The sequence below is a fragment of the Methylocystis heyeri genome, assembly GCF_004802635.2.
Classification (GTDB): domain Bacteria; phylum Pseudomonadota; class Alphaproteobacteria; order Rhizobiales; family Beijerinckiaceae; genus Methylocystis; species Methylocystis heyeri.
The window spans coordinates 286,457-517,142 of record NZ_CP046052.1 but is presented as its reverse complement, the minus strand read 5'-3'; the positions used below and the strand labels follow the sequence as shown (position 1 = coordinate 517,142).

Sequence of the window (230,686 nt, the reverse complement as noted above, 5' to 3'; positions counted from 1 at the left end):
TCCCCGGGCGGGCCCTCGACCCCAGAAGGATCGGCGATGCTTCGCCCCAGCATCTGGAAGCCGCCGCAAACGCCGAGCACGCGCCCGCCGCGCCGCAGATGGGCGGCGAGGTCTATATGCCAGCCTTCCGCGCGGAAGGCCGCCAAATCCGCGATCGTCGCTTTCGATCCCGGCAGGATGACAAGACGGGCGTCCGCAGGCAAGGGCGCGCCTGGGGGCGTAAAGGCCAGCGCGACGCCGGGCTCCGCCTTCAGCGGGTCGAAATCGTCGAAATTGGAAATATTGGGCAGAAGGGGCACGGCGATTTTGACCCCGCCGCGCTCGTTCGCGCTACCGCCTTGGAGGCCGAACGCGTCCTCCGCCGGCAACCGGCTGGCCTCGCTGAAAAAGGGAACCAGCCCGAGCGGGCGCCATCCGGTGCGCTCGGCGACAAAGCCCATGCCGGAATCGAAAAGGGAGGGATCGCCCCGGAATTTATTGACGATAAAACCCCGGACCAGAGCCAGATCCTCGGGGTCCAGCACCGCGTGGCAGCCGACGAGCTGGGCTATGACTCCGCCCCGGTCGATATCGGCGACCAGGACCACAGGCGCGCCCACGGCGCGGGCGAAGCCCATATTGGCGATGTCATGGGCGCGCAGATTTATTTCGGCCGCGCTGCCGGCGCCCTCGATCAGCACGATGTCCGCAGTCTCGCGCAGGCTCGAGAAGCTTTCCAACACCTGCGGCATCAGGCGCGGTTTCCAGCTCTGATATTCGCGCGCGAGCGCCTGGCCCGCGACCCGGCCCTGGACCACGATCTGGGAACCGCTGGCTCCCTGCGGCTTCAGCAGCACCGGATTCATGTCGTTGGACGGGGCGCGCCGCGCCGCGCGGGCCTGCAGGGCCTGGGCGCGGCCGATCTCGCCGCCCTCCTGGGTGACGGCGGCGTTGTTCGACATGTTCTGCGGCTTGAACGGCGCCACCCGCAGGCCTTTGTTCGTCAGCGCCCTGGCGAGCCCCGCAACCATCAGGGACTTGCCGACGTCCGAGCCGGTTCCCTGGATCATCAATATTCTGCTCATCGCCAGCCGCCCGCCGCGCTTTCCGCTCGCACCAGATTCCGCAATCTACGACAGGAAAGCCATTGCGGCGTCGAGATCGCCGAGCCTCGAAACCTCTGGATAGGCCGGCGGCGAGATCACCACCGCCTCGAGCCCCAACTCGCGGGCCGCCTCCATCTTGGCGTAGGTCGAGGGGCCTCCGCTGTTCTTCGTGACCACCAGTTCCACGCGCTGTTCCCGCATCAGGGCGATTTCGTCGTCTTTTGCGAAAGGCCCGCGGGAAAACAGCAGCGCGCTGCGGGGCGGCAGCTCGGCCAGTTCCGGCGGCTCGATGGTTCGAATGAGATATTCGTGCTGGGGCTGGGCGCGAAAAGCGCCGACCCCGAGCCGGCCGATGGTGAGAAACACGCGCTTCGGCGCGCCCGCCAGCGCAGCGGCGGCCTCGCCGAGATCGCCCGCCTCGATCCAGCGGTCGCCCTCCTGCGCGCGCCAGGGCTCTCTTCCGAAGGAAGCGAGCGGGATCGAGAGCGCGGCGCAGGCGGAACGGGCATTGGCCGATATCCGGGACGCAAAAGGATGGGTCGCGTCGATCACGCGATCGATTTTCGTTTGGGCGAGATAGCGCGCAAGGCCGTCCGCGCCGCCAAAGCCGCCGATACGCGTCGGCAGGCCGACGTCGAGGGGCGCGCTGGTGCGGCCGGCGAGCGACATGACCGCCTGGATCGTGGGCCGCTGCGCAATGCGGGCGGCGAGCGCCCGCGCTTCGCTCGTGCCGCCCAGCACCAGAACCCGCAAAGGCCTCGCCTCGCCTGCGCAGCCCAGATCGAGAGGCGAAGTCGTCGCGGACTTCATTCCGCGGCCGCTTTGGCCTGTTCGGGCGGAGCCCGGAACTGCGCCAGAAGGCGCTCCTCTTCGATCTGCGCAGCGGCGATATGCCGGGCCTTGATATGCCCGAAGCCCCTGATTTTCTCCGGGATGCGGGCCAGCGCGACGGCGACGGCGTGATTCTGCGGCGTGAGCCTGTCCAATATCTCGTCGAGCAGGACTTCATAGTCCGCCAGGATCTTCCGCTCGGCGATGCGGTCGTGATCGAAACGGAAAATGTCGAGCCAGGTGCCGCGCAGCGGCTTCATCCTGGCGAGCAGCCGCAGCACACTGAAAGCCCAGGGGCCGAAAGTCATTTTCCGTGATCCGCCGAAGTCGTTCTTGGGCTGGAGGCTCGGAAGCGGCGGCGCGACATGGAATTCCAGCGTCAGGTCGCCCTCGAAGGTTTCGGAGAGCTGCCGCTCGAAGGACCCATTGGTGAAAAGGCGCGCGACCTCGTAATAGTCCTTCGCCGCCATGACCTTGAAGAGGTAGCGCGCCGCCGCCTCGGTCAGCTCGGTCGACCCCGGCGTGCGGGCGGCTTCGGCCGCGGCGACCTGCGCGACCCTGGCGCGGTAGCGCTGCGAATAGGCGAGGTTCTGGTATTCGATCAGGAACGCCGCGCGACGCTCGACGATTTCCTCGAGCGTCTGGGATTTCCGCCTCGCTTCCGAAGGAGAGCGCAAGGAAGACGCCACCGCTTCGACGCTCGCGAAATCATGCGCCGCGCGCCGCCCCCACAAAAAGGCCTGCTGGTTCATCTCGACCGATTCGCCGTTCAGCTCTATGGCGCGCAGGATCGAGGCGTCGGAGAGAGGCAGGTAGCCCTTCTGCCACGCATAGCCCAGCATGAAGATGTTTGCTGCGATGGAATCGCCCAGCAGCGTGAGGGCGAGCGCGGTCAGGTTCAGGAAATCGGTGCGCTCGCCGCTGACGTCGCTGATCGCTTTCTTGATCTCCCGCGACGGCAGGACGAAATCGGGGTTGCGCTCGATGTCGCCGGGAAAGACTTCGGCGCTGTTCACGACCACCGCGGTCCGCTGAGGATCTATCGCCGAGAGAACCAGCCGCGCGCCCGCCACCACGAGATCGCATCCGAGCATCAGATCCGCCTCGCCGGCGGCGATTCGGATCGCGTGCACGGAATCGGGGGTGCGGCCGATCTTGACGTGGCAATAGACCGCCCCGCCCTTCTGCGCGAGGCCGGCCATATCGATGACGCCCACGCCCTTGCCCTCGAGATGCGCGGCGAGTCCGAGCAATGCCGAAATCGTGACGACGCCGGTGCCGCCGAGGCCCGCGATGAGAATGCCGTAAGGCGTGACGCCGATCTGGGGCGGAACCGGCTCCGGCAGCCGAGGCTGATTCTCGGCGTCGGAACGGGAGGGCAGCGCCGCCTTTTTCATGTGGGCGCCGTGCACCGTCACGAAACTCGGGCAAAAGCCTTCGAGGCAGGAGAAGTCCTTGTTGCAGGCGGACTGATCTATGCGCCTCTTGCGCCCGAATTCGGTCTCGACCGGCTGCACCGCAACGCAGTTGGACGCGGTGCCGCAATCGCCGCAGCCCTCGCAGACCAGTTCGTTGATGATGATGCGGGAGTCGGGATCGGGATATTTTCCGCGCTTGCGCAGGCGGCGTTTCTCGGCTGCGCAGGTCTGGTCGTAGATGAGAACCGTGACCCCTTCGGTCTCGCCGAGGTCGCGCTGGACTTCGTTGAGGACGTTGCGGTGGTGGATTTTCAATCCCGGCGGCCAGGGCGTCAGCACCGGATATTTGCCGGGCTCGTCGGTGACGAGCGCGATCTTCCTGACCCCTTCCGCCGCGACCTGATGGGCTATCGCCTCGACGGTGAGTTCTCCCTCGTGCTTCTGGCCGCCGGTCATGGCGACGACGCCGTTGAAGAGAATCTTGAAGGTGATGTTGGTGTTGGTCGCCACGGCGAAGCGGATGGCCAGCGACCCTGAATGGTTGTAGGTGCCGTCCCCGAGATTCTGAAACACATGCTTGCGTTTCGAGAAGGGCGCTTCCCCGACCCAATTGGCGCCTTCGCCGCCCATATGGGTGTATCCCTCCGTCGAGCGATCCATCCATTGCGCCATGTAGTGGCAGCCGATGCCGGTATAGGCGCGGGCGCCGGCGGGCACATGGGTCGAGGTGCTGTGGGGGCAGCCGGCGCAGAAATGCGGGACGCGCACGGCCACCTCGGCGAGCGCGACGCGCTTCTGCTGCAGGCGTTCGAGCCTCGCGACGCGCGATTCGAGATCGGCCGAGCGATGAAATTTCAGCAGGCGCCGGCCGATCGCGATAGCGACGTCGTTGGCGTCCAGCGATCCCTTGGCGGGGAAAAGCCAGTTCCCGTTCTCGTCCTTCTTTCCGATGCAGAGCGGCTGGTTCGGCGTTCCGTAAAGCTCGCCCCGCAATTGCATTTCGATGAGCGAGCGCTTTTCCTCGACGACGATGATGAGATCGAGGCCCCTGGCGAATTCCTTGAGGCCCTCCGGCTCCAGCGGCCAGGGACAAGCGACCTTGTAGAGCCTGAGGCCGAGGTCGTTGGCTTTCGCTTCGTCTATGCCGAGATCGTCGAGCGCCTGCCTCACGTCGAGATAGGACTTGCCGACCGTGATGACGCCGATCCGGGCGTCGGGTCCGCCCGAGGTGATGATCTTGTTGAGCTTGTTGGCGCGGATGAAGGCCAGCGTGGCGTCGCGCTTGCTCTCCTGGAGCCGCTCTTCCTGAACCAGGACGGGATCGCTGCGACGGATGTTCAGGCCGCCGGCCGGCATGGGAAAATCAGTCGGGGCGACGATCTTCACGCGGCCGTGCGATCCGTCCACCGAGGCGGTCGATTCAACCGTGTCCTTCAGGCATTTGAGGCCCACCCAGACCCCCGCGTAACGCGAAAGGGCGAAGGCGTAGAGGCCGTAATCCAGAATCTCCTGCACCCCGGCGGGCGAAAGAATCGGCATCATCACGTCGACGAAATGGAACTCCGACTGATGCGCGGTGGAGGAGGATTCGGCGGTGTGGTCGTCCCCCATCAGGGCGACGGCGCCGCCGAAACGCGACGAGCCCGCCAGATTGACGTGGCGGAGGACGTCGCCGCTGCGGTCGACCCCCGGTCCCTTGCCGTACCAGAGCGAGAAAACCCCGTCGTATTTGCCCTCGCCCCGCATCTCCGCCTGCTGCGCGCCCCAGATGGCGGTCGCGGCGAGATCCTCGTTGAGGCCCGGCATGAATAAAATGTCGTTCGCGTCGAAATAGGTCTTGGCGCGATGCATCTGGGCGTCGACCCCGCCGAGCGGCGAGCCGCGATAGCCCGTGACGAAGCCGGCCGTGTTCAACCCGGCCCGGCGATCCGCTTCCTTTTGCATCAAGAGCAGGCGCACGATCGCCTGGGTTCCCGTCATCAGGACCCGGGGCTTGTCGAGATCGTATTTGTCCGCGAGCGTCGCATCGGCAAGAGCTAGGCCGTCGCGCGAGTCGCTGGCGAAACTGTCCGCCATATTAGATCTTTCCTGTGGTTGAACTCGCTACTGCGAACCCGCCGGCGCTCATCGTTCACGCGACCCGCGTGAAGAGAACGAGACCATCGTTCGCGCATTTCCGAGGCGCCGCCTGCGCCCCGCTTCGCCCGGCGGGAATCCATCCCCCGAACATCAAAGTGTTTTTCCACGGGCATATCACAGCAATCGCCCGCCAAAGTCCATTCATGCCGGCCAGGCTCGAACCGGCGATCCGACGACTGGAGCCGAACCGGCCCGGATTGAGCCGGTCTGACTCCGGGATTCCTCTGTTTGATCGTGTTTCCCTCACGCGAACCGGCATCCACTTCGCTCGAAAACACTCTCAAACGTGTCACGGGGCGGGCTCGCCCGAAAAGACCTTTTCGGAGAGGTTTATGCTAGGAATAGGCCCGAGAGTAAAGGGCGCCCGCCGCGCCCTCTTTTCGCCGCCTTCGCTGCATACCCGAAAAACACGATGAACAGTCGATTCCCGATTCTGTCCTGGACTTCCTCAGTTCTCGCGACTGTCCTCGCCATGTGGCTGGGCCTCGTCCGCGGCGCCGACGCGCATCCCCATGTCTGGGTGGCGGTCAGGAGCGAGGTGGCCTTCGGGCCCGACGGCAAGATCCTCGGCGTGCGCCACGCCTGGGAATTCGACGAAATGTACTCGGCTTTCGCGGTCCAGGGCCTCGGCAAGAACGGCAAGCCGCCGACCCGCGAGGAGCTCGCGCCTCTCGCCAAAACCAATGTGGAATCGCTGGCCGAATTCGAGTTTTTCACTTTCGCCAAACAGGGCGGCTCCAAACTCAAGTTCAAGGAGCCGGTGGACGTCACGCTGGAGTCCGACGACAAGAAGATCGTCACGCTTCGCTTCCTGCTGCCGCTCGAAACGCCGGTCCCGGCGCAAAAGCCGTTTTCGTTCCAGGTCTACGACCCGACCTATTTCGTTTCCTTCGGCTTCGAGAAGCAGAATCCGGTGACGCTCTCAAAAGCGCCGGCGGGCTGTTCCGTCAGCACGATGGAGCCGAAGCCCCTCGCGGCCGACGAAAACAAGAAACTCTCCGAAGCCTTCTTTCAGAATTTCTCTCCCGGGGCCGATTTCGGCGTGAAGCTGGCGACACGCGTGATCGTGGCCTGCCCATGAGTCGTAGATCGCGCCGCTTTGTGATCGCTCTGGCGCTCGCAGCCGCCGCGGCGGCGATCGCGCTGGCGTCTCCCGAAGCCTTCGCCCAATCTGGGCGCAATCCTTTCGCCATCGCCGGCGGAGAATCGGCCGGCGCGGCGAGCGGCTTCGCCGGCCTCGTCCTGTCGTGGCAGAACAAATTCCACCAGGAGCTGCAGGCTGCGGCCAAGGCGCTGAAAACCAGCCCGGAAGCTTTTTGGACCCTGGCGGGGGCGAGCCTTTTTTACGGCGTATTCCACGCCGCGGGCCCCGGCCACGGCAAGGCCGTGCTCGCGTCCTACATGATCGCCAGCCGCGCCGCGCTCGGGCGCGGGATGGCGCTGGCCGCGCTGGCCGCGCTCTTGCAGGGCGCCGTCGCAATAGCGCTCGTCGGAGCGGCGGCGATCGTATTCGGGGCCACCGCCACCCAGATGAAATGGGCCGCGGCGAACATCGAACTCGCGAGCTACGCCGCAATCGCCGTCCTCGGCGCGAGCCTCGTCTGGAAAAAAGGCGCGGCCTTTCTTGCTGCGGCGCACACGCCTCCCCTCCCCCGGGCGTCGACCGTCTTCTGCTGCGAGGCCGTGGGCGATCCCGCCCATATTCATTCGGACGCCTGCGGACATTTCCACATCCCCGACGCCGCCGCGCTCGAAAGCGGCTTCTCCTGGGGCGACGCGCTCGGAACCATCGTCGCCGCCGGCTTGCGGCCCTGCTCGGGCGCCATTCTCATCCTCGTCTTCACGCTGGCCCAGGGCCGCTTTCTAACTGGCGTGGCCGCCGTCCTGCTGATGTCGGCGGGAACCGCCGCGACGACGGGCGCCCTGGCGGCGGCGGCGGTCTATGCTCGCGAGACGGCGAGACGCTTCAGTTCGCCGGAGAGCCGCCGCGCAAAACTCGCCGGCGCGGGCGCGCAGCTGCTGGCGGCCGTGGCTGTGTTGATATTGGGTCTCGCCCTGCTCGTCGGTTCGGCGCCCGGAGGGGGCGCCTGATAGAGATTTTGCGGCGCAATACGGAAGTTCCGTCAGCGCCTGATGCCCTGCGGGTTGCAAATGCTATTTTGATAGGCATGAGTGTTTCGGAGCCTGTGTCCATCCCAGCCAGAAGTTGAGCACATGACCGGCGTTACGATCGAGAACGACCCCTATGCCACCCGACCATGGCTTGCCTCTTATCCGGCCTACGCTCTCCCAGACATCGACGAGAAAAGCTATTCCACGCTCGTCGCGATGTTCAGGACCGCAGTCGACGATTTCGCTGATCGGCCGGCGATCGACTGCTTTGGAAAGAGCCAGACCTATCGCGAGCTTTCCGCAGCCGCGGAGGCGGTCGGCTCCTGGCTTCAGTCGCGGGGACTGAAAAAAGGCGACCGCGTCGCAATCATGTCGCCCAATCTCGCGAGCTACCCGGCGGTCATCTACGGCGTGTTCCTGGCCGGCGGCGTCGTCGTAAACGTCAATCCGCTCTACAAGCCGCATGAGCTCGAGCACCAGATCAACGACTCGGGCGCGCGCTTTATCTTCGTGCTCGAAAATTTCGCCCATACCGTCGCGGAGGCCTGGCCCTCGATGAAAATCGAGCAGGCCATATTGCTGGCTCCAGGAGATCTGCTCGGGCTCAAGGGAATGATCGTCAACGCCGTGTCGCGTTGGGTGAAGCGGGCGGTCCCCTCGTTCCGCCTGCCCGGTTCGATTCCCTTCTCCGAAGTAATCGAAGCCGGTCGCCGCCGGCCGCTGGAACATGTGGAAACATCCCGGGACGATATCGCCTTCCTGCAATATACCGGGGGCACCACCGGAGTGGCCAAGGGTGCGGTCCTGCTGCACCGGAACGTGGCCTCCAATGTGGAGCAGGCGGTGGCCTGGCTGCGGCCGGTCACCAATGACCAGCAGATCATGGTCACGGCTCTGCCGCTTTATCATATCTTCGGCCTGACGGCCTGCTGCCTCACTATGGCGCGGATCGGCGCTTGCTGCCTCATGATCCCCAATCCGCGCGATATCGGAGGATTCGTGAAGACTTTGCGCGGCGCGCGCTTCACCATGATCTCGGGGGTCAACACCCTTTATGCCGGGCTCGCCGACCACAAGGATTTCGGGAAAGTCGATTTTTCCGCGCTGGTGTTCTGCCTCTCGGGCGGCATGGCGACGCTCGACGCCACCGCCCGCAAATGGAAGCAGATAACCGGCAAGCCGATCGTCGAAGGCTATGGCCTTTCCGAAACCTCGCCGCTGGTCTGCCTCAATCAGCTGGGGCTCGACGAATTCTCCGGGGCCATCGGCTATCCGTCGGCTTCGACCTACGTGACCCTGAGATCCGAGAAAGACGGCGCTCCGGTCCCCTTCGGCGAATCGGGGGAGCTCTGCGTGAAGGGTCCGCAGGTGATGGCCGGCTATTGGAAGCGGCCGAAGGACACCGCCGAAGCGATGACCGTGGACGGATTCTTCCGCACGGGAGACATCGCCGTGATGAAACCGGACGGGTCATTCAAGATCGTCGACCGTCTCAAGGACATGATTCTGGTTTCCGGCTTCAACGTCTACCCCAACGAAATCGAAAACGAGCTCGCGCTTCATCCGCAAGTGAAGGAAGTCGCCGTCATCGGCGTGCCAGATCCTCATTCCGGCGAAGCGCCGATGGCCTTTGTCGTTCCGCGCGAGGGGGATCTCGACGAGAAGGAACTGCGGGAATTTCTGCACGAGCGTCTCACCGGCTACAAACGTCCCAAATATTATGCATTCAGGGATAGCCTGCCCAAGAGCACGGTCGGCAAGATCCTGCGCCGCGAATTGAGGGACGAATATATGAACCGCGGGGCGAAGGCGGCAAAGGCAGGTCGCGCCGCAGGCGCAGCCTAGCCCCAAATTATGGCGCGCCTCTCGCCGACCGGATTTCCAGTTCATCGGGAAGCGCGACGATGCAAGAGATTGTGTGGGATCCGGGCCACGGCGCTGAATCAATCTATGGAGCGCTCGCCACCCAGATCGCACGCATAATGCGGGGCCTGTGCGATTATGAAATTGCGGGAAGACCGTCGTTTCATCACTGCAGCGAAAACAATATGGACGCGCCCTGCGATATGCTCGCCAGGCTCGGCGTCATGAAAGACGAAACCGTCGCACATAGTTTCGCTCCGGATTGGTCTCCGTTTTCCGAGGCCATGCTGGCTCGCCATCCCGGAGAACCTTCCTCCAGCGACCTTGTATTGGGCCTCGCCTTTCTTACCGAATCCTTCCCGGACGACGCTCGACGCCGCAATGCAGCTTGTTGCATCGCCACCGATCTCGAGGGCGGGTCAAAAGCAGCGGCAAGCCGCTATCGCATCTGGGCGCTTCAGGGGGCCTGCAATTTATTGATGCGGCTCGAAGCCGGCTCATGGAATCAGGACGGCCGCTTTTTGCCGAAGGGCGATTTCGACATCGAATCCTATTGGCGATCGCGTTTGATTTGCGCGCGCCGGCTGGGCGACGAAAAGCTGTTGTATCCGGACACGCCCGGAAGCGAGGGAAATTCCGCTTCGGGCGCAATGCCGACCTTTTAATTGCGCTCGCGGCGCATCAGCGCGTCAGCAGAACTGCGTCGCCGCTTCCACAACCACACAGAGCCGCGTCAACCGGCGCGGTTCAGCCACAGGCTCATCAGGCCGGCTCGGCTGTTGACGCCAAATTTGCGATAAATCTGGATGACGTATTGATGGACGGTGGAAGACGCCATGGACAGTTGACGGCCGATATCCTTCTCCGACGTGTCGGTCAGCAGAAAATTCAAAACCCTTCGCTCCGCAGCGGTCAGCGTCGTGGACGCAACCAGCAACCCCCGACCGAGCATCAGATGGCGATGAAACCATTTGATCCCCCGAAGCGCGTAGCTGAACAGCTCGATTTCTTTGTCGGTGAAGGCTCTGCCGGAATAGAAGCCGAAGTGCGACTCACTGTCGTCGTTCAATGGAAATGCGACGAAGGCGGCGTCGAAGACGCCCACGGAGGCGTAGTGATGTCGATAGAACGACGATTCAAACCATTCTTCGGGCAGATCCCTTCTAAAAGAATAGGCTCGGAATTTGCCGACGTCCCGCATCGGAAGAAGAAAAGACGGGTCGATCTCGCGGCGGTCCCAAATTCGAAGGATTTCCCGGAAGTGACCTTCATCGGGATGCGGGGCGATAGGCTGAAGCGCCTGTACGGCGCCGACACGCCAACCGCCTAGAGGATCGTCGCGATCGCCATCGAGGCGAATCGCGCCCGCCCATGTGGCGTTCCACGCATCGCCGTAGCCGCAAAGGCGCTGCATAAGACGCGTGACGGCTTCACCGGACTGATTCGCCCCGTAATCGGCCAACTCGTCCCACAAGCGATGAATCTCGTCCTGGATCGTTAAGTCCATCAGGGTCATCGAGATTTCCAAAGTTGTTGCAGGACGACCATAGTCTGATTCGGGGCGGTCGATCCTCGGCCCCCACAACTCTTTTGCTGTTTGTCGACGCGAAAGGCGCCGACGGACAACCGGACGCTTCGGCGGGCGAACACGGTCAGCAAAACCCAATCGTCGCAGCGCCCTGCTCAGCCGAACCTGGAGGCCGCCTCCGCTATCGCCGCATAGACGAGGTCTAGCTCCTCGCCCGTCGTGCAATAAGGCGGAAGCACATAAATCGTCCGCCCCAGCGGGCGCAGCAGCAGGCCGCGGTCGTTGAAGAAGCGCATGAGATCCAGCCCGATCGTCGCAAGATAGCCTTCTTCGCGGCAGCGAAGATCGAGCGCCGTTATCGTGCCGAGCCGGCGCACATTCGAGAAGCGATCATCGCCTCGGAAACGCGCGACGCCCTGTTCCTGCAATGCGCAGAGCCGCGCCACGCGCCGGGGCGTCTCGTCCTTTTCCCATATCTCCAGATTGGCCAGCGCGGCGGCGCAGGCGATCGGATTGGCGTTGAAGGAACTGGAGTGGAAAAATGCGCGCGAGCGATCGGTGGAATAATGCGCGTCGAAAATGTCGCTCTTGCACATGGTCACGGCCAGAGGAAGCGCGCCGCCGGTAATGCCCTTGGAGTAGCAGGCGATATCGGGAACGACCCCGGCCTGTTCGCAGGCGAAAAGCGTTCCGGTCCGCCCGAAGCCGGTCATCACCTCGTCGGCGATGAAAAGCACGTCATGGCGCCGGCAGATCTCCCGCATCTCGCGCAGCGTCTCGGGCGAATAGATCAGCATGCCGCCTGCGCCGAGGATCAGGGGCTCGACCACCAGGGCGGCGGGTTTCGCCTTGCACGCGGCCTCCAGCGCATCGAGACTGTCCTGTTCCCTGCCCTGCGTGGGAAAGGGTATGCGCGTCACGTCGAAAAGCAGAGGCTCGTAGCTGGCGTTGAAGGCGGAGCGCGCGCCCGCCGACATCGTGCCCACGGTGTCGCCGTGATAGCCGTGCTCCAGCGCGAGGATGCGCGTGCGCGGCTCCCCGCGGTTGCGCCAGAACCCCAACGCCATTTTGAGCGCGACCTCGACGCTGGTGGAGCCGCTGTCGGAATAGAACACATAATCGAGGCCCGCCGGCGTGATCTCCACGAGACGCCGCGCCAGCCGCTCGGCCGGCTCGTGGGTGAAGCCGGCGAAAATGACCTGATCGAGCCGCTCGCTCTGATCCCTGATCGCCTGCATGATCTCCGGCCGGCAATGACCGTGCGTGATCACCCACCACGAGGAGATGGCGTCGAGAAATCGCGAGCCGTCTTCGGCCTCCAGCCAGCTCCCTTGCGCCCGCGCGATTTTCACGGCGCCGGGCTGCAGGCCATGCTGGGTGAAGGGCCGCCACACCGGCGACTGCGTTACGAGAGTCATGTGTTTTCGCTTCTATAAAAAGTCTTCGACGACGAAGCCGCGCGCGAAAGCGGCGCGGAGATTCTCGCTGTCGAGGCGAGCGAGCAAAGCCAGTCGCCCGAGGTCCTTTGCGCCCGACATCGCCGCGATCGCCGCCTCGGATTCGAGGTTCGGCTCGCCGACGAAGGCGACGCCGAGCACGGGAATCCCCCGGCGCCGCAGGGCCTCGATCGTCAGCAGGCTGTGATTGATGGTTCCGAGCGACGTGCGCGCCACGACGACGACCGGAAAACCCCAGCGCTCGAGGACGTCGATGGTCGGAGCCTTCAGCGTCAGCGGCGTCATGACGCCCCCCGCGGTCTCGATGACGAGCGGCGCAGGACATCGGGGAGGATCGAGTCGCGCCGGATCGATGACGGCGCCGTCGAGACGCGCGGCGTAATGGGGCGAGGCGGGAGTCCTGAAGCGCCAGGCCTCGGGCAGGATGCGCTCCGGCGGCAGGCCCGACAGACGCGCGACGCATTGCGAATCGCTTTCGCTTTCGAGGCCCGCCTGCACCGGCTTCCAGTAATAGCCGTCGAGAGCCGCCGCGAGCGCGGCCGAGAACACCGTCTTGCCGACGCCCGTGTCGGTTCCGGCGACGACGATGCGGCGGCTCATGGCGCAAGCCTCTCCATCTCTCGCCCGAGCAGGGCGATCATGGCGTCGATTTCGTCGTCGCGCGGGTTGAGGGTCAGGGAGATACGCAGGCGCGACGTGCCGCGCGGAACCGTCGGCGGACGAATCGCGCGGATGTCATAGCCTTGCGCCTGCATTCTCCCCGCGAGCGCCAGCGCTCTTGCGTCGGAGCCGACGATCACGGGCTGTATTTGCGTCGAGGAAGGCTCGGCGCCGGTCGCAAGCCGCAACAGATCGCGCGCGCGCGTCACGCGCTGCGCCAGAGCCGCGCGCCTGTCGTCGGCGGCTTCGATTATCCCAAGAGCGGCGCGGACCGAAGCGGCGAGCAAAGGCGACGGCGCCGTCGCGAAGATGAATTGGCGGCAACGGTTGACGAGGAAATCTCTCATTACGAGCGGCAGGCAGACCAGCGCGCCGGAAAGGCCCAGCGCCTTGCCGCAGGTGTGCACCGTAACGACATTGTCCCGCCCCTCCAGGCCATGGGCGAGGCCGCGTCCGCCCGGCCCGAACACACCCGTCGCATGGGCTTCGTCGACCACGAGGAAGGCGCCGCGCCGAAGGGCGATGTCGGCGAGCTCGGCCAGCGGCGCCGTGTCGCCGTCCATGCTGTAGAGGCTTTCGACCGCGATCCAGATGCGGTCGGCCGCGGCGCATTTTATGGCCTCTTCGAAAGCTGCGGGGTCGTTGTGCCTGACCGGCCGGCTTTCAGCCCGCGACAGGCGCATGCCCTCATGGGCGCTGGCGTGAATGAGTTCGTCGTAGAGGATCAGATCGCCCCGCTGCGGCAGGGTGGAGAACAACGCCTCGTTGGCGGCGAATCCCGCCCCGAAAAACAGCGCCGCCTCGGCGCCGAAAAACCGGGCCGCCTCCTGTTCCAGCGCTTCGTGCTCGGGATGATTCCCCCTCAGCAATCGCGAGCCGCCGGCGCCGAGCGGGACGCCCCGAGCCAGCGCGGCGCTCGCCGCATCACGATAAATCTGAGACTCCGCCAGGCCCAGATAGTCGTTGGAGGCGAAATCGCAGCCTGCCCGAGGCGCCAGCGCGCGGAGCCGGTCGCGAGCCGCCAGCGCATCGAGGTCGGCGGCGAAAGGCGCGAGGAAATCGGAGTTGTCGGCTTTTGTGGTCATGGCGGCCAAGCAATTAGCGCTATCCGCTCCGGCTTGGAAGCACGGCGGCGATCCTCGGGCTTTCTCCTTTTTGGCGCCGGGGCGCTTGACGCGGTCGCGTCGCCCGGCTTTTAACAAAGGGCGCATGTCGTAGCTTTTCGCTCCGCCTCCGGGGAATTCAGGCGGTTGCTTGCATTTTTCACTGGACGGGGCCATCTAAAGCTAATCCAAGGAGCGCTTTTTTGATCCCTCCCAGCAAAGAAAGCGACGTCCCGCCCTCCAGCATCCCCTGGCCGCCCCTGCTTTTCATCGCGGTCATCATCGCCGGACGGCTGCTGCAGCAATTCTTTCCGGCCCCCTTGATTCCGCCTGAACTGGGCCATGTCGCGGGAGCTCTGCTGGTCTCGCTTGGGGTCGCCAACGACATCTGGTGCGCCATGACCTTGAGACGCCGCCGGACGACCATACTCCCCCATCGATCCGCGTCGGCGCTCGTGACCAGCGGGCCGTTTCGCTATTCCCGCAACCCGATATACGTCTCGGAGCTGGCCCTGACGCTCGGCCTCGGGCTGCTGCTGCGTTCGCTGTGGATGGTCCTGCTCACGCCGCTGCTGTCTCTTGCTCTGACGAAACTGGCGATCGAGCCGGAGGAACGACATCTGGAACGGAAATTCGGAGCCGAATTCCAGCAATACGCCGCGCGCACGCCCCGCTGGCTCTAACGCGATTTCTCATCGTCTTCGGTAGAAATCGCGCCGGGCGAAAAACATGTAACGCGTTGTCGCAAATGCCTCTCGCCTCTTGCGACAACGCGCTCCCACAAAGGCGCGGCAAAAGAGAGATCGAGTGTCGCCATGTCCGCCACAGAAGACGCCGCCGCTACGCAGTCCGCGCCCGCCGACAGGCTAGGGTTTGAAGTGCGCGGGATGACCTGCGCCTCATGCGTGGCCCATGTGGAAAAAGCCCTGAAGAACACCGAAGGCGTGACGGGCGCCAGCGTGAATCTGGCGACCGAACGCGTCGAGGTCGCGCTCAGGCCGGGAACCAAAGCCGCCGGCATCGCGCAAGCCGTCGCCGAAGCGGGCTATGAGCCCGTAATCGAAACGATCGAGATCGGCGTGGGCGGCATGACCTGCGCCTCATGCGTCTCCCATGTAGAGAAGGCGCTGCGCGCTACGCCGGGCGTCATCGAGGCGAACGTCAATCTCGCGACCGAGCGGGCGACGGTGCGTGCGCTCAAGGGCCCTGGACTGATCGAAAAGCTGAGCCGCGCCATATCCGAGGCCGGCTATGAGCCGATCCCGGAGAAGGCCGCCCCCCAGGGCGACGCCAAGGAAGAGGAAAGCCGCGCCCTGTCGCGACGGCTTCTCGCCGCCGCCGTTCTGACGACCCCTGTTTTCGCCCTGGAGATGGGCGCGCATGTCATACCCGGCGCGCATGAATGGATCGCCGCCAATATCGGCCACATGACGGCGCTTTATGTTTCCTTCGTCCTCACGACTCTGATCCTGGCCGGCCCCGGCAGGCCGTTCTACGCCAGGGGCTTGCCCGCCCTGCTGCGGGGAACGCCGGATATGAACAGCCTCGTCGCGACCGGCACGGGCGCAGCCTATCTCTATTCGGTCGTCGCCACTTTCTGGCCCTCGCTGCTGCCGGCCGGCGCCGCCAATGTCTATTATGAATCCGCCTGCGTCATCGTCACGCTGATCCTCTTCGGGCGGTTTCTGGAAGCTCGCGCCAAAGGCCGCACTTCGGACGCGATTCGGGCGCTGGCCCGGCTGCAGCCGCGCATCGCCCATGTGGAGCGCGACGGACAGCCGCTGGACATCGCCACCGAGGACGTCCGCGTCGGCGACATCGTTCTGGTGCGGCCCGGGGAGAGAATCCCGACCGACGGCGTGGTCGTGAGCGGCGAGTCCCATGTCGACGAATCGATGATGACGGGCGAACCCGCGCCCGTCGCCAAAAGGCAGGGCGCGACGGTCACCGGCGCCACGGTCAACACCACCGGCGCCTTCGCCTTTCGCGCAACCAGGGTCGGCGCGGACACATTCCTCGCCGGCGTCATCCGCATGGTGGAGCAGGCCCAGGGCGCAAAGCTGCCCATCCAGGCTCTCGCGGATAAGGTCACGGGCGTCTTCGTGCCGGTCGTCCTCGCCATAGCGGCGGCGACCTTCGCCATATGGATGCTGATCGGCCCCGAGCCCAGGCTGAGCTACGCCCTGGTCAACGCGGTGAGTGTGCTCATCATCGCCTGCCCCTGCGCGATGGGCCTCGCCACCCCGGCCGCCATCATGACCGGCACGGGCCGCGCCGCAGAGCTGGGCGTTCTGTTCCGCAAGGGCGAGGCTTTACAGACGCTCCGCGACGTTGCGCTGATCGCCTTCGACAAGACCGGCACCGTGACCCTCGGCAAGCCGCAGCTGACCGATTTCGTGACCGCTCCCAAGGCTAAGAAGGACAAGGTTCTCGCGCTCGTCGCCAGCGTCGAGGCGCTTTCCGAACATCCCCTCGCCCGCGCCCTGGTGGAAGCGGCCAAAGCCCAGGGGCTCGCGGTCTCGCCCTGCTCCAAATTCGTCTCGGTCCCGGGCATGGGCGTCTCCGGCGTCGTCGGCAAGAAGAAGATCGCCGTCGGCGCCGCGCGCTACATGGATTCGCTCCGCTTCGACGCCGGAATTTTCGCGGCCGAGGCGTCCCGCCTGTCGGCGGAAGGCAAGACTCCACTCTACGCCGCGGTCGACGGCGCGGTGGCAGCCCTGCTTTGCGTGGCGGACGCGGTCAAACCCACCAGCGCCGACGCGATCGCGGCCCTCCACGACATGGGCGTCGCTTCGGCGATGATCACCGGCGACGCGGAAAAGCCCGCGCAAGCCATCGCCGCCCGGGTCGGGATCGACCGGGTGATCGCCGGCGTCCTGCCCGACGGCAAGGTGGAATCCCTGAAAAGACTGCGCCAGGATAAAAAAATCGCCTTCGTCGGCGACGGCGTGAACGACGCGCCCGCGCTTGCGGCGGCCGACGCGGGCATAGCGATCGGCGCCGGCGCGGATGTCGCGATCGAGGCCGCGGACGTCGTGCTGATGTCCGGGGATCTCGCAAAGGTTCCCGCCGCCCTGGCGATCTCCCGGGCCACGATGCGCAATATCGCGCAAAACCTGTTCTGGGCCTTCGCCTATAATGTGATTCTGATACCCGTCGCGGCGGGAGCGCTCTATCCGGTGAACGGAACGCTGCTGTCGCCGATGCTGGGCGCGGGAGCGATGGCTCTCTCCAGCGTCTTCGTCATCAGCAATGCGCTGCGCCTGCGCCGTTTCCAGCCGCCCCATGTCGGCCCGGACCTCACCCATATTTCGCGAATCGAATCGCCCGAACCAAAGAAAGAAGAGGAGAATCAAATGAGCGCGACCTTCGACGTGAAGGAGATGAGCTGCGGCAATTGCGTGAAGCACGTCACCAAGGCGGTGCAGGCGGCGCAGCCGGGCGCCGAGGTGAAAGTGGATCTCGCCACCGGAAAAGTCGAGGTTTCGCCCGCTCCCAAGGACCCCGAGGCGCTGGCGCAGATCATCACCGACGCGGGTTACCCCGCCAAACTGTCACAATAATAAAACAGCGGCTTGTCTTTGCCCGGCCGATTTGTTAGACGCTGACCCGCCGGCGCTTCAGAGCGAAGCGCCCCGGGCGGTCGTGGCGGAATTGGTAGACGCGCTAGCTTGAGGTGCTAGTTGGGCAACCAGTGGAGGTTCGAGTCCTCTCGACCGCACCAAAACTCTTCGAGATTTTGGCGCAGACAAAATCGGTGAGAAAGCCGAAAATGGCTTTCGCGCCGGAAGTCGGCCACGCTTTTACAGCTTTAGGCGAAGGACCGCTTACCCTCCCCTGGAGGGGGAGGGTCGCAGCAAAGCGGCGGGGTGGGGTGACATAGCCTCCATTTTGCGCCTTTTACCCCCACCCGACCGCGTTCCGCGGTCGACCTCCCCGCGCAGGGGGAGGTAGGGGCGCCACACATAGAACGGTTCCGCCCGTCGCCCGATTCCCGTCGCGGCTTTCTTCTCAAGCTCTGCGTTGCGACAGCGCCGCCTGTTCCGTAGGACAGGCGCGCCACCCCGCCAAACCTCACCGCGCCGCCGGTTCGGCTTCCTTGGTCTCGCCGCCATGCACATGGCCATGGCCGCTCAGAGTGCGCGCGATGATCGGCTCGGTGGTGGACTTCCAGTCGGGGCCGGCCTTCTCCACCGGCGTCGGGCCTGCGCCCGCGACCATATGAACGATCTTGAATCCCTTTTCCTTCAGCGCCCGCAGAAAATCGGGCATCATTTTCGCCGTGCTGATCCGCGAGTCGTGAAAAAGCACGATCCCCTTGCCGAGCTTCTCCAGCCGCCCCATGACGAGCGCGAGCTCGCTTTGCGGCGTCATCGCCTGCCAGTCCGAAGCCCATAGATCGGCCCCGAACACCGCCATGCCGCGTCCATGGACATAGTCGAGCAGCGCGGGCGTATCGGCGAATCCCGGAAAGCGGAAAAAGGGATTATGCGGCTTGTCCGAAGCCGCGCCATAGGCGGCCTTGTCCACCGCCGCCACCCCCGCATCTATGTCGGCCTTCGCCCCCTCCGGATACATCAGCCTCAGCGTTTTTGCGGGATGGGTGTTGGAGTGATAGCCGACGCTGTGTCCATCGGAGACCTCGCGCTTTACCGTGGCGGGCATGCCCGTGGCGTTTTCGCCGATCACGAAGAAGGTGGCGCGGACGCATTCCTCCTGCAGCGCGGCGAGAACCTGCGCGGTCGTGGCGGCGGGACCGTCGTCGAAGGTCAAGACCACCTCATGGTCGGCCAGCGCAAGGGTCGCGGGATAGCTTTGCAATCCGAGCGACAGCCCCTGCGAGCCGTCGATGGCGATCTCCCGGGAGACGCCGAGTTTTTCGGGCCCGCAGGAAGCGGCGGCTGCGGGAGCAGTCACGAGAAGGAAGGCGAGGCCGGCGATGACATGGAGACGGCGGCAGGTTGACATGGCGCTTTACCGTTTTGATTTCACCCGCGGCCGGGTTATGCAGCCGGGATATGACGCAGCGGGCTCCATATGACCTTCGATAGTGAAGAAACCGAGACCGACCCGAACATTTTTCGCGACGAGAGCGGAGAGCCCCGCGGCGATTTCGTCGAAAGGGTGGAACGCGCCGTCGCCGAAGGAGATTCGGCCCAGGTCCATGAGCTCGTAGGCGCTCTGCACGAGTCTGACCTCGGCGCGCTGCTGGAGCTGCTGGATCACGAAACCCGCAACCGCCTGATCGCGCTGATGGGCGCGGATTTCGACTTCGTGGCGCTCACGGAAGTCGGCGAAACCACGCGCGAGGACATTCTCGAGGAGCTGCCGGTCGAAACGCTGGCGGAAGCGGTGCGCGACCTCGAGAGCGACGACGCGGTGGCGATCCTCGAGGCGCTGGAGCCCGAGGAACAAGCCGAGGTTCTGGAGGCGCTGCCCGCGCATGAGCGCGTCATCCTGCGCCGCTCGCTGGATTGTCCCGAGGACAGCGCCGGCCGCCTGATGCAGACCACGCTGATCGCGGTTCCGCCCTTCTGGACCGCGGGCCAGGTGCTCGACTTCTTCCGCAACACCGACCCGGACGAGCTGCCGGACAATTTCTTCGAAGTGTTCGTCGTCGACCCCGGCTATCGCCTGCTAGGAACCGTGTTTCTCGACGCGCTGGTGCGCGAGGCGCCGACCAAGAGAGTCGACGAGATCATGCAGGCCGACCGTCGCCGCGTGCATCCGACCGACGAGAGCGCCGAGGTGGCGCGGCTGTTCGAGCGCTACAATCTCGTCTCGGTCCCCGTGGTGGACGAGGCCGAACGGCTCGTCGGCGTCATAACCATCGACGATATCGTCGACGTTCTGGAAGCTGCGGCGACCGAGGAGATCAAGGCGCTCGGCGGCGTCAGCCCGGCGGAAGAACTGTCCGACAATTTTTGGCAAACGGCGAAAAGCCGGTTCCTGTGGCTGCTCATCAACCTCGGCACCGCCTTCATAGCTTCCTCTGTGCTGCGGCTGTTCGAAAGCCAGTTGCAGCAGATGGTCGCGCTGGCGGTGCTCGCGCCCATCGTCGCGAGCCAGGGCGGCAATTCCGCCACCCAGACCATGACGGTGGCGGTCCGCGCCCTGGCGACGCGGGAATTGTCCCGCGCCAACGCCACTCGGATCATTTTGCGCGAGCTCGCCGCCGGCGCCCTGAATGGGGCCGCTTTCGGCCTTATAACAGGCGTAGTTGCGGCCAATTGGTTTCAAAATATCGGCATAGCGCCTGTGATGGGGCTCGCCATGTGCACCAATCTCGTCGCCGGCGCCCTTGGGGGAATACTGGTGCCGCTCACGCTCGATCGTTTTGAAATCGACCCGGCGGTGTCCTCCTCCGCTTTCGTGACCACTGTGACCGACGTCGTGGGCTACGGGGCGTTTCTCTCCATCGCCAGCCTGTGGTTCGGACTTTATTAAGCACGACCGGAGAAAGGGCTGGATTTAAACGAATCGTTACCGCCCGAGGTCTAATTTGACGGAATGCGCGCCTTGAACACTTTCCGATCGCTATCGCTGCTGGCGGCGCCGATGGCCGCCGCCTTTCTTCTCGCCTCCTGCGGGAGCGGCGTAGACCCCACCTACGGCCACCGCTCGCCGCGCTTTGCGACCAGCGCGCCGCTCTCCCATCCCAAGCGGGACCCGGACTTCCTCGCCTATGCGGTGCCGGAGTCGGAACTGCCCAATTTTCCCGCCACCCTGAGCTCCAATTACGCCGTTCACGGCGTCGACGTCTCCAAATACCAGGGCAATATCGACTGGGAGGCGGTCAGGGATTCCGGCGTGTCCTTCGCCTTCATCAAGGCGACCGAGGGCGGCGACGCGATAGACTCGAAATTCGAGCGCAACTGGGAGGCCGCAAGGGCCGCGGGCATTCCGCGCGGCGCTTATCATTTCGTCTACTGGTGCCGTCCTCCGCATGAGGAAATCGGCAATTTCAAGAACATCGTGCCGGTCGAGCCGGACGCCCTGCCGCCGGTGCTCGACGTCGAGGCGACGCCCACTTCCAGAACCTGCAAACGCACGCTCTACCGGGAAGAAGTTCTCGCCGACATGCGCAAGATGCTCGAAGAACTGGAGCGTCACTACGGCAAGAAGCCAATCATCTATTCCTCGGTGGATTTCTATCAGGCCATCCTGCACTCGGACGCCCTGTCGGAATATCCGATATGGGTGCGCTCGACCAAATACCACCCGACTGTGCGCTACGGGTCGCGCAAATGGACCTTCTGGCAATATCGCTCCGACGGCTCGGTTCCGGGCATTCCCGGCGCCGTGGACCAGAACGCGTTCCACGGCAACCACGAGCAATGGCGCAGATGGCTCAAAGGGCAGACCGAGGGAGAAATCGCCGAGCACGCGCAATAACAGGAGCGGCCCGATCCTTTACGGATCACGCCCGGCGTCGGACGCCGCCTCCCGGCGCCATTGGGCCGGCGAAAGACCGACCCGCGCCTTGAACGCCCGGCTGAAGGCAGGAACGCTGTCGTAGCCGACGCGCTCGGCAATATGTTCGAGGGGCGCCCCGGTTTCGCGCAGACAGCGGCAGGCCACATTGACGCGCCATCGGCTCACATAGGCCATCACGCTCTCCCCCATGGTCTCCCGGAATCGCGCCGCGAATCGGGAGGGCGACAGCGCCACCCGCGCCGCCAGAACCTCCACGCTCCAGTCCGCGCCCGGCTCGGAATGCACATGGCGCACCGCCTCGGAAATTTTTGGGTCCGCGAGACCGCGGAACCAGCCGGCGTCCCGATCGCCCGCGCTCTGCTGATATGAACGGATCGCCTCGGCGCACAGCACCTCCAGAAGCCGCTGGGCGGTGAAGCCGTTGCGGGAGCGTCGGCCGCATTCGGCCGCGAGCATGGCCGCCGCCGCCGCCAAAGCCGAACTGGCCCCGTTTCCGCCGGCCGCGACCTTGAGAGCCGGGGGCAAAGCGCCCAAGAGCGGGTTGAGCGGAGCCGCGCGCATGACGAAGGCGCCGCAGATCAATTCCGTCGCTCCCGGCTCGTCGTGCGGCGTCATATGAGGCGCGTCTGCGCGAAGAATGGCCTCCAGCGGTTCGGGCCGCGCGCCGAATCCGTCCGAGAGGCAATGCGCCTTTCCGCCCGGCAGCAGCAGAAGCTCGGGGGCATTCACCCTGCCGACCGTTTCGCCCTCGCGGCTGAGATCGAAGCCGCCGCGGTGGGCGAGATGAAACGGCAGCACCCGCATGTCCGCGCCGACCCCGAGAAGCTCGCGAAGCCGGGCCTCCCTGGGAACGTCGACCGCCCATGGCGGCTTGCGGGCCTGGTGGACCAGCACCGAGCCGGAGATGCGCAGATCGTCCAGCGCGTCGTCCAAGGGATCTGCGAGCGTCATGACAGTCGTTCCGGTCAAGAAAACGATCGGCGCCATCATAGATAGCTTCGTCGCAGCGGCGTAGCTGTTTTCTTGTCACGGCCGGCGCCGTCGGTCGAACCCGGAGACATCCCATGACCAGCCCCCTGCCCCCCGAACTGACCTATCTCGCCCTGTCCGCCGCCTTGACGGGACTGATCTGGGTTCCGATCGTGGTCGACCGCTTCTTCGAGATCGGCGTCTGGCCGACGCTCAAGAACCCGGCCCGGGACGCTCACCCCCGCGCCGAATGGGCCTATCGGCTCGCCAGCGCCCACCGCAACGCGATTGAAAATCTGGTCGTGTTCGCCCCGCTGGCGCTCATCGTCCATGTCCTCGGCCTCGGAACGCCCGCGACGGCGCTCGCCTGCGCTCTCTTCTTCTGGAGCCGCCTTGCGCATGCGGTGGTTTACGCCGCTGGCGTCCCGGTGCTTCGCACCGTCGCCTTCCTGATCGGCTTCGGCGCGCAGGCGACGCTGTTTCTGCGCATTCTCGGGGCCATGTGAGCGGCTGTTGCTCGAATCGGGCTTTACGCGCTATGGGTCGCGCGCCGGATGGCGTCTCGCGCGCTTTCCGTGGGCGCGGCCCGTGGCGTTGCGGCGGGCCTTCAGGACGCCCCATTCCGATCGCAAAAGCCTGTCAACTTTTGCGGAGCGCGCTCTAGCCATGGGCGGCGTTTTGGTGTATCCGCGCCTTTCGAGTTTTCGTCCCGCGCATGGCGCCTGCGCCCCGGGGCTGTTGGAGAAGTGATAAAATGGCAGTTCCGAAGAGAAAAACCTCGCCGATGAAGCGCGGGTTCCGTCGTTCCGCTGACGCCCTGGCTGCGCCGACCTATGTCGAGGACAAGGATTCGGGCGAGCTGCGCCGTCCCCACCATATCGATCTGAAGACCGGCATGTATCGCGGCCGTCAGGTCCTCAAGGTCAAGTCGCAGGAAGCGTAAGCTTCATCGACAGCAAGCCTTGCGAATTAACGAGAGCGGAACCCGCACGGGTTCCGCTCTGTTTTCGTTTGGGCCAGGGCCTTTCATCAAATGATTTGAGTCGACGGTTTTTTATACGTTCTGGCGAGGCGCGCCGCAGCAATGATCGACGTGAAGAACATCGTGAACAGCATCGCCGCAACCGTCGCTTCGCGAATGTCGTGGACGCGCCAAACATAGCCGGTTGCGTCTGCCACGTCTCCCGATTGGTCGATGAGCCAGGGCGTCAGATGGGTTAACCCAGAAAAGGCATAAAAGAGGATCGCGACCAGCCGATATGCGCTCTCGCGAGTTGGAACGGGGATGGATCGCCGGCTGGCGAGATAGAAGGCGAATCCCTGATAGAACAGCCAACTGGTGAGCAACCAGCCGAAGTAGTTTGTCAGAGGCGCCCCGAAAACCGCCCCGCCTTCGTGCCAGATCCATGCTTTGGAAATCGTCGCCATCGGCGCGTCCATCACAAAATCCCACTGCGTCATCACGAGCGCAGCGACAATGGGCAAAAGTACGATGTTGCCGTTTTCGTTCAGCCTACGGTCGGCGTTGTCCAGGATCGTGCTTGCGACAATCCACGCGAAATAGCCCATGCCGAACCAGACGCCGCCGACGATAATTGAAATTGCGCCCACATGAGGAAGCGCCGCGCCGACCTCGAAATGATAGCGTCCGAAAATTAGACCGGTCGCGCTGCCGATATTTTCCGTCGTAAAGCTCACGACGAGGCAGATAGCCAACAGGGCAAGAGCATTTCCGAAACGATAGTTCCTCACACAATGGATAAAGGCGCAGGCGCACCCGATCGCGGCCCACCACAGCGTGAAGGGCGATGGATCCCAAGCATAGAGCGCGCCCAAGGCGAGATAAACGGCGATAAGCGACCAAATGATCGCTTCGCGCCAATGAGAGGATAAATAGCAGCGGCCCTGCAACATCATTCCCCTCGTGAATGGCGGGCTAGAGTGCTTTCGAGCGAAGCGGATACCGGTTCGCGTGAAGAAAACACGATTAAACAAGGAGCCTAGAGTCTTTCCAGCCGAAGTGGACGCCGGTTCGGCGTTGGAAACGCGTTAAAACAAAAGCCTAGGGTGTTTCCATGAAACATGAAAACACCCTAGGTTCGCCCGTTCTGGGCGAAAGCGAGGATCGGCATCAGCACCGCCCGGGGAGTAAGGCGCGCGAAGGCCACTGTGAATTTGTTCATCACGCCGGGAACCACCACCCGCCTGCCCGCAAACAGTCCCTCATAGCCCTGGCGCGCGACCTCCTCCGCGGAAACCAGCGAGGGCTTCAACGCGGCCATCGCGCCCGTGAGGTCGAAGCCCGCCCGGGCCTGAAAGCCGGTCAGCACCGGCCCCGGGCAAAGGCAGGAGACCTTGACGCCGAGCGGAGCCAACTCCTGTGCGATGGCCTCGCTGAAGGAGCGCACATAGGCTTTGGTGGCGTAGTAAACCGCGAAATTGGGGCCCGGCATGAAGGAGGCGATCGAGGCGACGTTCAGAATGCCGCCCTTCGCCTCCATGATCGGTTTCATGAAGCGCAGGGTCAGCGCCGACAGCGCCTTGACGTTCAGCTCGACCATATGAAGCTGCTCGGCCTCGTCCAGCTTCGACGCGGGGCCGATCAGGCCGAAGCCTGCGTTGTTGACGAGAATTTCGGGCGTTAGTCCGGCCTGGCGCAAGGCGACTTCCAGCGCGTCGATGGCGCCCTCGCCGCAAAGGTCGAGTTCGATGACATGAGCCTTGCCGCCCGTTGAGGCGATTTCGGCGGCCAGCGCCTCCAGGCGGTCGCGGCGACGCGCCACCAGCACGACCTCATGGCCCTTCGCCGCAAAGATGCGGGCGAGTTCGGCCCCTATGCCCTCCGACGCGCCCGTGACGATCGTCGCTTTTGTCCGCCCGACGGCTAGGTCGTTCATCTGGATGGTTCCTCTTTGGCGCAGGCGATCCCCTCAGGACTTCGACCAGGGACCGGGAAAGCTTTCTTTTTCGGCCGGGACCTCGCGGACGGCGGCTTCCTCCTCGGCGTCCTTTCGCAGCATCACGCGATCGCGCGAAGAAACGCCGAGCAATTCCGCGACCCGCCAGACGACATTTTCCTCAAACTCGTGAACCGAGCCGTCGACATAGGCCATTTCCCACAGCATGGCGACGACCTGACGACGCCCTTCTTCGTCGAGCGTTCGCTTGAGCACGCTGGTGAAACGGAACAGGTCCACGGCTTCCCGCTCGCTCTCGGAGGCGTGCTGGATCAGCTCCCGGGCGGTCGCGCGGTTCAGCCCAAAGCGGCTCTCCACGATCGCCTGGAGCCGCTCGCGTTCATTGGCGTCGAATTCACCGTCGATCGTCGCGATATGCACCAGCAGGGCGGCCGCGGCGAGGCGATAGTCGTTGGCCTCGAACCGCCTTTCAGAGGGCTCGCCGCCGGCGATCTCGGAAAGAAAACCTTTGAGCGCGTCGAACATCCTGCGTCCCCCGGAGCGTTTCCCGCAACAACTCGCCGGCCTGTGCGAAAGTCGTCGCTCTCATGGCCGATTTCCGCGCGCTTTCCGCCGCGCGCAAATCCAAAGGCCTTCCGGCGCCCATCGCCGCAATCGCGGCCGAAAGGAGCGCCGGCAAAGCTCGTTTCGCTATAAAGCAGGCCGGACCGAAAGTGTAGCGCCGAGGATTTCGCCGATCTCAAGCGCCGGGGAGAATTTCGAGCGCCTTTTCCGCGGGCCGGCACAGACGCGCGCCCTTGGGCGCCTCCACGATCGGCCGCTCGATCAGCTTCGGGTGAGAGATCATGAAATCGATCAACTGGTCCTCGGTCCATTTGGGATCGGAAAGCCCGAGCTCGTCGTAGGGCGTCCCCTTCTGGCGCAGCAACTGACGCGCAGTCATGCCCATGGCCTTCAACAACGAGACCAGCTTTTCCCGGCTCGGCGGATTTTTCAGATATTCGATCACGACCGGCTCCACGCCGCTCTGCCGGATCATGGCCAGGACGTTGCGGGAGGTGCCGCAGGCGGGATTGTGATAAATCGTGATGGTCACGGTAAGCTGCTCCGAATTGTCGTCGTCATTTTTGCGCAACGAAGAAGAGACGCGGATAGCGTAACAGGAATTTGCCGTTCGGCTGAGGCGCATAGGCCTGGGACAGCGCATCCCTGTAGCGCGCCAGAAAGGCTTCCTTCTCCGCCGGACACAAAGGCTTCAGGAACGGTTGCAGCTCGGCGCCTTCAAACCATTCCACGATGCGATCGGGTCCGTCGACGGGATGGATATAGGTCGTTTGCCAAATGTCCAGACTCGAGCAGATCGGCGCCAGCAGGCGATAATATTCGTCGAGAGGACCGATGATCGCCTGGCTCTTGGCGACCGGCACCAGCCGGTCGGCCCATGGTCCGTCCGCGGCGACCATGCGCATCAGCGCATGCGAGTCTTCCTGCATGTTGTTGGGCATCTGCACGGCGAGGCAACCGCCGTCCCTCAAACAGGAAACAAGCCGGACCATCAGATCGTAATGCTCGGGCACGAAATGCAGCGAGGCGTTTGCGAAAACGAGGTCGGTTTCCTCCCGCGGCCGCCAGGACTCGATGTCCTCCTTGATGAAATCTGCGTCCACCACCCTTTGGCGGGCGACCTGCAACATGTTGTCCGAATTGTCCACGCCGATCACTGAGGCGCGAGGAAAGCGCCGCTTGAGCAGTGTGGCGCTGTTGCCGGGACCGCAGCCGAGATCGTAGACGATCTTGGGGTCCATATCCGGAACCTGAGCGAGAAGATCTATCGCCGCGCGCGTCCGCTCATGCTCGAACTTCATGTAAAGCGCTGAATCCCAGTCCCCCACCGAAACGACCTCCAATTTCATCGCGACAATTGTTCCTCGCGTGACGCCGGGATTTGCGGCGCAACGCCGGCGCAGGGATCGAAGCTAAGGGAATTCGCCGGTCGAACTCTGCGCCTTTGGGGAGATCAGGCCCGAAGCAAGGATTTTAAGCCGCGCCGAATGAAACGGATGTCGACGTCCCGCATATCCAGCCTCCCCGTGATTCTTTACTTGTCGCAGCCCCACCACAATATGAATGCATGTCCATTGTGGCGTCTGAGGGGCGTATGGCGCCGCCGCGCTCACGTCTCCCACGCGCAAAAAAGGCGAACGGAATGAAACTGCGCTGGCTCTTTGCGATCGTCTCGCCGGCCTATGTCTTCCTTGCGGTCGGCCCCGGAGAGACCGCGAACGAACCGCGGCGCGAGGCGCCTGTGGTTTTCGGAGACTGGCGCGACGACGCCCCCGGCGTTGCGCACAAGATCACGGTCGACGATCTGCCTGCGCCCAACGAGGCCGGCTCCGCATCCCGCAGCGGCAGAATGGCTCGGCCTCCCGCAGGCTGGCGCCCCCGAGCTCCCGAAGGTTTCAAGGTGCGAATGCTGGCCGAGAATTTCAGGGGGCCTCGGACGATGCGGACGGGGCCGAACGGCGACATATTCCTGGCCGAAAGCACGGCAGGCAATATTCGCCTGCTGAGGCTGGACGAGAGCGGCGACAGGTTCGCCCTGAACGAGGTGTTTATCCGCGGACTGCAGGGACCATACGGAATCGCCTTTTATCCCCCGGGCCCGGAGCCGCGTTACATTTACATCGGCGCGGAGACCGAGGTGCTGCGCTACCCTTACGCCGAGGGCGCGACCAAGCCTACCGGCCCAGCCGAGAAGATCGCCGACATCCCCGGCGGCAGCGGACATTCGACGCGGGACCTCGCTTTCTCCAGCGACGGCGCGACGCTTTATGTGGCGATCGGCTCGGAAACCAACGCCGCAGAAGGCCTGCGGACCCCGGCGACCGACAATACGGGCGCCGTCGGAGAGTTCGGAGGCGTGGAGAAAGGCCGAGCCCAGGTGCTCGCCCTCGATCCCGAGGGCGGACATCGCCGCCCCTATGCAACCGGTCTTCGCAATTGTTCCGGCCTTGCGCCGAGGCCGGGAAGCAACGACATCTGGTGCGCGGTCAACGAGAGGGACCTGCTCGGGGACAACCTGCCTCCAGATTACGCAACCAATGTCGAAGCCGGCGCCTTCTACGGCTGGCCTTGGTATTACATCGGCTCCCATCCCGATCCGCGTCACGCCGGAGAGCGCCCGGATCTGGCCGACAAGTCTGCGACGCCCGACGTGCTCATCCAGCCGCATTCGGCCCCGCTCGGCATGACGTTCTACGACGGCGCGCAATTCCCGCCGCAATACCGGGGCGACGCTTTCATCGCCTTGCACGGCTCATGGAACCGCTCCAGGCTCACCGGCTACAAGATCATCCGCTTGCGCTTCGACGACGGCCGGCCGACCGGCGGATACGAGGATTTCATCACCGGCTTCCTCCAGGACGACGGAGACGTTCGCGGCCGGCCTACCGGCGTCGCAATTGCAAGAGACGGATCGCTCCTGTTCAGCGAGGACGGCAATGGCTCGATCTGGCGCGCTTCCTATGCTGGAAAGTGACCGCCGCGGCTCGCGCCTCCCCCCGCTCGAGCCTATATTCTTGGCAGATTCCTGATTCCAGCTTCGAGGACATGATGCGCAACCCTCCGCCCCAGGCCGTGCGCCTGTGCGACTACCTGCCCCCGGATTTCCTGATCGACACGGTCGAATTGGACATCTCGCTGCACAGAACGGAAACAAGGGTGCTGGCCAGGTTGCGCCTGCGCCGCAATCCCGAGGGACGCGCGGACGCTCCCCTGAAGCTCGACGGCGACGGGCTGGCTTTGCAGAGCTTGAAGCTCGACGGATGCAGCCTCGCAGCCGCAGATTACGAAGCCGCGCCCGACAGCCTGGTTGTGCACGCGCCGCCGGCGCAGCCTTTCACCCTGGAAATAGAGACGCTGGTCGATCCCAACGGAAACACACAGCTCTCGGGGCTTTATCGCTCGGGTTCCGCCTATTGCACCCAATGCGAGGCGGAAGGCTTTCGCCGCATCACCTATTTTCTCGACAGGCCCGACGTGCTCAGCGTCTATACGACGCGCATCGAAGCCGACAAAGGCGAAGCCCCGGTGCTGCTCGGCAACGGCAACCCCGTGGAGGCGGGCGATCTGCCGGGCGGACGGCATTATGCAGTGTGGCGCGATCCCTTCCCCAAGCCGTCATATCTTTTTGCGCTGGTCGGCGGCGATCTCGGCCGCATCGAAGGCGATTTCACCACCGCCTCCGGAAAAAAGGTCAAGCTCGCCATCCATGTCGAACACGGCAAGGAATCGCGCGCCGATTACGCCATGGACGCGCTGGTTCGCTCGATGCAGTGGGACGAACAGGCCTTCGGCCGCGAATATGACCTCGATGTTTTCAATGTCGTCGCCGTGTCGGACTTCAACATGGGCGCGATGGAAAACAAGGGCCTGAACATCTTCAACGACAAATATGTTCTGGCCTCGCCGCAGACTGCGACCGACTCCGATTACGCCGGCATCGAAGCGGTGATCGCGCATGAATATTTCCACAACTGGACCGGCAACCGTATAACCTGCCGCGACTGGTTCCAGCTCTGTCTGAAGGAAGGCTTGACCGTCTTCCGCGATCAGGAATTCTCGAGCGACCAGCGCTCGCGCGCGGTGAAGCGCATCGGCGACGTGCGCACGCTGAGGCTGACCCAGTTCGTCGAGGATTCGGGCCCCCTCGCCCATCCGGTGCGTCCAGACCTCTATCGCGAGATCAACAACTTCTACACCGCGACCGTTTATGAAAAGGGCGCCGAAATCATCCGCATGCTCAAGACGCTGATCGGAGACGAAGCGTTCCGCCGCGGAATGGATCTATACTTCGAGCGCTTCGACGGAACCGCGGCGACGGTCGAGAATTTCCTGTCCTGCTTCGCTGAGAGTTCGGGCCGCGATCTCTCCCATTTCGCAGTGTGGTACAGCCAGGCCGGCACGCCCCTGGTCCGCGCCGAGACCAGCTGGGATCCCGCGGCCCGATCCTTGTCGCTTACGCTCACCCAGTCGACGCCGCCCACGCCCGGGCAAAGCGAGAAGAAACCCTTGCAGATGCCGATCACCCTGGCGCTGTTCGACGACAAGGGCGAAAAGCTGGCTCTCGTTTCCGACGACGCGACTCCGGAAGAAAAATCCCGCGGGACGATCGAACTCTCCACGCAAAGCAGGACCGTCCGCTTCAAACAATTGCCTGCGCGGCCGACGCTCTCGCTCCTGCGCGGTTTCTCCGCGCCGATCAGGCTGGAGCCGGCTCCCGACAACGCGGATCTTGTACGGCTGCTCGCCTTCGACGACGATCCCTTCAACCGGTGGCAGGCGGCGCAGAGCCTCGCCCTGCGCTCCATCTTTGCGAGGGTCGCCGCCCTGCGAGGCGAAGGCCAAACGCCGGACGACAGCGCCTTTTACGCCGCCTTGCAGCGCTTGCTCGACGCCAACGACATGGACCCGGCCTTCGCGGCGCAGGTTCTGTCGCTCCCCAGCGAAATCGACCTCGCCCGTGAAATGGGAGAGAACGTCGATCCCGACATTCTGTTTTCAGCCCGCAGCGCCCTGCGCCAGGAACTCGGCGGGACTCTGAAGCCGCTGCTCGAAGAGATTCACGCCCGCTTCGAAAGCTCCGGCTCCTATTCTCCGGACGCGTCGAGCGCGGGCCGCCGCTCGCTCAGGAACGTCGCGCTCGATCTCATCGCCGCGGGCGACAAGGCGAGAGGCGGCGTGTTGGCCGAACGTCAGTTTGAAGCCGCCTCCAACATGACCGACAGGCTCGCCGCTCTCTCGACCCTCGCGCTGGCAGGAGGAGAACCGCGGCAAAGGGCCTTTGCGCAATTCTACCAGACCTACCAAGGCGACGCCCTGGTCATAGACAAATGGTTCGCCTTGCAGGCGACCATTCCCGAGGAAGCGACGACGACTCTGGTCCGCGAGCTGATGCGGCATCCGGATTTCTCTCTGGCCAACCCCAATCGCATTCGAGCTTTGATCGGCGCCTTCTGCTCCGGCAATCCGACCCGCTTCCATGCCCTCGACGGATCGGGCTACGAGTTGCTGGCGAATGTCGTGCTGGAGCTCGACCCCAAGAACCCGCAGGTCGCGGCCCGGCTTTTGTCGGCGCTGCGGACATGGCGCACATTGGAGCCGAAGCGCCGGGCGCTGGCGGAGAGCGCGCTGAAACGCGTGGCGGCGGGGCCGGGACTTTCACGCGATGTGAGCGACATCGCGACGCGGGCGCTGGGGATCTGACCCTTCCCGTCGAGGCCGGAGACGGGGCGAAATCCCGTCCCGGCCGGTTAATACATTTCCTAACCGACTCATTTGCTTAAGGATCTTCATTTACGACAATTTAACCTCTGGACAACTGGAGCGGAAGGGATTCAGATGGCCCTGATTCGAAGATTACAGGGACTGTCTTCTTCTTCCAGCCCAAGCCAGAGGAGCTCATCATGGCGCGTCCATCCGCAGCCAAAGCGTTGAGTCATGCCGAAACGGTATGGGGCTCTTACAGCTTTCCCGACCGGAACGAGGCGCAGCTCAGCGGACTCTGGCTGACGCGCCTCGCCCTTGCCGCCTGCGCAGTCTGCATCGTCGCGCTCGGCGAATTCGCCGTAGCGCTGAGCGTGAGCGTCCACGATCGGCTCGTGATCGACGCTTCGGCCGATCTCGAGATTTTCTCAAAGGCGATATGGCGCGATCTACGCGACGCGATCGAAACCGCGGGCGCGACGCCATCCGTAAAAGAGCCCTTGGCGCATATCGCCCCCCGCCACGCCGCGCGTGGCCGCCGCATCATCGTCACGAACGAGCAGGGGCGCGTGACGGCGGTCTGGCCGCAAGCGGCACACGCCAATGTCACCCTCGCCGAGATTCTGGGCCAGGACCCGGCCGTGGCCGATTTTGCCGAAGGTGCGGGAGCCGCTCGCGTGACGCTCGCGGACGGAACCGGGGCCATCGTCGTGGTGCGCAAGCTTCCCACGCCCTATGGACAGGTCGCGCTCATCCATCCGCTCGACTCCGTTCTCGAAGAGTGGCGCGCCGTCGCCTGGCGCTACGCCCTGACCTTCGCGGGCGCGACGATCGTCCTACTGATCATTCTCGCAGCCTATTTTCGCCAGTCCCGACGCCGCGAGGAGGCGGAGAAGGTCAACAGCCACATAAGGCGCCGGCTCGAGACCGCGCTCTCGCGCGGACGCTGCGGCCTGTGGGACTGGGATATTGCGCATGGCCGCATCTACTGGTCCGACTCGATGCACGAAATTCTCGGGCGCAAGGCGGAACGGCGCTGCCTTGCCATCTGCGAGCTCAACGAGATGCTGCATCCCGAAGACGCCAATCTCGCCCATATCGCCGAAATGGTGGCGAGTTCGAAGACCAATCACGTCGACGTGGAATTCCGCATCAGGAACGCGGCCGGAAACTGGATATGGCTTCGCGCGCGGGCCGAACTCGTCGAAGACGACCGCGAGCCGGGCAAGCATCTCGTCGGCATTGCGGTGGACATCTCCGAAGAGAAAGCTCTCGCCGCGACGACCGCCACCGCAAACATGCGGCTGCGCGACGCGATCGACGCGATATCGGAGGCTTTCGTCCTGTGGGACGCACAAAACAGGCTCGTCACCTGCAACTCGAAGTTCCTGGAGCTGCACGGCCTGTCGAGCGCCCTCGTGAACCCGGGCGACAGCTACAAGCGCGTCATGGCCTTCGCCACTGCGCCTCTCGCGCATACGGAGATTTCGTCCGAGATCGGTTCGAGAGACGCCCGCACCTATGAGGTGCGCCTGGTCGACGGACGCTGGCTGCAAATAAACGAACGCCGCACCAAGGATGGCGGATATGTCTCGGTCGGCGCCGATATCTCCGCCCTGAAGCGCCACGAGGAAAGCCTGCTGCTGTCCGAGCGCCGCCTCACCGCCAGCGTGGCGGACCTGATGAAATCGAGGCAGAAACTCGAAATCCAGGCCCAGCAGCTCGCGACGCTCGCCGAGCAATATCATTTCCAGAAATCCGAGGCCGAAGCCGCCTATCTCGCCAAGTCGGAATTCCTGGCGAACATGAGCCATGAGCTGCGTACGCCTCTGAACGCCATCATAGGCTTTTCCGAGATGATGCAGGAGCAGGTGTTCGGCGAGCTCGGATCGCCGAAATATCTCGAATACTGCAGGGACATAAACAAGAGCGGGGCTTATCTCAGCGAGATACTTTCAGACATCCTCGATATGTCGCGCCTCGAAACCGGACGCATGTCGCTCGACGAGCGGGAAGTCAACGTCGCGAAAGCGGTCGACGAAGCGCTGCAGGGGCGCCGCACCGGGGCGCTGGAGAAGAACATCGAGATCAGCTGCAACCTTTCCACCGCTCTCGCCTGCTCGGGCGATCACGACGCCATCGTCAAGATATTGGGCGTTCTTCTCTCCAACAGCGTGAAATTCACTCCCGACGGCGGCAAGGTGCGCGTGCTCGCCCGCAGGATCGGCCAATGGGTGAACATCTACGTGGAAGACAACGGCCAGGGAGTCGAGCCGGAAGCGCTCGGGCGGCTCGGCAAGCCCTTCGAACAATCCCGCGCCGTCATCGAGAACGGCATGAAGGGCTCCGGCCTCGGGCTCGCCATTGCGAAAGCGCTGATGGACTTGCATCGGGGCTCGCTGCGCCTGCGCTCGCGCGTCGGCGTCGGAACCATCGTTCTGGTGCGCTTCGCCGTAAAGGACGCAAAGGCCGCCAGTCTCCGCGAGGCGTCGCGGCCGCGCGAGAGCGTCGCCGGCAAGGTGCGCACGGCGACGGCGACAAATCTGCCGATGCGGCCCTATCACATGCGCTCGGACCGGGACTCGCCTTTCGGCGGCAGGAATCTCGGCAGCGAAATCGTCACGCGCAACCCCGGCGCATTGTCCTCGATGCTCAGCGCTCCCTGATGCAGCCGGGCGACGGCTGCGGCCAGCGACAGGCCGAGCCCCGAACCGGGGCGCGAGCGGGAATTCTCGAGCCGAACGAACCGGCCCGTAACTCTCTCGCGATCCTGTGACGGAATTCCCGGGCCGTGATCCGCAATCGTGATTTCGATTGAATCGTCCTTGCGGACGCCGCGGATTTCGATGAGCGGCTGCGCGCCTTCGGCGCCGTATTTGATCGCGTTGTCGACGAGATTGACGATAGCCTGCCCGAGCAGCTCGCGATTGCCGAAAACAACGAGGCCGGGTTCGAGAACATGCTCGAGCCTTGCGCCTTTCTCTTCGGCGACGGGCTCGTAAAGCTCGGCGATGTCGCTCGCGACACTGCCGACGTCGACGGCGCTCATATTGTCGCTCGAATAGCCGGCCTCGGCCCGCGCGATCATCAGCAGCGCGTCGAAGATGCGGATGAGGCCGTCGGACTCTTCCATGACGCCTGTAAGCGCTGCGCGATATTCCTCCGGCGTCGCGTCGGAGCGCACCACCTCGTCGGCCCGGTTGCGCAGGCGCGTGAGCGGCGTCTTCAAATCATGCGCGATATTGTCCGAAACCTCCTTGAGCCCGACCATCAATTCGGAAATTCGCGACAGCATCGCGTTGAAGTTTTCCGCCAGCCGGTCGAGTTCGTCGCCGGCCCCCGTGACCTCCAGCCGCTGTTCGAGGTCGCCGGCCATGATGCGTCTCGCGGAGGCCGACATTATATCGACGCGCTCGATCAGCCGGTTCGCGACGAACAATCCGCCCATCGTGCCGACCAGCACGAGCCAGAACAGGGAAGTTCCGAGACCGTGCCCCAATATCTGGCGCAGCACGCGATGGTCTTCGATATCGTGGCCGACCAGCACCCTGAAGCCGCCGGGCAGGACGAATAGACGAGCGAGGGCGAAATGGGTCCTGCCGTCGGCGAGCTCCCCGCTCCTTTGATAGGTGGTCTCGACCAGGTCCGCGGCTTCGGTCGCCATGACGGAGGACGCCGCAATATTGCCTGCGATCACGTCTCCCGTGTAGGTGGTCACGAGATAGATCGAGCTGCCGGGGGCGCGGGCGCGATTTTGCACCGCCAATGCGAGCTGCCGTACGCCGCCCTCGAAATATTGCTCCGACAGCCCCTGTATCTCGGCGTCGACGGTCTGGGAGATCTGCTCGTCGAGAACCTCCCTGACGCGCCATCCCACGCTGCCGAGCACCATCCAGGCGCCGAAGGAGAACAGCACCAGATAGGCGAAAGACAGTTTGAAGGCTGTCGTGCGGAAAAGCTTACCGAGCGCTTTCACGGATCATATATCCAGCGCCGCGAATGGTGTGCAGAAGCGGCGTCTCCCTGCCCTTGTCGATTTTGGAGCGCAAACGGGAAATATGCACGTCGATGACGTTGGTCTGCGGATCGAAATGATAGTCCCACACATTCTCCAGCAGCATCGTCCGCGTCACCACCTGCCCGGCGTGTTTCATCAGATATTCCAGCAGGCGATACTCGCGCGGCTGCAGAACGACCTCCTTCCCTGCGACTGAGACCTCGTGAGAAAGCCGATCGAGCTCCAGATCGCCTACGCGGTAAACGGTCGCCTCGCCGCGGGCGCCAGACCTGCGGCGCGCCAGCGCCTCGACGCGGGCCAGCAGCTCCGAAAAGGCGTAAGGCTTGGCGAGATAGTCGTCGCCGCCGGCGCGCAACCCCTTGACCCTGTCGTCGACCTGGCCGAGCGCCGACAATATCAGCGTCGGCGTCTCGATATTCTGTTCCCGGAGCCCGGAGATGAGGGACAAGCCGTCGAGCTTGGGCAGCATGCGGTCAACGACGAGCACGTCATACTCGCCTTCGCGCGCCGCGGCGTATCCCTCCAGGCCGTCCCCGGCCTGGTCGGCGACGTGGCCCTGCTCCCGGAACGCCTTCACGAGATAGGCGCTTGCTTCCTTGTCGTCTTCGATAATCAAGATGCGCATAATCGTCATATAGTTCGTTTGTCTTAATATTCGAAAGACGCGGATCGCCGCGCCCTGGCTCTGTGGGCGGTCTTGCAGCGTAAAAGCGGCAGGCCGGCTCGCGGGAAGCCGGCCTGCGCCGCGCCGAGCCATGGGGGGCCGGAGGCTCCGGCGCTTCCCTGCTCAGAGGTCGCAAATAATATCAGGGGAGCATGCGACCCCGCTGAGCGAGCAGGGAATTACTTTAGTTTCTTCAGGATGAAGCGACCGGAAGAGCCAGGAAGCGGGTTCCTTCCGCCGATTTGACGCGCAGGAGAACCGACCTGCGCCCTTCCTTGCGGGCCGCGTCGATGGCGGCGGACAGATCGCCGCGATCGCCGACCGCCTGCCCATTGGCCTCCAGGATAACGTCTCCGCGGCGCAGCCCCTTTTGCGCGGCGGCTCCGTCGGGATCGACATTGGTGACGAAAAGCCCTTCACCGGCGCCGGGCCGCACCTGGGACAGCGGGGCGACTTCCAGTCCGAGCCCGCCGAACAGGCCGCCTCTTTCTCCTTCGACGTCGGCGCGCGCTTCCTTCTCATTGGGAAGGGTTCCGAGCTTTAGCTTGACGTCTTTTTCGGAGCCGCCCCGGATATAGGTGATGGCCACGGTCTTGCCGGGTCCGTCGGCGGCGATTTTCCGGGACAGTTCACGCGGGGTTTCGATCCTCTCCCCATCGACCGCGACGACGACGTCGCCGGCTTTCAGCCCGGCGCTTTCGGCGGGTCCGCCCTTGGCGGGCTGCGCGACCAGAGCGCCCTTGGTCGATTTCAGGCCGAGACTCTCCGCAATCTCCGGGGTGACGGGCTGAATCTGCACGCCCATCCAGCCGCGCGAGACCGCGCCCTTCTCCTTCAGGGCGACGATGACGTCCTTGGCGACCTCGGTGGGGATCGCAAAGCCGATGCCGACCGAACCTCCCGACGGAGAATAGATCGCCGTATTGACGCCGATCACGCCGCCATGGCTGTCGAACAGCGGCCCGCCGGAATTGCCGCGATTTACGGGAGCGTCGATCTGCAGAAAATCGTCATAGGGGCCGGCGCCGATGTCGCGTCCGCGCGCCGAGACGATGCCGGCCGTGACGGTGCCGCCGAGGCCGAAGGGATTGCCGACGGCGATCACCCAATCGCCGACGCGTGGCGCGGAGGAAGACCATTCCGTATAGGGAAGATTGGCGCCGTCGCTGATCTTGAGCAGCGCGAGATCCGTCCGCTTGTCCGTGCCGATGACCTTGGCCGGAAGCGACTTGCCGTTGTCGAGCGAAACCTCGACCTCGCTGCCGTGCTCCACGACGTGATTGTTGGTCACCACATAGCCGTCGGCGCTGATGATGAAACCGGAGCCCTGCGACATCATGATGCGCTTTTGCTGATGGCCGCCGGGAACTTCTCCGAAGCGCTTGAAGAAATAATACAGCGGATCGTCGGGCGAGATCTCCGGCATTTCGCCGCCCTCGCCGCCACCGGCCTCCAGCGACTTGACCTTGATGGCCACGACCGCGCCTTTCACTTTGGCCACGAGATCCGCAAAGGACGCCGGACCGATAGCCGGCGCATTGGGCTGCGACACCGGCGCCTCCGCGCGCGCCGCTCCGATGGGCGCGACCGATATGACGGAGCCGAACGCAAGCAGAGCAGCTGCGCCCAGCAGACCCGCCTTGAGGGACCGGCGGCCGACGGCTCCCCGAGCCTCGAGGCTGTCCGAGCGGAGATGAACAAAGGAGGAATTCGACATGAAGCTTCGTCTCCAGGAAAAGACCACGGCGCCGTTCCGGCGACCGGCTTGGCGGCTTGCACCCGCCTTATGAGAACGAAGATGGGCTCTGCGCCCTTGCACGCCAGTGGAGACGGAATGAAACTTTGGTAAGGTGAGGCTTGAGCGGATTTTCGTAAAAGTCGCCCGAGCTCTTGCAAAATGAATGCGCGCCGAACCCGAAGGCCGCATAGGGCCGAAGGTGCGCCTGAAAGTGAAAAGTTAACAATAGCTGCAAAACTATCTATTTTGGCTATAATACCCAAATTGGAGATTTGAGCATGCAGCCTACCCGCGTCACCGCCAGCGAGTTTCAATCCGCCTTCGGGGCGCTGAGCGACAAGGCGCGCCACGAGCCGGTCGTCATCACCAAGCATGGCCGCGACTCGCTCGTCATCATGTCGGCGGAAGAATGGGAACGCCTTAAGCGCCGCGACCGCCACGTCGGCCTGACACGCGAACTCCCCGAGGAATGGGTCGAAGCCGTGCGGAACGCCAAGGTTCCGGACGAATTCGCGGGTCTCGACGCCGAATTGAAGTGAGATAGCGTGGCGCTCCCGCAACCGGTTTCAGGCCTCGTCATTCGTTACAGCTATCTTTGCGCCGCGAATATCTTGAAGGGCGCGAGGAAGGCCAAAAGGATCGCCCCTGCGCCATCGTCGCCGCCATCCGCGCTGACGAAAGCGGCAATACCCGCGTGCTCGTCCTGCCGATCACGCATAGCGCGCCCGATCACGCCAGCCTGGCCGTCGAGATTCCCGCCAAGGTCAAACAGCGTCTGCAACTCGATGAGGCGCAGTCATGGGTCGTGCTGTCGGAATGGAATGAGTTCGTCTGGCCCGGCCCCGATCTGCGGCGCTTGCCCAACGCCGACGACGCCACCGTAGCTTACGGCATGCTGCCCCCGGGCCTGTTCGCCACGATCCGTGACCGCTTCCTCGCGCTGGTGAATTCAGGCGCGACATCGCCGGTCCGTCGCACCTGAATGCGCTGTAATATCAAGAATCGCCGCAGCGCATTGCGGCTCGGGGGCGATCAAGCAAGTAAACCGAGCGGCCTTCTGCGCCTATCTTTTGCACACGATAGATAAATGATTTTCCGTAGTTTTAATGGTTAAGCGGCGCGGCTTTTCGAGCGCTATTTGGCGCAGATTTAGCTGTTACAGCTCCCTTGGAGCTTGCCAATCTCAAGATTTATTTGGGTCCGCAGATGGGTTTACGTCCGAAGTTGTCAGCCACGAGACAGTAAATCTGGCTTCTCGTTCGGCAGATTCCGCCGTGTCGCAAATCGTCCCGTATGGCCCAAGGGAGGCCCAACGCTCTCTATCCCCGTAAAACGGAATCTCGAGTGGGATATCGTGCCGCGCCTGCTCGATGAATCGGAAAAGGTCGTCTTCGCGCCGTTCTATCAGCACTCGCCTCCGGCCATCCGACCGGTCGATGATCTTGACGATGGAGCGTGTCATAGAAGGCATTATATCGAACCACCCAATTAGGCAAAATAATCGAATGGCCACGCAAGAATCAGGACATTAGCAAAAAAGGCAGCGACCTGATTGATAAATCTCAAATATCTGTTGGATAATTATCGTTTCATGCTGATCGGTTCGCGTCATCGCGAGCCGGAGGCGAAGCGATCCAGAGCTAAGCCAATCCCCTGGATCGCCACGTCGCTATGCTCCTCGCGATGATGGCGAGACCGTTTTACTGCTTCGGCCCGCCGCGCGTGACCCCCACCTTGGCCGGGCGAAGCACCCGCTCGCCGATCAGATAGCCGGGCTCGACGACCTGCGCCACCGTGCCTGCCGGCTTGGTTTCGTCGGGAATTTCATACAGCGCTTCATGCTGATTGGGGTCGAAACGCACGCCCTGGGCCTCGATCTTCTTGACCCCGAACCGCGCCAGCCGCGACAGGAAGTCCCGCTCGGTCAGCTCGACGCCTTCGAGCAGCGCGCCGACATGGGCCTCCATCGAAGTCCGCGCTTCGGCCGGGAAGCTGTCGAGTGCGCGGCGCAGATTGTCGGCCAGCGCCACCGCCTCGCGCGCAAAGCTGGTTATCCCATAGGCCTTGGCGTCAGCGACCTCTTTCTCGGTGCGGCGACGCAGGTTCTCCATTTCGGCCAGGGCGCGCAACAGCCTGTCCTTCAGCGCGCCATGCTCGGCGCGCAACGCCTCGAGCTCGCTCTGCGGCTCGGCCGCGGGCGCCGCCTGCGCCTGCTCTGGAGCCGCCCCCTGCCCCTCGGGCGCGGCGGACGATTGGTTGTCGTTCGGCGTCTCGTTTTCGTTCTGCTCGATCATGACCTGGTCCAGTTGCTCTTTTGCTCCGATATCAGGGCTCGCGCGCGAGAAATCAAGTCGGCGGGAGTTCCTTGCCCCCGTCCCCCGCCCGCGAGCCGCCGGCCTCGGGCGATTTTTGCGGACGGCCCGACGCCTTTTTCTCTTTCTCGCCGCCGTTGGAGAAAATCTCGAGCAATTGCTTCCTTATCGCCGCCTGGCGCGACGGCAGGAGGATTTTTTCTCCCGTCAGATCCTTCACATACATGACGTCGACGGCGCGCTCGCCGAAGGTGGTGATGTGAGCAGAGACGATATTGAGATTGAGGCGGGAGATGACGCTGGTCAGTTCGAACAGCAGGCCTTCGCGATCGAGGCCGGAAACCTCGACCACGGTGCAATCGTGCGAGAGACTGTTGTCGATGACGACTTCGGGAGCCACCGAAAAAGCCGTGGGCTGCGAAAGCTTTCCGCTGCGCGCCTTGATGGCTTCGGAGATGACGACATCGCCCCGCAGCGCTTTCTTCAGAAACTCCGCGATCCGATTGCCGCGCCGCAGTTCGTCGTCGTCCAGGGTGAAGGCCCGCGAACACAGTATGGTGTCGAGCGCCAGGCCGTCCGCAGTGGTGAAGATATGGGCGTCGACGATATTCGCGCCGCAGGCGGCGCAGGCGCCGGCGATCGTGGAAAGCAGCCGGCGGTGGTCCTGAGCGATCACCGTCAGCTCCACGGCTCCCCTGTGCTGGTCGAGATCGACCGCGACCACCAGCGGCGCATGCGATTGGGCGATGGAGCGAAGCAGTTCGGCGTGACGAATCTTATGTTGCACGTCCATCTTGAGCCAATAGGCGGGATAGTGCCTCCTGGCGTAGGATTCGAACTCCTCTTCGGTCCAGTTTTGCTCGTTCCATAGGCAGTCGCCGCCGTCGCGGGGCGCTTTCAGCGCCGCCAGCATCTGATCCCTCGCCGCCACGACGCGGCTCTTTCGATCGACCGCGGAGTGGCCGCCGCCGAGCACGACTTCCGTTTCCCAATACAGCGCGCGCAGCAACTGGGATTTCCATGCGTCCAGCACGCCCGGGCCGACCGCGCTGATGTCGCAGACCGTCAGGACGAACAGCATTTTGAGCCGCTCGATGGTCTGCACGACGGCGGCGAAATTCTCGATCGTCCTCGGATCGGTCAGATCGCGGCTCTGCGCCACGCTCGACATCAGCAGATGCTGTTCGACCAGCCAGCCGACGGTTTCGGTCTCGCCGGGCGTGAATCCGAGCCTTGGACAAAGGCTCAGAGCCACTTTCTTCCCGGCCGCCGAATGATCTTCCTTGCGGCCCTTGGCGATGTCGTGCAGCAGCAGCCCGAGATAAAGAACCTTGCGGTTGACGATGGTCGGCAGAATATCCATCACGAGATGCTGATGCTCGGGACGGGTTCCGGCCTCGAGATCGACCAGCGCGCCGACGGCCCTCAGCAGATGCTCGTCGACCGTATAGTGATGATACATGTTGAACTGCATCATCGCGACGATCCTGCCGAAATCGGGAATGAACCGCCCGAGCGCGCCGGTCTCGTTCATTCGCCGCAGGACGGTCTCGGTCATATTGCGCGAAAGCAGCAGCTCCAGAAACAGCCGGTTGGCCTCCGGATTGGCTCTCAGCTCGGAATCGATCCGGCGCAGGTTCCGCGTCACCGCCCGCAAGGCGTCGGGGTGGAGCGGCAGGCTGAAGCGGTCGGCGGTCCAGAAAAGACGAATGATATTGACCGGATCGCGCGCCAATGCGTCTTCGTGGCGGACGCTCACGCGATCGTGGTCGATGACGAAATCGCCGGAAAGCTGCTTCTTCGGACGGGTCTTCAGGCGACCGATCAGGCGGTCGAATATCGCGCGCGGTTTCGCCTGCCGCTCCTCCAGCGCCGCGCATACGATAGCGGTCAGGTCTCCCACGTCCTTGGCGACCAGAAAGTAATGTTTCATGAACCGCTCGACCCGGGACAGCCCGCCGCGGTCGTGATAGCCGAGCCGCACCGCCATCGTCGGCTGAATGTCGAAGGAAAGCCGTTCTTCCGCGCGTCCCGTCGCAAAATGAAGATGGCAGCGCACGCGCCAGAGATATTCGTCGCAGCGCTCGAACAGGCTGTATTCGGCCGAGGTGAACAGGCCGGCGGCGACGAGTTCTCTGGCCTCGCGCACGCGGTAGACATATTTTGCGATCCAGAACAGCGTGTGCAGATCGCGCAGACCGCCCTTGCCTTCTTTTACGTTGGGCTCGACCAGATATCGGGATGCGCCGGCGCGCTGCACCCGCACATTGCGTTCGTCGAGCTTTGCGGTGACGAACTCCCGCACGTCGACGCGCACGATCTCGCGGTCGAAGCTCTCGACCAGATCCACGAACAGTTCTTCGCTGCCGAGGATGAACCGCGCCTCCAGCAAGGTGGTGCGGATGGTCATATCCGCCTTCGCCTGCCGCAGGCACTCGGAGACGGAACGGGTGGAATGGCCGACCTTCTGGCGAAGGTCCCAAAGCATATAGAGGATCGCCTCGACGACGCTCTCTCCCCAGGGGGTCTGCTTGTAAGGCAGGAGGAACAACAGGTCGATGTCCGACCCCGGAGCGAGGGCGCCGCGCCCGTAGCCCCCGACCGCGACGATGGTGAGCCTTTCGCTCAGCGTCGGCTTTTCGGCGACATAGACATAGCGCACGACATAACCGTGAATGGCCCGGATCAGCTCGTCCTCGAGCCCGCTCAGGAAGCGCGCGCAGGCCAACCCCCTGCCGCCCGCTTCGAGCTGCGCTCGGGCCAGAGCACTGCCCTGATCCAGCGCCAGGCGGATCAGCTCCAGCACCGCGGCGCGGGCCGCTTCCGGCGTGGCGGAGCCTTCGCAGGCCGCCGCGATGCGCTCCGCCAGCTCTTCGCGCAGGATGGAGAGGATTTCGGGCTCGGAGCCTCTGCTTGCGAAGGCGCGGAGTTGTGGCCTCGTCTGTTCGTCCATCGGCTTTTTCAAATCCCTGCCCGTTTCTCCTTTGGAGCGCCTTCCGATCGGAGGGAAAGGAAATCACTCCAGATCATGGGGTTGGAGAGCGTTCTCGTCGCAAGTGCATGCCTATTTTCGCCGAATGCGCTCCAGACGCTTCTCGATGGCGTCGAGGATGGCCGGCGCAAGATCCGGGCCGCCGATGCGTTTCAGGGCGCGCAGGCCCGTCGGCGAGGTGACGTTGATTTCAGTCAAACAGCCGTCGATCACGTCGATGCCGACGAACAGCAGCCCGCGCTGCTCGAGATGCGGGCCGAGCCGCTCGCAGATTTCACGCTCTCGGTCGGTCAGCTCGGTTGCGGCGGCGGCCCCGCCGCGCACCATGTTGGAGCGGATGTCGTCTTGCGCGGGAACGCGGTTCACGGCGCCGAGAGGCTTTCCTTCCACGAGCAGAATCCGCTTGTCGCCGTCCACCACCCGGGGAAGAAACTTCTGCACCACCCAGGGTTCCCGGAAGGTGACGCTGAAGAGATCGAACAGCGATCCGAAATTGGGATCGCGTTCCGCCACCTTGAAGACGCCGGCGCCGCCGTGACCGTAAAGCGGTTTCATCACGACCTCGCCGTGGTCGCAGCGGAAACGCTCTATCGCCTCGCGGCTGCGGGTGACGAGAGTCGGCGGCATCAGATCCGCGAATTCCATGACGAACAGCTTTTCCGGCGCATTGCGCACATGGGCCGGATCGTTGACGACCAGCGTCCTCGGGCCGACGCGCTCGAGGAAATGGGTGGAGGTGATATAGGCGAGATCGAACGGCGGGTCCTGCCGCAACAGCACGACGTCGACATCGGCCAGATCGAGAATTCGAGGTTCGCCGAGTTCGTAGTAGCGGCCCGGCTCGTCCCGGACGGCGATCTCCCGCGCCCAGGCGGAAAGCGCGCCCCCTTCCAGCGAAAGGTGATCCGGCGTGTAGAACCAAAGGCGGTGGCCTCGCCGCGCGGCCTCCAGCATCAGGGCGAAGGTCGAGTCGCTCGCGAAGTTGATTCTCTCCAGGGGGTCCATCTGGACGGCGATTTCAAGCATGGGGCCTCCTCATAGGGCGCGGCGCGGGCCGGCTCCGGCCGGGGGATTTCAGTGCGAGCGGCGCCTCGGCTTCGGCGGAAGGCGCTGTAACGCCTTTTCGCCGCGGTGAGAAGCGTCCGCGCCGGCTCGAACCCGCCGCCTTTAACCGAGTATGAACAAAAAGCGACCTAGAAGAAAAGGGAACGGTAAATTCCGATCGGATCCCTTGCATGAAAACCCTTTCCATCGGCGCCGGACTGGTGCTGCGCCAGTTGTTGTTCCTGACGCTTATGGTCTTCATGGGCGCGGCCGCCTATATCGGCGTCCTCAACGTGCGCGACCTTACGGCGGCGGCCAGCGTCGCGCCCCCCGCCGAAGCCGGGGGCCTGATCGGCTACGCCCATCAGGCGGCGAGCCTCCTCGCGATCGAGCTCGCCATCGGAACGATTTTCCTGGCGGTGCTGATTTTGGGCGTATCGGTTCCGACCATGAACGCCACCATAGCCGCCCCGATAAAGACGATCGCGCGCCAGATGGGCGATCTCGCGGCCGGGGACACCGGCATAGAGGTCCCCTATGCCGACCGGCGCGACGAAATCGGGGATATCTCCCGGGCGCTGGTGGTGTTGCGCGACGCGGTGCGCGCGAACAACGAACTGACCGCAGAGATCAAGGCCCGGGACGACCGTGAAGAGCGGCTGCGCCGCGAAGCCGCCATCCGCGACAAGGTCGAGCAGTTTTCGGTCGATCTTTCGGCTACGACGGCCAAGCTCGGCGACATGACGAAGCGTATGGCGCTGTCCTCGGAGGACATGATCGGGCAGGAGCGTCGCGCCCGGGAAGAGTCGGATGTCGCGCGCATGGCGTCGCTTCAGGCGGCCAGCGACGTCGCCACGGTCGCTACGGCTTCGGAGCAGCTTCTCGCGGCCATCGGCGAGATCAGCCGGCAGGCGGTCGAGTCCACCGCCGTCGTCCGTCAGGCCGTCGCCGAGACCAACGGGTCCAGCGCAGAGATGCTTCGCCTCTCCGCGGCTGCCAACCGCGTCGGCGACGTGGTCAATCTGATTTCGCGCATCGCCGCCCAGACCAATCTGCTGGCGCTCAACGCGACCATCGAAGCCGCGCGCGCCGGCGAAGCCGGGCGCGGCTTCGCGGTTGTGGCCCAGGAGGTGAAGAGCCTCGCCACCCAGACCGGCAAGGCCACGCAGGACATCGCCGACCAGATCGCGGAGATTCAGGCGGCGACCGACCAGTCGGTGGCCTCCATCGAGCGGATCAAGCGAAAGATAGCCGAAGTCGAGCAGATCTCCGCGATCATCACCAACGCGGTGCACGAACAGGACGCGGCGACCAAGGATATCGCCCGCAGCGTGCGCTCGGCCGCCGACAGCGCCGGTTCGATGTCGGCCCACGCCGATCAGGTCGCAAACGCGATGGCGCAGACCGGGGCGGGCGTAGAGGCCATGGTCGCCATGGCGCGCGAGATCGACGAGATGGCGCGAAGGATGCACACTCACACCGGCGAACTGGCGAAAAGCCTGGCGAGCTGACTCCCGCGGCTATTCCGCGTCCGCCTGCGCCTCCAGCGTATTGAGGACATCCCCGGGTTTCCTGGCCAGAGCCTCCAGAAGCCCGACGCCCTTCGGAGACTGCAGAATGATGCGCAGCCGCTTCGGGGTCTCGATGAACTTGCCCGCCGCCTCTGCGATGCGCCGCGCCTTATCGCCGTCCTCCAGCCACGCCGAGACGATCTTTTTTACATCCCCGGCATAGGAAGCGCGCAAGCTCGCGGTATCTGCGCCGCTCGCCCTGGCCTCCTGCGCCAGGAGCCGGTCGATCAATCCGCCCCCCTCAAGGGTGATTTCAAGGCGCCGCGCCGTCATCGCCAGCATCGCCGTCCGGGAGACGGCCGGGTTCGCCGAAAACACCAGACCCGAGACATCGCCCAGCCTTCCGGTCAATTCGAGCGTTCCGATGTCTTTGGCCGCAATCCGCGCCTGCTCGACGATCGCCTCTTTGCTCCGATCCAGCCATTCGGCCTTCAGATTCGCGGAAAGCTCGACATTCCTGTAGCCGAGAGCGGCGAATTGCGCCGTGGCGGTCGAATCCCCGAGTGCGGCAAGGTCGAGATCGAACCGATCCAGCCGCAGGGAGCCGCGCGTCGGCAACCCCTCGCGAAAATCGGCGAGATCGGCCTCGGCGGCGGCGACCTTGAATGCAAGGCGGCCGTTCGAATCGGAGTCCGGCAGGTCTGCGGAAAGATCGGCGAGCTGCGCTCCGGACAACATCCAGGGCCTCTGTTCTCCGGGCGCGGCCAGCCGGGCGAAATCCAGCCGCCGGAACGCGAGACGGCCGAAAGCGACCCGCCCGCCGTCCGCGGCCTCCAGCGCGAAACCCTCGATTCGGCCCTCCTCGCTGACGCCGCCGGCGAGTTTTTTCAGGGTCGCCGAGCCGATTTTCACGCCATAGGGTTTTTTCTCGGCGCCCGACGCACCGGACAAGGAGAGGTCCCGCGCCTCTATCGTCGCGGCCTCGAAGGAGCCGAGAATATCGAGAATCCCCCGAGCGGCCGATTCCGCTTGCGGTGCAGACGCCTGCGCAGGAGCCCCGGCAAAACGCAGGAGCGGCTCCGCCAAAGCCCGCGCCCGCAAGCCGGAAGCGCTCACTTTTCCGGCGCGCAGCTCCACGCCGGCGTCGGGCAGAGCGACCGAAACGCTGTCGATGGAGGCCTCTTCCTCGAGGTCTCTGGCGGCCTCGGCGCGATCCGCTCGCGGGCTCGCCGCGACATGGGCGATCTGGCGCAAATCAACGCCCTTTGCGCGAATCCCGGAAAAACGAGCAACGATCCGGCCGCCGCCTTCGCCGCCGACGGTCTCCTCGAGCGAGGCGGCGCGCATCGACGCGGCGCGGCCGGCTGCGATATTTTCCAGCGCCACATCCCGGTAGACGAGTTCGACGCGGCGTTCCTTCGACGCCGCCAGAATGTAAATCTCCGGTATCAAAAGGCGCGAGGCGGAGAGCCCCGCCAGCCGCTCCTCCAGGGCGGCGGCGCTTCCCACCCGCAAGCTTTCCTTGATTTGCGCCGCGGTCAGCGTCGTTCCGTCCGCCGCCAATCGGGGAATGCGGAAGGAAACCGAGCCGAAATCGAGCGCTAGGCCTTCAACCGCGACCTCGCCTGCGGAGCCCGCGGCGACGCGAAAGAACGCGGCGAGCGAGACCGCCGCCATCACGGCGCTTTTTGAAAGAATGTGCATGCGGTTTTCGACGATAGGCTCTTTGGCTCGCCTTTTGAACGGCTTTGACGCTGTTGTCGACCGAACCGAAATGTCAGATCGAAAGAAGTCGCGCCAACTCATGGCGTTGGAGCGAATTGTGACCACTTTGGGAATTCGCCTGGCTCCCGCCGCGCATATTTTTGCCCAATTTGTCGCGGCAAGGCAGGTGCGAGCCTCTTTCCCGCCATGCTAAAAACGATTCATGCGCAGACTTCTTCTCCTTCGACACGGCAAAGCCGATAGACACTCCGCCGGCGGCGACCGGGAGCGACCGCTCACGCGGCGCGGACTCGAAGACTCGCGCCTGATCGGCGCTTTCCTCGCAGGCGAAGGCGTCACGCCCGATCTCGCGGTCGCCTCCAACGCCCGCCGCGCCAAGCAGACCCTGGAAAAGGTTCTCGAAGCCTTTCCCGGCCATGTCACCCATTTGATCGAAAACTCGATCTATCTCGCCTCGGTCGACCACTTGCTGGATACATTGAGACAGGCTCCCGAAAAAATCTCGACTCTCCTGGTGGTCGGGCATAATCCGGGATTCGCCGAGCTGGCCTGCGCGCTGGCGGGGACCGGCGCGAGGGAAAATCTGGCGCGCATGCAGGCCAAATTTCCCACCGGCGCCCTCGCCATTCTCGATTTTTCCGCCGGCGGCTGGGCCGACATAGATATGGGCGCAGCCAATCTCCATCGCTTCGTGACGCCGGCCGAGCTGCGCGGAGGCGAAGAAGACCCCGATTAGCGTATTTGCCGAGAGCGTCGGAAATGGTGCTCGAATCGCTGCTTGTTCTCTTGACCCTCGCTGCTCCCGGGGAAGCGCCGGTTCTCAGCGTCTGGCCGGGACCGCCGGGCGCGATCATCTCCAGGCCGGCCTATTCGCGCGAAGAGCGGGCGGTCGACAACTGGCGGATCGAAAGCGCGCTTTCCCTAGATGTTCCGCCCATCGGCGCGCTGCGTCAGGCTCTGGCCGCCGACTCGAACCCGCTTCCGCGCTGCGTGAAGCTCAATAATTACTGGTGCGTCAAGCATGCCGGCTGGAACGGCGAGATAACCGCCGATTCGGACGGGCATGTCGCTTTTTCCAGCGCGCAGCATGGAGCCGCCGCCGCGGCTCTGCTGCTCAAGCGCTATTATCTCGAATTCAAACGCCGCACTGCCCGCGAAATCGCCGCGCGCTGGGCTCCGGCGGAGTGCTGGGCCGCGCCGGTCAGAGCGGCGGTCAAAACCCCGGCATCCTCCCGGGAGGGGCTTTACCGCATGCTGCCGCAAAGGCCGCTGCCGATGGGCCTGGCCCCCCATGGATTGGCCAACACCCTCCGCGCACGCTGGCTCGCCGCTCATTCGCGAGGCGGCCCCCTCCCCATGAGCCGCGTTTCCGGTTCCGCGCGCGCGGCCGCGCTGGAGCTGGCTCCGGCGCCGGAGATCGCCCAGGGCATGGGAGAGCCGGCCCACAAGAAGCCGGCGATCCAGAACGACGCCGTTTCCGCCGGCCCGCCCGGCCTTGCCGCCGCGCCGGCGCCCGCCCTGGACTGCTCGGCCGAACTCGTCCGCATCGGCAATTACGCTTCGCATATCGCCGAAGGGGTCGTGAGCGGGCCGGATCAGGATCTGGCGCTTTTCGATCCAGCCGGCCAGCCGACAGAAAATCTTTCCAAGGTGATGGCCAATATGGCGGCCGTCGAGATCGGGCCCCTGCGGGCTCAGCCGGCCCTGATCGCCCGCGCCGTGGATCAATTGCGCCGCTCGGCGGCCGGCCAGAGCGAGACAAAATAGCATAGCCGCCGACCCGGCCCCGAAATGGTCCCGACTATCGCCGGAATCCGCCGCCCTTTCATGCTTTGTTCAGGCGCAGACCGGCATAGGATCGCCATGGCGCCTGTGCTAGAGCGACAGGCGGAAGTCGGGGCCTTTCCCCCGTCCTGCCTCTTTCATCGGATTAATCCAACATATGAACGATCTGCAGCAAAGCATCCGGCGGGAAACGCCCTCGGCTCGCGAGCGCGAAGGAGGCGAGTTTTTTGCAGCCCCCGGACCGAAACCCGCTCCCGCTATATTGCGCGGGCGGGAGATGCCTCATCTGCTGCAGGACGAACTGCTGTGCGAGATTTTCGCCGCGACCGTAGCGGCTTCGCCCGGCTCCATCGCGATGACGACGCTCGAGCGCCGCTTCACCTACCGCGAGGTCGATTTGCAGGCGGAGGCGATCGCCCATGGCCTGATCGAACGCGGAGTCGGCCCGGGCGAGGTCGTCGGCCTGTGGATGGCGCGGGGGCCCGAACTGCTGATCGCGCAGATCGCCATCGCCAAGACCGGAGCAGCATGGCTGCCATTCGACGCCGACGCGCCCGTCGAGCGCATCTCGGTCTGCCTCGCCGACGCCGAGGCGAAAGGCCTTCTGACCTCCAAGACCTTCGCCCGCAAGGCCGCGGGCGCGGTTCCGGCGCCGGTGCTGATCGATGAGGAAATCGCGGTTCTCGCCGGCGTTCCCCTGCCCGATCCGCGCGCCCGAGGCGCCACCCCGGACCATCCGGCCTATATGATCTACACTTCGGGATCGACCGGAACGCCCAAAGGCATCGTCATCACGGGCCGCAATATTTGCCACTATCTGCGGTCGGCGAACGAGATTTACGCCGTCGGCTCCGCGGACGTCGTGTTCCAGGGCGCCTCCGTCGCCTTCGATCTCTCGATGGAGGAAATCTGGATTCCCTATCTCGTCGGGGCGACCCTGTTCGTGGCGACCCCGGAAATCCTCGGCGAGACGGAACAGCTTCCCGATATTCTCGAAGAAGCCAATGTCACGGTTCTCGACACCGTGCCGACGCTTCTTGCGGTGCTGCCGCGCGAAGTGAAAACCTTGCGCACCATCATCCTCGGGGGCGAAGCCTGTCCGCCGGCGATCGTCGAGCGCTGGACCCGCATCGGCCGCACCATCTACAACAGCTACGGCCCGACCGAAGCGACCGTCGTCGCCACGGTCTCCGAGGTATGGCCGAAGGAGCCGGTGACGATCGGGACGCCGATTCCGAACTATACCTGCTACATCGTCAACGAGGAGCTGGAACTGGTCGGGCCCGGCGTCGAGGGCGAATTGCTGATCGGCGGCCCTGGCGTGGCGCGCGGCTATCTCAAGCGGGACGAACTCACCGTAGAAAAATTCATCGCCAATCCGTTCTCGCAGGAAAACGGCGATCCCGTTCTCTATCGTTCCGGCGACGCCGTCGCACTCGACCACAACGGCAATCTCGCCTTCCACGGACGCATCGACGACCAGATCAAGATCCGCGGCTTTCGCGTCGAACTCGGCGAGATCGAGGCGTCGCTGTCGAACCATCCCGCCGTGCGCCACGCCGCCGTCGTTCTGCGCCACGAGCGCGGCCTCGACGAGCTGGTCGCCTTCCTGACGCTCGACGGCGAGGGCAGGCCGGACCCGCAGGAGCTTCGCGCAAGGCTGCGCGAAACGCTTCCCCCCTATATGGTTCCTTCCCGCTTCGAGTTCATGGAAGCGCTGCCCAAGCTCTCTTCCGGCAAGGTGGACCGCAAGGCCTTGAAGCGCGTCGAGCTGACGGCGCCGGCCGGCGCCGATGAAGAGCAGGAGATCCCCCGCGACGACACCGAGGCGAAACTGCTGGAGGCGGCCAAACGCGTGCTCCCGCCCGGCGCAATTCCGTTCGACGCCGATTTCTTCACCGAACTCGGCGGCCACTCCCTGCTCGCGGCCCGCTTTGTCGGCGCCTTGCGCGAGACCCCCAGCCTCGCCTCGGTCACGCTGCAGGACCTCTACACCCACCGCACCCTGCGGGCGCTGGCCGCTCATCTCTCGGCCAGGGTAGAGCTGAACGCCGCCCCGGCCGATCTTTCCTTCAAGGCGCCGCCGCTGCTGCGCCGCTTCCTTTGCGGCCTCGCGCAGGCGGCGGCCCTGCCCTTCATCCTGGCCATCGTGACCGCGCAATGGCTCGGCGTGTTCGTCTCCTATCAGCTCATCACCAGCGTCGAAGCTTCACTGCTGGAAGAGTCCGTGGCGCTGCTCGGGGTCTATCTGTGCGTCAATCTCGCCACGGTGGCGGTGTCGATCATCGGCAAATGGCTGGTGATCGGCCGCACCAGGCCCGGGCGCTATCCGCTGTGGGGCGTCTACTACTACCGCTGGTGGCTCTCGCAGCGGCTGATCGGTCTCACCCACGCCAAATGGTTCCAGGTTTCGCCCCTGATGAACCTCTATCTGATCGCGCTGGGAGCCAAGGTGGGAGCCGACGCGCTCATCAGCGAATTCGACGCCGGCGCCATCGACCTCGTGACCATTGGCGCGGGCGCTTCGCTCGGCTCCAAGCTCAAGCTGTCCAACGCCCGGGTCGAAGGCGACGAGCTGATCATCGGAACCATCGAGATCGGCGCCGACGCCTATATCGGCTCGTCCTGCGCCATTGAGGACAATGTCGTGATCGGAGAGGGCGCTGCGCTCGAAGATCTGACCTCGCTGCCGTCCGGCGGTCGCGTCGGCGCGCATGAAGTCTGGAACGGCTCGCCCGCACGCAAGACCGGCATGGTGAACGAAGCGGAACTCGATGCGCCGGCGACCGCGGGGCCGATCCGCCGGCCGGTGATGACCTTCCTCTTCACCTTGCTGGTGCTGGCCATTCCGCCGCTCGGGCTGCTGCCTATCTTCCCGGCCTTCTATCTGTTCGACAAACTCGACGCATGGATGGGCATACCGGAGTCGAATCACCAGCTCTATCTTGCGGCGATTCCGCTTTTCGCCTGGCCGACGGCTTTCGTCCTGGTGCTGGTGACGGTGGCCTTCATCGTCGTCTTCCGCTGGGTGGTGATGCCGACGCGCGTGCGCGCGGGGGCCTATTCCGTGTGGTCCTGGTTCTACCTGCGCAAATGGGCGGTCGCTCTCGCGACCGAGGTGACGCTGGAGACGCTGTCGTCGCTGTTCGCCACGCTCTACATGCGCAGCTGGTACCGGATGATGGGCGCCCGCATCGGCAAGGACTCCGAAATCTCCACCAACCTTTCCGGCCGCTACGACATCGTCGAGATCGGCGAGAAATGCTTCATCGCCGACGAGGTCGTGCTCGGAGACGAGGACGTCAGGCGCGGATGGATGTATCTCAAACCGGTGAAGACCGGGGATCGCGTCTTTATCGGCAATGACGGCGTCGTGCCGCCGGGGGCCGAAATCCCCTCGGGAGCCCTCATCGGCATCAAATCGAAGCCGCCGGCCAACAGCGAATTGTCCGAGGGCGACACATGGTTCGGCTCGCCGCCCATAAAGCTCCCCGTCAGGCAGAAATTCGACGGCGGCGGCGCGAACTGGACCTATGAACCGCCGGCCTGGAGGAAGGTCATGCGCGCCGTCTATGAAGCGGTGAACGTGTCGATGCCGACCATGCTGTTCATGACATTCGGCACCTGGGCGGTGGAAAGCTTCGGCCCCTCCCTGCTCGAAGGCGAATATGCGACGCTCGCCGGACTGTTCATTCTCGACTCGGTGCTGATCTCGCTCGGCATGACCCTGTCCGTGGTCATCGTCAAATGGATCACCATGGGCCGTTACGAGCCGCAGGTGAAGCCGATGTGGTCCTTCTGGGCGATGCGGACCGAAGCCTGCGCCGTGCTCTATTGGGGCCTCGCCGGCAAGGTCATGCTCGAGCATCTGCGCGGCACGCCTTTCCTGCCCTGGATGCTGCGGCTCTTCGGCGCCAAATTCGGCAAGGGCGTGTTCATGGACATGACCGACCTCACCGAATTCGATTGCGTCGAGGTCGGCGATTATTGCGCCCTCAACGCGGTTTCGGCGCTGCAGACCCATCTCTATGAAGACCGGGTCATGAAGATCGGGCGGGTGCGCCTCGGCAAGGGCGTCACGGTCGGCGCCGGCTCGACGGTTCTCTACGACACCCATGTCGGGGACTATGCACGGCTCGGCCCCCTCACCGTGGTCATGAAAGGCGAAAGCCTGCCGCCGGATTCGAGATGGATCGGCGCTCCCGCAGAGCCGGCTTGAGTGAAGCCAACCCTTCCCCTCGTCCTGAGGGCCCGCATAGCGGGCGTCTCGAAGGACGGGGGAAAAAAGATCCTCGCCCTTCGAGACGGCCCCTTCGAGGCCTCCTCAGGACGAGGACTCTCTTCAGACTGGCAGGAAAGCGCGCCCTTTGCCCAATCCCCCGGTGTTAACCGCGGGTTACGCTCGCGTTCAAATATGTATCGCCCTGCCGAAAGCGTCGAGCACGCTTTCGTGCATCGCCTCGGAGAGCGTCGGATGCGGGAAGACGCTGTGCATCAGCTCTTCTTCCGTCGTCTCCAGATTCATCGCGATGACAAAACCCTGAATAAGCTCGGTCGCCTCGGCGCCGATGAGATGCGCGCCGAGCAGCCGCCCGGTCTTGGCGTCGAAGATGGTTTTGACCAGCCCGTCCGGCTCCCCGAGCGCAATGGCCTTGCCATTGGCGAGCAAGGGAAAGCGTCCGACCTTCACCTCGAAGCCCGCCTCTTTGGCCTTCTGCTCGGTGAGCCCCACCGATGCGATCTGGGGATGGCAATAGGTGCAGCCGGGAATGCGGCCCTTGTCGAGAGGATGGGGATTTTTGCCGGCGATCGCTTCGACGCAGACCACACCCTCATGCTCGGCCTTATGCGCCAGCATCGGGCCGCCGGCGACGTCGCCGATGGCGTAGACCCCGGCGACATTGGTTCGCCCGAAGCCATCGATGGCGATGACGCCACGCTCGATCTTGATGCCGAGTTCTTCGAGCCCAAGCCCTTCCGTGTTCGCGACGACTCCGGCTGCGGCCAGAACCCGCTCGGCCTCGATCTGGCGGCTCGCCCTATCGGCCCCGGTCAGCGTGGCGACGACGCTGTCGGCGCGCTTTTCCAGCCCTGAGACTTTGGTCCCGCTATGAATCGCGATGCCCTGCTTTTCAAAGCTTTTGCGCGCGAGCGCGGCGATCTCCTGATCTTCCGCCGGCAGGATCTGCGGCAGGGCCTCGACCAGAGTCACTTCCACGCCAAAGGTGCGATAAAACGAGGCGAACTCGACCCCGATCGCCCCCGCCCCCACCACCAGCAGGGATTTAGGCAAAGCCTCGGGCTTCAGCGCCTCGAAATAGGTCCAGATCCGCCGCCCGTCCGGTTCGAGCCCGGGCAGGACTCTGGGACGCGCGCCGGTCGCGACGATGATGTTCTTGGCCTGATAATCCCCCGGCCCCAGCGCCCCCTTGGGCAGAGGCGCCTGCGGCGTCATGGGGGCCTTTTTTGTCGGCTCCACCATCACCCGGCCGCCGCCGGAAAGGCGCGCCTCGCCGATGATGACGTCGACCTTGTTCTTTTTCAGAAGAAACCCGACGCCGGCGTTGAGACGCCCCGAAACCTGCCGCGAACGGGCGACGATTTTGGCGAGATCGAAAGACGGCGCCGGCTGGACCACAAGGCCGTAATCCGCGGCGTGGAGGGCGACGCGGAAAACATCGGCCGAGCGCAGCAGCGCCTTGGTCGGGATGCAGCCCCAATTGAGGCAGATGCCGCCGAGATGCTCGCGCTCGACGACGGCGGTCTTCAGCCCCAATTGGGCCGCCCTTATCGCGGCGACATAACCGCCGGGACCCGCGCCAATGACAATGAGATCATAGGGATCGGGCATGGCTGAGCCCCGTTTTGAATTTGGGATTCGCCCGCTTTTTGCGGCGCAAAATCAAGGATACTGCGCCAGCGAAATCAGGGCAACGGGCGAAGAGGAGGAGTGCAAAAATCAAAATATTTGGCAGACGAGGTCGTGAATTAGGTCGAAGTCATGCTCGCGTATGGCGAACAGTCCAAAGCATCGTTGGTAGCCCGAATTTTGGGCGCAAGAAGCGGAGTGCGGGTGCTAGGTCGATCCGACATAAGTGAATACTGCCACGACGACAAGGTTTAGGGCTTATGAACGACAGGCACATACGAATTGAACCCTCGATTTTATATTTCGGAACGCCGGTCGTTCTCATCAGCACAAGTAACGAGGATGGAAGCTCGAACATCGCGCCGATGTCTTCAGCCTTCTGGCTGGGATGGCGATGCGTGCTTGGCATTGGTTCTTCGTCGAAGACAGCGGAGAACATGATCCGCACCGGCGAATGCGTCCTGAATCTGCCCTCCGTCGATGAAGTCGGAGCGGTCAATCGTCTGGCCCTTCTGACCGGCGCCAACCCGGTTCCCAGTTCAAAGGCGGCAAGGGGCTACAGCTACGAACCGAAAAAGTTTGAGATCGCGGGGTTGACGCAAATCAACTCGGAAACTGTCTCGGCGCCCAGAGCAATGGAATGTCCGGTGCAGATGGAAGCGGTCGTCTCCGCGTGGCATGGTTTGGGGGAAGACAGCCCTTTGAAAGGGACGCTCTCCGTATTCGAAGTTCGAATTCGGCGCGTGTACGCGGCGCCAGAGATCATGATGGAGGGAACCCGGAACCGGATCGACCCGGACAAGTGGCGACCGCTGATCATGAGTTTTCAAAAATTCTATGGACTTGCCCCGAAGCAGGTCCATGAATCGCTTCTTGGAGAAATTCCGGAGGCGCTCTACCGCAGCCCTGACGTGGATCGGGCGAAGTTGGAATCATTCAGAATATGACCTCGAGAAACAAATCGCGGGACAATTCGAGATGATTCTTCTCGCAGAACCGAGTGGTCCGCCGACCGAGCGGGACCCACGCTGGAAAAGTATCGTCAATCGTGATGCGGCTATGGATGGCGCGTTTGTCTACGCTGTCAAAACAACCGGTGTCTATTGCCGCCCGTCTTGCCCGTCCCGCACCGCCAAGCCGAGGAACGTCCGTTTCTACGCCTCATCGGTCGAGGCGGAAGCGGCCGGCTTCCGCGCGTGCCAGCGATGCAATCCAAAAGGAAAATCGCCGGCGCAAGCCATTGCCGCCATTGTGGCGGAGGCATGCCGGCAGATCGAACTGGCGGACGAATTGCCGAGTCTCGATGAACTGGCGGCTACGGTTGGCATGAGCACTTTCCATTTTCATCGTCAGTTCAAGGCAATCACCGGCCTAACGCCCAAAGCCTACGGCGCGGCGCTCCGCGCAAAGAAAGTTCGGGCCGAACTCAGCGACGCGGAAATGAGTGTGACTAAGGCGATCTACAGCGCCGGTTTCAATTCGGGCAGCCGCTTCTATGAACAATCGAATGCGATGCTCGGCATGACGCCCACAGCGTTTAAGCGAGGGGGCGAAGATATCGATATTCGTTTTGCGGTTGGACAGTGTTCGCTCGGCGCCATTCTGGTCGCTTGCACCGACAAAGGAATCTGCGCCATCACGTTAGGCGACGATCCCGACAAGCTCATCCACGATTTACAGGATCGCTTCCCAAAGGCCGGACTGATCGGCGGCGACGGCGACTTCGAGCAACTCGTGGCTCGGGTGGTCGGCTTCGTCGAGGAGCCTCGAACAGGCCTCGATCTGCCGCTCGATATACGCGGCACGGCCTTCCAGCAGCGCGTCTGGCAAGCGCTACGAGAAATTCCGATTGGGCAAACCGCGAGCTATGCGGAAATCGCCTCCCGCATCGGAGAACCCAAAGCCGCCCGCGCCGTGGCGCTGGCCTGCGGTGCGAATCCGGTGGCAGTTGCCATCCCTTGTCATCGCGTCATCAAGAACGACGGCTCGCTCTCAGGCTATCGCTGGGGCGTGGAGCGGAAGCGCGCGCTGCTCGAAAAGGAAGTGACGACATGAGCAATCTGTTCGCCGCAATCGTGCAGACGTGCAAAACCTAAGATTCGCAACAACCGCCCAGTTCCTTAAAATCGGGCACTTCCGGCGGGCAAACGACTGTTGCGAAAGTTCGGGCGCCCCCGCCCCTGCCCCGTCAGCACGACTTTGCTCGCCTATCCTTTCAACGCCCGCCAATATCGGAGCGAGTTCGCCGCCGGGCGCCTCTCCAACCGAAAGGCGCACGCCCACCGGGGCTTGGCGCTCATGGAGCGGCTTGTGAAAGATGATGCGTGCTTGGAAACGGCGTTGCGGATATTCTCGGCTGGTGGGTAAGCCTGAAGGCCGGCCATCGCCGATCACGAAACTGGCACGCAAAACTCGGCCGCGGGGTCCCGTTTGGAATCCCCCTTTTTGATCGACGCGCCCGAAAACGCGAAAGCCCCGATGGCGGGGCCAGCTTCGCGCAAATTATATGCGCCGATGTACGTTCAGGGCGCGGAGCCGGTTTGACAAATGCAACAGGATCTGAACACGCGTCGTATAGAGGCGTTCAGCGACGGCATTTTTTCTATCGCCATAACGCTTCTGGTTCTGGAAATAAAAGTGCCAAGCGCTGATATGGTTCAAAGACACGGCCTGGCGCTGTCTCTAATTTATATCTGGCCAAGCTATTTAGCCTATATAATATCGTTTGCAACAATACTCGTGATTTGGGCGCATCATCACTGGGTATATTCCGCCATCAAAAAATCAGATCTCAAACTAATCTATTGGAACGGCCTATTATTGCTGTTTGTGACCTTCGTTCCATTCCCAACGGGCCTGCTTGCTGAGTATCTCCTGCATTCTGAAGCCAAGGTAGCGACGAGTTTATACACGGGAACGTTCCTGGCAATATCGTTGTCTTTTCATGGGCTGTGGCGCCATGCGTCCGCCAACGAAAAACTTCTCGGTTCCGAGACCAAAAATGCGACGCGCATTACATATCATTACAGGCTCGCCCCGATTTTCTATTTCGCATCGTTCATATCTTCATTTTATTCGGAAGCGACGGGTATTGCGTTGTGTCTCCTGTCGGCGCTTTATTTTGCGGTTGGCGGTTGGCCCAGGAGTTGATTTATTCCCCGTGTCCATGCCGATGATGGATATCCGGGAAATGGGGGTGGCTGTGCACCATTGCGGCATGGCGGTGCCTGTGGGTGTGTGGCTCCTCGACCGGAACACCCTCTTCATGCAAATGCTGGTGATGTTCGTCGTGGCGGTGGCTGTGCTCGTGCTCGAAATCCTCGTGCATATGCTCATGCTCGTGCCGCTCGGTCAGATGCAGCCAGAGGCCGAGCGCCATCAGGCCGCCCGCCACGACAAGCCGCACGCTTAGCGGCTCATGGAGAAGCGCCAGCGCCAAAATCGCCCCGATGAAGGGCGCGAGCGAGAAATAGGCTCCGGTGCGCGCGGTTCCGAGATGCCGCAAGGCCAGAACGAATAAAACGAGGCTGACCCCGTAACCCAAAAAGCCGACGCTCAAAACCGCGACAACGACGCCGATGGAAGGGAGCGACGCGCCGAGCGCAGAGGCGAGCGCCAGATTGACCGTCCCCGCCACCAGCCCCTTGAGCATGGCGATCTGCACCGGATCGGCCGAGGAGAGTTTGCGGGTCAGATTATTGTCGATGCCCCAGCAGACGCAGGCGCCGGCGATCAGCAAGGCGCCCCAATCCATTGACGCGCTGCCCTGCCAAGACAAAAGCGCCGCGCCCGCCAGAATAGAAAAGGCGCCCACCAGCAGGCGTCTGTCGACATTTTCATGAAAGGCCAGCCAGGCGATCGCCATCGTGGCCAAGCCTTCGAGATTGAGCAGCAGCGAAGCATTGGCGGCGCTGGTTCGCGCCAGTCCGAACATCAAAAACAAGGGGCCGAGAAGCCCGCCGGCCGTAATGACCGCGCCAAGCCAGGGCAGATCGGATTTGCGCAGCGGCGCTTCGGCGATGCCGTTGCCAGACGCCCGCCGCCAGATCTCGACCGCTGCAAGGCCAACCCCAGCCCCGAGATAAAGCAGCCCCGCCATCAGCCAGGGGCTCACGCTCCCCAGGAGAATTTTGGCCAAGGGCGTGCTCGCGCCAAACAGCGCGGCGGAGAGAAGGGCGAGCAGGATTCCGATGTGCATGTTCACGTAATATCAGAAAGGCGCGCGGGATGGAGGGGGGGGTGAACCCGCGCGTGACGAGTTCAATAAACCCAAATATCGTTGGCGACATACCTGGGTTATACTTATTCTATATTAAAATCAGCGCCATAGTATTAACAGTAATGCAGTCAGATAAATTTTGGTTGTTATTCGATACTAGCGCAGAATTCGTTGGGGTTGCACTGCGAGCAAAGGAGAATATTTTTAATACATTCAATCTGGAAACTCGTGGAGCGGTTATTTTGTTCACGCGAAGCAACGCAGTTGGCTTCTCTTTGACGAAAGCGGTGAATGGAGTGGTTTTACGACTTGAGCAACAGTAGGCTGACATGAGCTGGACAGGAGACCGCCCTCCTGCCACCGCCCCCTCACCTTCTCCTAAAAATCAGCACCCTGTTCGAATTGGTGCCCTTGGCGTTATTGGCGACGCCCCAGCAATGGCTGGTCTTGGTGAACTTTTGCGCGTTTATCAGGACCAACGGCTTTTCGAACGGCAGTCCTTCGACCGCCTGCCACACGAGCCGCTCCAGCGCGATCCTGCCGCCGCGCACCTCGCCGACCTCGAAAGCCACATGCCCGCCCGGCGCGACCACGCGCGCAAAGTCGATGAAGCAATCGCGCACCATGTCGGCCCAGGCGGCCTCGCTGCGATGGGTCGAAATCCTCACCGCGCTCGTGTCGATCCCGGCGAACCAATTGCGCAGCCAATTGTCGGCGGCATATTGAACAATGTCCAAAAAGGGCGGCGAGGTCACGATCAGCCTCACCGAACCATCTGCGATCGAAGCGGCCTTTGCGGCGTCGCCTGTGATGAGGAGCGGCGCCGGATGGGCCGGCGGCGCGCCTTCGGACAGCAGCGCCTGCGATTTTTTCACAATCAAGGCGGCGACATCCCGGACCGGCGGCGTCTGCTTGCGTCTGGCGTTGATCTTCAATTGCGCTTCCACCGAAACCGCCTGATTGGGCGGCATGGTGTAGACCGAAAAAAACCCCGGCGAATGGCCGGTGAGGCGATTGATCGCAACCATTCGGATCCAGTCGTCGGCGGGGTCCGGCTCTCCCCCGAGCGGGGCGTGAGCCAGCAGCCAGCGTCTCAGCGCGCAAATCTGGCGCAACGTCTCGGGATGATAAAAAGCCAGGAGATCCTTGCGCTCGACGCCCACGCAGTTCCAGTCGATCGCCGAGAGGCGCTCCTGCACCGCTTCGATCGAGGGCGGCCGCAGGCGCGGCCGCACCAGCAGAACCGACAAGGGATTGACGTCATTGCCGACCGGCGCCCTGCCCTGCAACGCGGCCTGCAACACCGTGGTGCCGCGCCCCATGAAGGGGTCATAGACCTTTTCGCCCGGCGCGGTGAGGCGCGAGACGAAGAACTCCGGAAGCTGCGGCTTGAAACAGGCCCGATAGCTGACCTCGTGCAGCGCATGGGCCTGACGCTGTCCGGCGGTCCAGAACTCGTTTACAAAGTGAGAAACGCCGTCCTCGACATATTCAACCGTTTGGGCGCCGAAGCCGTCGAATCCGCGCAAAAATTCGGCGAGAGAAGAAAGCGCCTGTGTCGCCTTCCGCCCGCGCGACGACATGGCGTCAATCGCCGCTCTGGGAGCCGCGCGCCCAGGCTTCCGAAGTTTGTATGATGAAATCGGCGAGGCGTTTTGCTTCGATTGCGGCGCGAAGGCCAGCCATCAGCTCCTGATAATAAGCGACATTGATCTGCGTGAGCAGCATCATGCCCAGAATTTCTCCGGCCTTGAACAAATGATGCAAATAGGCGCGGGAATAATTGCGCGCCGCGGGGCAGGAAGATTCAGGATCGAGCGGCGATGAATCTTCCGCGTGTCGCGCATTCATCAGATTGATCTTGCCGAAGCGGGTATAGGCGAGGCCGTGGCGGCCCGCGCGCGTGGGCATCACGCAATCGAACATATCGACGCCGCGCGCCACCGCTTTCACAATATCGTCCGGCGTGCCGACGCCCATCAGATAATGCGGCTTATTTGCCGGAAGATACGGCATCACCGTCTCCAGCATCTCCAGCATGACCTCTTGCGGCTCGCCCACCGCGAGGCCCCCAATGGCGAGGCCGTGGAAATCCATCTCGCTCAGCGCGCGAGCGCTTTCGATGCGCAAAGATTTCACCGCGCCGCCCTGCACGATGCCGAACACCGCCTGACCGCGCGCGCTGTCGAAGGCTTTCCGCGAGCGCTCCGCCCAGCGCAAGGAAAGCCGCATGGCGCGCTCGGCCTCGGCGTCGCTGCAAGGCAGGCGCACGCATTCGTCGAATTGCATCTGGATGTCGGAGCCGAGCAGCGCCTGAATCTCCATCGAGCGCTCGGGAGTCAAAACATGTTTCGAGCCGTCGATATGGGATTGAAAGGTGACGCCGTCCTCGTTGAGCTTACGCAGCTTTGCCAGCGACATCACCTGAAAGCCGCCGGAATCGGTCAATATCGGATAAGGCCAGCGCATGAAATGATGCAGGCCGCCGAGACGGGCGATGCGCTCTGCCCCGGGACGCAGCATCAGATGATAGACATTGCCGAGCAATATGTCGGCGCCAGCGGCGCGAACGTCCTCGACGAACATGGCTTTGACGGTGGCGGCGGTGCCGACCGGCATGAAGGCGGGCGTGCGAATGACGCCGCGCGGCGTTGTTATCTCGCCCTTGCGCGCGGCGCCGTCGGTAGCCTGAACCTCGAAAGAAAAGCCCTGTGTCATTTACGGCCGTCCTTGGCGCCGAGCTCGGCGATCTTCACGATTTTATATTCCCCGCTGTCGGTTTCGTTCCAGCGCACGGTAAAACAGGCGCCGACCGCGATTTTTGTGTCGCGCAAGTTCGCGCTCCATTTTAGCTCGCAAGCGGCGCCGAAATCTATCTCGCCGCTGCGGCGCAGGACAAATGGCCGGCGGGCCTCGCCGTCGAGATCGAAGGCGCCGAAGACGTCCCAGGTGGAAGTCATCAATCCGGTCGCCACATCGATGCGCAGATCGACGGTGAGCGGCGCCTCTCTCGGGTCGTCGCGCCACAGCGCCAGCACGCGCACGTCGCGATGATCGCTCATGCCCGATACAACAATGAGGCGTCGCCGTAGGAATAGAAACGATAGCCCTGCGCGATGGCGTGGGCATAGGCCGCTTTCATCCGATCCACGCCGCAGAAGGCGCAGACCAGCATGAACAGCGTGGAGCGCGGCAGATGGAAATTGGTGAGCAGCACATCCACCGCGCGGAACTTATATCCCGGCGTGATGAAAATATTGGTGCGCGCGCTATAGGCCTTCAGCTCTCCGTTCTCGTCCGCCGCGCTTTCGAGACAGCGCAGAGCGGTGGTGCCGACGGCGAAGATACGCCCGCCGCGAGTGCGGATCTCGTTCAGCGCAGCGGCGGTTTCCGCGCTCAGAACGGCGTGCTCATAATGCATTTGATGATCGGCTGTGTCTTCCGCTTTGACGGGTAGAAAAGTGCCGGCGCCGACATGCAGAGTCACGTTGTGGATGCGCGCGCCCGCGGCTTCAATCGCCGAAAGCAGTTCCGGCGTGAAGTGCAGCCCCGCGGTCGGCGCCGCCACCGCGCCAGCCTCGCGCGCAAACAGGGTCTGGTAATCGGAATCGTCCGAGGCGTCGACCGCCCTCTTGCCGGCAATGTAGGGAGGCAGCGGCATGGCGCCCAAATCCTCGATCGCCTGATCGAGAAGCTCGCCGGAAAGGTCGAACCTCAGCGTCACTTCGCCGTTGTCGCCCCTCTCTTCGACAATGGCCTTGAGGGCTCCAGCCCACCCCGCCGCTTCGCGGCGACCCTCCCCCTCAAGGGGAGGGTTAACGCCCTTCGCCTGATCCTTGACGAAACAGACCTGCTCGCCGAGGCCGAGCTTTTTGGCGGGCTTCGCCATGGCGCGCCAGCAATTGCCGCCGAGGCGCTCGATCAGCGTGACCTCTACCCGCGCCTTGTTCTCGCCGCGAAGGCGGAAGCCCGACAGGCGCGCCCGCACGACGCGCGTATCGTTGATGACGAGCGCGTCGCCCGGTCGCAAGAAGGAGGGAAGATCGCGGACGATCCTGTCTTCGAACGGCGCCGCCCCAGGGGGAACCACAAGCATGCGCGAACTGTCCCGCGGCGCGGAAGGCCGCAAGGCGATGCGTTCTTGAGGAAGTTCGAAGTCGAAAAGGTCGACGCGCATGAGGGCTTTTATAGCGTGTGCGAGGCGCCGTGACCTAGGCCGTCATTGCGAGCGAAGCGAAGCAATCCAGGACCAAAACGAACAACAGACCGCGTTGACGACAGCAAATCGCAATCCCGGAAAAAACCTGCTCGAGCAATTCTGGATTGCTTCGCTTCGCTCGCAATGACGGCGGCGGCGCCATCGCTATCATGGGATTTGAATGCGCGAGGTGAGCCACGATCATCCGATCGCGGCTCCTCCGGCGAGGCTCAGCTCAGGGTCGCCTTGACGATCTTGTCGGGATCGCGCACCGGCTCGCCGCGCTTGATCTTGTCGACATTCTCCATGCCGGAGATCACTTCGCCCCACACCGTATATTGCTTGTCGAGGAAGCGGGCGTCGGTGAAGCAGATGAAGAACTGCGAATTGGCGGTGTCGGGATGGGAAGCGCGCGCCATCGAGCAGGTTCCGCGCACATGCGGCGCGTCGTTGAATTCCTGCGCGAGATTGGGATATTTCGAGCCGCCCATGCCGGTGCCATGGGGGCAGCCGGTCTGGGCCATGAAGCCGTCGATCACGCGATGGAACACGATGCCATCGTAAAAGCCCTCGGAGACCAGTTGCTTGATCCGAGCGACATGGTTCGGCGCGAGATCGGGCCGGAGCTTGATCACGACATCGCCTTTGGTGGTCTCGAGCGTCAGCGTATTGCCTGCGTCGGTCATTTATTCCCCTTCCTTGAAACGAAGCTCCCGCCGGAGGCGCCGGCGGGAGGAATGAGTGGTCTCAGCTCTCGTCGCCGGCGACGCGCAGCTTGACGATCTTGTCCGGGTCCTTCGGCGGCTCGCCGCGCTTGATCTTGTCGATGAACTCCATGCCCGAGACGACCTCGCCCCAGACCGTGTATTGCTCTTCGAGATAGCGGGCGGGCGCAAAGCAGATGAAGAACTGGCAATTGGCGGAGTCGTTGTCCGGTCCGCGGGCCATGCCCACCGTGCCGCGCAGGAACTTCTCTTTCGAGAATTCCCCGGGGATGTTGGGCAGCTTGGACTTGCCCGTTCCAGTTCCGGTGGGGTCGCCGGTCTGGGCCATAAAGCCGTCGATCACGCGGTGAAACGGCACGCCGTCATAGAAATGCTGCTTGGCCAGGGTCTCGATCTGCGCGACATGCTTGGGGGCGATGTCGGGGCGCATCTTGATGACGGTCCGGCCATAGACGGTGTCGAGATAGAGCAGCTTGTCTTCTGCCTTCGCGGCGGTCGCGCCCATCAGGGCCGCGGCCGAGGCGCCGGCGACGAAATTGCGGCGATCTAATTTCATGCAGCCTCCCTCACTTTTTATTGCCGTCGACCTTTAGCGCTCGCATGAGCGCGGCGACGGATTGCGCCGGCGCAAAGCCGGTAATATCGCCCCCGAGGGCGGCGATCTGGCGCACCAGCGTTCCGCTGATATGCCGCACGCTGCTGGAAGCAGGAATAAAAACCGTGGTCACTTCCGGCGCCATGGCGGAATTCATCCCCGCCATCTGCATTTCATAATCGAAATCGGCGCCGTCGCGCAAACCGCGGATGATCGCCCCTGCCCGCTGCTCGCGGGCGGCGTCCACGGCGAGGCCTTTGAAACTGACGACATCGAACTGGCAGGGCGAGTTCAGCCCGGCGCAGGCGCCGAGGATGATTTCGGCGCGCTCCTCGAAGCTCAAAACCGGCTTTTTGCCCGGATGCACGCCGATGGCGATGACCAGACGATCGAACAGCCCCGCCCCCTGGCGGATGACATCGAGATGGCCGTTGGTCAGCGGATCGAAGGAGCCGGTGTAGATGGCGGCGCGGGATGCGGCGGAGGTCATGGGACGCTTATAGGGGATTTTGGCGGGGGGTGGGAGGGGCGGGACAATGCTCTTCGCCCGATCGCCCGGGGCCAGACCGTAAATTCTGTGGCTTTTTGCCGGGGGTTCGACCAGAATACAGGCGAACCACATAGAACCGCCAAACCGAACGAGCAATTCGATGTCCGCAGCCTTTACCGTCCGCCTCGATGAGGCGACGCTCTGCGCGCTCGACCAACTTGCCGAAAAAATCGAGCGCTCGCGCAACTGGCTTGCTGCCAAAGCGATCGAGGATTACATCGCGCTCAACGCTTGGCAGGTCGCCAAGATAGAGGCCGGCATCGCGGCCGCGGATCGCGGAGAATTTGCGAGCGACGATGAGCTTGCGCGCGTGCGGAAGAAATTTACGAGCAAGGAATGAGGCTGCGCTGGACGGTTTAGCCAGTCAAATCATTCTCGACAAGATCATGCAATCTATGTAGATTATGCAAAGCACTTAACCGGAGGATGCATGGACATGCTCAAGGTCTCCGCCGCCGAGTTCCAGCGCAACATCGGCCGCTATCAAGACCTCGCGCTGCGCCAGCCGGTCGCCGTCACCCGCAATGGTCGCGAAAGCTGCGTGCTGATCTCGACCGAAGAATATCGCCGCCTGAAACGTCGTGAGCGCGAAGTGCTCGGCATTGAGGATTTCACGGAAGCCGACGCCGAAGCCGTCCGGCGCGCCGAAGCTCCCGCAGAGTCGGCGGCGTTCGACCATGAGCTGACGCCGTAATCGCGTGACCTTTCCCACGCCTGCGCCCGGACTGGTTATCCGCTATTCCTATCTCTGGCGCAGCGAGTATCTGCGCGGTCCGGAAGAAGGCGTAAAAGATCGTCCCTGCGCGGTGCTGCTCGCCCTCACCGATGACCAAGGCGAGCAAAAAGTCATCCGTGCTGCCGGTCACGCATGTGCCGCCGAGCAACCCCGCTCACGCCGTCGAAATCCCAGCCGCGACCAAGCGTCGCCTCGGCCTCGATGACGAGCGCTCATGGATCGTCGTCAGCGAGAGCAACCGCTTCATCTGGCCGGGGCCGGATTTGCGGCCGGCGGTCTCAGGCGACCCTGCGAGCGTCGCTTATGGGCTATTGCCGAAGGCGTTGTTCAACGATGTGCGCACGAAGTGGCTTGCGTTGTTCAACGCGCGCAAAACCCATGTCGTCGCAAGGACAGAATAAGGGCGGCGCTTTGCACGTCCCCCTCCCCCCGCGTCACGCGCCGGGTTCTTCCCCTGCCCCGCCGCTCTCCTCCGCTTCTCCGACATGCTCGACCGAGACCACGCGCTCGTCGTCGGCCGTGTTGAACACGATGACGCCCTGGGCGCCGCGCCCAGCGATGCGGATGCCGCTGACCGGGCAGCGGATCAGCTGCCCGCCATTGGTCACCAGCATGATCTCGTCGCCGTCCGCGACGGGGAAGGAGGCGACCAGCGCGCCATTGCGTGTCGACACAGACAAAAGCTGCAAATTCAATGCTCAAGACCCGCCCGCAGCGACCAACTGCGGTTTCCAGGGTAAATTTTAATAGAGCCGCACCCGCTCAAGGTGACTTGCGATACGGCTCTATCGTTTTGTTTTTGACCGCATTTTTATCGATCAAACGTTTCGTTTGATCGGAATGCGCTCTAAATGCAACATGGTCCATTCTGATCTTGAATGCAGCACTGCGTGGCACCGCAACACGTAAGCACAGTTGCGCCGTCGTTACAGGTCCGCCTGCGACACCCAGCCCATGCCGCCCCTGCCCCCAGTAGCTGAGCCGCGATGCCGACTGGCGCCGAAGCCGCTGGGCATGTCGAGGCATTAGGGAGTTGTCCGCCAAGCAAAGACGAAAGCGCCTGCTCAGTAACCGGTTTAACGCTAATGTTTAACGAAACCTGCGCTCCGGATGACCTCGTAAGATTTAAGCTTGCTGTTTCGCCACCGAGGATCAGCGTTTCATTGAATTCGGAGACGATCGTCCATGTATCTTTGGCGCCGACATATAAGGCGCCTACCACGACAGCCGCCGGCTGCCCATCTTCGGTGACACCCAAACTCGCTATGCTATAGTCCATACGTACGGGGTTTTCGCTGCTATTTTTGGCGCTTCTGATCGTACGCGAGGGAGTTCCGACAGCGACCGTCGACTTGAATGAAAAAGGGGCCATTTGCGTAGCTTCCGCATTGACCTCTATTTGGACATATTTTAGAAGACCGGCCGCCTGTGCCGTAGAATTCAGGAGTAACAGCACCAAGAAAGAGCTAAGGAGCCTGAGCATATGCACCCCCAAGTTGATTGAAAGCGCCACCTCTGCCGTTTTGCGCGCATTGCGTCAAGCAGAAAACGCCGACTAGAGCGCTTTCCGACCAGACGCAATCGTCTGGTCGATAAGAAATCGCTCTAGATTCAAAAAGCTGGAGCAAAATCTTATCGAAAAAGTCTATCAACTTTTTCGGATTTTGCTCTAGGGCTTGTTGAGATTCATCGCGAATTGATGAGCGCGGCGGCGAGGCGGATCATGGCTGTGAAGCTTTGATCGGTTTTGTCGGCGCGCAGGGCGATCCGCTTGAACTCCTTGAGTTTGCCGAAGAAGTTTTCGATGAGGTGACGGGCTTTGTAAAGCTCGATGTCGATGGCGAGAGGCGCGTTTCGTCTTGGATGTTGGGAGATGACGATTTGCGCGCCGCGCTCGTTCAGTTCGGCGACGATCCAGTCGCTGTCGAAGGCCTTGTCGGCGAGCAGCGCGCCAAATTCGACGCCCTCGATCAAAGGCGCGACGCCGACCGTGTCGAAGCGTTGCCCCGGCAGCAGAACGAAGCGGACCAAATTGCCGAGCGCGTCGGTGAGCGCGAGGATTTTGGTGGTCCAGCCGCCTTTGGATTTGCCTATGGCCTGGCCCTGAGTCCCCCTTTTGCGCCCTGTCCATGGCGGTGGACCTTGACGATGGTGGCGTCGATCATGGCGTATTCCATGTCTGGATCGTCCGACACGGCGTCAAACATCCGCTTGAACACATCGGCCTTCACCCAATCGCGAAAGCGTTTGAACACGGTGTTCCACTTGCCGAAGGCGGGAGGCAGATCGCGCCAGGGGCTGCCCGTGCGCGCAATCCACAAGATCGCCTCTAAAAACAATCGCCCATCGCTCCCGGTCCGGCCGGGATCGGAGGGCTTGCCAAGACAAAAGGGCTCCAGCTTCGACCATTGGCCGTCCGTCAGACAGAATCGGGGCATTGCAAACTCCTTTCGGAGCTTGAATCATCCTTCCACCAAAATGGGAATCCTGATTCTCAACAGGCCCTAGGTCACCGACTCATAAATCTTATCCAGATTTTGACTGCGGCGAGTTTGGCGAGAGCGAGGTAGTTAGCGTCGTGCTTTTCGAAGCGCGTCGCTACAGCCCTGAAGTGTTTGAGCTTGTTGAAGAAGCGCTCGACGAGATTGCGGTATCGATAAAGGAAGGGGCTGAAGGCTGGGACATTAACCCGTCCCGGCATGGGCTTGATGTTAGCCCAAGCGCCTCTTTCCTCGAGAGAGCTTCGTAGGGCATCGCTGTCATAAGCGCGGTCAGCGAGCAGAATTTGGCCATCGCCAAGGCCTCCCAGCATGTCTGCGGCGCTCTTGCCATCGTGAGCCTGGCCTTCCGTGAGCTTCAGGGCGATCGGTAGGCCATTGGCGTCGACAAGCGCATGAATCTTCATTGTCAGTCCGCCGCGCGAGCGCCCCATGCATCGGCTTGCAGAGAGGTTCCCAACGGCGGCCGGCGTTTCGCCTTCGCCCCCTTTTTACCGTTGGCGCCGTGCTGATGCACCCGGATGGAGGAAGAATCGATCATTTGCAAATCGCCGTCATAGGCCTTGGAAACCGCCTCGAAGATGCGGTCCCAGACGCCAAGCCTGCGCCAGCGCACGAAGCGGTTGTAGCAGGTCGTCGCTGGTCCGTAGCGTTCGGGAATATCGGCCCAGGGCGACCCCGTTCGCAGCCGCCAATAGATGCCGTTCAGCACTTTGCGGTCGTCCGCGCGAGCAACCCCGCGCGGCTTGTTCGGCAATAGCGGCGCAATGATCGACCACTCGAAATCCGAAAGTTCATACCGGCGCTGGCTCATTCTCGCTCCTCCAAGGAGCTTGAATCACTATTCGCTTGAAAACGGAATCCCCTTTATGAGTTTGTGGCCTAGAGCGAGCAACATGACGGCAGCCGCAAAGCTCACACGCCCTCCTCCTCCCCCGCCGGGCCGTTCTCCTCATCCCCTCCCACATCGCCGATGTGCTCGACCGAGACCACGCGCTCGCCGTCGGCGGTGTTGAACACGATGACGCCCTGAGCGCCGCGTCCGGCGATGCGGATACCGCTGACCGGGCAGCGGATCAGTTGCCCGCCATTGGTCACCAGCATGATCTCGTCGCCGTCGGCGACCGGGAAGGAAGCCACCAGCGCGCCGTTGCGCTGATTGACCGCCATGGCGACGATGCCTTTGCCGCCGCGACCGGTGATGCGATATTCGAAGGACGAGCTGCGCTTGCCGTAGCCGTTTTCGGAGATCGTCAGAATGACCTGCTCGGCGACCTGCATCGCCGCGAAACGCTCATCGGAAAGATCGACCGACGGCGCTTCTTCCGCCTCGGCGGCGGGCTCTTCGACGGCTTCGGCCCCCAGGGCGCGGCGTAGCGCAATGGAGCGTTTCAGATAGGCGGCGCGCTCCTCGCCCGTCGCCTCGAAGTGGTTGAGGATCGACAGCGAGATCACGCGGTCGCCTTCGCCCAACGACACGCCGCGCACGCCCATTGAGGTGCGGCCCTGGAACACGCGCACTTCCGTCACCGGGAAGCGGATGCACTGGCCGTCGCGCGTCGTCAGCAGAACGTCGTCGGCTTCGCTCGCGGTGGCGACATCGACGATGGCCTCGCCCTCGTCGAGCTTCATGGCGATGATGCCGTTGCGGCGGACGTCGGAAAAATCGGAGAGCTTGTTGCGTCGGACCGAGCCTTTGGTGGTCGCGAAGATAACGTCGAGCTTGCTCCAGCTCGATTCGTCCTCGGGCAGCGGCATGATGGTGGCGATGCGCTCGCCGGGCTCCAGCGGAAGCATGTTCACCAGCGCCTTGCCGCGCGACTGGGGAGCCGACAGCGGAAGCCGCCAGACCTTTTCCTTATAGGCCCGGCCGAGCGACGAGAAAAACAGAACCGGCGTATGGGTGTTGGCGACGAAGAGGCGGTGGACGAAATCCTCCTCCTTCATCTGCATGCCGGAGCGGCCCTTGCCGCCGCGGCGCTGGGCGCGATAGGTCGAAAGCGGCACCCGCTTGATGTAGCCGGCGTGCGAGACCGTCACCACCATGTCCTCGCGGGCGATGAGGTCTTCGTCGTCGACCTCGCCGTCGGCCTCGACGATCTGGGTGCGGCGGGGGATGGCGTAAGCCTCCTTCACCGCCAGCATCTCGTCCTTGACGATGCCGAACAGTCTTTCGCGCGAGCCGAGGATATCGAGATAATCGGCGATTTCGGCGGCGAGCTTCTCCAGGGCTGCGGATATTTCCTCGCGGCCGAGCGCGGTGAGACGCTGCAGGCGCAGATCGAGAATGCCGCGCGCCTGGGCCTCGGAAAGCCGGCAGGTTCCGTCCTCGGCGAGACGATGACGGGGGTCGGCGATCAGGGCCACCAGCGGCGCCATGTCCTTGGCCGGCCAGTCGCGCGCCATCAACGCCTCGCGGGCAGCGGCCGCGTCGGGCGAGGTGCGGATAAGCCGGATCACTTCGTCGATATTGGCGACCGCAATGGCGAGGCCGACCTGCAGATGGGCGTTGTCGCGCGCCTTGTTGAGGCGGAACTTGGTGCGCCGCGTGACGACGGTCTCGCGGAAATCGACGAAGGCCTTGAGCACGTCGAGCAGATTGAGCCGTTCCGGACGTTTGCCGTTGAGCGCAATCATGTTGACGGGGAAGCTCGATTGCAGCGCGGTGTGGCGCCAGAGCTGGTTCAGCACGACATCGGCCACCGCCTCGCGCTTCAGCTCGATGACGATGCGCATGCCGTCGCGGCTGGACTCGTCGCGCAGATCGGAGATGCCCTCGATCTTCTTCTCGCGGACGAGTTCCGCGATGCGTTCGACCAGCGCCGCCTTGTTCACCTGATAGGGAATCTCGGTGACGATGATGGCTTCGCGATCCTTGCGCAGGGTTTCGACCTGAGCCGTCGCTCTCTGGATGATGGAGCCCTGCCCGGTTTCATAGGCCTTGCGGATGCCGCCGCGCCCCAGAATGCTGGCGCCGGTGGGAAAATCCGGTCCGGGGACGATTTCCATCAGTTCGGCGGTGGTCAGGTGACCCCGCTCGATGACCGCAATGGCGGCGTCGATCACCTCGCCGAGATTGTGCGGCGGGATATTGGTCGCCATGCCGACGGCGATGCCGCCGGCGCCGTTGACCAGAAGATTGGGGAAGCGCGCCGGAAGGACGGTCGGCTCATGCTCCTTGCCGTCGTAATTGGGCTGGAAATCGACGGTGCCTTCGTCGATGTCCTCGAGCAGCGCCAGGGCGGGTTTGGCGAGGCGGGACTCGGTGTAGCGCATGGCCGCCGGCGGATCGTTGTCCACCGAACCGAAATTGCCCTGCCCGTCGATGAGCTGCAGCCCCATGGAAAAAGGCTGAGCCATGCGCACCAGCGCATCGTAAATGGCTGCGTCGCCATGCGGGTGATATTTGCCCATGACGTCGCCGACGATGCGCGCGGATTTGACATAGGGCTTATCGGGGGTGTGGCCGTTCTCGTGCATCGAGAACATAATGCGCCGATGGACAGGCTTCAGGCCGTCGCGAACGTCGGGAAGCGCCCTGCTCACGATCACGCTCATCGCGTAGTCGAGATACGACCGCTTCATTTCATCGGCGATGGAAACCGGCCGAATGTCCGAGCCCGGAGCGGCGGGCTCGCCGCTTGTGATGTCGCTGTCGACCAAAGTAGGCGCCAATCCGAATTTTCAGGTTTTATTCTCTCTTCTGCTATAGGCGATTCTTCCCCTGCGCGCCAGCGCCATCGCCCATAGAAGATCAAACCAAACCAGATAGTTATAATTCAGACGAGGATTATTCGATCAGGCCGGCGTCATTATCGGCGGATCGAGGCCCTCAAAGCGTCAAGCCGGGATCGCGAGAAATTACGCCGGATGCGCGTTTCGATCGCGAGAGCGCATGAAAGAACCGCGGCTGGACAAGGAAAATCAACGCGCCCGGCTGGCGCCGGAGCTTCAAAAAGCGAGAAAAGCGGCGCAACCGATTGCGCCGCCCCCAAAGGATTTGGTCGGACGTTCCGTCAGGCCCGCGCCTTGCGCAAAGCTTCGCGAGCCGAAATAGCCGCGGAGGCGGCCGCCTCGTCGCCCGGCTCCACCAGATCGACGAAATCATCAGCCGACGCCTCGGCTGCGGCCTGGCCGGCGCCGTCGGCCTGAGCCGCGGATACGGCCGGCGATTTGGCGGCCGAGCCCCCCGGCGTCGCCACTTCCATGGCCCGAGCATGGTCTCCGGCCGCGCGCAGCACATCCGCGGCGACGCGGCCTCCCTGAGCCTGCTTGCGCATGAGCGAAGCGAATTTCTTGAGGCCGGAAGCGGCGGCGGATTGACCGCCGGCCTCTTGGCTTCCAGCGGCCTCGCCGGCAGCCGCGTCGGCCTCGCCGGCGGGCTGGCGACCCTGCCTGCGCATCATGGAGGCCAGTTTCGAAAGGATCGATCCGTGCGATTTTTCTTCTGCCGGCAGCGTCTCGGAGACGACCGCTCCAGCCGCCGCGGGTTCAGGTTCCTCCGACTCCGCCTTCGCGCGATTGAAGAAAGGGAGCGCCGCGAGCTTCGCCCGAAGAGAGCCCAGCAGCGAACCGCCGCCTTCGCCCTCGCTCGGCTCCGCGGCCGGCTGGGAAGCCTGCGGCTCGGCGACGGCGCCGCCGTCCGCAGCTTCCGGCGCGGAGCGAGAGAAGCGGGCCCGCAGTCCTTCGGCGATCCGGGACCAGATCGGCGCGGAAGCGGTCTTCTCCGACTCCGTCTCCACGACCTCCGTCTCCGGGGCGCCTTGGCGCTTGCGGGCGATGAGACGCGCCCCGGCCGCCAGCAGAGCCGCGCCGGCGAGGAGAAGCTTCCAGGCTTTGAAAATCTTGGCCGCGATCAGGGAGAACAGGCCGACCTTCTTGACCGTGGTGGCCGCGGCGGCGGCCCCGGTCAGCTTTTTGAGCGCCACGGCGCCGGTGACCAGAGCGGATAATCCGTAGCCCGCCACGCGATCCATCGAGAGATCGGCGTCCTCGTATCCCTTGCCCTTGTCGAAAACGATGGTGTCGACCAGGGCCGGCGCTTCTCCCTTGAACTGGGCGAAGCCGGCTTCGTCTCCAGAAACCACGACTTTGACCGCCCCGTCGCGACCGAGCGCGAAGGAGGTGCAATTTACGATGCTGTCGTCGGGATTCTTGGAGCCCTGGGCGGTGGCGCCGATGCATGAAGACAAATGGTGCTTGGCGTCGTAGCTCGGCTCGGTGAGCCAGCCCGTAACCTCCAGCGGAGTCAGTCCGAGACGCGCGCGGCCGGGATTCTGAGAGTCGACCTCCGATTTATAGGCCGCGAGCAAATTGCCTGCGTCGAGGGACTTGCCTTCGTCGTCCTTGATATAACCGTCGCTCATGAGATCGACATAGGCGATCCACTTCGGTCCCGAGGCGACCGGGAGCACGACGCCCAGCGTCGCATCGTCCCAAGAGGCGGGGTCGATTCCAAGAAGCTTGCGCGCCTGCTCGCCCTCGAGGAAAACCCGGCCCGCCGGCAGCCACATCGTCGCACGATCGGCGATGCGCACCTCGGTCGGGCCTTTGAGCCCTTGCGCGAGCATGGCGGCGTAGGCCTTGGCCTCTTCGTCCGGGTTCGGCTCGGAAGAGACGGCCTGCGGCGCCGCCGGAGCCTGCTCCTTGGCTCCCGCGGGGGCAACCTCTTCCTTGGCGGCCACGGCGGGCGCGGCGCCTTGTGCCGGAGCGGGCGCCTGCGCGGGTTGCGCGACTCCCGGAGCCTGGGCCTTGGCGGGTTCGCCCTGTTTTTCAGGAGCCTTGGCCTGAGCCGAGGCCTCCGGCGCCTTCGGCTGCGCCGGAGCGGCTGCTTCCGGGCTGGCGGCCGTCTGGGAAGCCGACGCGGGAACGGGCTGCGCGGATTGGACCGGAGCCTGGGCGCCGACCGCTTCCGGCGATGTGGCGACGGCCGGCGCAGCCTGGCCCTGCTCGCCGGCGGCCGGGACGCCGCCCTGGGTTTGAACGGCCTGAGAAGGCTGCGCGGCGGTCGAAGCGGGCGCGGCGCCATTGGCCTCTTCGCTCGCAGGTTCGGGGGCGGTCGGCTTGGGCGTGGATTGAGCGCTTTCTTTGGCGGTTTCGCCGCCCTTGGCGTCGATCCCGGAAGGAGCCTTCGCGGCTTCCGCGCCGCGCGGGCCTTCCTTTGCGGCCGTTTCGGGCCGACCCGCCTGAGCAGGAGCCGGTTTGGCGGCCTTCGCCGCGGGAGCCTGCGAGCCTATCGTCGCGCCCTGCCAAGGATGCAGCGGCTCCATTTCGAAAATCACGTCGTCATGGACGCGTCGCTGGGGTCTTTGTATCTCGACGTTCGAAAGCTCGCGCTTGTTGCCGAGTTCTCGCGCCTCGACAGCGGGACTGCCGACGGCAGCGCCCAGGGCGGCTAATAAGGAGGCGCTGACGAACTTGCGGGCGACGCGCGGGCGATCAAACGACATAAACCGACTCCAGAACTGCGAGCTTGCCGCAGTCTGGGCGTCCCACATTAAACAAAGTTTTTAAATATGAGCTGCGGTGCGGATTTAAGATATTTTAAGGTTAATACACTGGAAAAAATGAAGTTTCCCGTAAACCTACCGTAAAGGTTCTGCCGGCGTCAACGCAACGCTCTCGCCGCAGCCGCAAGCCGAGGTCTGGTTCGGGTTTTCGAACACGAAAGTCGACGAGAATTTGTCGGTCTTGATATCCATGCGCGATCCCAGCAGAAACAGGACCGCCTTGGCGTCCACGATGACGCGCGCGCCATCCTGTTCGATTACTTCGTCGCCATGCTCCGGCTCGGCCAGCGCCATTTTATAGGCCATGCCGGCGCAGCCGCTTTTCTCGACGCTCACCCTCAAACCGGTGGCCGGGGTCGGCGCACTGGCCAGCAAAGCCCGCACCCGAGCCGCGGCCGCGTCGGTGAGACTGAGGACATTGGATAAAGCGAGGTTCATTCAGCACTCCCACAGGCGCCCGTGGCGCCGGATGACGTTCCTTGGCCGCGCCTTCAATAATTGGCCCACAAGCCCGGCGTCGCCAATTCTAGCAGATTGTTGTCGGGATCGCGGAAGTAAAGACTTACGCCGCCGCGCGGCCAGCTCATTCTGGCCTCGACGGAAACGCCGCAAGCCGCGAGATGGCTTTCCCAGGCTCCGAGATCCTGCCGCGCTATCTTGAACGCAAAATGAAGATCGCCGTTTCCCCCATGCGGCGGAATCTCTCCGCCCGCCAAATGCACGGTCTCGCGGGTCGCGCCGCGCAGGAACAGCAAGAGCACGCTGCCCGGTCCGCAATCGAGGGCGCAGAGGCGAGCGTCGCGGGAGAGCGCATCGAGTCCCATCACCCGCGCGTAAAACTCCTCCGCGCGGTCCAGATCCTCGACATAAAGCGCCGTCTCGAGCACGTCGCCCAGTCTCGGCGCCATAGCGGCCGGCTCCTCACCACATATCGAGCGTGATACGCGCTTCGTCGGACATGCGGCTCTGATCCCAGGGGGGATTGAACACCATGTGAACCTTGGTGTCGGCTACACCCGGCACCGCATTGACCGCGTTCTGCACCCAGACCGGCATCTCGCCGGCGACGGGACAGCCGGGCGCGGTCAGCGTCATGTCGATGTCGACATAGCCGTCGTCGGTGATGTCGATGCGGTAGATCAGGCCCAGCTCGTAGACGTCGGCGGGTATCTCGGGATCATATATCGTCTTCAGGGCTTTGATGATCTCGCCGGAAAGCCGCTCCATGCCCTCGGGGTCGAGACTGGGGGCAATATTTATCTGCGGCGCATTGCCCGTCAGTGCGGCCGTCTTCTCCATGGTGTCCGTATTGCTCATGAAGGCCTCCATCATGAAAACAGCGTTTGCGCCTTGATCAGCGCCTCGGCGAGCCGGTCGACTTCGCTCCGGGTGTTGTAGAGCGCGAAGGAAGCGCGGCAGCTCGACGACGCGCCGAAGCGCGTGAGCAGCGGCATGGCGCAATGGGTTCCCGCCCGAACGGCGACTCCGGCGCGGTCGATCACCGTCGCAATGTCATGCGCGTGAGCGACGTCCATATTGAACGCTACGATAGGCCCCTTCTCACGCGCCCGACCATAGATGCGCAGCCCCCTGATCTCGGAAAGGCGCTCGTGGGCATAGGCGGTGAGGTCGGCTTCGTGGGCCCGAATGGCCGCCCGCCCGACGCTCTCCATATAATCCAGCCCGGCGCCGAGCCCGACCGCCTGCGCGATCGGAGGCGTGCCGGCCTCGAAGCGCTGCGGCGGAACATTATAGGTCACGCTGTCGAGCGTCACGGTTTCGATCATCTCGCCGCCGCCGAGGAACGGAGGCAGGGTTTCGAGCCATTTGCGCTTGCCGTAAAGCGCGCCGATCCCGGTCGGCCCATAAAGCTTGTGTCCGGTGATGATGTAGAAGTCGACGTCGAGCGCCTGCACGTCCACGTCGAGATGGACTGCGCCCTGAGACCCGTCGATCAGCACCGGAACACCATGGGCATGAGCGATCCGCGTGACTTCCGCGACCGGCGTGGGCGCCGCCACGACGTTCGACATATGGGTGAGCGCGACGATCTTGGTCTTGTTGGTGAAGAGCTTTTCAAATTCTTCGAGCGAGAAATTGCCGTCGTCGTCGACCTCGATCCACTTCAGCACGGCGCCCTTGCGCTCGCGCAGGAAGTGCCATGGCACGATGTTGGAGTGATGCTCCATCATCGACAGGATGATCTCGTCGCCTTCGCCGATATGCGCGAGGCCGAACGCAGCCGCCGCCAGATTGATCGCCTCGGTGGCGGACCGCGTGAAGACTATTTCCTCGGCATGCTCCGCGTTGAGGAAGCGGCGCACCGACTCCCTCGCGCCCTCGAAAGCCTCGGTGGAGGCGTTGGCGAGATAATGCAGGCCCCGGTGCACATTGGCGTATTCATGCTCGTAGAAATGCGTGAGACGCTCGATCACCTGCCGGGGCTTTTGCGCGGAAGCCGCGTTGTCGAGATAGACCAGCTCCTTGCCGTAGGGACGCTCCGACAGGATGGGGAAATCCTCCCGGATCGCGTCTACGTCGAAGATCGGGGCAGCCTGAGACAAGCCGAATTGCTGGTTCATTTTGTGTCCCTTCGCGCTAGCCAGGCCGAAATCCGCTCCTCCAGCGTTTCCCGGATCTGCTCTCCCGCCACCAGCTTCAACGCCTCGTTCGCGAAGCCCTGGATCAGCAGGGCTTCCGCCTCGCTTTGCGGCAGGCCTCTCGCCTGCAGATAGAAGAGTTGGTCCGCGTCGAGCCGTCCGCAAGTCGCGCCATGGCCGCAGACGACATCGTCGGCGAATATCTCCAGCTCGGGCTTGCTGTTCATCGTCGCGCCGTCCGAAAGCAGGATCGCCTTGGACTGCATGGCGCCGTCGGTCTTCTGGGCGGGCTGCGCGACGGAAACCTTGCCCTGGAAGACACCCGTCGCCGACTCGTCGATGATATAGCGGAAATATTCGCGGCTCTTGCCACCGGGACTCTGGTGCCGCACCAAAAGCGTGGTGTCGGCGTGATCCCGCCCCCGAAGCAGATTCGCCCCGCAGAAGGCGGCGTCGGCGCCCTCCCCGGCCAGCGTCGCGAAGACCTGGCGGCGGATCAGGCCGCCGCCCTCGATCAGGCAGAAAGAATTCAGTGCGGCCTTTTCTCCGAGGGTCGCAAGCAGCGAGAGCACCCTGACCGCCCCTTCCGCCTGCCGCGCTATCGAACAGACATGTTCGAGCCGGGCTCCGCGCTCGAGGCACAGCAGCAGCGCATGGTTCTCCTGCGCGTCGGACGTCTCCAGTGATTCAAGCGTCTCGATCAGCGTGGCGGAGGCTCCCGCGCCGGCCATGACCAGTGAGCGCGCATAGACTGAATGGGCGGCGCCCGCCGAGGAAACCGCGTTCAGGATTTCAAGCGGCTGCTCGACCACGGTCCCCGGCGCGATGCGCAGGACCACCCCGTCCTGCATCAGCGCCGCATTGAGCGCGATCATGGCGTCGTCGGCGTCGCCAGCAAGCGCGGCGAGTATGTCCGCCTCGCCCGAAGCCAGCGCCTCGCGCAACGACTGCGCGCCGACGCCCGCAGGCAGCGCCGCGAGGTCGGAAAGATCGGGCCGGAAGGCGCCGTCGAGCACGACCAGCCGGCAGGAAGCCTGTCGCCGCTCCGGGGCCGGAACCGCCCCGGCCGCTCCGGCGAGAGGCGCAACGGCCCGCAACGCCGCGCGAAGGTCGGTGTAATGCCAGCTCTCGACGCGTTTGTTGGGGAGGCCCGCGTTTGCAAAGGCCTCCCAGGCGCCGCGCCGCAGCGACTGGGCTCCCGCGTCCTTCATGAGGTCAAAGGAAGTCTTGAGGGCGATTTCCGCCTGGGTCGCTGTCTCGCTCATGATCAGGCCGCCTCGACGATGTAATCCTTGTAGCCGCTTTCTTCGAGCTCGAGCGCGAGCTCGGGTCCGCCGCTGCGCAGAATGCGCCCGCGCGCCATCACATGCACCGTGTCCGGCTTGATGTAATCGAGCAGGCGCTGGTAATGCGTGATGACGAGGAAGCCTCGATCCTTGGCGCGCAACGCGTTCACGCCTTCGGACACGATGCGCAGCGCATCGATGTCGAGCCCCGAGTCGGTCTCGTCCAATATGCCGAGCTTGGGCTCCAGCAGAGTCATCTGCAAGATATCCATCCGCTTCTTTTCGCCGCCCGAGAAGCCGCTGTTCAGCGGGCGCCGGAGCATTTCCTTGGAAACCCCGAGCCTGGCCGCGGCCTCGTTCACGCGCTTCATGAAGTCCGGCGTCTGCAGCTCCTCCTGGCCGCGCAGGCGGCGCTGGGCGTTCATGGTCGCCTTGAGGAAGGTCATCGTCGCGACGCCGGGAATTTCGACCGGATATTGGAAGGCGAGAAACACGCCCTTCGCCGCGCGTTCATGCGGCTCCAGCTCAAGGATGTTTTCGCCGTTGAGCAGCACTTCGCCGTCGGTGACGTCATAGCCCTCGCGGCCGGAAATGACGTAGGAGAGCGTCGATTTGCCGGTGCCGTTCGGACCCATGATCGCGGCGACCTCGCCGTCGTGGACGGTGAGGGTGAGGCCGTCCAGAATTTTGCGGTCTCCGATGGAGACGTGAAGATTTTTAATTTCGAGCATGGATGCGTCCCTTTCGAGAATTTGAACCGCTGGCCTGAGAGGTAGTACCGCTCAGCCCACGCTCCCCTCGAGACTAACGGAAATCAGCTTCTGCGCCTCGACCGCGAATTCCATCGGAAGCTGCTGCAACACGTCGCGCACGAAGCCGTTGACGATCAGAGCCGTGGCTTCCTCGGCGCTCAGGCCGCGTTGCATGGCGTAGAAGAGCTGGTCCTGCGAAATCTTCGACGTGGTGGCTTCGTGCTCGAACTGCGCAGTCGGGTTCTTGCTTTCGAGATAAGGCACGGTGTGCGCGCCGCATTTGTCGCCGATCAGCAGACTGTCGCAATTGGTGAAATTGCGCGCGCCTTCCGCCTTGCGGTGCGCGGAGACCTGGCCGCGATAGGTGTTCTGCGAGCGTCCCGCCGAAATGCCCTTCGAGATGATGCGGCTTTTGGTGTTGCGGCCGAGATGGATCATCTTGGTGCCGCTGTCCACCTGCTGGAAGCCGTTGGAAACCGCGATGGAATAGAACTCGCCCTGGGAGTTGTCGCCACGCAATATGCAGGACGGGTATTTCCAGGTGATCGCCGAACCGGTTTCCACCTGGGTCCAGCTGATATGCGAGTTGCGGCCGCGACAATCGCCGCGCTTGGTCACGAAGTTGTAGATGCCGCCCCTGCCCTCGCTGTCGCCGGGATACCAGTTCTGCACCGTGGAGTATTTGATCTCGGCGTCGTCGAGCGCGACGAGCTCCACCACCGCGGCGTGAAGCTGGTTTTCGTCGCGCTTGGGCGCGGTGCAGCCTTCGAGATAGCTGACATAGGAGCCGGCGTCGGCGATGATCAGCGTCCGCTCGAACTGGCCGGTGTTCTTTTCATTGATGCGGAAATAGGTCGAAAGCTCCATCGGGCAGCGCACGCCGGGCGGCACGTAGACGAAAGAGCCGTCGGAAAACACCGCCGAGTTGAGGGTCGCGAAGAAATTATCCGTCACCGGCACGACCGAGCCGAGGTATTTCTGCACCAACTCGGGATGGGTCTTCACCGCCTCCGAGATCGGGCAGAAGATGACGCCCGCCTTGGCCAGCTCTTCCTTGAAGGTGGTCGCGACCGATACGCTGTCGAACACCGCGTCGACCGCCACCTTGCGGGTTTCCACGCCCGCGAGAACCTCCTGCTCCCGCAGCGGGATGCCGAGTTTCTCATAGGTGCGCAGAAGCTCGGGATCGACCTCTTCGAGCGTCTTGGGGCCGGGCGTCGTCTTGGGCGCCGAATAATAATAGAGATCCTGATAGTCGATCGGGGAATGCTCGACCCTGGCCCATTTGGGCTCTTCCATGGTGAGCCACCGACGATAGGCCGCAAGCCGCCATTCCGTCAGCCACTCCGGCTCGCTCTTCTTGGCGGAGATGAAGCGGACGATTTCTTCCGAAAGGCCCTTTGGGGCCTTCTCCGACTCGATTTCAGTCGTGAAGCCGTATTTATACGCGTCGACGTCGATCGACTCGACTGTCTGAACGGTCTCTTTCAGAGCCGCCATGGTCTCTTCTCCTCGTCACGGCGGGTTCAAGGCCCGTCGGCCGAAATCCTTGGGGGCCAGCCCCAGCTCAGGCGGCGGATCGCCGTGGCCTCATCCGTGCCGCCACCCGTGCAAGAGCGATGCCGAACAGTTCTACATCCTCCGGCTTCGAAGACCAACCCAGGCTGACGCGCAGCAGCCGGTCTTCCTTCAGCCCCATCGCGGCCAGCACGTGCGAAGGGCGAACCTTGCCTGAAGAACAGGCCGATCCCGAAGAAACGGCGACCCCTTCCAGGTCCAGCGCCATCGCCATGGTTTGCGGGACGAAGCCCGGCGCCAGGAACGCGCAGACATTGGGAGCGCGCGTCCCCTCTCTGCACAGAAATTGAGCAGAAGGGAGGATTTCGGCGACCTTCGCCTCCGCGGCGTCGCGCAAGGCGCCCAGCCGGGCGATTTCCGCGTCGAGATTTTCGATCGAGGCCGAGAAAGCGGCCGCGAAGCCCGCGGCTGCGGCGACGTTCTCGGTGCCGGAACGCCGGCCGCCCTCCTGTCCGCCGCCTTTCAAGACCGCATCCCTGATATGGATATCGTCGCGCGCGAACGCCAGGGCCCCCGCGCCGAACGGCCCGCCGAGCTTATGAGAGGAAAAGAACAAAACATCGGCGTTTAATGTCGAGAATGTTGCAGCGCAACGACCGACGGCCTGGGTGGCGTCGCAGACCAGAACTCCGCCCGCGGCGTGGACCCGGTCCGCCGCCTCTCTCACCGGCTGGATCGCTCCGGTCTCATTGTTCACGGCCTGCAGGGCGAGGACGATGCGCTGGCCGGCCGCCCGCTTCAAGGCGTCTTCCAGAGCTTCGAGATCGAGGGCGCCCTGCGCCGTGAGAGGCAGCGTCTCGACCTGCCCGGCGGGAAAGCGGTGGCCAAGAAGCGTCGCCGCGTGTTCCCCGCCCGAGACCAGCAGCCGGTCGAACGGGTTTTCGTTCCGGCCGAGCTGAAGATTGGGCGTGAGGGCGAGATTGGCCGCCTCGGTGGCGCCGCTGGTGAAGACCAGATTGCGCGGGGCGGCTCCTAAGCCTCCGGCCAAGACGCGCCGCGCCCGCTCCAGCACTTCGCGCGCCGCCCTCCCCTCGGCATGGGTCGATGAAGGATTTCCGAGCGCGTCGAAAGCCGACAGCATCGCTTCGCGCGCCTGTGGCCGCAACGGAGCCGTGGCGTTATAGTCGAGATAGGCGCGGCTGGCTCGAGGCATAGTATCTCATGGCTCGCGTGGACGAACATTCATATAAGCGTGGCTCGCCAAAGCTATCAACCGGCGAGTGAAGCCGTCTCCCGGCTGGCCCCGGCTCCAGCCGGGCGGCCGCTCCGGGCGTCGCGGAAGGCGTTGTCGATGGATTTCGATCATTACGGCAAGCAGGCGAGCCCCGTCCCCGGTTGCGCATGGATGTTGCGCTTCGACGAGGAAGGACGCGCCGAACCGGGCGAAGAGCAGGACCTCGCGAAGCTCGGGGCCCCCGGCGAAGGCTTCGTCTGGCTGCATGTCGATTTGAACGACAGCCGCTCTTCGGGACTTCTCGCGAGGCTCGCAGCCCTGCCGGAAGAAGTGCGCAAAATATTGTCCGAGCCGGTCGACCGGCAGTTCATCGACCATTCCGGCGACATCGTGCGGGGCGCATTCTTCGACCGCGAACGCGGGGCGCCGGGCGGGCCTCCGCAGATCGGCTTTCTGCGTTTCGCTTTCGGCGAACGCTTCCTGGCCAGCGCCAGCCATCGCCCCATCGACGCGGCGGAGGCGACCAAGGCGGCTCTCACTCATGGACGGCTGGCGAGCACGCCGCTCGAATTGTTCGAGGCGATGGTCGGCCATATCTGCGACGAGCTGGGCAAGATCATCTACGAGCTGTCCTCGACGCTCGACGGCATCGAGGAGCGCATCGTCGCCGACGGCAAGGGCGAGAGCGAGCGCGCGACGCTTGGCTCGGTGCGCCGCGCCGCGCTGCGGCTGGCGCGCGAGGCCGCCGGCTTGCGCTCTCCTCTGCTACGGCTGGAGGCGACGCTCTACGATCCCGAGCTGGAGGAGCTGAAGGAAGCTGGCGCGCGGCTGGCGCGCCGCGCCGACATACTCGTCCATGATCTCGCCGAAGTTCAGGACCGGGCCCGGCTTTTACAGGACGAACTCAACGCCATCGCCAGTCTGGTGACCAACGACCGGCTCTACATCCTGACGATGGTCACCACGCTGCTGCTGCCGGCGACCTTCGTCACCGGCTTCTTCGGCATGAACACCAAAGCCCTGCCCTTCGCCGAAGCGGCGCATGGAACCGCCTATGCCGCGGCCCTCTGCGTCACGGCCTCGCTGGTGACGCTTTTCTTCATGCGCCGGATCGGCCTCACCCGCCCCCGCGCGGAACCAAGACAGAAGCGTCCGCGTCAGGGTTGAACAGCTCGGCGCAAAGCCAAAGGAAAATCGATCTTGACCAACGCTAGAACCTCCCTGCGCCGGCTCTTGCTCATCGCCGGCATTCTCCTTTCCGGCGCGGCGCAGGCGGAGGAAGGGAAATCGCAATATACCTCGCTCCAGAATTGCGAGACGCTCGACCATCTGAAGCTGCCCGGACGCGTGATCGAGAAAGGCGACGGGGCGGGCATTTTCCGTTGCAAGGGGATCGACGACTATTCCGTCTATGTGATCGACCAGGATCCGCGCAGCTTTCTGGTTTTAGGAAAGGGCGGAAAGCTTTTCTCCCTGGAAAAGCCGCTGCTGTCCGATTTCAAGCTCGGCGAGTTTCCCAATGTCTCGGGAGCGCAGAAAGCCGAATGGCGGCTGGACGCCGACGGCAAGGCTGCGGGGCTGATCGTGCGCGTCTCATATATGCGCACTGACAAGCCCGGCGCCTCCGCTTCCGCGCTCTTTGTGTTCGATCTGCGCGGCGACCCCGCTCTGATCGGCTCCGCGCCGACAAATGAGGAAGCGCGCGGGCTCATCGACGGCGCGCTTGGAGCAGGCGTAGCTGCCGAGGAAAAGCTTTCCCGCGAATGCAACAAAATCTACGCCGAGCTCTGCAAAGGCTTCAAGCCCGGGCCGGAAATGCTCGGGGGCTGCTACGACAAGCGGCCCTCGATCGCAGACAAAGTGCCGCCGAAATGCACCGCCGACTTTCAGACCAACATCGAGAACTATCACGAGGCCATGGGCGGCGGGAAATAAGCGGAGAGCCCGGGGCAGACCTTCACGCCGGCATTCCATCTCTGAGGCCTTCTCGACAGCCCCGCGCCACTTGCCGGCGCCGGGGCTGTCACGCCACGCCGCTCGGCGTCGTTTAACGGGCTCCATGCCGGGACGAAGCAAAAGCAGCACCAGCAAGGCTAATTTACAATATCTGCAGTAAAAACAGCCGTCATTGCGAGTGAAGCGAAGCAATCCAGACTAAATGAAAACGTTGAACGCCACGTGAATCCACTGGATCGCCACGTCGCTACGCTCCTCGCGATGACGGCGGCGATGAACCGCCGCGGGTTTCCTTAGGAAAGCCCGCAGCCTTTCTCTATTATTAGCCGAACACCCGGCCAAAAATCGTATCCACATGCTTGAAGTGGTACGAGAGGTCGAACAGCTCGTCGAGTTCGGCGGGAGAGAGCTTGGCGCTCACGTCCTTGTCGGCGCCGAGCAGCGTGCGGAACTCCCCTTCGCCGCGCCAGACCGGCATGGCGTTGCGCTGAACCATGGCATAGGCGTCCTCGCGCGAGACGCCCTTTTGGGTAAGCGCCAGCAGCACGCGCTGCGAATGGACGAGTCCGCCCAGCCGGTCGAGATTCTTCTGCATGTTCTCGGGATAGATCAGGAGATTCTCGATCACGCCGGTGAGGCGGACCAGCGCGAAATCCAGCGTCACGGTCGCGTCGGGGCCGATCATGCGCTCGACTGAGGAATGGGAAATGTCGCGCTCGTGCCAGAGCGCCACATCCTCCATGGCCGGCAGCGCCATGCCGCGCACCAGCCGGGCGAGGCCGGTCAGATTCTCGGTCAGCACCGGGTTCCGCTTATGCGGCATGGCGGAGGAGCCCTTTTGGCCGGCGGAGAAATATTCCTCGGCCTCCAGCACCTCGGTGCGCTGCAAATGGCGGATCTCTATCGCCAGCCGCTCGATGCTGGAGGCGACGACCCCCAGCGTGGCGAAGAAAGCCGCATGGCGGTCACGCGGGATCACCTGGGTCGAGACGGGCTCGACCGCGAGGCCGAGCTTTGCGGCGACATGCTCCTCGACCCGCGGGTCGATATTGGCGAAGGTCCCGACCGCGCCGGAAATAGCGCAGACCGCGACCTCCTTGCGGGCGGAAACCAGGCGTTCGCGGGCGCGGGTAAATTCGGCGTAGGCCTGGGCCAGCTTGAGCCCGAAAGTCACCGGCTCGGCGTGAATGCCATGCGAGCGGCCGATGGTCGGGGTGTCTTTATGCTCGAAGGCGCGCTTCTTGATCGCGGCCAGCAGAGCGTCAACGTCGGCGATGAGAAGATCGGCGGCGCGGGTGAGCTGGACCGAAAGGCAGGTGTCGAGCACGTCCGAGCTGGTCATGCCCTGATGCACGAAACGCGAGTCGGGCCCGATGAATTCAGCCAAATGGGTGAGAAAGGCGATGACGTCATGCTTGGTGACGCGCTCGATCTCGTCGATGCGGTCCACGTCAAAGGTGACGCCTCCGGCCTTGTCCCAGATCGCCTTGGCGCTTTCCTTCGGGATGACGCCCAATTCGGCGAGAGCGTCGCAGGCATGGGCCTCGATCTCAAACCAGATCCGAAACCGCGTCTGCGGCTCCCAGATGTCGGTCATGGCCTTGCGGGAATAGCGCGGGATCATGGGCGTCGGCCTCAAACTAGCGAAAACAGGAGAACCGCGGCCCTAACATGCGCGTCCGGCGGATGTCCAGTTGGGGCGGGTGCGGCCGCCCCGAACTCATGGCCGCCGGCCGCCCGATCATCTACGATTATGCCGATGAGCGCCCAGCCGCCGACGCCGCCTCATATGACCGTCGACGAGTTCCTCGTCTGGGCGAGCGAGCGGCCGGGGCGCCATGAGCTGATCAATGGCGAGGTCGTGTCCCAGTCCGCCGAGCGCGCCGCGCATTGGAAGGTCAAGCTCGCGGTTCATGTCGCTCTGCTCAACGCGGTCCGCGCCGGCGGCCTTAACTGCCATGTCGTGCCCGACGGGGCCACGGTGAGGATCGACGACGCCACCGCTTATGAGCCCAACGCGCTGGTCTATTGCGGCGAGGAGGCGGCGCCTTCCGCGCTCACGGTGGATAATCCCGTCATTATCGTCGAGGTGCTTTCCCCCTCGACCGGGCGCATGGATCGCGCGCGCAAGCTCGCCGATTATTTTCGCCTGCCCAGCCTCGCGCATTATCTGATTGTCGACTCGAACGAGCCACTCGTCATCCACCATCGCCGGCAGGAAGGCTGCGATATCCTCACCCGCATCATCCGCGAGGGCGCGACCTTGCTCGACCCGCCGGGGTTGGAGGTGGTGGTGGCGGAGATTTACGGTGCTAGCTAACCGCATCTATTTTATTTTTGGACGCCACATGTGAGGCGAACAGCTTAATCGCCGATACTTCGATGAAATGAATAATATTCGAGGTGCGAGAACCACGAATTATCATACCGGCTAGGCCAACGAAAAAGCCATTGCCATCGACACCGAGATAGAACACGGTGCCGCCGCTCATCCCATCCGCGTCGAAAGATCCTCGCCGGGACATCGTTAAGCGATGGACATGCGGGGCATTGCTCGGCCCGTCGTAAAACCCCGTAGTCTGCATACAACGCGCATGCACATGAGTGTTTTCGCCAGAGTCTTCATCAAACCCGATGTCCTGAAATTCCGTGGGGTATCCATAAACAATGAAAACCCGCTCTCTACCAGGCTTCCATATTTCCGACTCCTGAATATCAAAGAATTCGCTCCTAAGACTTGGGATTTCATACGACTCTACCGGGAAATTAAACGATCGGACATCAATAAGTTCGTCATATTCTATCTGCTGAGATGCCTCAGCGATTACCATCGAATTACCTGTTATGATCCACTCCCTGTTGTAAGACGGCCAAATCCCGATCTGATCAGGATTAAAGCTTCCAATCTGATGCCCACAACAAAAGAGCAAGCAGCGTTTTTCAAACGCCACTGCGGTGGAGCTGCCAGGATATCCGTAACCCATATCCGTTACCCCAACTATCTTTTTACAATGACGGTGCAGCGTGGTTTCCACTGAGCGCGGCGAGCACCAAAGGCGGCCGATCCGGACCGCCTTACCGGCGAGGTACTCGTCAAAGCTCAAGAGCCTTAAAGGGTGGTTCAAGTGCGCCTCTTCAAGCCAATCAAAAGATTTCCGCGTTAACTACTCCCCCGCCTCCACATAAATCTCGGCGCCTTTTTCCAAAAACTCCGCGCTTTTGTCGGCCATGCCCTGTTCGCGCTCGGCGATGGCGGCGGCCTCCTCGCGCAAGTCGCGGGTGATCTGCATCGAGCAGAATTTCGGCCCGCACATCGAGCAGAAATGCGCGACCTTATGGGCCTCTTTCGGCATCGTCTCGTCGTGGTATTTGCGCGCGGTGTCGGGATCGAGCCCGATGTCGAACTGATCGGTCCAGCGGAAGTCGAATCTCGCCCGGCTCATGGCGTTGTCGCGCTCGATCGCGGCGGGATGGCCCTTGGCGAGATCGGCCGCGTGAGCGGCGATGCGATAGGTAATCACCCCGGTCTTGACGTCGTCGCGGTCGGGCAGGCCGAGATGTTCCTTGGGCGTGACATAGCAGAGCATCGCCGTGCCGAACCAGCCGATCATGGCGGCGCCGATGCCGGAGGTGATGTGGTCATAGCCCGGCGCGATGTCGGTCACGAGCGGTCCAAGCGTATAGAAAGGCGCCTCGCCACAGACGGCGAGCTGCTTGTCCATATTGGCTTTGATCTTGTGCATCGGCACATGGCCGGGGCCTTCGATCATGACCTGGCAGCCCTTGTCCCAGGCGACCTTGGTGAGTTCGCCCAGCGTCTCGAGCTCGGCGAATTGCGCCGCGTCATTGGCGTCGGCGTTGGAGCCGGGCCGCAACCCGTCGCCGAGCGAGAACGAAACGTCATAGCGGCGCATGATGTCGCAGATGTCGCCGAAACGCTCGTAGAGGAAGCTCTCCCTGTGCCTGGAGAGGCACCAGCGCGCCATGATCGAGCCGCCGCGCGAAACAATGCCGGTGACGCGATTGGCGGTGAGCGGCACATGGGCGAGGCGCACGCCGGCGTGGATGGTGAAATAATCCACCCCCTGCTCGGCCTGCTCGATCAGCGTGTCCTTGAACACCTCCCAATCGAGCTTGGTCGCGTCGCCTCCAACCTTCTCCAGCGCCTGATAGATCGGCACGGTGCCGATCGGCGCGCTGGCGTTGCGGATGATCCAGTCGCGAATATTATGGATATTGCGGCCGGTGGAGAGGTCCATGACGGTGTCCGCGCCCCAGCGGATCGACCACACCATCTTTTCGACCTCCTCCGCCACGGAGGAAGTCACGGCCGAATTGCCGATATTGGCGTTGATCTTGACCAGGAAATTGCGCCCGATGATCACCGGCTCGAGCTCGGGGTGGTTGATGTTGGCCGGAATGATCGCCCGGCCCCGCGCCACCTCGTCGCGCACGAATTCCGACGTCACGAATTGCGGGATCGAGGCCCCGAAGCTCTCACCGTCGGCGATGCGCGCCGCGGCGTTTTCGAAAGCGCGCTCGCGGCAGAGATTCTCGCGATGCGCGACATAGACCATTTCCTGCGTGACGATTCCGGCCCGGGCGAATTCGAGCTGGGTGACCGGCCCGGCGCCCGTCCCACGATAAATCGCGCGGGGAGCCGGGCATGGCGGAACGAGATATTCGCCGCTGGCGAAGCCGTTATCCTCGGGCTTTACCGTCCTGCCCTGGTAGTTCTCCAGCCCCTCGCGGGCCGCGAGCCAGGGCCGCGCAGCAGGCAGGCCCGCCGCAAGATCCGGAGTGAACTCAGCGCAGCCATAAGGGCCGGATGAATCGTAGATGCGCAGCGGCGGCTCCCCCGAGGAGGGCTCGAAAGCGATCTCACGATAGGGAACGCGGACCTCCGGAAAGCCCGCAGGCGACGCATAAAGCTTCCGGGAGCGCCCGATCGGACCGGTCGTGACGCTGACCGGCTTTGGGGAATGTTTGTCTTGCGCATTCATGATCTGGCTCCGGTAATCTCGAGGCGGGCGCAGTAGCGGAGAATGCGGCGATGATCCGCGAGCCGATCCCGGCTCTTGATTGGATCGCACTGGCATTCCCTCCGCCGGCATTACCCGGATCAGGTTCTATGGGTCCTTCTCAGCCGCCGCGGCGGCGCCCCTCGCCATTTGGTGAAAGCTAGTGGTTTGTCGGCCCGCTCGCAAGCCGGACCAGCCCGAATAGGCTTTATCACGCCCATGTAATGCGGAAACATAGATGTGGCAAATACGTGACATTCGGGACAAAAAGCGGCGACTGAGCTCCAAACCCTGCTCGAATCAGGAAGTTTTTGTTACGCTCGCGGCTAGACTAGGATCGGCCTGTGCGTGCATGGGCGCAGTCACAACTTCAGCATAGGTCATCCCGATGAGTCAGGATTTTCGGCGCGCGCTCGTGGTTTCGCTGTCGGTGGCTTGCATTTTACCGGCCGAAGCCGGCCTTGCGGCGGAGGGAATAGAGCTCATCGGCTATGGCGCGCGGCAGAAGGCCCTGGCCGGCTCCGACGTCGCCGATTCCAAAGACGCCATGTCGATGGCCGTGAATCCCGCCGGCATCGTCGGCATGGAACGCCAATATCAGTTCGGCATCAGCGCCCTTCTGCCCGATCGCGGCTATCAGGCCAGCGGTCCGCTCTCCGTGGTCGCGCCGGGGGATGTCAGAAGCGGACGTCCGATCTTCCCTGTTCCCAACAACGCCAATGTCCAGCCGATCGACGCCGAATCCGCCTGGGGCACGGTCTCCTACGGCAATGGCGGCATCAACACCGCTTATGACTGGGGGCATTACAAGCCCCCGATTTACGCGCCGTCGCTCTCGGTGGGCCCCTTCAAGCTCGCCGGTCCGCTCGTCAGCCCCTCCCTGGGCGGTCCGCTCGGCGGAGGTTTCGCCGGCATCGACCTCCAGCAGCAGTTTTTCAGCGTGGTCTACGCCCGCAAATTCGGTCCCGTGACCATCGGCTTCGCCCCGACCCTGGCCGGCCAGGCGTTGAACGTTCAGGGCCTCAAGACGCTCGCCCCCTATTCCTGGGATCCCTACCACCTGTCGGACAATGGATACGACTATTCGGTCGGCGGCGGCATACGCCTAGGCCTCCAATACGAAATCACCAAGGAGCTGCGTCTCGGCGTGGCGGGCTCGACGCCGATGTTCATGACCCAGTTCGGCAAATATGCGGGCGCCATCGCCAATCACGGTAAAATGGACATCCCCGCCGAGGTCAGCGTCGGCCTCGCCTATGACATTCTCCCCAATGTCACGGTGATGGTGGATTGGAAGCACATCTTCTATTCGGCGGTTCCCGCCCTCGGGAATCCGACTTTCCCGATTTTTTACGGCACGCTCGGAACCTACGGCGGGCTCGGATTCGGCTGGCGCGACACCGACGCGGAAGCCTTCGGCGTCGAGTGGCGGGCGACGAAAGACCTGACCTTGCGGCTGGGCTATAATCACACCAGCCCCATGATCGGATCGCAGGACGTCACGCTCAATATCCTCGCGCCGGCGATCAGCGAACATCACATCGCGGGCGGCTTCAAATATGATCTGACCAAGAATTCGTCGATCGACTTCGCGACGGTCTATGCGTTCAAGAATTCGGTCAGCGGGCCTGAGAACGTGCCCTTCGCCCGTTTCGCATACAGCACGCCTTTCGGATCGGTTCCGGTGGCCGTGCCGCCGCATTACGCCGCCGGCACGAACATCACCGATTCGCTCAGCGGCCTCGAATTTTCGGTGAGCTATACCTATAAATTCGACCTCGGCGACAACTCCTTCATCCCGACCCATTTCTGACGCATCCGCCTCGCAGCGAAGCCGGATAGGAGCGTCCGAGCTGTGCGTGCGAGGAACCGAAGCGGGACGCATATGGAGCGCCCTCGGCCTTCGCGCCGAGGGCGTTTCCAATTCAACCTTTCACGATCGTCGGCGCCGCGCGCTTCGTCTGGGTTTCGAGCAGCGTTTTCACCTTGGCCGCCAGATTGAGATAGATCGCCGCATGCTCGCCCTGCGGATCGGCGCCGACCACGGGGCGTCCCGCGTCCGAGGTCTCGCGAATGGCGATATCGAGCGGAACTTCGCCGAGGAACGGCACGCCGAGCTTTTCGGCGTCGTGACGGGCGCCGCCATGGGCGAAGATCTCCGACCGCCCGCCGCAGTGCGGACAGAGAAAATAACTCATGTTCTCCACGATCCCGAGGATCGGCGCCTCGACCCGCTGAAACATGCTCACCGCCCGGCGAGCGTCGATCAACGCGATATCCTGAGGCGTCGAGACGACGACAGCGCCGCTCATGGGAACCTGCTGCGCGAGCGTGAGCTGCACGTCGCCGGTGCCGGGCGGCATGTCGATGACCAGCGCGTCGAGCGGGCCCCAGGCGACGTCGCCGAGCATTTGCGTCAGGGCCTGCGAGACCATCGGTCCCCGCCATACCATCGGCACGTCTTCCTCGACCAGGAAGCCGATCGACATGACCTTGACCCCATAGGCCTCATGGGGAATCATTTTGCCGTCCGCGACCTCGGGCTTGCCGTGCAATCCGAACAGGCGCGGCGCCGAAGGGCCGTAGATGTCGGCGTCGAGCAGGCCGACGCGCCAACCCTGCGCGGCGAGGCCGAGGGCGAGATTGGCCGAAGTCGTCGATTTTCCGACGCCGCCCTTGCCCGACGCCACACATATGATGAAGCGGATGTTCGCCACAGCCGCCGCGAGACCTTGGCGCGGCGCCCCCTGCGGCGGATGGGCGTGACCGTGATGGCCGCCCTGCGCGGCAGGCTGCGGCGCGCGCTCCGCAGTCAATGTGACGACGGCTTTTTCGACGCCGGCGAGCTGGGCGACGGCCTGCTCCGCCGCGAGTCTGACCTTCTCCCACAGGTCGGCCCTGGCCGGGTCGCCGATGATCGAGACGAAGGCTTTGCCGCCGACGACATTTATGCCGCTGACGACGCCCGCCGCGCTCAGGGGCCGGCCCGCCGGATCCGCCACTTTCTCCAAAGCCTTCAGGACGTCAGCTTCGTTCGCCACAACCTTCGCTCCTCGCCGATTGCTCAATTACGCCAGCCGGCGGAGCCGGCTGTGACACGTATTGAAGATGCAGCCCACAACGTCAACAAACTCTCAGCGCCGTTTTTCGTGCAATAAGCGCGCCGCAGTTATCCCCTGCGCTGAAATAAAAGCTTCATCTTCACGGGAATTTATGCCAAGAGCCTCGGTCGTCCGGATTTCGGGGAATCAGGAGCTATCTCATTTTCGCGTAATGACGGGAAGTCTATTTATGCCTTCTGAACCTGCGCTTCCACTTTTTCCACTCGCATTGTGGATATGGATCGTTCAAATGCTGGCCTACCACGGCTTTGGTCTGTGGTTCGAATGGCTTGACCGCAGCGGTTCATTGTCTCGCTACAAGACGCGCCCCGCAGAACGGATGAAATACTCCAAATTGCTTCCGCGCGTCCTGGCCAACCAGGTCTTCGTGCTGCTGCCCGCCATGCTGCTGACGCAGTGGAGCGGGCTCGCTTTCGTCGGTTCGGAGCATGTGGCGCTCGCCTCGGCGCTGCTGGGCTTCGCCGGCCTCACGATCGGCCACGACATCGTGCAATATGTCGCCCATCGTTTCATCCTGCATCGCCCCGACTTGATGCGGCGGCTGGGTCACTCGCTGCATCACTCCACGGTCGGAAGCCGGGGGATAAGCGCCTGCTATATGAGCGCCGCCGATTTCTTCCTCGAGATCGTCTGCCCTTATCTGATACCGCTTGCAGCGGTGGGCGTCGGCGGCTCCAATTTTCTGTTCCACGCCGTGGTGGTCAGCGCCGGCGCCTTCGGCGGACTTTACGAGCACTCCGGTTACGATTTCAGTTGCGTTTTGCGCCAGCGTTTTGACGCCGAACCTGCGAACCGCCTGCGCACAATGCTGGTGAAACTCATAAGCTCCCAGGCCCATGCCGCTCATCACGCGCGGGGCAATGTCAGTTTTTCCGACGGGTTCGGCTCCTCGAACATTTGCGACACCCTGTTTGGGACACGCTGGGATCTCGTCCCGGAGCGCAAGCGCCGGACAGCCTGAAGACGGACTTCGCTCGAAAACACTTTTGCAAAAACAAACCGCTCCAACCCTATCTCTGGAGCGGTTTCCTATCGATCGGATAACTCGTGGCCCTCGATAGGGGGAGAAGGCGAAAAGCCTCTTTCCCCAGGGCAATCGAGAGAAGGACCGAACCTTTCGATGTGGGGCGAATACCTTCCCCTTTGCGGGCTAAGGGAGTCACACATCTCCAGGAGGCCGTCCTGGCCGGGCTTGTCCCGGCCATCCACGCCGGGACATTGGGGTTTCTCGCGGAATTGCGCGTCGCTCCTCAGATGAAGCGATCGTCTGGCTCCTCATCAGGCGTTGACGTTACGCGAAAACGCCAGCGCGCGAAAACCCCGAAATCCCGCGGATTGAACGCACATTCCGAAGATTTCGCTGCTGCTCGGCGTGGATGGCCGGGACAAGCCCGGTCATGACGGGACTGGCGACTTTTCGAGATGTGTGCATGCGGTAGCCTTGGCGGGGAGTTCGGTCGGCGAAGCTGACCGCGTGGGGGGGGGTAAAGGCGCAAAATAGGGCGGAAAACCGCCCCACCCCGCCGCTTCGCGGCGACCCTCCCCCTCAAGGGGTAGGGTAATAGCCCTTCACCCGATCGCCCTGTTTCTTTCCCCACTTTGGTCGCGTTACGCCTCGGCGTCGGCGTCGCACGGAGCTTCGGCCTTGATCGCATGTTCGATCTTGGGCGTGCGTTTGAACGGCGATTTGCGCCCGCGCATGGTCTGGATGATTTTGGCGCCATTGGAAAAGGCGAGATAGATCATCAGAGGCGGCACCGACGCCATGGTCTTCAGATATTCGGCCAGCGGGCCGCGCTTCAGCGCGACATAGGGCGGGAGAGTCATTCCCAGCACGACGACCGTGGTCATCGCCGCAATGATCTCCAGCATCGGCGCATAGGTTGCGGGTGACCGGTGCAGAATCGTCCCCACGATCATGGCGAGAACGCCAATGGCGGCGGCGGGGAAGAAAATCTGGTGCGCGACCAGCGTAATCGCCGCGACTCTCTGCACCAGGGTCCAGGGCGCACGCCAAAGCGGGATTACCGTCTTTTGCGCCACCTGGACGAAGCCGCTGGACCAGCGTCTCTGTTGACGGCGAAAATCCCGCAGTCCTTCCGGCACTTGTCCCGGAATCGCCGGCTCCGAAACGAAGATCCCGTGCCAGCCGTCGAGAGCGGCGCGAACGGTGAGGTCGAGATCCTCGCACAGCGAAAAATCCGACCATCCGCCGGCGCTTTCGATCGTCTCGCGGCGCCATACGCCGCCGGTGCCGTTGAACTGGAAAAGCCATCCCGCATGGGCGCGGCTGCGCTGCTCGACCAGGAAGTGCCCGTCCTGCACCAGGCCTTGCGCCCGCGTCAGCCAGTTCTTCCGGAAATTCGAGAATTCGCACCGCGACTGGACGAAACCGGCCTTTTTGTCCTTCACGAGCAAAGGCACGCCGCGCTTGAGCCAATTCGGCGGCGGCCTGAAATCCGCATCCAGCATAGCGATGAATGGCGCATCGGAAATGCCGAGGCCATAGGCGCAGGCGCCCGCCTTGAAGCCTACTCTGTCGGGGCGCCGCACATGAGCGATGTCCGCTCCCGCTGCGCGCAGCTCCTTTGCGACGGCCTCGGCCCGCGCGGTGGTTTCGTCGGTCGAGTCGTCGAGGAGCTGGATGTGCAGCTTGTCCTTCGGCCAATCGAGCTGCGCAACGCAGCGCAGGGACTGCTCGGTGACCAATGGCTCGTTGTAGACGGGGATCTGAACGAGCACATGAGGCAATTCCGAATCGGGGAGAACCACGATCTCGGGATCTTTGGCGCCGCGCAGTTCGTCCCAAAGAAACCGCCCAATCACCGCAAAGAAGCCGAGGCCAATGATTATGAGCGTAAGCCCGCTGCCGAAGGCGAGCGCATCGACGACGAAGCGCAAGAGATCGAGAACCAAGACTTTATCCTTCTCTACTTCATCACAGGCGGCTTCAAAGGCGCCTCGGTGCAAACGACGCGAGGAGAGTCCGTGCGCGCGTCGAAGTTTTCATTAGCCCAAACGACCTGGTTGGTAATCCAGGCTTGCAGCCACACAGCGAGCATGACCGCCTCTCGAAAAAGGAGAATAGCCGGCGCATCCCATGATAGGCGCCAACCCTTCGCAAAGGAAAGCAATGTCTCCGAGGCCAGCCAGAGACAAAGGGTCCCAGCCACGGCTGAAAACGGCGTCAAGCCGACCAGCGGCGCGGCCAGGGCTGCAGCTATAAGGGACGGAAAAGCCTGGCAAAACGGCTCCAGAAGAAAGGACAGCAGCACGTCCCCGCGCCTGATCACGCTCCAGCGAAGCTGGCGCTGGTAGACGTCCTTCATGCAGCGCCGCCCCAGATCCTGCCGCACCGCCCGGTGCGAAAAAACCGTCTTGAGCCCGATTCGCGCCAGGGCTTTGGCCATGGCGTTATCCTCGCCCACGGTATGCGAAATCGCGTGGAAGCCTCCCGCTCTGAGGAAATCGCTTCGGCGAAACAGCATGATTTTCCCGACCCCGAAGCCATGACCGAAAGCGGAGGCGAGATAAAGCATGCGCTGATGCGGGCCGTTGAGGATCGAGGCCTCGATGTGGGCCGCCAGGTTCTCCGCATTCGCCCCGTAAGGAATTGCACAGACGAGGCCGACCTGATCGGTCAGCTGCCGCAGGTGCTCGGCCAGGTCGCCCGGCGCCAGCACCGCATTGGCGTCCTTCATGAATATGACGTCGTTCGTCGCCTCCGTGAAAGGCGCGACGAGATTATTCACCTTGGGGCTTTTCGCGCCATTGGCCGTCGAGGCCAGAAAGCGCGTGGCGACCTCGGGGTGGCGCTCGAATATTCTCCGCATCTTTTGCGAGGCTTCCGACTGCGGGTCGACCGCGGAAGCCAGAGCCTCGAATTGGCGATAGCTCTGAGCGAGCACCGATTCCTGGGCGGTCTCGAAACTATCTTCGAGCAGCTTCACTGGAAGCACCACGGACACCGGCGGTTGTAACCGGTTTTTCGCGCGTCGTTCCGTCAGCCACGGCTGCATCACGGTCGCAATGCTGGAGAACGCCAGCAGAAGGACCGAGACAACCCAATGGAATGCGCCGAACCAGGTCAAAGCCTCGGAAAGCGAAAGGCCCTCGCCCAGGTTCATACAGCTTCTCTCTCGGTGGTCTGCGGGACATCCGCGCTGAAGCGCGCCATGACCGAGTCGACGAGTCGCGGCGGAAGAAAGGTGAAGAACCGCAACGCGGCATACATGAAAAGCGGAAAGGCGATGACCGGCTTGCGGCGCTCCAACCCGCGCAGGATGATCTCGGCGGCCTGCATGTCGCTCATGGCGCCCGGCTGCCAGGATTTGGTGCGGGCGGACATCGGAGTCTTCACGAAGCCCGGGATGATGAGGCTGACGTCGACGCCATGGGGCGCAAGGACGCCGCGCAGCGACTCGGCATAGGAGTGAACCGCCGCCTTGGTCGCGCAATAGGCCGGGGAATAAGGCAGCCCCCGGACCCCAGCCATGGAGCCGACCATGGCGATGGTCCCGGCGCCTCTCCTGGTCATGGGCAGAATCGCCGGCTCCACGGTGTTGAACACGCCCGCGACATTGATCGCCAGGATCGCCCGCACGGATTCGGTCGGCTCGAGAATCTGCCCCGGAGAGAGGCCCGTCGCGACGCCCGCATTGGCGAATAATATATCGATGGGCGCGCGGGCCAGCGCCGCTTCCACCGCGGCGAACATGCCGGACCGGTCCTGAACGTCGACGATCGCGGTGTCCGCAGCGGCGCCTTTTTCCCGGCATTCGCCGGCGACGGCTTCCAGACGATTGGCGTCCCGCCCCAGCAGGCTGAGCCGAGCGCCTTCCTCGGCGTATCGGAGCGCCAATGCGCGGCCGATGCCGCTCGACGCTCCGGTTATGAGAATGTGTTTTCCGCTCATTTTCTACATTCCGTTGGCGGCTGGCCGCAGCGTCGCTTCGGCGATGACCGCCGGCGCGCGCGACGCTCCATGGGCATGCAACCGGACCAGCACGCCATCCTGCAGCGACGACCGCACGACGCGGCCGGAAAGGGTTATTTTTTCACCGCGCAGCGCGGGCTGCACGAAGGTCCCGCCGAGCCGCACGACAAAGAGATCCTTTCGCCACGCCCGCAACATCGGCTCGAAGGCGGCGAGCAGCTTCATTCCCTGCACCGGAGGCGCCGAAAGCCCGATCGCCGCCGCGAGAGCGTCATCGAGATGGATCGGATTGTCGTCGCCGGATACCCTGGCGTAGCGAAGCAGCGATTCCGCATCGAACGGCCCGATCGCAACCTCTGGAAGACGTTCTCCGATCTCGGGCAGGCCGGTCGCCTCGCGCGCCGTCACGACGCCGTTTCCCGGCGCGGCACGAGACGCAGCAAGGTCTCGAAACTTCCGACGGGAGCGCCGTCGGGCGACGCGAGCGCCGCTCTTATGCGCAACCGCGGCGGCGATTGTTCGCGCGCCATCGAGACGACGAGATCATAATCGGCGTCGAACAGCACCGGACGATCATAAACGAAACTCTGCGATTCGTGCACCGGCAGGCTTTCGGCCTGCGCACAGGCTCGGGCGATCGCCGCATACACTCGAGGCTCGCTCAGCCAGACCGCCGGATAGGCCAGCGGCATGGCGGCGAGTTCTCCGGCGTTGTCCGTCTCTCGCGCAAATTCGGCGGCGCGGGCCCTGTCCACGCGCACCCGAAAAGGTTCGAGAGCAGTCGCCGACTCACGCTCCATCGCCCAACGCCCGTACGATCAGCACGGCGTTGATGCCGCCGAAAGCGAAGGAATTCGACATGGCCACGTCGATCTTGAGGGGACGCGCCACATTCGGGACGGCGTCGATCGGGCAGCGCGGATCCGCTTCGAGGAAATTGATGGTCGGAGGAGCCACCTGCTCCCGCAAGGCGTTGATGGTGATTGTAAGCTCGAGTCCACCGCCCGCTCCCAGCGCATGGCCATGCACGGGTTTTGTCGAGGACACCGGAACCCTGCGGCCGTAATCGTCTCCGAAGACGCGCAGGATCGCCTCCGATTCGGTGATGTCGTTGGCGTGCGTCGCAGTGCCGTGGGCGTTGATGTAATCGATGTCCTGCGGAGAAAGGCCGGCGTCTTCCAGCGCGAGAGCCATGGCGCTCGAGGCCCCGACCACGTCCGGCCGCACGGGATCCTTGGCGTCGCTGGTCGTGCCGTATCCCACCAGTTCGCACAACGGGCGATGTCCGCGCGCCAGCGCGGATTCCAGGGTCTCCAGAACGAAGACCGCGGCCCCTTCCCCGAGCGACATGCCGTTGCGTCCCGTGGAGAAGGGCCGGCAGAAATCGGGCGTCATCACGCGGAGCGCTTCCCAGGCCCGCATGGTTCCGTTGATGACGCAGGACTCGGAGCCGCCGACCAGAGCCCTGTCGGCGAGACCGACACGGATCATCTGCAGGCCGAGGCCGATCGACTGCGAGGCCGAGGAGCAGGCGCTGCCGATCGCGAAAGTCGGCCCGAGGCACCTGTAACGCATGCCGAGAGTCGCGGGGGCGGCGCTCGGAATCAGACGCGGAACGCTCAAAGGATCGGGACGAATGCCCTCGGCGTAGTACCGGCAGAGGCCGTTATCTATGGTGGTCATGCCGCCGATGCCGCTGCCGATGATCACCGCGGTGCGGGAGCCGCCGATATCGTCCCGGCCGTAACCGGCCTGCGCGACCGCCTCGTCCGCGGCTATGATGGCGTTTTGCGTGAAGGGATCGCAAAAAGGCAGCAGACTCGATTCGATATGGTCGGAAGCTTGGTATTGGGGCACCTGCGCCGCGATCCGGATTCGTCCGTCGTAGGGGCGCTCGGTCCTGAGCTCCCGCACCTGCGTCAAACCGTCGCGCGCCGCCCGCCAGAGCGCCCCGGCGCCCATGCCCGCCGCCGAAACCGCGCCCATGCCGGAGATGACAATTCTCTTTTGATTATCGCACCGATTGATCGAGGCGCCTTGCGCAGGCGCGGGGCTCTCGCCTGCTTGCGAAGCCGTCATATCAATTCTTCTCTCTTTCTTTAACGATATGGTCTGCGATGGCGTCTATCAGGGTTTTGACGTCCCTGGCTTCCTGAAGCGACCCGTCCATCGGGATGTAGACGTTGAATTTTTCTTCCAGCGCCGTGAGAATCATCACGATGTCCACGGATTTCAGGTCAAGGCTTTCGATCGTAGCGTCCGGGGTGACTTTCGACCGATCGATCATGCCCTCGGCGGCGATGACCTCGATAATCTCGTCGACCAGTTTCGCCTTGTCCTTTGGATTCTCAGTCACATTCACCTCCGTATCGGGGTCTGCGGCTATCAGGCTGGAGAACGCCGACTTCGGTTCGACCGCCGCCTTGTCGTCGGCGAGCGCCACCGGCGCGTTCGTTAGACCTGAAGCGAGTTCAGTCGCCCGGCGCCCTGGACCGTAACCTTGGTTACGGCGTTTGAAGGCGAAAATAAAGCCCACCCCCTCCCCAGACCTGAATGGTGTGGCTACAAGACGCGCTTCGTGCCAAATAGCGGCCGGGAACGACCATGATCGAGTGAGGACGATGACATTACAAGACCAGCCCTTGGCCTCTGTTTTTCCACAGGCGAACGAAGATCAATGGCGCAAGGCCGTCGAACGCGCCCTCAAGGGCGGCTCGTTCGAAAAGCTGGTGTCTAAGACCTATGACGGCGCGGAAATGGCGCCGCTTTATAACCGCGTGGCGAATCCGGGGCCGCGGGCCCTGCGCCAGAACCCCGGCCCCTGGTCGGTTCTCGCCCGCGTCGATCTGTCCGATCCGGAAGCGGCCAACGCGCAGGCGCTCGAAGACCTGGAAAACGGAGCCGCCGGCCTGCATCTGGTCTTCCCCGGCGGCCAGGGGGCCTACGGAACCGCGATCGCCGACGACGGGGACCCGACCCTGGCGGCGATCCTCGAAAAGATTCGCCTCGATTACGGCATCCCGCTCCTCATGGAGGATTCGCCGCGCGCGCCGAACGCCGCCGACGCGATCATACGGTTGCTCGACCGGAATCACATCGAGCCCTCGATCACCCGCGTCTCCTTCGGATTCGACCCGCTCGGGGCCCTTGCGCGCCATGGCTTCCTCCCGACGCCCTGGAGCGAGGAGCGCAAGAGCTTCGCCGAGCGCGTCAAACGCGTCGCCGGAGCCGGATTCGCCTACGGCGCGGTCGCGGCCGACGCCCGCATCGTGCATGCGGCCGGCGGAACCGAAGCCCAGGAACTCGGTTTCGTCCTGAGCGCCGCCCTCGCCTATCTGCGCGCCCTCGCCGACGCCGGCCTCGACATCGAGACCGCGCGCAAGCTGCTGGTCTTCCGGCTCGCCGCCGACGCCGACGAATTCCTCGGCGTAGCGAAATTCCGCGCTCTTCGCCGGCTTTGGGAGCGCGTCGAGGAGGCTTGCGGCCTCGAGCCCGCCCCGGCGCTGGTCCATTCCGAGACCGCCTGGCGGATGACCACCCGCAGCGATCCCTGGAACAATCTGCTGCGCGCGACCATCGCGGTCTTTTCCGCCGCCACGGGTGGAGCCGACGCCATTACCGTGCTGCCCTTCACCCAGGCGCTGGGCGCTCCCGACGCCTTCGCTCGCCGGCTGGCGCGCGACACCCAGCTCGTTTTGCAGGACGAGTCCTATATTCACGTGGTCGACGATCCGGCCGGCGGCGCCGGCGGTTTCGAGGCTCTGACCGACACGCTGTGCGAGCGCGCCTGGACGGCGTTTCAGGAGATCGAAGCCGCGGGTGGATTGCCGAGCGCCCTCGAAAGCGGCGCCTTCCAGGCCAAAGCGGCGGAAGCGTTCGGGCAACGGGCCAGGAACGTCGCTCGCGCCAAAGACAAGATCACCGGCTCCAACGAATTCCCAAATATCCACGAAGCTGCGCTCAGCGTCGTCGCGCCCTTCTCGGCCGAAGCTTCGGAAGCCGCCGCGCCACAGGGGGCTCCGCGCTCGCCGCTCCTCGCGCCGAGGCGGCTTTCGGAACCATTCGAACGCCTGCGGGACGCCTCCGACGCCCATCTCGCGGCGACGGGCGCCCGCCCGCGGGTGTTTCTCGCCACGCTCGGGCCGGTCGCCGCTTTCACGGCGCGGGCCAATTTCGCCAAGAACTTCTTCGAGGCTGGAGGCGTAGAGGCGACCTTCGGCCCCGAGACCGAAGACAGCGCCGAAATCGTTCGCGCATATCGCGAGAGCGGCGCGAAACTCGCTTGCCTTTGCTCGTCGGACAGGATTTATTGCGATGCAGCAGCTCCCGTCGCCATCGCCCTCAACGGCGCCGGAGCCAAGCTTTATCTCGCAGGGCGGCCCGGCGAGATGGAGGAAGCGTTCCGTAAGGCGGGCGTATCCCATTTCATCTTCGCCGGCTGCGACATGTACGACATGTTGCAACGCGCTATCGAGGAAGCCAAATGAAGCAGTTGATCGTGCTTGCGCTGGCGGCCGCCGTCGTTTCGGCGCCGGCGGCGGCGCAGCCGAACAAAACGCGGGTGGCGCGATCCGCTCCATCCGAAGCCGCCAACTATGACGGTCCCTGGACCATCGAGGCCACGACGACCGTAGGCAATTGCTCCGCCCTGGTCCCCGGCTCTCTCACCATCCAGGCGAATCGGGTGGCTTCGGCCGCCGGCCTCTCGGCCGAGCCCTGGGGCTATGTCGAAAACGACGGAACCTTCGTCGCCCGCTTCTCCGATGCGAACGGCCATCTGGCCCGCGCCAATGGCAGGCTCAGCGCGGCCGGCGGCAGCGGCGCCTGGTCCAGCTCGACGGACATGTGCGGCGGCACATGGCGCGCGCGTCGCGCCGGCGGGGATCGCGCTTCCCGATAGAGGTCTCCGGCCGACCCGTTCGGGAACGGCCTCTCCAGAAAATCAGTCCCCTTGCCCTGAGCCCCTGCGGCGGGCGCGGTCGTTTATGGCGACCGCGCAACCTGCCGAAGGCGCTCGCTATTGCTCGTCGTCGCGCGGATCGAGCCTGTTGCCCGACTGGGTGTTCTGGGCCACGGGACGCCCCTGCTGGGCCGCGGCGCTGGGAGCGCCGCCAAAGCCGTCCTTCAGATAGATATCCTCGCGGAACTGGGTCACGCCGTCGGGACCTCCCCAGGCGGTGACATAGACCCAATAGACCGGGACAGCCGGTTCGAGCTTCACGTCGACGCGCTCGCCGGAGCGAATGACTTCGTCGATGTGGTCGCGGTCCCAACCCGGATTTTCCTTCAGCAGCCAGGCGACATAGTCGCGCACGTTCTGAAGGCGTATGCACCCCGACGAAACAAAGCGGAAATCGTCGCCGAACACGCCCTTGGCCGGAGTATCGTGCATATAGACGCCATAGGGGTTGGCGATGTCGATGCGCACGACGCCGAGCGAATTGAAGTCTCCGCCCGTGTCCTGGCGGAAACGATAATTGAGCGCCTCCATCGAGCGCCAATTGATCTGCTCGGGCTGCAGTTCCTGATTGTCCTTATTGTAGACGCGGATATGGTTGTCGTGCAGATAATTGGGGTCCGCCTGCATCTTGGGGATGAGATCCTTGCGGATCACAGACGCCGGCACGGTCCAGAACGGATTGAAATTGATCTGGATCGCCTTGGTCTGCATGACCGGCGACTGGCGGTCGATCTTCCCCACTCCGGCGATATGGTGGGTCACGACGGCGCCGTTCTCGACCGTCTCGACCGAAGCCGCCGGAATATTGGCGGTCACGTAACGATTGCCGAGGTCGCGGGAAAAACTGCGCAGGCGAACCAGGTTGATTTCGAGCTGGCGAAGCCGGGTTTCGGCGGACACATTGAGGGCGGCGGCCGTCTGCTGGTTGACGACGCCCGTTTCACTGATTCCGTGACGGGCCTGAAAGCGGCGGATCCCGGCCTCGACATAGGAATCGAACACGGGACTGCCGCCGGTTTCCGAGCCGATGTCGCCGGAGACGATCAGCCGGCGGCGCAGCGCGACCACCGCCGGGCCGCTCGAGCCGAGGCGAAGCTGCTGCCCGGACGGGACCGTGGGCCAACCGCCGCTCGCGACGATCTGCTGATAACGCTGGATGGCCTCCTCGGTGGCCGCGACGGTCTGCGGCGAGAGGATGGGCGTCGTCGACCGCGACACCGTAAGGCGCTCGGCCGCGTCGTAGCGCTGGGCCCACTCGGCCTGCCCGTCATAGGGATCCGATGAGGCGGCGCGGGCTGGCGGCGCCAGGGAGATCAGCGCAGCCGCTCCGCATGCCAGAGCGGGGGCGGAAAGGCGACAGGTTTTCATAACGAGCAAGGGACAGCTCCGATTGCGCATGCTTTCACAAAGAAATGGCGCGCCGCACGCCGCGCGCGGTCGCCGTGTTCCAATTAGAAGTGCATTTTTGAGTTAACAACGCCCCAATAGTCCGGCTATTTTGTGACAGCCGGCGCCAAATCGGCCCGGAAACGGCCTGGCCCGATTTTCGAGTTCCCGGCGCAAGACGCGCGGGCGGCGCTTCGAGCGCCCGGGCGCTCACTCGATCCTGCGCCAGCCGTCCATGCTCAGCCGCTCCTGGGGCAGAAAGCGGGCTTTGTAATCCATTTTGGGTGACCCCTCGACCCAATAGCCGAGATAGAGGTGCTCGAGGTCGAGCTCCCGGGTCCGGGCCATATGGTCGAGAATCATGAAGGCGCCGAGCGAACGCCGTTCGAACTGCGGCTCGTAGAAGGAATAGACCATCGACAATCCATCGGCGAGATGGTCGGTGAGGCAGGTGGCCGCCAGCCTGCCCGTGTCATCGCGGTATTCCAGCATCCGCGTCTCTACATGGCTGTCCTCGACCATCATCTGAAAGTCGGAAAAGCCCATGTCCGCCATGCCGCCGTCGTAATGGCGGGCTTCGACATAGGCGCGGAACAGCCGATATTGCTCAGCCGTCGCGCGGGGCGGCCGGGCTTCCCCGACGAGGTTTTCATTACGCTTGAGGACGCGCCGGAACCCGCGCGACAGAGCGAAGTCGTTCGCCTTCACCCGGACGGAGACGCAACGCCTGCAGGATTCGCAGGCCGGCCGATAGGCGATCGTCTGGGAACGCCGGAAACCGGACTGGGTCAAAGTGTCGTTCAGGGCCACGGCCCGGCGGCCGATGAGATGGGTGAAAACCTTGCGTTCGTCGCGGCCGGGCAGATAAGGGCATGGCGTCGGCGCCGTGAGATAGAACTGCGGCGCGTCCCGAAGCTCTCTGGTCACGTGGCTTTAGTCCTTTTCGATCCGATCGGCGCCTTCGAAGTCCGGGCGGAAGCCGATCCGCGTGTCCGCCCGGCGAAGCACTATTACATCGGCCAGAATATCATGCAGGCAACGCTTGTCAGAGGTTATGAAGGAGACCAGCAACAAAGGCGGCGCGAGCGTGGTGACGTAAAACAGCACGGCATGGACCGCCGCGTTGATGAAGGGAACCGGCCGCCCCTCCATAGTGCGCACCTCGAGATCCACGAGACGCATTCCCGGGGTCGCCATCCGCCAGCCCGACACGGTCAAACCGTTGTAAAAAAAGGCGACGAGCGGGAATATCGGCGGCAGCAGTATGGCCGTCATGCCGAAGCTCAGCAACAGGAGGCCTGTAAACAGCAGCGCCGACAGGAATGAGACGATCAGGAAATCGAGCGCCACCGCGGTGATGCGCCGGGTGCGCACCCCCTCCAGCGCTGCGCGCGGAATGCGCGGCCCTATGTTCTCGACGGGGCGAGGTTGAAGCCCATCGCTGCGACTCATTTATGACCGCCTCTTTTGCTCGACGACGCAAATGTCGTCGACTGCGACAAGCTTTTCAAGCGGGTTGGTTGGGCGAATGGGGTCTTGGACGAGCAATCGGGGCGGATGGAGAGGTGGATAACGGGAATTCCCGCGCAAGCGGCTTGACGGCGCGCGCGCGCCCGTTGCATGCCTCAAACGGAATCATCCCGCCGAGGGCGTAGCCCCTCGGCCCTCACACGCGCTGCGAGCCATGCGCTCCGCGCGCAACCCCCCGGGAACCGCCGATGGACAACAATCTGGTCGATGGAGGCCATCTCAAGGCCTTCATCGAACGCATCGAAAAGCTCGAAGAAGAGAAGCGGGCGATCGCCGACGACATCAAGGATGTCTATGGCGAGGCCAAAGGCACCGGCTTCGACCCCAAGATCATCCGCAAGATCGTTTCGCTGCGCCGCCAGGACAAGAGCAAGCGCGAGGAAGAAGAAGAGATCCTGGGACTCTATCTCGCCGCCCTCGGCATGGAGTAATTGGGGCCTGGCATGAAGTCTGGAGCGCGTTTCAACGCGAAGGCGCATCCTCTTTTGCGGATGCGCTCCAGGGCTCCCGGTAAGCGCGCGTTAACCATAAGTCCTTATCGCTGATGATCGTAGCCGCCCCCTGGATCGGCTCGACGTCTGCGCGAGGATAGATTGCCGCCCCGGAGAGTTTACAGCCGAGCAGCTGCGCCCTTTGCGCTCGCCATCGCCATGGCGTTCGCGGCGCGCGCTCTGGCGCAGACTTTCCCCAGCCAATCGCCGCCCAGCCAATCGCCGCCGCCGCTCTCGACCTCCGACGGCCGCGCGCCGCGCCTGCGGGACGATTCCTCCATCGACGTCGACCAGATGCGCAGCGGGCTGAGAGGCGCGGACAGCCAATCCCAAGGCTCGAATTACGGCGCGCCGCTTCCCAAAACCAAGCTGCCGAAGCGCTATCCTCCCGCGCGCACCCATGCGGGCGCGCCCCGCCAGCCCAAAAATCCGCTGCCGGCGCTGGAAGCCTACAAGTCCTCGGCCGTGGCGCGGCGCCTCGCCCGAATGCGCCGCAAGGAGGGCGACCCCGCGCCCGAAATCCCGCCGACCGTCGCGGCGCCCCAGACCATCAGGGCGAAGGCGAGGCCCAAGGTCGAAACCAATCCCTATGATCCGGTCGGCATCGGGATCGGCTCGCTTCGCCTGACGCCTTTCATCGAAACCTCGACCGGCTACGACAGCAACCCGGATCGGCTTTCCTCGACCTCCAATCCGACCGGTTCGAAGTTGTTCCGGGCGGACGCCGGCTTCAAACTGCGCTCAGACTGGGCGCGGGACGATTTCCAGGCCGACATGCGCTTGGGTTATGCGGATTATTTCGATTACCAGCAGGCCAATCGGCCCGACGGCGCCGGCGCATTCTCGGGCCGCTACGAAATCACCAGGGACACCTCCTTCGTCACGGCCGGGCGGTTCACGCTCGACACCCAGAGACCCGGCGCGCCGGCTATTTCCTCCGGGCTGCCTAACGTCACCGTGATCAATCGTCCCATCATCTTCTCGGTGGGCACGAGCGACGGCGTGACTCAGAAATTCAACCGGCTGGAGGTGACGCTGCGCGGCTCCTTCGACCGGACCATGTATCAGGACGCCTATTACAGCGACGGCACCAGCCTCGATCTCGTCAGCACCGACTTCAACGACTACGGCGTCTCCGGCAGGGTGGCCTATGAAGTGTCGCCGGCCCTGAAGCCTTTCGCCGAAGCGACCTACGACACCCGCATTCACGACGCCTACAGGGACCCGTGGGGCTATGCGCGCGACAGCGATGGCGTCGCGGCGCGGGCGGGCGCGGAAATCAAGATCAGCGACCTCCTGCGCGGCGAGTCCTCCGGCGGATACGCCGAGCGCAGCTACAAGGACATCCGCCTGCCGCAACTGCGCGGCCCGACGGTCGACGCCGCCCTGATCTACACCCCGACCCCGCTCACGACCGCGACGCTGCGGATCGCGACGACGCTCAACGAAACGACGGTGCAAAACGCCTCCGGCGCCCTGACCCACACCGTCACGGGACAGCTCTCCCACGACCTGCTGCGCAACCTGACCGTCTCGGCGGTCGGCAGCTATTTCACCAACAATTACCAGGGCGCGGATATCCTGGAAAAAGGCTACACCGCGGGCGTGAAGCTGGAATACAAGATCACGCGATCGGTGGCCGTGAAGGCGAGCTATTCCCACGAGCGGCTGACGAGCAATACGGCGGGCGACGATTACACCGCAAATGTATTTCTCGTGGGGCTGCGGATACAGGAATAGCGAAGTTTCCGCCGGCGGAGAGAAGACGCAAGCATGTGGATGATGCTGGTATTCACGGCGAACAGCCTGCTGAACTTCGTGGTCAGCCTGCTCGTCGCGAAGTTCCTCGGCCCCGCCGAATATGGCCGCTTCACCGTCGCGCTCGCGGCGTCGGTCATTTTGGAGCTGCTCTGTTTCGACTGGCTTCGGCTCGCCGCCACCAGATTCTACTCCCAGCGCGACCAGGCCGAAAAGCCGCAGGTCCGCGCCACGCTGGATCGCGCTTTCGTCTGGATCGGGCTTGCGGCCAGCGCGGCGTCGATCGGCGCATTCTTCATCGGACCCGACCTCCCGCTCTCGCCCGACCTCGTCTCTCTGGCGATAGGCGTGGCGATAACCAACGGCATGTTCGATTTTTCCTGCGCCCTGCTCCGCTCGCGCTTTCTCGATCGCCCTTACGGCGTCCTCGTCATCGTCAAGAACATATTGGCGTTCCTCCTGACCGTCGGCGGGGCCTTCGCGCTCGGCTCCGCGCGCATCGCCCTGCTGGGCCTCATGGTCAGCGCGGCGGGCTCGCTCGTGGCGGCGAGAGAGGGCCTCATCGATCCCAATGCGCGCAGGGCGGCGCCGGACCGGGCGCTGGCGCTGAGGTTCCTCGGCTACGGATTGCCCATCATCGCCGCGAATATCCTTTATCAGTCGACGCCGCTGCTCAACCGGGTCGTGGTTTCGCAGTCCCTCGGATTCGCCGAGGCCGGCCAGCTCTCGCTCGCTTTCGAGATCGGCGTGCGCATCGTGGGAGCGATCGGCTCCGCGCTGGACGTGATCCTGTTCCAGATTGCGGTTCGCGCGGAAAAAACCATCGGCGCCCAGGGCGCGCGCGCCCAGGTCTCGCGCAATATGGGGGTCGTTTTCGCCATCGTCGTCCCGGCGGTGCTGGGGTGCTGGCTCATTCTTCCGAGCTTCGAAAGCCTTTTCGTACCCCAGAACTACCGCGGGCCCTTCGCCCATTACTTCACGCTGATGGCCCCCGCCCTGGCCGCCTTCGCTCTGATCAACTACGCTCTCAATCCGGCCTATCAGATCTCGCACCGGTTGGCGCCGCTCATCATCGGCGCCCTGTTCGCGGTGCTCGTCAATCTGCTCGCGATCGAATTCCTGCCCTCCGGCGCCGACGCCGCCAAATTCGCCCTGGCCCAGTCGCTGTCCAGCCTCGCCGGAATGCTCGCCCTGTTTCTCATGCTGTTCCTGCTCGAGCCGATGTGGCCGCGGGCGCGGGACGTTCTCGGGACCTTATTCGCCAGCGCGCTCATGCTGGCCGCAGCGCTGCCACTGCGCGCGCTGACGCCGGGGCCGCTCGCAATGGGCGCGCAGATCGCCGTAGGAGCCGCGGTATACCTTGCGACCGCAGCGGCGCTCGATCTCGCAGGCCTGCGGACCCTGCTTCTCTACCGCCCGCGAGTTTCGGCGCGCGCCGATTGTTGACCCGCCTGTCGTCGACTCGCAATGCGGCGGGGCTGTTTGTGAACCAGTTTCGTGTTTTCCTGGCGCAGACGGAGGGGAAAGCCCAATGCAAGCCGACTCGCAGGAGGAGACGCTACGCTATCTCGCCGCGCTCGACGGGCCGAGCGAGATCGCCGAGACCCATATTTCCCGCGTGATCCTGGGCCGGAGCCGGGCGTTCAAACTCAAACGCGCCGTGGTCTTTCCCTATCTCGATTTCTCCACGCCGCAGAAGCGCCTCGAAATGTGCGAGCGGGAAGCCGCCCTGAATCAGCGCCTCGCTCCCAGACTTTACCTCGGCGCAAGGCGCATCACGCGCTCCAGCTCCGGCGAGCTCGAACTCGACGGCCCCGGCGAGCTCGTGGACGCCATGGTGGAGATGCGCCGTTTCGACTCCGCCGCTTCCTTCAGCCGCATGGCCGCGGCCGGCGCGCTCAGCCGCGATTTGATCGAGAGGCTGGCCCGGCGGCTGGCCGCTTTCCACGACAAGGCGGAGATCGTCGCCCGGTCGGGCGGAGCTCAAGCCATGGCCGGGGTTCTCGGCCTGGCGGAAGCCAGCCTGCGCGAGACGCCGCCGGCTCCGCGACCGGCGGTCGACGCCCATCTCGCCCGCCTGGGCGCGTTGCTGGAGCGGTTTTCCCCGCTTCTCGACGCACGCCACTCTCAGGGCAAGACCCGGCTCTGCCATGGCGACCTGACCCTCGCCAACATATGCGTGTTCGAGGGAGAGCCAACGCCTTTCGACTGTCTGGAATTCTCGGACGAACTCGCCTCCGTCGACGTGCTTTACGATCTGGCCTTTCTGCTGATGGATCTCTGGCGCGTGGGGCTCCCCTTGTTGGCCAATCTCGCGCTCAACCGCTATCTGGACCGGCGCGACGAGACCGACGGGCTTCCCCTCCTGCCCTTATTCTGCTCGCTGAGGGCGACCATCCGCGCCTATGTGGCCGCGGAACAAAACCGGCCGGCCGAGGCCGGCGACTATTTTCGTCTCGCCCAGAGCCTCGCAGGCGACGGCTCGCCGCGGCTGGTGGCGATCGGCGGATATAGCGGCTCCGGCAAATCGAGCGCCGCGGCGGAACTGGCGCCTTCGATCGGGGCGGCGCCCGGCGCGCGAACCATCAACAGCGACCGGCTGCGCAAAAGCCTGTTCGGCGCCGAGCCGGCGCAGCGGCTGCCCCCCGAGGCTTACGCCAGCGAGGTTTCGGCGCGCGTCTACAAGATGATGATGGAACAGGCGGCGAGCGTTACAAAAGCGGGCTGGCCCGCGGTGGTCGACGCCGTATTCGACCGGCCCGATAGCCGGCAGGAGATCGAACAGGTCGCGCAAGACGCCGGCGCGCCCTTTGATGGGTTCTGGCTCGAAGCCGATCTTGGAGCCCGCATCGCGCGCGTCGGCGCCCGCCAGGGCGATCCCTCCGACGCGACGCAGGAAGTGCTGGAAGCGCAGATGCACAAGGACTCCGGCGACATCGGCTGGAGGCGCGTCGACGCCGAGCGGGATCTTGGCGCGGTGGTCGAAGAACTCGGGCGCCTCGTCTCGAGCTGACGGACGCTAAAGCATGTTGGAGCGCGTTCTACGCTTTCGGGTTTGGATACTCGGGCCGGCGTCGCGCCCCGACCGAAGAGCCCTGCTGCATCAGTTGGGCGAAACCGGTGTGAGCGTCCCGCTGTTGCCGCCATTGCCGCTGATCACATTGTCGCCATAGGTTTGAACCACTGCCGGGGAGACGATATTGTAGCCTTGTGTGTTCGAGGTGATGGTCGAATGGCGCAGGGCCACGACAGCGCTGGCGCCGGAGGCGAAAAGTCCATCGTTGTTGCGGGAAATGAGCGTGTCGGCGATGGTGAGATGTTGAGCGCCGAGGAAGGCCGCATTGACGCCAGCTAAAGAGTTACCCACAATCCTGACGTTGTTGAGGTCGCCGCTCACCGAGTAGGGGCCGATCCCGTCGGTGCCAACGCCCTGGATGCTGTTCTGGACGAGCGTATCCATGATCGAAAAGTTCACGTTTCCAGTGGAAGCGTTGATATAGACGCCGTAACGGCTAAAATTCATCACCGTGCAGCTTGCGATCGTGACATTGCCGGGGCCGAGGACAGTGACGCCGTTGTAGGCTCCGTTGACGCCGTCGAGGGTCAGGCCCTTGAGCAGAACGGCGCCAAGGGTGTTGACGGTGATGGTGGTCTGGTTGGCCGGCGCCCCGGTTCCGGCCGTGCCCGCGCTGTCGTTGACGACCGACACCGATTTAGTGATGTTCAGCGGCCCGTAGTTGCCGGAGTCGCGCACCAGAATGTCGCCGCCGTTGGCGCCGAGAATATTGTCGTGGGCATATTGGAAGGTGCGACAGGGCGAGGTCACTATTCCACAGCCGGAGACATCCTGTCCCGCTGCGGAAACCCAGGCCGAAATGCCGGCTCCGGCCTGAACCGGCGCGCAAAGGCCGATGGTGGCGGCGATCGCAGCCAGGGCCGCGCAAGCCTTCAATCCGAACATCAAAACACTCCCCTGCTATGCCCGGGCTCGAACCAAGCCGGCTTAAGCATGGCCTTTGTTCGCTTGCTGGTCGATGTCATAAAACGTCACAGCAGTTCTGACTCTCGTAGGCGAAGAATAAGCAGCAGCGGGGGTCGTCGGCGTTAATCGTCGCGGCGAAGGGCTCGCGCCGGGTTCCGGCGCCCGCCGCTGCCCTGCAAGATGCTAGAAAAACAGCTCTTTCTTCAGATAAATCCGCGCCGCGCCGGGAGGAAAATTCTCGATTCCGCCGCAGCGCGCAAAGCCGCAGCTCTCATAAAAACGGGCCGCGCTTTCCTCGAATGTATCGAGATATATCCCGACGCACTCTCTCGCCCTGGCGAGAGCCTCGACCTGCGCCATGAGCCGGCGCCCGAGGCCCCGCCGCCGCCATTCCGGGGCCACGAAAAAATGCCTGACATAGAGCCATCGCCAATGGGATTGACCATTCGCTCCGCCGATGAAAACGCCCTGCTGGTCGCTCGCCAGAATCGAAAAGGGCCGCTCGTCGCGCGGTCCGAATTTCGGAGCGATCTCCGCCGCCAGCAACACCGCGACAAAAGGGGACTCGCCCGCTTCGTCGATCTGAAAGCTGAACTGAAGCGTCGGCTGGTCAAACCCTTCGTCGCAAGCCATATGAACCCCATGCCGAAAAAACTCGCGGCGCTATTGTTCGCCGTCACAGCGATCGTTTCAATCCGGACGGCCCCCGTCTTTGCGCAGGAAGGGCTGTGCTCGGCCCCCGTCGCCGCAGAAGGCGCTGTGCTGAAGGATTATCGTCCGATATTCCAGCGCTGCGCCAATGAAGCCGGCGCAAAGCGACTCGCCATCCGAAGCATGAAAGCCAATGGCGCGGCCCTCTTGTTCATGGTCGACCCCGAGTCGCTCTCCACCCGCATCGAGCGCGCCGAATGCTGGCGCTGCGCCGACGCCTCGGATGCGGAGGAGAGCGGGACCCGCTTTATCGCAGCGCTACGCAAGCCCGCCGGGGATACGATTCCCAAAGTGCTGGAAAACGCGGGATTGATTCATGGCGAGGGAGGCGGAAGCTTCCTCACCGGCGACCTCTGCCCGAGCCGGAAGCCACTCGACCGCGGCTTTTTTGAAGCGCTGGAGCCCCGGACGCCGATCGCGCTGGCCGTCTCGGGCCTATGGATCCAGCGGCACGGCCCCGACTGGGAGTGGCTGAAGCGCAAGGCCGAAAGCGGCGCCCTGGCCATCAGTTGGGTCAACCACTCCTTCAGGCACCCCTACGTCCGGGGTCGCCCGGACGGCCAGACCTATCTTCTCACCCCTGGCGTCGACATCGGCAGGGAAATCCTTGAAACGGAAAAGCTCATGATCTCGGGCGGCGCGACGCCCTCGGCGTTCTTCCGCTTTCCCGGCCTCGTGTCCGACGAGGCCTTGATGGAAAAACTGCGGGAGAGGCACCTCATCGTCCTCGGATCGGACAGCTGGCTCGCTCTGGGGCCCCCGCCCCGGCCGGGTTCGATCGTGCTGGTTCACCCCAACGGCAATGAAGAGGCCGGCTTGAAAATATTCAACCGGCTCGTCGCCCAGGGCAAAATGCCGAAGCCCTTTCGCCCCATCGTCGAAGCGCCGGCGAAAAACGACATTTTCACACAAACAAAAATGCCGTAGAACAGAATAAATACAAAAATTAGTAGTAATTTTTGCTAGACATCTGGCGACAACACTTTGGCATTCGAAGCGTGATCCGAATCAATAAATGTGTATTCCAAGACATCCCGCATCTATTGATCAAGCGCTGCAGTTGATGAAGCATGACCGCCTGGATAGAGGCAAAAGGCGATGCCGAGCCCTCTGTCCCGTCTTCGCCCGGAAGGCGGCATTGTCGCAAAACTTGAGCGCCAATCCTGTACGAAGGCGCATGGCCCCGCTAGTCTGGCGCGATCCATGGCCGCTCGAACGTCGCCGTTCGAACGGATAGCCCGCCATTTTTCCTTACATTGACAAGGATAGAGGCGCCTCTTATCTCTCCGGCGGAAAAATTCGAGCCGAAACCTGGCGAACCCATCTGGCGGCGAGTCTCGGAATGGCCGGGAGCCGCGTGAGCCACGAAATTTTCAGGTTTCATCGAAAGCGCCGCGCCGCGCGGGCGACAGGCGACGGTCCAGACAGAAAGGTTCTTGCATGTTGGGCGCCATCGCCAGAAAAATTTTCGGCTCCGCCAACGACCGCCGCCTGAAAACATACCAGCCGAAAGTCCGCGCCATCAACGCCCTGGAGCCCGAGGTGGCGGCGCTCTCGGATGACGAGTTGCGGGCGCGCACGCAGGAATTCCGGGAACAGCTCGCGGCCGGCCGCAAGCTCGACGATCTTCTGGTCCCGGCTTTCGCGACCGTACGCGAAGCGGCGAAGCGCGCCCTGGGACAACGCCATTTCGACGTGCAGCTGGTCGGCGGCATGGTCCTTCACGAGGGCGGCATCGCCGAGATGCGCACCGGCGAGGGCAAAACCCTGGTCGCCACCCTTCCCGTCTATCTGAACGCGCTCAAGGGCGAAGGCGTGCACGTCGTCACGGTGAACGACTACCTCGCCAAGCGCGACGCCGAGTGGATGGGGCAGGTTTACCGGTTCCTCGGCATGTCGGTCGGGACCATCGTCCACGACATTTCCGACGAGGACCGCGCGGCGGCCTACGCCAGCGACATCACCTACGGCACCAACAACGAATTCGGTTTCGACTATCTTCGCGACAACATGAAATACGAGCTGGCGCAGATGGTGCAGCGCCGGCATTCCTTCGCCATCGTCGACGAGGTGGATTCGATCCTCATCGACGAGGCGCGCACGCCTCTGATCATTTCGGGCGCCGTCGACGACAAGTCCGATCTCTACAACACGATCGACCGGCTGATTCCTTCCCTGACCCCCGAGGACTACGACCTCGACGAGAAGCAGCGCTCCATCAGCCTGACCGACGCAGGCAACGAGCATATGGAGGAGCTGCTGACGGAAGGCGGCGTCCTCACGGACGGCGCGCTCTACGAGGCGCAGAACGTCACCATCGTCCATCACATCAACCAGGCGCTGCGCGCCCACAAGCTTTTCCAGCGCGACAAGGACTACATCGTCCGCAAGGGCGAGGTCGTCATCATCGACGAGTTCACCGGGCGCATGATGCCGGGAAGGCGCTATTCGGAAGGCCTGCATCAGGCGCTGGAAGCCAAGGAGCATGTGGCGGTCCAGCCCGAGAACGTCACGCTGGCGTCGATCACCTTCCAGAACTACTTCCGCCTCTACGACAAGCTCGCCGGCATGACCGGCACCGCCTCCACGGAAGCGGCGGAATTCGCCGAGATCTACAAGCTCGACGTGATCGAGATTCCGACCCACCGTCCGGTCCAGCGTCTCGACGAAGACGACGAGGTCTATCGGACCGCGGACGAGAAGCTCAAGGCGATCGCCGCGGAAATCGAGGCCGCGAGCGCCAATATGCAGCCCCTGCTGGTCGGCACGACCTCGATCGAAAAATCCGAGCAGCTCGCCGAATATCTGGCCAAGCAGGGCTATCGCCAGATCGACTTTTCCGATCCCAAGGCCCTGCAGAAGCTCTATCAGGCCGCGCGCGCAGGCAAGCCGTCGAAACTCTTCGCGGTCCTGAACGCGCGCTTCCATGAGCTCGAAGCCTATATCGTCGCCGAGGCGGGCGTGCCCGGCGCGATCACGGTGGCGACCAATATGGCGGGCCGCGGCACCGACATTCAGCTCGGCGGCAACGTGGAAATGCGCGTCGCCCAGGAATGCGCCGGGCTGGAAGGGGCCGCGCTCGAAACCAGGGAAGCCGAGATCCGCGCCGAGATCGCGAAGTTCAAGGAACAGGCGATCGCTGCGGGAGGGCTCTACATCATCGGAACCGAGCGCCACGAAAGCCGGCGCATCGACAACCAGCTGCGCGGCCGCTCCGGCCGCCAGGGCGACCCCGGCCGCAGCAAGTTCTTCCTGTCGCTGCAGGACGACCTGATGCGCATTTTCGGCTCCGAGCGCATGGATTCCATGCTGGTCAAGCTCGGGCTTCAGGAGGGCGAAGCCATCGTCCACCCCTGGATCAACAAGGCGCTCGAAAAGGCGCAGCAGAAGGTCGAGGCGCGCAACTTCGACATGCGCAAGAACGTGCTGAAGTTCGACAACGTCATGAACGACCAGCGCAAGGTGATCTTCGAGCGCCGCCGCGAGATCATGGCGGACCTGAGCGTCGAAGAGCAGGTCGCGGACATGCGCGAGGACGTCGTCGGCGGGCTGGTGGCGCGCCACATTCCGCACGACGCCTACGCCGAAGCCTGGGACGTCGCGGGCCTTTCGGAAGAGGTCAAGGCCAAGCTCAATCTCGATCTTCCGATCAAGGACTGGGCTGCGGAAGAAGGCATCGCCGACGAGGAGATCCGCGAGCGGCTGCTGCATGCCGCCGACGCGGCCTATGCGGCGAAGGCCGAAAGAATCACGCCCGACCTCGCGAGGATGATCGAAAAGCAGGTCGTGCTCCAATCGCTGGATTATCTCTGGCGCGACCACCTCGTGGCGCTCGATCACCTTCGTCAGGTCATCGGCTGGCGCGGCATGGCGCAGCGCGACCCTCTCAACGAATATAAATCCGAGGCTCTGGAGCTGTTCAAGACCCTGATGGAGCACTGGGACGACCGCGTGACCAGCCAGCTCATGTGGGTCGACGTCTCGTTCGAGGCCCCGCCCTCGGCGCCTCCGGAACTGCCGCCGCTGCAGATGATGCACCCCGCCCCCGAGAGCGCCGGAGCGGAGGAGGGAACGCTCGCCGACCTCAACGCCCGCCTCGCGTCCGCCGATTTCTCGCCCGCCGCCCTGGCGCCCGCGCCGGTCCAGCCGCGCGACCCGCAGGACGAGAACACCTGGGGCAAGGTCGGCCGCAACGAGCCCTGCCCTTGCGGCTCGGGCAAGAAATACAAGCACTGCCACGGCGCCCTGGCCTGATGGGGCGCCCGGCCTCCATGTCAGCGCGCTTTCCGCTCGAACGGAAAGGTTCGAGCGGCCTGAAGTAGAAGCGACGACCCAGTCCCGGAGACCATTCCCGTGTCCAAGATCGATTTTTCCAAGGTTCTCGTCGCCCAGGGCGGCGGCCCCACCGCCGTCATCAACCAATCGCTGGTAGGCGCGGTGCTGGAGTCGCGGAAGTTCCGCGAGGTCGAGCGGGTCTACGGCGCGTTCCACGGCGTGCGCGGCGTCGTCAACGAGGAATTCGCCGACCTCACCCAGGAAACGACCCATAATCTGGAGCTGGTCGCCGGCACCCCCTCTTCGGCCCTGGGCTCCACCCGCGACAAGCCGGACCTCAAATATTGCCAGGAAATCTTCAAGGTCCTGCAGGCCCACAAGATCGGCTGTTTCTTCTACATCGGGGGCAACGACAGCTCAGATACGGTGCGCATCGTCTCGCAGGAGGCGAAGGCCCACGGCTATCCCCTGCGAGCGGTCCACATCCCGAAGACGATCGACAACGACCTGACGGTCAACGACCACACGCCCGGCTTTCCTTCTGCGGCGCGTTTCGTGGCCCAGGCTTTCGCTGGCGCAAATCTGGACAATTGGGCGCTGCCGGGCGTGTACATCGGTGTCGTAATGGGACGCCACGCCGGCTTCCTCACGGCGGCGTCGGCGCTGGGCAAAAAATTCCCCGACGACGGCCCCCATCTCATCTACATCCCGGAACGGCCGTTCGTCGTCGAGAAATTCCTGGCCGACGTGAAGGCCACCATGGACCGGCTGGGCCGCTGCGTCATCGCCGTTTCCGAAGGCGTTTGTGACGAAAATCATACGCCTATCGCCGAAAAACTAGCCAAACAGGTGGAACGCGACGACCATGGCAACGTCCATCTCGGAGGCGGGGCGCTTGCCGACAACCTTACCGATTTGATAAAAGAAAAATTGGGCTTCAAGCGGGTTCGCGCCGACACCTTCGGCTATCTGCAGAGAAGCTTCGTCGGCTGCGTTTCGGACGTGGACCAGCGCGAAGCCCGTGAAGTGGGCGAAAAAGCGGTGCAATACGCCATATGGGGCGACCGCGACGGCACGGTGACAATTCATCGCACCGGGTTCTACTCGGTGGATTACCGTCTCACCCCCCTCGAAGAAGTGGCGGCGAAAACCCGGACCATGCCGGACGAGTTCATCAGCCCCTGCGGCTCGGACGTCACCGACGCCTTCCGCTACTATCTGAGGCCGCTGCTGGGAAGCGGCATGCCGGACGCCTATCGTCTGCGGCTCGCCCGGGTGCCTAAAATCCTCAAGGGCCAGGGCTGAGCATCGGCTGGGCCTTTTGGGCGCCGTTCTTGCTTCCCACAGTGAACGCTGCGCCAGTTGCAATCTGGGCAGCCGGCTGTACATTGGTTTGGTCACCCCGGCAAAGGTAGGGAGCGGCGTCTTTTCCTTGGGATCCATGCGGCGCCCCTTCCACCATTTGTTAGGCGGGCGTCTGGTAACAGTTATGGTTGGTTCGATTCGCCGCGCGGGCTGAATTGATCGGGAGAAAAACATGAGCAAGGTCGGCAGCAGCGACTCCAAGAACACGCTCTACTGCTCGTTCTGCGGCAAGAGCCAGCATGAGGTGCGCAAGCTTATCGCCGGACCGACGGTCTTTATCTGTGACGAATGCGTCGAACTCTGCATGGATATAATCCGTGAAGAAAATAAGACGGCGCTGGTCAAGCAGAGGGACGGCATCCCTACCCCCCGCGAGATTTGCAAGGTTCTGGACGATTACGTGATCGGCCAGGCCCAGGCCAAGCGCGTGCTGTCCGTGGCCGTGCACAACCACTACAAGCGCCTCAATCACGCGACCAAGCACGGCGACGTCGAACTCGCGAAATCCAACATTCTCCTGATCGGGCCCACGGGCGTCGGCAAAACCATGCTGGCCCAGACCCTGGCCCGCATCCTCGACGTCCCCTTCACCATGGCGGATGCGACCACGCTCACGGAAGCCGGTTATGTGGGCGAGGACGTCGAGAACATCATCCTCAAGCTGCTCCAGGCGTCCGACTACAACGTCGAGCGGGCCCAGCGCGGCATCGTCTATGTGGACGAAATCGACAAGATTTCGCGCAAGTCCGACAATCCGTCGATCACCCGCGACGTCTCCGGCGAAGGCGTCCAGCAGGCGCTGCTCAAGATAATGGAAGGCACGGTCGCCTCGGTGCCGCCTCAGGGCGGACGCAAGCACCCGCAGCAGGAATTCCTTCAGGTCGATACGACCAACATCCTGTTCATCTGCGGCGGCGCTTTCGCCGGGCTCGAGAAGATCATCTCCTCCCGCGGACGCAGCACCTCCATCGGCTTCGGCGCGACGGTGCAGGCGCCCGACGAGCGTCGCACCGGCGACATATTCCGTCAGGTTCAGCCCGAGGATCTGCTCAAGTTCGGCCTCATTCCCGAATTTGTCGGCCGACTGCCCGTGATCGCGACGCTGGAAGACCTGGACGAGGAAGCGCTGAAGCGCATCCTCACCGAGCCGAAGAACGCCCTGGTCAAGCAGTATCAGCGGCTGTTCGAAATGGAGAACACCGAACTCACCTTCCAGGACGAGGCCCTCTCCTCCGTCGCGCGGAAGGCGATCGAGCGCCATACCGGCGCGCGCGGCTTGCGCTCCATCATGGAGGGCATATTGCTGGACACCATGTTCGATCTGCCCGGTCTCGAAGGCGTCGAGCAAGTGGTGATCGGTCCCGAGGTGGTCGAAGGCAAAGCGCGTCCACTGTATATCTACGCCGAACGCTCCGAGAAGGCCGGCGCCAGCGCGTGATTGCGCACCGGGCGCCCGCACAACCGTCGAGCTTCGAGCGACGGATGAAACCGGGCGCCTCTTTACGGACGCGGGAGCGACGTCTCGGGCCGACGCGCCGAGACGCAGCGCATGGCTGTCGCTTCCGACGAGCGAGACCGAAGCATTTTCTCGTCGCGGCAGTCTGTCGCCTGAACGAGAGCGCGTAAAAAGGACTATCGGGTGAGCGGAGCGTCAAGCGTTCGCGCATGCGTGAAGCCTGAGGCGACCGCCGGGGCGCGCCAAGCCCGCGGTGAGCCGGTGGCCTGACAATCTTGAAACACGCCCGGCGCCACCCATCTGTTGCGTAATGAAGTCCCCGAGCATAACCCTCCCCAAGGAGCGTCATGGGTCGCGTCGAAGCAGACAGTGAGCACCAGACGCGCTACGGCGTGAAGTTTGCTTCGTCGAGTCGCGTCCAAGTCGCGGCGAGAACCTTAAGGAATAGCAGATGACGAGTGAAAAGCGCGGAGCCATCGCACCAGGAACGGTCGAGAGCTTTCCGGTCCTGCCTTTGCGCGATATTGTCGTTTTTCCCCATATGATCGTGCCGCTTTTCGTAGCGCGGGACAAATCGATTCGGGCGCTCGAAGAAGTCACGAGGACCGACAGGCCGATACTTCTGGCGACGCAGAAAAACGCCGGCGACGACGATCCCGCGACGGACGCCATTTACGCGATCGGGACTCTCGCGACCGTTCTGCAACTGCTGAAGCTGCCCGACGGCACGGTCAAGGTGCTCGTCGAGGGTCAGAGCCGCGCCAAAGTGCGTCAGTATTCCCGTTCCGACGACTTCTATGAGGCGGACGCCGAAGTTCTGAGCGATGAAATCGACAATCCGGTCGAAGTGGAGGCGCTCGGCCGCTCCGTCGTGTCGGAATTCGAAAGCTATGTGAAGCTGAACAAGCGCGTTTCTTCCGAGATCGTCGGCGCGGTCACGCAGATCGAGGATTTCTCCAAGCTCGCCGACACCGTGGCTTCGCACATCTCGGTGAAGATCTCCGACAAGCAGGACGTGCTCGAAACGGTGAACGTCTCGCGGCGGCTCGAAAAGTGTCTGGCGCTGATGGAGAGCGAAATCTCCGTGCTGCAGGTGGAGAAGCGCATTCGCACCCGCGTCAAGCGCCAGATGGAGAAGACGCAGCGCGAATATTATCTCAACGAGCAGATGAAGGCGATCCAGAAGGAACTCGGCGACGAGGACGGAAAGGACGATCTCGCCGAGCTCGAGGAGCGCATCAAGAACACGAAACTGTCGAAGGAAGCGCGCGACAAAGCGACAGGCGAACTCAAGAAGCTTCGCCAGATGTCGCCCATGTCCGCCGAGGCGACAGTGGTGCGCAACTATCTCGACTGGATCCTCTCTATCCCGTGGGGCAAGCGCTCCAAGGTCAAGAAGGATTTGGTGCAGGCTCAGGAAATCCTCGACGCCGATCACTTCGGCCTCGACAAGGTCAAAGAGCGCATCCTCGAATATCTGGCTGTGCAGACCCGCGCCAACAGGCTCGCGGGCCCGATCCTGTGCCTTGTGGGACCGCCCGGCGTCGGCAAGACCTCGCTCGGCAAATCCATAGCCAAGGCTACTGGGCGCGAGTTCGTGCGCATGTCGCTAGGCGGCGTGCGCGACGAGGCGGAGATTCGCGGCCATCGACGCACCTATATCGGTTCGATGCCCGGCAAGATCATTCAGTCGATGCGCAAGGCGAAGACCTCGAATCCGCTGTTCCTGCTCGACGAGATCGACAAGATGGGCATGGATTTCAGGGGCGATCCCTCCTCTGCGCTGCTCGAAGTGCTCGATCCCGAACAGAACGCTTCGTTCAACGACCATTATCTCGAGGTCGACTACGATCTCTCGAACGTGATGTTCGTGACCACGGCCAATACGCTGAATATTCCGGCGCCCTTGATGGACCGCATGGAAATCATCCGCATCGCCGGCTACACCGAGGACGAAAAGGCGGAAATCGCGCGCAAGCACCTCATTCCCAGCGCGATCAAGAAGCACGGCCTCGAACCCAAGGAATGGACCGTCGAGGACGACGCCCTGAAGGTTCTGATCCGGCGCTACACGCGTGAGGCGGGCGTCCGCAATCTCGAACGCGAAGTGTCCAATCTGGCGCGCAAGGCGGTCAAGGAGCTGCTGCTTTCCAAGGATGTGAAGCACGTGGTCGTCACCGCCGCCAATATCTCCGACTATCTCGGCGTGCCGAAATACCGGTACGGCGAAGCGGAGCTCGAGGATCAGGTCGGCGCAGTGACCGGCCTCGCCTGGACCGAAGTCGGCGGCGAGTTGCTGACCATCGAAGGCGTGATGATGCCCGGCAAGGGCCGCATGACCGTGACCGGCAACCTGCGCGACGTGATGAAGGAATCGATCTCCGCGGCCGCGTCCTATGTGCGCTCGCGGGCCGTCGATTTCGGCATAGAGCCGCCGCTGTTCGACCGCAGGGACATCCACGTCCATGTGCCGGAAGGCGCGACGCCCAAGGACGGTCCGTCGGCGGGCGTCGCCATGGCGACCGCCATCGTCTCGGTCATGACCGGGATTCCGGTTCGCCGGGAAATCGCCATGACGGGTGAAATCACCTTGCGCGGGCGCGTGCTGCCGATCGGCGGATTGAAGGAGAAGCTCCTTGCGGCTTTGCGTGGCGGGCTCAAGAAAGTTCTGATCCCGGAAGAAAACGCGAAGGACCTCGCGGACATTCCCGAAAACGTCAAGAGCGGGCTCGAAATCGTCCCGGTCTCCCGTATGGAGGAAGTCCTGGCTCACGCTCTCGTCTCGCAGCCGACGCCTATCGTCTGGCACGAACCGCCGGCGGCCCTCTCGTCGCACAAGGGCGACGAAGACGCTTCCGGAGTGCGAGCGCACTGATCCGCCGCGCTTGCTCCGGATGCTCTGCGCCGGGGCGGCGATCGGCCTGCGCGGCATAAAGAGAGAGACAGGCGAATAATCGCGCCCGACGGGAACGTCGGAAGCCCGTAGAATTGGCCCGTTCCGCCCTCCCGGCGGGACGGGTTTTTTTGCGTTGCGAAGAAATTGGCGCAGCGCAATACGCGCCAAATCAAGGGTTTCTCGGGATAAAAGTGACGCGATAGCGTAAATTTCCCCGGCTTTCCGGGGATTTTTGCCGTTGAGCAGCCTCCGAGCCCTTGCAATTGCTGCGATTCGGGCTCACCGTCCGCGAGCACTGGGCGCCGGGATTCGATCTCAGCCCGCGGGAAACCGAGTCCAGCGGGCTCCGGCAATCGGTGAAAGGAACAAAAAGGAACAGGCCATGGTCAATAAATTGGAATTGGTCGAACACGTCGCCGCCGCAACCGACACCTCCAAGGCCGCCGCAGCGGCGGCGCTCGACGCGGTTCTCGAGGGGATCACCAAGGCTCTCAAGAAGGGCGAGGAAGTCCGGCTGGTGGGCTTTGGGACCTTTTCCGTAAAGAAGCGCGCCGCGGGCAAGGGACGCAATCCCGCCACCGGCGAAGAGATCAAGATTCCGGCTTCCAAGAGCGCCCGTTTCAAGTCCGGCGCCACTCTCAAGGCCGCTCTCAACAAGAAATAACGCCGCTTTCGCTTTCGAGGCCTGGTCGAATAGTCTCGCGAGGTTCCGCCGCCGGGGGCGCCGCCTTCGGCGGCCCTTGGCGAGATCCAGACTTGCTTTTGTCCGCCGGCATCCGATAAGTCTCTTGGGCGCGGAACGCGCGACGGGCGGTTAGCTCAGTTGGTAGAGCATCTCGTTTACACCGAGAGGGTCGGCGGTTCGAGCCCGTCACCGCCCACCATGGCCGCGAGCGAAAGCCGCTTAAGCACTAAGATTGCACGCGACCGGCGAGGATGCGGCGAGAAGGGGCATGGGAAAGTTTTTTATCGAAATTTACCGCCCGCTCGCTCTGGCGTTTTTGCTGATGCTGGGATTCTCCGCTCAGGCCGAAGCCATGAATTTCGAGGTCGTGACCCTCGGCGGCCGGCACTGCGGAGCCCACTGCCCTCAAGTCATCTCTGCGGAGGGCGAGATCGGCGAAGGAAGCCCTGAGGAGTTCCTCCGCTTCGTCCGGGAAAACATCGGAGGAGGCGAACTTCACGGCATCGTGCTGCTCGACTCGCCGGGGGGACGCGTCGCTGCCTCCATGGAACTGGGCCAGACCATCCGCAGCCTCGGCATGGCCGTCGTCGTCGCGAGGCCGGGACCTTCGACCGCCCAGAATGGAGATCTGTTCTCCGGGCGATGCTATTCCGCCTGCGTCTATGCCTTGATGGGCGGGCGCAAGCGCGTAATCCCGCCGCAGAGCCGCGTCGGCGTGCATCGCATGTTCAACTATACGACGAGCTTCGACCTGGCGGCGGGGGGCTTCGTGCGTGAGCGCTATCTCGACGACGGGGACATGCGCGACAAGCTGGCGCGCTACAGCTCGATGATGGGCGTCAGCCCCAGCCTGATCAACCTCGCCGAACACACGTCGCCCGACCGCATTCACGTGCTGACCAGAGCTGAAATCTCGCGCTGGCGGCTCGGCTCCCAGAAACTGTAGCCCCCGACCCCCAGGAGCGTTTTCTGCACGAAAAGCGGGTTTCCGCTTTTCGCCGAAATGCGCTAATCCAAAATCGGCGCTTACGGCGCCTAAAACATTTAAGGCGAAACGTCCATGAAGCACATCCTCGACGGACTCGAAAAGCGGCGCGACTCGGCGCGCCTCGGCGGCGGCCACAAGCGTATCGAAGCGCAGCATGGACGCGGCAAGCTGACCGCGCGCGAGCGCATCGAGCTCTTGCTCGACACCGGCTCTTTCGAGGAATTCGACATGTTCGTGCAGCATCGCTGCACCGACTTCGGGATGGACAGCGGCGAAAAAATCCCCGGCGACGGCGTCGTCACCGGATGGGGCACCGTCAACGGACGCGCCGTCTTCGTCTTCGCCAAGGACTTTACGGTTTTCGGCGGCTCGCTTTCCGAGACCCATGCGCAGAAAATCACCAAGCTCCAGGATATGGCGCTCAAGAATCGGGCTCCGATCATCGGATTGTTCGACGCCGGCGGCGCCCGCATCCAGGAGGGCGTCGCGGCGCTCGGCGGCTATGGCGAGGTGTTCCAGCGCAATGTGCTGGCGTCCGGCGTCATTCCCCAGATCTCCGTCATCATGGGCCCCTGCGCCGGCGGCGACGTCTATTCGCCCGCGATGACCGACTTCATCTTCATGGTCCGCGACACCAGCTATATGTTCGTCACCGGCCCGGACGTGGTCAAGACGGTCACCAACGAGACCGTGACCGCCGAAGAGCTCGGCGGCGCCTCGGTCCACACCACGAAAAGCTCGATCGCCGACCGCGCTTACGACAATGACGTCGAGGCGCTGCTCCAGATGCGGCGGCTGATCGATTTCCTGCCCTCGTCCAATACCGACGAAATCCCCGACTGGCCCAGCTTCGACGATTCGGACCGGCTGGACATGTCGCTGGATACGCTCGTTCCCGACAATCCCAACAAGCCCTACGATATGAAGGAGCTGATCTCCAAGATCGTGGACGAAGGGGATTTCTTCGAGCTGCAGGATGCGCACGCAAAGAACATCGTGATCGGCTTCGGCCGCATCGAGGGCCGCACGGTCGGTTTCGTGGCGAACCAGCCCATGGTGCTCGCCGGCGTCCTCGATATCGACGCTTCCAAGAAGGCCGCACGCTTCGTCCGCTTCTGCGACTGCTTCAACATTCCGATCGTGACGCTGGTCGACGTGCCCGGCTTCCTTCCCGGAACGGCGCAGGAATATGGCGGGCTCATCAAGCACGGGGCCAAGCTGCTCTTCGCCTATGCCGAGGCCACCGTTCCGAAAGTGACCCTGATCACGCGCAAGGCCTTCGGCGGCGCCTATGACGTCATGGCCTCGAAGCATCTGCGCGGCGATATGAACTACGCCTGGCCTTCGGCGCAGATCGCCGTGATGGGCGCCAAGGGCGCGGTCGAGATCATTTTCCGCTCCGACATCGGCGATCCCGAGAAGATCGCCCTTCGGACCAAGGAATATGAGGACCGCTTCCTTTCGCCTTTCGTCGCGGCCGAGCGCGGTTATATCGACGAAGTGATCATGCCGAACGCCACGCGCCGACGCCTCGCCCGCGCGCTCGCGCTGCTACGGCACAAGAAGCTCGAAAACCCCTGGAAGAAGCACGACAACATCCCGCTTTGACGAAAGCTGCGCGGGAAACGCCCAAGGCCGTCGGGTGTTACAGGGCCAGAAAATCGCCCTGCCCCGCCTCCCGGCGCCCCGGCCCGTCGAAGACTGACGGAGTAACGCATCTCTCCCAAGAGCCGCCCTGGCCAAGACAAGCCCGGCCACGGCGGCTCTGAAGACTTCGAAATATCCGCACGCGGTAGCTGCCACGGGGAAGGAACAGCCCGCGCCCGGTTATCCACCCGCTGGGCCGAATCCCGGGCTGATTTTCACTTCTTCAGGGGTTTCGGCTTCGGCGCCTTGGCTTCGGCTTTTTGCGCAGGCTTGGAAGCAAGCGGGCATTGGGTCGTGGGTTTGAAAGTCACGGTCAAAACCCCGCACGTCACATCCACCTGCTTCGAGTTTGGATCGGATGGCGAACTTCCCCCGCTCGTCCCATTGGGGCTGGCCGTATTCGTGGGGGAGGAAGACGATTGTTTTGCTTTCGCCGCAGAAGCCAGAATGCTGACGAGCGCCGATTCTGGAGTGCCCGCCGCAGCATAGGCGCCGCTGCCCAGTTGATAAAACATTAACCACCGCAGCAGACTGCCTCAAAAACGCCACATTTTGAAAAATTGTTCACGCAGGCAAGGGTTTTTCCCGCCTTCAACAGCCTTCCTACCAAGGAGTTTGTCTCAAAAGCGCCAGAGCTGATCGCCCAGGCCCCAATCGCCCGCAGCGCGTCACACATTTCCTGCGCGGACCAATATTGAGGCGCGCCTTTTGGAAGGCGGCGTTGCCTAAAACATGCTGGGTCTTCGAGAAACAGCGCGCACAATCAGTGCGTTCAAGCGCGGGCGCCGGGTTTCCCGCAACTCGCGCGCAAACCGGTCCGATAGCCCCGCCAACCCAGCCGCTGCATCAAAATGCGATAATCCGCATCATTTTGCGGCAGCCTGCACAATTCGAATGACACAGCCCAGATTTTGTCATATTGTGCGCTCGCCATGTAGATTGGGTAACGTTCGAACGCCAAAGTCGAGCGATTTACCGCCCAGCTACGGTCCAAGTCAGGGAGGACGCCGGTTTTAAGCGACCGCAAAGGTTCCTGCACGAACCTGCGGTAGTGGCATCAGGGGCGCTAAGACCTCGAGCCACTCACGTCACGACCGGTTAAGGACGGGTAGCAAAGAGTGGGGAGAGGCGAGTCGCCGTCCCCGCTCTTTGTGTTTGTAGGGCTACGATAGAGACCTCCACTCATCTGATAGATAAACACGATGCTCCCTCGGGGCATCATGCGCAATGCGTCAGAACGCCACAAGAATCATAGCGAAAACGCCGAATTTCCGGGTCCGATGCACTTTTCTTGCTTCGCCGCTCCGGCGCTTGACGCAACCGACAACCGTTCCTAGGTTCCAGACCGATGCATGAGGAACTTTCCAGATGACCACCCATAAAATTACCGACGCCAGCTTCGAGTCAGACGTGTTGAAAGCGACGGTGCCGGTCGTCGTAGACTTCTGGGCCGAATGGTGCGGCCCGTGCCGCCTTATCGCGCCCGCGTTGGAGGAAATCGCCGCCGAGCTCGGCGACAAGGTGAAGGTGGTCAAGCTGAATATCGACGAGAATCCGAACGTCGCTGGCAAGCTCGGAATCCGTTCGATTCCCACCCTCATCGTGTTCAAAGACGGCAAGGCGGCGGCGCAGAAGGTCGGCGCTGCGCCGAAGGGCGAGCTGATGCGGTGGATTTCCTCCGCGCTGTGAAGCCAGGAAGGCGCAAGATTTTCCATCGCCAGCGCCCCAACGCGCTGGCGATGCTGTTTTTGAACCGCGACTGGAGGTCGCTCGGCGAGTGAGCTCCCAGCTTCGCAGCAACGGTCTGCGATCTTTTCCTGGATTTGAAGAGTAAGCCCCCCGCAAACCAGGGGCTTCAACGCGCTTGAGAGCGTTCGGTTTAAACGCGTTCGAACGCACTCCAAATCTCATTGACGGAGCATGTTCTTTTCCAAAAACCGCTTCGCACTTTTTGGGAACATGCTCTAAAAAGGGAGCCGCCACCGATGAGGCGGTGGCCTCCCTTTGGATTTGAAAAGCCTCGCATCGCACCAGCGTTCATGGCTCGCCTCGGATACGATCGCGACGCGGGCTTCCATGTGGTCCTTTTTGCCGGCCTCATCCCAGCCGATAAACCAAGGTTCCGGGGATCAAGCGAAAACCTTACTGACAACCTGCAGCAGCCAACCAATCGGATAGAGCGCCTCTATTCGTATATTGCCCGTCAGATCCCAGAGTATATACAGAGTTGGATGTCGTAGCGGGAATATTGCCGGAAGCCAGATTGCCGGAAGAAACTCCGACGTATATCTGATCATGTTGGTAGTATATATAGGTATAAGGCCATTTATATTTAGGCGTCGTCAATCGATCATACCACCGAGACGGCGGAGAGACGAAATTAGGCCCGGCCCAACTGAAAAAGCATTGAAAAACGCCTTCGACAGCCATAGCGGACGGGATGCTGGCGGCAAATTGGGTCGGCGTCTCACCTGTAGCTTTCAGGCCAATGAAACCATTTGCTGCATCGTAAAAATAAGTGAACCCCTGCAAAAAGCGAACGGTAGCGTTCAAAAAAGACGCGCCGTTGCGCTCGACCGACACAGCGTACGGCGAAACGGGATTGCCGTTTTGAGCCCCGTTATTCGGGCCGACAGTATATTGGAATGAAGCTACCGGCGAAGTTCCATTCGAAAAAGAAACCCTGACACTGGTTCCGCTGACGGCGCAACTGGGCGGCGTCGACCCATTGCATTCGGCGCCTGTGGGCCCCGTTCCTACTTGCGGCGTCACTCCTATGGGTGGGGTCAAGAAACCTGTCGTAACGCCGGTATCGAACAATATGCCGGCGCTTCCCGAGGTTCCGTTGACCGTGATCGTTCCCCGCGCATGCTGCCAATCGGTCAGCACATTTGCAGATGCAGGGGCAATTTGCCATTGGGCGGCGTTCGGCGCCAATAGCGGCTCCAGTTTGATCAGGCTAAAACCTTGCGTATTGCTTGACGTCAGGCCGATCTGCACACCTTGCGTCGATAAAATATAACCAGGAGAAGGCACTGAAGTCTCCCCTGTTACACTGGTTACATTCAAAAAAGCGTTCTTATCAGGCGTTCCTTGAGGCTGTCCTGCCCCTCCAGAAAAACCAATACCAAAATAATGCGTATCAGCTGCAGCAGGAAGGTTATTTGGATCGCAAATTCTTGAATCCGGCAGGCAAGAAACCTTGGTTACCGCCATAACAGGCACCGTCGAACTCGCAACAACGGTGTTCGAAGCGCCGTATAAGTTAATCGTAGTCTCATACCAATCGCCGGTGAATTGAAAACCGCTGCTGGTGAGCGTTTCGCTCCCGGGACCAACAAAACTCGGATCCAATGTCCCGTTTGTCGGCGGAGTGAAATAAGAACTTCCTACGATAATTCCTGTTGAACCGGTGTCCATCGTGACAATGAACGTCGGGTGAACGTCGGTAGCATTGGGACTGTTGAACCCGACCGTGATTTGAGGGCTGACATATTTTGACGGATCTCCGACCTGGGTTGCGTTCGCAAACGGAACCCAAACGCTCGGACCGCTCGGATAAGGCGGCCCGCCGTCGGCTCTCGCGGTCAAGGAATGAACCGCGCTTACCGACAAAATAACTGCATGAACGATGGTGCGTGAAATAGTGGTCATTTTATCCTCCACTAACTGCGCTTCGCGCCGTTATCAAAGGGGGCGTCATAAACTAGGATTTCGCCGTACAGCGCCGCTCCGCCTGGAAATTTCCTTGAGTTTTGAATTGTTGACAAGACGGCGCCGTAACGCAGGGTCCGCTCCGCCGATCCTGGCGAAGCGCCTTCAAATCGGCGACGGCTTTTTCCGGCTCCGCCTTCCCCCGCCCGAAAAAGCCCGCCGCGCCTTCGAGCGGCGGACTCTTTTACGTCGGAACAGGGCGCCGGTGAACGTCGAAGCGCTGAGCCAGTTCGGTCCTACGCCGCCTCGAAAGCCTCGTCGCGCGCGAAGTCGAGACCGCGGAATATCGCGCAACGCCGGAAGGCGTCCATATCCGCTTTCACCTGCTTCTGATGGCAGAATTTCGCGACGAGCTTCGCCAAGCCCTTGATGTCGCGTCCGCTCGCCTGCGGAAAGGCCGAGACCAGCTCGTTTATGAGCGAATGCGACAGTTCTAGATCGAACTGCTCCGACATGACGCTCCAGATGCGCCGCCGCGCTTCCGCGTCCGGCGGATAATATTTGATCAGCGCTATGCAGCGGGAGACGATCGCCTCGTCGATGTCGTCGACGCGATTGGTCGTCAGGAACAGCAGGCCGTTGAAATATTCCAGAACGCGCAGGAACACGCCGACGACCGCATTCATGGCGATATTGTCGTCGCGCCGCTTGATATAGACGTCCGCTTCGTCGATCAGCATGACCGCGCCCCAGCGCTGGGCGCGGGTGAGAATATCTTTCAGCGCCGTCTCCATGGTCGACACATTCAGCCCGAGCTGGCCGGAATGAACGCGATACAGAGGGCGCTGGATGATTTCCGAATAGACTTCCGCCGTCAGGGTTTTGCCGACGCCGGGCGGCCCGGCGCAGAGCACCGTGGTCCCGCCGGATTTCCCGGCCACGATATCATCCATCAGCACATCCATCTCGGCGGTCAGAATGTCGATGAGATCGGTCTGCTCGGGAGGCAGCACCAGCTTCTTCTTGAGCTCGGGCTGATAGCGGTAAAGCGCCAGTTCGTCGACATGCACCCAGACATGGTGATGCAGATCGAGGTGAAACATCAGTATGTACGGATGCACGGGGACTCGTATGAAGAGGTCCTTGGGCAGCTCGCCCGCGAGCTCGGCGACCTCGTCTTCAGCCGCGAAACGGTTGCTCTTCGAGGCCTTGCGCAGGAAGTGCCCAAGCACGTCGCCGGGGGTCTCCAGAGTGAGGCTGCGGGCTGAGAGAATCGCCTCGTCGTTCACCAGCCGGGCGTCGCCGCCGCTGGTCGAAAGCACCACCACATCCTTTCGCGCCCAGTCGGTGTCGCGATGGGACGCGTTGGGGTCCTCGGCATGGAAGCCCGTGCCCTTCCCGGTGAACTGGCCGCCGTAGCGCCCGCGCCAGTCGAAATAGATTTCCGATGCGGCGTCGAAGGCTTCGAGCAGCGCCGGCGTCTCCCGCAGATAGCCTTTCCCGGCCAGTATCTCGCTGATGGTGCGCCCGGCGATGTCGCCCGCCACGATGCGTATGGCGCTGCTCTGCAGCACGCCCTTGGCGTTGGCCTTGAGTTCGATCAGAATCTTGCCGGCCTCGTCGTTCGACGCCGGCACGTAATCGAAGCGCGTGATGACATAAGGAAGAGGCTTGCTCGCGATGCTCGCGGTGAACAGCCAGCCCCGGATGGCGTTCGCGGCGAGATGCCTGACCAGCGCTGGAAAGGCGTCCTCGAGCTCGCCCGCCGCATATCTTTTTTCGCCGGCCAGCAACGCCGCGCGCAGGGTCGAAAGCTGGGCGGCCTTGGCCCGCATGTCCGGTCCCGCCAGACGATAGCGCTCCTCCAGGAAATCCAGCTCCTGCGCAGAAAGATGCGCAAAATCGACCTCGATGCGATCGCTGAACCGCAACTGATCGGCCAACCCCGAATGAGCGGGGAATTTTTCGATCAGCGCTTCCACATGCGCCCGTTCGATTTGAATGTTCATCGCCGCATCCGTCTTTCTCGAGGATAAGGTGGCAAAGTCAGAATGCGCGCGTCCTCGACCGCTGCGCCCACGGTGAAATGGTAGACATCCTGAAAGGCGCTCTGTTCGGGGCCGAGGCCGAGCAGCCCGTGGACCTCGTCGTCGAAGAAGCAGCCTATGCCGGTTCCCGAAAATCCATGGGCGGCGGCGCCGAGATACAACGCCTGGCCGATGAGCCCGGCCTCCCAATGCAGGCGGCGGTATCCGAAGCCGCCCTCGGCCGTGACGACGGCGTCGAAATCGGAGATCATCGCCAGGCTGAAACACCCCTTCCCGCCAATGGGCTGCAGGCAGGAAAGCCGCGTCCCCTCTCGCTCGACGCTTCCCGATTGCAATCGGATCAGGGACAGACCGCCGAAATCGACCGGCGCGCGCTGGAGAGACGGAGAACCGGCGGCGAGCAGCCGATCGCCCAGAGAGGCGTTGCGGGGATAGAGATATAGTCCGGGCTCGAGCCCTTCGACCCGGTGCACGAACAACAGCAGAGCGAGCGCCGGCGTCCAGGGAAAGGCGGAGAGCAACGGCGCGGCTCCCGGAGCGGTCGCGGCGAGCATCGCGCAGAAGGCGTCCTTGGGAAGGATGGAAGTTCCGTCGAAGCGCTGGGCGCTCCGACGCGTGCGAACCACATCCGCGATGGAACGGGCGCCCGCCTCCGGAGCCGCAGACGGGCCAGCCGGCGGCTGGATCAGCGGCCGGCTGCGCGGCTTGCGGCAAAGCCTGAACGCGAGATCCACCAGCGGCCAGCCGTCATGGTCCTCGCTGAGCCGGTTGGCCTCGCCGAACCATTGCCTCCCGGCGGCCGCAAGGGATTCTATTTCGGGAAGGCTCGCGGAACTCTCGCCGGTTTCCACCCATGCCAGAAGCTCGGGATGTTCCGGCTCGCGTCGATGTGCGGCGTCGGCGCGAGCAAGGCCCAATAGCGCGCTTATCTCGTCGTCCGAGGGATAAGAGAGCGCGCGCAGGCGCCACCCCAGCGCAGCCGCGCTCTGGGCCGCAGCGCCCATGGCGTGGCCGGCGTCGAGCTGGCAATAGCGAAAGGCGCGCTCGCCATATTTCCAGGCCTCACGCCAGGGGATCGAGGTCAGGCCGAGAAGAAAGCCGCCCGAAGGCGCCGCCGCCGCGCCGTCGAAAGCCGCCCGCGTCTCCAGCGCGTGCTCCTGCGGCGCGTAATGATAGACCGCAGGGCGATCCGAAACGCCCTCGACGGCGTTCATTACGATCCAGCTTTCGGTGGGATGCAGATTGCCGCTCGAAGGATTGTTGCGCAGCGCCCAGGTCGAGCCCTCCACGCTTTTCCACGCGCTGAGGCCGAAGGCGAGTTCGAAGAAAAGGCCCAGCGAGTCGGCGTCGAGCTTTTCCGGCCTTTGCGCCGGCCCCGGAAAGGACGGACCGCCGTCGCCGTCCGAAAGCGGCAGCTCCAAAAGCGGCGCGCCTTCAAACCGACGGTAAGGCGAGGGCTGCGAGGTCCAATCCAGAAAAGCCGGACCGAGGGCGTAGCGGTTGGGCGCATGTTTGGTGCGCTGGTGATAGCCGCGGATATCCTGCGGCAGTCCATCATTGTCCTGATTGGTCATGATTGCTGCGGGCTCATCGATAGCCCTCCTCCGCCAGCACCTGCCGCACCGCGGGGCGCGTGCGCATCAGCTGGTAGTGAGCGAGGCAATTTGGAGGAAGCGGGATGCCGGTCTTGTCGGCCCAGAACGCGACATAGAACAGGGCGGGATCGGCTATGGAGAAATCCCCCGCCACATAGCCGCTGGCGGGAATGCGGACGTCGAGCTCCGCGAAGGCCTCGGCGACGATCTTGCGGCCCTCATTCCGGATCTCTTCGACGCCGGCGCGTTTCGAGACATATCGTTCGGGCGTGAACACGCGGCGGAATCCTTCGCCGTGAATGTGTCGCGTGCAAAAGCCGAGCGTCTCGAACGCCATTTCGGCAGCCTTGGGGTCGGAAGGCGCCAGCTTGCGGCGTGGATAGGCTTCCGCCAGCCATGTCGCGATCGACACGAAATCCGTCAGGGCGGAGCCGTCGTCGCGAACCAGTGTCGGTATTGTTCCATTGGGGTTGATGGCGAGATATTCGGGCTTGAGGTGATCTCCTTTGGGGAGATTGACGATATAAGCCTCGAAAACCAGGCCGATTTCCTCGAGCAGTATATGTATGCCCGTCGAGCATGATCCCGGGGCCATGTAGAACTTCATCCGCCGCGCCTCGTCCTTTGATGAAACGAGGCCTGGGTGGCAATTCGGGCGCCAGATAAGCACATTAATATGCGCCGGCGTTTCGCGCGGGCGACGCGCGCCCGGCGTTGCTACGCCCGCCGCGTCCTTTTTTGCATCGCACAATGGCGCCCCAAGCAGAACGAATATTGCGGCATGTTGTATTTTTACAACAGGCGCGGCTTTAGCCCAAAAATGAAATATAAGCACCTGCATAGAAAGCATATTTGATTTTTAAAGAAGCAGGATATTCATCAGTTTCTACGATGGTTGATTGATACTAATCAAGTTCACCCGAATGTTGCTTTTTTCCGCCCTTTTTCGATCACATCGTCCCGTTAGCGCAAGCTGTGCGACGGCCTTCTCGGTCGAGCGCGCCGGAACATTCCGGCCTTACGCCAAAGGGGAGAAGCCTGATGATCAAAAAGACTTTCGCATTCGCAGCTCTACTGGCGTCGACATTCCCTGCGCATTCGGAAATATGGACCGGAAAGGCTTCCTACTATGGACTGAAAGGCCGGACAGCCAGCGGCAGCCGCGTCGGCGGCTTCACCGCCGCCCATCGCAGCCTGCCATTCGGTTCGAAGGCCCGGGTCACCAATCTGCACAACAACCGCTCTGTGGTGGTGACGATCAACGACCGTGGACCTTTCACCGGCGGACGCATCATCGATGTTTCGACCTCGGCGGCCGATCACCTCGGCTTTCGTTCGGCCGGTGTCGCCAAGGTGCGGGTCGAAGCGCTGCGTTGACGAGAACGCCGCCGGCGCCGAGCGGATTCTCTCGAAAGTCTGCAAACTTTCTCGGATTCGCGCGACGCCCCGGCATGGCCGCCGCCGGGCAAAATGCTAACAATAGGTTGAAATGAAGAACAGTTTTGATTGCGCGGGCTTAGGTAAATCTTAAAGCGACCCCGCTATAAAGACGCTACCTCGTGTTGAGTATGTGAGTAGCGATATGACAGAGACGTATCGTCCGCGCGCCAAGTATGTCATCGGCCCCGATGGCAGTCCCCTGACCATCGCCGACCTGCCTCCGGTCACGACGCGGCGCTGGGTCATTCGCCGGAAGGCGGAGGTAGTCGCCGCCGTTCGGGGCGGACTTCTTTCCCTGGATGAAGCCTGCAGTCGCTATACTTTGACGGTCGATGAGTTTCTGAGCTGGCAGATGTCGATAGACCAGCATGGACTCGCCGGTTTGCGCACCACGCGGCTGCAACAATACCGCGCCTGAACCGTCTGTTTTCCCCTGTGCAAAGCCGGCTCCTTCGCCAGGGGTCGGCTTTTGCCGTTTGGTCTTTGAAGCCGGCCATGGCGGTGAGCCGCCATCTCGACTGAACAGTTTTCGCGTGATTGCGAGCGCAGGGAAGATCCAGGGCCGCGACAGTCTTTCTCGGTCCCTGCGCTCCGCACGACGACAGCGCGAAGCTCATTCAATCCGCCCGAAACTTCGGGCGCTGCATTTAGGGCCTGTTGAGAATCAGGATTCCCATTTTGGTGGAAGGATGATTCAAGCTCCGAAAGGAGTTTGCAATGCCCCGATTCTGTCTGACGGACGGCCAATGGTCGAAGCTGGAGCCCTTTTGTCTTGGCAAGCCCTCCGATCCCGGCCGGACCGGGAGCGATGGGCGATTGTTTTTAGAGGCGATCTTGTGGATTGCGCGCACGGGCAGCCCCTGGCGCGATCTGCCTCCCGCCTTCGGCAAGTGGAACACCGTGTTCAAACGCTTTCGCGATTGGGTGAAGGCCGATGTGTTCAAGCGGATGTTTGACGCCGTGTCGGACGATCCAGACATGGAATACGCCATGATCGACGCCACCATCGTCAAGGTCCACCGCCATGGACAGGGCGCAAAAGGGGGACTCAGGGCCAGGCCATAGGCAAATCCAAAGGCGGCTGGACCACCAAAATCCTCGCGCTCACCGACGCGCTCGGCAATTTGGTCCGCTTCGTTCTGCTGCCGGGGCAACGCTTCGACACGGTCGGCGTCGCGCCTTTGATCGAGGGCGTCGAATTTGGCGCGCTGCTCGCCGACAAGGCCTTCGACAGCGACTGGATCGTCGCCGAACTGAACGAGCGCGGCGCGCAAATCGTCATCTCCCAACATCCAAGACGAAACGCGCCTCTCGCCATCGACATCGAGCTTTACAAAGCCCGTCACCTCATCGAAAACTTCTTCGGCAAACTCAAGGAGTTCAAGCGGATCGCCCTGCGCGCCGACAAAACCGATCAAAGCTTCACAGCCATGATCCGCCTCGCCGCCGCGCTCATCAATTCGCGATGAATCTCAACAAGCCCTAGAGCGCGTTCGTTTTAAACGCAGTCGAGCGCGCGCCAGATCTCAGTGACGGTGCATGTTCTTTTCCAAAAGCCGTTTCGACTTTTCGGGAACATGCTCCAGAGGCGGAACGCGCGTTCTACCGCGAAACCCCTGTCGGCTTTCGCCGCGACGCGCCTAATCCACTTCTTCCTTTCGCATCGCAGCGTCGGCCCGACGCGCGTCCCGCATGACCTGGGCCAGTCTTCCCCGCTCGAAAACCACGACGACGACGAGGGCGATGAGCAGCGGGATGATGAGGTAGAAAAGCCGCCATACCAGCAGAGCCGCCAGGACTTTGACCCGGGCGACGTCGGGCATCAGCTTGATGAAGAGCAGTTCGAACACCCCGAGCCCGCCCGGAGCATGGGATACCAGCGCGGCCGAGAAGGACAGGATGAAGGCGCCCAGCACGACCAGATAGCCGGGATTTCCCTGCTCCGGCAGCGCGAAATAAATGATGCTGGCCGAACCGATCAGCTCCAGCGGCGCCGCGAAAAGCTGCTGCTTCATGACCTCGGGGCGCGGATACAGGACTTCCAGGCTGCCGATTTTCAGCGGCTTGAAATGCATCAGCGAGCCGATGATGTAGAGCGCGACCCCGCCGAGGCAGGCAAGGCCGACAGCGCGCGCTGCGTGCGGATGGGTGAACACATCGGGCAGGAAGCCCGAAAGCCTCTGCATCAAATCCGGGTCGTAGGTCAGCAGCAATCCGCCGAGGAGCACATTGCCGAAGCCGAAGGTGTAGGAGCACAGCACGACCAGAACGGCCACCTGGGCCGCGGTCAGCCCCTTGGTGGAATAGGCGCGGTACCGAACCATCGCGCCCGAAAACACGCTCGCGCCGATATTGTGGGAGAGCGCATAGGTGGTGAAGGAGCACAGCGAAATAAACACCCAGGAAATGTGTTTTACGCCCAAGTGCAGCAGCGCGATACGGTCGTACCAGGCGAGCGCTATATAGGCGAGCAGAGAGCCCGCGCCCGCCAGGAGGTAGTTCTGCACGGATATCGACCGCAGCGCGGACCAGACCTCGGAGCCGACGGATTCGCCCCGGAACTCGTGATAGAGCAGATAAAACGAGCCCACGACCGCGCAAAGGCCGAGCGCCGGCCAGAGATATTCGAGTTTCTTTTTCATGCGGCCAACCAGGTTTAGGCGCCAGCTCGCAAGCGTGGATCAGGCTGGCCGGGAGATGCGGCTTTCCCTCGCACAGCGCGGCCTCCCTCGCAAGCCCCTTGCGGAAATTGCGCGTTCGACTAGGTTTCCGCTCGCGTCTCTCCAGAGGCCGCGCTTTAGGGCGCGGCTCATCCAAGGTTCGTGGAGCTTCCGCGACAAGGACGCGCGCTTTGGTCTTCGGCGATTTTCATCGTCGCTCGAGGCGCCCCATGCGGGCGCAAGGACGGCAGGAACGGCAGGCATGAATATCGCGCGACGCATTCGCGGACTCATTCTCTCTCCCAAGGAAGAATGGGAGATCATCGAGGCCGAGGATAAGAGCGTTCTCGATCTCTATCGCGAATACATCGTTTATCTCGCGTTGATTCCGCCCTTCGCCAGCTGTCTCAGCGCGTATTTTTTCGGCGTTCCGCGGGCGGCCGCGCATGGCGTGGAGCAAATTTCGCTCACAGGCGGACTGGTGCGCGCCGGTTTCCAGTATCTGCTCAGCCTGCCGATGCTTTATCTGGTGGCCTTCGTCATTTCGATGATCGCCCCCTATTTCGACGGCAAGACGGACGACAAGCGGGCGCTCACGCTCGCCGCCTATTCCTACACGCCCGCATGGCTGGCTTCCGCCTTCGGCCTCATTCCCGGGCTGCGATGGGTCGACATCGTGGGCTTTTACGGCCTTTATGTCTTTTATTACGGCCTGCCGCGCATGATGAAATGCCCCAGGGACCACGCGGACGTCCTGTCCTTGACTGTTCTGGTGCTTTCGGTCGCGACCAGCGCGCTTCACGCCTGGATCGTCCGCCTCGCGGTTCCGTGGACGGCGTTTACGAATTAGAGCGTTTCCAGCCGAAGTGGACGCCGGTTCGGCGTGGGAAACGCGTCAAAACAGAAATTTTTGAATGTTTTCATGTTTTTAATGAAACATGAAAACACTCTAACTGCGGTTTTGGCTCCAGCGGTCGGCGGCCTCGTCGTCGCAGGCCTTGGCCTCGACCCAGTCTCCCGGACGACCGTCGGCGCGGTGCTCCTTCTTCCAGAAAGGGGCGCGTGTTTTAAGAAAATCCATCAGGAATTCGGCCGCCTGGAAGGCTTCGCCGCGATGGCTCGCCGCGACGACGACCAGGACGATCTTTTCTCCCGGCCGGATCAGGCCGTAGCGGTGGATGATGGTCAGTCCCTGCAAGGGCCAGCGGGCGAGCGCCTCGCCGGCGACCGCCGCTATCTCCTGCTCCGCCATGCCGGGATAATGTTCGAGCTCGAGCGCATCGAGCGTTCCGGCCTCGTCGCGGCACAATCCGGTAAAGGAGACGAGGGCGCCGATGTCGCGCCGCCCTTCGATCAGCAAGGCTTCTTCGCGCGCTGCATCGAAAGGTTCGGACGTCACGCGCACTTCAGGCGCGGGCATTTTCATCCCCCCGTCATGGGCGGGAAAAAAGCCACCTCCCGCGCGGCGGAGATCGGCGAATCCGGGCGCGCATGAGCCTTGTCGATGGCGGCCCTGATGGTTTTCGAATTGGCGAAAGCCGCCGCATAGCCTTCGCCGCGGCCGGCCAGCCAGTCGATGAGCTGCGCGACCGTGGCCACTTCGGCCGGCGGGTCGATGTCTTCCTCGGTAACCCCGATTCTCTCGCGCACCGAGGCGAAATAGACCGCGCGCATCACTCCTCGTCCCCGAAATGCGGCCATCCGGCGATCAGATAGTCGGCGGCGGTATAGAGCGTGAGCACGGCCGCGATCCACAGCAGCACGGCGCCGATGGCGACGGTTCCCGGCAATACGACTTCACCGGCGGGACCGGCGATATAAAAGCCCAGCGCAAACATCTGCACGGTGGTCTTCCATTTCGCGACGGCGCTCACCGGCAAGGGCACCTTGAGGTCGGCGAGATATTCGCGCAGGCCGGAAACCAGGATCTCGCGGCACAGGATGATGATCGCGGCCCAGATGGTCCAGCCCGTAAGGGTCTGGTTGGCCGAGACGGCGAGGAGCGTGGTGGCGACCAGCAGCTTATCCGCGATGGGGTCGAGCATCTGCCCAAGGGGCGACTGCTGTTTCCATATCCTGGCCAGATAGCCGTCGAAGAAGTCGGTTATGCAGGCGACCGTGAAGACGCCGAGCGCAGCCCAGCGCATCCAATGCTCCTGCGGCCATTGCAAAAGCAGAGCGACGACAGGGACCGCCACTAACCTGCCGTAAGTGAGCAGGTTCGGCAGGGCGAGAGCGTGGCGCATGCGCCGTCTGGGAAAAGCCGTCTCGGACATGAGAAAAGGGAATAGGTCCGCCCCCGGCTTTGTCAATAGTAGAATAACTTTACCGCAGCGACCGGGATGGACCGAACAGGCGCGCGAGCCCCGGCGCGAAGGGGATAAAGACCGCGGCGAGACGCAAAAACGCGCGCCGGCCCAGCCGCCCCATGGCGGCTGGGCGGCGTGGCTCACCACAGCTTCAGGAACGAAAACGGACCCGGCTTCGCGGCCTTGGCGTCGAGGTTGCGGAGTTCCTCATAGGCCTGCCGCGCATTGGCGCGAAGCTCGAGCAGTTTCTCGTCCGGAACGGAAAAATCGATCACGGCTTCGCGGATCTCGCGACGGGCCGCGTCCAGCCGGTCCTGGGCAAAAGTTACAATGGCGTTGGCAGTCATGGTTTCTCCCAGAAAAAGGGCGCGTCGCGCATGGCCAGCCAGCCGGCCGCGCGCCCGAATGGTCGCTCACGCCCCTGCGGCATAAGCGCGCGCAAGAGCGTCAGATCGGGGAACGCTTAAACCAATTCCGCCGGCAATGAAACGGCCCGCAGCCGACGAGGCCGCAGGCCGCGCGGATTTTCGGCAAGGCTACGTATTTACCGTAAGCCATGGGTTAATCGAAGGTTTCACCACCCGCCGAAAAGCGCGGCGAAAGGGAAGGCCGCGACATCGGCCGCAGCCGCCACCGGCGCGGCGAGATCCCAGCCATACTGACGATCGGATGGATAGCTGTATCCGTATCCATGGACGGGAGTGCAGGTTCCGCAGGCGGTATAATGCCGATAGCGCCAATGCCGGACATAAGGCCTGCCGCAATAGGAGCGGTAATAGACCGGCGTCGTCGGGGAATCGGGCGCAATTTTCTCTGCGCTCAAGACGGTGATCGGCCCAGCGACCGCGGCGTCGGAGAAACTCGTCGCCGCCAGCGCCGTCAAGGCGACCGCGGCGAGGCCCGCAACTGAGAGCTTGCGCATTTCCACACTCCCTGAAGCGTCGCCGAAGCGGACCGAACCTACCCGTTCGAGACGCGTGATCCAGCAACCCGATCGCGAGTGAGAACGGCTGCGGCGACGTGAAGGAGCCAAACCGATGTCGTTTCACTTCAGTTCGAACAATCGCGCAACGCCTGATTGCGCGCAACCCCACCTAGCGCAGGCGCCGGAGTTTTGTAGCGACTGCTTTTCCCGGCGCAGTGGGGCCGAATGAACGCATTGCCTCAAAAGCTTGTAGATAAAGCGAATTCCAATTGGAGGCCTCGGAGGGAATCGAACCCCCGTACAAGGATTTGCAGTCCTCTGCGTAGCCACTCCGCCACGAGGCCTCTCGCCGAGTCGACGCCGACGCAGCGCCAGCGGCTATACAGGAGCCTTCGTCCGGGAGCAAGGCTGTCCGCGCGCCAAAATCCAATCACCCGCCGGCGCGCGGCGCGAGGCCCCGCCCGGACGCGGGTTCGCTCCGGTAAAATAAAAAAAGCCAAGCCTTTGCCGGCGCGCGACGCCCCCTTTTTGCAGGCGCGTCACCAAGCCCGATTTGACACCGGCGGCTCGCTTGACCATTTTCCCGGCCGGTCGCCTCCGCGGGCTCCGCTCCTGGCGGAACTTTTATTGCGGCTGGAGGCGAACCTCTGAGGATGGGCTGAAATGAACGTCGTCATTGTCGAATCGGCGACCAAGGCTGAAACGATCAATAAATATCTCGGCCGGGATTACAGCGTGATCGCCTGCTACGGCCACGTCCGCGACCTTCCGCCGAAGGACGGGTCGGTCGATCCCGAAGACGACTTCGCCATGATCTGGGAGATGGACGCCAAGGGCGCCAAGCGCGTGGCGGCGATCGCGGAACAGGTGAAAAAGGCCGACAGGGTCATCCTGGCGACCGACCCGGATCGCGAAGGCGAGGCCATCTCCTGGCATCTGCTCGACATATTGAACAAGAAGCGCGCCTTGAAGGACAAGGCCATCGAGCGCGTCGTGTTCAACGCCGTCACCAAGGACGCCATCAAGGAGGCGATGGCCCATCCCCGCCAGATCGACCAGGCCCTGGTCGACGCCTATCTCGCGCGCCGGGCGCTGGATTATCTGGTCGGCTTCACCCTGTCTCCCGTGCTCTGGCGCAAGCTCCCCGGCGCGCGCTCGGCCGGCCGCGTCCAATCGGTGGCGCTGCGGCTGGTCTGCGACCGCGAGCTGGAGATCGAGAAATTCATCGCGCGCGAATATTGGTCGTTGGTCGCGCATCTGAAGACGCGGGCCGGAGAGCCCTTCACCGCCCGCCTCGTCGGCGCCGACGGCAAGAAGATCGCCCGCCTCGACATCGGCCAGGGCGAGGAGGCGCAGGCGTTCAAGAAGGCGCTCGACGCTGCGGGTTTCACCGTCCGCTCCGTGGAATCGAAGCCGGTGAAGCGCCATCCTTACGCGCCTTTCACCACCTCCACGCTGCAGCAGGAAGCCTCCCGCAAGCTCGGCCTCGCGCCCGCTCAAACCATGCGCATCGCGCAGCGCCTCTATGAAGGCGTGAACATCGGCGGCGAAACCGCCGGCCTCATCACCTATATGCGAACCGACGGCGTCGACATGGCTCCCGAGGCCGTGGCCAGCGTCCGCCGGGTGATCGCCAAGGAATATGGCGACCGCTTCGTCCCCAACGCCCCGCGCAAATACACGGCCAAGGCCAAGAACGCCCAGGAAGCCCATGAGGCGATCCGCCCCACCGACGCCTCCCGCCTGCCCAAGCATATCGCCAAATACCTCGAGGCCGATCAGGCGAGGCTCTATGAGCTGATCTGGGTGCGCACGATCGCGAGCCAGATGGAATCGGCCGAGCTCGAACGCACCACGGTCGAGATCGAGGCGAAGGCGGGTTCGCGCATTCTCGATTTGCGCGCCACCGGGCAGGTGGTGAGATTCGCCGGCTTCCTGGAGGTCTATCAGGAGGGGCGCGACGACGAGGCCGACGAGGACAGCGCCCGTCTTCCGGCGATGGCGGAAGGCGAGCCGGTCACAAAAGACAAGATCGACGCCACGCAGCATTTCACCGAGCCGCCGCCGCGCTTTACCGAGGCGACCCTGGTCAAGCGCATGGAGGAGCTCGGGATCGGTCGTCCCTCGACCTATGCCTCGACCCTCGCCGTGCTGCGCGAGCGAGACTATGTCCGGCTCGACAAGAAGCGCCTCGTGCCTGAAGACAAGGGCCGGCTGGTGGTGGCCTTTCTCGAGGCCTTCTTCACCCGCTACGTCGAATTCGACTTCACCGCCGATCTCGAGGAACAGCTCGACCGCGTCTCCAACAACGAGATCGACTGGAAGGCGGTTCTGCGGGATTTCTGGAAGGATTTCTCCGCCGCCGTCGACGGCACCAAGGAGTTGCGCACCACCCAGGTGCTCGACAGCCTGAACGACCTCCTGGGCCCGCATATTTTCCCGACCAAGGCCGACGGCGGCGACCCGCGCGCCTGCCCCTCCTGCTCCAACGGCAAGCTTTCGCTCAAGCTGGGGAAATACGGCGCCTTCATCGGCTGCTCGAATTATCCCGAGTGCCGCTATACCCGCACGCTGTCGCCGCCGACCGGCGACGCCGCCGAAAGCGCCCGCCCCGGCGTTAAAGTTCTGGGCCAGGACCCCGAAACCGGCGCGGAAATCACGCTGCGCGAGGGCCGTTTCGGGGCCTATGTGCAGGAAGGCGAACAGGAAGACGGCAACGAAAAGCCCCGGCGCTCCTCGCTGCCCAAGAACATCAAACCGGACGACCTCACGCTGCAGCAGGCGATCGCGCTCTTGTCGCTTCCCCGCGAGGTCGCCAAGCACCCGACCACGGGAGTGCCCATCGTCGCGGGTCTCGGCCGCTTCGGCCCCTATGTCCAGCACGGGAAGACCTACGCCAATATCGGCCGCGACGAAGACGTGCTCACGATCGGGGGCAATCGCGCGATCGATCTCATCATCGAGAAGGAATCGGGCGGCGGCGGCTCGCGCTTCGGACGCACGAGCGATCCGGGACGGGCGCTGGGAGATCACCCCGAGGGCGGCGCCGTCTCGGTGAAATCCGGGCGCTTCGGCCCCTATGTGAGCTGGGGCAAGGTCAACGCGACCCTGCCGAAAGGAACCGACGCCGCCTCCGTCACTCTGGAGCAGGCGATCGAAATGCTGGCGGCCAAAGCCGCGGGCGGCGGTGGCTCGGCGGGGGGCAAATCGCTGGGCGAGCACCCTGAGGGCGGCGCCATAACGGTCCGGGCCGGACGCTTCGGCCCCTATGTCAATCACGGCAAGGTCAACGCCACGCTGCCCAAGGGCATGACCATCGACGAGGTGACGCTCGACGAAGCGATCCGCCTCATCGAGGAAAAGGGCGGGCCGGTGAAGAAGAAAGCGCCGGCCAAAAAGAAGCCCGCCGCGAAGGCCGCCGCCAAGCCCAAAAAGGCGATCGAAGATAGCGACGAGACGCCCTTCGACGACGCAAAACCGATCAAGAAAGCGGCGACGAAAAAGGCTCCCGCCAAAAAAACGGCGACGAAAAAGGCGGCGGGGGGGTAGCTCCGCCGCGAAGAACAATCGGAGACTTTTCGTTCAAGCGAAAAGTCTCCCAAATTCCTTGTTCAAAGTGTTTTCCTCACGCGAAGCCGCTGTTTCATGAAGACGTTGGGGCCATGTCATTTGTCAAATATCCCCGCACGCCTCATCTGGTGGGTTCGCGTCTTCAACCCGGAGACGATACCAGCGGTCAGGTCGCGCTCAGCGACCTTAAAGGCGGCCTTCTCGTGTTCGAGGAAAAGCTCGACGGCGCCAACGCTGCGGTAAGCTTCGACGCTTCGGATCGCCTCCTTTTGCAATCGCGCGGCCATGTTCTTTCCGGCGGCCCGCGAGAGACGCAGTTCAATCTCTTCAAAGCATGGGCGCAGACGCATGAAAACTGGCTGCGCCGCCTGCTTCAACGCCGCTTCGTGATGTATGGCGAATGGTGCTTCGCAAAACACACCGTGTTCTACGATCTGCTGCCGCATTATTTTCACGAGTTCGATATTTACGACAAGGATCGCGAGATTTTCCTTTCGACGGCGCGTCGCCGTCAGATGCTCGCCGGGCTTCCCGTCATATCTGTTCCCGTCATGCATCGCGGACCCATGGCGAAGGGCGCGAAGATCGCCAGCCTCATTGCGCCGTCGCTCTACAAATCCATGCAATGGCGCGAGAACCTCGAAAAGGCTGCGCAAGGCGCGCGGCTGGACGCGGCGCGCATTCGCGCCGAGACGGAGAACAGCATTCTCGCCGAGGGGATTTATCTCAAGCACGAGAGCGAGGATACGGTCATCGGCCGCTACAAATATGTGCGCGCCGATTTCCATCAGGCGATCCTGGATTCCGGCTCGCATTGGCAGGACCGGCCGATCCTCCCCAACGGCCTGGCGCCGGAAGTCGATATTTTCGAAGGGGCCGACGCATGAGCTGGCTCGATCTTCTTTCGGAAGACAATTTGCGCTGGAACGAGATCGCCGCGCATCTGCCTTTCGCTTCGAGCATGGCGCATTGCCCGCAGGACAGCGTCCATCACGCCGAAGGCGATGTCTGGACTCATACGCGCATGGTGGTGGAGGCGCTGCACAGCGACGCCGAATATCAATCGCTCCCGACTGAAAGGCGGCGGACGCTGACGCTCGCCGCATTGCTCCATGATATCGGCAAGCCGCTGACGACCACGCATGAATGGGACGAGAAAGAACAGCGCGAACGCGTGCGCCAGCTCGGACATGCGCGGATCGGCGCGCGCATGGCGTGGAGAGCGCTGCTGCAGGAGGGCGCCGACCTCGCTTTGCGCCAGAGCGTCTACTGGCCCATCGTCTGGCATCAGCGCCCCTTTCACCTGTGGTCGCAGGACAATATGCTGCGCCACGCTATTCTTTACTCCGCTGTCGCCAATTGGCGCGATCTGTTGATCCTGGCGCGCGCCGACAACCGCGGCCGCATCGCGCCAAATCGGCAACAAACAGAGGACGCCATAGCGCTGCTTGCTCTGTGGCTGGCGGAAAACGGAATACTCGACCGCCCCTGGCCCTTCGCCGACGCCGCGTCGCAGCGCGAGTTTGTGGAAAAGCCGGAACGCTCGCCGCATTACGCGACGCAATCGCCCAAGGGTTCGCATGTCGTCGTCATGTGCGGCCTGCCCGGCTCCGGCAAGGACAGCTATATCCGCGCCAATTTCGAGGGTCGCGCGGTCGTCAGTCTCGACGCGCTGCGTGAGGAGATGAATGTCGCGCCGACCGACGATCAGGGCGCCGTCATCCAGGCGGCCTATGAAGCAGCGCGCGGCCATTTACGGATCAAACGCGACTTCATCTGGAACGCGACCAATGTCACGCGCCAAACGCGCGAGAAGATCATCAGCCTTGCGCGCGGCTATGACGCCTATGTGGCCGTCCATGTGATCGAACGCCCGCTCAATGTCGTTCTACGCCAGAATAAATCTCGCGAACGGCGCGTGCCGCATGAGGTGATCGAAAATCTCGCCGCGAAATTCGAACCGCCCAGCGTGCTGGAAGCGCATGAGGCGGCATGGGTCGAGTGAGTTGGCGTCAAGGGGCGGAAACGCCCGCCCCCTGGTCTGATTGATTCACCTGTTCACAGGCCTGCCTTGCGCCTTGGCTCAGTGCGGCTGCGCTTGATGCGCGGCGGGAGCCGGGCCGCGAGGCGCGGGCGCCCTTGCCGCCGCCGGGGCGGGCGGCGCCCGGAACGCGCCCGGACCAGGGCCGGCGGGACCGGGACCAGCCGGTCCCCTGAAGGCCGGCGGCGCGCCGGGCATGGGCATATGCATGGCCGCCGGAGCCTGCATATGCGGAGCCGCAGCCGCCGGATGAGGCATGGACGGCGGCGGCGCCCCAAAGCCGTGCATCGCGGGGGGAGCCATATTCTGCGGCATGCCGGGCGGACCCATATGCGCGACGGGAGGCGCCATATGCGGCGCGGGAGCGCCCATATGCTGAGGCATGGGCGAGGGCGCGACATGCGCTGCGGGAGCAGGCGAAGCGCCCGCAGGGCGGCCGAGGAAGCCGGAATTGGGCCCATGCCCCGCCCCCGCCGGGGGCGTATGGAGTCCTGCCGCGGCGGGAGGCGCCGCGTGAGGAACGCCCATCGCCCTGGCCGGCGCGTGAGGAGCTGCGACTCCGGGGACGCCCGCTGCGCCGGGCTGCGCCGGCGGATGACCGGCGACCGACGGGGCGGGAACGGGCCCCTTCGGCGTCAGGCCTGGAGCGACGCCGGCCGCGCCGGGCTGAACATGCTGTTGGCCAGGGCCGAAGGGACCATGGCCGCCGACCGGTCCTCCGGCAGGCCCGGCCGCAGGCAGATTGGCGGGAAGCGCATGGCCGGCCGGCCCGCCGCCCGGCGCTGTTGCGGCCGGAACGGCGACCGGCTGCTTGGAGAGAAAATGCGGCAAGGCCGCGCCGATGGCCACGCCGGCCGCGCCCGCGCCGATCGCGGTCAAGGCTCCAGAGGAGAGAACATGGCCCTGTGGGTTCCTGACGACGAAGTTCTGGGCTCCCGGTTCGACCACGACATTGTTGTGAATGTTGGCGTAGAAGATGTTGCTCGGCGGCGGAGCCGCGATATAGGCCGGCGCCGCGACATAGGCCGGCACGGGGACATAGGCCGGCACCGGAAGGACATAGGCGGTCTCGACCACGTAAGGAGCCGGCAGAACCACGAAGTCCGGCGGCGGCGGCGGCAGGAAATAGACCGGCGGCGGCGGCGGCGGCGCGAAAGCGAACACCGGATCGGCAAAATAGAGGACCGGCCGGTCGACATAGACGATTTCTTCCGGCGGCGGCGGCGGATAGCCCATGTCGACGGGTTCGAAGCCCGAAGGCGGTTCGAGCGCGACGGCGCGATACTCGAGCCGGCGCCGCGCATCCCAGGCGTGGGGCCCATGCGGATAGCGCCGCAGATAGGACCAATAGGCGCCGGGCGTGTCCATGGCGTAGGCGCGGCGCCAGTACATGGCTTCGCGCCGCGCCGCCAGCATGGCGCGGACGCGCTTGGCCGCAGGGTCGGCGGGATAGGCGGCGAGATATTCCTGATAGCCCTGCATGGTGTCGCGCGCCACGCAGGCGGAATAGGCGTCGGGGGCGCTCAACTGGGAGATCGGCTTGGCGCGCATTGCGGAATCATATCCGCGATCGGGCGCCCCGGCTGTCCGCTCCAGAAATACGAAAGAACTCTCGACCTTGGAGTTCCACGGAATCTGCCCGCCCTTGGAGACTTCCGAGACCCTGAGGCGGGTTTCCTCGAAAAGCTGCGGGAGGGGCAGGCCGCCGGCGCGGATCATCTCAGCAAGAGCGTGGGCATAGGCCCCGTATGGGCCGGCCTCGACCGGCGCGATGGTTCCGGGCGCGGCGTTGTAGGCGAGCAGGAGGTTCGCCGGAGGCTCTGCGAGCGCGAGGCCGCCGGCGATAGGTTGGCCCCCGAGCGAAAAAGGATTTTCGCGCGCGGCGTCGAGCACGACGACGGTCGTCTTCAGATTGAGGGCGGCGAGCGGCTTGAGAAAATCGGAGACCCGCGACGCGCGCATCGGAATGTCGGCGTCGCGCGAGATGGCGGCGTCGGTCGGGACCAGATAATTCTCCCCTTCGAGCTGGAGTCCGTATCCCGAGAAATAGACGAAAGCCACGGTGTCCGGCCCCGACGATCCCGCCTTGTCGAGAAAATCGAGCAAGGACTTGCGCAGCGCCTCCCCGTCGAGATCGCGGGCGCCGGTGACGTCGAAGCCCGCCGCCTGCAGGGTCTGCGCGATCAGGCCGGCGTCATTGGCCGCGGTCGCGAGAGGTTTGGCGCGATAGGCGGCCTCCCCGACGACGAGAGCGATGCGCTTTTCGAGCGCAAACGCCCCCGAGGCGCCGAACAGTCCGAACACCCCCATCACGAGGAAGCTCAAAACGAAACTTTTCTTCATCAAGGGCGCTCCTGCCAGACGGTTGTTTTTGATTAACGATTTAGAGAGCCGACCGCGTGAACGCAAACTGAACGCTCCGATTCCGACGTCCCGAGCAGCGTTCCCACGGATATGAGTCCAAAATTTGCTCTAAATGTCCATTTTTTGGGCATTTACTGCTGATAAACCATTCAACTGAGAGCTTTCTTGAGCTCAAGCTACAAAAGCAGTCAATACGCCGCTTTATGCGCCAGTCGTGGTACAGCTATTGCTCATCTTGCGGTCACCATGCCTTGTACGGAAGCGTAAAAGAACCGACATGAAACTGATCACCGCCATCATCAAACCGTTCAAGCTCGACGAAGTGCGCCAGGCTCTCACCGAGGCCGGCATATTGGGCATGACCTCCACCGAGGTGAAAGGCTACGGCCGCCAGAAGGGCCATTCGGAAATCTATCGGGGCGCGGAATATGTCGTCGCCTTCCTGCCCAAGGTCAAAGTCGAGGTCGCCGTCCCCTCTCCCATCGTCGAGTCCGCTATTGCGGCGATCATGAGAGCCGCCCACACCGGCCATATCGGCGACGGCAAAATCTTCGTTTCGCCTTTGGAGCGCGCGCTGCGCATCCGCACCGGCGAGGTCGACCAGGACGCGCTCTGACCCGGCCCCCGGCCCCGTCCCCCATATTCCAAAGAGAAAGCCCCGATGACCAAGATCTCCGCCGCGTGCGCCGCGGCGCTCTGCGCCCTATTGTCCGCCGCCCCGGCTCTGGCGCAGGAAACCAGCAAGATTGACGCGGCCGACACCGGCTTCATGATCGTCGCCACGGCGCTCGTTCTCATGATGACGCTTCCGGGCCTCGCGCTGTTCTACAGCGGCATGGTGCGCAAGAAGAACGTCCTCGCGACGATGGCGCAGAGCCTCATCGCCACGGCGATCGTCTCGATCCTCTGGGGCTCGGTCGGCTACAGCCTCGCCTTCACCGGCGACAATCCTTTCATCGGCTCCCTGTCGCGGGTCCTGCTCCAGGGCGTCGGCGTCGACACGATCAGCCCGCTCGCCAAGACCATCCCCGAGATTCTGTTCGCCGCCTATCAGATGACCTTCGCGGTCATCACCTGCGCGCTGGTCGGCGGATCGGTCGCTGAACGCATGAAATTCTCGGCCTTCATGATTTTCTGCGTGATCTGGCTCTTCATCGTCTACATTCCGTCGGCGCATTGGGTCTGGGGCGGCGGCTTCCTCCAGACGATGGGCGTGCTCGACTTTGCTGGCGGCACTGTGGTGCATATCAATGCCGGCGTCGCGGGCCTTGTCGCCGCGCTGATGATGGGCAATCGGCAGGGCTTCGGACGCGAGAATCTGTCGCCCTTCGATCTCTCCCTCGCCGTCATCGGCACCGGGCTGTTGTGGGTCGGCTGGTTCGGCTTCAACGGCGGTTCGGCCCTCGGCGCCAACTCCCGCGCGGTGTTCGCCATTGTGGCCACGCATCTTGCGGCCTGCGCCGGCGCGCTGGTCTGGAGCGGCCTCGAATGGTACGAGCGCGGCAAGCCCTCGGTGCTCGGCGTGATCTCCGGCGCCGTCGCCGGACTCGGCACGATCACCCCCGCTTCGGGCTATATTCTGCCCTGGCATGGGGTCGTGATCGGCCTCGTCGCCGGCGGCGTCTGCTACTGGTTCTGCACCGTGGCCAAGCATCGCTTCCGCTATGACGACTCGCTCGACGTGTTCGGCGTCCATGGCGTCGGCGGCATTCTCGGCACTTTGCTAGCGGGCGTCTTCGCCACCCGCGCCGTCACCGCTTCGGCCTCCGAACCCGGGGTTTCGGGCCTGCTCGAAGGCGACCCGCATCAATTTCTGGTGCAGGCGATCGGCGTCGGCGTGACCATCGCCTGGTGCGTGGCCGGCACTTTTGTCTCGCTGAAGATCGTCTCGCTCTTCACCAGCCTGCGGGTGAGCGGCGACGACGAGCGCGAGGGGCTGGACATCGCCCTCCACGGCGAGGCGCTGCATCATCAGTGACGGCGGCGCAATGCCCGGTCTTTTGTCCCAGCCCCTCACCCCAGCCCTCTCCCCGCGCGCGGGGAGAGGGGATGGCCCACGGACCTCGGGGATCGCCTCCCTCTCCCCGCGGTTCCGCGGGGAGAGGGCTGGGGTGAGGGGCTTGGCGCATTTAGATGGTAGCGCGAGGCCACGGCGCTGTCGGACAAGAAGTGGACGGCATTTTTCAACCAGCTCGACGTCGAGGGCAGCCCGACGGCCTATGTGTTCCGCTGTTTACATTGCGGGGCCTTTGACGTTCATTGGGATTGGGATTAGTGAGCGTTTTTCATGTCTCAAACCATTGTCCATATTCTCCCCGGCCACTCCGCTGCGGGGACGGTCAGAGAGGCGCTGGAGCAACTCGGCCTGAACGAGAAAGTCGTCGCGATCGGCGATCATCTCGGCTACGGGCCGATCGACGGGGACCTCGAGGCCAGACGTAAATGGCTCGACGAAAATATGTGCGACGGCGGCGAATCAGTGGACGAGGCCGAACTCGCCTGGCAGGAGGCCCTCGCGCCGGACGCCTTTCCGATCATCTGGACCTGTCGCTCGGACGCCTGGGCCCATTCGGGCTTTCTGGAGTTCCTTTCGCGTGTGGGCGAGCGTCCATTCAAACTCATCGATGCGACCGAAGTGATGATTCAAACGCGAGCCGGCCCTTGGCGCATCGAAGCGCTCGGAATCGTCACCGAAGCGCAAATGATCTCTGCCGGCCTGTTTCAGCGCCAAAGAGAAATGTCGCCAGCCGAAATCGCAGAAGGCCGGGAAGTCTGGAGCCGACTAAAAGCTGAAAACGCCTTGCTTCGCATTACGGAGAACGATCGGTTGTTGTCGAAACCCCTTACCTTCTTCGACGCGGAGCTGCTGGAAGAGGTCCCACAGGATTGGGAGCGCGCCGTCCGGGTGGTTGGCAACGCCCTCGCCCGCTTCTGCTGCTCAAGTCCTCGCCGCCTTGTCAGCGACAGCTTTATCTGGGGGCGTTATCTCGCCCTCGCGGAACAAGGCGCGGTGGAGATCAGGGGCGAGGGAGGCATGCGCGACTGTCATATGCGCGCAACAAGGAAAGCGGTATCATAATACCATTCATCGGAATCGAGCGGTTTTCTGGGCGAAAATACCCATATAACGCCACTAAACCGCTTGACCCCCGCCCTCATATCCTTTATCCACCGCCATCCGAACAGTTGGTTCAGACGGAACTTCCATCCCATGTACGGCAAGACCTATTCGGCGAAACCCGCCGACATCGAAAAGAAATGGGTGCTGATCGACGCCTCCGGGCTCGTCGTCGGCCGCCTCGCCTCGCTGATCGCGCTGCGTCTGCGTGGCAAGCACAAGGCCACCTTCACCCCCCATATGGACGACGGCGACAACATCATCGTCATCAACGCCGAAAAGGTCGTGCTGACCGGCCGCAAGCGCGAGCAGAAGGTCTATCACCACCACACCGGCTTCCCGGGCGGCATCAAGGAGCGCTCCGCCAAGTTCATTCTGGAAGGCCGCTTCCCCGAGCGCGTTCTGGAGAAGGCCGTGCAGCGCATGCTGCCGCGCGGGCCTCTCGGCCGCGTGCAGCTCGGCAATCTGCGCGTCTACAAGGGCGCCGAACACCCCCACGCCGCGCAGAGCCCGACGCTTCTCGACGTCGCCGCGTTGAACTCCAAGAATTCCCGGAGCGCCTGATTATGGCCGAGACCACTCTCTCCTCCCTGGCTGACCTCAATCAGGCGGCTGCGGCCGTCGCTCCCGAGGCGCCGGTTCACGTTCAAAAGCTCGACAAATACGGCCGCGCCTATGCGACCGGCAAGCGCAAGAACGCCATCGCGCGCGTCTGGATCAAGCCCGGAACCGGCAAGGTCACGGTGAACGGCCGCGATCTGACGGTCTATTTCGCCCGCCCGGTGCTGCGCATGATCATCCAGCAGCCGCTCACCGTCGCCAAGCGCACCGGCCAGTACGACCTCGTCGTTACGGTCGCGGGCGGCGGCCTCTCCGGACAGGCCGGCGCGGTGCGCCACGGCCTCGCCAAGGCCCTGACCCACTACGAGCCCGAGCTGCGCAGCGCGCTGAAGCGCGAAGGCTTCCTCACCCGCGACTCGCGCGTGGTCGAGCGTAAGAAATACGGCAAGCGGAAAGCCCGCCGCAGCTTCCAGTTCTCGAAGCGCTGAGCGCTGTCGATTGGAGCGATCGGACGCCGCGCAATTTGCGCGGCGTTTCTTTTTGGGGCGACCAGGAATGCGCAACTCAAGCAGCAAGCGGATCGGTTTGGCGGCTTTGTTCGTCGCCCTCGGCCTCGCGCAGGCCACGGCGGAAGTTCTGCATCGGCCATGGCCGGACGCGTTTCTCTCGCGCCTCGAATTGCTGGCGCTGGAGCAGACGCTCGGCGCCGAACTCCTTGCCAGCCCGAGCGCGACCGCCACGCTCGAACATTGGTGCTCGACGCATCACATGGCGCAAGAGCCGCGCCTCGTCGCGCGCCGCGCGGAAGGCGCCGAAAAAGCTCCGGACGATGAAATCCGCCAGCGGCTTCAGGCGGATGCGGGCGAGGTCGTAAAATATCGGCGCGTCCGGCTCTCCTGCGGCGAGCATGTGCTGTCCGAGGCCGACAATTGGTATGTTCCCTCGCGCCTGCCCCAAGACGTGAACAGGCTCCTCGAAACGACCGACACGCCGTTTGGAAAAGCGGTGCGGGCGCTGCAGCCCTACCGGCGCGCGATCGGCTTCAGGACGCTGTGGTCGCCCCTGCCCGAGGGCTGGGAGATGCAGGCGCATCGGGAACAGGCTGCGGGCGCGGAGCCGCTGTCGATCCCCCGCGAAATATTCGAACTGCGCGCTGTATTGTTCACCGCCGACCAGAAGCCTTTTTCCGAAGTCCATGAAACCTACACCAGCGAAATTTTCGATTTTTCGGGCGAGCCGCCGGTCCGGCCGTGAGGGCTTCGCCTTTTTGAACGCCGGCCTCGCCCAAGGCTTGGGATCGCCTCGCGCCTGATGTAATCAAATCTGCCGTTTCCGAGTGATGGGCCCGGGAGCGGGCGTATCGAGAGAACTGCTCCCTCACCATCACCCGCCCTTACCGGAGTTCGCTTCATGGACCAGCCCGCGGCCGTCGGCTTTTTTCAGGTTTGGGACACCTACGCCAAGGTCGTCGCCGCCAATTACATGTTCCATCGCGAACTCGGCGAAGCGATAAAGGCCGCGCTGCGCGCGCATTTCGGCGACCGCTCTTTTTCGATGCTCGATCTCGGCTGCGGCGACGCGGCGACGCTCGCGCCCCTGCTCGTCGGCCTCCCCCTCAAAAGCTATCAGGGAGCCGATCTCTCGGAGGCGGCGCTGAAGCTCGCGGGCAAAAATCTTTCCGGCCTCTCCTGCCCGGTCGACCTCATCGAGGCGGATTTCATGGAGGCGCTTTCCCGGGCGCCGGCGCAGGACGTGATCTACAGCAGTTTCGCGGTCCATCACCTGACGACCGAGCGCAAGGCCGAGTTCTTCCGGCTCGCGGCGCAAAGGTTGAATCCCAATGGTCTGCTCGTCTTGGTCGACGTCGCCCGCGAGGAGGGCCAGAGTCTTCCCGCCTATCATGACTCCTATTGCGCATGGCTCCGGGACACCATGGTCGCCCTCAGCCGCGAGGAAGCGGATCAGATCTGCGACCATCTCGTGAACAACGACCTTCCCGAGCCCTATTCCCTTCTCGCCGCCCAGGCGGAGGCTGCAGGGCTAAAGCCCTTGCCCGGCTCCGTCCCGCATAAATGGCATCGTCTCATGCTGTTTGCGCCCAGATGAGCGGCTCGGAAATCTGTTGGGCGGTTCTGCCCCCGGAGATGAGAGCGCGCTGGATCGCCCATTCGCGCGCCCTGCTGGATTCCTATCGCCAGCTCACCGGCGAGGAGTTGATCGCGCGTTCGGCCGACCCGCAAGAGGAAGCCGAGAGGCTCTTTCTCGCGCCCATGGTCGTCGTTTCCCATGGCGGGGAGTCCGATCCGATCCTGAACTACGGCAATCGGGCGGCGCTCAGATTATGGGAGATGGAGGTCGAAAACTTCATCGCCACGCCCTCCCGCCTCACCGCGGAGCCGGAGCAGAGAGAGGCGAGAGCGCGCTTTCTCGAGGAGGCGGAGCGCAAGGGCTTCGTCACCGGCTATGAGGGAATTCGCATCAGCTCTGCGGGCCGGCGCTTCCGCATTTCGGGCGCCACGGTCTGGAGCGTGACGACCCCCGACGGCGAGGTTATCGGCCAGGGCGCGACATTCTCGCGCTGGGAGGATGTGGCGTCGCCCGCTTAGCCTGCATTGACAAAGGGCGCCCTGGCAATCATGGATGCCCGCAAATTTCCGCAGTGCAACAGTGGGCGGCAAACATGGCGGCGAGAATTTTCATCGACGGCGAGGCGGGCACCACGGGCCTCGAAATACGCGAGAGGCTCGCCGGCCGGACTGACGTCGAGCTCGTCGCCATAGCGCCGGAACAGCGCAAGGATCGGAACGCCAAGAAGGAGATCCTTTCCAGCGTCGAGGTCGCGATCCTCTGCCTGCCCGACGACGCCGCGAAGGAGACCGTGGCGCTGTGCGACGCGCTCGGCGAAGCTGCGCCGCGCATTCTCGACGCCTCGACCGCCCACCGCGTCGCGCCGGGCTGGGTTTATGGCTTCCCCGAGCTCTGCCCCGGCCAGCCGGAAGCCATCTCAAAGGCCGCGCGGGTGGCGAATGTCGGCTGCTACGCCAGCAGCGCCATCGCCCTTTTGCGCCCCCTGATCGACGCCGGTCTGCTCCTCGCCGATCATCCGCTGACCATCAATGCTGTCTCCGGCTATTCCGGCGGCGGGCGGCAGATGATCGAAGCCTATGAGCAGGGGGTTGCGCCGGCTTTCGAATTATATGCACTGGGCCTCGAGCATAAGCACATACCCGAAATCATGGCCTATGCGCGCCTCGCCCAGCGGCCCTTGTTCGTTCCCTCGGTGGGCAATTTCCGCCAGGGGATGCTGGTCTCCATTCCTTTGCTGCTGGAGACCCTGCCCGGCCGGCCCAAGGCGGCCGATCTTCACGACGCCTATGCGCGTCATTATCTCGGCGCCGCCCATGTGCGGCTGTGCGAGGCGCCGCAAAACGGAAAGCTCGACGCGCTCGCGCTCAACGGTTCGGACGACATGGAGGTCTATGTCTTCGCCAACGAGAACCGACGTCAGGCGGTGTTGGTCGCCCGGCAGGACAATCTCGGCAAGGGCGCTTCCGGCGCGGCGGTCCAGAACCTCGATCTGATGCTGAATGGCGGGGAATTTTAGCGATTGGCCGCGGCGTAGGCCTGCGCCTCGGCGGGCAGTCTCGCCTCCACATCCTGGTAGCGGCTGGTTCTGGTCCCCATCATGTGCTCGAAGGCCTCGTGCACGTCGCGCAGGCTGCGATCCTTGAGCTTACCTCCCTGGCGCTCGTAAAAGATCGGCTTGTTCGCTTTCGCGGGCTTGGGAAGCAATTGAGCGGCGGAGGCGTCCGGCTCCTCCTCGAGCCTCGTCATGAAGCGGGCGGCGTCCTCCGGGCCGAGGAAGTGGATCAGATAGGTCTCGCCTGCAGTAAGGGCGCGGCCGAGGCGCTCGGCGATCTTGGCGCCGTCCTGTTTGAGCATTTCCGCCGCCATCGCCGCGGAGAGATAAGGATCGTTCCGTAGTCCGAGAATCTCGGCGCGCTTTTGCGGCGCCACCACGGGACGCTCGTCCTCGCCTCCGATCGCTTTGGCTTCTTCCTCATGTCCATAGCGCCAGCCGAAGGATCGCAACGCCTTCAGCCAGGTCTTCTCGACGAACTGAAAAAGGCCGCTCGCCGAGGACGTGCTCGCTTTGGCGGTGGAGGAGAAACTCGATTCCTTGTCCGCGATGCTCATGAGAAGCGCAGGATCCGACCCCGTGCTCTTGGCCGCCTTGACCACCCGCTCGACGATGGCGCTTTGCACCCGCTGGCCGCCAAAACGCATGATTCCGGGAGGATCGCGGTCCAACACCCTGCGCGCCCAGCTTTTCGCAGCCTGATCCAGGGAGAAGTCGGCGTCGAGCGGGAAATCGTCCGGTTGTCCCGCCGCCATCACGACAGGCGAGCGGGCGCGGGCGGCTCTCGCCGATTGCGACGATTTGGGCGGCTCGCGTCGATCTGCTTTTGCGGCGAGCATGAAGGCCCCCGCCAGCGAGCACGCCACGCAAAGGGCTCGCACCCAGGTGGAGAGGCAGAGCCTCGCCGTCGCCTGCTCCCGGCGCCCTAGCGCCGAAGCAAGATGGTTACGGAATTGTTCAAGCAGTCCGCGGCAGGCCCCTGAGGGGTAAGCCTCCGAAACACTCATTCAAAGATCGCCTTATTGCTCTCAGCGCAGTCGGAACCGGGAGACTAGCTAAAGCGATAGGCGAAAAATCGACGAAACCCGCCCCGTTGGAGCCATAATCGCAACGGTTGCGGAACGCTGCCGAAGCCAGCGATTCCGGCTCCTGCGCGTCGATGGACGAAAACTGCGAAGCTTCAGCCTTACCCAATCGCGCCATAAAGGCGGCAAAGCGAAGTTCGAGAAGCGGCGTTTTCAATTCGCCGATCAGAAAGGCGAAAGGTTCACGCTCGAGACGGCCTTGAGCAATCCGGTTATGAGATTGTTCTCCGCGCCCGGGGTCGGCATCGTGCGCGTTACGAAGTCGATCGCCTTGCCGTCCTCGAGGCCATAGTCCGCGATGCGCTGCACTTTCTTGTCTTTATCGAAATAGACTGCGGCGACGTGCTGGTCCGTGACCTTGGGCTGCATGAAAGCGAGGTCGCGCTCGGTACGCTGGCTCACGTAATACCAGGCGTCTCCGCCGACGGTAGAGGTGGTGGACGGCGTGCCGAGAACGCTGAGGACCTGGGGCGCCTGCATGCCCGGCTTGACCTGCGCCAGTTTGCGCTGATCGAACACGGCCCCCCGATTGACGACGCCGTCGTAACCGAGGCATCCGCCCAGCGAAGCCGCCGCCAGGCCGATGGCGGCCAATCTCGACATCAAGTCCTTGCGCGTCCGGTGCCGACACAAACCACGCAAAGCAGCCGCCGCCATTATGGATCTCCGCTATCATGCCGCGAGCGGCGCGCCGCACGCGCGCCGAAAGAATTTGGATCGCAAATTCGTAGCCTCGGAGGGCTCGTAAAGCAAGGGAGATCGTGGCGCAGCCGCGCCGGCGGAGCGCGCGATCCGCGAGGTTCGGCTTCCCCAAAGACCGCGCCCCATCTCTAATACTTGGCGCAGCGGTCGAACGAGCATAGAAAGCATCCCGACATGACCAGACATCCAGACGAAAAGCCGGCTCCCCTCCCGCTTTCACGGCCATTGCAGGCCGCGTCGGTTCCGCCCGAGGGGCTGGACGTCGTGATCCACGCCAACGAACCGGAGCGCGCCGCCCTCGCCCGCGACAACGGCCTCGTGGCCGTGAACGGCCTGGAAGCGCGCCTTCACGTCTCGCGTTTTGGCGCACAGGGGCTGGAGGTTTCCGGCCAATTGAGGGCCGGAGTCGTGCAAACCTGCGTCGTCGGCCTCGAAGACTTCGAATCGACCGTCGAGGAGGCCGTCCAAATGCGGTTTGCCCCTACGAACGCGCCGGAGCCGGAGAGTCGGCAGGCGGGAGCGCAGCGCGGCAGACATGGCGACGAAACCGGCAAGCGGTCGCGGAGAGGCATGCCGCCCATCGAAGACGAAGCAGGCGGCGGCCATATCGTGGACATCGACGCCGACGCCCCGGATCCTCTCATCGGAGGAGCGATCGATCTCGGAGCCGTGGTCTCGGAATTCCTTACCCTCGGCCTCGATCCCTATCCCCGCAGGCCGGGAGCGGTGTTCGAAGAGCCGCACCGGCCGGACGCAGAAGACAATCCTTTCGCCGCCCTGCGGAGAATCGCGACAAAAACCCGCGACCAATAGCCTCCCGGCCGTTCCAGCCGACTTTTGCCCTTGCGCTGCCGGCTTCCTGATGGCAAGTCACGCGCGACAAAATCAGACGTTTGCGCGCGGGGCCGAGCGCCCTTCCAAAACAGTGGCAATTGCGACAGCGCGACGCCGTGCCGGCGAAGGCGAGGCTCGCAGCACGGCGAAACGGCATTCAGGAGTTGAAAGCGATCATGGCCCGAGGTGTTCGAATCGCGTTGGACGCGATGGGGGGCGACTTCGGCCCCGCCATAACCATCGCCGGCGCGGCCCGGGCGCTGGAACGGCGGCCGGACTGCGAATTCCTGCTGTTCGGCGACGAAGCCCTGTTGCAAAAGGAGCTGGCCGCTTTCCCCGAGCTCGCGAAACGCTCCCAGGTGCGCCATGCGGCCGTTTCGATCCGCATGGACGAGAAACCCAGCGTCGCCCTTCGCCAGGGCAGGCGCGTGTCCTCGATGTGGATGGCGATCGAGGCGGTGAAAAAAGGAGAGGCCGATGCGGCGGTCTCGGCCGGCAACACCGGCGCCCTGATGGCCATGGCGAAAATCTGCCTGCACACGATACCCGGCATTGAGCGCCCGGCCCTCGCCGCGCTCTGGCCCACCCTGCGCGGCCAGTCCATCGTCCTGGACCTCGGCGCGTCGGTCGGCGCCGACGCCAAGCATCTCGTCGACCTCGCCATCATGGGATCGGCCATGGCGCGGATCATCCTTCACGTCGAATGTCCGACGGTCGGCCTGCTCAATGTGGGAACCGAAGAGATCAAAGGCGTCGAGGAGGTCAAGGAAGCCTCCAAGCTGCTGCGCGAAGCCCAGTTGCCCAATCTCGACTACCAGGGGTTCGTCGAAGGCGACGGCATCGGCAAGGGGGTCGTCGATGTGGTGGTGACGGAAGGCTTCGCCGGCAATATAGCGCTGAAAACCGCGGAAGGCACGGCGACCCAGGTCAAAACGCTGCTTCGGGACGCCATGAACCGCTCCCTGCTCACCAAGCTGGGCGCTCTGCTCGCGAGGAGCGCCTTCGAGGAGATGCGGGTCAAGCTCGACACCCGCAACGTCAACGGCGGCGTTTTCCTCGGCCTCAACGGCGTCGTCATCAAGAGCCACGGCGGGATGGACGCGAAGGGCTTCGCGCGAGCGGTCGAAATCGGCTACGAGATGGTCAGAGAAGAACTATTGGCGAAAATCCGGCATACGGCCAGCGTCGCTCACGAGCAGGACGCCGCGGCTGCCACCGCTTCCGCAATCGCCGCGCGCCCGCAGGAATGAGTCAGTGACGTCAAATTGCAAGGTTTTGCGCTCCGTCGTTCGGGGCGTCGGCAGCTATCTCCCCAGCCGGGTGCTGACCAACGACGATCTTTCCAGGATCGTCGACACCAGCGACGAATGGATCGTGCAGCGCACCGGCATCAAGGAACGCCATATCGCCGCCGAAGGCGAAACGACATCCATGCTGGGCGACAAAGCCGCGCGCGCCGCGCTCGAGAACGCCGGCCTTTCGCCCCACGACATCGACCTCGTGATCGTCGCGACCTCAACGCCGGACTACACTTTCCCCTCCACCGCGACGCAAATCCAGGCTTCTCTGGGCATGACTCGCGGCGTCGCCTTCGATCTGCAGGCGGTCTGCTCGGGATTTGTGTTCGCTCTGGCGACAGCCGATAAATTCCTGCGCAGCGGCTCGCATAAGCGGGCCCTGGTCATCGGCGCGGAGACTTTTTCCAGAATTCTGGACTGGACGGACCGATCCACCTGCGTGCTTTTCGGCGACGGAGCCGGGGCGGTGGTGCTGGAGGCGTCTCAGGGCGAGGGAAGCGCAACCGACCGCGGCGTCCTGACCACCCAATTGCGTTCGGACGGCAGGCACCGGGCAAAATTACACGTCGACGGCGGCCCGTCTTCCACCCAAACCGTCGGCCACCTGCGCATGGAAGGCAAGGAGGTCTTCCGCTTCGCGGTCGGCATGGTGACGGGCGTGGTGAAAGACGCCTTCGAGGCGACGGGAACCACCGCAGAGGATCTGGACTGGTTCGTGCCGCATCAGGCCAACCGCCGAATCATCGACATGTCGGCGGCCAAACTGGGCATCGCGCCCGAAAAAGTGGTCGCGACGGTGCATCTGCACGGAAACACCTCGGCCGCATCGATTCCCCTGGCGCTTTCGGCCGCGGTCGCGGACGGCCGAATCAGACCGGGCCACCTCGTCATGCTCGAGGCGGTCGGCGGCGGCTTCACCTGGGGCGCAGCGCTGCTGAGATGGTAAGTCCGTAATGTAAAAGAATTTTTTAAAACCGCCGGAGCCGAGTGCGTTGTAGCGGACTCGTTTCCGGCTAGCGCTTGATTTTTGAGCACTTTTCTGGAAAATTCTCCCTGTAGTTGTTTTCTAGCGTCTGGCTTTAATGTGCAATTTAAATCTCCCTTTTTGCTTGAAACGCAGCGACGCTTTCCAAGTAAGAGAGGAGATTTGCATTTAGCTGGCTGCTGGTTCCGATATGCGGGCTAATAAATGTCACGGGAAACTGTTGGAGTTTTTTTTTCAGATCGAGACGACAATGAAGAAAATTCAGCCGATCTGGACGCCTTCGGCGGCGAAGGCACCCTGACCCGCGCGGATTTGGCGCGGGCTATTCAGAACGCGGTCGGCATATCCAGAACGGAGGCGACCGAGCTCATCGGGGCTGTGCTGGACGAAATTTTCGAGCGGCTGGTCGCCAGGGAAGAAGTCAAACTTTCCTCGTTCGGCACCTTCTCCATTCGCGAAAAACGCGAGCGGGTCGGTCGAAATCCGAAAACTGGGGCGGGCGCGAGGATTTCAGCCAGGCTGGTGGTGAGCTTCAAACCCTCGAACATCCTGCGTTCGCGCGTAGCGGGAGATTAATGCGCGCTGCGCCCGAACCCAATCGCGGCGCGCAAAAAAGCGCGCCGGATAAATGAACTGAAGCGCTTTCGCGATCGCGGGCGAGGCGGATCAAACAAAGAGCGCTCTCCCCATCGGGATTGCGGAGCAACGAGCCTGCGGTCTGCGACTCGTTGCGTCCGTCGCCGACGCGCGATCGCGCGCGCCCAAATCCAAAGACCGGAGGACGCCAAAGGGCAAGCTCGGCGATCGGCCCTCGACAAAGCGGCGCCCTTCGTGCTGTTGGAGTTCATGGCCAAATCCCGCTCCACTTTTGTTTGCCAGAATTGCGGCGCAATAACCAATCGATGGCAGGGCCGCTGCGACTCCTGCCATGAATGGAACAGCATCGTCGAGGAAACGCCCGGGACTCCCAGCGCCGCAAGACTGGGGCGCGGGAGACCCTTCAATCTCGAAGGGCTTTCCGGCGAGGGCCCCGCCGCTCCCCGCCTTCGCACCGGCATCGACGAATTCGACCGCGTGACCGGCGGCGGTTTCGTGCTCGGCTCGGTCACGCTGCTCGGCGGAGAGCCCGGCATCGGCAAGTCCACATTGCTGATCCAGGCCTGTGCGGAACTGGCCCGGCGCGGCTCCCGAGTGATCTACATCTCCGGAGAAGAAGCCGTGACCCAGGTGCGCCTTCGCGCGGCTCGCCTCGGGCTGGCGGACGCCCCGGTGGAACTGGCGAGCGCCACCCAGGTCGAGGATATTCTCGCAACCTGCTCCACCGGCAGGCGTGCGGCCCTCATCGTCATCGACTCGATCCAGACCATGCATGTCGAGTCGGTGGACTCGTCGCCGGGCACGGTGACGCAAGTGCGCGCCAGCGCCCAGGCCCTGCTCAGGCACGGCAAGAGCACGGGTTCGTCCATCATACTGGTCGGTCATGTGACCAAAGACGGGCAGGTGGCCGGCCCCCGCGTCGTCGAACATATGGTCGACGCCGTTCTGTCCTTCGAAGGCGACGGCGCGCATCACTTTCGCATGTTGCGGGCTTCCAAAAACCGCTTCGGCGCGACCGGCGAAATCGGCGTGTTCGAAATGACCGGGCTCGGCCTCGCCGAGGTGGCCAATCCTTCCGCCCTCTTCCTCGCGGGGCGCGACGCCGGAGCGCCGGGCGCGGCGGTGCTCGCCGGGATGGAAGGCCAGCGGCCGATGCTGATCGAAATCCAGGCGCTGGTGGCGCCTTCCTCGCTCGGCACGCCGCGCCGGGCCGTGGTCGGCTTCGATTCAAACCGCCTCGCGATGATATTGGCGGTTCTCGAAGCCCATGGCGGGTTGAAACTCGGGGCGCATGACGTCTATCTGAACGTCGCCGGCGGCATGAGAGCCGACGAGCCCGCCGCCGATCTCGCCGCCGCCGCGGCGCTGGTGTCCTCGCTCACGGGAGCGCCTCTGCCCCCCACCCAGGTCTATTTCGGCGAAATCGGTCTGTCCGGGGCGGTGCGTCCGGTGATCCACGCCGGGGCGCGGCTGAAGGAAGCAGGCAAGCTGGGCTTTGCCCGCGCCGTTCTGTCCCAGACTCAGCAGCTCAACGACGACGACAAAGGGGCCGGCGTCACGGCGCGCGCGATCGGCGACGTCAGCGCGCTCGTCGCCGAAATCGCACAAGCGGCGCCGAGACGATAGGCGAGTTTCCGAGATTGCGGCAATAGGCGCCGTCATTGCGAGTGCAGCGAAGCAATCCAGTAGTGGAAATAGAGAATCTGCAAGCTAAATTCATTGAAGCGGCTCTAGATTGCTTCGCTACGCTCGCAATGACGTCCATAGGAAATCCCTAATACTGTGTTACTCTTGGCTCTCCCGAAAAACATGGCCGCAGGTCGCCATAGCGGCCGTCATATGCGCCGGCGCGGGCGCTTCCACGGCCACCGGAGCTTTGCTGTCCTGCATCGGGATGACCACCGAGCGTGCGTGCAAATGCAGCGGTCGGGAACCCTCGCGCCGCCCGCCGCCATAGACGGGATCGCCCAGGATAGGCCAGCCCATCGCCTGGCAATGAACCCGCAATTGATGAGTGCGGCCGGTATGGGGCGTCAGCTCGAGCAGGGCGAGATCCCCCAGGTCGGGATCGACGCCGCGGCCCATCACCCGCCAGCTGGTCTTCGAGGGCAACCCGAGCGGATCGACCCGCATCCACCAGCCGCGATCGGCGTCGAGACGACTGAGGCCGAGATCGATCTCGCCCTCTTCCCCCGCCGGAGCGCCCTCGACCACGGCCCAATAGGTTTTCTGGATGCGTCCCGATTTGAACAGCTTGCCGAGCCGCTCCAGCGCCTTGCGATGGCGCCCTAAGACGAGACAGCCGGAGGTGTCCTTGTCGAGCCGATGCGCCAGCGCCGGCGCGCGCGGCAGGCCGAAACGCAACTGGTGGAAATGGTCTTCGAGATTATCGCCGCCCTTGGGGCCTCGATGGACCGGCAGGCCGGCGGGCTTGTCCACGACCAGCAACAGCCCGTCGCGATGCAGCAGGCGGGAAAGAAGATCAATCTCGGGCATCGCCATGATTTACGCGCGCTGAGTTCGGCCGGCAAGGCGAGAAGATTCGCCCAGTCATGCAACTTCCGCGAGATTGCTTCGCGGTCCGCGGAAATGACCGGCGCAAAAATTCCTGATCGGCGTCGATTTTTGCGCCGACGGAATACAAAACGCCGCTCTGATCGAGCGGGTTTCGCATCACCATCTGAAAACGGCGCCGCCCCAGGTCATGCCGGCGCCGATCGCCATCATGGCGATGACGTCGCCTTTCTTGAGCTTGCCGGCGCGGTTTGCCTCGTCCAGCGTGATCGGCATCGAGGCGCTCGAGGTGTTGCCGTAGCGGTCGATATTGATCCAGCATTTCTCCAGCGGAATGCCCAGCGTCTCCATCGCGGACTCGATGATGCGCAGATTGGCCTGATGGGCGATGACATGGGTGACGTCTTCGGCATTCAGCCCCGCCTGCGCCAGCGCGTCCTGGACCGCCTCGGGCAGCAGGCGGGTCGCGACCTTGTAAACCTCCCTGCCCCGCATCTTTATCTTATGGGTGTTGTCGGCGAGCATTTCCTGGGAGAAGGGCCGGCGGCTTCCTCCCCCAAAAATGCCGAGGATTTCCGTCATGGAGCCATCGGTGCGGAGCCGCGACGACAGAAGACCGCGCCCCTCTTCCTCGCTCGCGCCGAGAAGCATGGCGCCGGCGGCGTCGCCGAAGAGCACGCAGGTTTCGCGATTGGTCCAGTCGACGACGCGGCTCAAGGTTTCGGCGCCTATCACCAGCGCGCGTTTCACCGCCCCGGTCCGGATGAATTGATCGGCGATCACCAGCCCATAGAGCGATCCGGCGCAGGCGGCCGACACATCGAAGGCGAAAGCGCGCGTAGCCCCGATCTTGGCCTGGACATATGCGGCGCAGGAGGGCGTCGGGGTGTCTCCGGTGACCGTGCAGACGATGATGAGATCGATTTCGGCGGGATCGACGCCGGCAAGCTCCATGGCGCGGCGCGCGGCCTCTGCGGCGAGATCGGAGGTCGCCTCCCCGTCCGCGGCGATCCGCCGCTCCCTGATGCCCGTTCGGCTGACGATCCAGGGACCGTTGGTGGCCACCATTTTCTCGAGATCGTCGTTGGTCAGAACTTTCGACGGCGCATAGGCGCCGGTGCCGAGGATTACGGAAGTCAACAAATTATCAGGCCCCGTTACGGATTCTCGCGGATGGGCGGGAAGCTTTCGCTCATGCTCAGGGGCCTATACAAAATTTTCAGCGAATAAACTTGAATATTTGTGTCTGAACGGCGCCTCATCGGGATGCGCGAGGGCTTTGCCGCCAAGATTGCCAATCGCCTTCCGGCGTGGCAAGCCCGCTCCATGCAAGATAAACCCAGCCACCCCTCGTCCGAAAACGCCAATGCCGCGGCGCCGCGGGTCTCTTTCGTTTCGCTCGGGTGCCCCAAGGCGCTCGTCGACAGCGAGCGCATCATCACCCGACTGCGCGCGGAAGGATATGAGCTCTCGCGCAGCCATGCCGCCGCGGATGTGGTCGTGGTCAACACCTGCGGCTTCCTGGACAGCGCCAAAGAGGAATCCCTTCAGGCGATCGGCGCGGCGCTGGGCGAAAACGGCAAGGTGGTCGTGACCGGCTGCATGGGCGCGGAGCCCGGCGCCATCGCGGAGAAATTTCCCCAGGTGCTCGCGATAACCCGGCCCCAGGACTACGAAAGCGTGCTCGAAGCCGTGCATCGCGCGGCGCCGCCGGCCCATGACCCGTTCCAGGATCTCATTCCGCCGCAGGGCGTCAAGCTGACCCCTCGCCACTACGCCTATCTCAAGATTTCGGAAGGCTGCGACAACAGCTGCTCCTTCTGCATCATTCCCCATTTGCGCGGGCCGCTGGTCTCGCGCCCCGCGGCCGAGGTTCTGCGCGAGGCGGAAAAGCTGGTCGCTGCGGGCGTGAAGGAAATTCTGGTCATCTCGCAGGACACCAGCGCCTATGGCCGCGATCTGCGCTACACTGAGAGCCCGTTTCACGACCGGGCCGTGCGGGCGCGCTTTTTCGATCTCGCCAAGGAATTGGGCGAACTCGGCGCCTGGGTCAGGCTCCATTACGTCTATCCCTATCCCCATGTCGACGAGGCGCTGACGCTCATGGCCGAGGGCAAGATCCTGCCCTATCTCGACATTCCCTTCCAGCATGCGGCGCCTTCGGTGCTGAAGGCGATGAAGCGGCCCGCCAATGAGGAAAAAACTCTGGAGCGCATCCAGAGCTGGCGCCGCCTCGTCCCGGATCTCGCCCTGCGCTCCAGTTTCATCGTCGGCTTCCCCGGCGAAACCGAGGAAGACTTCGCCTATCTGCTCGACTGGCTGGAGGCGGCGCAGATCGACCGCGCCGGCGCATTCAAATATGAGCCCGTCGCGGGCGCGCCCGCCAATGATCTCGGTCTCCCCGTCGTTCCCGAGGAGGTGAAGCAGAGCCGCTGGAACCGCTTCATGGAGCGCCAGCAGGCGATCAGCGCAAGAATTCTCAAGCGCAAGATCGGACAGAGGCTGCAGGTCATCATCGACGAAGCCGGCGGCGGCGCGGCGGGCGGAATGGCCAAGGGACGCGGCAAGGCCGACGCGCCCGAAATCGACGGCGCCGTTCATGTGTCGTCGCGCCGCCCCTTGCGCGCGGGAGACATCGTAAGCGTCAGGATCGAAGGATCGGACGCCTATGACCTGTTGGGCGCGGCGGTGTGATTTACGATGCGTTCATGATCCTTCGGCCAGTCTCGCCCGACTTGGCCTTTTGGATCGTCCCGCTCCGCCCGTGATGGCTTCCGCAGTTCATCGACAGTCGCCCGACGGCGCAGGCGAACAGGCCGGCGCTGCGGACGGTCGCACGCTTTACGAGACGGAATCCCTGAAAATCGAGCACTTCCGCTCGAACAGCCACAACCCCAACGTCGCTTTCATCTTCAGCCCGTTCGGCAACAGAATCTTGTCCGGCAATCTCTATGGCGGCAATTTCCTGCTCGAAAACGGTTTCGACGTCATAAATTTCAAGACCACGCAGTACGACTGGTTCCAATCCATACCGCCGGAGGTTTTCGACGCCATAGAAGCGCTTTGCATCCGCGAGAGCTACGGCCGCCGCGTCTCCATGGGATCGTCCATGGGAGGATATGCGGCGATATGCTTCTCGAAGCTGCTCAAATGCGATGTCGTGCTCGCCTTTTCACCGCAATATGCAATCACGGACCATTTCGATATCCGGTTTGCCGATTACGGGGATAAAATAGAATGGCGCTATATTATCGACGATGACGCATTTTACGAAAAATCAAATTATTACTTTGTTTACGACAACTTCGACGATGATAAAAAGCACATTGAGGAACTTAGAAAAGTCATCCCGCCGGACCGCCTCACGGAGATAAGAACGCCGTTCTCGGGACATTCCACCACGGTTTTTCTGCTCGAAACCGGCCTTCTCAAGAAGCTTACGCTCGGCGTTCTGCGGGACGAGCGCGCGCCCGGCAGAGCGGAGCTAAAAAAGAACAGGCGCGTCTCGATAGAATATCTGAAAACCATTTCCGCCCGGCTGCGGGACAGAGGACATTCCAAACTGCTGAAGTCGCTTCACGCCTCGATGGCGTCGGCGCAAGACGCCGCGCCCGCGTTCGACTGGTTCATAAAAAAGAACATCTGGCTGATCTCCACATTTGCTGAAACGCTGGAAATGTCGAGATTGAGGAAGAAAGGCTTCGACGTCGGCTTTTATCTTCTCGCCAATCCCGATGTGGCGAACGCCGGGACCCATCCACTGCTGCATTACGCCCGCCACGGCAGGAGAGAAGGCAGATCGGCCCGGTTTCGTGGAAACATGAAAACACTCTAGCGTCTTTGCCCCGCCGACCAAGCGAATTATGTTAGCTTTACGATCGAAGTCTCCCCCGGAGTACAATGAGATGACGCAGGAACAGCCTCAAAAGCAGCAGCCCCAGCGGCCTCCGCAATACCGGATTTCCAAAGGGCTTTATCTGCTCGCCGCGGGCGTGATGGCGCTGTGGGTTTTCGTCACCTTCTTTTTCCGCAATCCCTACACACAGGCGGTCACCAATGATTTTTACGACAAGCATCCCTACGACGAGACCTCGGTCTGGGTGCTGGTGCTGGTGATCATCCCCATGATGGGCCTTGCGGCCTATGTGAGCTGGGTGCGGCGCAAGCGGGGCTGACCCCGCTCGCTCGCAAGTTACGGCTGCTGATGGCTCCTGCGCGAACCGCGGTGTTCGTTAACGCTCCGGCAATGATCCGAAGACGGACTGGTTGACCGCCTCGGGCGGGCCGTCTACGCTCAAGATGCATCGGGGAGTCCGATGCACGAACATTCAGGGGAGTCCTGAATATGAGCGCCAGAGCGTTCCAATATGATTATCTCGTCTTCATCGGACGATTCCAGCCTCTCCACAACGGCCATATCCACATCCTCGCGCAGGCGCTCGCCGCGTCGCGCAAGGTCATCGTGCTGGTGGGCTCGGCCAATGTCGCGCGATCGCCGCGCAACCCCTTCAGCTACGAGGAGCGGCGCAGCGTGATCCTCGCCGCCGGCGGCTCGATCGAGGCCGCCGCCGATCAGATCATCGTCAAAGCGCTGCCCGATTTCCTCTACAACGATCAGGCATGGATCGCGCATGTCCAGCGTTGCGTCGACCAGGCGATTTCCGAAGATGGCGGAGATATGGAGTCGCGCGTCGGCCTCATCGGCCATAGCAAGGACAAGTCATCCTATTATCTGCGGATGTTCCCCAATTGGAGCTCCGTCGATGTCAAGACGCAGCACGGAACGCTCAATTCGAGCGACATCCGCGAGGATTACCTGCGCCGGGCTCCGCATATTCCCGATCGGCGTCTCTGTCCGGAAGAGACGATTGAATTCCTCGGCCGGTTCATGCTGACCGAAGCCTTCAAATGGCTCGTGGACGAAACCAATTTCTATCGCGACTACAAAGCGTCGTGGGGTCGGACGCCCTACCCCGTCTTCATCAACTGCGTCGACGCCGTCGTGATCCAGTCCGGCCATATCCTGCTGGTCGAGCGCGCCCGCCGGCCCGGGTTGGGATTGCTTGCGCTGCCGGGGGGGCATGTCGACCCCAGCGAGTCTCTGCGTGACGCCGCGATCCGGGAACTCAAGGAAGAAACGCGGATATCCGACCCCAAAGGAGAAATCCCGCCGGCCATGCTGGCGTCCTTCATACAGGAGACCAAAACGCGTCTCTTCGACGATCCCAACCGGTCGGAACGCGGGCGCGTCGTCACGCAAGCCTATCTTTTCGAGTTGCCCGCCCGGAGAAGCCTGTTTTCAGTGCGCGGCGACGACGACGCGGCGAGCGCCGGCTGGCATGAACTCGGGCGCTTGCGCGCGGATCAATTCTTCGAAGATCATGCCGCGATCATCCGCGAGATGACAGGCGCGCTGATCGATTAGGGCGCGCATTCCTTCTCCTCGCAAGCGCGGGGAGAGGGAGGAAGATCGCGAAACACTCTGATATTCCAAATCGCGGCGGGGAGTCCGTCCGCGATCCCGCAACTGGAGGAGATCCAGGTCATGACGAACTTCGACAATCTGATCCTCGACGTCGACAGCTACAAGGCGAGTCACTATCTGCAATATCCGCCCGGCGCGGAATATGTTTCGAGCTATATCGAGTCTCGCGGCGGCGCCTGGCCGGAAACCTTGTTCTTCGGCCTGCAGATCTATCTCAAAAACGTGCTGACGAAGCCGATCTCACGCTCCGACATCGACGAGGCCGAGGCTGTTTTTCGGTTGCATGGCGAGCCCTTCAACCGGGAGGGCTGGGAACATATCCTGAAGGCGCACAAGGGCTTCATGCCGGTTCGGATTCAGGCGGTCCGCGAGGGAATCGTCTTGCCGACGCGCAATGCGCTGGTGCAGATCGTCAACACCGATCCCGAAATCCCCTGGATCGTCTCCTATCTCGAAACCGCTTTGCTGCGGGCCGTCTGGTATCCGACGACGGTCGCGACGCGCTCCTTGATGATCAAAAAACTCATCTCCACTGCGCTCGAAGAGACCTCCGACGATCCCGCGGGGCAACTCGCGTTCAAGCTTCACGACTTTGGCGCGCGCGGCGTCTCGAGCAAGGAAAGCGCCGGGATCGGCTCGGTGGCCCATCTCGTCAATTTCCGCGGAACCGACACGATTTCTGCACTGCTGACGGCGCAGCGCTTCTACGACGCGCCGATGGCGGGTCTTTCGATCCCGGCGTCGGAGCATTCGACGATGACCGCCTGGGGACAGGATGGCGAAACCAGCGCCTACGCCAATATGCTCCGTCGCTTCGGCGGTCCGGGCAAAACCTTCGCCGTCGTCTCCGACAGCTACGACGTCTATCGGGCAGTCGCCGATATTTGGGGCGGAACTCTCAAGAGCGAGGTCGAGACGATGGGAGGAACGCTCGTCGTGCGCCCCGATTCCGGCGATCCGACCGTCGTGCCCGTCAATGTCATAGAGATCCTCGCCGAGAAATTCGGCAGCCGGATAAACGGTAAGGGCTTTCGCGTTCTGCCCGATTGCATTCGCGTGATTCAGGGAGACGGCGTCAACGAGCGCACGATCGCGGCAATTCTCGCAAATCTGAAGGCGAAAGGCTTCGCCGCCGACAATATCGCTTTCGGGATGGGCGGCGCGCTTCTTCAAGCGCTCGATCGCGACACAATGAAATTTGCGATGAAGGCGAGCGCAATCCGCTTCAATGGCGACGGTTGGAGAGACGTGTTCAAAAACCCCGCGACCGATCCCGGCAAGGCCTCGAAAAAGGGACGGCTCGCCCTCCTGCGCGAAGATTCCGACTGGCGCACGATCCGCGAGGATGAACTCCACGCCGACGCCGAAAACCTGCTCGAGGATGTGTTCGTCGACGGCCGCCTGATGCGTGATCAGAGTCTGGACGAAATTCGTCGGCTCTCATGGCCCTGACGGTCGGATGCGCCTCTCGCAAGAACTGCGAGAGGCCGCCCTCAGCGCGGTGGAGGATTGCGCCGCGCGCTTGCCATGGAGGTAGACGAACGCAGGCGGAGCGCGTTTCGCCAAAACGCCGGCGTCCTTCTCGGGAAGCCGGGATTTCGCCAGAACCTGCGTCGACAGCGCTCCCGAAATCTTCCAGGTGGAGCCGGGGCGGTCCACTACGGCGATGGGTGCGAGGCGTATGATGTCTCGCCAATGCCGCCAGCGGTGAAAACCCAGCAGATTGTCGGCTCCCATGATCCAGACGAAGCGGACGCCGGGGCAGCGCATGCGCAAAAAACGCAGCGTGTCGTAGGTGAAGCGGGTGCGGATCTGGGCCTCGATCCCGGTGACGGCGATACGGGGATCGCGCGCAAGAGCCCGGCACGCCGCCATGCGCCGTTCGAGGGAAGGAAGGTTTCCGGTGTCCTTCAAGGGATTTCCGGGCGTGACCAGCCACCACAGGCGATGGAGCTTCAGCCGCGTCAGCGCTGCCCGCGAGACGTGCAGATGGCCCTCATGCGGCGGATTGAACGAACCGCCGAAAAGGCCAATCCGCATTCCCGGACAATGAGGGGGCAGACGCGGCGTCATTCCGGGCAAAGGCTCACGCGCGCGCCTGTCCCGTTCCATGAACGCGGTATTTGAACGAGGTGAGCTGCTCGACGCCCACCGGCCCCCGCGCGTGCATTTTGCCTGTCGCTATGCCGATCTCGCCGCCAAAACCGAACTCGCCGCCATCCGCGAACTGAGTGGAGGCGTTGTGAACCACGATGGCCGAGTCGACCTCGGCCAGGAACCGCTTCGCCGCGGCCTCGTCCTGCGTGAGAATGCAATCGGTATGATGCGAGCCATGCTCGGCGATATGCGCCATCGCCGCGTCGAGACCATCGACGATGCGGACAGCGATGATGGCGTCGAGATATTCGGTGTCCCAATCCTCTGCGGTCGCCGCGGTCACGCGAGGGTCTGCGAGAAGAGCGGACTCGTCGCCGCGCACGGCGCAGCCGGCGTCGAGCAGCATCTTCACCAGCGGCGCGAGATGTGTGGACGCACAGGCGCGGTCCACCAGCAGCGTTTCCGCCGCTCCGCAAATGCCGGTGCGCCGCATCTTGGCGTTGAGCACGACGGTCCGGGCCATGTCGAGGTCCGCAGCCGCATGGACGAAGACATGGACGATGCCTTCGAGATGCGCGAACACCGGCACCCGCGCCTCGTGCTGCACCCTGGCGACGAGGCTTTTGCCGCCGCGCGGCACGATCACGTCGATATTGCCGTCGAGCCCGGCCAGCATGGCGCCGACCGCGGCGCGATCGCTCACCGGCACGAGCGACACGATTTCCTCCGGCAGCCCGGCCTGTCGCAACGCCGCGACGAAACAGCGATGGATAGCGCGCGAAGATCGCAGACTGTCCGAGCCGCCCCGCAGAACCGTCACGTTACCCGCCTTGAGACAAAGAGCGGCGGCGTCCGCCGTCACATTGGGGCGGCTCTCGTAAATCACGCCCACGACCCCCAAAGGCGTCGCCACCCGCTCGATGAGCAGACCGTTGGGGCGCTCGAACGCCGCCAGCACGCGCCCGACGGGATCGGGCAAATCGGCGATTTCCTCGACCCCGCGCGCCATCGCCTCCAGCCGCTTCTGGTCCAGGGTCAGGCGATCGACCGACGCAGCAGGCGCGCCGGCCGCCTTCGCCTGCGCTACGTCCGCCGCATTGGCTTCGAGGATTTCCCGGCTCGACGAGCGTATCGCTGCCGCGGCCGCCCTCAAGACCGCATCCTTGGTTTCTCTCGGCGCGAGCGCCGCCGCATGGGCGCTGCGCCGCGCCGCCGCGCCTATGGCGGCCATCAGTTCGAGCGTGTCCGAGGGCTTTTCGAGAAGCTGCGCTTGCGTCATGGTTCCGGCGGGATTTGCAATTTCTTCAAGCGCACAGGGCTAGCACGCCGGAGCCCTTTGCGCAAAAGCCGCCATAGCTCCAACCACGGCGGCGCGCGCCTCCTCGCAGCCCCGGCCAAAGGTGTTTTCATTTTCAAGGAAACATGAAAACGCCCTTGGCTTTTGTTTTAACGCGTTTCCTAAGCCGAACCGGCTCCACTCCGGCTGGAAACGCTCCAGCCACAGTTTGGCCCCGCTTTGAACCCAGGGTCGCTGCGACGCGATTCGGTTGGAGTTCCAATGAGAAAGCTTGTTTTTGCCGTCGTCCTCGGCGGATTTGGCGGCGCGCTCGCCGCCTGCACGCCGGAAAGAACGCTCGACGGCGGGCTCGGCGCCGTCTCGGGAGCCATCGTGGGCGGGCCGATCGGCCTCGTGGCCGGCGGAGTCGTGGGTGCGACCGCCGGACCGGCCATCGCTTCGAGCTGGGGCGTCAGGGGCGGCGGGTCGCATCGCAGCCACCGCCACAAACGTCATCACTATTGATCGAGGACCTTACGCTCATCCTGCCCTGGGCTTTGATCCGCCCGCGACGCGGGTAAAGCGGTCGAGCACGTTTTTCGTGATCGTCATCACCATCTTGTCCTCACGCAGCAAGCCGGTGACCCAATTGCAGCATCCAGAGTTGAAAACCTGTCCGGAGCCGGAGGTCATGACGCTCATCATCGCCGCGCCATATTCGAGACACTCCTCGGGGATGTCGTAGAAAATCGGCCACGCGTTCTTCGTGGGAATGTCGGTCATGGGATTCATGCGAAGATTCCCATGCCGCGGCGGCATGGGCTCGCCGCGAACGGCGGGGGCCATAGCCAATATCTCCAGGCTTTGCGGGGCGCCGTCCTTATAGGTCGGATAGGGCAATCCGTTGCGGAAGGTGTAATCCACGCCGTCGACCTCGAAGGCGAGGATGCGCGAAGGCTCGGCCCCGAACATATCGCCGTAATAGAGGTCTGTGCCGTCGAAAACCCAGTGGTTTGGCCGGTAGACGGTATAGCCTCCAGGCGCGCGAGGCGTCGTCGCTCCCAGCCGCACGTAAATTCCGCCGAAGCCGGTCAGGCCGAAGGTCGCCGCGCCCGGCCGATTGACGATCTTGAAGTCCCACGCAACCGTGGTTCGGCTGGGCGACGTCGCCGAAATGGGATCCGGAAGCGTCTTGTAGCAGACCTGCGTCCGACCGTCGTCCTCGAGCCGAACCTGCCAGATGAAATTGCCGCCGAGCCGCATGACGTTACCGCCCTTGCGCGTGAAATTCTCGATGGCGTCGCGCATCTCCCACGACCAGTATTCGTCGTGGCCGACGATCACGGCGCAGGCGTAGCCACTGACGCAATCGGGACGCAGTTGCAGGTCGTGCTGGGTGACGTAATCGAGCTGGTAGCCGTTCTGCTCCGCCCAACAAGCAAATGGGCGCTCGTAATAGGCCCAGCCGCCGTCGCCGTAATGACGTGAATAGCCATGCGCCAGCGCCCAATCGACGAAGGGATAATAGGGCGAGGCGTCGGTCGGCAGATCCGGCGTGTCGGAGTGACGGGGCGCGTTGATCGGAAGGCGCATAAATCCGCGAGCCCACGGCCGCTGAAGCGACAGCCGCGGCGAGAGAGTTTCGGTCGATTTGCCGTCGACGACGCTGCGGTAGGAATTGGCCCCGCCCCAATCATTATAGGCGGTCGCCGTCACGGTCGTGAGGATCAGCACGATGCGGTTTTTGCGCTGGCCGGATTTGGGGCGCAGGACGAAGCCGGCCTCGCGCTCGACCGACCGGCCATCGGCGCCCGTCGCACGCAGGAGGATCAGATAAAATCCCGATTGCCAGCCGGGATCGACCTGGATAGCCACAGGATCACGCCAGCCGCAGCCGACGGCATATGCGTTTTCGGGAGTGTTCTGGCGAAGGCCCTTGAGTCCGGAGCGGGACCATATCGTGCGGGGCTTCAGCCCGTCGCGAATGATTTCTATGTCATAGGTCGGCGCCGTCGTGTGCACGAATAGACGGACCGTGTTGCCCGGCTCGTAGCTCAGCTGCTCGGTGTAGCCGGCGATCTCCGTGATGTTGGGGTCGTTGAGCGGAAACTCCCGCTGATCGGCTCCCGCCACGTCGACCCACGCGCTCTCGGTTTCCTCGAGCGATATTACGGGCTTTGTCTCTTTGGGAGGAACGTCTTGCTTTGGCGCTTTCGTCGCGGGTTTCGTCTGTCCGAAAGCTGTTGAGGCGCCGAGCGCGGTGGATCCTGCGAGGAAGAGAAGACGGCGCCGCGAAAGACTGGAGAAGAACCGACCAAACCGTCCCGGGAAAGAGGCAGACAAAGCAGAATCTCCTATAAAACCGCAACTACAGTCATAAATATCAATGGAGGAGTCAATCGGAGCACATGCCGTCCGGGCGCTGAACCCAAACAGGCGAACCTTGCTTTTTCACCATCATGGCTGCGCCGAAACCCGCTGCGGCCTACGCAATATCCAGTCCGAGCTCGGCCCGCTTCTTGCGCGGGAGGCCTCGCGAGACGATCGAATGGGACTCGCGGATATAGTCGCGCAAGGCTTCGTCCGAGAGGCCCGGCGCCGCGAAATGCTGGATCCATTTCAACCCGCGCGAGGCGAGATAAGGCGCTGGACGCAGGCCGGGCTGCTCCTTCAGCATCTCGTAGGCGATGTCGCTGACCTTGAAGGTGAAGCGCGGCTCGCCCTCGTCCCAGCCGCCGATCGCGAACACCTTCCCGCCGACCTTCCAGACATCCGATCCGCCCCATTGGACGACATGGCTCGTCGCCGGCAGCGCGCCGCAGAAGGCGTTGTACTCGTCGTAAGTCATGCTCGTCACTCCCGGCGCCGGGACCGATCACGCATCACGCCTTGGATGGCGTTCCGCCGCCCCAGCGCGCCATTAAGGAACAAGACGGGCTAATTCCCGCGCTTGTCCGTCAAAGTCTCCAGGAAAGCGACGATGGCGTCGATCTCGTCGTCGGAAAGCCGCGGCTTCTGGCCCGGCTTGCGATCGTAGGGAACCTCTTTCACATTGACGTTGGCGTGAAACGTCGAAGGCAGATCATCGAATTTACTGACCTTGCCGTCGGCTCCTTTTGGATACCAGCGTTCCGGGTTCGTGTCGCGGGTGGCGTAGAAAGCGACCGCATCGCGCAGGGTGGCGAGAGAACCATTGTGCATGTAGGGCGCGGTCACAGCCACATTGCGCAGCGTCGGGACCTTGAACGCGCCGCAGACGCCCTCAGTCTCGAAACCCTTCGGCGCCGAAGCGGCGAGCCCCGGCCGCGCGCACAGGCCGAGATCGAAACTGCCTTGAGCGGCGTTGGCGGGAATGGCCCCGTTACGCGGCGCGCCGAGCGTGTCGTAGGTGAAATCCGTAAACAGCCAGTCTTTCGGATCATGCGATTTCACGTCGCCCGCATGGCAGGCGAGACAATTGCCCTTGTGCGGGTCCTTGAACAGCGCGAAGCCCCTGGCTTCAAGAGGCGTGAACTTCGCTTCGCCCCGCAGCACGGCGTCGAAACGCGACGCAAAGGGATGGAAGGCCTCCGTGCGCTCGAAGGCCGCAATCGCCTGCATGAGCTTATCGAAGGCCTGGCCTGGATTGTCGAAGACATCCTTGCCGAAGGCCGTTCGTGCAAGGTCGGCATAGGCGCCGCCCTTGACCTTGGCGACGACCGCCTCTCTCGAGGGATTGTTCATCTCGACGGGATTGAGCAACGGTCCGCCGGCCTGCTCAATGAGATCGCTGGCGCGCCCGTCGCGGAATTGGCCGCCCACCGGCGTCTTCTCGACCTTGCCGGTCTCTTCGTCCTTTTTGTCGACGAAGGAGAACGGCGGCGCAAAAGACGCATAGGAAACCGACGGCGGCTTGCGCGAGCCGAAAGCCCCTGCGGGCGCCCCGCGCGCGACAGCAGGCACAGAAGATCCGTTCACGCCGGAAAAGGCGCGCGCCGGATCATGACAGGAGGCGCAGGAAACGCCTTTGGGTTCGGAAAGGGAGACGTCCGAGAACAGCCGCGAGCCGAGCTGCTCGATGGGCGATAACGCTGGCGCGGACTGTTCCGCAACAGCCGCCGCGGAGAAACCCACGACCAGCGCCACTGCCCCGCCAAGCCCGCGCGCGATGCTAGTCCTGAACCGAATCGACGCCATCGATGCACCTGCCGCTGATGCGCAAAACCGCCTCAAGCTATAAGGAATCCAACGTAATCGCGTCAATTTCGGTATTTTGGAGGACTTCCAGAGAGGGCGCGGTGAATTGTCGCGACGCAAGTGATCGAAACGCCGGCGGACACGAAAAATTAAACTGCCGGGCAGAGGCTTCTCGCGCAAAATTCGTCCTAGGAAAACAGTGTCCTATGGAAATTCCCGATTTAAAATCCTTTTTCGAACTGACACCCGCGGCGGTTGCGGTTTTCGACCGCGACCTGCGGTGTCTCGCCGCCAGCCCGGCCTGGCGGCGCGAACCGAGGCTCGGAAGCGACGCGCTCGGCGGCGGACTCTTTGAAAGCCGTCCCGATCTCGGCGAAAAATTTAGAGGCGATCTCGAACGCGGCCTTCGCGACGACGAAGCCGCGGCGCTGGAGTTCCGTCTCGAGCCCCGGCCGGGCGAACTCCCGGGCCTGCGCGCAAAAGTCTGTCCATGGCGCAGGTCAGACGGCGACCTGGGCGGAGTCGTCGTCTTCGCGGAAGAAACCGCGCAGGAGGAACCGACCAGGAAAGCGCTGGCGGAGAGCGAGGAACGCTTTCACGGCCTTCTGGAAAAATATTCCCAGGCGATCTGGGAAGCCGACAGACACGGACAAACCGTGTCGGACAGCCCGAGCTGGCGGGCCTACACCGGCCAGACGCTCGAAGAAATGCTCGGCCACGGCTGGCTCGACGCCGTCCATCCGGATGATCGCGCCCGCGTTCAGCAAACCTGGCGGGAGGCGATGGCCTCTCGCGCCGACGTCGACGTCGAAGCCAGGATTCGTCACGCCGATCAAGGGTACCGCTGGACGAACGCCCGCGCCACGGCGATCCTCGATCAAGACGGCGAAATCGAGAAATGGGTCGGCGTCAACATCGATATCGACGACCGCAAGAAAACCGAAGAGGCGCTGTGGGAGCGTGTCGAATGCCTGCGTCTAGCCCAGTCGGCGGCGAATATCGCCACCTGGGACTGGCATATCCACGAAGACAGAACCTTCGTCTCCGACCATTACTATCGCATCTACGGCATCCCCGAAAACGGCGCCCAGGATTACGCCAGCTTCCTCGCGCGCATTCACCCTGAAGACGTCAAAAGCGTCGACGCCATTATGCGGACCGCATTGGCGCGGGGCGGGGTCGATGAAGCCGAATTTCGCATCATCCGCGAGGACGACGGCTCGATAAGATGGGTGAGAAGCAGAGGCGAAGTATTTCTGGACGAAGGCGGACGAGCCCGACGGGCTCTCGGCGTCGTGTTCGACATCACCAGATACAAGGAGGCCGAAGCCGCGTTCCTGGAGAACGAACGTCGCGTCGAAAGCCTGAACAGGTCGCTGGAGAAGAAGGTCGAGGAAAGAACCAGGGAACTCAGAGAGAAAGCCGAATTGCTGCGGCGGCGGAAACAGGCTCTCGAGGATAGCGAAAGACGCTTTCGGTTGCTCGCGGATCAATCGCCAACGCCCATTTCGATCTGCGACTCCGACGACACCGTAGCTTACGTCAACCCCGGATTTACGAGGGCATACGGCTACCGGCTCGAAGACATACCCACTCTCGCGCTCTGGTTCAGCAAAGCCTATCCGCAGGAGTTCGACAGAGATTACGCCGAACGCAAATGGATCGCTCACATATCCAGGGCGCGCGAGGAAAAAACCGCGATGGAGCCGCTTGAGACCCGGATCCGCTGCAGCGACGGGCGGAACCGCACCGTCGTCATAGCGACAAATTTCCTCGACGACAGCAGGACATCCTTCATGGCGACATTCTTCGACGTCACCGAAGCGAGGGCCGAAGAAGAAAGAATCAAGCGTCTCAGCAAGCTTTACGCGGCGTTGAGCGGATGCCAGGAAGCTGTCGTCCATGCGAAGACGAAGCAGGAAATCTTCACGCGCGTCTGCGACGTCATGTGCAATCAGGGCGTAGCGAAGCTCGTCTGCGTGGGCGTACGTGAGGATTCATCGCCATTGGTGAAGATGATCCAGGCTTCCGGGCAAGGCGTCAGCTACGCCGAGGACATCACCATATCCACCGACCCTTCGGATGTACACGGCCAGGGCCCCACCGGCACCGCCTTTCGAGAGGGAGTGGCGGTATGGTGCCAGGATTTCGCGAAGGACCCTCAAACCGCGCCATGGCGGGAGCGCGGAAAGAAATATGGGTGGCGGAGCAGCGCCGGCCTGCCGCTCTTTGAAAAAGGCCGCGTAGCCGGCGTCCTGATCATTTACTTCGACACGCCCGACTATTTCGACGACGAAATCCGGGCGCTCCTGTTGAAGATATCGGAGAGCGTCAGCTTTGCGCTCGACTCCCTCGCCGAGCAGGCGGCGCACGAGGCGGCCGTCCGGGAGATCGAGCTGCTGGCGCATTTCGATACTCTCACGGGACTTCCCAACCGGAACAGCCTGCTGGAGTCGCTGGGAGGCCTGATCTCGCGCTATCGCGATTGCGCAGACAGCACTTTTGCGCTTCACCTGATCGATCTGGACAACTTCAAGGACATCAACGACACGCTCGGGCACATTCTGGGCGACCGCTTCTTGGCCACGGTCGGGAAGCGTCTTTCCTCCTGCGTGAGAAGAGACGACATCGTCTGCCGCATCGGCGGCGACGAGTTCGTCGTCATTCAGCTGGATGTCAGAGACGGAAAAGAGGCCGAGGGTCTGGCGGGAAAGCTGACTGCCGCGCTGGCCGAACCCTATGCGATCGGAGAAATCAGGCTTCTCTCGTCCGGCACCGTCGGCATCGCGATTTTTGGCCCCGAGTCGCCCTCCGCCGAATTGCTCCTGTCGCACGCCGATGTGGCGCTCTACCGCGCCAAAGAACGTCGTCGCGGAACATTCGCCGTCTTCACCAGGCAAATGGATTGCGAGGTTCGCTCCAGGGTCGACCTTCTCAACCAGCTCCGCGAGGCGGTGGACAAAAACCAGCTTTTCCTCTGTTACCAGCCGCAGTTTGAAATCGACGGCAAAAGGATAACTGGCGTGGAGGCCCTGGTCCGGTGGCTCCATCCGGTCGAGGGGGTCGTCGGACCCGGCCGTTTCATTCCGGTCGCCGAAGACAGCGGACTTATCATCGAGATCGGCGATTGGGTTCTGAACGAAGCCACGCGTCAGATGGCGGCGTGGATCGAGCATGGAATCGCCCCCCCGTCCATTGCGATCAACGTCTCCGCCCATCAATTGAAGAAGCAGATCGATTTCGCCGCGAGGCTCGCTTCGATCCTGCGCGCCAGGGGGGTGCAGGCCGATCGGGTCGAGATCGAGATGACCGAAAGCGTGTTGATCGACATACCCAAGACCGAAGACAACGTCATCAACAGCATCAGAGCGCTCGGCGCAAAGATAGCGCTCGACGATTTCGGGACGGGCTATTCTTCGCTGGATTATCTTTCGAAATTCCCGGTGGACCGGATCAAGATCGCACAGCAATTCGTCGTGGACATACTCGCCTCTTCCCGCAGCCGCGCCGTCGTCGACGCCACCATCACGCTCGCGCAACGCCTTGGAATGAGAGTCATCGCGGAGGGAACCGAAACCTCCAGACAGCTGGACATTCTCAAAAAAGGCGGCTGCCGGGAATTCCAGGGATATTATTTTTCAAGGCCGCTGAGCCCTGCAATGATGACCAGAATGCTCAGCCTCGAGTCGTTCCGACCACGCCATGAAAGCAGGCTGGAGCTCAAAGTGGCTGTATGACCGATGAACCGGTTTCAGGCGCTCATGGCGCGGTTTCTCGACCGGACGGGATATCCGGTCGAATGCGCGTCAAAGCATCGGCCAGGGTTGCGGGTTCTTGCGCCGCGACAGCAAATACGCTTCGCAGGCGTCCGCCGGCATTGGTCTCGCGAACAGAAATCCCTGTCCCTCGTCGCAGTTGAGATTGCGAATGATCTCGAGCTGCCGCGCCGTCTCGATGCCTTCCGCGACCGTGTTCAGACCGAAAGCTTTCGCAAGGCGGGTGATCGCGTCGATGATGGCGCGCGAATCCGCGCAATGTTCGATATCCTCGGTGAAGCTCCTGTCGATCTTCACCGTCTTCAGCGGGATCTTGCGGAGATAGGACAGATTTGAATAGCCGACGCCGAAATCGTCGAGAGAAATGGTCACGCCGCGCGCGGCGAGCCGCGCAAGCTTGGGCAGCGACTCCGCATTCGCGTTCACGAAGTGATTTTCCGTGATTTCCATTTCGAGAGCGGCCGGAGGAAGGCCGGATTCTTCGAGCGCGAGGTCGATATCCGCCAGGAAATCGCCCTTTTCGATATGCCGCGGCGAAAGGTTGACCGACAGATGGTCGATCAAGCCGGCCGCCACCCATTTGGCGGCCTCCGCGCTCGCACGCAGGAGCATGTAACGGTCCAGCTCGTCGACCAGCGCATGCTCCTCGGCGATCGGAACGAAGACGGCCGGCGGCACCAAGCCGCGCGCCGGATGATTCCAGCGCGCCAGCGCCTCGACCCCGATCGGCCTGCCCGTGGATAAATTGATCTTGGGCTGGTACCAGGGCTCGACTTCTCCGTTCAGGAGCGCATTCCGAAGATCCACCGACAGGCTGCGGGTCTCTTCCAGGCGCAGGCTCATGATGGGCGAGAATCGCGTTGCGCCGTTGCGCCCGCTCTTCTTCGTTTCGTAAAGCGCGAGGTCGGCGTAGCGGAGCAGATCGTCGATCGAGCGCGCGTCGGCCGGATAGAGCGCCGTTCCGATCGACGCGGAGACGCACATCTCGTAGCCGCGGTAAAAGCAAGGCTGCGACAGAGCGGATACGATCCGAGCGCATATCAGGTCGAGGTCGCGAATGTTTTCGGCGCCGAAACAGACCGCGGCGAATTCGTCGCCTCCCACTCGGGCTATGAATGAACCCTTGGGCAGCGTTCCACGAAAGCGCCGCGCGACTTCCCGCAGCAAATGATCGCCGGCCGCGTGCCCGAGGCTGTCGTTGACCTCCTTGAAGTGGTCGAGATCGATGCCGAGCAGAACAAATGGGCCCGTTTCGCCGGCGCTGATTTTTTTCAGCGTCGAATGGAGACTGGCCCGATTGGCCAGCCCGGTCAGCTGGTCTCTCTCGGCGAGAGCGACCGCCTCCTCCTTGGCGATTTCAAGTTCGTGCGTGCGCTCGGCGACCCTGCGTTCGAGCGTCTGGTTGAGCAGGAACAGTTCGCGGGATTTGGCCTCGAGAATTTCTTCGGCCGCCAGCCGGGCGCGGCGCTCGCGCTGGGCTCGCTCACGCAATCTCTCCATGCGGCTGTGGACGTCGGGCTCGGCGCCTTTCACGACGCCGGATTCGTCGATTGGATTCGGGACCGCCAGCACTTTCAGCACACGCTGATTTCAAAACGCTGCCTCACGCCGGCGTCCGCTACGACCGGCCGCACGACGATAGCGACTTTCTCTCGATAATACTCGCTCGCGCCTTCGATCAGGCCGATGGCGAGATCGGCGAGAGGGCGGCAGCTGATGTAATCGAGGACCAGCTGCTTGGGACCGCTCTCGATTTCCTCGAAACGCGGCAGCTCCGCGTCGGCGTAGAGCTTCCTCACCTCGACATGGATATGGCCGTCGACGCTGCGCAGAAAATCCAGCAGACCGCCGCAACTCCCGAACACTTCGGGAAACTTCTTCTGAAAGACGCCGCACAAATGACGCCCCAGTCCATTCAACGCTCGTGAGGAGGATTCGCCGGTCAGGGAGCAATAGGCGCCGAGCAGTCTCGACAGTTCGTTAAAATCGTATGTGCCCACAGACGTATAGGCGCTCTCGGCGAGCCCGGCCTCGGCGATCATGTCGTCCACGAAGTCCTCGCCCCGCGAGGAGCCCACAAACTCCAGGAACTCCGTGAAGACGATCCCTTTCATCCCTCTCCCCGACCTGTGACGTCTCCGTCGACCCGTTAGAAACAGCCACTTAATCGGGAAATTGTTATCCAGACGTTTCAGTAATGCTCAGTTCTTTCAAAGCCGGACGAAAACGGACACAACGCCGCAGGAGAGGATGGCCGGGGCGCCCAAAGCAGCGAAGGACAAATCCCCGCGCGAACAAAAAAAGAACTTGGCTTGCAGAACAAAACATGCACAATGATGCGGGACGCAGTTTTCAAATCGAGTTTTGCCGGTCCGGCGTTGCGCCCACCGGCCAACCCGTGCCAGAAGGAATTTCGCTGTGAGCCAAGCCAATCTCCGCCTCGTGGAAGGATCATCCGTGGACAAGACCAAGGCTCTTGACGCCGCTCTGTCTCAGATCGAACGCGCCTTCGGCAAAGGTTCGATCATGCGGCTCGGCAAGAACCAGAAAGCCGTGGAGATCGAAACCGTCTCGACCGGCTCGCTCGGCCTCGACATCGCCTTGGGCGTCGGCGGCCTGCCGCGCGGCCGCGTCGTGGAGATTTACGGGCCCGAATCCTCCGGCAAGACCACGCTGACCCTCCATGTCATCGCCGAGGCGCAGAAGGCCGGCGGTGTTTGCGCCTTCGTCGACGCCGAACATGCGCTCGACCCGGTCTACGCCCGCAAGCTCGGGGTCCAGCTCGACGACCTTTTGATCTCCCAGCCCGACACCGGCGAACAGGCGCTCGAAATCACCGATACTCTGGTGCGCTCCGGCGCGGTCGACGTTCTCGTGGTCGATTCGGTCGCCGCGCTGACGCCCCGCGCCGAAATCGAGGGGGAAATGGGCGACGTTCAGCCCGGCCTCCAGGCGAGACTGATGAGCCAGGCCCTGCGCAAGCTCACCGCCTCGATCTCCCGCTCCAATACTCTCGTCATCTTCATCAACCAGATCCGCATGAAGATCGGCGTGATGTACGGCTCCCCCGAAACCACCACCGGCGGCAACGCCCTGAAATTCTACGCCTCGGTGCGTCTCGACATCCGCCGCGTCGGCGCGATCAAGGATCGCGACGAGGTCACCGGCAACCAGACCCGGGTAAAGGTGGTCAAGAACAAAGTAGCGCCGCCTTTCAAGCAGGTCGAATTCGACATCATGTACGGGGAAGGCGTCTCCAAAGTGGGCGAACTGATCGATCTCGGGGTCAAGGCGGGCGTCGTGGAAAAATCGGGAGCCTGGTTCTCTTTCGACAGTCAAAGACTCGGCCAGGGCCGCGAAAACGCCAAGAGCTTCCTTAGAGCCAATCCCGAGGCGGCCGCCCGGATAGAGCAGGCGATCCGGGAGAACTCGGGCCTCATCGCCGAGCGCATCCTGGAAGCCGGGGGCGAGGACGCCGAGGGCGGGGAAGACTAAAATTCTACGGCCGCCCGGCGGGGTTCCTTGACCCATCTCGCTCCCGCCGGGCGTTTTTCATTGCCCAAGCGGCCCCTAACTGGCATATCGCACGAAACCTATTCCAGCCGCCAAGATCAGCGCGGCGTCGCGCGAAGGCGCGACGAGCCATAGCGAGCCAGCAGGACCATGACCGGCGTCAATCAGATCCGCAGCACGTTTCTCGATTATTTTGCGCGCCACGACCACGAAAAAGCGCCCTCTTCCTCGCTGGTGCCGCACAACGACCCCACGCTGATGTTCACCAACGCCGGCATGGTGCAGTTCAAGAACGCCTTCACCGGCGTCGAGAAGCGGCGCCATCCGCGCGCGACCAGCTCCCAAAAATGCGTGCGGGCGGGCGGCAAGCACAATGACCTCGACAACGTGGGCTATACCGCGCGGCATCATACCTTCTTTGAAATGCTGGGGAATTTCTCCTTCGGCGACTATTTCAAGGAAGGCGCGATCGAGCTCGCCTGGAACCTCATCACCCGCGAATTCGACATGCCGACGGATCGGCTGCTCGTCACCGTCTACCACGACGACGACGAGGCCTACGGGCTGTGGAAAAAGATCGCGGGATTTTCCGACGACCGCATCATCCGGATCGACAGCTCGGATAATTTCTGGAGCATGGGCGAGCTTGGCCCCTGCGGCCCCTGTTCGGAGATTTTCTTCGACCAGGGCGAAAAGCTCGCCGGCGGCCCCCCGGGCAGCGCGGACCAGGACGGAGACCGTTATCTCGAGTTCTGGAACCTGGTCTTCATGCAATATGAGCAGGTCGCCCCCGGCGAGCGGGTTCCCCTGCCGCGCCCGTCGATCGACACCGGCATGGGCCTGGAGCGGATCGCCGCGCTGCTTCAGGGCGAGACCTCCAATTACGACACCGACCTCTTCCGCGCCCTGATCGGCGCCGTCGCCGAACTCACCAGCGTCGACGCCAGAGGTCCGCAGGCGGCGAGCCACCGGGTCATCGCGGACCATTTGCGCGCTTCGGCCTTCCTTGTGGCCGACGGCGTGACGCCGTCGAACGAGGGGCGCGGCTATGTGCTGCGCCGCATCATGCGGCGCGCGATGCGCCATGCGCAGCTGCTCGGCGCCGCCGAGCCTCTGATGTGGCGTCTCGTTCCCACCCTCGTCGCCCAGATGGGACTCGCCTTCCCGGAGCTGCAGCGGGCCGAGAACCTGATTCGCGATACGCTTCAGACCGAGGAAACCCGTTTCCGCACCACGCTCGCCCGTGGCCTGTCCATACTGGACGAGGAAACTGCCGCGCTCACGGCCGGCGCCCAGCTCTCCGGCGAGACCGCTTTCAAGCTTTACGACACTTACGGCTTCCCGCTCGATCTGACCGAGGACGCCCTGCGCCCGCGCGGCATCGCCATCGACAAGGACGGGTTCGCCGCCGCGATGGAGCGCCAGAGGGCTGAAGCCCGCAAAGCCTGGGCGGGCAGCGGCGAGACCGCCACCGAAGCAGTCTGGTTCGCGATCAAGGACCGGGTCGGCGCCACCGAATTCCTCGGCTATGACACCGAGAAAAGCGAGGGCGTCGTCACCGCCCTGGCGCATAACGGCGCCCAGATCGACTTCCTGAAAACCGGCGAGCGCGGCCTCGTCCTGGTCAACCAGACTCCCTTTTACGGCGAATCCGGCGGTCAGATGGGCGACGTCGGGGAGCTTCGCGGCAAGGGCGTGCGCTTCCGCGTGGATTCCACGCAAAAGAAGCTCGGCGACCTCATCGTTCACGAGGGCGTGGTCGAAGAGGGAGAAATCTCGGTCGGCATGACCCTCGAGCTCGACGTCGACCACGGCAGGCGCCGCGCGACGCGAGCCAATCACTCCGCCACCCACATTCTTCACGAGGCGTTGCGCCTGGTGCTGGGCGATCATGTTGCGCAAAAAGGCTCTCTGGTCGCGCCGGATCGGCTGCGTTTCGATTTCACCCATCCGAAACCCCTCACGGACCAGGAACTCGCCGAGGTCGAGCGGCTTTCCAACGAAATCGTCCAGGACAACAGCGCGGTCCAGACGAGGCTGATGGAGCAGGAGGAGGCCATCGCCTCCGGCGCGCGGGCGCTGTTCGGGGAAAAATACGGCGACGAAGTGCGCGTCGTCTCCATGGGGCGGCGCGACCCGGCGGCCGGTCGCGCTTTTTCCGTCGAGCTGTGCGGCGGAACCCACGTATCGCGCACGGGAGACATAGGCGTCATCAGCGTCGTCTCGCAAAGCCCCGTCTCCTCCGGCGTGAGGCGCCTTGAAGCGCGCACCGGCGAAGGGGCGCGGCTCGAACTCTCGGCCCAGTCCAGGTCCTTGCGGGAGCTCGCCGCGCTGTTGCGCGCGCCGGTCGAGGACGCTCCGGAGCGGCTGACGTCGCTGTTGGAGGAACGCAAGCGCCTCGAGCGCGAACTCGGCGAGGCCAAGAAGAAACTGGCCATGAGCGGGGGCGCCGGCGTCGGAGCCGCTGCCCAGCCGGTGCAGGACGTCGCGGGCGTCAAGCTGTTCTCGCGCTCGGTGAGCGGCGTCGACGCCAAGGATCTCAAGGGCCTCGTCGACGAGGCGAAGAAGGTCGTCGGATCCGGAATCGTCGCCATCGCGAACGCCTCGGCCGACGGCAAGGCCGGGATCGTCGTCGGCGTGACGGCGGATCTCACCGAAAAATTCAACGCCGTCGATTTCGTGCGCGCCGCGAGCGAGAAGCTGGGCGGCAAAGGAGGCGGCGGCCGACCCGATCTCGCGCAGGCGGGAGGGCCCGACGCCTCGGCCATCGACGCGGCCCTGGCTGCGGTGGAAGACGCCTTGCGCGCAAAGGCGGGCGCCTGACAGTGGAAGACGGCTTCGTCGGCGCCCTCCATGCGCAGCAAAGCTTCCGGCGCCGTCTTTACCTTATGCTCGACGGCGCCGCAGACGACGGCCCCGGCTGGCTTCTGCATCGCGCGCTGATCGCCCTAGTCGCCCTTTCGGTCGGCGCGGTCATATTGGAATCGATGAAGGACATCGCCCAGCGCTACGGCCTCGCCTTCAGGGCGATCGAAATATTTGCGGTCAGCGCGTTCACGCTGGAATATCTGTTGCGCATCTGGACGGCGCCGGAGCACACGCCCTACGCGAGAATGACCCCGACGCGCGCGCGGCTGGCGTTCATTTGCTCGGGAACCGCCATCATCGACCTGTTTGCGATATTGCCGGCCTATCTCTCCTTCTTTCTGGGCTTTATGGGCTCCGACCTGCGCATGTTTCTGCTTTTGCGGCTGCTGCGCTTTTTCAAGCTCGCCCGCTATTCGCCGGGAATAAGATCTCTGATCGCCGTGATCGAAGCCGAAAGGCGGGCGCTGTTCTCGTCGGCGACCCTGCTGTTCGGAGTCGTTCTCTTCGCCGCCACCGCGATGCATGTCGCGGAGCATAACGCGCAGCCGGTGGCCTTCGGCTCCATTCCCGCCTCCATGTGGTGGGCGGTCCAGACCATCGCCACGGTCGGATATGGAGACGTGACTCCTATCACCGGAGCCGGGAGAATCATCGCGGCGCTGACCATGGTGACGGGGTTCGTGATGCTGGGCCTGCCGGTGGGCATCGTGGCGACGGCCTTCGCCGAGGAAATCCATAGGCGCGAATTCGTCGTCACCTGGAGCATGGTCGCGAGCGTTCCCCTGTTTCGGTCCCTCGACGCTTCGTCGGTGGCGGAAATCATGCGATGTCTGCGGGCTCAATCCGTTCCCGCCGGCACCCCCATCACGCGCCGCGGGGAAGAAGCCCATTCGATGTATTTCATCGCCGCCGGCCAGGTGGAAATCGAACTGCCGCAAAACCAGGTGGTGCTCGGCGAAGGGCAGTTTTTCGGCGAAATCGCGTTGTTGCGCAGAACGCGGCGCAGCGCCAACGTGCGAGCGCTCTGCCCGACGAAGCTCCTGATTCTGGACGCCTTCGACCTGCGCCGCCTCATGCGCCACAACCCCGAGATCGGAAAACGGATCGAGGAAGTGGCGGCGAACCGGGTGGATTTCACCAGGGCGGCGCGACAGGGCGACATCATCGAAGCCGAGATAATATCGCGTGACGATTCGCCGCTAGAAGAGGAATATTGAACGGCGATGGCTTCAGCGCCATCCTGTTCGAGAAGCCGGCCTATCCAAGGGAGACTGAATTGTACAAGAAGATTCTCATCCCGGTCGATCTGAGCGAACCCGCCATGTCGGAAAAAGGCGAGGCTGCGGCGGTCGAACTGGCGAAGATCGGCGATGCCGAGATTCGGCTCGTAACCGTCCAGTTCCCTACCCCGCTCACCTTCATGGATTATGTGCCGGACGATTTCGAAGCCCAGTTGAGGGAAAACTCCGAAAGCGCGCTGAAAGAACTCGCAGCCGGGCTCGACTATCCCAAGGAGAAGGTTTCGACCGCCATACGCCTCGGATCGGTCTACGCCGAGGTTCTGGCCGAAGCCGAAGCCTGGGGCGCGGACCTGATCGTCATCGGGTCGCATCGCCCGAGCATGTCGACCTATCTGTTGGGATCAAACGCCAAAACCATCGTGCGCCACGCCAAATGTTCGGTTCTGGTCGCGCGCGACTAGAGTCTTTTCATGTTTCCTGGAAACATGAAAACACCCTTGGCTTTTGTTTTAACGCGTTTCCTGCGCCGAACCGGCATCCACTTCGGCTGGAAACGCTCTTGGAGCATGTTCCCAAAAAGTGCGAAGCGGTTTCTGGAAAAGAAACTGCTCCGTCAATGAGATTTGTAGCGCGTTCGACTGCGTTTAGGCCGATCGCGCTTTAAAGGAGCGGCTCAGCGGGATGAAACGGGTCATGCGCAAGGCTGTTCCGGTCTTCGTCCTGTCGGCGCTTCTGGCTCCCTTAGCGCAGGCGGAGTCCCTCGGCCAAAAGGGGCGGGTGATAGCGGATAGTTTTTGTAGCCGCTGCCACGCCGTGGGGCCGCGGGGCAAAAGCCCAAACCCCAAATCCCCGCCCTTCAGGACGCTTGGCAGGAAATACCCTCTGGCCGATCTGGAGGAAGCGCTGGGCGAAGGGATAGTCGTCGGCCACGAAGGCCAGGATATGCCGCCCTTTGTTTTTTCGTCGGAGGACATCAAGGCGCTGCTCGCCTATCTGGCGTCGGTGCAGAAGAAATAGACTCCGGTCCCCTGCGTCATATGATCCGGGCCATTTCCTCGAAGCTCAGCCTGGGTCCGCGCGGATGCAGCCTGGCGGGGTCGCCATAGCCTATATTCACGAGGAAGTTGGATTTGGTCTTGCCGTCGGGAAAAAACTCGCGGTCGACGACCGCCTTGTCGAAACCGCTCATCGGACCCGTATCCAGACCGAGCGCGCGCAGGGCGAGAATGAGATAAGCGGCCTGCAGGGTCCCGTTGCGGAAAGCGGTTTCCTCGATCAAATCGGGATTGCCCGCGAACCACGAACGCGCATCGGCGGCCGGAAAGAGGCGCGGCAGTTTTTCATAAAATTCGATGTCGTATCCGAGGATCGCGGTCGCCGGCGCGGCCATGGTCTTGTCGAGGTTTCCCGGCGCGAGCGCAGGGGCGAGGCGGGCCTTCGCCTCCCCCGATCGCACGAAGACGATCCGCAGCGGCGAACAATTGGCGCTGGTGGGCCCCCATTTCGCTATTTCGACCGCCTCCTCGAGCAGGGCGTCGGGCGCCGGTTCGTCGCGCCATCCGTTATGGGTTCTCGCTTCAAGAAATAATTGGGCGAAAGCCTCCGAAGGCAGGCGCGGTTTCATCGGAAAGACCTTTCTTCCTCTTTTTCGCAATATGGCGGAGCCCGATCCTCAAATGTCGCGGCCCTCCACCTCGAAACGCAGACGCTCTTCGGCCTTGCGCCATGTTTCCTGCCTGGGGTCCAGCGCAAGGGCCCGGCGATAGGCGTCGAGGGCCCCCTTCTTGTCGCCCGCCTCCTCTTTCAGCCCGCCGATCGCGGCCAGCGCATCGAAGCGCCTCGGCTCCAGCCGGATGGCGGTCTGGAGATCGGCGACCGCGCCGTCCGTATCGCCGCGCGCCGCTCTGCTGCGGGAGCGCCTCACGAAGCCCTCGGACCAAGACGGATCGAGAAGAACGATGTGGTCGAGCAGCGCCTCGGCGACAGGCTGGGCGTTGACCATCTCGGCCGCGGCGGCGCGCGAACTCAGCAAGGCGATGGTGTCGGACGGCGTAACGGCGAAAAGCGTGGCGATGCGCGCAGCGACGGCCTGCGCCTCGGCCTCGTCGGAAGCGTCTTTCAGCCGCGCCAGCAGAGCGTTCAGCGCTTCGGCGCGCGCCTGTTCGGGCGTCTTGCGCACAGCGGGCTTCTGTGGCGCCGCCGGCTTGGACAGAGCTTTCGGCGTTTTTCCCTGCGGCGGCCTCATCCAGGGCTCCGCTTCTTCCTCGTCGCCGAACTGATCGAGACCCCGAGGTTGAAACACGCCCGGAGGCATCTGAATCCGGCCGACTCCGGGAATCTCGATGAACTGGCCGGGACCGGAGCCGTCTCCAGACCCCGCAGCGTCCGCCGGCTGGGCGCGCGGCGCAGCCCATGGCGCGCTCGCGCAAGCAAGCGAAAGCGCCGACGCGAGGATCCGTATGAGCCTTCGCAGTTCCATTGCGGCAGTCTAACCCCTGCCCCGTGGACCGCACAAGCGCGGCCGAAGCCGGAGACGGCGCCCATCGCGCATCCGAACCGGGCCGGCGCGCGTCATAGGGAAGGCCACTTCAGCGCCCCCGCTCCGGCCCGCGGCGTTTGTGACAAATTTTTTTGCTGATTATGACAGATACATGTGAAAAATATTTCGGTTCTACGACGAATTTCCAACCGGAGATCGGCATGAACCTCATCCCTTTGCTCGACGTGCGCTCCGGCGGGCCCATCGCTCATACCCGTGCGCGCATCCATGCGGCGGCGAGCTTGCGCGAAGCCTGTCTCGCGCCGGTGCCGCGCTGGAGTAGGCACTTCTGCCTTGCTTCGATCGATCGCATCGCGGCGAAATGGTTGCGCAGCTCGGTTTCGACCTATGTCGAGGACCTCGAGCGCATATCCGAGATTCTCGGCTTTCCCGGCGCGCTGACGCTCAATATGTCCTATCTGTTCGCTTGCACGACCTCGGCGGCGGCCGGGCCGGACGGGACCCCTGTATTGCGGCGATCCCTCGACTGGCCATTCGCAGGCCTCGGTCGCGGCGTGGAAGTCGCCTGGCAGGCAGGATCGGCGGGCGAGTTCTACAATGTGACATGGCCGGGCGCGGTGGGCGTTCTCACTGCGATGGCGCCTGGACGCTTCTGCGCGGTCATCAACCAGGCCCCCATGCGTCGTCGCATCCAGGGACCGGTCGGGCTCCCCTACGACGCCGCGGTCAACATCGCCAACGCCCTCATGCGTGAAGACGGCTGGCCGCCGGATCATCTGTTGCGGCGGGCTTTCGAGACATGCGCGACTTTCGAGGACGCCATCGAGCTGCTCAGCCGCGAACCGCTGGCGCGGCCGGCGCTGTTCACTCTGACCGGCGCCGCTCCGGGCGAGCTGGCCGTCGTCGAGCGCACCGAGCGCGAAGCCCTGGTGCTGCGGGGGCCCGTCACGGTCGCCAATGACTGGCAGTCGCCGAGGCCCGGCTGGAACGGCCGCATGGGCTTCGAGAACAATGAAGCGCGCAAAGCCATGATGAACGGCTTCACGCCGGGCGGCGCCGCCTTCCGCTGGGCCGTTCCCCCCGTGCTGAATCCGACCACTCGGCTCGTGGTCGAGATGTCCGCAGCCGGGACCGGCGCGCTTTCCGCGCGCGGTTATGAAGCGGCCTCATGGAACAGCCTGCCGAAACCCGCGACTGCGGATTTCACATTGCACGAAGCGTCGGTCGCCCCCCTGGCCGCATGATATTAGGGCCGAACGGCGCTGCGTGGCGATCCGGGATCACTGGATCGCCGCGCTTCGCGAAGAGGCGCGCGTAAAATCTGGCGAAGAGCGCGCGCCAGCGGCAAATCGCTGCGGCGCTTGAAACCTGGAAAAAGCGCCCGACGTAGACCTCAGTCGACCATTGCGCAGTCCGCGTTCCGCTTCCAGCGGCCGAGGGATTGGCGCCTGGCCGGCGATCCTGGATCGCAAAGAGGTCGACGCCATGACGAACAAAGCAACACCCCTCTTTCCCTTGCTCGCAGCGGCGGCAAGTCTGTTTCTCGCGAGCGCCGACATGGCGCAAGCGCGCGGCGGCGCCTTCCACGGCGGCGGCTTCCATGGAGGCGGCTTCAACGGAGGCGGATTCCATGGCAACGGCTTCCACGGCGGATTCGTCGGCCACGGCGTCCGCGGCTGGGGAGGCTATGGCTATGGGGGATATGGCGGCGGCGCCTATATCGTGCCGGGCTACCCCGTGGAGTCCTATCCGGACGTTTGCTACCAGCAGATCTGGGCGGATACGCCCTCGGGCCAGAAGCTGGAATGGGTGAACACCTGCGCCAACCCGTTTTAGAGCGCTTTCCGCAAAAGTTGAGAGAATTTTGCGACGAGAAATCGCGCCAGAGCGCTTCCAGCCGAAGTGGATGCCGGTTCGGCGTGGGAACGCGTCAAAACAAGAACTTAGAGTCTCTTCATGTTCCGGGAAACATGAAGAGACTCTAGTGAGCCTATCTCGCGGCCGCGCGCCTGAGCCGGTCGCGGATCGCCTCGCCGAGGCCGCGGGAGGGAACCGGCGCGACCGCGGCGCGTGGGATCTGCCGCGCGTCCAGCTCGCGCAGGAAAACATAAAGATTGGCGGCGGCCTCGGTGAGATCGCCGCTCGGCGAAAGATCCAATATCACCCCTTCCGCGCCGGCGCGGCGCAGCGCGCCGCAAAAATCGATTCCCGCCTCGCCGGGCTCGAGCGACGTTGCGTCCAGCCTCAGCCTCGCCCGCGGGGCGTAGTGGGAGGCGGTCATGCCGGGCGAGACTATGGGCTCGTCCCCGCCCGCGACGCGTAACGGCCTGCCCATCGCCGCCTCGATCGCCTCCCGCGCGATGGCGCCTGGCCGCAGAATCACCGGCTCCTCGCCGACGAAGGAGACGATCGTCGATTCGAGGCCGGCGCTGCAGCGTCCGCCGTCGAGGATGAGATCGACCCGCCCCGAGAGGTCCGCTTCGACATGCGCCGCCGTCACCGGGCTCACATGTCCGGAAATATTGGCGGAAGGCGCGACGACCGGCCCGCCGAAAGCGCGCAGCAGCGCAAGCGCGCAAGGATGGCTCGGAATGCGCAGGGCGACGCTCGCCAATCCGGATCTCGCGAGTTCGCACACGCTTGCCCGAGGCGCGACCGGCGCGACGAGCGTCAGCGGTCCCGGCCAGAATTTCTCGGCGAGCAGCATGGCCGGCTCGGGCAGATCGGCTTCCCGGCGCGCCGCATCGAGATCCGCGACATGGGCTATCAGCGGATTGAAGGACGGGCGTCCCTTGGCGGCGTAGATTTTGGCCGTCGCGAGCGGCGAAGCGGCGGCTGCGCCGAGGCCGTAGACGGTCTCGGTCGGGAAAGCGACCAGCCCTCCTTCGCGCAGGATGCGGGCGGCCTGCTCTATCGCGCCTTGTTCGCTCGCGCAGCGGGTTTCGGTCATTGCGGATTCCGGTAGGGCGGCGGAGGTATCGCCATATGGGCTTCGCGCAAGGCCGCGGACCATCGCTCCCGCAAATCCCGGAAATAGGCGTCGTTCGCGTCTATCCTGGCGGCGACCTCCGTCTTCAGCGCGCCGCTGCGCATCAGCGCGATATCTATCGGCAGGCCGACCGAGAGATTGGAGCGGATCGTGGAATCCATCGAAATCAGCCCGATCTTGAGCGCGTCGTAGATTTCGGTGTCGTATGTGATGGCGCGGTCCAGAATGGGCTTGCCGTATTTATGCTCGCCGATCTGCAGATAGGGCGTGTCGGGCGTGCATTCGATCGCATTGCCGGCGGTATAGATCATGAAAAGACGCGGCCGCGCCGCGCCGATCTGGCCGCCGAACAGCAAGGAGACGTCGAAACTCACGCCCGGCTGCCTCACGGCGTCGCCCATGAGTTCGAGCGATCGCCTGACCGCGCGCCCGACGAGATGCGCGGCGGCGACCATCGACTGGGCGTCGGCGAGCCTTTCGGTCTCGCCGGTCTCGGGATTCTCCAGCCCCTCCATGAGCAGATTGACCGCCCCTTGCGTCACGGAAAGATTGCCCGAAGCGGCGATCGTCATCACATGCCTGCCCGGCTGCTCGAACAGCTGAAGCTTGCGGAAGGTCGAGATATTGTCGAGCCCCGCGTTGGTCCTGGTGTCTGCGATCATCACCAGCCCCTCGCGCACCAGAATGCCGCAGCAATAAGTCATGGTCAGCCCCCACCCCGCCGCGCTCGCGCCGGCGAAACCTCCGTTTACAGGGCTTGCGGCGCTTTGGACAAGCGGCGTCCGATCCACTCAGGCGTTCTGAATCTTGTTTTCCGAGCAACTGACTTCAGCGTCTCGCCCCACCTCTTTGCCGGCGCCCGCGCCATCCATCTGCGCAAACTCTTGCGTATAAACGAAATAACGCGCCTCGCCTGCATCTGGTTCGCCTTGCCCTGGCGCAAAGGGCCGGGGCAGGCCCGGCCAAGGCGGGCTTTTCGTAGTGGGTTGCCGGCCAGATTCCGATTCGACCGGGGCGAGGCCAATGCCCGGTAGTTTTTCCGACTGCAATAGTCTGCTTTAACTCGCCTCAGGCGATGCCCAAAAAGCAGTGCGGCGGAGCGTTTCTGTGCGGATTTTCTCTTTGCCCGCGGAAATGTACGCAACACATTGATTTATTGGTAGGCCGGGAGGGACTCGAACCCCCAACCAGACCGTTATGAGCGGTCGGCTCTAACCAATTGAGCTACCGGCCCAGCCGCCTTCAGCAGGCAGGGAAGAGTGCTCTCCTACACCGGCAGAGGCGTTCGCCGCAACTGTCCAATGTCGGGATCGTTCGCATTTGTGCGTGACAGCCCAGCCTCGTCGAAGCTCTCGGCGGTCCGGCGCCCGCGCAATGTCAAAAGCGCCGCGACCGACAATGTTTATCTCGATCTCCTCGCCTTGTTTCAACTCGAGCGCCTTGATCAGGGCCGCAGGCAGGCGAACCGCGAGGCCGATGCCCCGTTTGACGACGCGCATCGGAGGGCTCCGTCGATGTACGGATGGCAAAACGTATGGGGGGGCAGCGGGCATGGCGTCAACCTGGTTTGAGGAGTGTTATGTCCTTGATCTCAGCAGTTGACGTCACCGTATCTGCGTTTAAAGGATTCGAATTCGACCCGACCTACCGAGCTGTTCAAGGGAGAAGGATTTTGAATTTCGACGTTGTCGGCCCCTTCGTCATCACAAGGCACGGCCCCAAAAAGCTGATCGACAAACAGTCCTGCTCCGACCTTCGGAACGAGGTGGAAACCGCTTGGGAAGGGCTTTCGGACGCCTGCGGGTGTTATGTCTTCGCCGTCCGAGCCGGCAAAGGATTCACGCCCTTTTATGCAGGGCAGCAAGCTTGCGCGAGGCCCCTTGTGGCGGAGGCCTTGAATCCTGCAAACATCACAAAATACAATGGGGTCCCCCACAAGAAAGGCAACCCCGTCATATTCCTGCTTCCGATGGTGACGTCGACGGGAAGGCTCCGGAAACGGCCCGAGAACGGCAAGTCCTTACGCACGATCAACTTCCTCGAAGACTGGCTGATAGCGACGTGCCTCGTTAAAAACCCCGATCTCATCAACAATAGGAAGACGAAAATCCTCAGGAACATCCATGTGACAGGAATACTGAATGCAAGGCCAGGCTCGGGAAAAAACGGGGCCTCAACCGCCTTGAAGCGCGCTATCTTCTAAGACGGCAAAGCATGATACTGCGGAAGTCCTACAAAGATTGCACACATCAATACCGAGGCTGGCGCCGCGCACCAGCCTCGGTCGTGTTTCAGACCAAGAAGCCTCAAGGCTTCATCTGGCTTTCCGACCTCGAGCCTTCCTCCCAATAGGGCCTGGTCTGGAAGTGCTGGTGCCACCGCGTTTCCCAGTCGCGGTCCTTCCAGTCCTCCTCGCCGAATTCGGGCGCGTCGCGGAGCTGCTGCTCGGTCACGGAGGTTATATAGCCTTCACGGCCCGGGTCGTATTTCAGCGTGCCCCACGGCAGCGGATACTCGCTGCGGCCGAGCCCGAGGAAGCCTCCAAAACTCATGATCGCGTAGCGCACGTTTCCGGATACTTTGTCGATCATCAGGTGGCTGACTTCGCCGATGTCGTTCCCTGCGGGATCAAACACCTTCGTGCCCTCGACGTCTTCGCTCGAGATCAGGTTGAAGGTCGGATTTGCGGTAGCCATTCTGGCCTCCTTTTGCCGGAGCGGAGCGTTTGTAAATCCAGCCCCGCTCTCTTGTCCCCGACAACGCCCGAGGAGTCGGCGCGTTCCACGCCGGGGGCCGATGTTTCATCATTCGCAACGGGCTGCGGTCGCAGCTCCCCCCGCTCAGTGACGCCATCCGCGCCAGCCGGTTCTCGGCGGGGGGAAAGTCCCGCGCGGCGGCACATAGTCGCCCTGACGCTCGATGAGGTCGCGAAGCGCATCCACTTCCTCCTTGTGCACCGGACAATCGACGCCGTTGCGCTTGGCGAAATCGCTCGCCTGCCCCCATAGGGAATCGAGGTAATCCGAGGCCGCGGTTCATTTCCGGGGCGCCCCTCACATTCTCCAGATAGTCCCGGACGATCGGAGGCAGTTCGAGCTTCGGCCGTGGCTCCGGACGCGGAGCGCGGTGGGTGTCGAGATCGGTTGGCATTTTCGCCTCTCTATCGCGGGAATCGTCGGGGCGAAAAGGCTCGTCGCCACCTTCGCGCCGATCGCTCGTCTCCTTTGCTGCTTTTCGTCGTCGGGCGACAGTCGTGGCGGCAATGGCGATCCGGAGCTCTACTATTGAGCATGCGCTCCAATCTCTCGTCTCGAGCGATTTCTTATCGACCGGATGGTTCCATCCGGCCGGAAAACGCTCTGGCCGATCGCCGATTATCCTGCTCTCTTCCCGTCTCCGCAGCTTCAAAGACCAAATAAGCTTTCGTGAAATGTAGATAGGCGAAAGATGTTTTACGACAAGCGCTTCATAATGCTGGGGTTTGTACTTAAGGCTGATCGAGGCTTCCAGAGAGGACGAGGCGATAGACATTCGCTGCGCGTTCGGATTCCCTGTCGAAGATCGCCGCGCGCCGGGCGCGACGCGGCTCATTTTCCACCGCAAATGGAGGAGAATCCGTCTGGCGCCTTCGGTGCAGCCACGGTCGAACATGTTTTAGGATTTTGCTCAATCAGGTTCTTTTTCCAAAAACCGCTTCGCAGCTTTTTCGGAGCAAGCTCTAATCCAGACCGCCCTCCAGATCGCCCGCCAACAGAAGTTCGGGAATCTGAGAAAAGCGCCATTCGCCATCCACATCGTCGAGAATGAGCACGATATCGAATCTGTTTTCCGGCCAGGGATGCGGCTTCACCGCTCCGCCGGTAAGGACTTCGACGAGTTCCGCGATCTTCTTGTGCTCCCAGACCATGAGCGCCACGCCGGAAAGGCCGAGAACATATTCGGCTGCTTGCGACGTCTGGTGTTTGAGAAAGCAGTCCTCCACCGCGACGCCGAGCAGCGCTGACAGCGGCCCCGCGGTTTCGATGTGCCGCCTGCTCTGGCTGTCCTCTCCGACGCCGGCGGCGACGATCGCTCCCGGACGCGCGATGAGATCATGCGCGAAACGGTCGTGCAGCGGCGCAAAGAACCGCGCGAGCGCGCCGGCGCGCTGCCATCCCCGCACGCTCAGCGAGAATTCGCTTTGCTCTCCGAACCGATCGACCCCACGCTCTCCGGCGAGCGGCTTTTCGCCGTGACGGATGATCATGATCTTGCGGGGAGGCATTTTCAGTAGCCCCCGACGATCGGCAGGATCTCGCCCGTGATGTAGCTCGAGCAGGCCGGCGCCGCCAGAAACACGAAGGCGGGAGCGATTTCCTCGACGTGCTTTTGCAATTCGCGATGCTCACGCGCGGCGGCTTCGCCGGCCTGCGCAAAACGGCCGGACGCGGGGGCTTTTTCAGTGTTCATGAGGATGCTCCGCAAGCCCCCGCGCCAAACGCCCCCGGTTTTACCTTCCCTTGGACCTGGAGGATCGCTGCAGCAGCAAAATCAGGAGCGCGGCCAGCATCAAACCCGGCGCCAGCTTCGGCGATTTCGTGAAGCGCCCCAGTTCTTTCAGGCCGGCCGCCAGCGCAAGGATGCGCTGATCGGGCAGGAAGCGGGGCAGCGCCTCGGCCGAGGACCGGAAGGAAGAAGCCTGCAGCTCTCGCTGCGCATCGCGCCTCGAACGCCACACCAACCAGATCGCAAGCGCCAGCGCCAGATATATGGCGCTGAGCGCGCCGGCGGAGACGACGGGGCCGGCCAGCCACTGTCCCCATTGGTAAGCCGCGAAAGTCAAAAGCCCGAAGGCCGTCACCCCCAGCACACCAACGACGCATCCAATGACAATCGCCGCGAAGGCTTCGCCAAACGATTGCTTCACGCTGTGGATCAGGGACTCGAACACTTGCCGCCCGCCTGCATTTGCGCGATCTCCGATCGGACGGCTTCGTCCGATCGAAAAGAATTCGCGCCTGCTCATAAGACCGGAGCGCATTTTTATCGCAAAAGCCTCGCAACTTTTGCGAAATGCGCTTGCGCGCCTGCTGAAATCGGATCGCTCTAGCGCCGCAATTGAGCGGCGACCGCGGCTCCGACGCCCGCCGCCACCGCGAGCATGGTCAGCGGATATTCTCTCACCGAACTTTCCAGGGTCTCGCGCAGGGCGCCGACCTGGGCCGCGCTCACCAGCTGTCCGCCCTTTTCGGAAGCCTGAGACATCGCTCCGTCGAGGCGCTCCCGGATATTGTCGATGCGCTCTCTCACGTCGTCGCCGACCTCGCCGCCCTTGTCGGTCACCATGCCGGTCAAGGTGTCGGCCAATTTGCCGATGTCGTCGCGAAGGGCCTGCAGATCGTCCTTTATCGCCTTCCTGTATGAGCCCATGGTTCTGCTCCGAGGTTGAATGGCGCAGGGGAAACGCCGGATGCTTGAGAAAGTTTCGTGACGGCATGGACATGGCGGAGACAATGCGCCGCGCTCCGCCCTCGCTCGCGTCGTTTGGGCGGAGCGCTTCTCGCAGCCGCCTCTAATCCTCGGACTATCGATCGGACTGCGTGCGCGAAGCGGGCATCGCCTTTGGCATGCGATGCGTCTATATTGGTTCGAGCGGCGCTTCACGCTCGTTGAACCTGGAAAGCGCGGTTAGCAGGGGGCGGACCATGCCGGACATCAACACCGCCAAAGTATGTTACGTGATCGTCAAGGCGCGCGAGCTGGAATCCGAGGACGAAGGAATTCACGCCGACGCGTCCGATGCTTCCGACGACAAATTCGTCAGCGTCCTTACCGAAGAAGCCTATCCTTCGGTGCACCGCGAAATCAGCGAATTCATCGAGGCGATGGACGAGGACGAGCAATGCGAGCTGGTCGCCCTGGCCTGGGTCGGGCGCGGAGATTTTACTGCGGCGGAATGGGACGACGCGGTAGCTCAGGCCCGCCAGAGACGACAGGGACCGACCGCAGCCTATCTGCTGGGCATACCCTTGCTCGCCTCTTTCCTGGAGGGCGGCCTGGCGGAATTCGACGAAAGTTGCGAAGGCTACGCCGCCGACCGGCAATGAGCGGGCCGGCGCCGCGAAACCTTGCGGCTGCCGTAATGCACGCGACGGCTGTGGGAAATCCGCGCGCGAGGGATCGCCTCACGCGACCCTCGATGTCGCCGCAGGATTATTTGCCCGAAAGGCTCAGAATATAAGCCGCGACGGAGTCGATCTCCTCGGGTGTGAGGACGATATTCGGCATATTGGCGTGAGAAGTCCGCAAAAACACTTTTATTGAAAGCGCGGTCGTCGAGGGCATTCGGCTGACAGCCGTGAAGCTCGGGGCCTTGCTCGCCGGATTCTTCGGCGGGGAGCCGGGCTTGACCTGGTGACAGGCGGCGCAGTCGGCCTCAGCCAGCCTTTGTCCCGCCGCCGGATCGACCGTCTGCGCGCCGGCCGAGGCCGCAACGATGAACGAAAGGAAGAGACCGCCGACAGATGAGCCTATCGCCTTCATCTTTGCCTCCTGGGTTGTCCGAGATGCTATACTTACCCTGAAGCGACGTCCAGAAACGGCCGGCTCACGCCGGGAAAAAGCAAAAAACACAGGCGCCCGGCCGAGAGTGCGCACATGCCCCGTCATTTCGACGCCCGTCTCGTAAACGCCCCCTTCGAAGATCCCGGATTATATGTGGACCTCGTTTTCCAGCGACGCGCCATGCTGTTCGATCTTGGTGAAATTTCATCGCTTTCAACGCGGAAACTCTTACGCGTCGGAGACATTTTCATCACCCATCGGCACATGGACCATTTCATCGGATTCGACTGCCTGCTCCGGCGCCTGCTCGGCCGGGACAGGACCATCAACCTGTTCGGGCCGGAGGGCGTCATCGACGCCGTGGAACACAAGCTGCGCGCCTACAATTGGAATCTCATCGGCGGCAGTGAGGGACAGCTCGCTTTCTGCGTCATGGAAATCAATTCATCGGGCGTCGCCGGCGCAGCGCGCTTCGCCGGAAGCCGCGAATTTGCAAGAGAGAGCCGGCAGGCCGAACGCCGCCATGACGGCGTAATTCTGAAGGAGCCCGATGTCCTCGTAAAGGCTGCGACGCTCGACCATGGCATGCCCGTACTCGCTTTCGCGGTGCAGGAGCGCGCTCACGTCAATATTTGGAGAAACAAAGCGGAGGCAATGGGATTGGCGATCGGCCCCTGGCTCGGGACTTTCAAGGAAGCGGTAATCCGCGGCGCGCCGGACGACACGCAGATCGATGTTTCATGGCGCGAGAGCGCGACAGGAGCGCCGGCGACCCTGCCCCTCGGCGAACTCAGGCAGTCCATCATGAGAATGGGAGCCGGTGGAAAACTCGTCTATGTCACCGACTGCGCCTATACCGACGCCAACATCGAGACGATTGTCCGCCTCGCGGAAAATGCCGACATTCTTTTCATCGAGGCGACCTTCCTCCAGTCCGACGCAGAGATCGCCGCCGCGCGGCGCCACCTCACCGCATGGCAGGCAGGGACCATTGCGCGCCTCGCAGGAGCAAAGCGCGTCGTCACCTTTCACTACTCGCCGAGATACAGGCCACATGCAGCCGCCCTCGATGAGCAGGCTCAACAGGCTTTTCGAGGAGACTGATCCAGATGACGCCATGTCGGAAATATCGGACTTCCTCGCGAGCGCTCGACGCGAAGATCGCACCATTTCGGGCGCCGCCATCTTTCCACCTTGTTGATCCGGTTTAAAGGCCAACAAGCGGAATCCGCTCTGCGCGTCTGCTCCCGAGGCAGACTTAGCCTTATCATAAAATCATTATTTGTCAATAACTTGTATGCTCGTGAGCCTGGCGTTAACCGAAGCGTGGGTGGCTGGCGTTTCAACAACCCAACCCAAGGAGCATTCATGTCATTTCATCAACCCGGAGCGGCTACCGCCTGTGTGATCCTTTGCCTCTCCGCAATTCCCGCAAACGCGACGACGAGAGCGGTGTCTCCCAGCGGGAACGACACCACCGCCGTGCAGAAAGCGATCAACGCATCGGCGACGGGCGATATCGTCCAGTTCAACGCGGGAAACTATTATCTCTCCGGCGTGACGCTCAAATCAGGGGTTTCCCTACAGGGCGTCGCGGGAGCCGTCCTGCACGATACGGCCGACTCTGTGCCGATTTTCCAGCTCAATCCGTCGGACAGCCACGACATATCATTGAGCGCTCTCAACTTCGTCGGAACCGGCGTCGACACCAGCCACGGCGCAGTGGAACTGATCGGCGACACCTTTACGTCGACGAACGGCTCCAACCACATCTCGGTCATGAACTGCACCTTCAAGAAAAACGGGCTGCGCTGGGTCATCCTCAAAAACTCGGTCATATCGGGGAACACCGTGAGCGACATCCCGACGCAATGGGGTTCGGCGCTGTTCGGCTATTACGCGGACAGCGTGACGATCACCCACAACACCATCACCAACGTCTTCCAACCCATATCCATGGTCAATTCGGGAGCGGACCAGGGCGCCAACATCGTCGTGTCCTATAACAAGGCCAGCGGCATCTCGCGAATGGGCATTGAAATCCAGGGACAGGGCGGAACCAACGAAACCACCAATCTCCTGGTGCAGGGCAATAATTTCACCAAATGGGTGAATCCGGTGGCCGACGGAAATACGATCGCCTACTCCATCGTGACCACCGGAACCGGCACGCGAGTCCTGGACAATTACGCGCAAGGGAAAGTTTCCACCGGCATCGGCATCGAGATCTCCGGCGCCGGCGCAGCCGCCAAATATAACTATATGGACGGCTTCGCGATGGGCATCATCGGCTATATGACGAGGGACAATATCTCCTACAACAACGTCATCAACAACGCCTGGGGACCAAGCGCCCAAATCAACACCTTCGGCAGGACGGACGAGATCGTCGTCGGCAACACCTCCGACCCGAACCTCCCCATTCCGTTTGGATCGCCCACGCTGGGAGCGCCCCTTTCGACGGCCGCCAATTAAGCGAGACGAGGCCGGGCGCATCTCACGCCCGGCCTCCTTTTATGTATAGTTGGCCCTGGCCCCGCGGCTCCAGGCGCCGCCGGCGAAAGCTAGAGTGCGTTGGGTTCAAACGCAGTCGAACGCTCCAAATCTCATCGACAAAGCATGTTCTTTTCCAAAAACCGCTTCGCACTTTTTGGGAACATGCTCTAACGCGCGCTCGGTTCAAACGCAGTCGAACGCTCCAAATCTCATCGACGGAGCATGTTCTTTTCCAAAAACCGCTTCGCACTTTTTGGGAACATGCTCTAACGCGCCCGCGCCTTCATCTCGTTGAAGTAGACCACTATCTCGTCCACCTCGAAGTCCGCGAGCCGGGGGTTGGGCATCTTCCGCCATCGTCCATAATTTGCGTGAGGGCTGGAAAGGAAATTCCGCAGCTTTTGCTCATCGAAGCCTCCCCGCGCGACAAGCGACGCGAAAGCCGGGGCCGGAGGCTTCAAGATCGGGGGCTTCTGTCCCTTCTCAACGACGTGACAATTTCCGCAAACGCTCAAAGCGAGTTTGCGCCCCGAAGCCGCCAACTCTTCGGTTCGTTCCTGCGCCGCGGCGGCTCCTGCGACGCTCAGCAGAGATGCAAGCAATAGTGACAGCCGCTGGATCATGTGAGCCTCATTCGTAGCGCAGCGCTTGGATCGGATCGAGGCGCGCAGCTTTGCGCGCCGGGTAATAGCCGAAGAATATGCCGACGGCGGCTGAAAATGCGAAGCCGATGGCGATGGCGGCAAAGGACACGGGCGACGACCATCGCGAGAACAGCGCGATAGCTTCGGAGATCGTGATTCCGGCGAGAATGCCGGCGACGCCGCCGGAAACGCTGATCAGGACCGCTTCGGCGAGAAACTGCGCCAGCACGTGAAGACGCCGCGCCCCGACCGCCATGCGCAGCCCGATCTCGCGCGTGCGTTCCGTCACCGAGACGAGCAGTATGTTCATGATGCCGATGCCGCCGACGACGAGCGAGATCGAGGCGACGATCGCGAGCAGGACGGCCATGATCCGGCTCGAGCCTTCGGCGGTCTCGGCGATCTGGCTCAGGTTACGGATGTCGAAATCCTTGACGTCGGTGGGCTTGATGCGATGGCGGCGCATGAGGATCTGGTTGATTTCGTCGATCGCCGTCTTGATCTTGTCCTGGGCCGCGGCCTGCACATAGATTGAATTGACGTAGCCCGCCAGTCGCGGCTGAAGGTTGAAAGGGTTTGGGGGCAGCGGATAGAGCGCCGTGAGGTTGGTCGCCTGATTGGGACTCGCGACGCCGAGCACTTTCTGTTCGCCGGTCTTGAACGGAATCATGACGAGATCGTCCTGATCCTGTCCCCACATGCTCTGCCCCTTGGCTGCGAGCAGGCCCACCACACGCAGCGGGAAGCCCTTCACGAGGATCATCGCGCCGAGCGGGTCCTCGCCGTGGGTGAAGAGCTGCTTGTAGACCGTCTGGCCGATCACGACGACGAGGGCGGCGCGCCGCTCGTCCTCCGGGGTGACGCCGCGTCCCGCGGCTATGCTCCAATTGGTCACCGGCGGGTAATTGACAGACACGGCCTGGATGTTCGTCGTCCAGTTCTGGGCGCCGAGCTGCACCTGTCCCATCTGCCGCATGAGATAGGCGACGAGCGACACGGTCGCAGCCTCGCGACGGATCGCCTGCGCATCGGCTACGGTCAGGGTCGAGGCGCTGCCAAAACCGACGCGCGCGCCGCCGGTAAGGACGGCGCCGGGCAGCACCACCGCCAGATTGGTGCCGAGACTTTCGATTTGCTTGCGCACGGCGGCATTGGCGCCGTCGCCGACCGCCACCATCGCGATCAGCGCCGCAACGCCAATGAACACGCCGAGCATGGTCAGCGCAGAGCGCAGCTTGTTGCGGGCGATGGCCGCAACCGCAGCCGAGACGATCATCGAGGCGAAGGCGAAGGTCGAAACGCGAGGGAGGCGCGCCGAGACGGCGCTGGTCGGATGGAAGATCGCGGCTGCCGCCGAACTCCCTTTCGCCTCGGCGGACGCAGGGAGCTGCGAGGAAGCCGGCGCTTCTCGCCTGACGTCGCTGACAATGAGACCATCGCGCATGGTGATGATGCGGCCGGCGAATTCCGCTATGTCCTGCTCATGCGTGACCACGATGATCGTGACGCCTTGGTCGCGATTGAGCGACGCCAGGGTTTCCATGATTTCGTGTGAAGTCCTGGTGTCGAGATTGCCGGTCGGTTCGTCGGCGAACAACACGCTCGGGCCGTTGATGAGCGCGCGCGCGATCGCAACGCGCTGCTGCTGGCCGCCGGAAAGCTGAGCGGGCGTGTTGTTCTCGCGCTCAGCAAGACCGAGCAATTTCAGAGCTGCGCGCGCCTTCTCCATTCTGTCGCGCCTCTCGCTCACGCGCTCGGAGTAGAACAAGGGCAACGCGACATTCTCGATCGCGCTCGTGCGCGCGAGCAAATTAAAGCTTTGAAAGACGAACCCCAGGCGCTCGCCGCGCAATTTAGCGAGTTGCGGCTCGTTCAGGCCGGCGACGTCCACCCCTTCGAGGTAGTAACGGCCGCCGGTTGGAGGATCGAGGCAACCCAGAATGGCCATCAGCGTCGACTTACCCGAGCCGGACGAGCCCATGATCGCGACGAACTCGCCTCGCTCGATCGCGAGATCGACGCCCCGCAATGCACGCACCTGGACATCGCCGACTGCGAACGTCCGCGTGAGATTACGCACATCGATCACCAGGTCGACCATAGATTCCCATCCAGCCTCGCTCAGGGAGAGGGGCGGCGTTCTTCACCAATGATAGCCTCGTCGCCCTCGTGCGCTTCGCCCGCCAAGATTTCGGTATTGACGTCGTCGTCCAGCCCGAGCGTAACGATTACGGCTTGCGGCGCGCCGTCTCGCAGCACCCATAGCTTCGCCGATCCCTCCTTCGGCGCCTCGATCGCCGAGCCTTTGGGGGCGTATCGGAAGGCTTGATCGGGCGCACGCAGCGCGTCGGCGCGCTCGTCGATGACGATCCGGGTCGTCGCCGTCATGCCGGGCTTCAGCGCGTGGTCTTTATTCGGCGCGCTGACCACCACGTCATAGGTGACGACGTTCTGGATGGTCTGCGGCGATTGGCGCACCTGGATCACCTCTCCGGCGAATGTTCGGTTGGGAAAAGACTCCACCGTAAAGCTAGCCTTGTCGCCCGTCCTGATCGCGCCCACGTCGCTCTCGGAGACGTTGGCGTCTACCTGCATGATCGTCAGATCCGTGCCGACGAGGAACAGCGTCGGCGTCTGGAAACTTGCGGCGACGGTCTGGCCCATCTCGACCGCTCGCGTGACAACCGTGCCGTCGACCGGTGCGATGATGTCGGTGTAACCGAGGTTGATCTCGGCTGCGCGAAGATTGGCCTCCTGGAGGGCGATGGTCGCCTCGTCGAGGCCCACCTGCGCTACGGCCTGATCATAGGCGCTTTGCGACTGGTCGCGGACGTCCTGCGAGACCGCCTTGGTCACGACGAGCTTCTGATTGCGCTCCAAGGCGACCCTGGTATAGGCGAGATTCGCCTTGTCCTTGACGAGCTGCGCCTTCGCTACGCCGAGATTGGCGCGCGTCTGATCGACCACTGCCTGGTAGGGGCGCGGATCGATCTTGGCGCAGATCTGTCCTTTCTTGACTTCGGTATTGTAGTCGCAATAGCGCGCCTGAACGACGCCGGAAACATAGGCGCCGACCTGCACGGTGATGATCGGATTGACCGTGCCGCTGGTCGTCACCGTCCGCACGACCGGCCCGCGGGATATTCTCTTCGTCACGAAGCCGATGTGACTTTTCCTGTCGATCGACCAATACAGGGCGATCCCGCCGCAGAGCAAGATCAGCCCCGCAACCGCAATAGACCCGAATCCCCTGTTACGTTGCCGTGAAGAGACTTTCGCGTCCACAGGCGCGCCCTCGGCCGCAGGCTTTGGCTGCAGCAAGAGGGGTTCGCTCATGACTCTCGCCTTCCCTTCGTCCATCCCGGGACGCGCCGCTGCAATAAAGGCTTTGCAGGTTGGCGCCGCTTTCGATCGGAGTCCAGACGCAAAAGCCCCGCCGTCAACCCAAGCCGATGAAAAATTGCACGATCCAAGGGAATTTGAGCTAGATTTATCGGTATCCTCCGATTGGGGATGGAGCGCGTTGCGATGGTGGGAAGGTAAAGGATTTCCCGACGCAACCCGGATTAAACCGGCGGATCCGCCGTGTTTTATGGCGTCCGAGGACCAGACCGCCAAGACTGGCCGGAGTTGGCGGGCGCCTGGGGCATCGCCGAGAGAGTCAACTGGCTCTACCGCTATAACTATATGAAATTTTGATTTGTTATTATGCCTCAAACCGTTCCGCTCGCGCACAAAGGCGCGTCAGAACCACGGTTTGATCGCCGAAATATTGAGATAGATGCTCGAAAGTTCGTTCAACACCACCAGGCTTTTCATGAATTCGACTGTCGGGGCATTGGTGACATAGACCACGTCCTTGTCCAAAACGTCGATCTGCTGCGAGGCGAGCAGAAGTTTCGGGTTTTGAAGGTCGATATGATAGATGGTCGGGATTCGCTTGGTCCCGTAGGCGCTTATGTCGCGCCCCATCCGCTCCAGGATTCGCGGGTCTTCCCACCTGAGCACAAATACCCCTGTGGGGTCGGCCTGGGTGTCCAGCAGGCCCTGGGCGCGACCAACCGCTTCGGCCAGGGTCAGCCTCGGAACGTCGATGGGATATTGACCGCTTCTTCCCGCGGCCCCGAGCGCCGTGAAGAAACGCGGCTCATGCCGAAGATAAATCGAATCCCCGGGACGGAGATAAATGTCCTCGCGGGGATTGCGCACGATGGCGTCCAGCATCACCGTCGCCGTTTTCCCTGAGCGGCTGAGCGTGACCGACTCTTCGTAATCCGGGAAAACAGGGCCGCCCGCACGAGCGATGCCCGCCGTTATCCGTTCACCCGCCCAATTGACCGGAAAACGGTTGGGCGCATGAACATCCCCAAAAACCGAATACAGGCTGGAGCGGGATTCGATGAGACTTATGAGCACCTGCGGCTCGATGGCCCGATCCTTCAGCCGGTTGACGGCTTCAGCCTCGACCTGCTTGGAGGATTTGCCGGCGACGGCAATCCTGCCTGCGAATGGAACGCTCAGAGTGCCGTCGTTATCCACCACTTGCTGAGGCAGGGCTACATAATTGCCTTGCCGAAGGGTGTCCGTCGAGGCCGGAGTGAACAATCCGCCGGCGGAAGCTTCGAAAATCGACATGCCGATCAGATCGCCTACGCCGAGCTTTACGTCGGTCGGCCCTACCCTCTCGTTCCCGAACCGGCCGACGAGCGTCGGTTGCGTCCGCATCCGAAAAAGATCCAGAATGGAGGTGTCGATCTCGATGAGTTCATAGGAGAGGCGCCCTGAACCGTCGGTCGCATGCTCATATATCATCGTCGCTTGCGGACCGGATGACGGGGTGAGACAGCCGGAAAGGCTCAGCGCGGTCGCCGCCAGGACAAGCCAGTTTCGCATTATTTTCAATCCCGGAATGCCTTTCACACGAACCCCTGCGAAGCTGCAGCAGACGCCTGTAAAACTGATTCGAATATACTCTTACACGCTACTACACCCTCCAACACTACGTAACAATACGTATCTGCCGCGCAGGCCGAAGTTGAAACGAGGTTTTACGCGGAATTGCGGGCGCAGGGACCGAGTGAATCGTCGATTGGAGATTCGCTATCTGGGTCGCTGACCGGAAGCAGCCGATAACTCAAGTTCAAAAGCACGCCCCACAGAAAATAATAAGGCACGGCGTGGAAAGGCTTCTCCATGACATCCTCCCCTCCGGCGCCGGCGAGGAGAAGGATGTGAAAGGCGATCAACCACAACACCATATCCTGCCACTCGCGCGAGAACGTCAGGACACGCGCCGCATAATAGGATCTGAACGAATTCACGAACAGCTCGATATGCATCCAGACGAACGCGAACAGCCCGATCAAGCCCGACCTGGCGAACACCGAAATGATCGAATTATGCGGCTCCCTGACCTGTATCCCTTGGCTGTTGGTGAAGGGAACCAGAGGGAAGCCGTAGCCGAGGCCAGTCAGAAACGACCATGGATCCGACGTCACCTTCTCGTAGATCAGAGTCCACCATTGCAGACGCTGGTCCACGCCGGAAGCGGCCGCAGTAACCGCCTCGCTGTTCCGATCCGCGCTGCCAAAAATCGCGCCCAGATGACCCACAAAGAAATCCATCGAAATCTCGTTGCCGAGGCGACCCGATATTTTGGCGCCCGCCAATCCCAGAACGGCGACGACCAAAAGCAGCATGGGAAGGAAGGACAGCAGCTGCAGTCCGGCTTTTCTTCGAACGAACAAGAACAACAGAAGCATCGACAAGAGCTGCAGATAGCCCGTCCGGGTCTGAAACATTACGATCGCATAGGAAACCAGCCCCCCCGCGACGGCCATTCGCCCCAGCGAGCTTTTGTTTTCCGGCGCCGTGATGACAAGATAAGTGGCGGCCCAGATCAGGACCGTCACGCCGAGATCGAAAGAGCCGAAAATCGGCGTCGCCTCGCCGTGCTCGGTCGTGATCGTCGGGGAAAATTTCGCGATTTCCGTTCTGAACGTATATCCGACAAGCGTATTGACCGCGGCCAGACCCACCAGCCAGGGCGCCCACTTCACGAGACGATTCAGATCCTGATCGTTTCGCGCGTAATTGAATCCGACGATCAGATAAAGCGAATCGATAGCCTGGCTCGCATCCCGCAAAGCCCAAAGACCATAGTCGGAAATGCCGAGCGCGGCCCACCCGATACAAAAGACCCACCACAGAATGAACGGCGCCAAACATATCACCTCGCCCATTTCCTCGAGAACGGCTCTCGTGCTGAAGGTGAGAAAACACAGCGCCAGAACCGCCTCGCTGAGCGGCGCTCCACCCCCAGGCGGCAGTCTGATCTGGCTGAAGGACCAGCTGAACAAAATATTCCCGGCCATGATGAGAGGCACAGCATATTTGTTCATTGCCCAACACCCTTGTTTTCGTTCGCGAATTTGAAAGCGATCCAGGCGTTTCCGGCAAACAGGATAGACGTCGACAGGACACCCCCGAGGAATGCGCCGAGGAAACCGAACGCCCAACAGGCGATCGAACCAAGTCCGACCGTCGCGATCAGCCAGAGGCTCTTGCTCATCAGAATGAACCGGATCCGGCCGGTAACCCGAAGATGCAGTTCGACGAGGCTATTCGCTGTGGCGAGCGCTGGTCCCGCCGCCAGCATCGCAATAACTGACGGCGACGCCATTTCGTCGAAAGCGCCGCGATACACGTGATGAATTGCGTCAGCCCCGAAAGGGATCACAAGAGACAGATAGCCGATGATCAAGCAACCGGCGCAAAGACACAGCAGCGTGTAGAGCCTCCGGTATTTCGCTTCGCTTCCAGCAAAGGCGTAGCGTGAAAGACGCGGAGCGAAGGTCCACAGCACCGCCGCCTGGGCCACGAAAACCGGCATGCACAGGTTCGTCAAAGCGCGAACGCCGGCGGTTGCGTCCAGACCGATCAGGATTGGCCCCAAGGTCACAAAGAAGTTGTTGCCCAGCCACTGCACAAATTGTGAAAGACTGGCCCAGCGCCCATAATGCAAGTGATCGGTGACGACGCAACGGAAAATGCGCCGGCCCTGGCGCTTCTCCTCCCTGGGGCAGAGCCGCAGCGCTATGATCAAGATGCATGGCGCCGCCGTGCCAAGCCCGAGAGATAAAAAGCAGGAAAGCGGGGTCAGCGCGCCGGCCCAGTGAAACATCGCGAGCGCCAGCGGAGCCAGAAACGCATATCCAATTCCCGCGAAGAGAAAAAGTCCGTTCAAGCCGCGGGTGTTGCACAGCTGCTGCGTGAAAGCTCTGAGCAGCATGAAAGGCGCGGAAAGCGCGAGCCCGAGCATGGCGCCCGAAAATATCGATTGTTCGCTCGCGAAATACACGATCGTCAGCAACGCAAACAGGCCGCCTCCCGCGCCCGCGAACAATTTAAGAACCACACGCGTATATTCTCCGGCGTCGTCGCCGTATTTGGCTGCGCCGATAATGGTTATCGGCTCCGCCAGAAACGACTCGAATACCGCGCAAACGAGCAGGTAAATCGAAAATGCGAAGCTGTAGGCGCCGAACTCCTGCAAGGACATCCAGCGCACCATGAGCGCAGTCGCGATGAAGTTCGTTCCTGCGAACAGCGCCTGTTCCGCCATAGTCGAGACGATGCGAAACGGTAGAGTGGCGCTTCTCGCCGTGATCGAGGCCAAGGCGCGACCCTGCAGTTCACGAACGGATTTCAAAAGGCCGAAGCCGTTTTTTCGCCTGGGTTCGACGCGCGAGTTGGGAACAAGGATACTCACGCGCGATCTCGCCGGCTATCCACTTGCGACATTCGTCACTCCCCCGCTGCGCCCGTTTCAATAGTTCCCAAGCAATGTCCGTCAACCCGCCGATCAATACGCCATCTTGTGAAAAGCCCGCAGGGGCGTTTGCAGCAGGATCCATATATCCATCGAAATGCACCGCCTTTCGATATATTCCACGTCCAACCTCACCCGCTCGGACATTTCCTCTACGGTGCGGGTTTCGCCTCGCAGGCCGTTGACCTGAGCCCAACCGGTTATGCCGGGCAGAACGCCGTATCTCACATGGTAGTTTTCTACGATCTTTCCGTAAATTTCATCGTGAGCCAGCGCATGGGGCCGTGGCCCGACGAGGGACATTTCGCCCCTTATCACATTCAGGAGCTGCGGCAGTTCGTCCATGCTGCTTCTTCGCAGAATGCGTCCGAGGCGAGTCACGCGAGGGTCGTTTCGCGTGGCCTGCCGCACAACAGGACCATCTTCCAGAACTTTCATGGTTCTAAATTTGAATATGAAGAAAGGCTCGCCGTTCAGCCCGCGTCGACGTTGCGTGAACAATACGGGACCATGGCTGTCGAGCTTGATGGCGACGGCGACCACGAGCAGAAGCGGCGCCGACAACGCCAGAAGAAGCGTCGCCAATGCGACATCGAATGCTCGTTTGGTTTCTCCAACGCTCACGCTCCGAGTTGCCAATATCCTCGACGAATCCGCCATGTCCGTCCTGTATTTTGATTGATCGCCATGGCTTGCAAATGCGACGAAAGCCTTTCTCAAAACGGCATCATTCTTTCCAGGCGGCATACGCTGTCTCCCGATCGACGCAGACCGTGTCACTCCCTTCATATTCCTAAGGGCGCCGGATTTTTAGTCCCATGGCGCGCTACCTCCTGAGCGCCTCGGCTGCTTTCCGAAGTAGCCAGATTGGCGCCTCGGGCGCGAATAGTTATCGAACTTTCGAGATACCTCGCGATCCAGCGACGTTTTCCGGGTGCCTCATCTGCTCAATTTGAAACACGCGCTGTCGCCGATACTTCTCTTGTCCTCGACGAAGCATCGACCTCAACAGCGATCGAACGTGGAGCCGGCAGATGGATGCGAAGCGTTCAGCAAGATGGTTCGCAAGACGCCATGTCGACCAATGCGAGTCTTTGACGGGGAAGACGCGGTTTTATGTCGGAGGCCTGAGAGTGAGCCTTACAGGCAAGGACGGCGCGCTTTCACAGATCGAGAACTGGATCGCATCGCGTTCCCCAAACTTCGTGTGCCTCGCCGACGCGCATTGCGCGGTCGTATCCACAAAGAACCGCGCGCTCCACAACGCCTATCAAACCGCGGGCCTCGTGCTCGGCGACGGAATGCCGTTGATTCTCATGTGCAAGCTTCTCAACGAACGGCGGCCTCAAAGGGTGAGAGGGGCGGACTTGATGAGAGAACTTTGCGGCGTTTCGGCGGAGCGCGGATACCGCAACTTTTTCGTCGGCGGTCGAACAGAGGCGCTCTCCGAACTCGCCAAGCGGCTGACGGAAAGATATCCCGGCCTTCCGATAGCGGGGTTCATTTCCCCTCCGTTCCGAGAAATGACGGATCTCGAAAGCCGGGAAATGATCCGGCGAATCAACCAAGCCAAGCCTGACATATTATGGGTGGGTCTCGGTGCGCCGAAGCAGGAGTTGTGGATGGCGAAGCACAGGGCTGAAATCACTGCTCCGGTGATGATCGGAGTGGGAGCGGCATTCGATTTTCTCTCGGGAAGCAAAACTGAAGCGCCACTATGGATGCAAAGATGCGGCTGCGAATGGCTATTCAGGATGTGCAGCGAACCGAAGCGGCTCAGCCGGCGTTATCTTCACGTCGTTCCGTCTTTTTTGGGCCTGCTCTTCATCGGCGTTCTGAGTCGCCTCTCGGGCGCCAAGACCGGGGCCGATCCGATTTCGTAACGCCGACTCCGCGAACAATAGGTCGAGACATGGCTTCAAATGCTGATGAACAAAAAACATGCCCATTGTGCCGGGAAAAGGAAAGGTTGCAGTCCTTCTGGCGAAACCCCGACTTCTTCCGCTGCGACGCCTGCGGCGCGATTTTTCGGGACCCTTTTCCAAGCGAAGAGGCGCTGAAGGATCTCTATGAAAGGAGTTGGGTTGCGCCCGAAGCGTCGCGCGCGGAAACCGGCGCGACGGACAGCGGCGTCGCTGACGCCATTGCGGGCTATCTCCTGCGCTCTACCGACTCGCCTAGCTTTGCGGGCAAGCGGATATTGGATTTTGGCGGAGGTCTCGGCGCCATGGCCGCGGCGCTGAGGCGTCGTGGCGCCGATGTGTTCGTGGTTGAGCCGTTCGGCGTGGATTACCTCACCGGGCGCGGCTTCAAGGCCTACCGATTTCTCGAGGATATCCCAGCCGAGTTCACCTTCGACGGCATCACGAGCCTCGAGGTGGTCGAACACCTTCCCGACCCTACCGCCGCGCTGCGACAATTGAGCGCGAGACTGACGCCGGGCGGATGGCTTTTCGTGACCACGCCGAACCCCGAAGGATTGAATGCCGCTGTGTCGGGATCGAGCTGGCGAGAAGCCGAAAAGCCAGGACATCTCTTGTTCTTCCCGGCGCCGACCCTAAAGCTGGCGCTGGAGCGGAGCGGTTTCGAACAAGTGGAGAGAAAGCGTTGGCCGATACGCTTCCCCAACGCGCCGGTCATCAAAAGAGCTATCCACTTTCTCTTGCAGGCCGCCATGGTCGATGGAAGCGTGCGTATGCTCGCGCGAAAGCCGGCGCCCGATCAAGGCGCTTCGGCTTTGGCTTCGTGATCTGCATGTCGAAGTCCAGCGCGCCGATCAGGAGCTACATCACGACGAGTTGGGACGATGGCCACCCCATGGATATGCGGGTGGCCGAACTCCTGGCGAAGTATCGATTGCAGGGAACATTCTATATTCCGAGAAAGTGCGAGACGACCGTCATCGATCCGGCCGCGATGCGGGAGCTCGGCGCCAGCTTCGAAGTCGGCGCTCACACGATGAACCATGTGATCCTGGCGCATTCCCCGCCGGAAGTCGTCGAACGGGAAGTCCGCCAATCCAAGGCATGGATCGAAGACGTTACAGGAGTCGCCTGCAAAGTCTTCTGCCCTCCGCAGGGCCGTTTCAAGCGCAGGGATATGGAAATCGTGGAACGCGCCGGCTTTGACGGAATGCGCACCACCGAACTGCTTTCGCTCGCCCCCCCGAGGCGCAAGCGGGCATTTTCGGTCATTCCGACGACTGTTCAGACCCAGCAGCATGAACTGCAGCTCTACGCCAGAAACCTCGTCAAGCGCGCCGCATTTCGCAACGCATGGCGCTTTGTGAAAAGCGGTTCGAATTCGGATTGGGTAGCGCTTTCCCGCTTCTGCCTGAACCTCGCTGTCAGAGAGGGGGGCGTATTCCACCTTTGGGGACACTCATGGGAGATTCAGAAGAACGAGCAGTGGAGACGGCTTGAGCTGGTGCTGCAGGCCCTTTCGGAGGCAGCTTCATCCTCGAAGCCGGTCACCAACGGGCAATTGTGCGAGTTCGTCTGAGGCTGTCGCGGCCGACTCTCCCAATCTCACAGGGGTGCGAAATGGACATTCTTTTGGTGCACTGCTTTTATCAGCAGGTCGGCGGCGAAGACCTGTGCGTGAGAGCGGAGTCGGCGCTGTTGAAATCGAGAGGCCACAATGTGGTGGAGTATTTTCTCGACAATGCGGCGATAGCGGACGCCAACCGGCTCGCGGTCGCGGCCGGGGCGATATGGAATCGCGCCGCCTATCGCCGCGTGCGCGAAATATGCCGGAGCTACAGGCCGCAAATCGTCCATTTTCACAACACGATGCCGCTCGTCTCTCCCTCCGCCTATTACGCCGCCAAAGCCGAAAACGCCGCCGTCGTCCAAACGCTTCACAATTACCGTTTAGCCTGCCCGAATGGATTGTTTTTTCAGGATAAACGCGTGTGCGAGAGTTGCCTGGGGAGGCGCTTTCCCTGGCCCGGGGTCTTACGGCGATGCTATCGCGGCAGCTTGACCGCCAGCGCGACGATCGCACTCATGACGTCCCTGCACAGGCTGATGGGCACCTGGGAAAACGCCGTCGACACCTATATCGCGCTCAGCGAGTTCCAAAAGAACAAGTTGATCCGGGCGGGCCTGCCCGGCTCGAAGATCGTCATCAAGCCAAACTTCTCCGAGCGGGATGCGATAGGCCGCGGCGACGGCCGGTTTGCGCTATATGCAGGGCGGCTGTCTCCCGAAAAAGGCGTCTCCACTTTGCTCGATGCGTGGAAGCTTTTAGATCAGGATATCCAGCTCACCATCGCCGGCGAGGGGCCTGAATCCGACCTCGTTGAACGCGCCGCCGCGCAGGACGGCAGAATTAACTTTCTGGGCCATGTTTCGGGCGAGCAAATCTGCGACCTCGCGGGTCGCGCGACAACGCTGATTGCACCCTCTCTTTGCTATGAGAACTTCCCCAGGGTCATCGTGGAGGCCTTCTCCCGCGGAACTCCCGTCATCTGCTCGAGATTCGGCGCCATGCCCGAGATCGTCGCCGACGGCGAGGACGGACTGCTGTTCACGCCCTCCGACGCCGCCGATCTTGCAGAAAAAGTCAAACGGCTGTTCGGCGATCCGGGATTGCGGAAGCGGATGCGAAAAGCCGCCTTGCACAAATTTGTCGCCAGCTACGCGCCGCAGTCGAACTATCTCCAGCTCATGGCGGCGTATGGGCGCGCCCTGAACCTGCCGAGGCAAAGAGAGCAGGCGATGGCGCTATAGAGCGCGCGCGAGAAAGGTTCTCTACCGGCCATTGGAGCCGAGGACGCAGCTTCCGTTCGCACGGCTGTGTTCCGGCTGCGCCGACGGGCTCGCCCGCGGCACGCGCTTCTCGATTTCCGCATAGAGAGCGGCCGTCACCGTCGGCCATTTGTATTCCGAATAGCGCTGCGCCGAAGCCTCGGCCATTGCAAGTCGCAGATCTTCGTTAGAAGCGAGCGAAACGATAGCGTTGGCGAGTTCGCGGACGCATTCCTCCTCGCTTCGGCCGTCGACATCGACGACATAGCCGCAGGTTGCGTCGACCATTTTGGCCGGACCGCCGAGACCGAGGCAGATGACCGGCAGGCCGCTGGCGAACGCCTCCAAAATCACTGTCGGCGCGGCGTCATGCAGGCTCGGGAATAGGAAGGCGTGGCGGCGGCGGAACAAGCTCATCACTTCGTCCCGAGGCGCTTCGCCCCGAAAGCAGACATATTGCGATACGCCGAGACTTCTCGCGAGATCCTCGAAATCCTGCCGGGCCGGCCCGCTGCCGACCATATCCAAGGAAGCGTCGGCGCCCTGCGAACGCGCGGCGGCCAGCGCCCGTATGGCGAGATGTCCTCCCTTCCAGTATACCAGGCGTCCTGCGTACAGCATTTTGAGCGGCTCGCCCGCCTCACGGCGCAAGGGAGCTGCCTCAGGCGCGCCTCCCATCCCCATTCCCACATCGACCACGGCCTTATGCCTGTAGCAAGCCGGAACCGCGAGCAATGACGCTTCCGATCGGACGATGATGAGGTCCGCGTTTTTGAAAGCTGAACGGTTGAGGGGCTCAAACCGCAACATCACATTATGGATGTCGCGCAGCAGTTCCGTAAACCATTCCTTCGCCGGCATGCTCTTGCGGAGCGCGAAGGGAGCCCGTTCTCCACCCCCGAGGGGGCCAACCACGGTCGGAAGTCCGAGCGAGCCCAATAGCGTGGGATAGCGAATTCCCGCGAGCGTCACATGATGAACCATATCGAAGCCGGCGCTTCTGTACAAACGCCTCGCGCGATGAAGCGCGCTGAACTGCCAAAGAAAGTTGACGAGATGCCAGGTCGTCGAGAAGAGCCCCAGCTTCAAGCCGCGATCCCGCAGGGCCTCGAGCCAGACCGGCATGAAAACGTCGAATGTCAGATTTGGAGGCAGATCGCCCCTGGCGACTTCTCTTTCGATTTCAGATCTGCATTCGGTCTGGGTCATGACGTGGACGACATGTCCGAGCCGCGCGGTTTCGATTGCGATGTTCCAACCAACGCCGGGCTCGGAGCCACGACCGGGACCGCATGAGAAAGCGCTCATCAGGATTCTCACAGAAACCCCCTTTGGCGAAGTTGGACGTCAGACCATTTTATGCGCTTTCCGTTCGGGAGTGATCGCCCGTGTGAAAGGCAAGCGCATTAGCCCGACGGGGTCGCTTCACGTGGGCGCCGACGAGCGATCGGCATTCCATAGAGCTGCGCGCCGTTGGTTGGAAAATGCCCATTCGAACTACTCCTCTGCGAGCTGCTCCAACCCCCGTCGCGATCTGCGACGCCGTCCTCATGAAGCGACGACGACCGGCGAGAGCTTCGGCGCGCAAAGACTCGCACGGCAGACGAGAATTCGATGAAGACATGCCGTTCGTCAAATAGTTCCGTCCACGGGACAAACGTTATAGTCTCCAAGGACTTTCCTTTAGCGATTAATATCCATTGACGGAGCGGGCCAGGCTTTGGGACTCTCCAGAGGCTGAAAGCGACCGGAGAGCGACCTATCTTCCTCTTTAGCGCAACGTCCCCGTTCGCTCACGATCAGTAGACGCAGTCGAAGCCCGCTCACGAAATGAGCTCCTGTCAGGGAATGAAGGTGATGCTGTTCACGCCGAGGAATCATTCATCCGCGGATAAACATCGTACGCTGGACGAACTGCCGATCATCGAGAAAGATATTGTGCAAGCGAGGCGGCACGCTCGGGACAGTCTGGAGCCCAGGAAGCAGCTGATCAGGCGACGCCTGCCGTTCATCCTGCTTTTCGCGTCTGGCGGCGCTGCGCTTTTCCTTCTTGCAGCCCTGATGCTTCCGCCCACCTACGCCGCGAAATCCATGCTGATCGTAGACCCTCAGGTGAGACCGCCTACCGACGCCTCCAACGAAGGAACCGCGTCCCGAGTCGCCGAAATCAACAGCGGAAGCGCGGCCCTCGCCATCGAAACCCATATGGGCGTATTGAACTCCCGCGACTTCCTGCAGCGCGCGGTTTCAGGTCTTTCGGGTGAGACGGCGCCCGAGACGGTGAAACAGAGCGAGGAACAACAGCCCCGGAAAAAGGCGACTTCCGGCGACCTCGTATCCCAACTCTCCGAACGGCTCGCCGTTTGGGCCGACGCGCTGCTCAAATCGCCGAAATCCACAACGCCGATCGCCGACGAATTGGAAAAGCGCATTAAAATCGCTCAAGACGGCAAGTCGGACATCATCACCGTAACATTCAATTCTTCCGATCCGACTTTCGCCGCCGACGTCGTGAATCGCATAGCGGAGTCCTATGTCGACAACCGCACCGAAATGCTCCAGGCCTCCACCAAAAGAGAAATCGCGCACGTCACCGCGAACATAGCCGTCGTCAAGAGCGAGGTAGGACGAGCCGACGCTTCAGCTTTGAGCCTATTGCAACGCCGGCCCGAAGCGACCGGAGAAACCGCCGGCCAGGGAAAGCAGTTCACCTATCAGCGGCTCCGCGAGCTTACCTCTGAAGCGGCCACCGCGCGGCTTCTTCAGCCCAGCCTCCAGCGTCGACTGGGGCTTCTCCAGGCCGAGTTGGCGAATATCAAGCCCGACGTGCGCGTGTTGGCTCTGGCGAGAACGCCGCAAAAGCCGAACTCGCTGAACCCGATCATACTCGCGGTTCCGGTGTTCGTTTCTCTTCTGATCGCCGGATCGTGGATCGCGGCGTGGCTCGACAAACTCGACATGCGCCTGCGCAGCGAAGGGGACCTGCACAACTGCCTCGGCGTTCCCTGCTCGGCGCTCCTTCCCAGAGTCCGCAAGAAGCGGTTCTTTCAACCCAAGACGCGCGAGGATCTGCTCGGCCCCGAACTGGGGCCGTATGCTCAGGCCATTCGCTTTCTGGTGGCGTCCGTGCATCCCGAAGCCTCGGAACGAAACAGAAAGATCGCCAGGGTGATAATGGCGGCGTCGAGTCTTCCTGAGGAAGGGAAATCTACGCTTTGCCACAGTCTCGGCGCCTTCGTCGCATCGATAGGGCTGAAGGTGTTGATCATTGACTTCGACAAGCGGGGGCCTCAACGCAATGCGCCTCTGATATCGACGGCCGGCGTCGTGGAGTCGATTGAGAGGATCGCGCCCGCCGACGCCGATTATCTCGCGCTCGGCCGCTCTTCCGGAGATCTGTTGCGCTTGCTCACGAGCGAGGACTGGGCGAACGCCTTCGACGAACTCAAGCGCAAATATGATTATATCCTCCTCGATTGCCCTCCCCTTCTCGGAGTCTCCGACTTTCGGCTGGTCACGCCCTTTGCCGACAGGATCCTCTTTCTGGTGAAATGGGAGAGCACGAAATGGGACCAGGCGCGGAGCGCCTTCCGCATGCTTCGCGGCTCCGGCGCCCCTGATGAAATCATGCCGGTATATACGCAGGTCGATCTCGCCCGCCAGGCGCTCTACAGCAGCGGCGCTCTCTCCGACTATTTCCTTCACCAGCGCAGATATTGGGCCTCCAAGGCCCGGCTGTTGGCCATGCCTTCGGTAAACGCGCAGCTTGCGACGCCGGCGGAGCAACCCGGCGCCGCGGTCGCCGGCGGAGAATGCAAAGCCGCGGAGGCGTGAGCCTCCGTCCCGGCGCTGGCGGCAGTGCGCGGCGCGCTCGTAAGATACCCCTCGAGCCGCGCGGAGAGAGCCGTTGAGCCGGACAAAATCCGGTCGACCTCCGGGCTGGCGGGCCCCCTGAATGATCGGTAGCCCCTCGGAGATAAAGGGCTTGCCCGATCGATGCGGAGGCGCGGGGGAGAGACTTGCGCGGCGAGGCTCATGCTCTCAGGCGCGCCATCCACTGTCAGCGGTGCGGATATCTATCGTTCGGCAGGCAGGAAAGCCCGCGCGCCACGGCCGAAAAGGCTGGAGGCCCGGGTGTGCTCCAGCCATTTTCTCAGCCGGAGGTTCAGGGGCTTTTCCACCAGCCGATGGATCGCATAGCCGACGCCCACGGCGGCAGAAATCGAGGCGACATGCCAGCCCGCGACGCCGACGGCTCCGAGCCCCGGAAAAAGCGCGGCGCCGATTTTTCCGAGGAAGGAAAGGACCAGCCAATGGCTGAGGTAAAGCACATAGGAGCTGTCGCCGATCGCCTTGAAAAAGCGGGCAAAGCTTCGGTTCAGGCGGGGCTCCATGCCGATTGAGCCGCAAATCAGCAGAAAACCGACGAGCCCGCATCCTACGATGCGGATTTCAGATATTTCGGGGATGGGCCAAAAATCGGATGCGGCGGAAAGCAGCGCGTAGAACAGCACGGCCAGCGACAATTGCAGCGCCGCCCATCGCCCGGAGACATAAGGGTGGAATTTATATGCAAGCGCGCCGAACATGAATTCCGGGTAAAATACGCTTATAAAGCCGTCCGCGCGCGCTGGAGCAGCCCCGAGGCCGGCAATCAGCATTACTGAAGCGATCAGCGCGATCCAAGCGACCACGAACCTCCCGCCGTTCAGCAACAGCAGAACGAAAATGGAGAAATAGAAGCCCATTTCCTGAACCAGGGTCCATCCCACCCCGAGCATGGGGGCCTGTCCCTCCGGCAGCAGAAGCAGGGAAAAAATCGCATGTTTGAAATCCGCTGCGGCGTTCCCGCTGAAACCCGCGACGCTGAAACGGGGATTGATCATGCAGACCGCCAGAACGATCAAGCTGAACAGCCAGTACATGGGAAAGATTCTGGTCACCCGACGCAATATGAAGACGCCGGGCCTGTCCTCTCCTCCCCGCACAACCAGCATGGTCATGATGAACCCGCTGATGCAGAAGAAAATATCGACTCCGAAATAGAGGTGGTTGAAGACGCTCGGGCAATGCAGGCGGAGGAATTCCCGGTCGTCCGTCGGCAGGTAGCTATGGACGAAATGCTTGACCGAAAGATGGGAATGCCAGACGACGACCATCAGCGCCGCCAGCGCGCGCAAAATTTGTATGGAGACGAAGTCGCGTGACGTAACCGCGCCGCCGAGGACGGGTTGCGTTGACTCCATGTCTTTCGAAAGCGGCTGCGCCGCGCCGCACGACGCCTCAATCACGACAAATGGCCTCCTCCGCCGCTTCCGGTTTCGCCCCCGCGCCGTCGGCTGAGAGAAACGTGACGAGCATTTCGCCAAGACCCTCAAAACCGATCCCCTCATATCGATCGAGCCGGAGCTTCTCTATCGAAGCGCGCGCCGCGCGCGCGACGGGCGGCGCCAGCGCAAGCTCTTCGAGCCACTGCTCCATCTCTCGCATCTCGTCGATCCTCCGCTGGAAATGCGCGGGGTAAGTCGAGAGAAGCCGGCTCATCATTTCGGATATCTGCGGATAGAGACGTCCCGAAAGCCAGAGGACGGCGTCGAATTGACCAGAGGCGCGCGCGGCCTGCATTGACTCGAGATAGAGAGCCGGCAGGCTTTTGGTCAGGATCGACATGCACATCTTGACCGCCGCGGCGGCGGCGAAATCCTCTCCGATGAATTTCGCCTCGGCGCATGGATTGAAAAGTGCGGCCGCAGCCCGGCCGCCCGCGCCGCTGAGCATGACGACGTTGCTTCGCGTGAGACGATTGCCGGGACCGAAAAAGGAAGCCTTCGCGCAAACCACGCCTGCGTCCCGCAAGGCGTCCGCTATCGACATGGCGGTCAAAGGAGAGATCGAATTGCCGTCGATGAAGACGGCCCTCTTCCCGCTATTGGCAACACCCGCTCCGCGCAGGCGCTCGAGCGCCGCGGCCACCTCGACGCATACGTTGATCGCCTCGGCGGGAGTGGCGAGAGACAGGATAAAGTCGCTTCCCGCCAGCATGCTGTCGAGGGAGGGATGCAGTTCGAAGCCCGCATCCGCTGCGCGCGCGCTCGTCGCCGCGCTTCTTCCGGCGACGGCGCAGCAGACGAGATGACCCTGTTCCGCAAGGGCTTTTCCGACCGCCGCGCCAAGCGACCCAGGCGAGATGAGCGCTACCTTCGTCATGCCGATGAGGCTCCGCGGTCAAACTTTGAGCGAAATGGTCCGCCGACGCGAAAACACGCCCGGCGAGCGCCGCCGTTCGGCTCTCGCCGAGATCGAGAGACATCGGAATGACCGACAGGTTTTAGAAACTCATTCCGCTTCGCTCCATCCGAGGCCCGCCAGTACATCGTCCACCCACGCGTTGGAGAACGAGCCTTTTTCCAGGCTTTTCCGGTAGTCGGCGCTTCGCTCCAAATATTCCATGAGGCGTTGGAGCACGCTCTCCGCATGAGCGGCAGGCATGACGACGACGCCGCTGGCGTCCGCCACGACAATATCGCCGGGCTGAACGACGACCCCGCCGCAGCAGATAGCGTAATTTATTTCCCCCGGCCCGCGATGCAGGGGGCCGACCGGAGTGGCGCCTCGCGCAAAGACAGGCAGATCCCGACTGCAGATGTCCTCGACGTCCCGGACATAGCCGTCCACGATGAACCCTGCGACGCCGCGATGCTTGGCCTTGGTGCAGATCATGTCGCCGAGCACGGCGTTCAAAGGGGAAGCGTGGGCGTCGACGACTATGACATCCCCCGGCTTCGCGATGTCGAGCGCCTTGTGCACCATGAGATTGTCGCCCGGGAACACCCTCACCGTGCAAGCCGGCCCGACCAGCCTGCTCTCCGCGGAGGAAATCGGCTTGATTTCAGCCGAAATGGCGTAGAGCCGGTTCATCTGATCGGAGAGGTCGGCGACCTCCACCCCGGCGAAAGCTTCCAGCAGATCCCTCGACGGCCGTGCGAAGTTGGACCTTATGCGGAAACCCGGCCCGAGATGGATTTTTGCCGACCGGGGCGGAGCCACTCCTCCACTGGATTGCTGTGGGAAGTGAGACTTGGACTGCGCAAGGATCTCCGTCACGGCGATGCTCCAGTGGATTGAACTCATGATGATGATAGCCGACCTGCAACGACGAAAAGAAGCGATACTCCGGCTTACAATCCAAAAGAGGGAACGGTAACCCGTTTGGAGGTCAACCAATATTTCAGGTAATCCTACGTTGAAACTCGTACGTTGCTGACGAATATTTGGTACTCCAGAGAATTTATCGATTTACGCTCGTCTCGTCATTCCGACGTCGCGCCGGGAGGGCGGCGCCGAGCCGAAATGGAACCGAACGCTGGAAGAACCGCGGGATACAGCCTGTTAGGAAAACGTGCGAATTTACCACCTTTTTATCTAAAATAGTACGTACGTATCAATTCTAGTATCCGGCTATAGCTCTAAAATAATTAGTCTTTTGTAGTAGATAATGGTCGTGTCACAATAATTGTACTAAATTTTCTCTTGCGTCGCACAATCATAAATGTATCTTTTAATCTACTAAAAGGAGGTAGTTGTGGCCAAGTTCAAGAGTAAAATCCCCACAATTATCATCGCGAAGAACAGTCTTTTTCGTGAAGGACTCTCTCGCATTTTATCATCAGAAAGATACGAAGTAGTCGCCTCTACGTCCATATTGGACATCGAGGTCATGAGCTGTTTGAGACAAACTGAAATCAGTCTCCTGGTTCTGGGCGCCGGACTCGACGCCGAAGAAACAGCAGGCCAACTGAATCTCTATAAAGATCAACAGCACAACGGCTATTCCGTCATCATTACCGAACAGGAGAAACCTCTGGAGATCGTCTCGGCGCTGCAGGCCGGCGCCAACGCCTGCTTGACGAAGGACGCCACTTCCGACGCCCTTCTCAAGACGATAGAGCTGGTCATGCTCGGAGAAACCGTCGTTCCCCAAGGCATGCTTTCCCACTTGCTCAAATGTGAAGAAAGCTGGCTGGCGGAAACTGGAACGGAACAGATATCGTCGCCGAAGCCGGAACTCGATCTGGTGTGTGCGCCCCACCCTCCCTTCGATCCAAGGCCGCCGGCGTCGTTCCCGCAACTTTCGGCGCAGGAGAAGCGAATCCTGTCCTGTCTGATCGTGGGAGACTCGAACAAGATGATCGCCAGGAAGGTCGATATCGCCGAGGCCACAGTCAAGGTTCACGTCAAAGCCATCTTCCGCAAGCTCGGATTGAAAAACCGAACGCAGGCGGCGGTGTGGGCGCTGAACCAAGGCTCCCATACAGCAGGTCCGCCGAGCCAGCTTTCGGCGCCGTCGGCGGCAAGGCTGGATCGCGGCCCATCATCGACGCCGGCTCTCGAGAGCGAGCTCCAGCCGAGCTGAGCGGGGATATGGGCATCCCGCTCGGCTCTCCCTCAATCGCCGGAGAAACGCGAAGATGAGCGAAGCCACGGCTATAGTCACCTGCATGACGGACGCGGAGCGGCCGTTCGTGACGGATGCTCTGGCCTCGGTCGTCAGCCAGACTGCGGCATGCGACATCATTGTGGTGGCGGAGGAAGCAAACACCTGGATCGAGGAGCTATGCGTTCCTTTTCCAGGGGTTGAGATCTTGCGCCGTCCGGTCGGCCCTCCGGGCGCCTGCCGCAACAGCGGAATCGCCGCCGCCAAAACAGAATTCGTCGCATTTCTGGACGGCGACGACGTCTGGCTGCCGACCAAGATCGAGAAGCAATTGAATGTCATGGAACGGGGCGAGCGTGACTTCGTCGGCGTCGATCACATGCTGATGACCGAGAGCGGCGCCGTTTTCGCCTATGCGCTCGCCAGAAATATACCGATGACGAGTTCCTGGATGGTCAGGCGCGAAATCATGCTGCGTCGTCCGTTCGACCCCGACCTCTGGGTCGGGGAAGACGGGGCTTGGTGGATCGCCACTCTCGACGAAGTCGAAAAATGGCGCGTCCCCGAGCCTCTCACGCATTATCGCGTCCGCGACGGCTCTCTGTCGGGAGGCACGAAGAGCAAACGCCGCAAAGCGGCACTTGCAGAATTGAGCGCCCTGCCTCTCGCGCGACCGCTTCTGATGGCGGCCACATGGGCGTTGCATAGCGTCACGGAGCGCGAGACCTATCTGCCGCTGAACGAGTGGCGCGGCTCTCCAGCGCAGGAGGCGTGAGGGCGCGTTTTGCCAGGCGGATCCAGCTGCTGAAGACGAACACCGCTCGCCCGACGTTGTGCCGCAAGCTGGGCGCGGGATCGCGCCAGGAAAAATAGGGGAAGACGCGCGCCCGGGAGATCTCGGCCAGCCATTTGCCCCAGCCGATCTCCTTCCTTCTCCAGAGTTGCAGGAAGGTGCGAAAATCCTCCATGGGAATCCAAAGCACGAGGCCTTTCTCGTAGTCTGCGGGCGGGGGCGTCGGCTGTCCCGTCAGACGCGCAACCGTGATAGCCGTCAGATCGACGCCGCTCCTGACGAGAAGAGGGTCCCCGAGCGTGAAGCGCGCATTGACCTCGATGATTTTGAGTTGCCCGTCGCGCGGATCGCGCTTGAATTCGACATTGCCTATGCCTTTCAACTTCAGACTTGCAAACAATCGCCGGCCCAGCGCGGCGGCCTCGGGGTTCCAGTCCGTCACGTGATAGCTCACGCTGCCGGTATGAATCGGGGAACGACGAACGACGCGCTTGGTGAACTCGGCCAGCGCATGTCCTTTCTCGTCCAGATAAGCGTAATAGCTGCAGAGCTGGTCGTCTCCTCCAGGGATGAACTCCATGGCGACCGCCTGCACTCCTTTTTCGAGCAGGGGCGCGAGCCGCAGGAATTCGTCCTCGTCATCGGCGATCACGATCTTGCCGCCCAGCCGATCTGCGTCGGGAGAATGGATCGGTTTGAGGACCACGGGAAATTGAAAGGCGCCGGATGCTTTTTTCATATCGGAAAAAGATCTTACATATTCGAACTTCACTGTGGGAATGCCCGCGTCCCGGGCGTGGCGGTAGGTTCTGAACTTGTCGAGCAGCAGCAGGCGGGTCTCGGGCTCTCCCTCTTCCAGAACGAACTTCTTCGACAGATCGCCGGCCTTCTTGGCCAGAAATTCTATCGCCTGATCGCTGCACGCGAGCAGCAACGCACCGCGCAGCCACTCCGACTCCGGGCCGAGCAGGAAACGTTCCCATGACGCCGCATTGGCGCCGCCCTCGGCAATTCGCGTCACGCCTTTCGAATAGCGCACGGGTTCATGCGGTTCGGAGAGGCAATAGACGCGTGCGCCCAGGCTGGTCAGGCTGCGCGCCACCGACAACGCATTCTGCGATCCGTCTATGACGATTGCGGCGACGTCTCGTCCGATGAGAGAAGACCGGTCTGTCATTACTTCACACCGTTCGTTGCAAATTAATTGGCGGTCGCCTCACCAATAACCCGGCTTGCAATCGAATGCATCCGCTTCAATGTAGTTAGGAGTTGCGCGTAGGAGCCTGAAACACCGCGACCGAGCCGATTGAGAACCAAATATGGATTACCGCTCGCGAGCATGTCCATGCGGAACCGAAGCAGGAGCGTGGGAATGATTTCGCTGAAGCCAGGGCTTTGACGAATACGACCCGGAGCCGGCTGATTTCCGAAGCGATTCCGAGGAACGACCATTTCAAAGCAGCGTTGTAAGAGCGCGTCGCGCGCCCTTTGCGCAGGCGCGGCCGAGTTCATGGCGTCGCCGAGAGATCCAAGGCGGCGCGGAGAGGGTCCCCCATGTTCACGCACAACAAGAAGCTGCAGTACACCGTTCGCGTTTCCGAGGCCAATCCGGTCCTTGCGAGCCTTATTCTGGAACAGTTCGGCGGCCCTCACGGGGAGTTGGCGGCTGCGATGCGCTACTTCACCCAGGCGCTTTCGGAAGAGGACGCCGGACGCAAGGACATGCTTCTGGATATCGCCACGGAAGAGCTCTCCCATCTCGAGATCATCGGCAGCGTCGTGTCCATGCTGAACAAAGGCGTCAAAGGCGAACTGGCGGAGGCGCGCCAGGCCGAGGCCGATCTTTACAGGTCGCTGACGCAAGGGGGCGACAGCCATACGCAATCGCTGCTCTACGGCGGAGGGCCGGGGCTGACGAATTCTTCCGGCGTGCCATGGAACGCCGGTTATATCGACACGATCGGAGACCCGGCCAGCGATCTGCGTTCCGACATTGCGGCGGAAAGCCGGGCCAAGATAATTTATGAGCGCCTCATCAACATCACCGAGGACCCGGGAGTGAAGGAAGCCCTGGGCTTTCTCATGACCCGCGAAATCGCGCATCAGAAGTCGTTCGAAAAAGCGCTCTACTCGATCGAGAACAATTTCCCTCCCGGCAAGCTCCCCGGAATGCCGCAATTCGCGGATCTATATGTCAATGCGTCACGCGGGGAAGGCGATTGCGAAGGGCCATGGAACAAGGGGAACGGTTGGCGCAGACTCGACGATATCGAGGCGAATCTTCCACTCGACGGCGGAACGGGTTTCGCTTCCGTGCAGCTCAGCCAGACCGAACAACGAGACCTCGAGAGTTTTTCCATGCGAACCGAATCCGACGCGACGACTGGAACCGACACAGGTTCCGGGCGCATGTCGCCTTGATATTGCGAGAGGGCGTTCGCCTGCGCGCCCTCCTCCCCCGGAGGTTTCTCGAGCGCTAATACGCCGTCGACCGATGTCCCCAGCCAGATGGGATTCCCGCGAGAAGAACAGCAAGCACGCCGGTGAGAAAAACGCTGTCGAATGTGCCTGCGCCGCCGATCGAAGCGATCGGGGCGCCGATCTCTTCGATTTGCGGAAGATGCATCAGGTCGGCTCCGATGAGCGTGCCGAGACTGCCGGCGACATAGGCCAAAGGAGCCGCGCGCTCCCAGGATAGAACAAGCGACACGACAGCGGCGGCGAGCAACGGGATAAAGAAGGGAACCGTTATTCCGACGCCGGGCACGGGACTCGCCAAGACGTACACGATGGCGCCGACGATGCCGATCGCGATCGGACCGACGATCCAGATGCGGTTGCGAAGGATGAGGTAAAGGGACAGTAACGCAGGGATCACCGCCCCGCCGACATTGACCGCGATCACGGTTCCGGGCCAATCGACCGGAACTGGAACGACATAGTGCTCGCCGAAGAAATCCACGACCTCCTGAGCGCGCGTTTGCACTTCCGGCAATCGAGCGACTGCGATGTTGACATAGCTGCCGAGCAGAGAGGCGATCAGCAACAGGAGAGCCGAGTTCGCGCTGAGCCCTATGCGCCTGTAGGCGTATGTGAGAACGCCAAACTGAATAAGAAAGAACACCAGGGCGAGCGCGCCGATCAGAAACAGATAGAAGAAGGGCGGAAGAGGAAGATAATGTATCTGGCTCTGGTGCATGCCCGCATTCCTCTCCGCCCGCCCGGTAACTGGAGCCGGCGAGAAGGCGGTCAAGCGGCCGTCCATGAGGCGGACAGCCGCGCACAAGCAATCCCCGTGGCGATTATTGTTCCTGTGGCGGCGGTCTTCGACGATCGATCTAATCGGCCGCAGCGGAGATTGCGGCCTTCTCGTCGGCATGCGCTCTCGCCGCGGCCTCCGCCAGCACGGTCTTCCGATTTTCGATGGCGCGCCGCGCGTGTTCGATCGCGAGCGAAACCGGCGCATGATCCCCTTTCCCGCTGTCTTCGAGCAGATTGCTGACGCAGGCGGAAACGGAAGAACGAAACTCGCGCTCCAGCGACGCGAGTTCGTCGGCGTTCGCTTTCGGGGCTTCGTCGGCGAGCATGAGAAGGCGAAAGACTCTCTCCTGGTCTTTCGCCAGCCGCCTGTTGGTGAACAGGCCCCAGAGAACCGCGATGAGCGATCCGAGCAGACTGAGAGGAATGCCGATGGCGTATAGATAGGTCTGCAACTCGTCGAGAAAGCTCTGGTCCCCGCTAGACAAATAGGCCGCGACGCCGGGGTGGATCGGCAGGATCGGGTTTTTTTCGTCAGGATCAGGCGCCTCGATTTCCGCGGCCAGCGGCGTGAGCGCCATCAGCTTGCCCTTGGTCTTGAGTATGGAGCGGGCCAGCGCTCCGGCGACCGCGTTGAGCATTCTGGTGGGCACGGCGAAACGGTAGGTGACCGCGACGCCCTTGATGTCGTCGTCGGGAGTGGCCGGTCGCCCTTTGAAGGCGCCCTTGGGAATGTCGATATCCTCGAGGCCGGGGAAGCGCTTGGCTATCGCCTCATTCTCATCGAGGCCGAGGATTTCCGGCGTCCCCTTCGTGGCCTTGGCGACGGCGGCGACGGTCTCCACAATCTGCCCTGGCCCAATGGGTCCGACCGCGAGAACCGCCACTGCGCGCTTTTCGCGGATCGCCAGCCCAATTTCCGAAAAGGGAAGAAAGACGCGCTTCACCGTCTCCGGAGAAACATTGAAATAGCTCAATATCAGGTCGAGGGCGTGGGCGTTTTCCGCCTGCACGGGGCCGAGCGGAACGGCGACGGTCTTGCCTGCAAGCTGGCCGAAGCTCTTTATCGGCGAGCCGGGCGGCAGAACGACGGCTACGACGTCGCGCCGCAAAATCACCAGAGACTGGCCGTTGATGGGGGGCGCGACGTCGCTTCGCACAACGGCGATGCTCACCTGCCCGTCTTCGAGCGCTTTGGAACTCGCTTTCAGATTAGGCACGGAGACGGTTTCAAACCGAATGCGGGGATGCTCCGCTTCCGCGGTCGAAACGAAAGCGGCGATAAAGCGCTCCGCCGCGCCTCCGGCAGGCCCGGTCGTGATGCGCAGCGTCGCGTGCGGGGAGTGAAAATAGAAAGTCGCCAAAACAACGCCGACGGCGAGCATGGCGCCCGCCGGAAGCAGGACCGCGAGACGCGGCGGTTTCAGGCCGAATAACCCCATGACGCCCGCTCGCTCCCGTTGTCGTTACAAACAGCGCCGCGACGTTCGAAGCGTCGTTCCGGAGGGCGGCGTTGTCAATAGCTTGTGCGGCGCCCCCCCGGTCTCGTCCGTCTCTCTCGCCGGCCGTGGCTTTCCTCGGTCGCCCGGCGCTATAATGGCCTCATGGCCGATCCGACGAAAGCAGCGTCCCCCAAGAAACTCCTCATCGTCGCGCACGCCCCGTCCCCCAACACGCTGCGTCTTCGCGATGCTCTGGCCGCGGGCGCCCGCGAGCTGCAAATCGAAGGGCTCGAGGTCCAGGCTCTGGGGCCTTTCCAAACCCATCCCGAAAACGTCGTCGCCGCCGATGCGATCATTCTTCTGACGCCCGAAAACCTCGGCTATATGAGCGGAGCGCTGAAGGATTTTTTCGATCGCATCTATTACCCCTGCCTGGAGCGCACTCAGGGCCTGCCTTACGCGCTTTGCGTCCGCGCCGGGAGCGACGGCGGCGGAACGAGGCGCGCGGTCGAGACGATTGCGACTGGACTGCGCTGGCGAAAAATGCAGGAACCCCTCATTTGCCGCGGCGAATGGCGCGACGGATTTCTGGCCGATTGCCGGGAG

General features: G+C 62.8%; 200 protein-coding genes, 4 tRNA genes, 2 pseudogenes and 1 riboswitch (2 of these 207 cut by a window edge). Of the genes and pseudogenes, 97 read left to right on the top strand and 109 right to left on the bottom strand.

Annotated features, from left to right (window positions below; genetic code table 11):
- The 3 genes in view from H2LOC_RS02225 to H2LOC_RS02215 are tightly spaced (at most 45 nt apart) and all read right to left on the bottom strand, a layout consistent with a single transcriptional unit that may run on beyond the window.
- Positions 1-1,064: the 5' portion of a cobyric acid synthase gene (locus H2LOC_RS02225; RefSeq protein ID WP_202620513.1), read on the bottom strand. The gene continues 394 nt to the left of window position 1, outside the view; 1,064 of the gene's 1,458 nt are visible here — the first part of the coding sequence; its start codon is at positions 1,062-1,064; its stop codon lies off the left edge, out of view.
- A gap of 45 nt (positions 1,065-1,109) precedes the next feature.
- The gene (locus tag H2LOC_RS02220; RefSeq protein WP_136494897.1) at positions 1,110-1,895 is read right to left on the bottom strand and encodes a cobalt-precorrin-6A reductase; all 786 of its coding nucleotides are present in this window, start codon (positions 1,893-1,895) and stop codon (positions 1,110-1,112) included.
- Complete coding sequence (locus H2LOC_RS02215) at positions 1,892-5,410, bottom strand: indolepyruvate ferredoxin oxidoreductase family protein (RefSeq protein ID WP_136494896.1); 3,519 nt, start codon at positions 5,408-5,410, stop codon at positions 1,892-1,894. The genes H2LOC_RS02220 and H2LOC_RS02215 overlap by 4 nt, the downstream gene beginning before the upstream one ends.
- Positions 5,411-5,945: 535 nt before the next feature.
- On the opposite strand from H2LOC_RS02215, the gene H2LOC_RS02210 reads away from it, so the two are divergent.
- The 4 genes from H2LOC_RS02210 (at position 5,946) to H2LOC_RS02195 (ending at position 10,113) form a co-directional block, all read left to right on the top strand.
- Positions 5,946-6,554: a DUF1007 family protein gene (locus tag H2LOC_RS02210; RefSeq protein WP_246207122.1), complete on the top strand. Its 609-nt coding sequence runs from the start codon at positions 5,946-5,948 to the stop codon at positions 6,552-6,554.
- Positions 6,551-7,564: a nickel/cobalt transporter gene (locus H2LOC_RS02205; RefSeq protein WP_136494894.1), complete on the top strand. Its 1,014-nt coding sequence runs from the start codon at positions 6,551-6,553 to the stop codon at positions 7,562-7,564. Before H2LOC_RS02210 ends, H2LOC_RS02205 begins: the two co-directional genes overlap by 4 nt.
- A 123-nt stretch (positions 7,565-7,687) precedes the next feature.
- Positions 7,688-9,430, top strand: a complete 1,743-nt coding sequence (locus tag H2LOC_RS02200; protein ID WP_136494893.1) for an AMP-binding protein — start codon at positions 7,688-7,690, stop codon at positions 9,428-9,430.
- A gap of 59 nt (positions 9,431-9,489) precedes the next feature.
- A complete protein-coding gene (locus H2LOC_RS02195; protein WP_136494892.1) occupies positions 9,490-10,113 on the top strand; it encodes a hypothetical protein in 624 nt (207 codons plus the stop codon).
- Between the two features lie 68 nt (positions 10,114-10,181).
- Here H2LOC_RS02195 and H2LOC_RS02190 read toward each other — a convergent pair whose 3' ends face one another.
- The 4 genes from H2LOC_RS02190 to H2LOC_RS02175 all read right to left on the bottom strand — a co-directional run bounded on the left by H2LOC_RS02190 (position 10,182) and on the right by H2LOC_RS02175 (position 14,178).
- Positions 10,182-10,964, bottom strand: coding sequence for a helix-turn-helix transcriptional regulator (locus H2LOC_RS02190; protein ID WP_136494891.1), 783 nt, complete (start codon positions 10,962-10,964; stop codon positions 10,182-10,184).
- Positions 10,965-11,131: 167 nt separating this feature from the next.
- On the bottom strand, positions 11,132-12,394 hold the full coding sequence (locus tag H2LOC_RS02185) for an adenosylmethionine--8-amino-7-oxononanoate transaminase (protein ID WP_136494890.1): 1,263 nt from the start codon (positions 12,392-12,394) through the stop codon (positions 11,132-11,134).
- 12 nt (positions 12,395-12,406) lie between these two features.
- Complete coding sequence (bioD, locus tag H2LOC_RS02180) at positions 12,407-13,033, bottom strand: dethiobiotin synthase (protein ID WP_136494889.1); 627 nt, start codon at positions 13,031-13,033, stop codon at positions 12,407-12,409.
- On the bottom strand, positions 13,030-14,178 hold the full coding sequence (locus H2LOC_RS02175; RefSeq protein WP_136494888.1) for an 8-amino-7-oxononanoate synthase: 1,149 nt from the start codon (positions 14,176-14,178) through the stop codon (positions 13,030-13,032). Before H2LOC_RS02175 ends, bioD begins: the two co-directional genes overlap by 4 nt.
- A 221-nt stretch (positions 14,179-14,399) precedes the next feature.
- Here H2LOC_RS02175 and H2LOC_RS02170 point away from each other — a divergent pair, with 221 nt between their 5' ends.
- The 3 genes from H2LOC_RS02170 to H2LOC_RS02160 all read left to right on the top strand — a co-directional run bounded on the left by H2LOC_RS02170 (position 14,400) and on the right by H2LOC_RS02160 (position 17,920).
- Positions 14,400-14,879, top strand: coding sequence for a methyltransferase family protein (locus H2LOC_RS02170; protein WP_136494887.1), 480 nt, complete (start codon positions 14,400-14,402; stop codon positions 14,877-14,879).
- Positions 14,880-15,011: 132 nt separating this feature from the next.
- A complete protein-coding gene (locus H2LOC_RS02165) occupies positions 15,012-17,759 on the top strand; it encodes a heavy metal translocating P-type ATPase (protein ID WP_154331544.1) in 2,748 nt (915 codons plus the stop codon).
- Positions 17,760-17,835: 76 nt separating this feature from the next.
- Positions 17,836-17,920, top strand: a tRNA-Leu gene (locus H2LOC_RS02160).
- Positions 17,921-18,270: 350 nt separating this feature from the next.
- On the opposite strand, the gene H2LOC_RS02155 is transcribed toward H2LOC_RS02160, so the two are convergent.
- Positions 18,271-19,164, bottom strand: coding sequence for a polysaccharide deacetylase family protein (locus tag H2LOC_RS02155; protein WP_136494885.1), 894 nt, complete (start codon positions 19,162-19,164; stop codon positions 18,271-18,273).
- A gap of 69 nt (positions 19,165-19,233) precedes the next feature.
- On the opposite strand from H2LOC_RS02155, the gene mgtE reads away from it, so the two are divergent.
- Together mgtE and H2LOC_RS02145 are read left to right on the top strand one after the other, a co-directional pair.
- Positions 19,234-20,643: a magnesium transporter gene (gene mgtE / locus H2LOC_RS02150; protein ID WP_136494884.1), complete on the top strand. Its 1,410-nt coding sequence runs from the start codon at positions 19,234-19,236 to the stop codon at positions 20,641-20,643.
- 63 nt (positions 20,644-20,706) lie between these two features.
- Positions 20,707-21,591: a glycoside hydrolase family 25 protein gene (locus tag H2LOC_RS02145; RefSeq protein WP_136494883.1), complete on the top strand. Its 885-nt coding sequence runs from the start codon at positions 20,707-20,709 to the stop codon at positions 21,589-21,591.
- An 18-nt stretch (positions 21,592-21,609) separates the two neighbouring features.
- Here H2LOC_RS02145 and H2LOC_RS02140 read toward each other — a convergent pair whose 3' ends face one another.
- Positions 21,610-22,584, bottom strand: a complete 975-nt coding sequence (locus H2LOC_RS02140; RefSeq protein ID WP_162009680.1) for an AraC family transcriptional regulator — start codon at positions 22,582-22,584, stop codon at positions 21,610-21,612.
- A gap of 113 nt (positions 22,585-22,697) precedes the next feature.
- Between H2LOC_RS02140 and H2LOC_RS02135 the strand changes: the two genes are divergently transcribed.
- The gene (locus H2LOC_RS02135; RefSeq protein ID WP_425487315.1) at positions 22,698-23,108 is read left to right on the top strand and encodes an MAPEG family protein; all 411 of its coding nucleotides are present in this window, start codon (positions 22,698-22,700) and stop codon (positions 23,106-23,108) included.
- A gap of 248 nt (positions 23,109-23,356) precedes the next feature.
- On the top strand, positions 23,357-23,545 hold the full coding sequence (gene rpmF / locus H2LOC_RS02130) for a 50S ribosomal protein L32 (protein ID WP_136494881.1): 189 nt from the start codon (positions 23,357-23,359) through the stop codon (positions 23,543-23,545).
- Between the two features lie 86 nt (positions 23,546-23,631).
- Here the strand turns inward: rpmF and H2LOC_RS02125 are convergent, their stop codons facing one another.
- From H2LOC_RS02125 to tam, 5 genes are all read right to left on the bottom strand, one after another.
- The gene (locus H2LOC_RS02125) at positions 23,632-24,519 is read right to left on the bottom strand and encodes a carotenoid biosynthesis protein (protein ID WP_136494880.1); all 888 of its coding nucleotides are present in this window, start codon (positions 24,517-24,519) and stop codon (positions 23,632-23,634) included.
- A gap of 176 nt (positions 24,520-24,695) precedes the next feature.
- Entirely contained in the window at positions 24,696-25,499 is an 804-nt protein-coding gene (locus H2LOC_RS02120; protein ID WP_136494879.1) for an SDR family NAD(P)-dependent oxidoreductase, read from the bottom strand.
- A 33-nt stretch (positions 25,500-25,532) separates the two neighbouring features.
- Positions 25,533-26,045, bottom strand: coding sequence for a tellurite resistance TerB family protein (locus H2LOC_RS02115; RefSeq protein ID WP_136494878.1), 513 nt, complete (start codon positions 26,043-26,045; stop codon positions 25,533-25,535).
- A 214-nt stretch (positions 26,046-26,259) separates the two neighbouring features.
- A complete protein-coding gene (gene arsC, locus H2LOC_RS02110; RefSeq protein WP_136494877.1) occupies positions 26,260-26,616 on the bottom strand; it encodes an arsenate reductase (glutaredoxin) in 357 nt (118 codons plus the stop codon).
- Positions 26,617-26,641: 25 nt separating this feature from the next.
- A complete protein-coding gene (gene tam, locus H2LOC_RS02105) occupies positions 26,642-27,412 on the bottom strand; it encodes a trans-aconitate 2-methyltransferase (protein WP_202620570.1) in 771 nt (256 codons plus the stop codon).
- A 314-nt stretch (positions 27,413-27,726) separates the two neighbouring features.
- Here tam and H2LOC_RS02100 point away from each other — a divergent pair, with 314 nt between their 5' ends.
- The 3 genes from H2LOC_RS02100 (at position 27,727) to H2LOC_RS02090 (ending at position 34,450) form a co-directional block, all read left to right on the top strand.
- Positions 27,727-29,058, top strand: coding sequence for a PQQ-dependent sugar dehydrogenase (locus H2LOC_RS02100; protein ID WP_136494875.1), 1,332 nt, complete (start codon positions 27,727-27,729; stop codon positions 29,056-29,058).
- A gap of 74 nt (positions 29,059-29,132) precedes the next feature.
- On the top strand, positions 29,133-31,784 hold the full coding sequence (gene pepN / locus H2LOC_RS02095) for an aminopeptidase N (protein ID WP_136496958.1): 2,652 nt from the start codon (positions 29,133-29,135) through the stop codon (positions 31,782-31,784).
- A gap of 200 nt (positions 31,785-31,984) precedes the next feature.
- Positions 31,985-34,450, top strand: coding sequence for a PAS domain-containing sensor histidine kinase (locus tag H2LOC_RS02090; protein WP_136494874.1), 2,466 nt, complete (start codon positions 31,985-31,987; stop codon positions 34,448-34,450).
- On the opposite strand, the gene H2LOC_RS02085 is transcribed toward H2LOC_RS02090, so the two are convergent.
- The 3 genes from H2LOC_RS02085 to H2LOC_RS02075 form a co-directional block, all read right to left on the bottom strand.
- Positions 34,345-35,760, bottom strand: coding sequence for a sensor histidine kinase (locus H2LOC_RS02085; RefSeq protein WP_246206949.1), 1,416 nt, complete (start codon positions 35,758-35,760; stop codon positions 34,345-34,347). The genes H2LOC_RS02090 and H2LOC_RS02085 overlap by 106 nt on opposite strands.
- Positions 35,744-36,427: a response regulator transcription factor gene (locus tag H2LOC_RS02080; RefSeq protein ID WP_136494873.1), complete on the bottom strand. Its 684-nt coding sequence runs from the start codon at positions 36,425-36,427 to the stop codon at positions 35,744-35,746. The genes H2LOC_RS02085 and H2LOC_RS02080 overlap by 17 nt, the downstream gene beginning before the upstream one ends.
- A gap of 232 nt (positions 36,428-36,659) precedes the next feature.
- Positions 36,660-38,183 (bottom strand): Do family serine endopeptidase, encoded by a 1,524-nt coding sequence (locus H2LOC_RS02075; protein ID WP_136494872.1) that lies wholly within the window; start codon positions 38,181-38,183, stop codon positions 36,660-36,662.
- Between the two features lie 299 nt (positions 38,184-38,482).
- Here H2LOC_RS02075 and H2LOC_RS02070 point away from each other — a divergent pair, with 299 nt between their 5' ends.
- On the top strand, positions 38,483-38,743 hold the full coding sequence (locus H2LOC_RS02070; protein WP_136494871.1) for a type II toxin-antitoxin system Phd/YefM family antitoxin: 261 nt from the start codon (positions 38,483-38,485) through the stop codon (positions 38,741-38,743).
- Positions 38,744-38,799: 56 nt separating this feature from the next.
- Positions 38,800-39,186, top strand: a complete 387-nt coding sequence (locus tag H2LOC_RS02065; RefSeq protein ID WP_343040055.1) for a hypothetical protein — start codon at positions 38,800-38,802, stop codon at positions 39,184-39,186.
- 718 nt (positions 39,187-39,904) lie between these two features.
- Here the strand turns inward: H2LOC_RS02065 and grpE are convergent.
- The 3 genes from grpE to gshB form a co-directional block, all read right to left on the bottom strand.
- Positions 39,905-40,498: a nucleotide exchange factor GrpE gene (gene grpE / locus H2LOC_RS02060; protein ID WP_136494870.1), complete on the bottom strand. Its 594-nt coding sequence runs from the start codon at positions 40,496-40,498 to the stop codon at positions 39,905-39,907.
- A gap of 52 nt (positions 40,499-40,550) precedes the next feature.
- Entirely contained in the window at positions 40,551-43,469 is a 2,919-nt protein-coding gene (locus tag H2LOC_RS02055) for a [protein-PII] uridylyltransferase (protein WP_136494869.1), read from the bottom strand.
- A 111-nt stretch (positions 43,470-43,580) separates the two neighbouring features.
- Entirely contained in the window at positions 43,581-44,534 is a 954-nt protein-coding gene (gene gshB, locus H2LOC_RS02050; protein WP_136494868.1) for a glutathione synthase, read from the bottom strand.
- Between the two features lie 209 nt (positions 44,535-44,743).
- On the opposite strand from gshB, the gene H2LOC_RS02045 reads away from it, so the two are divergent.
- Complete coding sequence (locus H2LOC_RS02045) at positions 44,744-46,063, top strand: methyl-accepting chemotaxis protein (protein ID WP_136494867.1); 1,320 nt, start codon at positions 44,744-44,746, stop codon at positions 46,061-46,063.
- Positions 46,064-46,072: 9 nt separating this feature from the next.
- Here H2LOC_RS02045 and H2LOC_RS02040 read toward each other — a convergent pair whose 3' ends face one another.
- A complete protein-coding gene (locus H2LOC_RS02040; RefSeq protein ID WP_154331543.1) occupies positions 46,073-47,767 on the bottom strand; it encodes a hypothetical protein in 1,695 nt (564 codons plus the stop codon).
- Positions 47,768-47,990: 223 nt separating this feature from the next.
- Here H2LOC_RS02040 and H2LOC_RS02035 point away from each other — a divergent pair, with 223 nt between their 5' ends.
- From H2LOC_RS02035 to H2LOC_RS02025, 3 genes are all read left to right on the top strand, one after another.
- Positions 47,991-48,524, top strand: a complete 534-nt coding sequence (locus H2LOC_RS02035; protein ID WP_136494865.1) for a SixA phosphatase family protein — start codon at positions 47,991-47,993, stop codon at positions 48,522-48,524.
- Between the two features lie 23 nt (positions 48,525-48,547).
- Entirely contained in the window at positions 48,548-49,555 is a 1,008-nt protein-coding gene (locus H2LOC_RS02030; protein ID WP_136494864.1) for a hypothetical protein, read from the top strand.
- A gap of 175 nt (positions 49,556-49,730) precedes the next feature.
- Entirely contained in the window at positions 49,731-53,792 is a 4,062-nt protein-coding gene (locus H2LOC_RS02025) for a Pls/PosA family non-ribosomal peptide synthetase (RefSeq protein WP_202620512.1), read from the top strand.
- Between the two features lie 189 nt (positions 53,793-53,981).
- On the opposite strand, the gene lpdA is transcribed toward H2LOC_RS02025, so the two are convergent.
- Positions 53,982-55,424: a dihydrolipoyl dehydrogenase gene (gene lpdA / locus H2LOC_RS02020; protein ID WP_136494863.1), complete on the bottom strand. Its 1,443-nt coding sequence runs from the start codon at positions 55,422-55,424 to the stop codon at positions 53,982-53,984.
- 278 nt (positions 55,425-55,702) lie between these two features.
- On the opposite strand from lpdA, the gene H2LOC_RS02015 reads away from it, so the two are divergent.
- The 3 genes from H2LOC_RS02015 (at position 55,703) to H2LOC_RS02005 (ending at position 58,592) form a co-directional block, all read left to right on the top strand.
- The gene (locus H2LOC_RS02015) at positions 55,703-56,389 is read left to right on the top strand and encodes a flavin reductase family protein (protein WP_136494862.1); all 687 of its coding nucleotides are present in this window, start codon (positions 55,703-55,705) and stop codon (positions 56,387-56,389) included.
- Between the two features lie 31 nt (positions 56,390-56,420).
- Positions 56,421-57,497: a bifunctional DNA-binding transcriptional regulator/O6-methylguanine-DNA methyltransferase Ada gene (ada, locus tag H2LOC_RS02010; RefSeq protein ID WP_136494861.1), complete on the top strand. Its 1,077-nt coding sequence runs from the start codon at positions 56,421-56,423 to the stop codon at positions 57,495-57,497.
- Positions 57,498-57,989: 492 nt separating this feature from the next.
- Complete coding sequence (locus H2LOC_RS02005) at positions 57,990-58,592, top strand: TMEM175 family protein (protein ID WP_136494860.1); 603 nt, start codon at positions 57,990-57,992, stop codon at positions 58,590-58,592.
- A gap of 1 nt (position 58,593) precedes the next feature.
- Here H2LOC_RS02005 and H2LOC_RS02000 read toward each other — a convergent pair whose 3' ends face one another.
- From H2LOC_RS02000 to coaD, 8 genes are all read right to left on the bottom strand, one after another.
- Positions 58,594-59,640, bottom strand: a complete 1,047-nt coding sequence (locus H2LOC_RS02000; protein WP_136494859.1) for a DMT family transporter — start codon at positions 59,638-59,640, stop codon at positions 58,594-58,596.
- Between the two features lie 389 nt (positions 59,641-60,029).
- Positions 60,030-61,244: a DNA methyltransferase gene (locus tag H2LOC_RS01995; RefSeq protein ID WP_136494858.1), complete on the bottom strand. Its 1,215-nt coding sequence runs from the start codon at positions 61,242-61,244 to the stop codon at positions 60,030-60,032.
- Between the two features lie 4 nt (positions 61,245-61,248).
- A complete protein-coding gene (gene tgt / locus H2LOC_RS01990) occupies positions 61,249-62,379 on the bottom strand; it encodes a tRNA guanosine(34) transglycosylase Tgt (protein WP_136494857.1) in 1,131 nt (376 codons plus the stop codon).
- Positions 62,376-62,723, bottom strand: coding sequence for a hypothetical protein (locus H2LOC_RS01985; RefSeq protein WP_136494856.1), 348 nt, complete (start codon positions 62,721-62,723; stop codon positions 62,376-62,378). Before H2LOC_RS01985 ends, tgt begins: the two co-directional genes overlap by 4 nt.
- Positions 62,720-63,838: a tRNA preQ1(34) S-adenosylmethionine ribosyltransferase-isomerase QueA gene (gene queA / locus H2LOC_RS01980; protein ID WP_136494855.1), complete on the bottom strand. Its 1,119-nt coding sequence runs from the start codon at positions 63,836-63,838 to the stop codon at positions 62,720-62,722. The genes H2LOC_RS01985 and queA overlap by 4 nt, the downstream gene beginning before the upstream one ends.
- 251 nt (positions 63,839-64,089) lie before the next feature.
- Positions 64,090-64,545, bottom strand: coding sequence for a peptidylprolyl isomerase (locus tag H2LOC_RS01975; protein WP_136494854.1), 456 nt, complete (start codon positions 64,543-64,545; stop codon positions 64,090-64,092).
- Between the two features lie 61 nt (positions 64,546-64,606).
- On the bottom strand, positions 64,607-65,140 hold the full coding sequence (locus H2LOC_RS01970; protein WP_136494853.1) for a peptidylprolyl isomerase: 534 nt from the start codon (positions 65,138-65,140) through the stop codon (positions 64,607-64,609).
- A gap of 10 nt (positions 65,141-65,150) precedes the next feature.
- A complete protein-coding gene (gene coaD / locus H2LOC_RS01965; RefSeq protein ID WP_136494852.1) occupies positions 65,151-65,669 on the bottom strand; it encodes a pantetheine-phosphate adenylyltransferase in 519 nt (172 codons plus the stop codon).
- A gap of 160 nt (positions 65,670-65,829) precedes the next feature.
- On the opposite strand from coaD, the gene H2LOC_RS01960 reads away from it, so the two are divergent.
- The 3 genes from H2LOC_RS01960 to H2LOC_RS21985 all read left to right on the top strand — a co-directional run bounded on the left by H2LOC_RS01960 (position 65,830) and on the right by H2LOC_RS21985 (position 66,866).
- Complete coding sequence (locus tag H2LOC_RS01960) at positions 65,830-66,069, top strand: CopG family ribbon-helix-helix protein (protein ID WP_136494851.1); 240 nt, start codon at positions 65,830-65,832, stop codon at positions 66,067-66,069.
- A 90-nt stretch (positions 66,070-66,159) separates the two neighbouring features.
- A complete protein-coding gene (locus H2LOC_RS01955; RefSeq protein WP_246206948.1) occupies positions 66,160-66,423 on the top strand; it encodes a type II toxin-antitoxin system Phd/YefM family antitoxin in 264 nt (87 codons plus the stop codon).
- Between the two features lie 158 nt (positions 66,424-66,581).
- The gene (locus H2LOC_RS21985) at positions 66,582-66,866 is read left to right on the top strand and encodes a hypothetical protein (RefSeq protein ID WP_343040054.1); all 285 of its coding nucleotides are present in this window, start codon (positions 66,582-66,584) and stop codon (positions 66,864-66,866) included.
- Positions 66,867-66,899: 33 nt separating this feature from the next.
- On the opposite strand, the pseudogene H2LOC_RS01945 reads toward H2LOC_RS21985, so the two are convergent.
- The 13 genes and pseudogenes from H2LOC_RS01945 to H2LOC_RS01885 all read right to left on the bottom strand — a co-directional run.
- A pseudogene (locus H2LOC_RS01945) lies at positions 66,900-67,145 on the bottom strand (DNA gyrase C-terminal beta-propeller domain-containing protein); the annotation flags it as partial.
- Positions 67,146-68,151: 1,006 nt separating this feature from the next.
- Positions 68,152-68,903: pseudogene (locus H2LOC_RS01940) on the bottom strand (IS5 family transposase).
- Positions 68,904-68,974: 71 nt separating this feature from the next.
- Positions 68,975-69,777, bottom strand: a protein-coding gene (locus H2LOC_RS01935; protein ID WP_425487314.1) for an IS5 family transposase whose coding sequence is annotated in 2 segments (ribosomal slippage) — positions 68,975-69,448 and positions 69,451-69,777 — 801 coding nt in all. Because the reading frame shifts where the segments join, the coding sequence is not laid out codon by codon here.
- A 101-nt stretch (positions 69,778-69,878) separates the two neighbouring features.
- Positions 69,879-72,626, bottom strand: a complete 2,748-nt coding sequence (gene gyrA, locus H2LOC_RS01930; protein ID WP_136496953.1) for a DNA gyrase subunit A — start codon at positions 72,624-72,626, stop codon at positions 69,879-69,881.
- A 353-nt stretch (positions 72,627-72,979) separates the two neighbouring features.
- Complete coding sequence (locus H2LOC_RS01925) at positions 72,980-75,412, bottom strand: DUF2167 domain-containing protein (protein WP_162009679.1); 2,433 nt, start codon at positions 75,410-75,412, stop codon at positions 72,980-72,982.
- 135 nt (positions 75,413-75,547) lie between these two features.
- Positions 75,548-75,910 (bottom strand): HesB/IscA family protein, encoded by a 363-nt coding sequence (locus H2LOC_RS01920; RefSeq protein ID WP_136494848.1) that lies wholly within the window; start codon positions 75,908-75,910, stop codon positions 75,548-75,550.
- Between the two features lie 53 nt (positions 75,911-75,963).
- On the bottom strand, positions 75,964-76,380 hold the full coding sequence (locus H2LOC_RS01915) for a VOC family protein (RefSeq protein ID WP_136494847.1): 417 nt from the start codon (positions 76,378-76,380) through the stop codon (positions 75,964-75,966).
- A 13-nt stretch (positions 76,381-76,393) separates the two neighbouring features.
- On the bottom strand, positions 76,394-76,771 hold the full coding sequence (locus tag H2LOC_RS01910; protein WP_136496952.1) for an SUF system Fe-S cluster assembly protein: 378 nt from the start codon (positions 76,769-76,771) through the stop codon (positions 76,394-76,396).
- Between the two features lie 29 nt (positions 76,772-76,800).
- Positions 76,801-78,054: a cysteine desulfurase gene (locus tag H2LOC_RS01905; RefSeq protein WP_136494846.1), complete on the bottom strand. Its 1,254-nt coding sequence runs from the start codon at positions 78,052-78,054 to the stop codon at positions 76,801-76,803.
- A complete protein-coding gene (gene sufD / locus H2LOC_RS01900; protein ID WP_136494845.1) occupies positions 78,051-79,337 on the bottom strand; it encodes a Fe-S cluster assembly protein SufD in 1,287 nt (428 codons plus the stop codon). Before sufD ends, H2LOC_RS01905 begins: the two co-directional genes overlap by 4 nt.
- Positions 79,338-79,339: 2 nt before the next feature.
- Positions 79,340-80,089 (bottom strand): Fe-S cluster assembly ATPase SufC, encoded by a 750-nt coding sequence (sufC, locus tag H2LOC_RS01895; protein WP_136494844.1) that lies wholly within the window; start codon positions 80,087-80,089, stop codon positions 79,340-79,342.
- Positions 80,090-80,140: 51 nt separating this feature from the next.
- On the bottom strand, positions 80,141-81,610 hold the full coding sequence (gene sufB / locus H2LOC_RS01890) for a Fe-S cluster assembly protein SufB (RefSeq protein WP_136494843.1): 1,470 nt from the start codon (positions 81,608-81,610) through the stop codon (positions 80,141-80,143).
- A 67-nt stretch (positions 81,611-81,677) separates the two neighbouring features.
- A complete protein-coding gene (locus tag H2LOC_RS01885; RefSeq protein ID WP_136494842.1) occupies positions 81,678-82,841 on the bottom strand; it encodes a cysteine desulfurase family protein in 1,164 nt (387 codons plus the stop codon).
- A gap of 138 nt (positions 82,842-82,979) precedes the next feature.
- On the opposite strand from H2LOC_RS01885, the gene H2LOC_RS01880 reads away from it, so the two are divergent.
- Positions 82,980-84,029, top strand: coding sequence for a CorA family divalent cation transporter (locus H2LOC_RS01880; protein WP_136494841.1), 1,050 nt, complete (start codon positions 82,980-82,982; stop codon positions 84,027-84,029).
- Positions 84,030-84,062: 33 nt separating this feature from the next.
- A complete protein-coding gene (locus H2LOC_RS01875) occupies positions 84,063-84,797 on the top strand; it encodes a hypothetical protein (RefSeq protein WP_136494840.1) in 735 nt (244 codons plus the stop codon).
- A 343-nt stretch (positions 84,798-85,140) separates the two neighbouring features.
- Here the strand turns inward: H2LOC_RS01875 and purB are convergent, their stop codons facing one another.
- A complete protein-coding gene (gene purB / locus H2LOC_RS01870; protein WP_136494839.1) occupies positions 85,141-86,442 on the bottom strand; it encodes an adenylosuccinate lyase in 1,302 nt (433 codons plus the stop codon).
- A gap of 135 nt (positions 86,443-86,577) precedes the next feature.
- Between purB and H2LOC_RS01865 the strand changes: the two genes are divergently transcribed.
- Positions 86,578-87,138, top strand: coding sequence for a Uma2 family endonuclease (locus tag H2LOC_RS01865; RefSeq protein ID WP_136494838.1), 561 nt, complete (start codon positions 86,578-86,580; stop codon positions 87,136-87,138).
- Here H2LOC_RS01865 and H2LOC_RS01860 read toward each other — a convergent pair.
- Both H2LOC_RS01860 and thiC read right to left on the bottom strand, forming a co-directional pair.
- Positions 87,131-87,943 carry a hypothetical protein gene (locus H2LOC_RS01860; protein ID WP_136494837.1) on the bottom strand — a complete coding sequence of 271 codons (813 nt, stop codon included), beginning with the start codon at positions 87,941-87,943 and terminating at the stop codon, positions 87,131-87,133. The genes H2LOC_RS01865 and H2LOC_RS01860 overlap by 8 nt on opposite strands.
- Before the next feature lie 39 nt (positions 87,944-87,982).
- Complete coding sequence (thiC, locus tag H2LOC_RS01855) at positions 87,983-89,821, bottom strand: phosphomethylpyrimidine synthase ThiC (protein WP_154331542.1); 1,839 nt, start codon at positions 89,819-89,821, stop codon at positions 87,983-87,985.
- A 78-nt stretch (positions 89,822-89,899) separates the two neighbouring features.
- Positions 89,900-89,993, bottom strand: a riboswitch (TPP riboswitch).
- Positions 89,994-90,227: 234 nt separating this feature from the next.
- Here thiC and H2LOC_RS01850 point away from each other — a divergent pair.
- The gene (locus H2LOC_RS01850) at positions 90,228-91,652 is read left to right on the top strand and encodes an OmpP1/FadL family transporter (protein WP_136494835.1); all 1,425 of its coding nucleotides are present in this window, start codon (positions 90,228-90,230) and stop codon (positions 91,650-91,652) included.
- Positions 91,653-91,764: 112 nt separating this feature from the next.
- Here the strand turns inward: H2LOC_RS01850 and H2LOC_RS01845 are convergent, their stop codons facing one another.
- The gene (locus H2LOC_RS01845; RefSeq protein WP_136494834.1) at positions 91,765-92,880 is read right to left on the bottom strand and encodes an Mrp/NBP35 family ATP-binding protein; all 1,116 of its coding nucleotides are present in this window, start codon (positions 92,878-92,880) and stop codon (positions 91,765-91,767) included.
- A gap of 310 nt (positions 92,881-93,190) precedes the next feature.
- On the opposite strand from H2LOC_RS01845, the gene H2LOC_RS01840 reads away from it, so the two are divergent.
- Complete coding sequence (locus H2LOC_RS01840; RefSeq protein ID WP_246206946.1) at positions 93,191-93,922, top strand: sterol desaturase family protein; 732 nt, start codon at positions 93,191-93,193, stop codon at positions 93,920-93,922.
- A 647-nt stretch (positions 93,923-94,569) separates the two neighbouring features.
- On the opposite strand, the gene H2LOC_RS01835 is transcribed toward H2LOC_RS01840, so the two are convergent.
- The 7 genes from H2LOC_RS01835 to H2LOC_RS01805 are packed head-to-tail and all read right to left on the bottom strand — an operon-like array spanning position 94,570 to position 100,340.
- Complete coding sequence (locus H2LOC_RS01835; protein ID WP_136494832.1) at positions 94,570-95,877, bottom strand: glycosyltransferase family 2 protein; 1,308 nt, start codon at positions 95,875-95,877, stop codon at positions 94,570-94,572.
- Between the two features lie 14 nt (positions 95,878-95,891).
- Entirely contained in the window at positions 95,892-97,088 is a 1,197-nt protein-coding gene (locus tag H2LOC_RS01830; protein WP_136494831.1) for a glycosyltransferase, read from the bottom strand.
- On the bottom strand, positions 97,085-97,876 hold the full coding sequence (locus H2LOC_RS01825) for an SDR family NAD(P)-dependent oxidoreductase (RefSeq protein ID WP_136494830.1): 792 nt from the start codon (positions 97,874-97,876) through the stop codon (positions 97,085-97,087). The genes H2LOC_RS01830 and H2LOC_RS01825 overlap by 4 nt, the downstream gene beginning before the upstream one ends.
- Before the next feature lie 3 nt (positions 97,877-97,879).
- Positions 97,880-98,305 (bottom strand): MaoC family dehydratase, encoded by a 426-nt coding sequence (locus H2LOC_RS01820; protein ID WP_246206945.1) that lies wholly within the window; start codon positions 98,303-98,305, stop codon positions 97,880-97,882.
- On the bottom strand, positions 98,302-98,697 hold the full coding sequence (locus H2LOC_RS01815; protein ID WP_136494829.1) for a hypothetical protein: 396 nt from the start codon (positions 98,695-98,697) through the stop codon (positions 98,302-98,304). Before H2LOC_RS01815 ends, H2LOC_RS01820 begins: the two co-directional genes overlap by 4 nt.
- A complete protein-coding gene (locus tag H2LOC_RS01810; protein ID WP_136494828.1) occupies positions 98,687-99,976 on the bottom strand; it encodes a beta-ketoacyl-[acyl-carrier-protein] synthase family protein in 1,290 nt (429 codons plus the stop codon). Before H2LOC_RS01810 ends, H2LOC_RS01815 begins: the two co-directional genes overlap by 11 nt.
- 1 nt (position 99,977) lies before the next feature.
- A complete protein-coding gene (locus tag H2LOC_RS01805; RefSeq protein ID WP_246206944.1) occupies positions 99,978-100,340 on the bottom strand; it encodes an acyl carrier protein in 363 nt (120 codons plus the stop codon).
- A 178-nt stretch (positions 100,341-100,518) separates the two neighbouring features.
- On the opposite strand from H2LOC_RS01805, the gene H2LOC_RS01800 reads away from it, so the two are divergent.
- The gene (locus H2LOC_RS01800) at positions 100,519-102,384 is read left to right on the top strand and encodes a methylmalonyl-CoA mutase family protein (RefSeq protein WP_154331541.1); all 1,866 of its coding nucleotides are present in this window, start codon (positions 100,519-100,521) and stop codon (positions 102,382-102,384) included.
- Entirely contained in the window at positions 102,381-102,797 is a 417-nt protein-coding gene (locus tag H2LOC_RS01795; RefSeq protein WP_154331540.1) for a hypothetical protein, read from the top strand. Before H2LOC_RS01800 ends, H2LOC_RS01795 begins: the two co-directional genes overlap by 4 nt.
- Before the next feature lie 117 nt (positions 102,798-102,914).
- Here H2LOC_RS01795 and H2LOC_RS01790 read toward each other — a convergent pair whose 3' ends face one another.
- From H2LOC_RS01790 to H2LOC_RS01780, 3 genes are all read right to left on the bottom strand, one after another.
- Entirely contained in the window at positions 102,915-104,225 is a 1,311-nt protein-coding gene (locus H2LOC_RS01790; RefSeq protein ID WP_154331744.1) for a L,D-transpeptidase family protein, read from the bottom strand.
- Between the two features lie 228 nt (positions 104,226-104,453).
- A complete protein-coding gene (locus H2LOC_RS01785; protein ID WP_136494827.1) occupies positions 104,454-105,170 on the bottom strand; it encodes an arginyltransferase in 717 nt (238 codons plus the stop codon).
- A 6-nt stretch (positions 105,171-105,176) separates the two neighbouring features.
- Positions 105,177-105,695, bottom strand: coding sequence for an RDD family protein (locus H2LOC_RS01780; protein ID WP_136494826.1), 519 nt, complete (start codon positions 105,693-105,695; stop codon positions 105,177-105,179).
- Positions 105,696-105,961: 266 nt separating this feature from the next.
- Between H2LOC_RS01780 and H2LOC_RS01775 the strand changes: the two genes are divergently transcribed.
- The 4 genes from H2LOC_RS01775 to H2LOC_RS01760 all read left to right on the top strand — a co-directional run bounded on the left by H2LOC_RS01775 (position 105,962) and on the right by H2LOC_RS01760 (position 111,035).
- Complete coding sequence (locus H2LOC_RS01775) at positions 105,962-106,204, top strand: DUF2312 domain-containing protein (protein WP_136494825.1); 243 nt, start codon at positions 105,962-105,964, stop codon at positions 106,202-106,204.
- Between the two features lie 162 nt (positions 106,205-106,366).
- Positions 106,367-108,004 carry an outer membrane beta-barrel protein gene (locus H2LOC_RS01770; protein ID WP_246206943.1) on the top strand — a complete coding sequence of 546 codons (1,638 nt, stop codon included), beginning with the start codon at positions 106,367-106,369 and terminating at the stop codon, positions 108,002-108,004.
- Between the two features lie 33 nt (positions 108,005-108,037).
- Positions 108,038-109,468 (top strand): lipopolysaccharide biosynthesis protein, encoded by a 1,431-nt coding sequence (locus tag H2LOC_RS01765; protein ID WP_136494824.1) that lies wholly within the window; start codon positions 108,038-108,040, stop codon positions 109,466-109,468.
- Between the two features lie 85 nt (positions 109,469-109,553).
- Positions 109,554-111,035, top strand: a complete 1,482-nt coding sequence (locus H2LOC_RS01760; protein ID WP_136494823.1) for a bifunctional aminoglycoside phosphotransferase/ATP-binding protein — start codon at positions 109,554-109,556, stop codon at positions 111,033-111,035.
- Between the two features lie 90 nt (positions 111,036-111,125).
- Here H2LOC_RS01760 and H2LOC_RS01755 read toward each other — a convergent pair whose 3' ends face one another.
- Together H2LOC_RS01755 and H2LOC_RS01750 are read right to left on the bottom strand one after the other, a co-directional pair.
- Positions 111,126-111,983, bottom strand: a complete 858-nt coding sequence (locus H2LOC_RS01755) for a right-handed parallel beta-helix repeat-containing protein (RefSeq protein ID WP_136494822.1) — start codon at positions 111,981-111,983, stop codon at positions 111,126-111,128.
- 204 nt (positions 111,984-112,187) lie between these two features.
- Positions 112,188-112,637, bottom strand: a complete 450-nt coding sequence (locus tag H2LOC_RS01750; protein ID WP_136494821.1) for a GNAT family N-acetyltransferase — start codon at positions 112,635-112,637, stop codon at positions 112,188-112,190.
- A gap of 9 nt (positions 112,638-112,646) precedes the next feature.
- Here H2LOC_RS01750 and H2LOC_RS01745 point away from each other — a divergent pair, with 9 nt between their 5' ends.
- From H2LOC_RS01745 to H2LOC_RS01705, 9 genes are all read left to right on the top strand, one after another.
- A complete protein-coding gene (locus tag H2LOC_RS01745; protein WP_246206942.1) occupies positions 112,647-113,642 on the top strand; it encodes a polysaccharide deacetylase family protein in 996 nt (331 codons plus the stop codon).
- Positions 113,643-114,155: 513 nt separating this feature from the next.
- The gene (gene secA / locus H2LOC_RS01740; protein WP_136494819.1) at positions 114,156-116,969 is read left to right on the top strand and encodes a preprotein translocase subunit SecA; all 2,814 of its coding nucleotides are present in this window, start codon (positions 114,156-114,158) and stop codon (positions 116,967-116,969) included.
- Positions 116,970-117,068: 99 nt separating this feature from the next.
- Positions 117,069-118,295 carry a 6-phosphofructokinase gene (locus H2LOC_RS01735; RefSeq protein ID WP_136494818.1) on the top strand — a complete coding sequence of 409 codons (1,227 nt, stop codon included), beginning with the start codon at positions 117,069-117,071 and terminating at the stop codon, positions 118,293-118,295.
- A gap of 232 nt (positions 118,296-118,527) precedes the next feature.
- Positions 118,528-119,793: an ATP-dependent Clp protease ATP-binding subunit ClpX gene (clpX, locus tag H2LOC_RS01730; protein ID WP_136494817.1), complete on the top strand. Its 1,266-nt coding sequence runs from the start codon at positions 118,528-118,530 to the stop codon at positions 119,791-119,793.
- A gap of 469 nt (positions 119,794-120,262) precedes the next feature.
- Positions 120,263-122,686, top strand: coding sequence for an endopeptidase La (gene lon / locus H2LOC_RS01725; protein WP_136494816.1), 2,424 nt, complete (start codon positions 120,263-120,265; stop codon positions 122,684-122,686).
- A 403-nt stretch (positions 122,687-123,089) separates the two neighbouring features.
- Positions 123,090-123,371, top strand: a complete 282-nt coding sequence (locus H2LOC_RS01720) for an HU family DNA-binding protein (RefSeq protein WP_136494815.1) — start codon at positions 123,090-123,092, stop codon at positions 123,369-123,371.
- A gap of 144 nt (positions 123,372-123,515) precedes the next feature.
- Positions 123,516-123,591, top strand: a tRNA-Val gene (locus H2LOC_RS01715).
- Between the two features lie 69 nt (positions 123,592-123,660).
- Positions 123,661-124,338, top strand: a complete 678-nt coding sequence (locus H2LOC_RS01710) for a COG3904 family protein (RefSeq protein WP_246206941.1) — start codon at positions 123,661-123,663, stop codon at positions 124,336-124,338.
- Between the two features lie 114 nt (positions 124,339-124,452).
- The gene (locus H2LOC_RS01705; RefSeq protein WP_136494814.1) at positions 124,453-125,988 is read left to right on the top strand and encodes an acyl-CoA carboxylase subunit beta; all 1,536 of its coding nucleotides are present in this window, start codon (positions 124,453-124,455) and stop codon (positions 125,986-125,988) included.
- A gap of 254 nt (positions 125,989-126,242) precedes the next feature.
- On the opposite strand, the gene H2LOC_RS01700 is transcribed toward H2LOC_RS01705, so the two are convergent.
- Positions 126,243-126,542, bottom strand: coding sequence for a hypothetical protein (locus H2LOC_RS01700; RefSeq protein ID WP_154331539.1), 300 nt, complete (start codon positions 126,540-126,542; stop codon positions 126,243-126,245).
- 853 nt (positions 126,543-127,395) lie between these two features.
- On the opposite strand from H2LOC_RS01700, the gene trxA reads away from it, so the two are divergent.
- On the top strand, positions 127,396-127,716 hold the full coding sequence (gene trxA, locus H2LOC_RS01695) for a thioredoxin (RefSeq protein WP_136494813.1): 321 nt from the start codon (positions 127,396-127,398) through the stop codon (positions 127,714-127,716).
- Between the two features lie 453 nt (positions 127,717-128,169).
- Here the strand turns inward: trxA and H2LOC_RS01690 are convergent, their stop codons facing one another.
- The 4 genes from H2LOC_RS01690 to H2LOC_RS01675 all read right to left on the bottom strand — a co-directional run bounded on the left by H2LOC_RS01690 (position 128,170) and on the right by H2LOC_RS01675 (position 133,931).
- The gene (locus H2LOC_RS01690; protein WP_136494812.1) at positions 128,170-129,681 is read right to left on the bottom strand and encodes a hypothetical protein; all 1,512 of its coding nucleotides are present in this window, start codon (positions 129,679-129,681) and stop codon (positions 128,170-128,172) included.
- 296 nt (positions 129,682-129,977) lie between these two features.
- A complete protein-coding gene (locus H2LOC_RS01685) occupies positions 129,978-131,690 on the bottom strand; it encodes an AAA family ATPase (RefSeq protein ID WP_136494811.1) in 1,713 nt (570 codons plus the stop codon).
- Positions 131,687-133,303 (bottom strand): SagB/ThcOx family dehydrogenase, encoded by a 1,617-nt coding sequence (locus H2LOC_RS01680; protein ID WP_136494810.1) that lies wholly within the window; start codon positions 133,301-133,303, stop codon positions 131,687-131,689. Before H2LOC_RS01680 ends, H2LOC_RS01685 begins: the two co-directional genes overlap by 4 nt.
- 13 nt (positions 133,304-133,316) lie before the next feature.
- Positions 133,317-133,931: a glutathione S-transferase family protein gene (locus H2LOC_RS01675; RefSeq protein ID WP_136494809.1), complete on the bottom strand. Its 615-nt coding sequence runs from the start codon at positions 133,929-133,931 to the stop codon at positions 133,317-133,319.
- Between the two features lie 434 nt (positions 133,932-134,365).
- Between H2LOC_RS01675 and H2LOC_RS01670 the strand changes: the two genes are divergently transcribed.
- The 3 genes from H2LOC_RS01670 to H2LOC_RS01660 all read left to right on the top strand — a co-directional run bounded on the left by H2LOC_RS01670 (position 134,366) and on the right by H2LOC_RS01660 (position 136,233).
- A complete protein-coding gene (locus tag H2LOC_RS01670) occupies positions 134,366-134,701 on the top strand; it encodes a septal ring lytic transglycosylase RlpA family protein (protein WP_136494808.1) in 336 nt (111 codons plus the stop codon).
- Positions 134,702-134,906: 205 nt separating this feature from the next.
- Positions 134,907-135,182, top strand: coding sequence for a CtrA inhibitor SciP (gene sciP, locus H2LOC_RS01665; RefSeq protein ID WP_136494807.1), 276 nt, complete (start codon positions 134,907-134,909; stop codon positions 135,180-135,182).
- A 299-nt stretch (positions 135,183-135,481) separates the two neighbouring features.
- Positions 135,482-136,233, top strand: a protein-coding gene (locus tag H2LOC_RS01660) for an IS5 family transposase (RefSeq protein WP_202620455.1) whose coding sequence is annotated in 2 segments (ribosomal slippage) — positions 135,482-135,812 and positions 135,812-136,233 — 753 coding nt in all. Because the reading frame shifts where the segments join, the coding sequence is not laid out codon by codon here.
- A gap of 171 nt (positions 136,234-136,404) precedes the next feature.
- Here the strand turns inward: H2LOC_RS01660 and H2LOC_RS01655 are convergent.
- Complete coding sequence (locus tag H2LOC_RS01655) at positions 136,405-137,406, bottom strand: putative bifunctional lysylphosphatidylglycerol flippase/synthetase (protein ID WP_136494806.1); 1,002 nt, start codon at positions 137,404-137,406, stop codon at positions 136,405-136,407.
- A gap of 280 nt (positions 137,407-137,686) precedes the next feature.
- On the opposite strand from H2LOC_RS01655, the gene H2LOC_RS01650 reads away from it, so the two are divergent.
- Positions 137,687-138,274: a Yip1 family protein gene (locus tag H2LOC_RS01650; RefSeq protein ID WP_136494805.1), complete on the top strand. Its 588-nt coding sequence runs from the start codon at positions 137,687-137,689 to the stop codon at positions 138,272-138,274.
- 99 nt (positions 138,275-138,373) lie between these two features.
- Here H2LOC_RS01650 and H2LOC_RS01645 read toward each other — a convergent pair whose 3' ends face one another.
- The 6 genes from H2LOC_RS01645 to H2LOC_RS01620 form a co-directional block, all read right to left on the bottom strand.
- Positions 138,374-138,844, bottom strand: coding sequence for a molybdenum cofactor biosynthesis protein MoaE (locus H2LOC_RS01645; protein ID WP_136494804.1), 471 nt, complete (start codon positions 138,842-138,844; stop codon positions 138,374-138,376).
- 2 nt (positions 138,845-138,846) lie between these two features.
- A complete protein-coding gene (moaD, locus tag H2LOC_RS01640; RefSeq protein ID WP_136494803.1) occupies positions 138,847-139,098 on the bottom strand; it encodes a molybdopterin converting factor subunit 1 in 252 nt (83 codons plus the stop codon).
- Positions 139,098-139,700 (bottom strand): CDP-diacylglycerol--glycerol-3-phosphate 3-phosphatidyltransferase, encoded by a 603-nt coding sequence (pgsA, locus tag H2LOC_RS01635; protein WP_136494802.1) that lies wholly within the window; start codon positions 139,698-139,700, stop codon positions 139,098-139,100. Before pgsA ends, moaD begins: the two co-directional genes overlap by 1 nt.
- Before the next feature lie 173 nt (positions 139,701-139,873).
- Positions 139,874-140,080: a hypothetical protein gene (locus H2LOC_RS01630; protein WP_136494801.1), complete on the bottom strand. Its 207-nt coding sequence runs from the start codon at positions 140,078-140,080 to the stop codon at positions 139,874-139,876.
- 227 nt (positions 140,081-140,307) lie between these two features.
- Positions 140,308-140,655, bottom strand: a complete 348-nt coding sequence (locus H2LOC_RS01625; RefSeq protein WP_136494800.1) for a hypothetical protein — start codon at positions 140,653-140,655, stop codon at positions 140,308-140,310.
- Between the two features lie 273 nt (positions 140,656-140,928).
- Positions 140,929-141,002 (bottom strand) — tRNA-Cys (locus H2LOC_RS01620).
- 319 nt (positions 141,003-141,321) lie between these two features.
- Between H2LOC_RS01620 and topA the strand changes: the two genes are divergently transcribed.
- The 3 genes from topA (at position 141,322) to H2LOC_RS01605 (ending at position 146,233) form a co-directional block, all read left to right on the top strand.
- Entirely contained in the window at positions 141,322-144,207 is a 2,886-nt protein-coding gene (gene topA / locus H2LOC_RS01615; RefSeq protein ID WP_136494799.1) for a type I DNA topoisomerase, read from the top strand.
- A 113-nt stretch (positions 144,208-144,320) separates the two neighbouring features.
- Positions 144,321-145,115, top strand: a complete 795-nt coding sequence (locus H2LOC_RS01610) for an RNA ligase family protein (protein WP_136494798.1) — start codon at positions 144,321-144,323, stop codon at positions 145,113-145,115.
- Complete coding sequence (locus H2LOC_RS01605) at positions 145,112-146,233, top strand: AAA family ATPase (protein ID WP_136494797.1); 1,122 nt, start codon at positions 145,112-145,114, stop codon at positions 146,231-146,233. The genes H2LOC_RS01610 and H2LOC_RS01605 overlap by 4 nt, the downstream gene beginning before the upstream one ends.
- A gap of 78 nt (positions 146,234-146,311) precedes the next feature.
- Here the strand turns inward: H2LOC_RS01605 and H2LOC_RS01600 are convergent, their stop codons facing one another.
- On the bottom strand, positions 146,312-148,612 hold the full coding sequence (locus H2LOC_RS01600) for a caspase family protein (protein ID WP_246206940.1): 2,301 nt from the start codon (positions 148,610-148,612) through the stop codon (positions 146,312-146,314).
- 298 nt (positions 148,613-148,910) lie between these two features.
- Here H2LOC_RS01600 and H2LOC_RS01595 point away from each other — a divergent pair, with 298 nt between their 5' ends.
- From H2LOC_RS01595 to argC, 10 genes are all read left to right on the top strand, one after another.
- Entirely contained in the window at positions 148,911-149,249 is a 339-nt protein-coding gene (locus H2LOC_RS01595) for a P-II family nitrogen regulator (RefSeq protein ID WP_136494796.1), read from the top strand.
- A 45-nt stretch (positions 149,250-149,294) separates the two neighbouring features.
- Positions 149,295-150,611, top strand: a complete 1,317-nt coding sequence (locus tag H2LOC_RS01590) for an ammonium transporter (protein ID WP_136494795.1) — start codon at positions 149,295-149,297, stop codon at positions 150,609-150,611.
- Between the two features lie 177 nt (positions 150,612-150,788).
- Positions 150,789-150,908 carry a CbrC family protein gene (locus H2LOC_RS22035; protein WP_425487350.1) on the top strand — a complete coding sequence of 40 codons (120 nt, stop codon included), beginning with the start codon at positions 150,789-150,791 and terminating at the stop codon, positions 150,906-150,908.
- A gap of 12 nt (positions 150,909-150,920) precedes the next feature.
- Positions 150,921-151,712, top strand: a complete 792-nt coding sequence (locus H2LOC_RS01585) for a DUF3658 domain-containing protein (RefSeq protein ID WP_136494794.1) — start codon at positions 150,921-150,923, stop codon at positions 151,710-151,712.
- A gap of 132 nt (positions 151,713-151,844) precedes the next feature.
- A complete protein-coding gene (gene rplM, locus H2LOC_RS01580) occupies positions 151,845-152,315 on the top strand; it encodes a 50S ribosomal protein L13 (protein WP_136494793.1) in 471 nt (156 codons plus the stop codon).
- Between the two features lie 2 nt (positions 152,316-152,317).
- Positions 152,318-152,800 carry a 30S ribosomal protein S9 gene (rpsI, locus tag H2LOC_RS01575; RefSeq protein WP_136494792.1) on the top strand — a complete coding sequence of 161 codons (483 nt, stop codon included), beginning with the start codon at positions 152,318-152,320 and terminating at the stop codon, positions 152,798-152,800.
- 67 nt (positions 152,801-152,867) lie between these two features.
- A complete protein-coding gene (locus H2LOC_RS01570; protein WP_246206939.1) occupies positions 152,868-153,566 on the top strand; it encodes a hypothetical protein in 699 nt (232 codons plus the stop codon).
- Between the two features lie 156 nt (positions 153,567-153,722).
- Positions 153,723-154,418 (top strand): class I SAM-dependent methyltransferase, encoded by a 696-nt coding sequence (locus H2LOC_RS01565; protein WP_136494791.1) that lies wholly within the window; start codon positions 153,723-153,725, stop codon positions 154,416-154,418.
- Between the two features lie 38 nt (positions 154,419-154,456).
- Positions 154,457-154,918 carry an MEKHLA domain-containing protein gene (locus H2LOC_RS01560; RefSeq protein WP_246206938.1) on the top strand — a complete coding sequence of 154 codons (462 nt, stop codon included), beginning with the start codon at positions 154,457-154,459 and terminating at the stop codon, positions 154,916-154,918.
- 74 nt (positions 154,919-154,992) lie between these two features.
- Positions 154,993-155,916: an N-acetyl-gamma-glutamyl-phosphate reductase gene (gene argC / locus H2LOC_RS01555; RefSeq protein WP_136494789.1), complete on the top strand. Its 924-nt coding sequence runs from the start codon at positions 154,993-154,995 to the stop codon at positions 155,914-155,916.
- On the opposite strand, the gene H2LOC_RS01550 is transcribed toward argC, so the two are convergent.
- Together H2LOC_RS01550 and H2LOC_RS01545 are read right to left on the bottom strand one after the other, a co-directional pair.
- On the bottom strand, positions 155,913-156,959 hold the full coding sequence (locus tag H2LOC_RS01550) for a transglycosylase SLT domain-containing protein (RefSeq protein ID WP_136494788.1): 1,047 nt from the start codon (positions 156,957-156,959) through the stop codon (positions 155,913-155,915). The genes argC and H2LOC_RS01550 overlap by 4 nt on opposite strands.
- A gap of 243 nt (positions 156,960-157,202) precedes the next feature.
- On the bottom strand, positions 157,203-157,640 hold the full coding sequence (locus H2LOC_RS01545) for an outer membrane protein assembly factor BamE (protein WP_246206937.1): 438 nt from the start codon (positions 157,638-157,640) through the stop codon (positions 157,203-157,205).
- A 273-nt stretch (positions 157,641-157,913) separates the two neighbouring features.
- Here H2LOC_RS01545 and H2LOC_RS01540 point away from each other — a divergent pair, with 273 nt between their 5' ends.
- The 5 genes from H2LOC_RS01540 (at position 157,914) to radA (ending at position 163,079) form a co-directional block, all read left to right on the top strand.
- On the top strand, positions 157,914-158,552 hold the full coding sequence (locus H2LOC_RS01540; protein ID WP_136494786.1) for a YceD family protein: 639 nt from the start codon (positions 157,914-157,916) through the stop codon (positions 158,550-158,552).
- Between the two features lie 197 nt (positions 158,553-158,749).
- Complete coding sequence (plsX, locus tag H2LOC_RS01535) at positions 158,750-159,823, top strand: phosphate acyltransferase PlsX (RefSeq protein WP_136494785.1); 1,074 nt, start codon at positions 158,750-158,752, stop codon at positions 159,821-159,823.
- A gap of 4 nt (positions 159,824-159,827) precedes the next feature.
- Positions 159,828-160,817 carry a beta-ketoacyl-ACP synthase III gene (locus H2LOC_RS01530; RefSeq protein ID WP_136494784.1) on the top strand — a complete coding sequence of 330 codons (990 nt, stop codon included), beginning with the start codon at positions 159,828-159,830 and terminating at the stop codon, positions 160,815-160,817.
- A 243-nt stretch (positions 160,818-161,060) separates the two neighbouring features.
- On the top strand, positions 161,061-161,432 hold the full coding sequence (locus H2LOC_RS01525; RefSeq protein WP_136494783.1) for an integration host factor subunit alpha: 372 nt from the start codon (positions 161,061-161,063) through the stop codon (positions 161,430-161,432).
- A gap of 270 nt (positions 161,433-161,702) precedes the next feature.
- Positions 161,703-163,079, top strand: coding sequence for a DNA repair protein RadA (gene radA / locus H2LOC_RS01520; protein WP_136494782.1), 1,377 nt, complete (start codon positions 161,703-161,705; stop codon positions 163,077-163,079).
- A 159-nt stretch (positions 163,080-163,238) separates the two neighbouring features.
- Here the strand turns inward: radA and H2LOC_RS01515 are convergent, their stop codons facing one another.
- The gene (locus H2LOC_RS01515; protein WP_136496946.1) at positions 163,239-163,949 is read right to left on the bottom strand and encodes an RluA family pseudouridine synthase; all 711 of its coding nucleotides are present in this window, start codon (positions 163,947-163,949) and stop codon (positions 163,239-163,241) included.
- A gap of 177 nt (positions 163,950-164,126) precedes the next feature.
- Positions 164,127-165,110 carry a beta-ketoacyl-ACP synthase III gene (locus H2LOC_RS01510; RefSeq protein ID WP_136494781.1) on the bottom strand — a complete coding sequence of 328 codons (984 nt, stop codon included), beginning with the start codon at positions 165,108-165,110 and terminating at the stop codon, positions 164,127-164,129.
- A gap of 183 nt (positions 165,111-165,293) precedes the next feature.
- Between H2LOC_RS01510 and rimO the strand changes: the two genes are divergently transcribed.
- The 5 genes from rimO (at position 165,294) to H2LOC_RS01485 (ending at position 170,904) form a co-directional block, all read left to right on the top strand.
- Positions 165,294-166,661 (top strand): 30S ribosomal protein S12 methylthiotransferase RimO, encoded by a 1,368-nt coding sequence (rimO, locus tag H2LOC_RS01505; RefSeq protein WP_136494780.1) that lies wholly within the window; start codon positions 165,294-165,296, stop codon positions 166,659-166,661.
- A 73-nt stretch (positions 166,662-166,734) separates the two neighbouring features.
- Positions 166,735-167,802 (top strand): hypothetical protein, encoded by a 1,068-nt coding sequence (locus tag H2LOC_RS01500; RefSeq protein WP_136494779.1) that lies wholly within the window; start codon positions 166,735-166,737, stop codon positions 167,800-167,802.
- 70 nt (positions 167,803-167,872) lie between these two features.
- Positions 167,873-168,142 carry a hypothetical protein gene (locus H2LOC_RS01495; protein WP_136494778.1) on the top strand — a complete coding sequence of 90 codons (270 nt, stop codon included), beginning with the start codon at positions 167,873-167,875 and terminating at the stop codon, positions 168,140-168,142.
- 170 nt (positions 168,143-168,312) lie between these two features.
- A complete protein-coding gene (locus H2LOC_RS01490; protein WP_136494777.1) occupies positions 168,313-169,392 on the top strand; it encodes an NUDIX domain-containing protein in 1,080 nt (359 codons plus the stop codon).
- Between the two features lie 120 nt (positions 169,393-169,512).
- Positions 169,513-170,904 (top strand): nicotinate phosphoribosyltransferase, encoded by a 1,392-nt coding sequence (locus H2LOC_RS01485; RefSeq protein ID WP_136494776.1) that lies wholly within the window; start codon positions 169,513-169,515, stop codon positions 170,902-170,904.
- On the opposite strand, the gene H2LOC_RS01480 is transcribed toward H2LOC_RS01485, so the two are convergent.
- Positions 170,893-171,525, bottom strand: a complete 633-nt coding sequence (locus tag H2LOC_RS01480) for a nicotinate-nucleotide adenylyltransferase (RefSeq protein ID WP_136494775.1) — start codon at positions 171,523-171,525, stop codon at positions 170,893-170,895. The genes H2LOC_RS01485 and H2LOC_RS01480 overlap by 12 nt on opposite strands.
- Before the next feature lie 13 nt (positions 171,526-171,538).
- On the bottom strand, positions 171,539-172,849 hold the full coding sequence (locus H2LOC_RS01475) for a glutamate-5-semialdehyde dehydrogenase (protein ID WP_281350570.1): 1,311 nt from the start codon (positions 172,847-172,849) through the stop codon (positions 171,539-171,541).
- A gap of 258 nt (positions 172,850-173,107) precedes the next feature.
- On the opposite strand from H2LOC_RS01475, the gene H2LOC_RS21455 reads away from it, so the two are divergent.
- On the top strand, positions 173,108-173,350 hold the full coding sequence (locus tag H2LOC_RS21455) for a hypothetical protein (RefSeq protein ID WP_136494773.1): 243 nt from the start codon (positions 173,108-173,110) through the stop codon (positions 173,348-173,350).
- A gap of 15 nt (positions 173,351-173,365) precedes the next feature.
- Here H2LOC_RS21455 and H2LOC_RS01465 read toward each other — a convergent pair whose 3' ends face one another.
- The 3 genes from H2LOC_RS01465 to H2LOC_RS01455 all read right to left on the bottom strand — a co-directional run bounded on the left by H2LOC_RS01465 (position 173,366) and on the right by H2LOC_RS01455 (position 177,001).
- Positions 173,366-174,958, bottom strand: coding sequence for a N,N-dimethylformamidase beta subunit family domain-containing protein (locus H2LOC_RS01465; protein ID WP_202620511.1), 1,593 nt, complete (start codon positions 174,956-174,958; stop codon positions 173,366-173,368).
- Positions 174,959-175,310: 352 nt separating this feature from the next.
- A complete protein-coding gene (locus H2LOC_RS01460) occupies positions 175,311-175,673 on the bottom strand; it encodes an MmcQ/YjbR family DNA-binding protein (protein ID WP_136494772.1) in 363 nt (120 codons plus the stop codon).
- An 89-nt stretch (positions 175,674-175,762) separates the two neighbouring features.
- The gene (locus tag H2LOC_RS01455) at positions 175,763-177,001 is read right to left on the bottom strand and encodes a cytochrome-c peroxidase (protein ID WP_154331538.1); all 1,239 of its coding nucleotides are present in this window, start codon (positions 176,999-177,001) and stop codon (positions 175,763-175,765) included.
- A 206-nt stretch (positions 177,002-177,207) separates the two neighbouring features.
- Between H2LOC_RS01455 and H2LOC_RS01450 the strand changes: the two genes are divergently transcribed.
- Complete coding sequence (locus tag H2LOC_RS01450; RefSeq protein WP_162009678.1) at positions 177,208-180,738, top strand: EAL domain-containing protein; 3,531 nt, start codon at positions 177,208-177,210, stop codon at positions 180,736-180,738.
- Between the two features lie 69 nt (positions 180,739-180,807).
- On the opposite strand, the gene H2LOC_RS01445 is transcribed toward H2LOC_RS01450, so the two are convergent.
- Both H2LOC_RS01445 and H2LOC_RS01440 read right to left on the bottom strand, forming a co-directional pair.
- A complete protein-coding gene (locus tag H2LOC_RS01445; protein WP_136494769.1) occupies positions 180,808-182,358 on the bottom strand; it encodes a putative bifunctional diguanylate cyclase/phosphodiesterase in 1,551 nt (516 codons plus the stop codon).
- A complete protein-coding gene (locus tag H2LOC_RS01440; protein WP_136494768.1) occupies positions 182,352-182,891 on the bottom strand; it encodes a heme NO-binding domain-containing protein in 540 nt (179 codons plus the stop codon). The genes H2LOC_RS01445 and H2LOC_RS01440 overlap by 7 nt, the downstream gene beginning before the upstream one ends.
- A 304-nt stretch (positions 182,892-183,195) precedes the next feature.
- Between H2LOC_RS01440 and recA the strand changes: the two genes are divergently transcribed.
- The 5 genes from recA (at position 183,196) to H2LOC_RS01415 (ending at position 189,416) form a co-directional block, all read left to right on the top strand.
- Complete coding sequence (gene recA / locus H2LOC_RS01435) at positions 183,196-184,272, top strand: recombinase RecA (RefSeq protein WP_136494767.1); 1,077 nt, start codon at positions 183,196-183,198, stop codon at positions 184,270-184,272.
- Between the two features lie 168 nt (positions 184,273-184,440).
- Positions 184,441-187,113, top strand: coding sequence for an alanine--tRNA ligase (gene alaS, locus H2LOC_RS01430; protein WP_136494766.1), 2,673 nt, complete (start codon positions 184,441-184,443; stop codon positions 187,111-187,113).
- A gap of 2 nt (positions 187,114-187,115) precedes the next feature.
- A complete protein-coding gene (locus tag H2LOC_RS01425; protein ID WP_246206936.1) occupies positions 187,116-188,375 on the top strand; it encodes a cyclic nucleotide-gated ion channel in 1,260 nt (419 codons plus the stop codon).
- Complete coding sequence (locus tag H2LOC_RS01420) at positions 188,372-188,860, top strand: universal stress protein (RefSeq protein WP_343040051.1); 489 nt, start codon at positions 188,372-188,374, stop codon at positions 188,858-188,860. The genes H2LOC_RS01425 and H2LOC_RS01420 overlap by 4 nt, the downstream gene beginning before the upstream one ends.
- Positions 188,861-189,080: 220 nt before the next feature.
- Complete coding sequence (locus tag H2LOC_RS01415) at positions 189,081-189,416, top strand: c-type cytochrome (protein ID WP_136494765.1); 336 nt, start codon at positions 189,081-189,083, stop codon at positions 189,414-189,416.
- Between the two features lie 16 nt (positions 189,417-189,432).
- Here the strand turns inward: H2LOC_RS01415 and H2LOC_RS01410 are convergent, their stop codons facing one another.
- Positions 189,433-190,023, bottom strand: coding sequence for a malonic semialdehyde reductase (locus tag H2LOC_RS01410; protein WP_136494764.1), 591 nt, complete (start codon positions 190,021-190,023; stop codon positions 189,433-189,435).
- A 48-nt stretch (positions 190,024-190,071) separates the two neighbouring features.
- Positions 190,072-190,878, bottom strand: a complete 807-nt coding sequence (locus H2LOC_RS01405) for a hypothetical protein (RefSeq protein WP_136494763.1) — start codon at positions 190,876-190,878, stop codon at positions 190,072-190,074.
- 221 nt (positions 190,879-191,099) lie between these two features.
- Between H2LOC_RS01405 and H2LOC_RS01400 the strand changes: the two genes are divergently transcribed.
- Together H2LOC_RS01400 and H2LOC_RS21450 are read left to right on the top strand one after the other, a co-directional pair.
- Positions 191,100-192,143, top strand: coding sequence for an Ntn hydrolase family protein (locus H2LOC_RS01400; protein ID WP_136494762.1), 1,044 nt, complete (start codon positions 191,100-191,102; stop codon positions 192,141-192,143).
- Between the two features lie 241 nt (positions 192,144-192,384).
- On the top strand, positions 192,385-192,735 hold the full coding sequence (locus H2LOC_RS21450) for a hypothetical protein (RefSeq protein WP_136494761.1): 351 nt from the start codon (positions 192,385-192,387) through the stop codon (positions 192,733-192,735).
- 154 nt (positions 192,736-192,889) lie between these two features.
- Here the strand turns inward: H2LOC_RS21450 and H2LOC_RS01390 are convergent, their stop codons facing one another.
- The 4 genes from H2LOC_RS01390 to H2LOC_RS01375 form a co-directional block, all read right to left on the bottom strand.
- Positions 192,890-193,849, bottom strand: a complete 960-nt coding sequence (locus tag H2LOC_RS01390; protein WP_136494760.1) for an L-threonylcarbamoyladenylate synthase — start codon at positions 193,847-193,849, stop codon at positions 192,890-192,892.
- Positions 193,846-194,592, bottom strand: a complete 747-nt coding sequence (locus tag H2LOC_RS01385; RefSeq protein WP_136494759.1) for a proteasome-type protease — start codon at positions 194,590-194,592, stop codon at positions 193,846-193,848. The genes H2LOC_RS01390 and H2LOC_RS01385 overlap by 4 nt, the downstream gene beginning before the upstream one ends.
- Positions 194,593-195,045: 453 nt before the next feature.
- Positions 195,046-195,122 (bottom strand) — tRNA-Ile (locus H2LOC_RS01380).
- Entirely contained in the window at positions 195,100-195,387 is a 288-nt protein-coding gene (locus H2LOC_RS01375; protein ID WP_136494758.1) for an AbrB/MazE/SpoVT family DNA-binding domain-containing protein, read from the bottom strand. Before H2LOC_RS01375 ends, H2LOC_RS01380 begins: the two co-directional genes overlap by 23 nt.
- 86 nt (positions 195,388-195,473) lie before the next feature.
- On the opposite strand from H2LOC_RS01375, the gene H2LOC_RS01370 reads away from it, so the two are divergent.
- Positions 195,474-196,091 carry a hypothetical protein gene (locus H2LOC_RS01370; protein WP_136494757.1) on the top strand — a complete coding sequence of 206 codons (618 nt, stop codon included), beginning with the start codon at positions 195,474-195,476 and terminating at the stop codon, positions 196,089-196,091.
- A gap of 103 nt (positions 196,092-196,194) precedes the next feature.
- On the opposite strand, the gene H2LOC_RS01365 is transcribed toward H2LOC_RS01370, so the two are convergent.
- Positions 196,195-196,584 (bottom strand): PRC-barrel domain-containing protein, encoded by a 390-nt coding sequence (locus tag H2LOC_RS01365; protein WP_136494756.1) that lies wholly within the window; start codon positions 196,582-196,584, stop codon positions 196,195-196,197.
- A 430-nt stretch (positions 196,585-197,014) separates the two neighbouring features.
- Between H2LOC_RS01365 and H2LOC_RS01360 the strand changes: the two genes are divergently transcribed.
- A complete protein-coding gene (locus H2LOC_RS01360) occupies positions 197,015-197,176 on the top strand; it encodes a hypothetical protein (protein WP_154331536.1) in 162 nt (53 codons plus the stop codon).
- Positions 197,177-197,606: 430 nt separating this feature from the next.
- Here the strand turns inward: H2LOC_RS01360 and H2LOC_RS01355 are convergent, their stop codons facing one another.
- The 4 genes from H2LOC_RS01355 to H2LOC_RS01340 form a co-directional block, all read right to left on the bottom strand.
- A complete protein-coding gene (locus H2LOC_RS01355) occupies positions 197,607-198,152 on the bottom strand; it encodes a histidine phosphatase family protein (RefSeq protein WP_136494755.1) in 546 nt (181 codons plus the stop codon).
- A 2-nt stretch (positions 198,153-198,154) separates the two neighbouring features.
- Positions 198,155-198,337: a hypothetical protein gene (locus tag H2LOC_RS21445; protein ID WP_136494754.1), complete on the bottom strand. Its 183-nt coding sequence runs from the start codon at positions 198,335-198,337 to the stop codon at positions 198,155-198,157.
- A 40-nt stretch (positions 198,338-198,377) separates the two neighbouring features.
- Positions 198,378-198,818, bottom strand: a complete 441-nt coding sequence (locus H2LOC_RS01345; RefSeq protein ID WP_136494753.1) for a hypothetical protein — start codon at positions 198,816-198,818, stop codon at positions 198,378-198,380.
- A gap of 155 nt (positions 198,819-198,973) precedes the next feature.
- Complete coding sequence (locus tag H2LOC_RS01340) at positions 198,974-199,297, bottom strand: DUF883 family protein (protein WP_136494752.1); 324 nt, start codon at positions 199,295-199,297, stop codon at positions 198,974-198,976.
- Between the two features lie 275 nt (positions 199,298-199,572).
- On the opposite strand from H2LOC_RS01340, the gene H2LOC_RS01335 reads away from it, so the two are divergent.
- Positions 199,573-199,974 carry a DUF3775 domain-containing protein gene (locus H2LOC_RS01335; RefSeq protein WP_136494751.1) on the top strand — a complete coding sequence of 134 codons (402 nt, stop codon included), beginning with the start codon at positions 199,573-199,575 and terminating at the stop codon, positions 199,972-199,974.
- A gap of 106 nt (positions 199,975-200,080) precedes the next feature.
- Here H2LOC_RS01335 and H2LOC_RS01330 read toward each other — a convergent pair whose 3' ends face one another.
- Positions 200,081-200,410 carry a c-type cytochrome gene (locus H2LOC_RS01330; protein ID WP_136494750.1) on the bottom strand — a complete coding sequence of 110 codons (330 nt, stop codon included), beginning with the start codon at positions 200,408-200,410 and terminating at the stop codon, positions 200,081-200,083.
- A gap of 114 nt (positions 200,411-200,524) precedes the next feature.
- Between H2LOC_RS01330 and H2LOC_RS01325 the strand changes: the two genes are divergently transcribed.
- Positions 200,525-201,535 carry a ribonuclease Z gene (locus H2LOC_RS01325; protein ID WP_136494749.1) on the top strand — a complete coding sequence of 337 codons (1,011 nt, stop codon included), beginning with the start codon at positions 200,525-200,527 and terminating at the stop codon, positions 201,533-201,535.
- Between the two features lie 264 nt (positions 201,536-201,799).
- Positions 201,800-202,906: a right-handed parallel beta-helix repeat-containing protein gene (locus tag H2LOC_RS01320; RefSeq protein ID WP_136494748.1), complete on the top strand. Its 1,107-nt coding sequence runs from the start codon at positions 201,800-201,802 to the stop codon at positions 202,904-202,906.
- A gap of 287 nt (positions 202,907-203,193) precedes the next feature.
- Here H2LOC_RS01320 and H2LOC_RS01315 read toward each other — a convergent pair whose 3' ends face one another.
- From H2LOC_RS01315 to H2LOC_RS01285, 7 genes are all read right to left on the bottom strand, one after another.
- Positions 203,194-203,550, bottom strand: coding sequence for a hypothetical protein (locus H2LOC_RS01315; RefSeq protein ID WP_136494747.1), 357 nt, complete (start codon positions 203,548-203,550; stop codon positions 203,194-203,196).
- 7 nt (positions 203,551-203,557) lie between these two features.
- On the bottom strand, positions 203,558-205,672 hold the full coding sequence (locus H2LOC_RS01310) for an ABC transporter permease (RefSeq protein ID WP_136494746.1): 2,115 nt from the start codon (positions 205,670-205,672) through the stop codon (positions 203,558-203,560).
- A 20-nt stretch (positions 205,673-205,692) separates the two neighbouring features.
- Positions 205,693-206,907, bottom strand: coding sequence for an efflux RND transporter periplasmic adaptor subunit (locus H2LOC_RS01305; RefSeq protein WP_136494745.1), 1,215 nt, complete (start codon positions 206,905-206,907; stop codon positions 205,693-205,695).
- 408 nt (positions 206,908-207,315) lie between these two features.
- Positions 207,316-208,464, bottom strand: a complete 1,149-nt coding sequence (locus H2LOC_RS01300; RefSeq protein WP_136494744.1) for a polysaccharide biosynthesis/export family protein — start codon at positions 208,462-208,464, stop codon at positions 207,316-207,318.
- A gap of 155 nt (positions 208,465-208,619) precedes the next feature.
- The gene (locus H2LOC_RS01295; RefSeq protein WP_136494743.1) at positions 208,620-209,972 is read right to left on the bottom strand and encodes an O-antigen ligase family protein; all 1,353 of its coding nucleotides are present in this window, start codon (positions 209,970-209,972) and stop codon (positions 208,620-208,622) included.
- Entirely contained in the window at positions 209,969-211,342 is a 1,374-nt protein-coding gene (locus tag H2LOC_RS01290) for a lipopolysaccharide biosynthesis protein (protein WP_136494742.1), read from the bottom strand. The genes H2LOC_RS01295 and H2LOC_RS01290 overlap by 4 nt, the downstream gene beginning before the upstream one ends.
- 93 nt (positions 211,343-211,435) lie before the next feature.
- Positions 211,436-212,062 (bottom strand): sugar transferase, encoded by a 627-nt coding sequence (locus H2LOC_RS01285; protein ID WP_154331535.1) that lies wholly within the window; start codon positions 212,060-212,062, stop codon positions 211,436-211,438.
- Between the two features lie 473 nt (positions 212,063-212,535).
- Between H2LOC_RS01285 and H2LOC_RS01280 the strand changes: the two genes are divergently transcribed.
- The 4 genes from H2LOC_RS01280 to H2LOC_RS01265 all read left to right on the top strand — a co-directional run bounded on the left by H2LOC_RS01280 (position 212,536) and on the right by H2LOC_RS01265 (position 216,135).
- The gene (locus H2LOC_RS01280; protein ID WP_246206934.1) at positions 212,536-213,285 is read left to right on the top strand and encodes a WecB/TagA/CpsF family glycosyltransferase; all 750 of its coding nucleotides are present in this window, start codon (positions 212,536-212,538) and stop codon (positions 213,283-213,285) included.
- An 86-nt stretch (positions 213,286-213,371) separates the two neighbouring features.
- Positions 213,372-214,151 (top strand): class I SAM-dependent methyltransferase, encoded by a 780-nt coding sequence (locus H2LOC_RS01275; RefSeq protein WP_162009677.1) that lies wholly within the window; start codon positions 213,372-213,374, stop codon positions 214,149-214,151.
- 5 nt (positions 214,152-214,156) lie between these two features.
- Entirely contained in the window at positions 214,157-214,903 is a 747-nt protein-coding gene (locus tag H2LOC_RS01270; RefSeq protein WP_136494738.1) for a polysaccharide deacetylase family protein, read from the top strand.
- A gap of 41 nt (positions 214,904-214,944) precedes the next feature.
- Positions 214,945-216,135, top strand: a complete 1,191-nt coding sequence (locus tag H2LOC_RS01265; RefSeq protein WP_136494737.1) for a glycosyltransferase — start codon at positions 214,945-214,947, stop codon at positions 216,133-216,135.
- A 21-nt stretch (positions 216,136-216,156) separates the two neighbouring features.
- Here the strand turns inward: H2LOC_RS01265 and H2LOC_RS01260 are convergent, their stop codons facing one another.
- A complete protein-coding gene (locus tag H2LOC_RS01260) occupies positions 216,157-217,461 on the bottom strand; it encodes a glycosyltransferase family 4 protein (protein WP_136494736.1) in 1,305 nt (434 codons plus the stop codon).
- 549 nt (positions 217,462-218,010) lie between these two features.
- Between H2LOC_RS01260 and H2LOC_RS01255 the strand changes: the two genes are divergently transcribed.
- Positions 218,011-219,987: a polysaccharide biosynthesis tyrosine autokinase gene (locus H2LOC_RS01255; RefSeq protein ID WP_162009676.1), complete on the top strand. Its 1,977-nt coding sequence runs from the start codon at positions 218,011-218,013 to the stop codon at positions 219,985-219,987.
- A 242-nt stretch (positions 219,988-220,229) separates the two neighbouring features.
- Here H2LOC_RS01255 and H2LOC_RS01250 read toward each other — a convergent pair whose 3' ends face one another.
- From H2LOC_RS01250 to H2LOC_RS01240, 3 genes are all read right to left on the bottom strand, one after another.
- A complete protein-coding gene (locus H2LOC_RS01250; RefSeq protein WP_162009675.1) occupies positions 220,230-221,444 on the bottom strand; it encodes an acyltransferase family protein in 1,215 nt (404 codons plus the stop codon).
- Positions 221,437-222,360 (bottom strand): DUF1932 domain-containing protein, encoded by a 924-nt coding sequence (locus H2LOC_RS01245; RefSeq protein WP_136494733.1) that lies wholly within the window; start codon positions 222,358-222,360, stop codon positions 221,437-221,439. The genes H2LOC_RS01250 and H2LOC_RS01245 overlap by 8 nt, the downstream gene beginning before the upstream one ends.
- Positions 222,361-222,489: 129 nt before the next feature.
- Complete coding sequence (locus H2LOC_RS01240; protein ID WP_136494732.1) at positions 222,490-223,284, bottom strand: RraA family protein; 795 nt, start codon at positions 223,282-223,284, stop codon at positions 222,490-222,492.
- Positions 223,285-223,735: 451 nt separating this feature from the next.
- On the opposite strand from H2LOC_RS01240, the gene H2LOC_RS01235 reads away from it, so the two are divergent.
- The gene (locus H2LOC_RS01235) at positions 223,736-224,566 is read left to right on the top strand and encodes a LuxR C-terminal-related transcriptional regulator (RefSeq protein WP_136494731.1); all 831 of its coding nucleotides are present in this window, start codon (positions 223,736-223,738) and stop codon (positions 224,564-224,566) included.
- A 55-nt stretch (positions 224,567-224,621) separates the two neighbouring features.
- Positions 224,622-225,362, top strand: a complete 741-nt coding sequence (locus H2LOC_RS01230) for a glycosyltransferase family 2 protein (RefSeq protein WP_136494730.1) — start codon at positions 224,622-224,624, stop codon at positions 225,360-225,362.
- Here H2LOC_RS01230 and H2LOC_RS01225 read toward each other — a convergent pair.
- Positions 225,298-226,557 (bottom strand): carboxylate--amine ligase, encoded by a 1,260-nt coding sequence (locus H2LOC_RS01225; RefSeq protein ID WP_136494729.1) that lies wholly within the window; start codon positions 226,555-226,557, stop codon positions 225,298-225,300. The genes H2LOC_RS01230 and H2LOC_RS01225 overlap by 65 nt on opposite strands.
- Before the next feature lie 377 nt (positions 226,558-226,934).
- Here H2LOC_RS01225 and H2LOC_RS01220 point away from each other — a divergent pair, with 377 nt between their 5' ends.
- Positions 226,935-227,801: a manganese catalase family protein gene (locus H2LOC_RS01220; protein WP_154331534.1), complete on the top strand. Its 867-nt coding sequence runs from the start codon at positions 226,935-226,937 to the stop codon at positions 227,799-227,801.
- Positions 227,802-227,856: 55 nt separating this feature from the next.
- Here H2LOC_RS01220 and H2LOC_RS01215 read toward each other — a convergent pair whose 3' ends face one another.
- Together H2LOC_RS01215 and H2LOC_RS01210 are read right to left on the bottom strand one after the other, a co-directional pair.
- Complete coding sequence (locus tag H2LOC_RS01215; RefSeq protein WP_136494728.1) at positions 227,857-228,579, bottom strand: DUF1614 domain-containing protein; 723 nt, start codon at positions 228,577-228,579, stop codon at positions 227,857-227,859.
- Positions 228,580-228,718: 139 nt separating this feature from the next.
- Positions 228,719-230,080 carry a TAXI family TRAP transporter solute-binding subunit gene (locus tag H2LOC_RS01210; protein WP_246206933.1) on the bottom strand — a complete coding sequence of 454 codons (1,362 nt, stop codon included), beginning with the start codon at positions 230,078-230,080 and terminating at the stop codon, positions 228,719-228,721.
- A gap of 162 nt (positions 230,081-230,242) precedes the next feature.
- Here H2LOC_RS01210 and H2LOC_RS01205 point away from each other — a divergent pair, with 162 nt between their 5' ends.
- Positions 230,243-230,686, top strand: partial view of a flavodoxin family protein gene (locus tag H2LOC_RS01205; RefSeq protein ID WP_136494727.1) — the 5' portion only. It continues 45 nt past the right edge of the window; the window shows 444 of its 489 coding nt (coding positions 1-444); it begins with the start codon at positions 230,243-230,245; its stop codon lies beyond the right edge, outside the window.

Coding starts and splice junctions, on each gene's coding strand:
- H2LOC_RS02145 (WP_136494883.1), top strand. CDS start 20,707: ATGCGCGCCTTGAACACTTTCCGATCGCTATCGCTGCTGGCGGCGCCG.
- H2LOC_RS01440 (WP_136494768.1), bottom strand. CDS start 182,891: ATGAAAGGGATCGTCTTCACGGAGTTCCTGGAGTTTGTGGGCTCCTCG.
- H2LOC_RS02100 (WP_136494875.1), top strand. CDS start 27,727: ATGAAACTGCGCTGGCTCTTTGCGATCGTCTCGCCGGCCTATGTCTTC.
- H2LOC_RS01680 (WP_136494810.1), bottom strand. CDS start 133,303: ATGACCAATCAGGACAATGATGGACTGCCGCAGGATATCCGCGGCTAT.
- H2LOC_RS01260 (WP_136494736.1), bottom strand. CDS start 217,461: ATGAGCGCTTTCTCATGCGGTCCCGGTCGTGGCTCCGAGCCCGGCGTT.
- H2LOC_RS01550 (WP_136494788.1), bottom strand. CDS start 156,959: ATGAGTGTTTCGGAGGCTTACCCCTCAGGGGCCTGCCGCGGACTGCTT.
- H2LOC_RS02015 (WP_136494862.1), top strand. CDS start 55,703: ATGAACGACAGGCACATACGAATTGAACCCTCGATTTTATATTTCGGA.
- alaS (WP_136494766.1), top strand. CDS start 184,441: ATGACCGGCGTCAATCAGATCCGCAGCACGTTTCTCGATTATTTTGCG.
- H2LOC_RS01300 (WP_136494744.1), bottom strand. CDS start 208,464: ATGCGAAACTGGCTTGTCCTGGCGGCGACCGCGCTGAGCCTTTCCGGC.
- H2LOC_RS02205 (WP_136494894.1), top strand. CDS start 6,551: ATGAGTCGTAGATCGCGCCGCTTTGTGATCGCTCTGGCGCTCGCAGCC.
- H2LOC_RS01385 (WP_136494759.1), bottom strand. CDS start 194,592: ATGACTTATTGCTGCGGCATTCTGGTGCGCGAGGGGCTGGTGATGATC.
- radA (WP_136494782.1), top strand. CDS start 161,703: ATGGCCAAATCCCGCTCCACTTTTGTTTGCCAGAATTGCGGCGCAATA.
- H2LOC_RS01375 (WP_136494758.1), bottom strand. CDS start 195,387: ATGCGCGTCGTCAAACGGGGCATCGGCCTCGCGGTTCGCCTGCCTGCG.
- H2LOC_RS01285 (WP_154331535.1), bottom strand. CDS start 212,062: ATGGCGGATTCGTCGAGGATATTGGCAACTCGGAGCGTGAGCGTTGGA.
- H2LOC_RS01670 (WP_136494808.1), top strand. CDS start 134,366: ATGATCAAAAAGACTTTCGCATTCGCAGCTCTACTGGCGTCGACATTC.
- H2LOC_RS02000 (WP_136494859.1), bottom strand. CDS start 59,640: ATGCACATCGGAATCCTGCTCGCCCTTCTCTCCGCCGCGCTGTTTGGC.
- H2LOC_RS01365 (WP_136494756.1), bottom strand. CDS start 196,584: ATGGCTACCGCAAATCCGACCTTCAACCTGATCTCGAGCGAAGACGTC.
- H2LOC_RS02165 (WP_154331544.1), top strand. CDS start 15,012: ATGTCCGCCACAGAAGACGCCGCCGCTACGCAGTCCGCGCCCGCCGAC.
- H2LOC_RS01905 (WP_136494846.1), bottom strand. CDS start 78,054: ATGAACCAGCAATTCGGCTTGTCTCAGGCTGCCCCGATCTTCGACGTA.
- H2LOC_RS02055 (WP_136494869.1), bottom strand. CDS start 43,469: ATGGACGAACAGACGAGGCCACAACTCCGCGCCTTCGCAAGCAGAGGC.
- pepN (WP_136496958.1), top strand. CDS start 29,133: ATGCGCAACCCTCCGCCCCAGGCCGTGCGCCTGTGCGACTACCTGCCC.
- H2LOC_RS01605 (WP_136494797.1), top strand. CDS start 145,112: ATGAGCTGGCTCGATCTTCTTTCGGAAGACAATTTGCGCTGGAACGAG.
- H2LOC_RS01220 (WP_154331534.1), top strand. CDS start 226,935: ATGTTCACGCACAACAAGAAGCTGCAGTACACCGTTCGCGTTTCCGAG.
- H2LOC_RS01490 (WP_136494777.1), top strand. CDS start 168,313: ATGAGCGCCAGAGCGTTCCAATATGATTATCTCGTCTTCATCGGACGA.
- H2LOC_RS01760 (WP_136494823.1), top strand. CDS start 109,554: ATGCAAGCCGACTCGCAGGAGGAGACGCTACGCTATCTCGCCGCGCTC.
- H2LOC_RS01565 (WP_136494791.1), top strand. CDS start 153,723: ATGGACCAGCCCGCGGCCGTCGGCTTTTTTCAGGTTTGGGACACCTAC.
- H2LOC_RS01675 (WP_136494809.1), bottom strand. CDS start 133,931: ATGAAGTTCTACATGGCCCCGGGATCATGCTCGACGGGCATACATATA.
- H2LOC_RS02045 (WP_136494867.1), top strand. CDS start 44,744: ATGAAAACCCTTTCCATCGGCGCCGGACTGGTGCTGCGCCAGTTGTTG.
- H2LOC_RS01480 (WP_136494775.1), bottom strand. CDS start 171,525: ATGACGCCGCGTCTGCCCCCTCATTGTCCGGGAATGCGGATTGGCCTT.
- H2LOC_RS01540 (WP_136494786.1), top strand. CDS start 157,914: ATGACCAGACATCCAGACGAAAAGCCGGCTCCCCTCCCGCTTTCACGG.
- H2LOC_RS01690 (WP_136494812.1), bottom strand. CDS start 129,681: ATGACCACTATTTCACGCACCATCGTTCATGCAGTTATTTTGTCGGTA.
- H2LOC_RS01975 (WP_136494854.1), bottom strand. CDS start 64,545: ATGACCGACGCAGGCAATACGCTGACGCTCGAGACCACCAAAGGCGAT.
- H2LOC_RS01710 (WP_246206941.1), top strand. CDS start 123,661: ATGGGAAAGTTTTTTATCGAAATTTACCGCCCGCTCGCTCTGGCGTTT.
- sciP (WP_136494807.1), top strand. CDS start 134,907: ATGACAGAGACGTATCGTCCGCGCGCCAAGTATGTCATCGGCCCCGAT.
- H2LOC_RS01225 (WP_136494729.1), bottom strand. CDS start 226,557: ATGACAGACCGGTCTTCTCTCATCGGACGAGACGTCGCCGCAATCGTC.
- H2LOC_RS01320 (WP_136494748.1), top strand. CDS start 201,800: ATGTCATTTCATCAACCCGGAGCGGCTACCGCCTGTGTGATCCTTTGC.
- H2LOC_RS01230 (WP_136494730.1), top strand. CDS start 224,622: ATGAGCGAAGCCACGGCTATAGTCACCTGCATGACGGACGCGGAGCGG.
- H2LOC_RS01485 (WP_136494776.1), top strand. CDS start 169,513: ATGACGAACTTCGACAATCTGATCCTCGACGTCGACAGCTACAAGGCG.
- H2LOC_RS01685 (WP_136494811.1), bottom strand. CDS start 131,690: ATGAACATTCAAATCGAACGGGCGCATGTGGAAGCGCTGATCGAAAAA.
- H2LOC_RS02190 (WP_136494891.1), bottom strand. CDS start 10,964: ATGACCCTGATGGACTTAACGATCCAGGACGAGATTCATCGCTTGTGG.
- H2LOC_RS01240 (WP_136494732.1), bottom strand. CDS start 223,284: ATGAGTTCAATCCACTGGAGCATCGCCGTGACGGAGATCCTTGCGCAG.
- plsX (WP_136494785.1), top strand. CDS start 158,750: ATGGCCCGAGGTGTTCGAATCGCGTTGGACGCGATGGGGGGCGACTTC.
- H2LOC_RS01525 (WP_136494783.1), top strand. CDS start 161,061: ATGTCACGGGAAACTGTTGGAGTTTTTTTTTCAGATCGAGACGACAAT.
- H2LOC_RS01495 (WP_136494778.1), top strand. CDS start 167,873: ATGACGCAGGAACAGCCTCAAAAGCAGCAGCCCCAGCGGCCTCCGCAA.
- H2LOC_RS01310 (WP_136494746.1), bottom strand. CDS start 205,672: ATGGTCGACCTGGTGATCGATGTGCGTAATCTCACGCGGACGTTCGCA.
- coaD (WP_136494852.1), bottom strand. CDS start 65,669: ATGACCTCCGCCGCATCCCGCGCCGCCATCTACACCGGCTCCTTCGAT.
- H2LOC_RS01400 (WP_136494762.1), top strand. CDS start 191,100: ATGAACCTCATCCCTTTGCTCGACGTGCGCTCCGGCGGGCCCATCGCT.
- rpmF (WP_136494881.1), top strand. CDS start 23,357: ATGGCAGTTCCGAAGAGAAAAACCTCGCCGATGAAGCGCGGGTTCCGT.
- H2LOC_RS01780 (WP_136494826.1), bottom strand. CDS start 105,695: ATGAGTCGCAGCGATGGGCTTCAACCTCGCCCCGTCGAGAACATAGGG.
- H2LOC_RS01800 (WP_154331541.1), top strand. CDS start 100,519: ATGACATTACAAGACCAGCCCTTGGCCTCTGTTTTTCCACAGGCGAAC.
- H2LOC_RS01840 (WP_246206946.1), top strand. CDS start 93,191: ATGCTGGCCTACCACGGCTTTGGTCTGTGGTTCGAATGGCTTGACCGC.
- secA (WP_136494819.1), top strand. CDS start 114,156: ATGTTGGGCGCCATCGCCAGAAAAATTTTCGGCTCCGCCAACGACCGC.
- rpsI (WP_136494792.1), top strand. CDS start 152,318: ATGGCCGAGACCACTCTCTCCTCCCTGGCTGACCTCAATCAGGCGGCT.
- H2LOC_RS01985 (WP_136494856.1), bottom strand. CDS start 62,723: ATGAGCGATCATCGCGACGTGCGCGTGCTGGCGCTGTGGCGCGACGAC.
- H2LOC_RS01885 (WP_136494842.1), bottom strand. CDS start 82,841: ATGCCTCGAGCCAGCCGCGCCTATCTCGACTATAACGCCACGGCTCCG.
- H2LOC_RS02040 (WP_154331543.1), bottom strand. CDS start 47,767: ATGCACATTCTTTCAAAAAGCGCCGTGATGGCGGCGGTCTCGCTCGCC.
- H2LOC_RS01405 (WP_136494763.1), bottom strand. CDS start 190,878: ATGGAACTGCGAAGGCTCATACGGATCCTCGCGTCGGCGCTTTCGCTT.
- bioD (WP_136494889.1), bottom strand. CDS start 13,033: ATGAGCCGCCGCATCGTCGTCGCCGGAACCGACACGGGCGTCGGCAAG.
- thiC (WP_154331542.1), bottom strand. CDS start 89,821: ATGAATGCGCAAGACAAACATTCCCCAAAGCCGGTCAGCGTCACGACC.
- H2LOC_RS01655 (WP_136494806.1), bottom strand. CDS start 137,406: ATGAAAAAGAAACTCGAATATCTCTGGCCGGCGCTCGGCCTTTGCGCG.
- H2LOC_RS02200 (WP_136494893.1), top strand. CDS start 7,688: ATGACCGGCGTTACGATCGAGAACGACCCCTATGCCACCCGACCATGG.
- H2LOC_RS01305 (WP_136494745.1), bottom strand. CDS start 206,907: ATGAGCGAACCCCTCTTGCTGCAGCCAAAGCCTGCGGCCGAGGGCGCG.
- argC (WP_136494789.1), top strand. CDS start 154,993: ATGGCGGCGAGAATTTTCATCGACGGCGAGGCGGGCACCACGGGCCTC.
- H2LOC_RS02090 (WP_136494874.1), top strand. CDS start 31,985: ATGGCGCGTCCATCCGCAGCCAAAGCGTTGAGTCATGCCGAAACGGTA.
- H2LOC_RS01915 (WP_136494847.1), bottom strand. CDS start 76,380: ATGGCGCCGAGACTGGGCGACGTGCTCGAGACGGCGCTTTATGTCGAG.
- queA (WP_136494855.1), bottom strand. CDS start 63,838: ATGCGCGTCGACCTTTTCGACTTCGAACTTCCTCAAGAACGCATCGCC.
- H2LOC_RS01340 (WP_136494752.1), bottom strand. CDS start 199,297: ATGGGCTCATACAGGAAGGCGATAAAGGACGATCTGCAGGCCCTTCGC.
- H2LOC_RS01650 (WP_136494805.1), top strand. CDS start 137,687: ATGAATATCGCGCGACGCATTCGCGGACTCATTCTCTCTCCCAAGGAA.
- H2LOC_RS02075 (WP_136494872.1), bottom strand. CDS start 38,183: ATGTCGAATTCCTCCTTTGTTCATCTCCGCTCGGACAGCCTCGAGGCT.
- H2LOC_RS02185 (WP_136494890.1), bottom strand. CDS start 12,394: ATGACTCTCGTAACGCAGTCGCCGGTGTGGCGGCCCTTCACCCAGCAT.
- H2LOC_RS01315 (WP_136494747.1), bottom strand. CDS start 203,550: ATGATCCAGCGGCTGTCACTATTGCTTGCATCTCTGCTGAGCGTCGCA.
- H2LOC_RS01630 (WP_136494801.1), bottom strand. CDS start 140,080: ATGACTGCCAACGCCATTGTAACTTTTGCCCAGGACCGGCTGGACGCG.
- H2LOC_RS02175 (WP_136494888.1), bottom strand. CDS start 14,178: ATGACCACAAAAGCCGACAACTCCGATTTCCTCGCGCCTTTCGCCGCC.
- trxA (WP_136494813.1), top strand. CDS start 127,396: ATGACCACCCATAAAATTACCGACGCCAGCTTCGAGTCAGACGTGTTG.
- H2LOC_RS01515 (WP_136496946.1), bottom strand. CDS start 163,949: ATGCCCGAGATTGATCTTCTTTCCCGCCTGCTGCATCGCGACGGGCTG.
- H2LOC_RS01815 (WP_136494829.1), bottom strand. CDS start 98,697: ATGGAGCGTGAGTCGGCGACTGCTCTCGAACCTTTTCGGGTGCGCGTG.
- clpX (WP_136494817.1), top strand. CDS start 118,528: ATGAGCAAGGTCGGCAGCAGCGACTCCAAGAACACGCTCTACTGCTCG.
- H2LOC_RS01810 (WP_136494828.1), bottom strand. CDS start 99,976: ATGACGGCTTCGCAAGCAGGCGAGAGCCCCGCGCCTGCGCAAGGCGCC.
- H2LOC_RS02080 (WP_136494873.1), bottom strand. CDS start 36,427: ATGCGCATCTTGATTATCGAAGACGACAAGGAAGCAAGCGCCTATCTC.
- H2LOC_RS01600 (WP_246206940.1), bottom strand. CDS start 148,612: ATGAAGAAAAGTTTCGTTTTGAGCTTCCTCGTGATGGGGGTGTTCGGA.
- H2LOC_RS01325 (WP_136494749.1), top strand. CDS start 200,525: ATGCCCCGTCATTTCGACGCCCGTCTCGTAAACGCCCCCTTCGAAGAT.
- H2LOC_RS01625 (WP_136494800.1), bottom strand. CDS start 140,655: ATGCGCAAGCTCTCAGTTGCGGGCCTCGCCGCGGTCGCCTTGACGGCG.
- H2LOC_RS01415 (WP_136494765.1), top strand. CDS start 189,081: ATGAAACGGGTCATGCGCAAGGCTGTTCCGGTCTTCGTCCTGTCGGCG.
- H2LOC_RS02135 (WP_425487315.1), top strand. CDS start 22,698: ATGACCAGCCCCCTGCCCCCCGAACTGACCTATCTCGCCCTGTCCGCC.
- H2LOC_RS01560 (WP_246206938.1), top strand. CDS start 154,457: ATGAGAGCGCGCTGGATCGCCCATTCGCGCGCCCTGCTGGATTCCTAT.
- H2LOC_RS02220 (WP_136494897.1), bottom strand. CDS start 1,895: ATGAAGTCCGCGACGACTTCGCCTCTCGATCTGGGCTGCGCAGGCGAG.
- rplM (WP_136494793.1), top strand. CDS start 151,845: ATGTACGGCAAGACCTATTCGGCGAAACCCGCCGACATCGAAAAGAAA.
- H2LOC_RS01765 (WP_136494824.1), top strand. CDS start 108,038: ATGTGGATGATGCTGGTATTCACGGCGAACAGCCTGCTGAACTTCGTG.
- ada (WP_136494861.1), top strand. CDS start 56,421: ATGATTCTTCTCGCAGAACCGAGTGGTCCGCCGACCGAGCGGGACCCA.
- topA (WP_136494799.1), top strand. CDS start 141,322: ATGAACGTCGTCATTGTCGAATCGGCGACCAAGGCTGAAACGATCAAT.
- H2LOC_RS02005 (WP_136494860.1), top strand. CDS start 57,990: ATGCAACAGGATCTGAACACGCGTCGTATAGAGGCGTTCAGCGACGGC.
- H2LOC_RS21455 (WP_136494773.1), top strand. CDS start 173,108: ATGAGAAAGCTTGTTTTTGCCGTCGTCCTCGGCGGATTTGGCGGCGCG.
- H2LOC_RS01585 (WP_136494794.1), top strand. CDS start 150,921: ATGTCTCAAACCATTGTCCATATTCTCCCCGGCCACTCCGCTGCGGGG.
- H2LOC_RS01790 (WP_154331744.1), bottom strand. CDS start 104,225: ATGAAAACCTGTCGCCTTTCCGCCCCCGCTCTGGCATGCGGAGCGGCT.
- H2LOC_RS01610 (WP_136494798.1), top strand. CDS start 144,321: ATGTCATTTGTCAAATATCCCCGCACGCCTCATCTGGTGGGTTCGCGT.
- H2LOC_RS02035 (WP_136494865.1), top strand. CDS start 47,991: ATGCGCAGACTTCTTCTCCTTCGACACGGCAAAGCCGATAGACACTCC.
- H2LOC_RS02120 (WP_136494879.1), bottom strand. CDS start 25,499: ATGAACGACCTAGCCGTCGGGCGGACAAAAGCGACGATCGTCACGGGC.
- H2LOC_RS01355 (WP_136494755.1), bottom strand. CDS start 198,152: ATGCCTCCCCGCAAGATCATGATCATCCGTCACGGCGAAAAGCCGCTC.
- sufC (WP_136494844.1), bottom strand. CDS start 80,089: ATGCTCGAAATTAAAAATCTTCACGTCTCCATCGGAGACCGCAAAATT.
- H2LOC_RS01925 (WP_162009679.1), bottom strand. CDS start 75,412: ATGTCGTTTGATCGCCCGCGCGTCGCCCGCAAGTTCGTCAGCGCCTCC.
- H2LOC_RS01705 (WP_136494814.1), top strand. CDS start 124,453: ATGAAGCACATCCTCGACGGACTCGAAAAGCGGCGCGACTCGGCGCGC.
- H2LOC_RS01245 (WP_136494733.1), bottom strand. CDS start 222,360: ATGACGAAGGTAGCGCTCATCTCGCCTGGGTCGCTTGGCGCGGCGGTC.
- H2LOC_RS01390 (WP_136494760.1), bottom strand. CDS start 193,849: ATGACCGAAACCCGCTGCGCGAGCGAACAAGGCGCGATAGAGCAGGCC.
- H2LOC_RS01750 (WP_136494821.1), bottom strand. CDS start 112,637: ATGGCTTGCGACGAAGGGTTTGACCAGCCGACGCTTCAGTTCAGCTTT.
- H2LOC_RS21445 (WP_136494754.1), bottom strand. CDS start 198,337: ATGAACACTGAAAAAGCCCCCGCGTCCGGCCGTTTTGCGCAGGCCGGC.
- H2LOC_RS02125 (WP_136494880.1), bottom strand. CDS start 24,519: ATGATGTTGCAGGGCCGCTGCTATTTATCCTCTCATTGGCGCGAAGCG.
- H2LOC_RS01755 (WP_136494822.1), bottom strand. CDS start 111,983: ATGTTCGGATTGAAGGCTTGCGCGGCCCTGGCTGCGATCGCCGCCACC.
- H2LOC_RS01295 (WP_136494743.1), bottom strand. CDS start 209,972: ATGAACAAATATGCTGTGCCTCTCATCATGGCCGGGAATATTTTGTTC.
- H2LOC_RS02210 (WP_246207122.1), top strand. CDS start 5,946: ATGTGGCTGGGCCTCGTCCGCGGCGCCGACGCGCATCCCCATGTCTGG.
- H2LOC_RS01720 (WP_136494815.1), top strand. CDS start 123,090: ATGGTCAATAAATTGGAATTGGTCGAACACGTCGCCGCCGCAACCGAC.
- lon (WP_136494816.1), top strand. CDS start 120,263: ATGACGAGTGAAAAGCGCGGAGCCATCGCACCAGGAACGGTCGAGAGC.
- H2LOC_RS01830 (WP_136494831.1), bottom strand. CDS start 97,088: ATGAACCTGGGCGAGGGCCTTTCGCTTTCCGAGGCTTTGACCTGGTTC.
- H2LOC_RS01330 (WP_136494750.1), bottom strand. CDS start 200,410: ATGAAGGCGATAGGCTCATCTGTCGGCGGTCTCTTCCTTTCGTTCATC.
- H2LOC_RS01745 (WP_246206942.1), top strand. CDS start 112,647: ATGCCGAAAAAACTCGCGGCGCTATTGTTCGCCGTCACAGCGATCGTT.
- H2LOC_RS01455 (WP_154331538.1), bottom strand. CDS start 177,001: ATGGCGTCGATTCGGTTCAGGACTAGCATCGCGCGCGGGCTTGGCGGG.
- H2LOC_RS01215 (WP_136494728.1), bottom strand. CDS start 228,579: ATGCACCAGAGCCAGATACATTATCTTCCTCTTCCGCCCTTCTTCTAT.
- H2LOC_RS01960 (WP_136494851.1), top strand. CDS start 65,830: ATGTCCGCAGCCTTTACCGTCCGCCTCGATGAGGCGACGCTCTGCGCG.
- H2LOC_RS01850 (WP_136494835.1), top strand. CDS start 90,228: ATGAGTCAGGATTTTCGGCGCGCGCTCGTGGTTTCGCTGTCGGTGGCT.
- H2LOC_RS01545 (WP_246206937.1), bottom strand. CDS start 157,640: ATGTCGAGATTGGCCGCCATCGGCCTGGCGGCGGCTTCGCTGGGCGGA.
- H2LOC_RS01920 (WP_136494848.1), bottom strand. CDS start 75,910: ATGAACCTCGCTTTATCCAATGTCCTCAGTCTCACCGACGCGGCCGCG.
- H2LOC_RS01570 (WP_246206939.1), top strand. CDS start 152,868: ATGCGCAACTCAAGCAGCAAGCGGATCGGTTTGGCGGCTTTGTTCGTC.
- H2LOC_RS02140 (WP_162009680.1), bottom strand. CDS start 22,584: ATGACGCTCGCAGATCCCTTGGACGACGCGCTGGACGATCTGCGCATC.
- H2LOC_RS01700 (WP_154331539.1), bottom strand. CDS start 126,542: ATGTTTTATCAACTGGGCAGCGGCGCCTATGCTGCGGCGGGCACTCCA.
- H2LOC_RS01270 (WP_136494738.1), top strand. CDS start 214,157: ATGTCGAAGTCCAGCGCGCCGATCAGGAGCTACATCACGACGAGTTGG.
- rimO (WP_136494780.1), top strand. CDS start 165,294: ATGCAAGATAAACCCAGCCACCCCTCGTCCGAAAACGCCAATGCCGCG.
- H2LOC_RS01450 (WP_162009678.1), top strand. CDS start 177,208: ATGGAAATTCCCGATTTAAAATCCTTTTTCGAACTGACACCCGCGGCG.
- H2LOC_RS21450 (WP_136494761.1), top strand. CDS start 192,385: ATGACGAACAAAGCAACACCCCTCTTTCCCTTGCTCGCAGCGGCGGCA.
- H2LOC_RS01775 (WP_136494825.1), top strand. CDS start 105,962: ATGGACAACAATCTGGTCGATGGAGGCCATCTCAAGGCCTTCATCGAA.
- H2LOC_RS01970 (WP_136494853.1), bottom strand. CDS start 65,140: ATGAAATTAGATCGCCGCAATTTCGTCGCCGGCGCCTCGGCCGCGGCC.
- H2LOC_RS01910 (WP_136496952.1), bottom strand. CDS start 76,771: ATGGAGAAGACGGCCGCACTGACGGGCAATGCGCCGCAGATAAATATT.
- H2LOC_RS01210 (WP_246206933.1), bottom strand. CDS start 230,080: ATGGGGTTATTCGGCCTGAAACCGCCGCGTCTCGCGGTCCTGCTTCCG.
- H2LOC_RS01825 (WP_136494830.1), bottom strand. CDS start 97,876: ATGAGCGGAAAACACATTCTCATAACCGGAGCGTCGAGCGGCATCGGC.
- pgsA (WP_136494802.1), bottom strand. CDS start 139,700: ATGTCCGAGACGGCTTTTCCCAGACGGCGCATGCGCCACGCTCTCGCC.
- purB (WP_136494839.1), bottom strand. CDS start 86,442: ATGATCCCGCGCTATTCCCGCAAGGCCATGACCGACATCTGGGAGCCG.
- sufD (WP_136494845.1), bottom strand. CDS start 79,337: ATGAGCGAGACAGCGACCCAGGCGGAAATCGCCCTCAAGACTTCCTTT.
- H2LOC_RS01795 (WP_154331540.1), top strand. CDS start 102,381: ATGAAGCAGTTGATCGTGCTTGCGCTGGCGGCCGCCGTCGTTTCGGCG.
- H2LOC_RS01645 (WP_136494804.1), bottom strand. CDS start 138,844: ATGCCCGCGCCTGAAGTGCGCGTGACGTCCGAACCTTTCGATGCAGCG.
- H2LOC_RS01410 (WP_136494764.1), bottom strand. CDS start 190,023: ATGAAACCGCGCCTGCCTTCGGAGGCTTTCGCCCAATTATTTCTTGAA.
- H2LOC_RS02030 (WP_136494864.1), top strand. CDS start 48,548: ATGGTGCTCGAATCGCTGCTTGTTCTCTTGACCCTCGCTGCTCCCGGG.
- grpE (WP_136494870.1), bottom strand. CDS start 40,498: ATGATCGAGCAGAACGAAAACGAGACGCCGAACGACAACCAATCGTCC.
- H2LOC_RS02215 (WP_136494896.1), bottom strand. CDS start 5,410: ATGGCGGACAGTTTCGCCAGCGACTCGCGCGACGGCCTAGCTCTTGCC.
- H2LOC_RS02025 (WP_202620512.1), top strand. CDS start 49,731: ATGAACGATCTGCAGCAAAGCATCCGGCGGGAAACGCCCTCGGCTCGC.
- H2LOC_RS01955 (WP_246206948.1), top strand. CDS start 66,160: ATGGACATGCTCAAGGTCTCCGCCGCCGAGTTCCAGCGCAACATCGGC.
- H2LOC_RS01265 (WP_136494737.1), top strand. CDS start 214,945: ATGGACATTCTTTTGGTGCACTGCTTTTATCAGCAGGTCGGCGGCGAA.
- H2LOC_RS02115 (WP_136494878.1), bottom strand. CDS start 26,045: ATGTTCGACGCGCTCAAAGGTTTTCTTTCCGAGATCGCCGGCGGCGAG.
- sufB (WP_136494843.1), bottom strand. CDS start 81,610: ATGGCGGCTCTGAAAGAGACCGTTCAGACAGTCGAGTCGATCGACGTC.
- H2LOC_RS01255 (WP_162009676.1), top strand. CDS start 218,011: ATGCTGTTCACGCCGAGGAATCATTCATCCGCGGATAAACATCGTACG.
- H2LOC_RS01590 (WP_136494795.1), top strand. CDS start 149,295: ATGACCAAGATCTCCGCCGCGTGCGCCGCGGCGCTCTGCGCCCTATTG.
- H2LOC_RS02155 (WP_136494885.1), bottom strand. CDS start 19,164: ATGTCAACCTGCCGCCGTCTCCATGTCATCGCCGGCCTCGCCTTCCTT.
- H2LOC_RS01995 (WP_136494858.1), bottom strand. CDS start 61,244: ATGTCGTCGCGCGGGCGGAAGGCGACACAGGCGCTTTCTTCTCTCGCC.
- H2LOC_RS01880 (WP_136494841.1), top strand. CDS start 82,980: ATGGATTTCGATCATTACGGCAAGCAGGCGAGCCCCGTCCCCGGTTGC.
- lpdA (WP_136494863.1), bottom strand. CDS start 55,424: ATGCCCGATCCCTATGATCTCATTGTCATTGGCGCGGGTCCCGGCGGT.
- H2LOC_RS01500 (WP_136494779.1), top strand. CDS start 166,735: ATGGCTTCCGCAGTTCATCGACAGTCGCCCGACGGCGCAGGCGAACAG.
- moaD (WP_136494803.1), bottom strand. CDS start 139,098: ATGCGCGCGGTCTATTTCGCCTCGGTGCGCGAGAGAATCGGGGTTACC.
- gshB (WP_136494868.1), bottom strand. CDS start 44,534: ATGCTTGAAATCGCCGTCCAGATGGACCCCCTGGAGAGAATCAACTTC.
- H2LOC_RS02195 (WP_136494892.1), top strand. CDS start 9,490: ATGCAAGAGATTGTGTGGGATCCGGGCCACGGCGCTGAATCAATCTAT.
- H2LOC_RS01335 (WP_136494751.1), top strand. CDS start 199,573: ATGCCGGACATCAACACCGCCAAAGTATGTTACGTGATCGTCAAGGCG.
- H2LOC_RS01460 (WP_136494772.1), bottom strand. CDS start 175,673: ATGACTTACGACGAGTACAACGCCTTCTGCGGCGCGCTGCCGGCGACG.
- mgtE (WP_136494884.1), top strand. CDS start 19,234: ATGACCTTCGATAGTGAAGAAACCGAGACCGACCCGAACATTTTTCGC.
- H2LOC_RS01595 (WP_136494796.1), top strand. CDS start 148,911: ATGAAACTGATCACCGCCATCATCAAACCGTTCAAGCTCGACGAAGTG.
- H2LOC_RS02070 (WP_136494871.1), top strand. CDS start 38,483: ATGCAGCCTACCCGCGTCACCGCCAGCGAGTTTCAATCCGCCTTCGGG.
- tgt (WP_136494857.1), bottom strand. CDS start 62,379: ATGACACAGGGCTTTTCTTTCGAGGTTCAGGCTACCGACGGCGCCGCG.
- H2LOC_RS01865 (WP_136494838.1), top strand. CDS start 86,578: ATGAGCGCCCAGCCGCCGACGCCGCCTCATATGACCGTCGACGAGTTC.